The sequence below is a fragment of the Rhizobium sp. 05L429 genome, from assembly GCF_056397645.1.
The window spans coordinates 1-230686 of sequence record NZ_JBFTNV010000006.1; the positions used below are offsets into that span (position 1 = coordinate 1).

The 230686-nt window shown below is 60.2% G+C and carries 235 protein-coding genes, 1 tRNA gene, 2 other RNA genes, 2 pseudogenes and 1 riboswitch; of the genes and pseudogenes, 149 read left to right on the forward strand and 91 right to left on the reverse strand.

The annotated features are described in order from the left end of the window. Positions 1–394: 394 nt before the first annotated feature. Positions 395–568: a hypothetical protein gene (locus AC1DNW_RS07560; protein WP_477852285.1), complete on the reverse strand. Its 174-nt coding sequence runs from the start codon at positions 566–568 to the stop codon at positions 395–397. Between the two features lie 122 nt (positions 569–690). On the opposite strand from AC1DNW_RS07560, the gene AC1DNW_RS07565 reads away from it, so the two are divergent. The 43 genes from AC1DNW_RS07565 to AC1DNW_RS07775 all read left to right on the forward strand — a co-directional run bounded on the left by AC1DNW_RS07565 (position 691) and on the right by AC1DNW_RS07775 (position 33319). Further along, entirely contained in the window at positions 691–1329 is a 639-nt protein-coding gene (locus AC1DNW_RS07565) for a regulatory protein GemA (RefSeq protein ID WP_477852286.1), read from the forward strand. 42 nt (positions 1330–1371) lie between these two features. Further along, positions 1372–1566: a hypothetical protein gene (locus AC1DNW_RS07570; RefSeq protein WP_477852288.1), complete on the forward strand. Its 195-nt coding sequence runs from the start codon at positions 1372–1374 to the stop codon at positions 1564–1566. Then, positions 1563–1922 (forward strand): hypothetical protein, encoded by a 360-nt coding sequence (locus AC1DNW_RS07575; protein WP_477852289.1) that lies wholly within the window; start codon positions 1563–1565, stop codon positions 1920–1922. The genes AC1DNW_RS07570 and AC1DNW_RS07575 overlap by 4 nt, the downstream gene beginning before the upstream one ends. A 79-nt stretch (positions 1923–2001) precedes the next feature. Further along, the gene (locus AC1DNW_RS07580) at positions 2002–2838 is read left to right on the forward strand and encodes a peptidoglycan-binding protein (protein WP_477852290.1); all 837 of its coding nucleotides are present in this window, start codon (positions 2002–2004) and stop codon (positions 2836–2838) included. A 2-nt stretch (positions 2839–2840) separates the two neighbouring features. After that, positions 2841–3077 (forward strand): NAD(P)+ transhydrogenase beta chain, encoded by a 237-nt coding sequence (locus AC1DNW_RS07585; RefSeq protein WP_477852291.1) that lies wholly within the window; start codon positions 2841–2843, stop codon positions 3075–3077. After that, complete coding sequence (locus AC1DNW_RS07590) at positions 3077–3448, forward strand: hypothetical protein (RefSeq protein WP_477852292.1); 372 nt, start codon at positions 3077–3079, stop codon at positions 3446–3448. Before AC1DNW_RS07585 ends, AC1DNW_RS07590 begins: the two co-directional genes overlap by 1 nt. A gap of 22 nt (positions 3449–3470) precedes the next feature. Then, positions 3471–3677 carry a hypothetical protein gene (locus AC1DNW_RS07595; protein ID WP_477852293.1) on the forward strand — a complete coding sequence of 69 codons (207 nt, stop codon included), beginning with the start codon at positions 3471–3473 and terminating at the stop codon, positions 3675–3677. After that, on the forward strand, positions 3677–4024 hold the full coding sequence (locus tag AC1DNW_RS07600; RefSeq protein WP_477852295.1) for a DUF2730 family protein: 348 nt from the start codon (positions 3677–3679) through the stop codon (positions 4022–4024). Before AC1DNW_RS07595 ends, AC1DNW_RS07600 begins: the two co-directional genes overlap by 1 nt. After that, a complete protein-coding gene (locus AC1DNW_RS07605) occupies positions 4021–4338 on the forward strand; it encodes a VpaChn25_0724 family phage protein (protein WP_477852296.1) in 318 nt (105 codons plus the stop codon). The genes AC1DNW_RS07600 and AC1DNW_RS07605 overlap by 4 nt, the downstream gene beginning before the upstream one ends. A gap of 1 nt (position 4339) precedes the next feature. Next, positions 4340–4948, forward strand: coding sequence for a DUF3486 family protein (locus tag AC1DNW_RS07610; protein ID WP_477852297.1), 609 nt, complete (start codon positions 4340–4342; stop codon positions 4946–4948). Beyond that, complete coding sequence (locus AC1DNW_RS07615) at positions 4945–5118, forward strand: hypothetical protein (RefSeq protein ID WP_477852298.1); 174 nt, start codon at positions 4945–4947, stop codon at positions 5116–5118. Before AC1DNW_RS07610 ends, AC1DNW_RS07615 begins: the two co-directional genes overlap by 4 nt. Further along, positions 5109–5321 carry a hypothetical protein gene (locus tag AC1DNW_RS07620; protein ID WP_477852299.1) on the forward strand — a complete coding sequence of 71 codons (213 nt, stop codon included), beginning with the start codon at positions 5109–5111 and terminating at the stop codon, positions 5319–5321. Before AC1DNW_RS07615 ends, AC1DNW_RS07620 begins: the two co-directional genes overlap by 10 nt. Then, complete coding sequence (locus tag AC1DNW_RS07625; protein WP_477852300.1) at positions 5321–6967, forward strand: hypothetical protein; 1647 nt, start codon at positions 5321–5323, stop codon at positions 6965–6967. Before AC1DNW_RS07620 ends, AC1DNW_RS07625 begins: the two co-directional genes overlap by 1 nt. After that, positions 6967–8568: a DUF935 domain-containing protein gene (locus tag AC1DNW_RS07630; RefSeq protein WP_477852302.1), complete on the forward strand. Its 1602-nt coding sequence runs from the start codon at positions 6967–6969 to the stop codon at positions 8566–8568. The genes AC1DNW_RS07625 and AC1DNW_RS07630 overlap by 1 nt, the downstream gene beginning before the upstream one ends. Next, a complete protein-coding gene (locus tag AC1DNW_RS07635) occupies positions 8561–9778 on the forward strand; it encodes a phage head morphogenesis protein (RefSeq protein ID WP_477852303.1) in 1218 nt (405 codons plus the stop codon). The genes AC1DNW_RS07630 and AC1DNW_RS07635 overlap by 8 nt, the downstream gene beginning before the upstream one ends. A 106-nt stretch (positions 9779–9884) precedes the next feature. After that, positions 9885–10397, forward strand: a complete 513-nt coding sequence (locus AC1DNW_RS07640) for a phage virion morphogenesis protein (protein ID WP_477852305.1) — start codon at positions 9885–9887, stop codon at positions 10395–10397. A gap of 84 nt (positions 10398–10481) precedes the next feature. Further along, on the forward strand, positions 10482–11519 hold the full coding sequence (locus AC1DNW_RS07645; RefSeq protein ID WP_477852306.1) for a phage protease: 1038 nt from the start codon (positions 10482–10484) through the stop codon (positions 11517–11519). Continuing rightward, positions 11520–11915, forward strand: coding sequence for a hypothetical protein (locus tag AC1DNW_RS07650; protein ID WP_477852307.1), 396 nt, complete (start codon positions 11520–11522; stop codon positions 11913–11915). It abuts the gene before it with no gap. A 10-nt stretch (positions 11916–11925) separates the two neighbouring features. Further along, positions 11926–12819 (forward strand): Mu-like prophage major head subunit gpT family protein, encoded by an 894-nt coding sequence (locus AC1DNW_RS07655; protein WP_477852309.1) that lies wholly within the window; start codon positions 11926–11928, stop codon positions 12817–12819. 121 nt (positions 12820–12940) lie between these two features. Further along, positions 12941–13363 (forward strand): hypothetical protein, encoded by a 423-nt coding sequence (locus AC1DNW_RS07660; RefSeq protein ID WP_477852310.1) that lies wholly within the window; start codon positions 12941–12943, stop codon positions 13361–13363. Positions 13364–13536: 173 nt separating this feature from the next. Continuing rightward, positions 13537–13866: a hypothetical protein gene (locus AC1DNW_RS07665; protein ID WP_477852311.1), complete on the forward strand. Its 330-nt coding sequence runs from the start codon at positions 13537–13539 to the stop codon at positions 13864–13866. Between the two features lie 77 nt (positions 13867–13943). Further along, the gene (locus tag AC1DNW_RS07670) at positions 13944–14378 is read left to right on the forward strand and encodes a gp436 family protein (protein ID WP_477852312.1); all 435 of its coding nucleotides are present in this window, start codon (positions 13944–13946) and stop codon (positions 14376–14378) included. Beyond that, positions 14378–14959 carry a hypothetical protein gene (locus tag AC1DNW_RS07675; protein WP_477852314.1) on the forward strand — a complete coding sequence of 194 codons (582 nt, stop codon included), beginning with the start codon at positions 14378–14380 and terminating at the stop codon, positions 14957–14959. Before AC1DNW_RS07670 ends, AC1DNW_RS07675 begins: the two co-directional genes overlap by 1 nt. Before the next feature lie 3 nt (positions 14960–14962). Then, positions 14963–15223 carry a DUF2635 domain-containing protein gene (locus tag AC1DNW_RS07680; protein WP_477852315.1) on the forward strand — a complete coding sequence of 87 codons (261 nt, stop codon included), beginning with the start codon at positions 14963–14965 and terminating at the stop codon, positions 15221–15223. A gap of 3 nt (positions 15224–15226) precedes the next feature. Beyond that, positions 15227–16714, forward strand: a complete 1488-nt coding sequence (locus tag AC1DNW_RS07685) for a phage tail protein (RefSeq protein ID WP_477852316.1) — start codon at positions 15227–15229, stop codon at positions 16712–16714. Between the two features lie 15 nt (positions 16715–16729). After that, positions 16730–17092 (forward strand): phage tail tube protein, encoded by a 363-nt coding sequence (locus AC1DNW_RS07690; RefSeq protein ID WP_477852318.1) that lies wholly within the window; start codon positions 16730–16732, stop codon positions 17090–17092. Next, positions 17089–17571, forward strand: coding sequence for a hypothetical protein (locus AC1DNW_RS07695; RefSeq protein ID WP_477852320.1), 483 nt, complete (start codon positions 17089–17091; stop codon positions 17569–17571). Before AC1DNW_RS07690 ends, AC1DNW_RS07695 begins: the two co-directional genes overlap by 4 nt. 131 nt (positions 17572–17702) lie before the next feature. Beyond that, positions 17703–20138 (forward strand): phage tail tape measure protein, encoded by a 2436-nt coding sequence (locus AC1DNW_RS07700; RefSeq protein WP_477852322.1) that lies wholly within the window; start codon positions 17703–17705, stop codon positions 20136–20138. Beyond that, a complete protein-coding gene (locus tag AC1DNW_RS07705; RefSeq protein ID WP_477852324.1) occupies positions 20138–21382 on the forward strand; it encodes a DNA circularization N-terminal domain-containing protein in 1245 nt (414 codons plus the stop codon). The genes AC1DNW_RS07700 and AC1DNW_RS07705 overlap by 1 nt, the downstream gene beginning before the upstream one ends. Then, a complete protein-coding gene (locus AC1DNW_RS07710) occupies positions 21382–22581 on the forward strand; it encodes a phage baseplate assembly protein (RefSeq protein WP_477852326.1) in 1200 nt (399 codons plus the stop codon). The genes AC1DNW_RS07705 and AC1DNW_RS07710 overlap by 1 nt, the downstream gene beginning before the upstream one ends. Next, positions 22581–23096: a phage baseplate assembly protein V gene (locus AC1DNW_RS07715; RefSeq protein WP_477852328.1), complete on the forward strand. Its 516-nt coding sequence runs from the start codon at positions 22581–22583 to the stop codon at positions 23094–23096. Before AC1DNW_RS07710 ends, AC1DNW_RS07715 begins: the two co-directional genes overlap by 1 nt. 57 nt (positions 23097–23153) lie before the next feature. Beyond that, positions 23154–23615, forward strand: a complete 462-nt coding sequence (locus AC1DNW_RS07720) for a phage GP46 family protein (RefSeq protein WP_477852330.1) — start codon at positions 23154–23156, stop codon at positions 23613–23615. A gap of 1 nt (position 23616) precedes the next feature. Beyond that, a complete protein-coding gene (locus AC1DNW_RS07725; RefSeq protein ID WP_477852332.1) occupies positions 23617–24756 on the forward strand; it encodes a baseplate J/gp47 family protein in 1140 nt (379 codons plus the stop codon). After that, complete coding sequence (locus tag AC1DNW_RS07730; protein ID WP_477852334.1) at positions 24756–25352, forward strand: YmfQ family protein; 597 nt, start codon at positions 24756–24758, stop codon at positions 25350–25352. Before AC1DNW_RS07725 ends, AC1DNW_RS07730 begins: the two co-directional genes overlap by 1 nt. Then, positions 25352–26374 carry a hypothetical protein gene (locus tag AC1DNW_RS07735; RefSeq protein WP_477852336.1) on the forward strand — a complete coding sequence of 341 codons (1023 nt, stop codon included), beginning with the start codon at positions 25352–25354 and terminating at the stop codon, positions 26372–26374. Before AC1DNW_RS07730 ends, AC1DNW_RS07735 begins: the two co-directional genes overlap by 1 nt. A 10-nt stretch (positions 26375–26384) precedes the next feature. Then, the gene (locus tag AC1DNW_RS07740; protein ID WP_477852338.1) at positions 26385–27044 is read left to right on the forward strand and encodes a DUF4376 domain-containing protein; all 660 of its coding nucleotides are present in this window, start codon (positions 26385–26387) and stop codon (positions 27042–27044) included. After that, the gene (locus AC1DNW_RS07745) at positions 27041–28777 is read left to right on the forward strand and encodes a GDSL-type esterase/lipase family protein (protein ID WP_477852339.1); all 1737 of its coding nucleotides are present in this window, start codon (positions 27041–27043) and stop codon (positions 28775–28777) included. The genes AC1DNW_RS07740 and AC1DNW_RS07745 overlap by 4 nt, the downstream gene beginning before the upstream one ends. Positions 28778–28782: 5 nt before the next feature. Then, positions 28783–29034 carry a hypothetical protein gene (locus tag AC1DNW_RS07750; RefSeq protein ID WP_477852341.1) on the forward strand — a complete coding sequence of 84 codons (252 nt, stop codon included), beginning with the start codon at positions 28783–28785 and terminating at the stop codon, positions 29032–29034. A 141-nt stretch (positions 29035–29175) separates the two neighbouring features. Continuing rightward, a complete protein-coding gene (locus AC1DNW_RS07755; RefSeq protein WP_477852342.1) occupies positions 29176–29979 on the forward strand; it encodes a DNA adenine methylase in 804 nt (267 codons plus the stop codon). 3 nt (positions 29980–29982) lie between these two features. Next, positions 29983–30288, forward strand: a complete 306-nt coding sequence (locus AC1DNW_RS07760; RefSeq protein WP_477852344.1) for a hypothetical protein — start codon at positions 29983–29985, stop codon at positions 30286–30288. A 366-nt stretch (positions 30289–30654) separates the two neighbouring features. Beyond that, positions 30655–31092 carry a very short patch repair endonuclease gene (locus tag AC1DNW_RS07765; protein ID WP_477852345.1) on the forward strand — a complete coding sequence of 146 codons (438 nt, stop codon included), beginning with the start codon at positions 30655–30657 and terminating at the stop codon, positions 31090–31092. Between the two features lie 100 nt (positions 31093–31192). Further along, positions 31193–32416, forward strand: a complete 1224-nt coding sequence (locus tag AC1DNW_RS07770; RefSeq protein WP_477852347.1) for a DNA cytosine methyltransferase — start codon at positions 31193–31195, stop codon at positions 32414–32416. Positions 32417–32425: 9 nt separating this feature from the next. Beyond that, positions 32426–33319, forward strand: a complete 894-nt coding sequence (locus tag AC1DNW_RS07775) for an Eco29kI family restriction endonuclease (protein ID WP_477852348.1) — start codon at positions 32426–32428, stop codon at positions 33317–33319. 6 nt (positions 33320–33325) lie between these two features. On the opposite strand, the gene AC1DNW_RS07780 is transcribed toward AC1DNW_RS07775, so the two are convergent. From AC1DNW_RS07780 to AC1DNW_RS07795, 4 genes are all read right to left on the reverse strand, one after another. Beyond that, positions 33326–34273, reverse strand: a complete 948-nt coding sequence (locus AC1DNW_RS07780; RefSeq protein WP_477852349.1) for a hypothetical protein — start codon at positions 34271–34273, stop codon at positions 33326–33328. Positions 34274–34277: 4 nt separating this feature from the next. Beyond that, positions 34278–35312 (reverse strand): hypothetical protein, encoded by a 1035-nt coding sequence (locus tag AC1DNW_RS07785; RefSeq protein ID WP_477852351.1) that lies wholly within the window; start codon positions 35310–35312, stop codon positions 34278–34280. A gap of 65 nt (positions 35313–35377) precedes the next feature. Next, the gene (locus AC1DNW_RS07790) at positions 35378–35902 is read right to left on the reverse strand and encodes a hypothetical protein (protein ID WP_477852353.1); all 525 of its coding nucleotides are present in this window, start codon (positions 35900–35902) and stop codon (positions 35378–35380) included. Further along, positions 35899–36816 carry a hypothetical protein gene (locus tag AC1DNW_RS07795; RefSeq protein ID WP_477852355.1) on the reverse strand — a complete coding sequence of 306 codons (918 nt, stop codon included), beginning with the start codon at positions 36814–36816 and terminating at the stop codon, positions 35899–35901. Before AC1DNW_RS07795 ends, AC1DNW_RS07790 begins: the two co-directional genes overlap by 4 nt. 359 nt (positions 36817–37175) lie before the next feature. Between AC1DNW_RS07795 and AC1DNW_RS07800 the strand changes: the two genes are divergently transcribed. The 3 genes from AC1DNW_RS07800 (at position 37176) to AC1DNW_RS07810 (ending at position 38921) form a co-directional block, all read left to right on the forward strand. Then, positions 37176–37934: a hypothetical protein gene (locus AC1DNW_RS07800; RefSeq protein ID WP_477852357.1), complete on the forward strand. Its 759-nt coding sequence runs from the start codon at positions 37176–37178 to the stop codon at positions 37932–37934. A gap of 188 nt (positions 37935–38122) precedes the next feature. Beyond that, entirely contained in the window at positions 38123–38413 is a 291-nt protein-coding gene (locus AC1DNW_RS07805; protein WP_477852359.1) for a hypothetical protein, read from the forward strand. 7 nt (positions 38414–38420) lie between these two features. Beyond that, positions 38421–38921 (forward strand): hypothetical protein, encoded by a 501-nt coding sequence (locus AC1DNW_RS07810; RefSeq protein WP_477852361.1) that lies wholly within the window; start codon positions 38421–38423, stop codon positions 38919–38921. Positions 38922–38990: 69 nt separating this feature from the next. Here the strand turns inward: AC1DNW_RS07810 and AC1DNW_RS07815 are convergent, their stop codons facing one another. From AC1DNW_RS07815 to AC1DNW_RS07850, 8 genes are all read right to left on the reverse strand, one after another. Then, a complete protein-coding gene (locus AC1DNW_RS07815; protein WP_477852363.1) occupies positions 38991–39377 on the reverse strand; it encodes a putative Ig domain-containing protein in 387 nt (128 codons plus the stop codon). Beyond that, entirely contained in the window at positions 39370–40623 is a 1254-nt protein-coding gene (locus AC1DNW_RS07820) for a plasmid recombination protein (protein WP_477852365.1), read from the reverse strand. The genes AC1DNW_RS07815 and AC1DNW_RS07820 overlap by 8 nt, the downstream gene beginning before the upstream one ends. Before the next feature lie 70 nt (positions 40624–40693). Next, positions 40694–41167 carry a hypothetical protein gene (locus AC1DNW_RS07825; protein ID WP_477852366.1) on the reverse strand — a complete coding sequence of 158 codons (474 nt, stop codon included), beginning with the start codon at positions 41165–41167 and terminating at the stop codon, positions 40694–40696. After that, a complete protein-coding gene (locus AC1DNW_RS07830; RefSeq protein ID WP_477852368.1) occupies positions 41164–42219 on the reverse strand; it encodes an AAA family ATPase in 1056 nt (351 codons plus the stop codon). Before AC1DNW_RS07830 ends, AC1DNW_RS07825 begins: the two co-directional genes overlap by 4 nt. Before the next feature lie 287 nt (positions 42220–42506). Further along, positions 42507–44339 (reverse strand): hypothetical protein, encoded by a 1833-nt coding sequence (locus AC1DNW_RS07835; protein ID WP_477852369.1) that lies wholly within the window; start codon positions 44337–44339, stop codon positions 42507–42509. Positions 44340–44472: 133 nt separating this feature from the next. Beyond that, positions 44473–44916, reverse strand: a complete 444-nt coding sequence (locus tag AC1DNW_RS07840; protein WP_477852370.1) for a hypothetical protein — start codon at positions 44914–44916, stop codon at positions 44473–44475. After that, the gene (locus AC1DNW_RS07845; RefSeq protein WP_477852371.1) at positions 44913–45203 is read right to left on the reverse strand and encodes a hypothetical protein; all 291 of its coding nucleotides are present in this window, start codon (positions 45201–45203) and stop codon (positions 44913–44915) included. The genes AC1DNW_RS07840 and AC1DNW_RS07845 overlap by 4 nt, the downstream gene beginning before the upstream one ends. Positions 45204–45407: 204 nt before the next feature. Next, a complete protein-coding gene (locus AC1DNW_RS07850) occupies positions 45408–45743 on the reverse strand; it encodes a hypothetical protein (RefSeq protein ID WP_477852373.1) in 336 nt (111 codons plus the stop codon). 697 nt (positions 45744–46440) lie between these two features. On the opposite strand from AC1DNW_RS07850, the gene AC1DNW_RS07855 reads away from it, so the two are divergent. Next, positions 46441–46989 (forward strand): recombinase family protein, encoded by a 549-nt coding sequence (locus tag AC1DNW_RS07855; protein WP_477852375.1) that lies wholly within the window; start codon positions 46441–46443, stop codon positions 46987–46989. 427 nt (positions 46990–47416) lie between these two features. After that, positions 47417–47653 carry a hypothetical protein gene (locus AC1DNW_RS07860; RefSeq protein WP_477852376.1) on the forward strand — a complete coding sequence of 79 codons (237 nt, stop codon included), beginning with the start codon at positions 47417–47419 and terminating at the stop codon, positions 47651–47653. Between the two features lie 54 nt (positions 47654–47707). On the opposite strand, the gene AC1DNW_RS07865 is transcribed toward AC1DNW_RS07860, so the two are convergent. Then, complete coding sequence (locus AC1DNW_RS07865; RefSeq protein WP_477852377.1) at positions 47708–49444, reverse strand: site-specific integrase; 1737 nt, start codon at positions 49442–49444, stop codon at positions 47708–47710. Positions 49445–49553: 109 nt separating this feature from the next. After that, positions 49554–49629 (reverse strand) — tRNA-Ile (locus tag AC1DNW_RS07870). Positions 49630–49820: 191 nt separating this feature from the next. Between AC1DNW_RS07870 and AC1DNW_RS07875 the strand changes: the two genes are divergently transcribed. Continuing rightward, on the forward strand, positions 49821–50189 hold the full coding sequence (locus AC1DNW_RS07875) for a response regulator (protein ID WP_113300033.1): 369 nt from the start codon (positions 49821–49823) through the stop codon (positions 50187–50189). On the opposite strand, the gene AC1DNW_RS07880 is transcribed toward AC1DNW_RS07875, so the two are convergent. The 4 genes from AC1DNW_RS07880 to AC1DNW_RS07895 form a co-directional block, all read right to left on the reverse strand. Further along, positions 50161–50400 (reverse strand): DUF2934 domain-containing protein, encoded by a 240-nt coding sequence (locus AC1DNW_RS07880; RefSeq protein WP_477852379.1) that lies wholly within the window; start codon positions 50398–50400, stop codon positions 50161–50163. The two genes, AC1DNW_RS07875 and AC1DNW_RS07880, sit on opposite strands and share 29 nt — an antisense overlap. Before the next feature lie 142 nt (positions 50401–50542). Beyond that, complete coding sequence (locus tag AC1DNW_RS07885; protein WP_007824152.1) at positions 50543–50734, reverse strand: hypothetical protein; 192 nt, start codon at positions 50732–50734, stop codon at positions 50543–50545. Then, positions 50731–51396: an acyl-homoserine-lactone synthase gene (locus tag AC1DNW_RS07890; protein WP_113308028.1), complete on the reverse strand. Its 666-nt coding sequence runs from the start codon at positions 51394–51396 to the stop codon at positions 50731–50733. The genes AC1DNW_RS07885 and AC1DNW_RS07890 overlap by 4 nt, the downstream gene beginning before the upstream one ends. Positions 51397–51580: 184 nt before the next feature. Beyond that, positions 51581–52306, reverse strand: a complete 726-nt coding sequence (locus AC1DNW_RS07895) for a LuxR family transcriptional regulator (protein ID WP_477852380.1) — start codon at positions 52304–52306, stop codon at positions 51581–51583. 126 nt (positions 52307–52432) lie between these two features. Here AC1DNW_RS07895 and AC1DNW_RS07900 point away from each other — a divergent pair, with 126 nt between their 5' ends. Continuing rightward, entirely contained in the window at positions 52433–52618 is a 186-nt protein-coding gene (locus tag AC1DNW_RS07900) for a hypothetical protein (protein WP_113300036.1), read from the forward strand. An 89-nt stretch (positions 52619–52707) separates the two neighbouring features. Here the strand turns inward: AC1DNW_RS07900 and AC1DNW_RS07905 are convergent, their stop codons facing one another. Next, on the reverse strand, positions 52708–52890 hold the full coding sequence (locus AC1DNW_RS07905; protein ID WP_115034361.1) for a hypothetical protein: 183 nt from the start codon (positions 52888–52890) through the stop codon (positions 52708–52710). Between the two features lie 385 nt (positions 52891–53275). Between AC1DNW_RS07905 and AC1DNW_RS07910 the strand changes: the two genes are divergently transcribed. Then, positions 53276–55207 carry a DUF5054 domain-containing protein gene (locus AC1DNW_RS07910; protein ID WP_113308029.1) on the forward strand — a complete coding sequence of 644 codons (1932 nt, stop codon included), beginning with the start codon at positions 53276–53278 and terminating at the stop codon, positions 55205–55207. 8 nt (positions 55208–55215) lie between these two features. On the opposite strand, the gene AC1DNW_RS07915 is transcribed toward AC1DNW_RS07910, so the two are convergent. The 3 genes from AC1DNW_RS07915 to AC1DNW_RS07925 all read right to left on the reverse strand — a co-directional run bounded on the left by AC1DNW_RS07915 (position 55216) and on the right by AC1DNW_RS07925 (position 56119). Beyond that, a complete protein-coding gene (locus tag AC1DNW_RS07915) occupies positions 55216–55464 on the reverse strand; it encodes a DUF2934 domain-containing protein (RefSeq protein ID WP_113300039.1) in 249 nt (82 codons plus the stop codon). Positions 55465–55687: 223 nt separating this feature from the next. After that, positions 55688–55903, reverse strand: a complete 216-nt coding sequence (locus AC1DNW_RS07920; protein WP_477831987.1) for a hypothetical protein — start codon at positions 55901–55903, stop codon at positions 55688–55690. Positions 55904–55912: 9 nt separating this feature from the next. Continuing rightward, entirely contained in the window at positions 55913–56119 is a 207-nt protein-coding gene (locus AC1DNW_RS07925) for a hypothetical protein (RefSeq protein WP_477852382.1), read from the reverse strand. A 320-nt stretch (positions 56120–56439) separates the two neighbouring features. On the opposite strand from AC1DNW_RS07925, the gene AC1DNW_RS07930 reads away from it, so the two are divergent. Both AC1DNW_RS07930 and AC1DNW_RS07935 read left to right on the forward strand, forming a co-directional pair. Further along, a complete protein-coding gene (locus tag AC1DNW_RS07930; RefSeq protein WP_477852383.1) occupies positions 56440–56823 on the forward strand; it encodes a BRA0787 family protein in 384 nt (127 codons plus the stop codon). A 96-nt stretch (positions 56824–56919) separates the two neighbouring features. Next, positions 56920–57327, forward strand: coding sequence for a DUF4174 domain-containing protein (locus AC1DNW_RS07935; protein ID WP_113308093.1), 408 nt, complete (start codon positions 56920–56922; stop codon positions 57325–57327). Positions 57328–57331: 4 nt separating this feature from the next. Here AC1DNW_RS07935 and AC1DNW_RS07940 read toward each other — a convergent pair whose 3' ends face one another. Then, the gene (locus tag AC1DNW_RS07940) at positions 57332–58042 is read right to left on the reverse strand and encodes a GntR family transcriptional regulator (protein WP_477852386.1); all 711 of its coding nucleotides are present in this window, start codon (positions 58040–58042) and stop codon (positions 57332–57334) included. A gap of 266 nt (positions 58043–58308) precedes the next feature. Between AC1DNW_RS07940 and AC1DNW_RS07945 the strand changes: the two genes are divergently transcribed. The 8 genes from AC1DNW_RS07945 to AC1DNW_RS07980 all read left to right on the forward strand — a co-directional run bounded on the left by AC1DNW_RS07945 (position 58309) and on the right by AC1DNW_RS07980 (position 65298). Continuing rightward, positions 58309–59397, forward strand: coding sequence for an ABC transporter ATP-binding protein (locus tag AC1DNW_RS07945; protein ID WP_113308031.1), 1089 nt, complete (start codon positions 58309–58311; stop codon positions 59395–59397). 29 nt (positions 59398–59426) lie between these two features. Next, positions 59427–60725 (forward strand): ABC transporter substrate-binding protein, encoded by a 1299-nt coding sequence (locus AC1DNW_RS07950; protein WP_113300044.1) that lies wholly within the window; start codon positions 59427–59429, stop codon positions 60723–60725. Positions 60726–60881: 156 nt separating this feature from the next. Continuing rightward, positions 60882–61793 carry an ABC transporter permease gene (locus AC1DNW_RS07955; protein WP_113300045.1) on the forward strand — a complete coding sequence of 304 codons (912 nt, stop codon included), beginning with the start codon at positions 60882–60884 and terminating at the stop codon, positions 61791–61793. Between the two features lies 1 nt (position 61794). Then, positions 61795–62616 (forward strand): ABC transporter permease, encoded by an 822-nt coding sequence (locus tag AC1DNW_RS07960; RefSeq protein ID WP_113308033.1) that lies wholly within the window; start codon positions 61795–61797, stop codon positions 62614–62616. Position 62617: 1 nt separating this feature from the next. Next, complete coding sequence (locus tag AC1DNW_RS07965) at positions 62618–63361, forward strand: aspartate/glutamate racemase family protein (RefSeq protein WP_113308034.1); 744 nt, start codon at positions 62618–62620, stop codon at positions 63359–63361. A 2-nt stretch (positions 63362–63363) separates the two neighbouring features. After that, complete coding sequence (locus AC1DNW_RS07970; RefSeq protein ID WP_113300048.1) at positions 63364–63975, forward strand: flavin reductase family protein; 612 nt, start codon at positions 63364–63366, stop codon at positions 63973–63975. Between the two features lie 90 nt (positions 63976–64065). Continuing rightward, positions 64066–64554 carry a heme-degrading domain-containing protein gene (locus AC1DNW_RS07975; RefSeq protein ID WP_113308035.1) on the forward strand — a complete coding sequence of 163 codons (489 nt, stop codon included), beginning with the start codon at positions 64066–64068 and terminating at the stop codon, positions 64552–64554. A 120-nt stretch (positions 64555–64674) separates the two neighbouring features. Beyond that, positions 64675–65298 (forward strand): DUF2799 domain-containing protein, encoded by a 624-nt coding sequence (locus tag AC1DNW_RS07980; protein WP_113308036.1) that lies wholly within the window; start codon positions 64675–64677, stop codon positions 65296–65298. Positions 65299–65307: 9 nt separating this feature from the next. Here the strand turns inward: AC1DNW_RS07980 and AC1DNW_RS07985 are convergent, their stop codons facing one another. Next, positions 65308–66552, reverse strand: coding sequence for an AGE family epimerase/isomerase (locus AC1DNW_RS07985; RefSeq protein WP_113308037.1), 1245 nt, complete (start codon positions 66550–66552; stop codon positions 65308–65310). 173 nt (positions 66553–66725) lie between these two features. On the opposite strand from AC1DNW_RS07985, the gene metH reads away from it, so the two are divergent. Beyond that, positions 66726–70499 carry a methionine synthase gene (gene metH, locus AC1DNW_RS07990; protein WP_477852388.1) on the forward strand — a complete coding sequence of 1258 codons (3774 nt, stop codon included), beginning with the start codon at positions 66726–66728 and terminating at the stop codon, positions 70497–70499. 127 nt (positions 70500–70626) lie between these two features. Here the strand turns inward: metH and AC1DNW_RS07995 are convergent, their stop codons facing one another. Next, on the reverse strand, positions 70627–71391 hold the full coding sequence (locus AC1DNW_RS07995; protein ID WP_477852390.1) for a GntR family transcriptional regulator: 765 nt from the start codon (positions 71389–71391) through the stop codon (positions 70627–70629). Continuing rightward, complete coding sequence (locus AC1DNW_RS08000) at positions 71388–72272, reverse strand: N-acetylglucosamine kinase (protein ID WP_113300054.1); 885 nt, start codon at positions 72270–72272, stop codon at positions 71388–71390. The genes AC1DNW_RS07995 and AC1DNW_RS08000 overlap by 4 nt, the downstream gene beginning before the upstream one ends. Positions 72273–72801: 529 nt before the next feature. On the opposite strand from AC1DNW_RS08000, the gene AC1DNW_RS08005 reads away from it, so the two are divergent. From AC1DNW_RS08005 to AC1DNW_RS08025, 5 genes are all read left to right on the forward strand, one after another. Further along, on the forward strand, positions 72802–74061 hold the full coding sequence (locus AC1DNW_RS08005) for an ABC transporter substrate-binding protein (RefSeq protein WP_113300055.1): 1260 nt from the start codon (positions 72802–72804) through the stop codon (positions 74059–74061). Between the two features lie 189 nt (positions 74062–74250). Next, positions 74251–75195 (forward strand): carbohydrate ABC transporter permease, encoded by a 945-nt coding sequence (locus AC1DNW_RS08010; protein ID WP_113300056.1) that lies wholly within the window; start codon positions 74251–74253, stop codon positions 75193–75195. Between the two features lie 13 nt (positions 75196–75208). Continuing rightward, positions 75209–76051 (forward strand): carbohydrate ABC transporter permease, encoded by an 843-nt coding sequence (locus AC1DNW_RS08015; protein ID WP_113300057.1) that lies wholly within the window; start codon positions 75209–75211, stop codon positions 76049–76051. After that, complete coding sequence (locus AC1DNW_RS08020) at positions 76048–77115, forward strand: Gfo/Idh/MocA family protein (RefSeq protein WP_113308040.1); 1068 nt, start codon at positions 76048–76050, stop codon at positions 77113–77115. Before AC1DNW_RS08015 ends, AC1DNW_RS08020 begins: the two co-directional genes overlap by 4 nt. Positions 77116–77125: 10 nt before the next feature. Beyond that, on the forward strand, positions 77126–78127 hold the full coding sequence (locus AC1DNW_RS08025; RefSeq protein ID WP_113300059.1) for an ABC transporter ATP-binding protein: 1002 nt from the start codon (positions 77126–77128) through the stop codon (positions 78125–78127). Between the two features lie 52 nt (positions 78128–78179). Here the strand turns inward: AC1DNW_RS08025 and AC1DNW_RS08030 are convergent, their stop codons facing one another. The 7 genes from AC1DNW_RS08030 to AC1DNW_RS08060 all read right to left on the reverse strand — a co-directional run bounded on the left by AC1DNW_RS08030 (position 78180) and on the right by AC1DNW_RS08060 (position 84765). Further along, positions 78180–79058 (reverse strand): DMT family transporter, encoded by an 879-nt coding sequence (locus AC1DNW_RS08030; protein ID WP_477852393.1) that lies wholly within the window; start codon positions 79056–79058, stop codon positions 78180–78182. Positions 79059–79244: 186 nt separating this feature from the next. Beyond that, a complete protein-coding gene (locus tag AC1DNW_RS08035; protein ID WP_113308041.1) occupies positions 79245–79550 on the reverse strand; it encodes an NIPSNAP family protein in 306 nt (101 codons plus the stop codon). 224 nt (positions 79551–79774) lie between these two features. Further along, the gene (locus AC1DNW_RS08040; RefSeq protein WP_113300061.1) at positions 79775–80836 is read right to left on the reverse strand and encodes an ABC transporter ATP-binding protein; all 1062 of its coding nucleotides are present in this window, start codon (positions 80834–80836) and stop codon (positions 79775–79777) included. Between the two features lie 12 nt (positions 80837–80848). Then, on the reverse strand, positions 80849–81637 hold the full coding sequence (locus AC1DNW_RS08045; RefSeq protein ID WP_477852395.1) for an ABC transporter permease: 789 nt from the start codon (positions 81635–81637) through the stop codon (positions 80849–80851). After that, a complete protein-coding gene (locus AC1DNW_RS08050) occupies positions 81634–82527 on the reverse strand; it encodes an ABC transporter permease (RefSeq protein ID WP_113300063.1) in 894 nt (297 codons plus the stop codon). Before AC1DNW_RS08050 ends, AC1DNW_RS08045 begins: the two co-directional genes overlap by 4 nt. Positions 82528–82601: 74 nt before the next feature. Beyond that, a complete protein-coding gene (locus tag AC1DNW_RS08055; RefSeq protein WP_113300064.1) occupies positions 82602–83705 on the reverse strand; it encodes an ABC transporter substrate-binding protein in 1104 nt (367 codons plus the stop codon). A gap of 187 nt (positions 83706–83892) precedes the next feature. Further along, the gene (locus AC1DNW_RS08060) at positions 83893–84765 is read right to left on the reverse strand and encodes a MurR/RpiR family transcriptional regulator (RefSeq protein WP_477852397.1); all 873 of its coding nucleotides are present in this window, start codon (positions 84763–84765) and stop codon (positions 83893–83895) included. Between the two features lie 176 nt (positions 84766–84941). On the opposite strand from AC1DNW_RS08060, the gene AC1DNW_RS08065 reads away from it, so the two are divergent. From AC1DNW_RS08065 to AC1DNW_RS08095, 7 genes are all read left to right on the forward strand, one after another. After that, positions 84942–85712, forward strand: coding sequence for an N-formylglutamate amidohydrolase (locus AC1DNW_RS08065; protein ID WP_113308043.1), 771 nt, complete (start codon positions 84942–84944; stop codon positions 85710–85712). 117 nt (positions 85713–85829) lie between these two features. Then, on the forward strand, positions 85830–87377 hold the full coding sequence (locus AC1DNW_RS08070) for an amino acid permease (RefSeq protein ID WP_477852399.1): 1548 nt from the start codon (positions 85830–85832) through the stop codon (positions 87375–87377). 146 nt (positions 87378–87523) lie between these two features. Beyond that, entirely contained in the window at positions 87524–88888 is a 1365-nt protein-coding gene (locus tag AC1DNW_RS08075; protein ID WP_113300068.1) for a glutamine synthetase family protein, read from the forward strand. Between the two features lie 98 nt (positions 88889–88986). Then, positions 88987–90372, forward strand: coding sequence for an aldehyde dehydrogenase family protein (locus AC1DNW_RS08080; RefSeq protein WP_113308095.1), 1386 nt, complete (start codon positions 88987–88989; stop codon positions 90370–90372). Next, positions 90369–91523, forward strand: coding sequence for an iron-containing alcohol dehydrogenase (locus AC1DNW_RS08085; RefSeq protein WP_477852401.1), 1155 nt, complete (start codon positions 90369–90371; stop codon positions 91521–91523). The genes AC1DNW_RS08080 and AC1DNW_RS08085 overlap by 4 nt, the downstream gene beginning before the upstream one ends. Before the next feature lie 247 nt (positions 91524–91770). After that, positions 91771–92481, forward strand: a complete 711-nt coding sequence (locus AC1DNW_RS08090) for an AAA family ATPase (RefSeq protein ID WP_477852402.1) — start codon at positions 91771–91773, stop codon at positions 92479–92481. A 127-nt stretch (positions 92482–92608) separates the two neighbouring features. Further along, positions 92609–93724, forward strand: a complete 1116-nt coding sequence (locus tag AC1DNW_RS08095) for a helix-turn-helix domain-containing protein (RefSeq protein ID WP_113308046.1) — start codon at positions 92609–92611, stop codon at positions 93722–93724. Between the two features lie 6 nt (positions 93725–93730). Here the strand turns inward: AC1DNW_RS08095 and AC1DNW_RS08100 are convergent, their stop codons facing one another. Next, positions 93731–95113, reverse strand: coding sequence for a L,D-transpeptidase (locus tag AC1DNW_RS08100; RefSeq protein ID WP_113308047.1), 1383 nt, complete (start codon positions 95111–95113; stop codon positions 93731–93733). 255 nt (positions 95114–95368) lie between these two features. On the opposite strand from AC1DNW_RS08100, the gene AC1DNW_RS08105 reads away from it, so the two are divergent. From AC1DNW_RS08105 to AC1DNW_RS08115, 3 genes are all read left to right on the forward strand, one after another. Continuing rightward, positions 95369–96205 carry a DUF4432 family protein gene (locus tag AC1DNW_RS08105; RefSeq protein WP_477852404.1) on the forward strand — a complete coding sequence of 279 codons (837 nt, stop codon included), beginning with the start codon at positions 95369–95371 and terminating at the stop codon, positions 96203–96205. 86 nt (positions 96206–96291) lie between these two features. After that, complete coding sequence (locus AC1DNW_RS08110; RefSeq protein WP_113300074.1) at positions 96292–96630, forward strand: protein tyrosine phosphatase family protein; 339 nt, start codon at positions 96292–96294, stop codon at positions 96628–96630. A 70-nt stretch (positions 96631–96700) separates the two neighbouring features. Continuing rightward, a complete protein-coding gene (locus tag AC1DNW_RS08115; protein WP_113300075.1) occupies positions 96701–97045 on the forward strand; it encodes a RidA family protein in 345 nt (114 codons plus the stop codon). A 39-nt stretch (positions 97046–97084) separates the two neighbouring features. Here AC1DNW_RS08115 and AC1DNW_RS08120 read toward each other — a convergent pair whose 3' ends face one another. The 4 genes from AC1DNW_RS08120 to AC1DNW_RS08135 are packed head-to-tail and all read right to left on the reverse strand — an operon-like array spanning position 97085 to position 101904. Further along, entirely contained in the window at positions 97085–98743 is a 1659-nt protein-coding gene (locus tag AC1DNW_RS08120) for a thiamine pyrophosphate-binding protein (protein ID WP_477852405.1), read from the reverse strand. A gap of 13 nt (positions 98744–98756) precedes the next feature. Next, positions 98757–99956, reverse strand: a complete 1200-nt coding sequence (caiB, locus tag AC1DNW_RS08125) for a succinate--glutarate CoA-transferase (protein WP_113308050.1) — start codon at positions 99954–99956, stop codon at positions 98757–98759. A gap of 45 nt (positions 99957–100001) precedes the next feature. Continuing rightward, on the reverse strand, positions 100002–100958 hold the full coding sequence (locus tag AC1DNW_RS08130) for a DMT family transporter (protein ID WP_113308051.1): 957 nt from the start codon (positions 100956–100958) through the stop codon (positions 100002–100004). Between the two features lies 1 nt (position 100959). Further along, positions 100960–101904 carry an alpha/beta fold hydrolase gene (locus AC1DNW_RS08135; RefSeq protein ID WP_477852407.1) on the reverse strand — a complete coding sequence of 315 codons (945 nt, stop codon included), beginning with the start codon at positions 101902–101904 and terminating at the stop codon, positions 100960–100962. Between the two features lie 158 nt (positions 101905–102062). Here AC1DNW_RS08135 and AC1DNW_RS08140 point away from each other — a divergent pair, with 158 nt between their 5' ends. From AC1DNW_RS08140 to metF, 4 genes are all read left to right on the forward strand, one after another. Next, entirely contained in the window at positions 102063–102800 is a 738-nt protein-coding gene (locus tag AC1DNW_RS08140) for a ribonuclease T2 family protein (protein WP_113308053.1), read from the forward strand. Positions 102801–102908: 108 nt separating this feature from the next. Next, entirely contained in the window at positions 102909–104558 is a 1650-nt protein-coding gene (gene ettA, locus AC1DNW_RS08145; RefSeq protein WP_113300081.1) for an energy-dependent translational throttle protein EttA, read from the forward strand. A gap of 160 nt (positions 104559–104718) precedes the next feature. After that, positions 104719–105744 carry a metalloregulator ArsR/SmtB family transcription factor gene (locus AC1DNW_RS08150; protein WP_113308054.1) on the forward strand — a complete coding sequence of 342 codons (1026 nt, stop codon included), beginning with the start codon at positions 104719–104721 and terminating at the stop codon, positions 105742–105744. Further along, a complete protein-coding gene (gene metF / locus AC1DNW_RS08155; protein ID WP_113300083.1) occupies positions 105745–106647 on the forward strand; it encodes a methylenetetrahydrofolate reductase [NAD(P)H] in 903 nt (300 codons plus the stop codon). Positions 106648–107072: 425 nt separating this feature from the next. Here metF and AC1DNW_RS08160 read toward each other — a convergent pair whose 3' ends face one another. From AC1DNW_RS08160 to AC1DNW_RS08180, 5 genes are all read right to left on the reverse strand, one after another. Then, positions 107073–107978: a DMT family transporter gene (locus tag AC1DNW_RS08160; RefSeq protein WP_113308055.1), complete on the reverse strand. Its 906-nt coding sequence runs from the start codon at positions 107976–107978 to the stop codon at positions 107073–107075. Positions 107979–108074: 96 nt separating this feature from the next. After that, positions 108075–109301, reverse strand: a complete 1227-nt coding sequence (locus tag AC1DNW_RS08165) for a lytic murein transglycosylase (protein ID WP_477852483.1) — start codon at positions 109299–109301, stop codon at positions 108075–108077. An 83-nt stretch (positions 109302–109384) separates the two neighbouring features. Next, entirely contained in the window at positions 109385–110182 is a 798-nt protein-coding gene (locus tag AC1DNW_RS08170; protein ID WP_113308056.1) for a glycoside hydrolase family 25 protein, read from the reverse strand. A 120-nt stretch (positions 110183–110302) separates the two neighbouring features. Then, positions 110303–110956 carry a class I SAM-dependent methyltransferase gene (locus tag AC1DNW_RS08175; RefSeq protein ID WP_477852485.1) on the reverse strand — a complete coding sequence of 218 codons (654 nt, stop codon included), beginning with the start codon at positions 110954–110956 and terminating at the stop codon, positions 110303–110305. Positions 110957–110970: 14 nt separating this feature from the next. After that, complete coding sequence (locus AC1DNW_RS08180) at positions 110971–112215, reverse strand: BtaA family protein (RefSeq protein WP_477852409.1); 1245 nt, start codon at positions 112213–112215, stop codon at positions 110971–110973. Positions 112216–112411: 196 nt separating this feature from the next. Here AC1DNW_RS08180 and AC1DNW_RS08185 point away from each other — a divergent pair, with 196 nt between their 5' ends. Continuing rightward, the gene (locus AC1DNW_RS08185; RefSeq protein ID WP_113308059.1) at positions 112412–113806 is read left to right on the forward strand and encodes a serine hydrolase domain-containing protein; all 1395 of its coding nucleotides are present in this window, start codon (positions 112412–112414) and stop codon (positions 113804–113806) included. 37 nt (positions 113807–113843) lie between these two features. Here the strand turns inward: AC1DNW_RS08185 and AC1DNW_RS08190 are convergent, their stop codons facing one another. The 3 genes from AC1DNW_RS08190 to AC1DNW_RS08200 form a co-directional block, all read right to left on the reverse strand. Next, positions 113844–114812: a transglycosylase SLT domain-containing protein gene (locus AC1DNW_RS08190; RefSeq protein WP_477852410.1), complete on the reverse strand. Its 969-nt coding sequence runs from the start codon at positions 114810–114812 to the stop codon at positions 113844–113846. A 114-nt stretch (positions 114813–114926) separates the two neighbouring features. After that, positions 114927–115562: a LysE family translocator gene (locus tag AC1DNW_RS08195; protein ID WP_113300090.1), complete on the reverse strand. Its 636-nt coding sequence runs from the start codon at positions 115560–115562 to the stop codon at positions 114927–114929. 58 nt (positions 115563–115620) lie between these two features. Beyond that, positions 115621–116832, reverse strand: coding sequence for a pyrophosphate--fructose-6-phosphate 1-phosphotransferase (locus AC1DNW_RS08200; RefSeq protein WP_113308060.1), 1212 nt, complete (start codon positions 116830–116832; stop codon positions 115621–115623). Between the two features lie 470 nt (positions 116833–117302). Between AC1DNW_RS08200 and AC1DNW_RS08205 the strand changes: the two genes are divergently transcribed. The 17 genes from AC1DNW_RS08205 (at position 117303) to murB (ending at position 135640) form a co-directional block, all read left to right on the forward strand. After that, positions 117303–118010: a TerB family tellurite resistance protein gene (locus AC1DNW_RS08205; RefSeq protein WP_477852412.1), complete on the forward strand. Its 708-nt coding sequence runs from the start codon at positions 117303–117305 to the stop codon at positions 118008–118010. Then, positions 118007–118768: an N-acetylmuramoyl-L-alanine amidase gene (locus AC1DNW_RS08210; RefSeq protein ID WP_113308061.1), complete on the forward strand. Its 762-nt coding sequence runs from the start codon at positions 118007–118009 to the stop codon at positions 118766–118768. The genes AC1DNW_RS08205 and AC1DNW_RS08210 overlap by 4 nt, the downstream gene beginning before the upstream one ends. Positions 118769–119030: 262 nt before the next feature. Beyond that, the gene (locus tag AC1DNW_RS08215; RefSeq protein ID WP_113300094.1) at positions 119031–119648 is read left to right on the forward strand and encodes a lytic transglycosylase domain-containing protein; all 618 of its coding nucleotides are present in this window, start codon (positions 119031–119033) and stop codon (positions 119646–119648) included. A gap of 81 nt (positions 119649–119729) precedes the next feature. Then, a complete protein-coding gene (locus AC1DNW_RS08220) occupies positions 119730–120905 on the forward strand; it encodes an FAD-dependent oxidoreductase (protein WP_113308062.1) in 1176 nt (391 codons plus the stop codon). A 57-nt stretch (positions 120906–120962) separates the two neighbouring features. Then, positions 120963–121356, forward strand: an RNA gene (gene rnpB / locus AC1DNW_RS08225) — RNase P RNA component class A. 431 nt (positions 121357–121787) lie between these two features. Then, positions 121788–122225: a division/cell wall cluster transcriptional repressor MraZ gene (gene mraZ, locus AC1DNW_RS08230; protein WP_477852413.1), complete on the forward strand. Its 438-nt coding sequence runs from the start codon at positions 121788–121790 to the stop codon at positions 122223–122225. A 17-nt stretch (positions 122226–122242) separates the two neighbouring features. Beyond that, on the forward strand, positions 122243–123268 hold the full coding sequence (gene rsmH, locus AC1DNW_RS08235) for a 16S rRNA (cytosine(1402)-N(4))-methyltransferase RsmH (protein WP_113308063.1): 1026 nt from the start codon (positions 122243–122245) through the stop codon (positions 123266–123268). Position 123269: 1 nt separating this feature from the next. Then, positions 123270–123725, forward strand: a complete 456-nt coding sequence (gene ftsL, locus AC1DNW_RS08240) for a cell division protein FtsL (RefSeq protein ID WP_477852415.1) — start codon at positions 123270–123272, stop codon at positions 123723–123725. Further along, a complete protein-coding gene (locus AC1DNW_RS08245) occupies positions 123725–125473 on the forward strand; it encodes a peptidoglycan D,D-transpeptidase FtsI family protein (RefSeq protein WP_113300098.1) in 1749 nt (582 codons plus the stop codon). Before ftsL ends, AC1DNW_RS08245 begins: the two co-directional genes overlap by 1 nt. 64 nt (positions 125474–125537) lie before the next feature. Then, positions 125538–126998 (forward strand): UDP-N-acetylmuramoyl-L-alanyl-D-glutamate--2,6-diaminopimelate ligase, encoded by a 1461-nt coding sequence (locus tag AC1DNW_RS08250; protein WP_477852416.1) that lies wholly within the window; start codon positions 125538–125540, stop codon positions 126996–126998. Continuing rightward, a complete protein-coding gene (locus AC1DNW_RS08255; RefSeq protein WP_113300100.1) occupies positions 126995–128428 on the forward strand; it encodes a UDP-N-acetylmuramoylalanyl-D-glutamyl-2,6-diaminopimelate--D-alanyl-D-alanine ligase in 1434 nt (477 codons plus the stop codon). The genes AC1DNW_RS08250 and AC1DNW_RS08255 overlap by 4 nt, the downstream gene beginning before the upstream one ends. Before the next feature lie 20 nt (positions 128429–128448). Then, positions 128449–129549 (forward strand): phospho-N-acetylmuramoyl-pentapeptide-transferase, encoded by a 1101-nt coding sequence (mraY, locus tag AC1DNW_RS08260; RefSeq protein ID WP_113300101.1) that lies wholly within the window; start codon positions 128449–128451, stop codon positions 129547–129549. A gap of 7 nt (positions 129550–129556) precedes the next feature. After that, complete coding sequence (gene murD, locus AC1DNW_RS08265) at positions 129557–130969, forward strand: UDP-N-acetylmuramoyl-L-alanine--D-glutamate ligase (protein WP_113308066.1); 1413 nt, start codon at positions 129557–129559, stop codon at positions 130967–130969. A gap of 1 nt (position 130970) precedes the next feature. Further along, positions 130971–132125, forward strand: a complete 1155-nt coding sequence (ftsW, locus tag AC1DNW_RS08270; RefSeq protein ID WP_113300103.1) for a putative lipid II flippase FtsW — start codon at positions 130971–130973, stop codon at positions 132123–132125. 7 nt (positions 132126–132132) lie between these two features. Further along, positions 132133–133257, forward strand: coding sequence for an undecaprenyldiphospho-muramoylpentapeptide beta-N-acetylglucosaminyltransferase (gene murG, locus AC1DNW_RS08275; RefSeq protein ID WP_113300104.1), 1125 nt, complete (start codon positions 132133–132135; stop codon positions 133255–133257). Continuing rightward, on the forward strand, positions 133254–134669 hold the full coding sequence (murC, locus tag AC1DNW_RS08280) for a UDP-N-acetylmuramate--L-alanine ligase (RefSeq protein WP_477852418.1): 1416 nt from the start codon (positions 133254–133256) through the stop codon (positions 134667–134669). The genes murG and murC overlap by 4 nt, the downstream gene beginning before the upstream one ends. Then, on the forward strand, positions 134666–135640 hold the full coding sequence (gene murB, locus AC1DNW_RS08285; RefSeq protein WP_477852420.1) for a UDP-N-acetylmuramate dehydrogenase: 975 nt from the start codon (positions 134666–134668) through the stop codon (positions 135638–135640). The genes murC and murB overlap by 4 nt, the downstream gene beginning before the upstream one ends. Before the next feature lie 79 nt (positions 135641–135719). On the opposite strand, the gene AC1DNW_RS08290 is transcribed toward murB, so the two are convergent. Both AC1DNW_RS08290 and AC1DNW_RS08295 read right to left on the reverse strand, forming a co-directional pair. Continuing rightward, positions 135720–136670 (reverse strand): UDP-glucose 4-epimerase family protein, encoded by a 951-nt coding sequence (locus AC1DNW_RS08290; RefSeq protein WP_477852421.1) that lies wholly within the window; start codon positions 136668–136670, stop codon positions 135720–135722. A 114-nt stretch (positions 136671–136784) separates the two neighbouring features. Next, a complete protein-coding gene (locus tag AC1DNW_RS08295; RefSeq protein ID WP_113300108.1) occupies positions 136785–138080 on the reverse strand; it encodes an MFS transporter in 1296 nt (431 codons plus the stop codon). A 276-nt stretch (positions 138081–138356) separates the two neighbouring features. On the opposite strand from AC1DNW_RS08295, the gene aqpZ reads away from it, so the two are divergent. From aqpZ to ligA, 10 genes are all read left to right on the forward strand, one after another. Then, positions 138357–139043, forward strand: coding sequence for an aquaporin Z (gene aqpZ / locus AC1DNW_RS08300; protein ID WP_113308068.1), 687 nt, complete (start codon positions 138357–138359; stop codon positions 139041–139043). Between the two features lie 275 nt (positions 139044–139318). Beyond that, positions 139319–140245 (forward strand): D-alanine--D-alanine ligase, encoded by a 927-nt coding sequence (locus AC1DNW_RS08305; RefSeq protein ID WP_477852487.1) that lies wholly within the window; start codon positions 139319–139321, stop codon positions 140243–140245. Beyond that, a complete protein-coding gene (locus tag AC1DNW_RS08310) occupies positions 140233–141165 on the forward strand; it encodes a cell division protein FtsQ/DivIB (protein ID WP_113308069.1) in 933 nt (310 codons plus the stop codon). The genes AC1DNW_RS08305 and AC1DNW_RS08310 overlap by 13 nt, the downstream gene beginning before the upstream one ends. Continuing rightward, positions 141162–142493, forward strand: coding sequence for a cell division protein FtsA (gene ftsA, locus AC1DNW_RS08315; protein ID WP_113300112.1), 1332 nt, complete (start codon positions 141162–141164; stop codon positions 142491–142493). Before AC1DNW_RS08310 ends, ftsA begins: the two co-directional genes overlap by 4 nt. A gap of 56 nt (positions 142494–142549) precedes the next feature. Further along, positions 142550–144253, forward strand: a complete 1704-nt coding sequence (gene ftsZ / locus AC1DNW_RS08320; RefSeq protein ID WP_477852423.1) for a cell division protein FtsZ — start codon at positions 142550–142552, stop codon at positions 144251–144253. 261 nt (positions 144254–144514) lie between these two features. Continuing rightward, positions 144515–145471 carry a UDP-3-O-acyl-N-acetylglucosamine deacetylase gene (gene lpxC / locus AC1DNW_RS08325; protein WP_113300114.1) on the forward strand — a complete coding sequence of 319 codons (957 nt, stop codon included), beginning with the start codon at positions 144515–144517 and terminating at the stop codon, positions 145469–145471. A 272-nt stretch (positions 145472–145743) separates the two neighbouring features. Then, positions 145744–146613, forward strand: a complete 870-nt coding sequence (locus tag AC1DNW_RS08330; protein WP_477852425.1) for an outer membrane protein assembly factor BamD — start codon at positions 145744–145746, stop codon at positions 146611–146613. A gap of 5 nt (positions 146614–146618) precedes the next feature. Next, complete coding sequence (gene recN, locus AC1DNW_RS08335; RefSeq protein ID WP_477852427.1) at positions 146619–148292, forward strand: DNA repair protein RecN; 1674 nt, start codon at positions 146619–146621, stop codon at positions 148290–148292. A gap of 72 nt (positions 148293–148364) precedes the next feature. Then, positions 148365–148883: a DUF6886 family protein gene (locus AC1DNW_RS08340; protein ID WP_113308071.1), complete on the forward strand. Its 519-nt coding sequence runs from the start codon at positions 148365–148367 to the stop codon at positions 148881–148883. 75 nt (positions 148884–148958) lie between these two features. Next, on the forward strand, positions 148959–151115 hold the full coding sequence (gene ligA, locus AC1DNW_RS08345; RefSeq protein ID WP_477852430.1) for an NAD-dependent DNA ligase LigA: 2157 nt from the start codon (positions 148959–148961) through the stop codon (positions 151113–151115). A 182-nt stretch (positions 151116–151297) separates the two neighbouring features. On the opposite strand, the gene AC1DNW_RS08350 is transcribed toward ligA, so the two are convergent. Beyond that, on the reverse strand, positions 151298–151828 hold the full coding sequence (locus tag AC1DNW_RS08350) for a GNAT family N-acetyltransferase (protein WP_113308073.1): 531 nt from the start codon (positions 151826–151828) through the stop codon (positions 151298–151300). Between the two features lie 271 nt (positions 151829–152099). On the opposite strand from AC1DNW_RS08350, the gene AC1DNW_RS08355 reads away from it, so the two are divergent. Beyond that, a complete protein-coding gene (locus tag AC1DNW_RS08355; protein WP_113300119.1) occupies positions 152100–152690 on the forward strand; it encodes a 3'-5' exonuclease in 591 nt (196 codons plus the stop codon). A 64-nt stretch (positions 152691–152754) separates the two neighbouring features. Continuing rightward, positions 152755–153246: a CreA family protein gene (locus tag AC1DNW_RS08360; RefSeq protein WP_113308074.1), complete on the forward strand. Its 492-nt coding sequence runs from the start codon at positions 152755–152757 to the stop codon at positions 153244–153246. A gap of 48 nt (positions 153247–153294) precedes the next feature. On the opposite strand, the gene AC1DNW_RS08365 is transcribed toward AC1DNW_RS08360, so the two are convergent. Continuing rightward, positions 153295–153768, reverse strand: coding sequence for a chemotaxis protein CheW (locus tag AC1DNW_RS08365; RefSeq protein WP_007814360.1), 474 nt, complete (start codon positions 153766–153768; stop codon positions 153295–153297). Between the two features lie 2 nt (positions 153769–153770). After that, positions 153771–155738: a methyl-accepting chemotaxis protein gene (locus AC1DNW_RS08370; RefSeq protein ID WP_113308075.1), complete on the reverse strand. Its 1968-nt coding sequence runs from the start codon at positions 155736–155738 to the stop codon at positions 153771–153773. A gap of 371 nt (positions 155739–156109) precedes the next feature. On the opposite strand from AC1DNW_RS08370, the gene AC1DNW_RS08375 reads away from it, so the two are divergent. Continuing rightward, on the forward strand, positions 156110–156712 hold the full coding sequence (locus tag AC1DNW_RS08375) for an SCO family protein (protein WP_113308076.1): 603 nt from the start codon (positions 156110–156112) through the stop codon (positions 156710–156712). A 59-nt stretch (positions 156713–156771) separates the two neighbouring features. Continuing rightward, the gene (locus AC1DNW_RS08380; RefSeq protein ID WP_477852432.1) at positions 156772–157650 is read left to right on the forward strand and encodes a 50S ribosomal protein L11 methyltransferase; all 879 of its coding nucleotides are present in this window, start codon (positions 156772–156774) and stop codon (positions 157648–157650) included. Positions 157651–157820: 170 nt separating this feature from the next. Here the strand turns inward: AC1DNW_RS08380 and AC1DNW_RS08385 are convergent, their stop codons facing one another. Then, the gene (locus AC1DNW_RS08385) at positions 157821–157994 is read right to left on the reverse strand and encodes a hypothetical protein (RefSeq protein ID WP_477852433.1); all 174 of its coding nucleotides are present in this window, start codon (positions 157992–157994) and stop codon (positions 157821–157823) included. 278 nt (positions 157995–158272) lie between these two features. Between AC1DNW_RS08385 and AC1DNW_RS08390 the strand changes: the two genes are divergently transcribed. After that, entirely contained in the window at positions 158273–160108 is a 1836-nt protein-coding gene (locus AC1DNW_RS08390; RefSeq protein WP_113308097.1) for an aminopeptidase P family protein, read from the forward strand. Positions 160109–160117: 9 nt separating this feature from the next. Here AC1DNW_RS08390 and AC1DNW_RS08395 read toward each other — a convergent pair whose 3' ends face one another. Continuing rightward, positions 160118–160426 (reverse strand): AzlD family protein, encoded by a 309-nt coding sequence (locus AC1DNW_RS08395; protein WP_113300125.1) that lies wholly within the window; start codon positions 160424–160426, stop codon positions 160118–160120. A 1-nt stretch (position 160427) separates the two neighbouring features. Further along, positions 160428–161159 (reverse strand): AzlC family ABC transporter permease, encoded by a 732-nt coding sequence (locus AC1DNW_RS08400; RefSeq protein ID WP_113308078.1) that lies wholly within the window; start codon positions 161157–161159, stop codon positions 160428–160430. 134 nt (positions 161160–161293) lie between these two features. Between AC1DNW_RS08400 and AC1DNW_RS08405 the strand changes: the two genes are divergently transcribed. Beyond that, positions 161294–161539: a DUF2164 domain-containing protein gene (locus AC1DNW_RS08405; protein ID WP_113308098.1), complete on the forward strand. Its 246-nt coding sequence runs from the start codon at positions 161294–161296 to the stop codon at positions 161537–161539. A 99-nt stretch (positions 161540–161638) separates the two neighbouring features. Next, positions 161639–163230 (forward strand): annotated as a pseudogene (locus AC1DNW_RS08410) (hypothetical protein). Between the two features lie 13 nt (positions 163231–163243). On the opposite strand, the gene pncA reads toward AC1DNW_RS08410, so the two are convergent. The 12 genes from pncA to AC1DNW_RS08470 form a co-directional block, all read right to left on the reverse strand. Beyond that, positions 163244–163870 (reverse strand): bifunctional nicotinamidase/pyrazinamidase, encoded by a 627-nt coding sequence (gene pncA, locus AC1DNW_RS08415; protein WP_113308099.1) that lies wholly within the window; start codon positions 163868–163870, stop codon positions 163244–163246. A 205-nt stretch (positions 163871–164075) separates the two neighbouring features. Beyond that, positions 164076–164585, reverse strand: a complete 510-nt coding sequence (locus AC1DNW_RS08420) for a GNAT family N-acetyltransferase (RefSeq protein ID WP_113308080.1) — start codon at positions 164583–164585, stop codon at positions 164076–164078. Beyond that, positions 164582–164908 (reverse strand): hypothetical protein, encoded by a 327-nt coding sequence (locus AC1DNW_RS08425; protein ID WP_113308081.1) that lies wholly within the window; start codon positions 164906–164908, stop codon positions 164582–164584. Before AC1DNW_RS08425 ends, AC1DNW_RS08420 begins: the two co-directional genes overlap by 4 nt. Before the next feature lie 119 nt (positions 164909–165027). After that, the gene (locus tag AC1DNW_RS08430) at positions 165028–165540 is read right to left on the reverse strand and encodes a hypothetical protein (protein ID WP_113308082.1); all 513 of its coding nucleotides are present in this window, start codon (positions 165538–165540) and stop codon (positions 165028–165030) included. Between the two features lie 160 nt (positions 165541–165700). After that, on the reverse strand, positions 165701–168196 hold the full coding sequence (locus tag AC1DNW_RS08435) for an ATP-dependent helicase (protein WP_477852435.1): 2496 nt from the start codon (positions 168194–168196) through the stop codon (positions 165701–165703). Positions 168197–168334: 138 nt separating this feature from the next. Beyond that, positions 168335–169012 carry a YoaK family protein gene (locus tag AC1DNW_RS08440; RefSeq protein WP_113300131.1) on the reverse strand — a complete coding sequence of 226 codons (678 nt, stop codon included), beginning with the start codon at positions 169010–169012 and terminating at the stop codon, positions 168335–168337. A gap of 29 nt (positions 169013–169041) precedes the next feature. Next, positions 169042–169923: a glyoxalase gene (locus tag AC1DNW_RS08445; RefSeq protein WP_113300132.1), complete on the reverse strand. Its 882-nt coding sequence runs from the start codon at positions 169921–169923 to the stop codon at positions 169042–169044. Positions 169924–169972: 49 nt separating this feature from the next. Beyond that, positions 169973–170794 (reverse strand): alpha/beta fold hydrolase, encoded by an 822-nt coding sequence (locus AC1DNW_RS08450; RefSeq protein WP_113300133.1) that lies wholly within the window; start codon positions 170792–170794, stop codon positions 169973–169975. A 128-nt stretch (positions 170795–170922) separates the two neighbouring features. Then, entirely contained in the window at positions 170923–171351 is a 429-nt protein-coding gene (locus tag AC1DNW_RS08455; protein ID WP_113308084.1) for a DoxX family protein, read from the reverse strand. 11 nt (positions 171352–171362) lie between these two features. Beyond that, positions 171363–173249, reverse strand: a complete 1887-nt coding sequence (locus AC1DNW_RS08460; RefSeq protein WP_477852436.1) for an amidohydrolase — start codon at positions 173247–173249, stop codon at positions 171363–171365. Between the two features lie 27 nt (positions 173250–173276). Beyond that, complete coding sequence (locus AC1DNW_RS08465) at positions 173277–173561, reverse strand: XapX domain-containing protein (protein WP_113308086.1); 285 nt, start codon at positions 173559–173561, stop codon at positions 173277–173279. Positions 173562–173648: 87 nt separating this feature from the next. After that, positions 173649–174338: a hydrolase gene (locus AC1DNW_RS08470; RefSeq protein WP_113300137.1), complete on the reverse strand. Its 690-nt coding sequence runs from the start codon at positions 174336–174338 to the stop codon at positions 173649–173651. A 330-nt stretch (positions 174339–174668) separates the two neighbouring features. Between AC1DNW_RS08470 and AC1DNW_RS08475 the strand changes: the two genes are divergently transcribed. From AC1DNW_RS08475 to AC1DNW_RS08495, 5 genes are all read left to right on the forward strand, one after another. After that, on the forward strand, positions 174669–175151 hold the full coding sequence (locus AC1DNW_RS08475; protein ID WP_113308087.1) for a VOC family protein: 483 nt from the start codon (positions 174669–174671) through the stop codon (positions 175149–175151). 190 nt (positions 175152–175341) lie between these two features. Next, positions 175342–176130, forward strand: a complete 789-nt coding sequence (locus AC1DNW_RS08480) for a helix-turn-helix domain-containing protein (RefSeq protein WP_477852437.1) — start codon at positions 175342–175344, stop codon at positions 176128–176130. A 245-nt stretch (positions 176131–176375) separates the two neighbouring features. Beyond that, positions 176376–177593 carry an efflux RND transporter periplasmic adaptor subunit gene (locus tag AC1DNW_RS08485; protein ID WP_113308088.1) on the forward strand — a complete coding sequence of 406 codons (1218 nt, stop codon included), beginning with the start codon at positions 176376–176378 and terminating at the stop codon, positions 177591–177593. Continuing rightward, entirely contained in the window at positions 177590–180745 is a 3156-nt protein-coding gene (locus AC1DNW_RS08490) for an efflux RND transporter permease subunit (protein ID WP_113308089.1), read from the forward strand. Before AC1DNW_RS08485 ends, AC1DNW_RS08490 begins: the two co-directional genes overlap by 4 nt. Positions 180746–181013: 268 nt before the next feature. Then, on the forward strand, positions 181014–182012 hold the full coding sequence (locus AC1DNW_RS08495) for a flagellin N-terminal helical domain-containing protein (RefSeq protein WP_477852438.1): 999 nt from the start codon (positions 181014–181016) through the stop codon (positions 182010–182012). A 66-nt stretch (positions 182013–182078) separates the two neighbouring features. Here the strand turns inward: AC1DNW_RS08495 and AC1DNW_RS08500 are convergent, their stop codons facing one another. Then, a complete protein-coding gene (locus AC1DNW_RS08500; RefSeq protein ID WP_113300143.1) occupies positions 182079–182672 on the reverse strand; it encodes an NAD(P)H-dependent oxidoreductase in 594 nt (197 codons plus the stop codon). Positions 182673–182749: 77 nt separating this feature from the next. Between AC1DNW_RS08500 and AC1DNW_RS08505 the strand changes: the two genes are divergently transcribed. From AC1DNW_RS08505 to AC1DNW_RS08515, 3 genes and pseudogenes are all read left to right on the forward strand, one after another. Further along, positions 182750–183160 carry a winged helix-turn-helix transcriptional regulator gene (locus AC1DNW_RS08505; protein WP_113300144.1) on the forward strand — a complete coding sequence of 137 codons (411 nt, stop codon included), beginning with the start codon at positions 182750–182752 and terminating at the stop codon, positions 183158–183160. A 155-nt stretch (positions 183161–183315) separates the two neighbouring features. Next, positions 183316–183981 carry a YiaD family glycine zipper/OmpA-like lipoprotein gene (locus AC1DNW_RS08510; protein WP_113300175.1) on the forward strand — a complete coding sequence of 222 codons (666 nt, stop codon included), beginning with the start codon at positions 183316–183318 and terminating at the stop codon, positions 183979–183981. 156 nt (positions 183982–184137) lie between these two features. Continuing rightward, positions 184138–184340 (forward strand): annotated as a pseudogene (locus tag AC1DNW_RS08515) (Asd/ArgC dimerization domain-containing protein); the annotation flags it as partial. Positions 184341–184393: 53 nt separating this feature from the next. Here the strand turns inward: AC1DNW_RS08515 and AC1DNW_RS08520 are convergent. Then, on the reverse strand, positions 184394–184801 hold the full coding sequence (locus AC1DNW_RS08520; RefSeq protein WP_113300145.1) for a DUF2000 family protein: 408 nt from the start codon (positions 184799–184801) through the stop codon (positions 184394–184396). A gap of 49 nt (positions 184802–184850) precedes the next feature. Between AC1DNW_RS08520 and AC1DNW_RS08525 the strand changes: the two genes are divergently transcribed. The 3 genes from AC1DNW_RS08525 (at position 184851) to AC1DNW_RS08535 (ending at position 187000) form a co-directional block, all read left to right on the forward strand. Further along, positions 184851–185777, forward strand: a complete 927-nt coding sequence (locus tag AC1DNW_RS08525) for an AraC family transcriptional regulator (RefSeq protein ID WP_477852439.1) — start codon at positions 184851–184853, stop codon at positions 185775–185777. A gap of 106 nt (positions 185778–185883) precedes the next feature. Continuing rightward, positions 185884–186516 (forward strand): DapH/DapD/GlmU-related protein, encoded by a 633-nt coding sequence (locus AC1DNW_RS08530; RefSeq protein ID WP_113311945.1) that lies wholly within the window; start codon positions 185884–185886, stop codon positions 186514–186516. Positions 186517–186574: 58 nt separating this feature from the next. Beyond that, on the forward strand, positions 186575–187000 hold the full coding sequence (locus tag AC1DNW_RS08535; RefSeq protein WP_113311946.1) for a GFA family protein: 426 nt from the start codon (positions 186575–186577) through the stop codon (positions 186998–187000). Positions 187001–187042: 42 nt separating this feature from the next. Here the strand turns inward: AC1DNW_RS08535 and AC1DNW_RS08540 are convergent, their stop codons facing one another. Both AC1DNW_RS08540 and AC1DNW_RS08545 read right to left on the reverse strand, forming a co-directional pair. Then, positions 187043–188137, reverse strand: coding sequence for an AbrB family transcriptional regulator (locus tag AC1DNW_RS08540; RefSeq protein WP_477832140.1), 1095 nt, complete (start codon positions 188135–188137; stop codon positions 187043–187045). A gap of 151 nt (positions 188138–188288) precedes the next feature. Continuing rightward, complete coding sequence (locus AC1DNW_RS08545; RefSeq protein WP_477852441.1) at positions 188289–189191, reverse strand: LysR family transcriptional regulator; 903 nt, start codon at positions 189189–189191, stop codon at positions 188289–188291. A gap of 97 nt (positions 189192–189288) precedes the next feature. On the opposite strand from AC1DNW_RS08545, the gene AC1DNW_RS08550 reads away from it, so the two are divergent. The 3 genes from AC1DNW_RS08550 (at position 189289) to AC1DNW_RS08560 (ending at position 195661) form a co-directional block, all read left to right on the forward strand. Then, the gene (locus tag AC1DNW_RS08550; protein ID WP_477852443.1) at positions 189289–190341 is read left to right on the forward strand and encodes an aldo/keto reductase; all 1053 of its coding nucleotides are present in this window, start codon (positions 189289–189291) and stop codon (positions 190339–190341) included. A gap of 101 nt (positions 190342–190442) precedes the next feature. Continuing rightward, a complete protein-coding gene (locus AC1DNW_RS08555) occupies positions 190443–191855 on the forward strand; it encodes an FAD-binding oxidoreductase (protein WP_477852444.1) in 1413 nt (470 codons plus the stop codon). An 89-nt stretch (positions 191856–191944) separates the two neighbouring features. After that, positions 191945–195661 (forward strand): AsmA family protein, encoded by a 3717-nt coding sequence (locus AC1DNW_RS08560; protein ID WP_477852445.1) that lies wholly within the window; start codon positions 191945–191947, stop codon positions 195659–195661. A gap of 26 nt (positions 195662–195687) precedes the next feature. Here AC1DNW_RS08560 and AC1DNW_RS08565 read toward each other — a convergent pair whose 3' ends face one another. The 4 genes from AC1DNW_RS08565 to ssrA form a co-directional block, all read right to left on the reverse strand. Further along, positions 195688–195909, reverse strand: coding sequence for a ribbon-helix-helix domain-containing protein (locus AC1DNW_RS08565; protein WP_113300154.1), 222 nt, complete (start codon positions 195907–195909; stop codon positions 195688–195690). 83 nt (positions 195910–195992) lie between these two features. Continuing rightward, a complete protein-coding gene (locus AC1DNW_RS08570; protein ID WP_113300155.1) occupies positions 195993–196181 on the reverse strand; it encodes a DUF4169 family protein in 189 nt (62 codons plus the stop codon). A 48-nt stretch (positions 196182–196229) separates the two neighbouring features. Then, complete coding sequence (locus AC1DNW_RS08575) at positions 196230–196742, reverse strand: SspB family protein (protein ID WP_113300156.1); 513 nt, start codon at positions 196740–196742, stop codon at positions 196230–196232. A 131-nt stretch (positions 196743–196873) separates the two neighbouring features. After that, positions 196874–197251: a transfer-messenger RNA gene (gene ssrA / locus AC1DNW_RS08580) on the reverse strand. 114 nt (positions 197252–197365) lie between these two features. On the opposite strand from ssrA, the gene AC1DNW_RS08585 reads away from it, so the two are divergent. The 6 genes from AC1DNW_RS08585 (at position 197366) to AC1DNW_RS08610 (ending at position 203054) form a co-directional block, all read left to right on the forward strand. After that, positions 197366–198160, forward strand: a complete 795-nt coding sequence (locus AC1DNW_RS08585) for a thymidylate synthase (RefSeq protein WP_113300157.1) — start codon at positions 197366–197368, stop codon at positions 198158–198160. Between the two features lie 113 nt (positions 198161–198273). Beyond that, a complete protein-coding gene (locus AC1DNW_RS08590; protein ID WP_113311951.1) occupies positions 198274–198795 on the forward strand; it encodes a dihydrofolate reductase in 522 nt (173 codons plus the stop codon). Positions 198796–198941: 146 nt separating this feature from the next. Continuing rightward, positions 198942–200033: an FtsH protease activity modulator HflK gene (gene hflK / locus AC1DNW_RS08595; protein WP_113311952.1), complete on the forward strand. Its 1092-nt coding sequence runs from the start codon at positions 198942–198944 to the stop codon at positions 200031–200033. Between the two features lie 3 nt (positions 200034–200036). Beyond that, positions 200037–201002 (forward strand): protease modulator HflC, encoded by a 966-nt coding sequence (hflC, locus tag AC1DNW_RS08600; RefSeq protein ID WP_113311953.1) that lies wholly within the window; start codon positions 200037–200039, stop codon positions 201000–201002. An 11-nt stretch (positions 201003–201013) separates the two neighbouring features. Beyond that, a complete protein-coding gene (locus tag AC1DNW_RS08605; protein WP_113311954.1) occupies positions 201014–201199 on the forward strand; it encodes a DUF2065 domain-containing protein in 186 nt (61 codons plus the stop codon). Between the two features lie 103 nt (positions 201200–201302). Beyond that, positions 201303–203054, forward strand: coding sequence for a Do family serine endopeptidase (locus AC1DNW_RS08610; protein WP_477852447.1), 1752 nt, complete (start codon positions 201303–201305; stop codon positions 203052–203054). 80 nt (positions 203055–203134) lie between these two features. Here AC1DNW_RS08610 and serB read toward each other — a convergent pair whose 3' ends face one another. Beyond that, positions 203135–204025, reverse strand: a complete 891-nt coding sequence (gene serB, locus AC1DNW_RS08615) for a phosphoserine phosphatase SerB (RefSeq protein ID WP_113311956.1) — start codon at positions 204023–204025, stop codon at positions 203135–203137. On the opposite strand from serB, the gene miaA reads away from it, so the two are divergent. Beyond that, on the forward strand, positions 204024–204920 hold the full coding sequence (miaA, locus tag AC1DNW_RS08620) for a tRNA (adenosine(37)-N6)-dimethylallyltransferase MiaA (protein WP_113311957.1): 897 nt from the start codon (positions 204024–204026) through the stop codon (positions 204918–204920). The two genes, serB and miaA, sit on opposite strands and share 2 nt — an antisense overlap. 88 nt (positions 204921–205008) lie before the next feature. Beyond that, positions 205009–205266, forward strand: coding sequence for a hypothetical protein (locus tag AC1DNW_RS08625; protein ID WP_477852449.1), 258 nt, complete (start codon positions 205009–205011; stop codon positions 205264–205266). A 7-nt stretch (positions 205267–205273) separates the two neighbouring features. On the opposite strand, the gene AC1DNW_RS08630 is transcribed toward AC1DNW_RS08625, so the two are convergent. Beyond that, a complete protein-coding gene (locus AC1DNW_RS08630) occupies positions 205274–207304 on the reverse strand; it encodes an ATP-binding protein (protein WP_477852451.1) in 2031 nt (676 codons plus the stop codon). A gap of 330 nt (positions 207305–207634) precedes the next feature. Here AC1DNW_RS08630 and AC1DNW_RS08635 point away from each other — a divergent pair, with 330 nt between their 5' ends. Beyond that, on the forward strand, positions 207635–209428 hold the full coding sequence (locus AC1DNW_RS08635; protein WP_113311959.1) for an acetolactate synthase 3 large subunit: 1794 nt from the start codon (positions 207635–207637) through the stop codon (positions 209426–209428). A gap of 26 nt (positions 209429–209454) precedes the next feature. Next, positions 209455–210027 carry an acetolactate synthase small subunit gene (gene ilvN / locus AC1DNW_RS08640; RefSeq protein WP_113311960.1) on the forward strand — a complete coding sequence of 191 codons (573 nt, stop codon included), beginning with the start codon at positions 209455–209457 and terminating at the stop codon, positions 210025–210027. 80 nt (positions 210028–210107) lie between these two features. Here the strand turns inward: ilvN and AC1DNW_RS08645 are convergent, their stop codons facing one another. Further along, complete coding sequence (locus AC1DNW_RS08645) at positions 210108–210953, reverse strand: aldo/keto reductase (protein ID WP_113311961.1); 846 nt, start codon at positions 210951–210953, stop codon at positions 210108–210110. Between the two features lie 150 nt (positions 210954–211103). Here AC1DNW_RS08645 and AC1DNW_RS08650 point away from each other — a divergent pair, with 150 nt between their 5' ends. Continuing rightward, positions 211104–211697, forward strand: a complete 594-nt coding sequence (locus AC1DNW_RS08650) for a LysE family translocator (protein ID WP_113296673.1) — start codon at positions 211104–211106, stop codon at positions 211695–211697. Here the strand turns inward: AC1DNW_RS08650 and AC1DNW_RS08655 are convergent. Both AC1DNW_RS08655 and AC1DNW_RS08660 read right to left on the reverse strand, forming a co-directional pair. Continuing rightward, positions 211689–212159: a DUF2269 domain-containing protein gene (locus AC1DNW_RS08655; RefSeq protein WP_113311962.1), complete on the reverse strand. Its 471-nt coding sequence runs from the start codon at positions 212157–212159 to the stop codon at positions 211689–211691. The two genes, AC1DNW_RS08650 and AC1DNW_RS08655, sit on opposite strands and share 9 nt — an antisense overlap. After that, positions 212159–213439, reverse strand: coding sequence for an SDR family oxidoreductase (locus tag AC1DNW_RS08660; protein ID WP_113311963.1), 1281 nt, complete (start codon positions 213437–213439; stop codon positions 212159–212161). Before AC1DNW_RS08660 ends, AC1DNW_RS08655 begins: the two co-directional genes overlap by 1 nt. A gap of 97 nt (positions 213440–213536) precedes the next feature. On the opposite strand from AC1DNW_RS08660, the gene nthA reads away from it, so the two are divergent. The 4 genes from nthA to AC1DNW_RS08680 all read left to right on the forward strand — a co-directional run bounded on the left by nthA (position 213537) and on the right by AC1DNW_RS08680 (position 215959). Further along, entirely contained in the window at positions 213537–214199 is a 663-nt protein-coding gene (nthA, locus tag AC1DNW_RS08665) for a nitrile hydratase subunit alpha (protein WP_113311964.1), read from the forward strand. Then, entirely contained in the window at positions 214196–214855 is a 660-nt protein-coding gene (nthB, locus tag AC1DNW_RS08670; RefSeq protein WP_113311965.1) for a nitrile hydratase subunit beta, read from the forward strand. The genes nthA and nthB overlap by 4 nt, the downstream gene beginning before the upstream one ends. Further along, the gene (locus AC1DNW_RS08675) at positions 214842–215213 is read left to right on the forward strand and encodes a nitrile hydratase accessory protein (RefSeq protein WP_113296678.1); all 372 of its coding nucleotides are present in this window, start codon (positions 214842–214844) and stop codon (positions 215211–215213) included. Before nthB ends, AC1DNW_RS08675 begins: the two co-directional genes overlap by 14 nt. Positions 215214–215434: 221 nt before the next feature. Next, complete coding sequence (locus tag AC1DNW_RS08680; RefSeq protein WP_162748643.1) at positions 215435–215959, forward strand: hypothetical protein; 525 nt, start codon at positions 215435–215437, stop codon at positions 215957–215959. 28 nt (positions 215960–215987) lie between these two features. Here the strand turns inward: AC1DNW_RS08680 and AC1DNW_RS08685 are convergent, their stop codons facing one another. The 4 genes from AC1DNW_RS08685 to AC1DNW_RS08700 all read right to left on the reverse strand — a co-directional run bounded on the left by AC1DNW_RS08685 (position 215988) and on the right by AC1DNW_RS08700 (position 218795). Next, positions 215988–216770, reverse strand: a complete 783-nt coding sequence (locus AC1DNW_RS08685; protein ID WP_477852454.1) for an anti-sigma factor family protein — start codon at positions 216768–216770, stop codon at positions 215988–215990. Continuing rightward, positions 216767–217282: an RNA polymerase sigma factor gene (locus tag AC1DNW_RS08690; protein WP_477852455.1), complete on the reverse strand. Its 516-nt coding sequence runs from the start codon at positions 217280–217282 to the stop codon at positions 216767–216769. Before AC1DNW_RS08690 ends, AC1DNW_RS08685 begins: the two co-directional genes overlap by 4 nt. A 10-nt stretch (positions 217283–217292) precedes the next feature. Continuing rightward, a complete protein-coding gene (locus tag AC1DNW_RS08695; protein WP_113311968.1) occupies positions 217293–217673 on the reverse strand; it encodes a COG4315 family predicted lipoprotein in 381 nt (126 codons plus the stop codon). 90 nt (positions 217674–217763) lie between these two features. Then, positions 217764–218795, reverse strand: a complete 1032-nt coding sequence (locus AC1DNW_RS08700) for a sensor domain-containing diguanylate cyclase (protein ID WP_113311969.1) — start codon at positions 218793–218795, stop codon at positions 217764–217766. Between the two features lie 173 nt (positions 218796–218968). Then, positions 218969–219049: riboswitch (ZMP/ZTP riboswitch) on the forward strand. A gap of 27 nt (positions 219050–219076) precedes the next feature. Between AC1DNW_RS08700 and AC1DNW_RS08705 the strand changes: the two genes are divergently transcribed. After that, entirely contained in the window at positions 219077–220372 is a 1296-nt protein-coding gene (locus AC1DNW_RS08705) for a glutamate ligase domain-containing protein (protein WP_113311973.1), read from the forward strand. Positions 220373–220382: 10 nt separating this feature from the next. Here AC1DNW_RS08705 and AC1DNW_RS08710 read toward each other — a convergent pair whose 3' ends face one another. Continuing rightward, positions 220383–222059 (reverse strand): DHA2 family efflux MFS transporter permease subunit, encoded by a 1677-nt coding sequence (locus AC1DNW_RS08710; protein ID WP_477852457.1) that lies wholly within the window; start codon positions 222057–222059, stop codon positions 220383–220385. Positions 222060–222216: 157 nt separating this feature from the next. On the opposite strand from AC1DNW_RS08710, the gene AC1DNW_RS08715 reads away from it, so the two are divergent. Beyond that, the gene (locus tag AC1DNW_RS08715) at positions 222217–223344 is read left to right on the forward strand and encodes an ATP-dependent DNA helicase (protein ID WP_113296740.1); all 1128 of its coding nucleotides are present in this window, start codon (positions 222217–222219) and stop codon (positions 223342–223344) included. A 68-nt stretch (positions 223345–223412) separates the two neighbouring features. Here the strand turns inward: AC1DNW_RS08715 and AC1DNW_RS08720 are convergent, their stop codons facing one another. Continuing rightward, complete coding sequence (locus AC1DNW_RS08720) at positions 223413–224105, reverse strand: MerR family transcriptional regulator (protein ID WP_113296684.1); 693 nt, start codon at positions 224103–224105, stop codon at positions 223413–223415. Positions 224106–224519: 414 nt separating this feature from the next. Here AC1DNW_RS08720 and AC1DNW_RS08725 point away from each other — a divergent pair, with 414 nt between their 5' ends. Then, complete coding sequence (locus AC1DNW_RS08725; RefSeq protein ID WP_113296685.1) at positions 224520–225272, forward strand: pyridoxine 5'-phosphate synthase; 753 nt, start codon at positions 224520–224522, stop codon at positions 225270–225272. Between the two features lie 60 nt (positions 225273–225332). Here AC1DNW_RS08725 and AC1DNW_RS08730 read toward each other — a convergent pair whose 3' ends face one another. Then, complete coding sequence (locus tag AC1DNW_RS08730) at positions 225333–226220, reverse strand: SDR family oxidoreductase (RefSeq protein ID WP_113311970.1); 888 nt, start codon at positions 226218–226220, stop codon at positions 225333–225335. Between the two features lie 117 nt (positions 226221–226337). On the opposite strand from AC1DNW_RS08730, the gene AC1DNW_RS08735 reads away from it, so the two are divergent. Further along, on the forward strand, positions 226338–226769 hold the full coding sequence (locus tag AC1DNW_RS08735) for a winged helix-turn-helix transcriptional regulator (RefSeq protein WP_477852460.1): 432 nt from the start codon (positions 226338–226340) through the stop codon (positions 226767–226769). A gap of 88 nt (positions 226770–226857) precedes the next feature. Here the strand turns inward: AC1DNW_RS08735 and AC1DNW_RS08740 are convergent, their stop codons facing one another. The 4 genes from AC1DNW_RS08740 to AC1DNW_RS08755 all read right to left on the reverse strand — a co-directional run bounded on the left by AC1DNW_RS08740 (position 226858) and on the right by AC1DNW_RS08755 (position 230565). Next, positions 226858–228066, reverse strand: coding sequence for an MFS transporter (locus AC1DNW_RS08740; RefSeq protein WP_477852461.1), 1209 nt, complete (start codon positions 228064–228066; stop codon positions 226858–226860). Positions 228067–228158: 92 nt separating this feature from the next. After that, entirely contained in the window at positions 228159–228797 is a 639-nt protein-coding gene (locus tag AC1DNW_RS08745; protein WP_477852463.1) for a TetR/AcrR family transcriptional regulator, read from the reverse strand. Positions 228798–228856: 59 nt separating this feature from the next. Beyond that, positions 228857–229780 carry a bifunctional helix-turn-helix transcriptional regulator/GNAT family N-acetyltransferase gene (locus tag AC1DNW_RS08750; RefSeq protein WP_477852465.1) on the reverse strand — a complete coding sequence of 308 codons (924 nt, stop codon included), beginning with the start codon at positions 229778–229780 and terminating at the stop codon, positions 228857–228859. Between the two features lie 62 nt (positions 229781–229842). Then, positions 229843–230565 carry an aspartate/glutamate racemase family protein gene (locus AC1DNW_RS08755; RefSeq protein WP_113312305.1) on the reverse strand — a complete coding sequence of 241 codons (723 nt, stop codon included), beginning with the start codon at positions 230563–230565 and terminating at the stop codon, positions 229843–229845. Positions 230566–230686: the final 121 nt, after the last annotated feature.

Below are 230686 nucleotides of genomic sequence, written 5' to 3' on the forward strand. Positions count from 1 at the left end.
GATCGACCTCCCCGGCGCTGTGACTAACAACCTCTGTCAGGGTTTCGGTCGCCAAGCGGAGCCAAGCTCTTCCAGCGCGAGTCGATACATGACGCGCAGGACGGCATTCCCCGGTCGGTGGCGATCGAAAATATCAGGATCATCGCAGAGAACGGCGATCGTCCTCTCTGCCAGACGCTGCTTAATCGCCTCATCTGACGAAAATCTACCGGCCAATTGCAACAGGAAGGAACGAAATTCGGCATTTTCTAGGGCCACTATCGCGGTCTCACTCGTCGCGCAGACGGGAGCACATATCCACCCTCAGTCGTCACTGTCTACACATTCGGTTAGTGACGATATGGCAAGCATACGCCTGTTCCTACCAGAGTCGATCCCGTCGCCCATAGAGGGCTCATCCTTTCCAGCCGCGCTTCCGACAAAAGTCCTCAGCAGCCTCATACGCGGTGGATTTATCAACGAAAGGACCAAGAAAACCGACCGTCTCACGAAAGGTGACGACAACCATCTTTGTGAAGGCATCGTAGAAAATAAGCATGTTCGATTCATAGGGGACAGTGGTGGACATGATGTGCTCCGCACCGCGAGAGCTCACTTATCTCCCAGCCGCCAGGATCCCGGCGATCAGTATAAACTAGGCCTTACCCCCGAAAGATCGACCCCACCACCCTCACAGGGGGAGGTGCGCTCATGACGTCTTCGATCGCCGCCATGCACGTCGCCAAGAAGCAGATGGGTCTCGACGACGACACCTACCGCGCCAAGCTCGTCCGGATCACCGGCAAGCAATCTGCCAAGGATATGACCGAAGGCGAGCGCCAGAAGGTGCTCACCGTTTTCCGCAATGAAGGTTTCGCATCTGCTCCAGCAGTTCGGCGAGCTGACGGCCGGCAGAAGCTGACCGGCAAGTTTGCCAAGAAGCTGCAGGCACTGTGGATTGCCGCCTGGAACCTTGGGATCGTCCGCGATCGMGACGATGCAGCGCTGATCGCCTTCGTCAAGCGTCAAACCGGCATCGATCACACTCGCTTCCTTGTCCATGCCGATGATGCCAGCCGGGCGATCGAAGCCCTGAAAAGCTGGATCCGCCGCGAGGCCGGCGTCTCCTACGGCAACACGAACGGCCACGACTGGCTTTCCGCCGATGGCGCGAAGGTGGCATGGGCGCAGTGGAAGATCCTGACGCCCGGCGCCGGTCTGATGGTGCGCAAAGGCTTCGATGCCGAGGTCTCGCGGTTGACTGGCGCGATCCTGCTTCAGGACGTGAAGGGTTCGGGCTGGCAGACGGTCATGAACCATTTCGGCGAGAAGATCCGGGCGGGGAAGTGATCCCCGCCGTCCTCGATTGTCCCCTCTGAAAGGAATATGATCATGCACAATGCCATGCCCTTGTTTGAGAGTTCCGAGTTGGCGTCCGTTAGAGCGCAGTGTGAGGAGCTTTTAAAAAAGCTTCAAAGGGGCGGCGTGGATGCCCGTATCCGGATCGGAAGGGAAAACCGACTGAAAGCGCTACGCGTGAAGCAGATGCAGCTGGAAGTTCGCCTCGACCACGGGGATGCGAAGTGAGCGATCTTACCTCCGAGTTGCATGATGCCCTTGGCGACGCCGGCTTCCTGAAGCTGACCGATGCCCATGGCGGGATCCGGATCTATATCCCGAAGGATCCGCACGGCTCAGCACTGGCGGGCGACATCGGCATTGACAATGCCGCCCGCCTATCCAAGATGTTCCCCGGTGGCTATATCCGCGTACCGGTTGCCCGTGAGTTTCGAGCCCGTCACTATCGCCGCCAGGGCGAAAGCAATTCGATGATTGCCCGCCGCCTCGGCCTGTCGGAGACCGGCGTTGAAAAGCTCTTCAGCCGTGCGCCGAAAGAGCCGGTCAAGAGCAAGAAAGACACCCGACAGATCGAGATGTTCTGACCCGCCCGACACGGCGGGCCTGATTACCCATTTCGCGCGCGCGTATGTTGCCCCGACGTTTCGACCTCGGGGCTTTTTCATGTCTTCTCTACAGCAGCGCCTGACCGCGCGTATCGACGCCAGCACGATTAAGGCGATCGTTCCTCCAGTCACGAATAAGATTGCGCAGCAGCGTTCCATCATTGAGCAGTTCGCCGAGCTGCTGCCTGCGATGCTTGATCGCTTCGAAGTCGATACGCCTTTGCGCATCGAACACCTTTTGGCGCAGACCGCGCATGAGAGTGACCTTTTCCTTGTCACCGAAGAATACGCCAGCGGCGCAGCCTACGAAGGTCGGGACGATCTCGGTAATACGAAGCCCGGAGACGGAAAGCGCTTCAAGGGTCGTGGGCTAATCCAACTGACCGGCCGTGCAAACTACAAGCGTTTCACCGCCTGGATGCGCGGCACAGTCCCCGACTGCCCGGACTTTGAAGCCGAGCCGGAACTGGTTGCGACGTTCCCCTGGGCGGCGTGGTCCGTCTTCTTTTTCTGGTCTTCGCACAAGCTCAACGCCTATGCCGATCGTGATGACCTGGTCGCCGAAACGAAGGTCATCAACGGCGGCAAGAACGGGCTCGCTCATCGCGCCGAGCTGCTCGTCAAGGCGAAGACGGTCATTGCCGGCTTGCAGGGCATCGAGATGTCTGGCCGTCAGATCTTCCCCGTCATCAATCGCGGTATGTCAGGGCAGGCCGTCGAGGATCTCCAGCGCGCCCTTGGAGCTGCCGGCTTCTATCTGCAGTCGATCGACGGGCAGTTCGGCGCCGCGACTGAAGGCGCTTTGAAGCTCTTCCAGCGGGCGCGCGGCCTCACTGTCGACGGCGTTGCCGGCCGGGAAACCCTCGCGGCTCTTGAGCCGTTCATGAAGGGCTGACCATGCGCGCTCCGAAACCCGCCTATACCACGACGAAGCGCGCCATCTGGCTCAACTCCTTCATGGCTTGGCTCGTCATCCTGATCCTTGCCATCGGTTCTGTCATTCAAGGGCAGGCGCTGGGTTTCGCATCGGTCGCGGTTCCCTCGCTTGTGCTTTTGATCGCCGGCACGCTCGGCATCCATCGTCACTACGGCTCCCGCGACATGGAGCTGATGCAGCGCGGAGATCAGAACTGATGGAGATCTTCGGTTTCAAGGTCGGTCAGGCCGCCATCATCGCAATCGCAACGGCGGCTTTAATGCTTGCGGCGGCGGTCGTCTTCTATCTGGCGATCGACAAGTTCGACGGCATTATCGTTCGGGCGGTCCAACTGGAGCGCCAAGAGCGCGACGCCTATTGGCAGTTGGAAATCCAGAAGTCCAACACCAAGGTCGCCGAGGCCCTCGCCGATCAGGCGCAGAAAGTCATCCAGATCCAGGCGGATGCCACAGACCGCGTCAACGCGGCATCTCAACAGCTCGAAGAAGTGAGGAAACGGAATGCGCAATTGCCTCCGGCTACTGGCGTTGGCCTTGATGGCGCTCGCAGCAGCCTCTTGCCAAAGTGACGACAAGCCGGCGCCGGCCGTCGTGATCAGCAGAACCCTGCCAGTCGCGTTGCCGCCCGAGGCTCGCAAGGTCACGCCGGCGCTGACGCCGCCTGTCGACCGTGACCGGTCACCGGATGAAGTCCTTATCGACTGGTCTTCGGATCGGATCGCACGGAACGTTGGCGAGTATCGCCGCGCCGCCTGCGTTGCCGCCGTCGATGCCAGCAACACGGCCGGAGTTCGGTAATGGAAGCGAAAGACTTGCAGTCCTGGGGCGCGATCATTCTCGCCTTGATCGCCATCTTCGGCCACCTGAAGGGATATTTTTCGTCCGGCGAGAAGTCCATCTCCGACAAGGTCGGCAAGCTGGAGACCAAGGTCGATGGGCTCGAAGCGCGCATCGAGTCTCATGCGTCGCGCATCCAGAGCATTGAAGGCGAGCTGCGCCACCTTCCCGATCGGGAGGCTTTTCATCGCCTGGAGCTGAAGATGGCCGATCTCACCGGACAGTTGAGCACAATGACAGAGCGGCTGAAGCCGATGGAAGCGATCGGCGAGCGCCTGCAGGAACTACTTCTTGAGAGGGCTAGATGAGCGGAGATATCGGCGTCGATTACGACAAGATCATGCGCGAGGAAGCGCGCCTCGTCATATTGAGGGCGCTGGCCGAGCAGGTCAACGAAACGCTATCCAGCTCAATGATGGAGCCGGTACTGCAGCGTTTCGCGATCTACCAGGAGCGCCCGTGGATCCACGGCGAGATTGAATATCTCCGCAACATGGGCGCYGTGACCGTCGTCCAGGCAGGCACGGTCAAGATCGCGACGCTGACGGCACTCGGCCAGCGTCATCTCGATCGCCACGTTGTTATCGAAGGCGTGAAGCGTCCGTCCAGGCCGGGAGCGTAACATGGCGAGGAAAGGTCGCGGCCGGCTGACGTCAATCCAAACGCTGCCGCCTGAGTGCAACCATGTGGTCATGTGGGCTGCGGCCGAGCTGCAGGACAGCAGCAGGACACAGCTCGACATCTACAAAGAGTTTGTCACCAAGCTGGAGGAGCTGCAGCGGCAGAGCCGGGGTGAGCTGGAATTCAAGATCCCTAGCTCGTCCTCGTTCAATCGCTATTCCATCAATCTCGACGCTATGACCCGCGACCTGAACGAGACGCGGGAGATGGCGGCCGCGATTTCTGACACGTTCGATCCCGAGGAGAGCGACGATCTCACGCTGGTCGCGGCCGAGGCGATCAAGGCGCTGATCTTCACGATGCTGCGGACCCAACGCGGCAAGATCAATTCCAAGGATGCCAAGCAGCTCGCCGACGCGCTGCGATCGGCAACGCATGCGCAATCCGTCTCGACAGCTCGCCGCGACAAGATCGAGGCCAAATTCAAGGCCCAGGCGGAAAAGACGATCGAGAAGATCTCGAAGGAAAAGGGCATGTCGGCCGATACGATCGCGCAGCTGCGGCGTGATTTCCTCGGCGTGAAGCCGAAGAAGAAAAAGGATGCCGCATGAGCGAGGCCACGATCTGCCCGCACTGCAAAGGCATCGGCCAGAAGGTCAAGCGGGTGACCTATCGGCCGAACGGGACGATCTCCAGCATCGTCTATGACCTGAAGGCCAATTGTGATCCGTGCCGTGGCACTGGGGTGACAATCGCGAAGAGAGAAACACCATGCTCCTGAAGATCGGTAAGGCCATCGGCCTGACGCTCCTGCTTGCCGTCATTTCTCATGCCATAGCCTTCCTGCTGTTGATCATCATACCCGGCGTAGCGGCGGCTTTGTTCGTTTCGCCGCTCGTCATCTTGAGCTGCGTCCTAATCCTCGGTTCGGCCGTCTGGTCGATCCTTGCCATCTTCATCCCTGTCGAAAAGGCCAACCGGTAATGGAGGCTGTTGTCGCCGAAGATATCGTCATGACGCGCGATCCGGCGAAGCTGCCGGCCGAGCTGTTGCGCGGCGCCGACATTCCTGACGATCTCGATCCGCTCGCCGAGGGGGTTTTGATGCGCCACCAGGCCGACTGGCTTGAGGACGATCGCGACCTGAAGGTTTGCGCCAAGGGGCGGCGCACCGGGATCACATTTGCCGAGGCGCTGGACGATACCTTGATCGCCTCGGCCGCCCGATCGGCAGGCGGGCAGAACGTTTTCTACATTGGCGACACGAAGGATAAAGGCCGCGAGTTCATCGGCTACGTGAAGCATTTCGCTTACACCGTCGCCAAGGAAATCGCCGCGATCGAAGACAGCATCTTCATCGATGAGCGGGAAGACGGCACCACGGCCTTCATTTCCGGATACCGCATTTCCTTTGCCTCGGGCTTCCGGGTCGAAGCGCTATCGTCCAGGCCCGAGAACATCCGTGGTCTGCAGGGCACTGTCGTCATCGACGAAGCCGCATTCCACAAGAGCGTCCATGAGGTGCTCGACGCGGTCAACGCGCTCCTGATCTGGGGCGGCAAGATCCGCGTCATCTCTTCTCACAACGGCTTCCTCAATCCGTTCAATCAGCTTTGCCTGGACGCCCAGGCCGAGAAGATCCCGTTTTCCTATCATCACATTCCATTCCAGGCGGCGATCGACAACGGATTGTTCCGGAAGGTCTGCGAGCAGAAGGGTGACCCCTGGACGCAGGAAAAGCAGGACGCCTGGGAAAACCAGATCCGCGGAGCCTATGGCTCGCGAACCGCGAAGATGAAACAGGAGCTGGACGCCATCCCGGCCGAGGCCGAGGGCGCAGCACTCACCCGCGTTTTGATCGAGAGCTGCATGTCTCCTGACATTCCGGTCATCCGCTGGGATCGTAACGACGACTTCAAAAACCTGTCGGATGAGGAGCGGTACCGGCAGGCCATGGAATGGTGTGAAGACGTTTTGAAGCCTGTTCTAGACCGCCTCGATCCGGATCTGGAACATGCCTTCGGCGAGGACTTTGCCCGCAGCGGCGATAAAACCRCGATCATTCCGGTGGCGATAGGCGGCGACCTGGTGCGCCGGGCTTGCTTTGTCCTGGAGCTGAAGAACATCCCGTTCGATCAGCAGCGCGACATTCTTTTCTATGTGGTCGACCGCTTGCCGCGTCTGATGGGCGGCGCCCTCGATGCGCGCGGCAACGGCCAGTATCTCGCCGAGAAGGCTCGCCAGCGCTATGGCGAAATCGTTCACGAAGTCATGCTGTCGGGCGCCTGGTATCTGACCAACATGACCGCCTATGTCGAAGCCTTTTCCGACAAGACGATCCTCCTGCCGCGTGACGCTGACGTGCTGGCCGACCACCAGGCGCTCGCCTACGTCAATGGTTTCATCAAGGTTCCGGACGGCCATTCGATGAAGGGCGCCGATGGGTACGACCGTCACGGCGATACCGCACCGGCTGGAGCGCTGGCGTTCTTTGCCAGCAAGCAGGAAGCGGTTGCCTACGATTACCAGACATCGCGCCCTGGTGCTGCAGCCGAACAGGCGCGGCGCGAGCGCCGCCACGACGACGATCGGCGCCGCTCGATCGACGTTCACATGAGAGGATCTCTTTGATGGCTTCATTTCGCGATTGGATGGGCCGCGTCATTCTCGGCCGTGACCTGATGGAGAAGATTGCGGAAGGTCGCGTCGGCAGTCTCCGCAATCCCTATTCCGGTCATCCTGCCGATGGCATGACGCCGCAGAAGCTTTCGAACATTTTGCGGGCCGCAGCCAACGGCGATCCAKAGGCTTATTTCGAACTGGCGGAAGACATCGAGGAGCGCGACCTGCACTATGCCGGCGTGCTCGCCACCCGCAAGCGATCTGTTTCCCAGCTGCCGATCACCGTGAAGGCGGCATCCGACGCGGCAGAGCATCAGAAGCACGCAGCCTTTCTTCAGTCGTGGATTGATGACGGGATCCTGCAGGCGGCTCTCTTCGACATGCTCGATGGGGTCGGCAAAGGCTTCTCGGTCCTGGAAAACGACTGGCAGTATCGCAACGGCTATTTGCTGCCTCGTGAAATGGCCTGGAGAACGCAGCGCTGGTTCAAGCCGGACTTCACTGACGGCGAAACGATCCTCTTGAATGACGGCGCTGCCGGCACTCCGCTGCCGGCGCACAAGTTCGTCATTCATCGCCACAAGCAGAAATCCGGCCTCACGATCCGATCGGGCATCGCCCGCGTTGCCTGCTGGGCGTGGATGTTCAAAGCCTTCACCGTGAAGGATTGGGCCATCTTCTGCCAGAATTTCGGCCAGCCGATCCGCATCGGCAAGTATGGACGTGGCGCCACGGAAGGGGAGAAGGATGTTCTCTGGCGGGCCGTCAGCGGCATCGCCGGCGACTGCGCGGCCATCATTCCACGCGAGATGATGATCGAGCTGGTCGAGGTCGGCTCGAAAGGCACATCGACCGACATGTACGAGAAACGTGCCGATTGGCTCGATCGGCAAATCTCCAAGGTCGTTCTCGGGCAGACCGCGACGACGGACGCGATCGCTGGCGGCCATGCTGTCGGCAAGGAGCATCGGCTTGTCCAGGAAGACATCGAGCGGGCGGATGCGGCATGCGTCACCACCACCGTAATCAAGCAGATCGTGCCGAACATCATCGCTTTCAATTTCGGGCCACAGGATCTCTATCCGAAACTTCGGGTCGGCCGGCCGGATGAGGTGCCGCTCGATATCTTCGCCAGCGCATTCGACAAGCTCGCTCAGCATGGCCTGACGGCCGAGGAAAGTTATCTGCGCGATCGCATGGGCATCCCGGCCCCAAAGAAGGGCGCCATCCTGATCGGTGGACGCGCAGACGCGACGCCCGGCGAACAGGAGATCATTCCGCCCGATCCGAAGAACCGGCCGCAGCGGACGGTTCACAGCGCCTTCGACCATCTCTTCAAGTCGCGCCATGCGAAAGCCAATCCGGAGGACATTGCCGACGCCCTGGTCGCAAAGCTCGAAGACGAAGCTGCCGGCGCCTTGGACGGAATGATCGACGAGGTCCGGCAGGCGGCGCTGCAGGCCGCCGATCTGCACGACCTTGCCGGCCGTCTCGCAAAGCTGCAGCTCTCGCCGGATGCGCTCGCTGAGGCGATGGCGCGGGGCATGGCGCTTGCGCATCTCGCCGGTCAGGCCGCGTTGATCGACGACATTAGGAATGGTCATGAATAGCGGGCCGCTGGCACGCGCGGGCTACTCCGAACGGGCGAGCGCCGCACTAGCCCTTAAAAACGCGTCCACGGGCTTTGAAGCAGCTTTGAAAACGGTCGTGAAGGCCATGGGAGCGAGAGGGGAGACGGTTTCGGCGATCAATCAGCCGTTCGACGAAGCTATAGCATTCTTTCGGCAAAAGGTCAGCACGCCGACCGAAAGCTGGACGGACGTATGGGATGGCGCCCATTCGAAGATGTTCATGGTCKCCGGCGCCAACACGAAGGCTATCGTCGACGACTTCCGAGGTGCGATTGCCAAGGCGCTTGAGCAGGGCACGACGCTTGAAGATTTCCGCAAGGACTTCGACAAGATCGTGAAGACCCACGGCTGGACCTACAAGGGCGAACGCGGCTGGCGCACCAGGACGATCTTTGAAACCAATCTGCGCACGGCCTATGCTGCCGGCCGCTATGCGCAGATGACGGAGCCCGACACGCTCGCCACCTTTCCCTATTGGCAATACCACCATTCCGGCGCCGTCCATCCGCGCCTTCAGCACAAGCAATGGGACGGCACCTGCCTTGCGGCCGACGATCCATTTTGGAAGGTCGCCTATCCGCCGAACGGCTTTGGCTGCGGCTGCTTCGTCACGCCGGTTTCGCGTCCTGGTCTTCGCCGCCTCGGCAAGAGCGCTCCCGATCACGCTCCGGATCTCGACCAGCTCGGAACCGATCAGCCGCTCGGCGTCGATCCGTCCTTTGCCTACAATCCCGGTCAGGCGTGGCTCCAGCAGACGGCGCCCGGCCCGAAAGCCGTCTCCGCAGACGAGGCCAATGTCGCCGTCTTCGTCAGCTCGTCCTTGCGGGGCAAATGGCCCGATGGCGCCTGGACGCCCGTTGCAACGGCTTCGAAGGAGGTCGCGGCCACGCTCGATGTCAAAGCCGGAACGGAAGTGCGTCTGTCGGCGGACACGATCCGCAGCCATGTCAAACATACGATCGCCACGCCTGCAGCTTACGGCGTCCTGCCGAAGTGGCTCGCCGAGAAAGGCAAGCTCCTGAAGGACGCGAGCGGCCGGTGGGCTTTTGTCGGGGAATTCGAAGGCAGGCTCTATCAGGCCGGCGTCAAGGTCGTGAAGAAAGGCGAGCGCGATCAGATCTATCTCGTATCGCTGCGGCGAACCGAGCGACGAAACATTCAACGAACTTTCGGGATTGAGTGGAAATGACTGCCGGGGGGCCGGAAAGCGCCTTGTCCCAATCACCCTCTGGGGGCGTGCGTCCTGCTCGGCAGTCACACCAAGAATATAAGCCCGATCGGGCGGAAAGGCAAACATGGCAGGCGCATCGCTCTCGATCACAACGCAGGTGATGGACAGGCAGGTGGTGCGCGGCTTCGAGCAGCTCCAGCACCTGATGGGCAACACGCGGCCGGTCATGGCTGCGATCGGCGTCGAGCTGGTCAGCTCCACCCATATGCGCTTCGTCACGCAAACAGATCCGGACGGCCAAGCCTGGAGATCGCTGAATACGGAATATGCCCAGGGCAAGCGCAATAGCCGGATCCTGACGGAAAGCGGCCGGCTGCGCGACAGCATCAATTCCCAGGCGAGCGCCGATGAAGTCCGCGTCGGCACCAACGTCATCTACGCTGCCGCGCACCAGTTCGGCGCGGAGATCAAGCCGAAGAATGCCTCGCATCTGTTTTTCCGGATCGGCGGCCGTCTCGTGATGACCGACAGCGTGACCTTGCCCGATCGACCGTTCCTCGGTATATCCAGCCAGGACGAAACGTCGATCGCCGAGATCGTCTTTGACTTCGTCGACCGGTACTCGACCCGGCCCTGATCCTTCCCTTCTTCTTGCGCTTGTTTCGACATGCCCGCCTTGGCGGGCATGATATCGGCGTTTCAGACATGGCATTCCGGTGCCATGGAAAAAGCGATCAATTCAATCATCCGGGCTTTGAACCAGGTCGACGCGACAGCGCCGGAATGGCTGCACCTTCTGCCGGCATCCGAGTTTACCGGCGCTGATGGCCGTGGCCCTTATGCGGCTCCGGACATGGACGCTCTGATCGCCGCCTTCAAAAAGGATGGCCTGAAGCTCGCCGTCGATGAAAATCACTCGACCGATCTCGCCGGCAAGCAGGGCCACCCGTCGCCGGCGCGCGGCTGGATCGTCGAGCTGCAGAAGCGCGACGACGGCCTTTACGGCAAGGTCGAGTGGACGCCGGAAGGCGAGCGCCTCGTGTCGACCAAGGAATATGGCTTCCTGTCGCCGGTGTTCCTGCACAGCGCGGCCAAGCCGTTCAAGATCGCGAAGATGCTCCGCGTCTCGCTGACCAACGATCCCAATCTCACCGTCCTGAAATCCCTTCACGCTCAACAGGAGACTGAAATGCTCGAACAGTTGCGGAAGATGCTCAATCTTCCGGAGACTGCCGACGAGGCGACCGTCATGGCCGCCCTCACGGCAGCGCACACGGCACAGACGGCGACCGCCGCTCTGATGTCGCGCATCACCGAAGCTGCTGGCCTCGCCGCCAACGCTGCCCCCGACGCCGTGGTTGCTGCCGTTCAGTCGAAGGGCAAAGTCACGCCGACCGAAGCCGAAAATGCCGACCTGAAGGCGCAGCTCGTCTCGCTCCAGTCGCAGTTCACGACGCTCGCCAGCTCGACGGCCAACGATAAAGCCGTGGCGGCGATCGACGGTGCAATCAGCGCCGGCAAGATCGTGCCAGCTCTGCGCGACCACATGGTTTCCCGCCACATGAAGAACCCAACCGAAGTAGAGCAGGAAATCGCCCTGATGCCGTCGCTCAACGCAGGCGGTCTCGGCAATCGCGTCCAGCCGGGCAGCAGCGACACCGGCCTCACTGCCGAGGACGACAAGGTCGCGGCCATGATGGGCATCGACAGCAAGACCTTCGGCGACAATGCCAAGGCCCTTCACGGAAAGGCTCAGTAAATGACGGCGACTACCGACATCCGCGCGAGGAAAAAGCCGGGCCATACCCGCGCTTACGCTGCTCCCGTTCTGACGGGCATCATCATCTACGGCGGCGCCGCCGTAGGTCTTACCGCTGCCGGCGCTGCGGTGCCGGCCGGCCATGTCAACGCGGTCAAGCTCTTGGGCTTTGCTGACGAGCGCATCGACAATTCGACCGGCGCTACAGGTGACCAGAACGTCAAGATCGAGAAGGACGTTCGCCTCATCCCGCTCGCTGGCGCCACCGTCGCGAACATCGGCGCGACGGTTTACGCCAGCGCCGACGACACTTTCACCCTGACCGCCGGCGCACTTCTCGCGATCGGCACCATCGACGCCATCGACGCTGACGGCGTCTGGCTCAAAACCCTTTAAGGAGCGAGCCTTGGATATCAATGCCAACACCCTGCGCGCCGTCTACACCGGTCTTTCGACCGCGTTCAACGGCCGCTTTTCCTCAGTCCAGACGTACTACTCGACCGTCGCCATGACCGTGCCGTCCTCGACCGCAATGAACGAATATCCGCGCATGGACGATCTTCCCGGTTTCCGGGAGTGGCTCGGCGATCGCATCGTTCATGACCTGGGCGGTCAGAGCTACATCATCCGGAACAAGGAATACGAGAAGACGATCTCGATCCGCCGTTCGCAGATCGAAGATGATCAGCTCGGTCTCTTCGCAACGGTCGCCGGCCAGATGGGGCAGGACTCCGCGGAATTCCCTGACCAGCTCATCTTCCCGCTGATGAAGAATGGCGAGACGATCCTTTGCTACGACAAGCAGTATTTCTTCGACACCGACCATCCCGGCTACGATGCCAACGGCCAGCTGACGGCCGTCGCCAATTACACCGCCGGCGCTGGCCCCGCTTGGTATCTGATCGACGACAGCCAGGTGATGAAGCCGTTCGTCTACCAGCCGCGCAAGCCGTTCATGCTGACGCCGATGCAGAGCCCTGACGATCCGAACGTCTTCTACCAGGGCAAGTTCGTCTGGGGTGTCGACGGACGCTGCGGCGCGGGCCTGGGGCTATGGCAGCTTGCCTACAAGTCTAAGGCGGATTTGACCGAAGCGAACTTCATGGCCGCTTATACCGCCATGACGACGATCCGCCGCCGCGATGGTTCTGTCCTCAACATCAAGCCGACGAAGATCCTTGTCCCGCCGGCACTGCGCCTTGCCGCCAAGAAGCTGCTCGAAGCCGAGCTGATCAACAACGGCGAGACGAACACGCTGGCGAAGACGGTCCAGGTCATCGACATCCCGTATCTCGCTTGAACCCGGGTGGCGGGCACTCTTGCCCGCCGAACCGTCGCCGGCGCTCCTCCTCCCAGCCGGCGACGGGTTTCTGACAAGCGGCCGAGCCGGGCCGTTTGCCTGAAACCCGAAGGAGACATCCGTGAAAGTCCAGATCATCTGCAGCTCGCCCGGCATGTGGCGCAATGGCATCCCGCATCCGGCGAGCGAGTTCTATCCGGTCGACCGCTGGAGCGAGGAAGAGCTCGAACGCTTCAAAGCCGACCATGCCTTCACCGTCCGCGAGGTCGATGAGAGCGCTGAAAACACCATGTCCGATGCTGATTTCCAGCTGCGCGTCGATGCCGAGGTCAAGCGCCTCGCAGACGCGAAGATGCTGGAGCTGCAGGGCAAGTTCGATGCTGCGGTCAAGCAGGCGACGGACGAAAAGACCGCCTCGCTGAAGGCCGATCATGACAACGCGATCCATCAACTCGGCAAGGATCTGCAGGTGTCCAACGACAAGGTCGCGGACCTCGAAAAGCAGCTCGAAGCTGCCAAGAAGAAGCCGGCGTCCACGAAATAACCCCCAAGGCGGACCGACCAAGGCGGCGGGGCGATCCGGCTCCGCCGCCAGGGCCGCCCAGGCATCGATCCAAGAGCGGGGAGCGCCGCGAGAGGGGACAACCCTCCTTAACCCCTCCCAACCGCAACGCGGCGGAAGAACTGCGGCACACCTGAAACCCAGAAAGGACTTTTATGCGTTCGTTCTACAGCATTCGAAGTATCGGCATCGGCCTCGCCGTCATCGGCGCAAGCCTCATGAGCTTGTTCCTGGTGAGCGCGCCGGCTTCTGCCGAGGTGACCAATCCGCTCGATGCGGGCTACCACCTGAAGATCCAGCAGAGGATCACAATCGATCTCGCCTATGTCGTCTTCGACGTCCTGCCGGTCGCGGAGGTCGACCGGTTCGCCGATCGCGCCGACGCGTTGCTCGCCGTTTCCGAGCTTTACCCTCTGAAGCCGGAATATGCCGAGAGCTACCAAACCAACGGCCTCAACTTCATCGACGTGCGACGGCGATGCTAGCCGCGACTTGAACCTCTCCTGACTTCGGAGGCCGGCATCGGCCGGTCTCCTTCTCCTCCAAAAACTGGAATGCACCCATGTACGCAACCGTTACCGACATGATCGCCCGCTTCGGTGAGACGCAGATCATCCGGCTTTCCCGGCCGGAAGACCGCACGGCCGAAACGGTTGACGAAGAGAAGGTCAATACCGCGATCCGCGACGCGAGCGCGTTGATCGACGGTTATATCCGTGGTCGATATTTCGCGCCGATCGCGACGCCGCCCGCCGAGATCGTCCGCGCCACCTGCATCCTTGCCCGCTACGATCTTGCCCAGGGCGAGCAGACCGATCCCTCCGAAGAAATGTCGAAGGCACGCAAGGACATCATCTCCTGGCTTGAGAACATCGCCAAGGAGCTGGTCAATCTCGACGTGCCCGCCGCAGCTCCTGCAGGCCCGGCCGTCAATTCCGGCCCCCGCATGTCCGATCGCCCGCGCATCTTCTCCGACCGCAGCTTGCGGGGCTTCTGATGGACCTCGCTTATGCACCGATCCGTCGCATGGAGCCGTCAATCGTCGAGCGCTTGCGGCTGGCCTTTCCGGCAAAGGACTTCTCGATCGAGCGCGTTCCTCAAACGCTGACGATCAAGGAATTCGAGCGCCTGGTTAAACAGGCGCCGTTCATCGGCCTCGCCTGGACCGGCATGAAACCCGATCCCGCGAGCGGCCGCATCCTGAAAGGCCAGATGCTCTGGCGTCTTGTCATCGTCTTCAAGGCTTCAAACACTCTTGAAACCCGCTTCAAAGGCGACAAGCGCGGCATCGGCCTGGACGCCATGGTCGACGTGGCGATCGCGCTCCTGCAGGCGCACGAAATCCCCGGCGTCGGCGTTGCGGCCGTCACCGGCGCCAACAGCGTCATCGCCGATGGCTGGACGGAAGACAGCGTCGTGATTGCCCAGGTCGATTTCAACGTCGCCTTCCAGATCAGTCCAGCGGCATTCCAGCTGGTGACACTCGACGACTTCGAGCGGATCGGCGTGTCCTGGTCGTTTGCCGAGGATCCCGACGCCGTTGCTGCTTCAGACGAAACCGAGCTTCCTCAGGAGTGAAACATGCTTGGATTTTTTAAGCCCGCCGAGGGCTGCACCGTTGACCAGGAAGACGGAACGCCGTGGCCCGCCGAGGGCATGGATGCGCCGAACACCTTGTTCAACCGCCGGCGCATTGCCTGCGGCGATCTGATCGAAGCCGAGCGGCCGCCAGAGCCCGAGCCGGAAGCGCCCGCCGAGATCGCCCCACACGCTGGCGACGAACTGCCCAAGACCGAGACTGAAACGCCGAAGCGCACGCGCCGGCCCACAGGAGACAAGTAAGCCATGGACTTCAATGAAATCCCCTACGACTGGCTGGAACCGGCAACCCTCCTGGAGGTCAAGCCGAACTATGCCAACATGGGCGTGCTGCCCTATCCCACAAAGGCGCTGATCATCGCCCACAGGCTGGCGACCGGCTCCCTGCAGGACGGCCAGATCGTCGAAGTCACCCGTGCCGAGGAAGGCGTTGCCCTTTGCGGTCGCGGTTCGATCGGCGCCGAGCAGATCGCCGCCTTCCGCAAGGCCAACCCGAACTCGCCGCTCTTTGTCATTTCGCTCGGCGATGCCGGCGGCGCCCTCAAGGCAACCGGCACCTTCACCTTCGCCGGCGCCGTTCCCCAGGCAACGGTCCTGCGCTTCAAGGTCGGCGGACGTCAGGTCCGCTTCACCGCTAACCCGGCGGACTCCGTATCGACGATGGCGACCGCCCTCGCCAACGCGATCAACGCCGACCTGGACAACGTGGTGACGGCCGGCGCCGCAGCCGGCGTCGTGACTTGTACCGCCCGCAATGGCGGGGAGGTCGGCAACGGCATCGATCTGCGCATCGATGCCGCAGCGTCCCCGGTACCGGCTGGTCTGACGATTACCGTCGTCGACATGGCGAACGGCGCTGGAAACCCGCTCGTCCAGCCCGCCCTCGATGTCCTGGCGAACACTTGGTTCACCGATGTCCAGATGCCGTGGGCCGATGCCACCAACATGGCCGCTCTCGCCGAATGGCTGCGCGTTCGCTACACCGCGACGTCGAAGCTCGACGTTCACGGCTTCGTCGCCCGGCGCGGCACCTACGGAACGCTCGGCACCTTCGGCCTGCTCACCAACTCGCCTAACCTGACGGCGATGGGCCTCAATCGCTCGCCGACCAGCCCGTGGATCCTCAGCGCGACGGTAATGGCACTTTGCTGCTTCCACCTCACGAACGATCCAGCTCGCCAGCTTCGCTCGCTGGTCGTTCCAGGCGTCGAGGCGCCGGCGCCGGCCGACCAGTTCACCGACAGCGAGCAGAACCTGCTTTTGAACAAGGGTGTCTGCACCTTCGACCATTTGTCGGACGGCTCGACCGTGATCTCGCGCATCATCACGACCTACAAGACGTCGAGCCTCGGCATCGCCGACCGCGCCTGGCTCGACATCATGACGCCGAAGACGCTCTCGCGGATCCGTTACGATTGGGCCGCCTACGTCTCCCTGCAATATCCGCGCTCGAAGCTGGTCGATGACGAAAGCGATGCTGCCAACGCCAGCCGCTTCGATGATGACGAGGACGCCGGCAGCGCCGTCGTCACGCCACGCCGCATGCACGCCTCCTGGGGCGCCCGCTGCAAGCTCTATGGCGACAAGGTCTGGATCGAGAGCGTCCGCGACACGGTCAAGGCGAGCGTCTTCCAGCGCTCTGCCGACGACAAGAACCGGCTCGAAAGCCGTCAACAGATCAGGATCGTCGGCAACCTCATGGTGCTCGCCGGCTCTCTTGAATTCCAGGTGTAAGGAGAAAACAACACCATGGCTCAGGTACTGGGTATCGTGGATATCGTCTGGCGCGGACGAAATATCCCTGTCGAGAAGGGCGCCAAGATCAAGGTCGGCGGCATCAAGAACAATGCCGTCCCCTATGGCCGCAAGGCCGGCCGGGCGCAGGAGTTCGAAGCTTCCGAGGTCACGGCGACCACCAATCTGGAAGCCGGCCAGCGCTGGGGCAATCTCTGGGATCCGAGCGAAGGCGAGCTGCAGGTTGTCTGCGACACCGGCCAGACCTTTGTCTTCGGCGATGCTTTCCTCACAGACATTCCGGAAATCACCGGCGGCGAAGGCGGCAAGGTCGAGCTGAAATGGGCAGGCAGTGCACCCGAGGAGATCCTGGCATGACGACGGCACTCACCAAGGCAAGCACCATCAGGATCGACCTGGACGAAGACGCGGACGGCAAGCCGGTCGACACGGTCGATCTGGATAGCCCGGTTTCGCTCGACGGCAAGCGCGAGAGCGACGTCATCGACGAAGATGTCAACCCGCTGGATCGACTGCCAGACGACGCCGTCCGTAACAGGGACGGCTCGGTCACCCTGCCGCTGAATTTTGAGGTGACCCTTCGCACAAAGAAGGATGGCGCTATCAAGGAGCGGGTCTTCAAGGATCTGGTCTTCTATCGCCTCAACKGGGCGAACCAGCGCGCGATCGCAGCGGCCAGCGACGAACATCAGATCGTTGTGTCCTTCGCCTGTTCGACCCGTCTCAATCAGGCGATCATGAATGCGCTCTACGACAAGATGGACCTTTCCGACATCGCTCGGGCGGGGCGTGTGATCAATTTTTTCGTCACCAATGGCCCCAAAACTGGCGGCTAATGCTCGGCGCTATCGCTGACGGGACATCGTTTTCGGCGTCGGACATAGACGGTTTCGACGCCGAGACCCTGACTTTCTGGTGGAACTGCATAATGGAATGGCGGGAGCACGCCAAAACCTTGGGGGCTTAAATGGCAAGGTCGATGGCGCTGGACGTCCTGGTCCGTCTTAGGGATCTTCTTTCATCGCCGTTGCGCAGTCTTCGCCGCAGCATCCAGGGCGTCGTCGACACGGCCAAGAAGATCGGCCTTGTCGGCACGGCGATTGCCGCCATCTCCTTCATGCAGCCAATCAAGGAGGCGGCTGCGTTTCAGCAGTCGCTTCTTGATATTGCCTCGACCTCCAATAAGACCGGCGCGCAAGCCTATCTGATGGTCGATGAGCTGAAAGGCAGATTTGAAGATCTCGCCTTCACGGTTGGTCAGACTTCCGAGACCATCGCCAAGGGCTCCGGCAAGATGATCGCCGCCGGCCTCGATGAGCAGCTCGTCAACAATTCCCTGAAGAGCATCGGCCGCGCCACAAAGGCAGCGAATGCCGAGTTTGACGACATGGCGGGCGTTGCGATCTCGCTCCTGCAGACCTTGAAGCTTCCGGCTGACCAGCTCGACGACACATTCGCCGGCCTGATCGTTGCCGGGAAGGAAGGTTCCTTCGAGCTGAAGGACATGGCGAAGTATTTCCCGACGCTGACCGGCCAGATGGCCAAGCTCGGCATTACCGGCCGCAGCGCTGCAACCCAGCTTGCCGCCATGCTCGAAATCGCCCGCAAGGGAACCGCGGATCCGGCCGAGGCGGCAAACAACCTCAACAATTTCCTATCGAAGATCACGGCGCCCGAGACAGTGCGCAACTTTGAGAAGATGAAGGTCGATATCGTCGGCGTCATGCAGGATGCCGMCACCAAGGGCATCAACCCGATCGAGGCAGTCATCCAGAAGATTTCCAGCCTGACCGGCGTTTCCGGCAAGGAAATCGAAGGCCTGATGAAAAAGGCGAAGGCTAGCGGGCTCGAAGGCGCCGACGCACTGGAAGAAGTGCGCAAGCAGCTCGAAGCCATCCACGGCGCCAGCGCGCTTGGCGGGCTCTTCTCCGATATGCAGGTGATGGGCTTCCTGATCCCGATGCTCGGCAACATCGACGAATATAAGCGCATTCGCGATCGGGTGGCCGAGGCGACCGGCGCGATGACCGACAAAGACTTCGAGACACAGATGCGGAGCCTCAATACGCAGCTCCTCATCTTCKGGGAAGTTGGCACACAGGCATGGCGCGAAGTCGGGTTTGCTTTCGGAACGTGGTTGCCGCCGATCAATGACGGCCTGCAGGCGGTGTTGAAGTGGCTGCGGGATCTCGACGCCTCGACGGGTGGCATGGTCAAGCAGAGCCTTGCATGGGCCGGCGCCGGCGTCCTGGTCGCGGCAGCGCTCGGCGCGCTCGGCTTAATCCTGCCGATTATCGGCGCTGGCCTGTCGGCCGTCGCTGCCTTGGTCTCGCCTGTCGGCCTCGGACTGGCGGCGATCGCCGCCGGCGCGATGTACGTCTATCGCAACTGGTCGAGCTATGGCCCGCGTGTCACGCGCCTTTGGGAGCGGGCAAAGACCGGCTTCTTCCAACTCGCCGACGGTGTGCGCGATCGCGGCCGCAGGATTATCGACGCCGGCCGCGAGATCTACACCCGTTATGCGCCGATGGTCCGGCAAGGTTTCGAGAGCGCCTGGTCTGACGTCCAGGCCGGTTTGAAGAACCTTCAGCCGCTATTCGAAGGCTTTCAGAAGGGCCTTAATTTAAAGTTCGACCTTTCTGGCCTGACGATCGACGATGCCAAGCTTGCTGCCTTTAAGGCGCTCGACACCGCCCTCAAAGGCATCGCCGTTGGTTGGCAGGTGCTGAAGGATTTCGGCTCTGGCTTTGCGCCGCACCTTGGCGCGATCGGCGAGAACCTCGGGGGCACCGTCAGCGCGATCGGCGACGCTGCCAGCGGCTTCGCGAGGCTCGGTCGCGCGCTAGCGCAGTTGGTAGGTCTCGACAGCGGCAAGCTCAATGCCTTCGTGACATGGCTTGGAAATTTTGCGGGCGGCGCGGTCCAAGAGCTGACAGCTTTTATTCGCGATCTGGCGCGGGGTTTCGCTTGGCTTGCAAACGCCATGGCATCGTTGGTCGAGAAGATCAACAAGGGTATCGATTGGAACAATATCATGCCGACGGGCGTCGCCGAGGCGTGGGACAAGGTCGCGGGAGCGATCAACGCTGTGAAATCCGCCATGTCCTACTTCCAGGGTAACACCTACTCGCCTGGCGAAACACTTCCCAATGGAAAGCCTGCAGGATCGGTCAACGATCAGAGCGCCGGCCGTGATGCGGCTACGGATGACTATCTCGCGCCGCTTCCGAGGGCGGCAAATGGCAATAGCCCCGCCGCCGCCGTCGCGCCGGCGCAGCAACAGGTCACCGGCCAGATCGAAGTTTTGGTCAAGGGACCAGGAGAAGTGGTTGGGGTAAAGAGCGGCAATCCGTCCGTTCCCATCAAGGCCACGAATACCGGCCGCGCAGTCGGGAGACCCTAATGCAGCTCGACAGTATCGATTGGGTTCTTCCCGGCCTGTTGCCCGGCAGTTTTCGCGGAATCACCTTTCACGTTCCGGATGCTTCGAGCGAAGTCGGCCGGCGCGTGGCCGAGTATCTGTTTCCCGGCGTCGATGCTGCCGCCTATGACGACTTTGGCCGCGCGCCGGGTGTCATCTCCATCAGCGGCCTGATCGTCGGAGACGATTACCGGGTCCAGGCACAGAGGTTGGAGGCCGCATTCGAGACGGCCGGTCCCGCCACGCTGATCCATCCTTGGCGCGGCCCGATGACTGTCATCGTCGACCAGCCGGCGCAGATCTACTTCTCCGATCGGGAGCTGCGCGTTCTCCGTTTCGCCGCAACCTTCAAGCGGATGGGGAGCGCGGGATCCGGACTGATCGCCGGCATCAGCGGCCTGTCGGATGCGATCGCCTCGGTTGCCTCGGCAGCTTCAGCGCTGGCCGCCGGCGTATCGTCGATCCTGTCAGCCACGCGCGGCCGGTCGGTAGCGCGAAGCTATCGCGTCCTCTCCTCGACGGTCTCGGCGATCGCCGCGCCGGCAGGATCGGCCCGCGCCCTGCCGCGCATGAAAGCTCTGGTTTCCGAAACAAAGCCTGCAGATCCCGCCGCCCTGGACGGCCTCGTCATCGCAGCCGGCAGCATCATCAGCGAATATGAGCAGAGGCCAGCCGTCTCGCCAGCCGCCAGCGCCGTGACGGCCGATCAGCCGAATTCGCTTGCCCTCATGGATCTCGGCATCAGCCTTGCCGAGCGGCTCTCGGCCGAGGTGGCTTCAGCGCCTGCGGACGCCGATCGCGCGCTCCTCATCGCCTCGGCCGCGCAGTTCCTGTCCGCGACCTCTGCCCAGTCCGTCTTCGCCGCCTATGCCTCGCGGCAGGAAGCGCAAGCTTTCCGAGGGCGGGCGACGATGGCGATCGACACCGTGACGGATATGCTCGAGACATTTTCCGGATCCACCTTCGACGTCCAGAGCACGCTTCTTCGCCGCTCGGCTCGCGACCTGCAGGCAGCACTTATTGCCGACATCAACGAGACGATCGGTCGGTTGCCTGCCGTCGTCATCTTCAAGAACGAACGGCCGCTCGATGCATGGCTGCTTGCCCAGCACGTCTTCGGCGATACGCCGCAGCTGATCGAGGCCGGTTATCGCGAGATCGTTGCCCGCAACCGTCCCCGCCATCCGGCAGCCTTGCCCGCCGGCGGCGTCGAGGTGCTGCGCTAATGGCGAGGACTTCCGGAATTTCCTTGCGGATCGGCGGGACCACCTACGATCAATGGACCACGGCCGAAGTCACACGCGACCTGAAGGACTTTTGCGGCTCCTTCAACTTCACGCTACGCGACGTGAAGCGCTCGCTGCAGACCTTCGACTTTGCCACAGGCGGCGTCATCACCGATATCAAGCCCGGCCCGGAATGCGAGGTTCTGATTGCTGGCGAAGTCGTGCTGAAGGGTAATATCGAAAATGTCGATCGAGAGATCAGCGAGGGCTCCGCATCGGTTTCCATATCCGGCCGCGACAAGACAGGCGACCTTGTCGACAGCGCGGCGCTGACCGATGGCCCTTCCGAGTTTCGAAACGTCAAGCTGGAGGATGGGGTCAAGAGGATCGCGGAGCCCTTTGGCCTCGGTGTGCGCAACGAGATCAATACCGGCGAGCCCTTCACCCGCTACGGCCTCGATCTTGCCGAGACAGCATTCTCCGCTATCGAGAAAGGCGCCCGAGCGCGCCATGCCCTGATCCTTTCGGACGGCGTGGGCAATATCGTCATCACCCAAACCGGCAAGACCCGCGCGCCGGCCAAGCTCCAGCTTCCCGGCAATGTCATTGCGTCCCGAGGCAGCTACAGCCACGCCGGCCGGCACTCGAAGACCTATGTGCGCGGCCAGGGCGAAAAGGCCGGCAAGGCGCGCTCCGGATCTGCCGCCCTGGACAAGACAGCCGAGCCGTTGTCGCCGGACGATCGGCAGGCATCGAGCGGCGCAACCGAGGTTGAGCGCAAAGGGACTGCCGCGACGGGCATCGCCACGGATGACGAGATCACCCGCCACCGCCCGATCGTCCATCTGGCCCGCAGCAAGGCCGACGCGGCCTCTGCCCAGGATGAAGCAGACTGGCGCATGCGAACCGCCCGCGGCGCAAGCGAGGAGGTGACGGTGACCGTCAAGGGCTTCGGCGCCAACGGCCAGCTCTGGCGCGTGAATGAGATTGCCGAGGTCTCCGACGCCTTCCAGGACATCGAGCGCGATATGCTGATAACGCGTGTCACCAACCGATCGGACGACGCCGGCGACGTGAGCGAGCTAACGGTCACGAGCCCTGAAGCCTTCGACGCCCAGCCGGTCGGCAAGCGCCGCAAGAATCGCACCCGCCGAAAGACGACGGCCGGCAATCTCGACAGCAGCGCAAAGGGCCTTTGATGGACGACGAAACCGCAGGCAAGATGCGCGGCATGATCCGCCGGGCGACCCTGAAAAACATTAAGGATGACGGCCAGACGCAGACGGCTTCGGTTGAAGTTGCCGAGGGCGTCTGGCGCGATGATGTCGAAATCCTCCAGCCCTACGGCTTCGCCTCGCATGTTCCCGAGGACGGCGCCCTCGGGGTCGTACTGGCTGTTGGGGCGGATGAAGCTGATATCGTCGTGCTGCCGGTCGCCAATCCTTCAAAGAGGCTTGGAAATCTCTCCGAAGGCGATGTCGGCACTTATAACCGACACGGCGACAAGTTCGTTATCGGCGACGACGGCACGATTGAGCTGCAGGCCGGGGTATCCCATCGCGTCAAGATCGGCGGCGTGTCGATGAAGATCACAGATGCGGGTGTGGACTTCGAAGGTGGCTATGTCAGGCATAATGGCAAGAACATCGGCGCTACCCATGTACATGGCGGCGTCATCGAAGGTGACGACGACACGGACGTCCCCTCAAACTGAGACATGCCCGCCTCGGCGGGCATGATCTGACTTGCGCGCGCGCGATAGCTTCGCGCCATGTTCTTCGATCTCGCCCTTAGATATGACAGTGACGCGCGCCGCTGCGACCTTGTGCTCGGCGACGATTTCGATCTTGTCATCGACGAAACCCCGATTACCCCCATCCTGCTTTCTGTCGGCCTGGACCGGCGCGCGGCTCCGGACGATCCGCTTCCGGAAGGACGCTCGCAGTTTCTGGCGCCGGCCTCCTTTTCCGAGCGGCGCGGCTGCGCCGGCGATGYGCTCGATCCCTTTGGCGACCTGACGGGCTCGCATCTCTGGCTTCTCGATCGTGCCAAAGAGACAGAGACCACTCGACAGCTCGCCGAATTCTGGCTGCAGGAGTGCCTCGCCTGGGTGGAAGCCGAAACCGGCGAGCCGGCCGAGATCGAGGTTGCCTGGATCCGCCCTGGCGTCCTCGGTTACCGCGTCCAGGTCCAGGACGAAAGCGTCATGCTCACCCGCCGCGTGGAGCCCTAAAATGCCCTGGCCGATCCCGACCGCAAAAGAGATTGCTGCCAAGATTGCCGGCTCGGTCGAGGCCGGCATTCTCCGTATGCGTCCGGACGCTGACGCTGCCGCCGTCTCGCGCGGCGTCCGCAAGACAAAGGGTATGTGGGCGCAGCTCGGCCGCGCTTTCTCGTTGGAGCTGCGGGAGGCGCATGACCACCTCGCATGGTGGGGACGTCAGTATTTTCCGGATACGGCCGAAGAGGAGTACGTCCTTCGCCATGCCAGCATCTGGGGCATCGAGCAGCGCGGCAAAACCAAGGCCGTGGGCTCGATCTTGATCGAGGGCGTCGCCGGCACGCCCTTGCCATCCGGACTGCAGTTCTCAGCCTCCAATGCCGTCATCTACGAAACGACAGTAATCGCCACGATAGGCGTCGCCGGCACCGTCACCGTTGCTAGTGCTGCCATCTCGGCCGGATCTGATGGCAACCTCGAAAGCGGCGTCCAGGTGACCGTCGTGACACCTTTTCCAGAGATCTCCAAGGCGACGATCGCGACGGCTTTTCAAGGCGGCGCTGACGAGCAGACGCCTGCGGAGATCCAGACGGCAACACTGGAACGCATTCGCCGTCCTCCCCATGGTGGCGCTGATTTCGACTATCCGACTTGGGTGGCCGAGGTTGCCTCGGTCAAGGCTATAGCCGTTATCGAAGGATGGATCGGGCGTGGCTCTGTTGGCGTCGTCGTCATGATGAAGGATGATGACGGCAACGCGCGCGTTCCCACCTCGATCGAGTTGGACGCCATCCAGGACCATCTTGGTGGCGTTGGAAGCCAGACCGGAACTCGGCCGGTGACCGCCCGCGTGATCGTCATTCCAGGAGCGATCAGGACGCTACCCCTGACCGTGCGGCTTCGTCCCGATACGCTGCTGACCCGCGCTGCTGTGACAGATGCCTATGCGCGCTACGTGGCAACGATCGGCGATGAGGAAGATGAGCAGAACGCCAGCCCGATCGGCGCATTGATCGAACCGTCTCGCATCTCCGAAGCGATCTCGGCTGCTTCAGGCGAATACGCCCATGACCTGATCCTGCCCGCCGCGCCTTTCGAACTGGAGCGCACCGAATACCCGGTCGCCGGTCCTATCAGCTTTGAGGATCCGTGATGGCTCGGCTTGTTTCAGCCATTCTCAGAAGTGCGGCCGCGAGGCTTCCAACCGGTTTTGCGCTTGGCGTGAAGGACGGCGTCGTAGACATCGCGCTTGAAGGCGCAGTCACGCCGATCGGCGACATCGAGGCCGGCGCTGAAGCTATGATGGTTGAGACCGACCCTCGCAGCGCCGACAACTTCCTTGCCGACTTYGAACGGGTGCTTGGTCCGGATCCGTGCGGCCGTGACGCCGGTGGGCTCTCGGTCGGTGATCGTCGGCGTCTTGCCCATCAGCGCTGGACCGCGACCGGCGGCCAGTCGATCCCCTACCTTGTGCAGCTCGCCGCGAAACTCGGTGTCTCGATCACGATCGAAGAATTCTGGCCGTCCCGTGCCGGCTCCATGCGCCCTGGACGCCCTGTTCGCGCGGAAGGCTGCCAGTTCGTCTTTCGCGTGCACATTCCCGGCCTCGTCACCGTCGTCAATTTGAAGGCCGGCGTCGGCCGCGCCGGACAGAAGCTTGGCAGCTTCCAGATTTCGTCGATCGAGTGCGATCTGCGCCGCGTGAAGCCTGCTCATACCCAACTCACTTTCGCCTATGGAGAGGCCTGATGGATCGCATTAACGGCGCGGGAACAACTGATATCGGTGGCGGCCGGCGCGGCTACCGTGACGAAAATTTAGGCGCCGGCGTCGAGGGAACGGAGCTAACTGCGCTCTGGCTCAATATGGTCCAGGAGGAAATCCTCAAGGTCATCACTGAGGCTGGCCTTACGCCGGATCCGGCCAACTGGACACAGCTCGATCAGGCAATCGGCATTCTTCTTCAAAGCCAGTTTGAAGACATTATGGCGGCACTTCCCTTCGCCACAACGGCGGAGGCAATTGCGGGCCTGTTGACCGCCGAAATCATCAGCCCGAAAACGCTGGCGGACGTGCTGGGCAACAAGTTTCCAGGGCTGGCAAAGCTATCCCTGCTCAACGCTCCAAACTTTCCGCACATCCAGACATCCAGCGGCAAGCTGGCAGTTTCCGTGGCCGGCCTCTCGGTCTCAGTTGACGCCGCGCAGACATGGATGCATCGCGGCGTCTTCCGCTATTCCAGCGACGACTATGCCGGCGCYGCTCGAACCTTCGCCACCGTCAACGGAAAAACCTACCACCTCCGTTGGACCCCAGGCGCGGGCTTCGCGCTGAAGGATCTGGCAGATGCGGCCTACAATCCCGGCGCCTTGGCCGAGACGGATCCGACATTCGACAGCACCTTTGACGACATGTTGGTTGCCAAGGTGACGGCAACGGGCGGCGTCGCCACTGTCACGACGCTCATCAACGCGCTTCAGCTCAAAGCGAGGGCTAACGTTTCGGGCGGCGGTTCGATCATCTCAACGGGCAGCGGCAACGACGGCATTCTCTATTCCAGCACCTTCTCTCTTAACTGGGCGCGGACGCCGACGCCGGTCCTGGCAGGCTCGACGATCAACAACGGCGGTTCGTGGCTGCACGGGTTCGCAAACCAGATCAGCATCACCAGCACCACGCGCTACGCGGTCGCCGGGTCAGTCTCAAGCGACTACCAGCAGGCGGTCGACGGCATCCCGAACGGTGCCCTTTATTTCAACGCCTACGCTTAAGGGGACAGCCGTGTTTGCAATTACGGAAAATGATCTCGTTGTCGGCACGATCGACGGAACCGTGGATGGCATCGCTATCCCGGCCGAGCTGGCCGGCGTTGCGCTTGACCGGCTTCGGCTGCTGGATGGCGCGATCGTCGATGCCGGCGACATGGACCAGTTTTATGTCGACGAGGCGGGCACCAAGCATGTCGTCGCCGGCGACGGCCGCCAGCCGCTCGCTTGCGCCTTCGAGGACGTCCTGGTCCTGCAGGCTGGCCTCTGGCGCGTCATCAACGAAAGCGACCAGCTCGCCCAGGTGAAGACGGCGGCAGTTACCCGCCTGACGGCCGATTGCGCCGCCGCCATCGTCGGCGGCTACTCCTCCGATGCCCTCGGCGGCACCCATCGCTATCCGTCCGGCATGACCGATCAGATCAACATGATGGGATCGGTCACGGACTCGCTGCTTCCCGGCCTGCCGGCAGACTGGTCGACGCCCTTCTGGTGCGCAGACGAGGCAGGGGATTGGGCTTTCCGCCCGCACTCGGCCGACCAGATCCAGGCGGCCGGCGCCAGCGGCAAACAGCACATTCTGAATTGCCAGACCCGCCTCGGTGGGCTGTCGGCCGACGTGGCTGCCGCAGCCACGGTTGAGGACGTTCAAGCTATCGTTTGGGAGGTCGCATGACGCTGAAGCCCCGCCGTCCTTCTCTCGTCAGCTACGCCGATCGGCCTATTCCGAGGGGCGTGGCAACGCCCGATGGGTCAGGTTTCCAGTTTCGGATCATTCTGAACAAGGATCGCATCGACGAAAATGCCGCAGCCGGCACGCCGATCGGCGCACTGTCGGTGAGGCACGGCGGCGATCTTGCCTGGAACTTCACCCTTCAAGACAGCGCCGGTGGCCGCGCCCAGCTCGTCGGCGCCGAGCTGCGAAAGGGCGCCACGGCGCTCGACCGTGATACCCAGCCAACCTTTGACGTCGCGGTGACCGCCCAGAGTGGTTTCCGCGTCGTGCATGGCACCGTCACCGTGACGGTGCGGCACCCGCTGGCGGCTCTTCCGCTCCCGGCTGGTTCCAAGATGCCCGCCATTGGTGATAGCCAGTTCGGCTATAACAATTACTTCGGCAGCCCCGTTGGGACCGGCAATCAGAGCGGCCTGCTCGCCGCCGTCTCCACCGCCTACGGCTTCATCCAGTGGGCAAAGGCCGTCGATCCGCGCTTCGACTTCGTGAACTGGTACGACACTGCCGACCCGCTCGGCCGCAATTTTATCCCGGCCAATCAGGGCCTGTTTTCGGACCATCTCGGCCCGCGCGGATCGTTCCCAGGCATTATTACCCGCATCCCGGCCTTGCTGGCAAAGCGCCCTTCGCTTGCGGCTTTCCAAGGCAGCTTCAACACGATCCATTCGAACGATGACGAGAGCCTGGGCACGRCAGAATATTGCATCTCGAAAATGGAAGCGGGCCTCAAGCTCTTCCGAGATGCCGGCTGCCATGTGATCCTTGTCGTTCCCTATCCGACCAAGGCTTGGCCGGTCGGCGACAAACGGTACAACACGCTTGCAACGGTCCAGCAGTGGCATCGAGATCAGGCGGCACGCGATGGCGTTGGCGTCCTGGACGCGACAGATATCCTTGCTCCTGGTGGCGTGGTCGACACGACCATGTTCAAGTCGGACTTCATTCACCTGTCGCCGAAAGGCGCCCTCCGCGTGGGGACGGAAAAGTTCCTGCCGATCATCCAGGCAATGATCGCGGCCGGCTCTTACTTCGATCAGGATCCGGCCAACACAAACCTGCTGACAGCCGCCCAGGCAGACATGATCGGCGACGCCGGCACCATGACACTCGGCAACCAGTATATGGCGAACAACGGCGTTGCTCCGACAGGATACACGGTCACCCGAAACCGCAACTGCGCGATCCTCAATTCGATGGATGAATACGCTCCCGGAAAGCGTCGCCTCAATATGAGGATCACGCCCTATAATCCGGACGAGAACGCCGACGCCCAGAATTACTTCGAGATGCAGGTCACCCCTCCGACCGTGGTCGTCCCCACCGGCGAAGTCGGTAAATGGTACAAGTCGTGGTTCTTCATCGAGATCGACGAATGCAAGGACATCACGTTCATTGAGACCCTTTACGGCCTCTATGCCGGCACCACTACTGCGGTTCACCGGTCTATCGGTCTTGCCCGCGAAAGCTCCGGCGACTTCATTCTGGGGCTGCGGCCGGGACCGCTGTCCTTCTGGCTTGATGGCCCTCCGGTCACCAACGGAAGCGCGAACGCCACCATCAACGGCGAGCGCGGCCTATTGCGCCTGACCGGCAACCGCAAGGGCTCGCCGTTCAACGTAAAGATCAGCCGGGCGATCGTGCGGCAGATCGCCGATCCCCGCCCTAACTGGTGAGTTTGATGACCACGAAATCAGATCAATTCCTTGAACAGGCGGCTTACAATCCCGTCTCCGGCTACCGCAATGACGGCTCGCCCGTCCTGGTCGACGAAGTCTGGAGAGCCCTGGGTCAATCCAGCACGTTTGAAGAGATGATGGAAATTCTCTTCCCCGTTTCAGCGGAGCGGCAAGACCGGACCGACGTTGACTTTGAAGGCGACGGATCGAGCTGGTTTAACGACCGCAAGACACGGTTCTTTTCGGCCGCCTGACCGGGCGGCTCAGGTGCACGACAGCACCAAAGCGACGGGCCTTAGTTTGGCAACAGACCCGTCCGACAGCAGCTTTCGATAACTGTCGCACCCGTACCCTGCAGGGCCGGACCTCTGTGACTGAGTCGATAGGTTTTTGAAATGGTGAATGATGAAACGTGGCGGGACGTCCCTAACACACAGCCGCCAGCGGCATGGATCGGCGGCAAGAGGTCTCTCGCTCCCCGCCTCGTGAAGATGATTGCCGAGATCCCGCACCAACTCTATGCGGAGCCCTTCGTGGGCATGGGCGGCGTCTTCTTCAGGCGGCGAAGCGCTCCCAGGGCAGAAGTGATCAATGACCGCAACGGCGAGGTCGTGAACCTTTTCCGCATTCTGCAGCGGCACTATCCGCAGTTCATGGATACCCTGAAATTCCAGATCACCAGCCGGCGCGAATTCGAACGGCTGAAGGCTTGCGATCCCGCCACGCTGACCGACCTGGAACGCGCAGCGCGTTTCATCTACCTGCAGAAGCTCGCTTTCGGTGGGAAGGTGGCAGGGCAGAATTTTGGGGTATCTACCGAGCGCGGCGCGCGCTTCAATCTGACGAAATTGGCCCCGCAGTTGGAAGACGTTCACGAGCGTCTTGCCGGCGTCGTGATCGAGAACCTGGACTGGCTGGAGTTCATCAATCGGTATGACCGGCCGGGCACGCTCTTCTATCTCGATCCGCCGTATTTCGGCAGCGAGGGAGACTATGGGAAAGCGCTATTCGGCCGAGATCAGTTCGCGGCAATGGCCGAACGCTTAGCAGCGATCAAAGGGCGGTTCATTCTCTCGATTAACGATGTTCCCGAAATCCGGGAGCTATTCAGCGGATGCCAAATTCGGCCTGTTGAATTGACCTATTCGATAGCTGGGGGATCGGGTACGAACGCGAAAGAACTGATCATTGAGGGGTAATGTATGCGCTACGCAGGATTTGGGATTTTGACACTCGCTATGACGGCCTTTTGCGGCGACGCATCCGCCAATATGAGCAGAGATAAGCAGCAACTCGCCGGTGGGCTGGCTCAGATAATCGCCTATGCCGAGCCATGTGGATATGAGTTAGACCAAGCCACCCTCGAACAGTATGTCGTTGACCAAGGTCTTTCCGACCCCGAGGCTCTGCAGTTCATTCGGACTGATGTCACCTTGATGGAGAAATCCAATCAGTCACTATGCACGATTACGAAGGCTACAGCTAAGTCGCTTGGCCTTTTGAAGTGAGGAAGCTTTGAGGGCGGTTTAAGCCGCCTTTGAAGGCCTTTTAAGAAATCAGAAAATTCCGGAACCTCGTGTCAAAATTCCGAAATTTCGCGTCCGGCTACAACCAACTGACAAAATTCTGCTTTTTCGCGTCCGCCTACACCGGATCGCTTGGTTGATATGGGAAATCTCGCTAGATCATTGAGATTAAATGGTGGGCCCGGAGGGAGGGACCGTACACTTGCAGTAAAGTCGCGACAAAAACGAAAACAATGCCTTACAAGGATATTGGGTATGCCTTCGAGCTTCTCGCTGTGTACGCTCGTTAAATGAAATGTCAACATTCTGCTCTCTTTAGATGGTTCCCAATTGTTGAGAGTTAACCGCATGACAGGTGCCTCCATGCCAGTTGAAAGTAAGGGTCATCGCAGTTGGACGATGTCGCGAGTGAAGGGAAAAGACACAACCCCTGAGGTCGCGGTAAGGCGGCTACTTCGCGAACTTGGGTATGGTTATCGCCTGCACGCGAAGGATTTGCCAGGCAAGCCAGACATCGTCTTCCGTGGGCGAAGGAAGGCTGTTTTTGTTCATGGGTGCTTTTGGCATCGCCACCCCGATCCAGCTTGCAAGCTCGCCCGGTTACCGAAATCCAATGTCGACTTTTGGGAAACCAAACTGACGGACAACTTCGAACGCGATAAGCGTACCGAGGCGGCACTGAGGAATGAAGGATGGAAGACTTTGAACGTCTGGGAATGCCAGATCACAGACACCAAAGCCTTATCTCAAACGCTCGCAGAATTCCTTAGCCACGATAAAGCGTAGCGCTGCGGTTGAGATATCTAACACCGTTACCGATCATCAACACATTTGCCCATAACGTCATCCGGCGACTGATTCGCTCTTTCGTGCGACGCCGGAATCGTTGTATCGTCCGTCGAAACAAAAAGAGAACAAACCTGGCCGGGGATATATTATGCAGGCAGTTGAGTTGTTCGCCGGAGCTGGCGGCTTAGGTATCGGTATTTCACGAGCCGGTTTTCGTCCTCAACGCATCGTTGAATGGAACCGCCACTGCCAGGCTACGCTCAAAGCAAATGCCCTGGATAAGGGATCGGAGGCTGGTCATTGGCCTACCCATGTGGACAGCGACGTGAGAGAAGTCGATTTCCGCGACCTGGAAGGAAAGCTTCACCTTGTTTCAGGCGGACCACCTTGCCAGCCATTTTCCTTGGGCGGGAGACACCAGGCTCATGCTGATAGCCGCGATATGTTCCCCGAGGCCGTTCGAGCTATTCGCGAAGCCAAGCCCCGGGCCTTTATTTTCGAGAACGTTCGCGGGCTCACGCGGCAGAGCTTCCGGAACTATTTTGAGTACATCCGACTACAGATGCAGTACCCGGAATTAGCTGCTCGAACGGACGAGGACTGGGCCGACCACCTAGTTCGCCTGGAACGTCATCATAACAGCAAGCGCGGCAATCGCGGCCTTGAATACACGCTTCTCACGGAAGTCTTGAATGCGGCGAATTTTGGCGTCCCACAGAAACGCGAGCGCGTATTTTTCGTAGGGTTCCGGAACGACGTCAAGACAGGATGGACCTTTCCAGCTCAGACCCATTCTCACGACGCTCTGCTGTTTGATCAAATTAATGGAACTTACTTTGATCGGCATAAGGTCGGGAAGCGTGACCGGCTGGTGTCGGAAAGGGCGAAGATGCGCGTTCTTCGCTCCGACGGAACAACGCACGAAGGTATGTTGCCTTGGAAAACAGTCAGAGACGCGATCTACGATCTACCTGATCCTGAGCGCAATCCGACATTGGCTTCGCGGCATGCTGCTCATCGATTGCAACCCGGCGCACGCGCATATCCAGGGCATACGGGGAGCCCCCTCGATGAGCCCGCTAAGACGCTCAAAGCGGGCGTTCACGGCGTGCCGGGCGGGGAGAATATGCTTGCTAGACCAGATGGTTCAGTCAGGTATTTCACCGTCCGTGAGAGCGCTCGCCTGCAAACTTTTCCGGATAACTATAAGATTGAAGGCGTTTGGTCCGAGGCTATGAGGCAACTCGGGAATGCGGTTCCTGTCACACTTGCTGAAACCGTGGCGAGAAGCGTTGCCGCATCGCTGGCTAAGAAGGGTTAGAGAGCCGAGATGGCAAAAAAACCCTCAAACCAAATGCTACAACGAGCCCAAGATGTTCAGGCGGAAATTGAACGTCTTGTGGCAGAAGCAAAGGACACGCATCACGGTCAGGGCTTCTCTGCGCCTGCTCGCAATAAACTTACCGGTCGATTGCTGGAAATGCAGAGAATGCTAGAACAGGTTGTCAGGGAAATCGATCCTGTCCAACTGCCCTCATCATTTTTCGATCCTACCGAGCCAAGCCTCATCGGCCGTTTTATTTCAATCGCCCTAGTCGCACAGCCACGTCACCGATTGGAAGACTTAAAAAGCTTCTATGGTGCTGGCGTTTATGCAATCTACTATGTAGGCGATTTCGCACCTTATACGCCAATCTCGGGAACAGAGACACCCATCTACGTTGGCAAGGCCGATCCGGAAGGAAATCCGAAATCGCCGGTAGATCAGGGTACCAAACTCTTTGATCGGCTAAGAGAACATCGCAAAAGCATTAGAAAAGTCGAGGGGATAGAAAGCGCCGACTTCGAATGCCGTTACCTCGCCGTCCAAAGCGGCTACCAGGCAGCAGCCGAACGACACTTGATTAGTCTATTCAGACCCCTTTGGAATAATGAAACGAGGATATTGTTCGGTATTGGCAAACACGGCGATTCATCGGAAACGCGCACCAATAACAAGTCACCCTGGGATACGCTTCATCCAGGGCGAGAATGGGCAGAGGGGAATCCAGAGGCCGTGAGCCGAGACACAATTGTCGCGCGTGTGGAACGCCATTTTAGTACGGCAACTGTATTTGCTACTGTCGACAGCGTACTTGAAGCGTTCCTAAATGAATTGAGAAGAACTGACGATCTCGCTCCACCCTCGGACCTGGAAAAGCCGGAGACGCTTGAGTTTGAGTGAATCTAGTTAATCAATGGCTGTTGCTGCGGCCTTCACCAATGCGGCATGGTGCCCCACGCTCCTTGCGACAACCTTCAGGAGCACGAGCGCGAACCATCTGAGACAAGGTTCAACCACTGTTTCAAACATTAGTTCGACATCTCGAACGTTGTCGACGTCCACGTTCTTTTTTCCGCTGCTATCGTAGTGAAAGTATCGATTTCTTAAATTGATGATAAATCCTGGTATCTCTTTGAAGTTCAGCGCGAAAGCGTTCTGATTTTCGTTTACAGCGATATTTATATTTGCGCTGTCCATAACCGCCTTCAGCTGCGATGTCAGAGACTTGCAAACATCTTCGTCGGTCGACGACACTGTGAAGTCGAAATTATACTCTAGAATAATATCGCCATCAAAAAGCAGGGCCAGCGTTTTCTTGAAGAACTGAAGCTCACCACCGTTTGCGTTATCTTGGAGCATTTTTTTCAATTGCTCGTAGACACCAACGAAATCCTCGGAAGAGGAGAAATATATATTAGGGAAAGCGACAGATATCCATTCAAGGAGCCGGTATATGCTAACAAAGGCGGACGTATAGTTGTTAGTTTCGATGGCATTAATGCAAAAGCATACTTCTGCGGCAGTTTTCAAGTAAAAGGTGCGGTTTACCGTCTTGGAATGCTTTAGATACCTTATAACATCGTCTTGAGTGATCTCTTCGGCCATCCAGCTCGCCACCAAACTCGGATAGGAAGGACTGCGCGTCTTCAAGTTGGGATCGTCGCTGAAATAAAGGGTTCGGCATTTTCGTCTTTTGCCTGAAGCCTTATGCAGTAGGTCGACGTTGCCAGATAAGACTCGAAGGATCACAGTGAGAGGTGCTATTGGAGGAGTACCGTCGACCAATAACGCCTCAGGCCATTTCGAGGCAAACCGAGACCCTTCCGGCTCCGAAATGTCGAAAGATTTCAGCACGGGATTACTCCGTCAGAGTCTTCTGAATCATGTATTCAGTAAGCTCTTCTTCATCCGCACTGATGAGATTTTCCAGTTCGGCAATGAAGTCACGGGAAAGCTCGCGTCGATATCGGCCCAGGTTGACCTTTGATGGATTAACGGATTCGAACGCATCATCGAAACGCCTGATTGCCTCGGCAAAGGCCTCCGGCGGGAGAGCTGCGATATACTGATACGATTTCTTTATTCCGACGCAAAAACCGATCAGGTTGTTGTTCACTTTGAACCATCGCTTGCAGTCTTGATTCTCGCAAAGTCGATCAATCTGCGCGACAGTGTCCTGAAAATCGACGCCTGTCTTATTTACCCCGGAGTCCATCACTCTGGACACCAGGATTTCGTTCATTTTCTCTTCGATGATCTTATTGTTTTCGTTGTTAACGTTGTCTGTGAGGTGAGCAAGATACGCTATGGATAGCTCGCCGAGATTGAACGCTCCTCGCACGACCTTTTCATCCCTCTCCTTCTCAGTTTGCACCGCGATGTTGGCCAGCGTTGTAAAATCGAAAAGTTCTCTGGTGAGGATTTCAATTTGGTGCCGCGCAGTCATCGGCCTTGCGCCATTGTTAAGCGTTATCATTCGGTACAAGAGTGGATCGTACGCTTTCGAGATGATTATGTTAACAAGTATCGGTCGACTGGCGTCAAAGCCTTCCAACGATGCAGCCCGACTCAACGCGCTGATCCGCTGAATTCCGTCCAAAATATACGCTTGGTCGACGTTTGCATTCGCGAAAGCTTCCGCTTCCGCTCGGTTTTGTAGGGGGACATGGTCTGTGTTGATGAACGCCAAAGTAATGGGCGGCATAATACACCCAAGCACCAAATCCCTTTCGAGCCGCTTGTAGAAACGCTGATCCTGAAGCTTTCTTTGAGCCTCGAAGCGGCTAATAAGGGGATGAAATCGCTGCAACGCGAATTCATAGGTGGTCTCTCCGGTCAAAAAGACGCTGTCAATCACTGCGTCCTGATGGATTGAGTTGATCACGATTGGCATCTAAACCTCATGTATAAGTAGCGGCGAGGAACGGTGTTGCGGCCGATTTGCGACTGGCAGCCCGCTCACTCAACCTGATATTCCTTTTGAAACAATGCATGTGCACGCTTTATGACCATTAAGAGCGTCAAGAGGAAATGGGCATATAGATACACTGCGATAGGTGTTTCTATTTGATCGAGAGCGGTTGAAACAAAACATATTAGGAAAATCGTTACAGAAAATACTGAGAGGACGATCAGATAAGAGATATTTGTGTTGAGTTCCCCCAATAGCTCTCTCCGGAGCTTCGCCTTATCTCTTTGCACTTCGGCCACGATAGAATCGCTCTTTGATCTCCATTCCCGCTGATAAATACTGAACAGAGCGATTTGCACGTTCAAAAGCAAAGCAGAAAATATCGCAAAGACCGAAATCGACACATTGAACGCGTCCCTGTCAAGCTTTCCACCGAATGCCCAAACAAAAACACAGGCAAGCAGCGGCAGCAAGAAAAACAAGACTATGTCAGGTCGATGGTACCTGCCATCTCCCTCGACCTTCATCGTAGCAAGGTGCGCTTGTAAGATGTGAAAAACGTTCGCCTTCATTTTCCCTTCGCCAACGTCGAATAAAAGTCTTTGAAAATAGCGTCAGTCTCCAGGCGGATAGATTCATAGGTCGGATGCCCATCCGGCCCCAGCTGAATGCTTTCAGCAAGTTCAATGACGCCAGCGTCGCTGCTGTATCCCAAGACCCCAACTGTTCGCCTCTTGTTGCCGACTGTGATTTCCGCTTTCGCCTCGTCAAACTGAATTCCATCATACCGGAGCAATGCTGATCCAGGACCGGCCTTTTCCTTGAATGATAACAAGGTKCCGAGACTTTTGCGCCGCTTCGCCTTAATTGAGACCTCGAATTCAACCTCGTCTGGGTCAACGTCAAAGAGATAACGGTCTTCTTTAGCCTKAGGCAGGGTTTTCTTTACGAACGTGAACTGCTTTACGGGCGCACTGTAAAGCGCACTCGATCTGACATCTTCGGGCATCAATTTACGAAAATAAAGACGGAAACCTTTATGTTTCGCACTGAACATTTCGGATGCGGAGTTGATCACAAGCTGCACGCAAGAACGCGCTTGAAACGACTGAAAAGCCGCGAGACCGAAGCTTTGTCCCACCGGTGTCCAAAACTTGAAATATAGAGGAATTTCTTCAAGGTCCCCCGGCTGCCGCCTGTAGTTGCTCCGTTTAGTTTTGCGATCAACTAAGTTGCTCTCAAAACCGTAGGTGCCATAGTTGACGTATCCTTCGTGAGAGGTAACTGAGCCAACACCCCGGGTTTCCATGAACCAGCTTCTTTGAAGGTCTTCTCGATCAGTCGGCTGGCCGCGACTATTTATGAACTCTGAAAAGAATCTGAAGACGTCAGTTGCGCTACCGTCCGTTGTCAAGTCCAGGGGAGTCTTGTCTCTCTCCCTGTAGACCATCACCTGATAAACTCTAAGTCCAATCGAAAAAGCCATTCGCGAATCTCACGTTTCTTCGAAAACGTTATCATCTTATACACGCGATACTAGAGGGCAGATCGAAGCTGCATCTCAGTAGACGTCAACCAAATCGGCGACGCGCCACACCGGCATCCCCCAGTCGTTCGAGCTTCCTTGGTTGCAAACTGAACTTCTTGGGTGATGGCTCGCTATGGCATACCCTCGCGGATGCTCGCCATAGATGGAGAGGTGGCGTCCATTGGGGTGACCGGTCAAGCATCTGCTGAAACTGCTCTTTAGGGACTTTCGGCACTCGGCACCCATCATGGGAGCTGTCTTTTCTTAGTTTGCCCTATGCAACGCCGGAGGCGACCTTTCTCTCAAAGGAGATCGCCATGCAACAACACCAGATCACCCCTGCCCAAAAGGCCAAAAGAAAAGCGCAAGAAGAACGTCGCCGCCGCGCGCGACGGCAGCGCGAAGACGATTATCGACGGCGGATCGAGCGCCTACGCCGCCAGATTGAAGAGGCGCGAAGACGCCGCCAGCGCCTCATGCTGCTGCTTCTGCTGGCGATCCTGACTATGCAGGAATCGATTCTGCCCACATTTCGGCGCTCCCACACGTACCAGCCCGATCCCGATCCAGAGCCGTCAAATTGGACGCCGGACCCTACAAACGACTATGCGCCAAAAGACGGCCACGACGACTATTGCGACGGCTATTCCCATGAACAATGGACGCGGATGCTAGACGAGCGCGGCATTCGGCTCAGCCGTAAGGTAGAGCTTCAGGAGGCATGGAAAGCTGATCCAGAGCGCGAGCTTTTTCCAAACCGATATAAGGGTTGGGGTTACAAGCCATTCTTGGCTGAGATCATGAACGATCTTTCTGAGCCACGCTACCAGCCGGACGCGCTGAAAGGCCTCAAGCTTCTGTCTCCACCCGAGACTCACCAATATCTGGACGAAGTCTACGCGATAAACCCGCTCGATCTGCTGCACTGCCGTTCGACGTTGAGCGCCGATATCGTGAGAAATTTCCAAAGTCGCGCCGTCGTTTGGGACGAACACAAAAGGCACGCTGCCGAGGAAGCGCGGAAGGCAAAAGATGATAAAAAACCGGATGAGAACGAAAAAAGTTTTGATCCGTGAGAATTCCTTTCCGAAGAAATTTTAAATCGTCAGAAATTACATGCACGATTTAAAATTACCGATCCGAAGGAATTATTTTTAAGGTAAGTAATGTTGACATTTTACCCATAAAAATCAGACACATGCATGGTATTTACACGCACGATTTTGTGTGGTTGCTTCCAGGGACCCGAAGATGGAGGCAATAGATGACGAAGAGAATAAAATACTTGGGTGACTGGCAGCGTCGGATTTACAGCGAAGGGGAAGACCGGGAAGTCAATGTTCCTGGCACACTGTTCGGGGCAAACCTCGCGGTCGAGAAAATTAATTGGGGTGGCTATCTCCATGTTGTGGAATTGCTTGAATTTGATGAGACAGGCAAATTCAAAGAAAGACCGCCTGTCGCCGGGATAGAGACGACGGTGCGGAAGGCAAGATTAGCTGCCGAGCGCGCCTTGCGGCGAATAATCACGGCAAAAGTCGAGCTTGTAAGGTGATCGCAATATGAAGCTTTTCCATTTTACATCCCTCGCKCACTTGAATGGCATCCATCGTCATGGCCTGACAGTCGGTGACGTCCCGACTTGTCTCGAACGCCAGACAGGGAAAATCGGCGTGTGGCTGACCACGAACCCAGCGCCTGACGGACACGGCCTGGAAGGAAGCGCCGTCGATAAAAAGGCGGTTCGCTTGACCGTTGAAGTCCCCGATGGTCCACCCCTTTGGCAATGGGACGACTGGGCTGAAGGCCGGGTAACCACTTTCACACGACATCGGCTCGAACAGGCGGGAGGCGACGCGGCAAGAACATGGTACATATTCTTTGGGTGGATAAAGCCCGAGACGATTAACGAAGCAGTTTTGATGCGCTCCGGCGAACCAATAGCAGCTTGGGGAACGTATCATCCTGCCGAAGACAGCTTGCCTGGCGTGCCATACTGGCGACGAGTAGCGTGGCAAAAGCAAATGCTAAAGAAAGTACGCCAGGCTTTAAATGGCCATTAGGTCTTTTGAAGATGCCGGGGCCGATCCAATCGCCCCCTGGCATCGCTGCGCTCCGAGAAATTGAGCGCTTCAGGAAATGGCAATCGACAAAATCAAGTCGGAAGAAGAACTGTCCTTTGCCGCCGTTATAGTGATCGTATAGACACCTGCGACCGCTGCGAAACCGACATTTTTACCGGTTGCGGTATCGAGTGCCAGACCGGGCGGCAGTGGATTTCGCGCCGCGAAAGTGTATCCGCCGGTATCGCCGATGGGTGTGAGGCTGATAGATGTACCAGCAGCAACGCTAATTGGCTCGTAACGGGTTCTGAAAGGTGGCCGTCCCGGTTCGGTTGGCGGCGTCACAGGATCAGCGACGGCGGTCAGAGTGCCACTCGTTGGGGATCGCCAGACTATTTCKCCAGCCCAAGCKCTGGGCGCGATCAGAATCGTGGCGGCGAATATCACTTTAAGCATCACGATTTTCCTTTTTCCATTTAGGTTTCAATTCGAGCTTTGGCGCTGGTGACAGTTCCGGTGCGGAGTGATCGGCGGCAGGTGTCAGTATTGAACGGAGGCGGTCGCGCTCGATTCGTGCCTTGAAAGCCTCATCTTTCGCCGCGCGGGCTCGCTGATCAGCCTCCCAAAGCTTGCGTTCGGCTTCCAACCGCATGCGCTCAGCTTCCTTTGCAGTGTCGCGCCAGCGGTCAATTTCGTCCTTCAGCTCACTGCGGATTCTTTCGGCAAGTTTTGATCTCCGGAATCCATCCCATACCGCCCRGAGGCGACCGGCCCAGCCGCTATATTTTTTGGCCTTTGCCATTGCGGCACGCGCTTGCTCTTGCTCCTGCCGTGCGCGATCCTGCGCAACCAGAGCGGCGGCAGCGGCTTTGCGAGCAGCCTCCTGTGCGCAGGCGGCATCGGCAGCGATCTTCGCGGCATCAGTTTTCGTGCGGTCTATGTAAGCTTCGCCATCCGCTTTAACCGTCTTCGCACGCTGAACAACCGTTTGCAGAGCTTTCGCCTGCACTTTCTCTCGCTGCCACTCGTCGCGTGACAGGCGGCGACGTTTTGGGCCGAGCCGGGCAAGCCCGCACGGAACGCCGACAGCCTCATGATATCTGTCCTGCCATTCGCGCATGGCGGCTTTGTACGCAGCATCGGCACGCTTGGACAAAGCCTTCTTGTCTTCACCTTCTTTGCAGCCGTCCATGATGGCGCGCTTCACCATGGTGCCAGGATGATATCGGAGTGCGGACATCCCCGGTTCATCCACCGGCACGACATATGCGTGGATGTGATAATATTCCTCGTCCTCATGACGGATGACCGTCTTTAAGTCGTCACCATACTGCGAATGTAACCAAATGACGGTTCGCCGCTCCCAATTTTCGGCGTCTGCCCGTTTGGCCGGATCGAAGCGAATTTCCTCCATAGTCGCTGGATACGATGCGACGACCGTGTGCAACGTCTTTTTGTCCTTTKCCAGCTTCCGAACGTGACCGCCTTTGACGGTAATGGTTGCTGCGGCTGCGGCGGTGTCATGGATTTCCTGCACCGCGTCGATATCGATTCCGAACACGACGACCGGCGGGATGGGGTTMGCTACATGAATGCAAGCTTCCGGTTTCCGGCTCGCCTCGCTGAAAACAAAATCTGTGCCTCGCCCCTTAGCGTCAGGTTTACGCGCGAACGATTCGAGATGTATGAATTGGTAGCCCACCGCGTGACCTCATTGCCTTACAACGAGATCACTAGCGGGCCTTGCATAGGACAAGATGCGATTAGGATCATTAGTCTTCGGTAGTGGGACCCTTTTCCAGTTTAGGGTTTTCGCCGTCAGGCACCTCTACAGGTGGCGGTTCCCGAAATGCACTTCCTTTTTGTGCTCTACTAGCAGCTACCTCTGCGACACGATCTATGATGCGATTAGGATCGCGCCACTTTAGAACAATCTTTCCTGTGTCCATACCGTACTCCGCAACAACGTCGCGCAGCTGCTCGATGTCCAGTTTCGATAATTCCGCGCGCAGGACGTCGTCACCCTGTTTAGCCAGATGAACGGGGTCTAGTAAGGCAGGAGCGCGACGATTGCTCGGTCGTTTCGAAGCCGTATTTAGATCGCTGCCCCTAGTTGCATCCTTTGATTTCCCATTTTTCTCCTCTGGCTGAATTATTGCCTCAAGGCGCTTTCGAAAGAGCGGATTGTTTTCTGCCTCGTGCGCAACCTCTCTGAAGAGAGCGGTCAGGATTTTTTTCATATTCATACTACGCCCTCCAGCTCAGCCCAAATTTCATGAGCCAGGTCATTGTACTGGTTCGCAAGTTCGGACCCATATTTTTGCTTCAAGGTCCTGGGAAAAGTTTGGAACTCCGCAGCGGCGGCGACTGAGTTCGCCTGACGGATGATCGTATCCATAACAACTGGCAGTTTTTCGTCGTCTCGTAGTTGCTTCAGAACGTTGTTGTGAACTGTAGAGTTTGCCTGGTATTTTGTGGCAACAATTCCAATTGGCTCAATTTTTTCAGATATCGCTTCTGAGAAATCACCAATCCGCGTCACGATTTGAGGAATGCCGTACGTGGACAAATGATCGGGAATTGTCGGGATGATGTAACCATCCGAAATTCGCAGACCGTTCAGAGTGATAATTCCGAGATTGGGCGGGCAATCGACCATCACGATATCGTACTCTTCAATATTGGACTTCACGGCGCGCCAGAGAAGTTCGATTGGATTTGCGGCATAGAATTTCCCAGCGGGCGCTGACGCCAAGGTATCCTGGACATCAATCAAATCTAGGCTGGAAGGCAAAAGATCGATTGTTGTGGCAGCGCCGACGTCTGAGACGCCTTTTTGCAACGTCTTATCCAAGCTGAATTTGCGATTGTCTGGGTCCATTGCATCTTTGAACAGACGAGCAAGCGTCTGTTCTTTGCTGTTAAGAGCGAACCATTTTTCTTCCCCGATGAGCATCAATGTCGCGTTGGTCTGCGGATCGAGGTCTATGACCAGGACCTTCTTGCCCATGTTTGCCGAGAACGTCTCAGCAAGTGCCACAGTCGTTGTTGTTTTGGCCACTCCACCCTTTAGGTTGATGGTAGAAATCACATGTGTCATTGGTTTTCCTTTGCGCTTGTTACGCCTCAGCCATGACCTGATCTGTGAACGCCGGAATATTGGTCCGGAAGCGAGTTCACTTACTGGTTCTGGGAAGTCCAAGGCCCGCACTCGCCAGTTGGCAACCGCCTGCTTAGAGGTGTTTGCCATGAGTGCTATTTCGTTAATTCCAACTAGTTCATCAAGGTTCGTGGCCACGAGCACCTCTGTTTACAACGTTCACAATTTTTGTTTACATCGTACACAGATCATGGTCAAGGGCCGTCCGTTACCGGACAGCATTTCCGCCGAGAGCCAAACGAAGAGGATTTCTCTGAGCAAGGAAGGAAGCCCATGTTGGTAGTGACCGACTACCGACACCAAGGTGCCCGTCGGCTCTTCGAGGAGGCGTTCAGCCGGACCCTGCCGGGAGCCGCCGCCGAGAGGCGATCATCGAGGGTCTTCCGGCAGACCCCTCTTTGTCCAGGGAGTCATCACCGGGATCGCTATGCAGCCATCCGAGGCCGTAGCCCGGCAATCTCCTCATCGGATAGCCAGCGCCCGGGTATGATGACCTCGATCTGACGTATCCATTCCGATGCCGAGTTTGCGGACGCCAACAGTTCTGCATCTGTTATTGCCTCGATCTCTGGGTACGAAGCCGAATAGTGTGCAGCGAGAGCCCGCACGTGGCGTGTGGCACCGTGGCAAACGGATTTGCGAAAGGCCTCTGCGGCCAATAATATGACGGCAGCGCGATCTTTTTTTGGAATTTCCGGCACTGTTTCAGATATCGGAACTGGCGCATCCAATTCTTTTCTCCGTTTCCGACTTTCGAAAATGTTTGCGCCACTTTCTTGATGCGGTATCTGATCCTTATCGAGGACAATTGAACTACATCTGTGTACTTTATAGGCGTCTGCACTACCGCCAGCGACCAGAGTTGCTAAGGCCTTGTCCGCTGCCTCCAACGCATCAACCACGTTCGGAGCCTGTGCAATTTCCCAATCGCGCCGAGCCTGGGCTTTCAGCGCGTCAATCTGTCGAAAACGCTGTTGATCCTCCGTACACGTTGCGTCGGGATTATAGCGCTGCACCAAGATCATCGGCTCTGCGTAAGGCATGTGCCGCCACTGCGGCAGGGTTACGCCCAGGACGATATTTTGTGCTTTCGGGCCGTCCTCACGTCGTCTCTCAGGGGTGCCATAAGCGGGGGTGGTCTCGTGCCACCCCGCGTTTTGGGCATTGACAGGCTGCTTTGATCTGCGCGGCTTCATTACACGGCAATATTTGACACGACCCCGTACGTTTACGCCCACAATTTTCTCACGATTTCGAGATAGTTCATGCAGGAACTCCGCGAAGCGCCCCATGGGCTGGCACATTTTTAGGTCTTTGGTTTCATGAAACAGCCAAAGAATTGCTTCATCGGGGGTCGCTTTCAGCTCGTTCGGTTTAAAGCAATATTTTACGAGTTCCTCTGTCTTTTGGATGACACCGGTGTCCTTCCACAGGCCCTTGGCTCTCGAATGCGTCCCCTTAAGAAAGGACGCCCAAGCATCGTCAGCAACCTTTCGATGCGGCCAAAAAAGAACATTGGCGTGAGTGTGGTACAGGATCGTATCCTTGCCGTAGCGGTCGGAGAGGGGCGTGCCGAGATCGCCCACGAAATCGGGATGCTCCTCTCGGTAGCGCTCAGCGGCCTCATTATCACGCGCTTCTGCCGATGCCCTGGTAAATTCGATACCCCTAAACAACACCTCGATATCGTATTTCCCCCGCGCCCAACTTGCCCACCTGGAAATCCGCCGTGACAGGCCTTGGATCGCTTCACGAAGTGCGCCCCCTTCGACGATCAAATCTCCAGAAGTGAAAACCGCATATCGATAATATTGCGAGTCCCGATTTTCAGCGATCAAGTATTTAAGTGAATTCAAATATTTTCGTCGGTCTCGCCTGGCAATAGCCGGAAGGATGCGAATGGCGCGATAAATCGGCAGCTCTTCCACCCGCTCAGACACAGCACCTACGATGCTCAGATCGGAGTTGCGGCGTGCTCTTTCGCCCATGCGTTCAAGCGCGTCCGCCATTTCCTTCGTCTGCTCGTTAAGACTGTCTGCTGCAACTCGCGTTTTTGCCCATTTGTCTATGTCGATTTTCCACCCGGTGTTCACCTGTAGAATGTCGAAATGACTAAATCGGTCGGTACCTATGACCTTGTCACGCAAAGATTGTATTGCAGATTCAGGTAGCCTATTGCGCGAAGAATGTTGACATTTTTTTTGGAAAAGAGGAGCTTCGTGTTCTTCGGGGGCTCTATGATCGAGCCCGCCGGTCACTTTGCCGTCAATAGCGGCTTTACAATATCGCTATGATCGTTCACCATTATTGAACATTCCCATAAGAAACCGACTGAGGGCCGCAAACCCTGTGAGGTCGGTTTTTTTATGGTCGGGGCATAACGAGGCGGCGTCAACCGTTGATTTGAATTCGACCGAAGGCACCAAAAGGATCGAAAAGGTCTGAAAGTAGCCTGCGGTCTGCCGCAGCAAATATGGTGGCCCATTTCCACTCACCGCTTGTGTCAACCGGAATCAAATAACGGCGGACAACTTTCCTGAATCCATAACCAGTGAACGACAACCGATAAAGGGTACTTTCAGCCACAAATGGGTGGCAATCAATTTCCTGGAATGGTCCTTGATACGATGAGCTGCCTGTATCAATATCAATTAATACAATGGCTATCGAGGGATAGTCGGGTGAGCACCAAATCTCGTAGGAGAGCGGTGAATGCCCCGAATCAAGCCTATCGTCGTGTAGGGCGAACCGTGAATCAAATTCGTGCCAAAGCTGATTAATCAGCTTCGCCTCTGATTCTCTGTCGAGGGAGTGGACGCTTGGGATTTCAATCATTGTTCTGCACCCTCCGAACCGCAACTAGCAATTCGTGCCTCGACGAGCTTGCGTAGCGCGCTAACGAGTTCTTCACCCTTTACGGTCAAGCGGTTGACTTTCACGGATTGGGGGATCGACATCGTCCTCGCGCCGGAGGTTTTGAAATCTATCCAGAACACACCGAGTTGCTCTCTGATAGGAATTAAGTCATATACGCACCTTTCGATGCGTTCCTGCAACTCACGATCCTCGCTGGTCCTGCAGGGAATGCGTCGGGTCATTTCTAAAGTGTCATTCAGTTCCATAGCGTATTCCTTCTTGTTGTAGGCAAAGCTCCGCCGACGTCCGCAAGCGGAAGCTTCGCCAGGTGCAGTTTTTCGGTGGCTGGTAAGGCCGGATGCGGCCTAATCACAGGGACTATTTGCGCCGACCGGCGAACCTTAGCTGCCGTTCGCGGGAGCTGGGCGACAGCCGACTATAAGGCACGAGCCACAAGCTCGTCGTAAATCTCATGCATTTGCGGCTTGTTCTACGTCTTCGTGGAGCCACGTGGCAAAGCGTGGCTGGTGTTTCACCAGAATTTGCTTCTCCACATTTGACAGCAGAGGCCAAAGGTCTTCCATCCTAGCCTTGAAATTCAACAGTTCGGAACCGTTGATCAGTGCGTCCACAATGATCGCGGACATGTCGCACCGAAACCTCATGTGGTCCTCGCCCAGGTGATGCGCGGTCCACTCCTTGGAGGCAAACAACAACGAACAACTGGTTCCACGCTTCGGCAGCGGGCGTGTCCGCGTCAATGTCGCTGCCCGACGATAAACTTCAACTTCGGATGTTTTTTTCATACTGTCTCCTGTCACGTTATGGGTATGGGTGGTCGCATGGATGCGCAATAAAACGCCCTCCACAGCTTGCAAAATGCAAGGGAAGCACCAGCAACTGGCGCGTGATGATTTGGTGAGGCACCCATCAACCGATCTCAGTGGTTGCTTCGGTGGGCAACCGAACACTTCCACATCTCGCCAACCAATCATTGGTTGAGCCTGGCGTCGCCAAAGCCTTCTGCTTGCAGCGTGTCCGGCGTCGATAAGCAAGATTTGGTGGATACTTCACGGAGACGCAAGAAATATATTTTGCTTAAAAAGGCGTCCTAAGGCCTTGATGCAGTAGTCAAAATCTTCTACCGCAGCAATTTATTCTAAATCACGGCTCTGTATATCGAATTGACGCAAAAATCGCCTAAGTGGTAATTGACATAGAATGAAAAAACGATTTTGCAAGAAATGATGGCGTTTTTGTAAAATAAATAAGAATAGCCCAGCGCGCTTAAACTTTGCGGTGAACAGCCGACGCGAGCCCGGGAGGCACGTAACGACGATAGGTTGAGGCGGTCACGTTTACGCAATCCGCTGTCGGGGCGTATCTCTAGGGTATACCTAAGCAACGCAACACCGCGAGACGCTAATGCCGTCTCAATAGGGTTTACATCTGAATTTTAAGACGCCACACTCTATGCATCTAGAGCCTATTGAGACATTTGTGATGACAGGACAGCTTTACGGATACGCCCGTGTTTCGACCACTGACCAAGACCTCGCCATCCAGGAAGCAGCACTTAGAGCTGCCGGATGCGCCATTATCCGTACGGAGAAAAAGTCCGGTACGACGACGGACGGCCGCGATGAGCTGCGAACGCTGCTCGACTTCACACGAAAAGGCGACACGGTCCTCGTGACGCGCATCGACCGACTGGCGCGCTCGATTGCCGACCTTGCCACGATAGTCAAAGAACTGGAGTTCCGTGGTGTCGCCCTAAAAGCTACCGAGCAACCGATTGACACATCCTCTGCGGCAGGAAGAGCATTTTTGCAGATGTTGGGTGTTTTTGCCGAGTTCGAATCCGCCATCCGCAAGGAGCGCCAGCTTGAAGGAATTGCCAAGGCCAAAACGGATGGTGTCTATAAAGGCCGAAAGCCATCTATAGACGCACAGCGTATTCGCGCGTTGATGGATGAAGGCAAGGGCCCGACGGAAATTGCTCGACTAATGGGAATCGGTCGTGCCAGCGTGTACCGGGTGATGCAGACTTGAAGAACAAGGCACCGGCAACATCGGAAACCCGGCAGGGGTAGCCTCGCTCATTTTTCACAACGATTCTCCACCCCTTCACATCGAGCCGCTTGTCTCGATCTGATCGCCTACGGCGACCGGGCCTCCCGAATAGTCGCGAAACTTTTTTGCTCAGTGACGTCCAGCGCGGCGACCGGTTCGGCCTGCGGCCACGGTCAGGCCCATTTTGACCTGACCTGAACAAGTCTATGCCGTCGCGCTGGCCGTCAACCCCTGCCTGCTGCCGCAATCACAGACAACAATCCCACCCAAAAATCGTTAGAGTTCGAGCGACCTAGTTAACGGACGCTACCCGATAAACGACACGTTTCCCGGCCCATGGATTCTCAGAAATCCTGCTTTATGCTATATATTATACAACAAAACCAACGGGAAAGCGGTGTTTGCAATGCTCCATACGATCACGAAAATCCGAGGGCTGACGGTTAATTTCATTATTGAAGAATTCCATCATCAGCACGAAAAGGGCGGCCTGATCTGCTATCTCGCATCGATCTACATCCAGCCGCATGGGAGCACGGAAAAGCGTCTCGTACGCCGTAGCAGGGTGCCCGGCGCGGCACAGGTATTGCGGAAGGAAATTCAGCGGTACGGGATTAGGCTGTTCGACCGACTCGGCGCTTAGGCGCAGGCTCCACCGCCCTCAGTTGGCGGCTGATACTCAAGATGATTGAGATCGCTACCTAGAATGATGCCAATTGATCAGTGGACTGAAATCAATGTCCCTTGGCGCAGGAATCGACATGATCTTCTCAACTTCCTCCGGTTCAAGGGATTCAAAACCATAATCGTCCGCCACTGATCTCATCGCATGACCACACTGTTTGTCACAGAGGAAATTGCCAGCATGGATGCGAATCCAGGATTTGGAGTTGTGTCGTAGCGAGTGGAAAACCTGTCTTTGCGGAACATGGATGCCCAGCGCGATCATCCAGTTGCCCATTTGTTTCTGGGCAGCGTCGGCGGGGTCTTTGGCTGCATGGTAGTGCGGAAAGATGAAGCCACCACGCCCACGCTGTCTCTTCGCAAAATCGATGAAGCCGCATTCCCGAAGCAATGGATGTATTGCCACGATCCTTCTTGACGTCTTCGTCTTCAATGGTCTGGCGATTGACTTTCCACTGATGGTCAATGGCAATCGAAGGTCAAAAACCTCATTCCCGGCAATTGTTACGATATCGGACGATTGCAAGTAGACAAGTTCCGAAAGTCGCATTCCTGTTAGATATGCGACCAGAGGAAGCCACGCCTTGTGAGGCTTCTTCATGACCTCCGGCCTAATACAATCGCTGAACCAAGTATTTAGTGAGGAAGTCGGCAGTCCTTCGCGATCAATAGCGGCAGTAGCCGCCGCTGGCATGGTCACATTGAAGGAGCGCATGTCGCGGGCCCCGTCCACGCCAGCGGTCGCTTTTTCCCAAATCAACTTTATTTGGCCTACGTGTTCTTTGACCGTCGTCTCGGATAGGTGCTTTACGCGTCTCTCCTCCGGAAGCTTGTTATTCTCCTCAACTACTTGCTTGAGGCCCAGACCCTTAAATGCAGGATGCTTGCTCCTGTTGGTCGGAACTTTACCCATGAAGGTCGCAAAATCCTGCAAATGGAGAGGTAGATAATACCGGAGCGGATGGTCGCCAATCACTTCCAGAAACGCTCCAAAGGTCGCCTCAAGACGCTCCTCGTATCTTGTCCTGTCGGGGTTTCCAACATCCCGGGCCGCGCGCCGCATATCAAGGACAACGCGACCAGCCACGCCGAACCTCGTTTCAAGAGTGAATGCTCGGGGGTCGGAGACCGGTCCGCAATCGTCGGAAACGCTGTCCAATGGCCTCGGAGTCGATGCTGGAAGAGGAGGCCTTCTCCTGACGGTTACCGTAGCCGTCTGCGTCGGCTCAACCGTAACGGCGTTCTGCTGCCTGTCGAGCGATCCAAGAGTACGCACGACAGACTGGAAGGTCTCCCGTTCCGATTCCCAAGCGATTGAATCCTTGGAAAGCGCCTCTGCGATGGATTCGAGCCTCTTCCGAAAATCGGCGATGCCCGCCTTTTCGATAGACAACCGATGAGCTTTTTCTCGGAGGGTTCGAGCGTAGCTTTCCGCCCCTTCAGATTCGAGTTCGTCCGCTTCCTGATGCGCTTTTACGACGAGAGCACCCAAAGGGAAACTCTTGCGCTTGAGGTTTTGCAACTCGGCGTTCAGAGCACGCAGACTGTGAACAAGGGTTTCTCTGGTCATGGTCGGATCGTCCATCATTCTCATGGCCGCACCCGACAAAATAATCGCCCGTTTCCGTGCCGCAGCGGCGGTAAGTGGCCCCAAATTCAGGCGGATGGGTGATTTCCCAAATTGAGATTCGACGCTAGCGGGAATTCTTTGCTGATACGTAAATCCGCTCTCGCGTTTCCATAGATACATTTCGCGCCTCTCGAACTGGCTCGAAATGTGTACTCAGCGGTGTATTTCGCCGTGTACGGTGGAAAATCCCCTGGAAAATTATCGTTCAAAATCAACGCCTTAAAGCGATTGGTGGGCCCGGAGGGACTCGAACCCCCAACCAAGCGGTTATGAGCCGCCGGCTCTAACCATTGAGCTACAGGCCCGGCACCCATGGTGCGGTCAGCCGGGGCAATGGTACCCGCAGCTTTTGTCCGCTTAACGCAAATCCGGGATAGTCACAAGCCATGAGCGCAAGCATCTGTGGACGACGTATATTTCCGGTTTGCCTCTGGAACCTTGGCGCGCGGGCTACATTTACTGCAATCAGGCTAGATCTGAAGAGGGCAATCGCAGAATGGTGGCTTCCCAGGGTGCCGTGGTGCTCATCGTCGAAGATGAGCCGCTGATCAGGTTCAATATTCTGGATGTGCTTGAAGAAGTGGGGCATGTGGCGCTCGAGGCGGGGAACGCGGATGAGGCAATGGTGCTTCTGAAAACCCGCAACGATGTCGATGTCCTCTTCACCGACGTCAACATGGCCGGTTCGATGGATGGCATTCAGCTTGCCAAGCGGGTGAGGGCAATGCGGCCGAATATCGGCATCATCATCACCTCGGGAATGGTGCGCCTCGACCCCATGTCGCTGCCGGCCAACACGGCTTTCCTGCCGAAACCCTATCAGCACGAGGCCTTGATCACGACGATTGCTTCCATGATCCGATAGCACCCTGAAGGCTCAGGGCTCGCCGGTGACGGCGGCGGGGTGGGAACGCCCGTTGTCTGTTGCGGCTTCGGTTCTTCGATCTGTTTGCGAGCTTGTTCGCTGGCCTCGGTGTCTCGTCGCCGCGCAGTTCGGCTTCGGCATCGGTCCAATGGCGCAAATCTTCGCCTTCCTTCCTGCTTTCTTCCCAGATTGCATAGGCGCGCACGCGCACGCGGTCCTCGTTCCGGTCCGTGATGTGCCTCGCGTGGCTTTTCGAATACCGATAAAACCGGCTGGGGATCGGATATTTGAACGGCGCAGCCGAACCTGAAGGGGAGGTCTGCTTCAGGCCCGGCCGCTGCCTCTGGAAACCGTCAATTATAGCTGCTCTTCAGCAGATCGTTTTCCTGATGCGCCTTCTTCTCATAGATCGTGAAGAGAGCCATCGAGAGCAGATAGGAGAGGAAGGGATCTCCCATCTGCGTGGCGATATCGCGGGATGCGAGGATATGTCGTTCCAACGCGCCGATATCTTTTTGCACGGTGGTTTCGCTCAAGCGGTTCATGCTGCCATCTCCAGGAATTGGGTCACGACGGAACGCGTCGGGACATAGCGGGTATAGAGGGGGGTATCGATGCCGAGGGATGCACGCATCCTGTCCTGCACACGCTCGGAAACTTCGAAGGCGCCGCAGCAGACCGGATATTTGCCGTAGCCATCGGCGCGGCCGAGTTCGTCAACCTCGGCGCCGGCACGTTTGTAGACGCGCTTCAGATGCGGTTCGTAGTTGGAGATCATGGTGTGAATGCCGTGATCGAGGGCGCATTCGCAGAGCGCAAGCAGGAGCATGGAGAAGGCGCGGCCGGCATCGACATCGGGAAAATCGGCGGATATCGCCTCTTCGTCGATGCACATGCGGGTGCCTTCCCAGATGCCKGGCGCGACAAGATTGGCTGCCTGCGGGAAGGTTGCGCGGAAGACGTCGTAAAGGAGGGTCGGTCCGGTCGTCGGCATCAGGCGCATGCCGCCGTAAAGGCGGGTGCGGGTTTCGTTGCACCAGACGAGATAGGCCGGGCAGAGCGAGTCGTAGCTGTCGCGCTCGAAGGGGCCGATTACCGGAACGTTCCAGCCAAGGGTGTCTGCGAAGACTTTCTTGCGCAGGCGGAACATCTGGTCGAGTATGAAAGCGTATTTCTGATACTCATGTGCCTGAATGATAACGAACATTTTTCCCTCCAGCGTGTTGGGTTCGTGAGGGCAGAATGGTTCAGGAAGACGGGCTCGGAAATTCCCACATATGGGTGCCCACAGATGGACCCCCGCATATGTGGGGGTMGCATGKACGATGGACATCAACAGGTTGTACCCGGTCTTGCCGGGCGCAACTCTTAAGGCCGAATTTTGGGGCAGGTCAGGGATTGATGATGCGCAACTGCACGGCCCGCGACGCAGCTGCGGAAATGGTGGCGCAGCCGAGCTTGAAGCGGGCGGTTTTCAGATAATCGCGGGTCGTGTGCTCGGAAATGCCCAGGATGACGGCGATGTCCTTGTAGTCCTTGCCGAGCGCGGTCCAATGCAGGCATTCGATTTCGCGCGGAGAAAGTGCCGGCACCGGGTCGTTCTCGCCGTGAAGCTCGTAGATGGCCTTCCGATGAACCATATGAGCGATCTCGATCCACTCATTGCGATAGAGCTTGACCATAGCGGTCCAATCATCGAGCGGAATGCGGGCATTGATCGACAGCAGCGCCCGGCGCTGCGCCTTGTCGGCAACGGGGATCGAGTAGCCGTTGCCGCCGATCCCGTGCTTCTGGGCGTCGACCAGCATGGCATAGGCTTCCGGTGTCGGCTCCACCTCGCTCCAGTCGAAGGGCAGTTGGCGCTCGAAGCCCTGTTTGACGATCGGATCGACCTTTACATAGCTGTTGAGCAGATAGCGCGACACCCAGGCATCCGGATAGGTAGTGCGCACGAAAGGGGCGTCGATCTTTGCCGCAATGGTCTGAGCCAGGTGATAGGTGACGTAGTCTACGGCGTACTCCGCCTGGAAAATGCGGATGGAAGTATCGACATTGGCTGCAGCCTTGATCTGTTCKAAAACGGATTCGAACTTTTGCGAATAGCTATTTTCCGTCATCGTGCCGCCTGCCTCAAACCGTTCAATCCTACCGCGAGGAATGTCAAAAATACAAGGTATCCCCACATATGCGGGGAATGACTTTTCCAGACCCGTCTGTTAGCGCCTTTTTCGGGGAGGCTCCAGATGGACAGCAAGAGAACTTTCGACATCGCCGAATGCCATCAGGCAGCCAAAGGGCTGAAATCCAGCTGGCAGGACATGGCTGGCTCCGAGGCGTTGATCCGCGCGCTCGTCGCCGAACGCAATGGCGATACGTTGCTTGCCTTGTTCTGGACAGAGGTTCACCGGACGCTCTGCGAAGAGAAATAATCGCTCCTTTACAGTTAAATCAGTCACGAAATCATCTTCGATGAACCGTCACTGGTCGCCCGATGGGCGCGACCATTTTGGGGTCGGTTTCACCATGGGATAATCGGCTGCCCTGACATCGAGGATGCCGAGATCGATGATGCAGTCCTCGCCTTGTCATAGCTCATCGTCGCGTCAACGCGTGTGGTGCCCGAAGGAATACCGGAGGGCACGTAGAAACAGGGATCGTTCGCCTGATCGGAATGCGTGGCATGGACGGTGAATTCGGTCATGGAGCGGCCATCGGCGAAGGTTCGGATACGTCGTGTAAAGCAGCAAGATGACAGGCATATCGCGAACGTATCTCACCGGCCATCAGAGCAGATGGCATATGAACACGTCTTCACATTTGTCGCCAGTTAATTGGGGTCACGCACCACAGGCAAGGTATGTGAAGCCTGACCCAGCAAAATATCCAGCATATTCCAGCATATCGCCCAAATATGCTTGACGGATCGTTAGCGCGGAGCGCAAAGGTGCTTGTGGAAACGGTTACACAAGTGCCGCTGTATAATATTGGGAGGGATGGCCGGTATTGCGTGTTGAACACACAGCGCCTTGCGCTGAGACCGCGTAAAAGCCGCTCGATAGCGGCAAGACCGGCCCAATGGAATGCAAATGACCGAAAAGCGCGTGCATCTGGTCTTCAAGACCCATCTCGACATCGGCTTTACGGACCATGCCGAAAAAGTCCGTCGTCAATATCATGAACGCTTCATCCCGCAGGCGATCGAGACCGGTGCGCATTTTTATGCCGAAAACCCTGAAGAGCCGAAGTTCATCTGGACAACAGGCGCGTGGCTGATCTGGGATCATCTGAATTCACGATCGCCTGCCGAGGTCGCGGCCCTGGAGCAGGCGATCGAACGCGGGCTCATCCGGTGGCACGGGCTGCCTTTCACCACCCATACGGAGCTGATGTCGCCTGATCTGTTCCGTGCCGGTCTTTCCTATTCGCAGGAGCTCGACCGCCGTTTCGGCAAAAAGACGATTGCGGCGAAGATGACCGACGTTCCCGGCCATACGCTCGGCATGGTGCCCTTGCTGGCCGAGGCCGGCTTCCGCTTCCTGCATCTCGGGGTCAACACGGCTTCGCCGACGCCTGAGGTGCCTGACGTTTTCCGCTGGCGCGCGCCTGACGGCGCTGAAGTCGTCGTCATGTATCAGCGCTCCTATGGCGAGACCTATTTCCCCGAAGGTTTCGATGACGGGCTGAGCTTTGCCCACACGCAGGACAATATCGGTCCGCAGAGCGTGCCGCAGACGGCGGAAGCCTATCGCGACTTGCGTCGTCTCGAGCCTGGGGCGATCCTCCGCGCGGCGACGCTGGAGGATTATGGCGCGATCCTCTGGGAGGAGCGGGAGCGTTTTCCGGTGCTGGAGCTGGAGCTTGGCGACAGCTGGATCCATGGCAGCGCCACCGATCCCTTGAAGACGGCGAAGTTCCTGGCCCTGCAACGGCTCTATGACCGCTTTGCCGGCGAGGGGCTCAATGCGCGCAGGCTCGCCTTCGGCCGCGGGCTCGCCATGGTGGCGGAGCACACGTGCGGAGTGGATATCAAATCCTATCTACGCGACGACAAGGCCTGGGCAAAAGCCGATTTCAACGCCGCGCGCAAAACCGATTACCGTTTCGCCTATACCGAGGCGTCATGGGACGAGCAGCGCGGCTATATCGATCAGGCCGTCGCCGAACTCGATGCCAAAGATCAGCATGAGGCGCAGGCMGTGCTTTCAGAGCTTTTCGCGCCCGCGCTCGTCGGCAGCGCGAGCCGCGACACCCGCCTGAGCGCCGGCGGCTGGTCGATCGAGCTTGATGAGCTAACCGGTGATGTCACAGCGCTCACGTCACCGCGGGGGCGGCGGATGGCTGGCCGTGCTGGCTCGCTGATCGCCTATCGCTATGAGAGCTATGACGCTGCCGACGTTGCCAGGCATATGGACAGCTATCTCACTCACCGGCAGGAATGGGCGGTGCTGGATCACGACAAGCCGGGGCTTGGCCGTTCGGGCGCTGCGCTCTCGAAGGTTTTTGTGCCTCATCTCGAGAGTGCAGGCGAGGGAAGCCTGTTGCTGTCCATGGCGGCCGAAGCCGTCGAACGGTTTGGCGCTCCGCGGCAGCTAGCGATTGAATTCTCGGCCGATGGTGAGGCCTTGCAACTGCGCCTTTCGCTGCGAGACAAGGCGGCGAACCGCATGCCGGAGGCAAGTTTCCTGTCTTTTACGCCCGAGGTCGCAAAGGACTGGGCTTTCAGGAAAATGGGTCTCTGGCACCAGTCCGGAAATTTCGCCAGATCCGGTGGAGGCCAGCTTCAGGCGGTGACTGCAGTCCGTGGCGAATTCGGCGTGTCCAACGGCGCGCTCGTCGTCGCGCCCTTGGATACGCCGCTGATCGCGCCGCAGAACTGGGATTTCATGAGTTTCTGCAGGGGCCTGCCGGATTTCGAAGAGGGAATCCGCTTCAACCTGCACAATAATAAATGGGGAACCAACTTCCCGATGTGGTGGGAAGGTGATTTCTCCGCCCGTTTCCGGATCAGTTTGGAATAGCCGCGCTTTTACCCGGCCCGTGACAGCTTTTGGCGCTGGTTGCTGAAAGCGGCCGGCTTAGGTGGTTTCGGCGCTTTCGGGCGAAATTTGACGAGAACTTCGTTGCCATCCGTCGAGGCACGCGTGCGCTCCAGTCTCTCGCGTTCGGCCGTCGCCTGAAGCCAATGCTCGGAATCGCGGCCATTCGGCCTGCCCTCCGCTTCCCAGATCGCATAGGCTCGCTTGCATATCCACTCATGCCGGGAGGTGTTGCTCATCGTTTCGTCCTTCTTGCGCCGATCTTTTCCCTCGATTCCACACGATTGGCCTCCCGCCAAAGGCGGATATCTCAAGCTGATCTTGTGAATGAGCCGGCATTGCCGGCATTCCGATGGGGCGGCATGGCGTTACGCCATGCTTACCGGAAGAACGATTTCACCTGACATGTGTTCCCGACATATTCTGTGAAATTTCCTCCAGGGAGCCGCGGAGGGAGACGCATTATTCAGAGCGTGAGCGCTCGCTGTTGGCTTCGTCGTGTTTGACATTCCAGTCCTTGCGAGACTTCTGGCCGGGCGGGGTGCGATGGATGGTGGCATCATCAGAATGGGTGATGTCGCGCGGCTTGGCGCTGGAGACGCCGCTGTTGCGGCGACCCTCTTGCGAACGCGCGAACTGTCCTTCGGCGTCTTTGTGGATTTTGTCTTTGCCGCTCACGATCGTCTCCTACTCGCGCATGCTATCAGGCTGAACAGGCGGACGCCGCTTGGCGGCCATCAGCAAGTCCAGTTCGACGGAAGACGGACCGAAGCGGGTAAAGAGGCTTTCGGCCTGTTCGTTCTTGAKGCCGTATTTGGCGGCGAATTCGTGAAGACTATACGGGCGGCCACGCAGGGTGCGGCTGCGTCGTTCGGGTTGGTGAATTTGCGTCATTCTGATCTCCCCAGACTACTTGCTGAGGCACAACCAGTCAGCACGTTAAAGGTTCCAAATCCGGTCTTTCCGATGCCGTCCTACAGGCGAAATACCGGTTTAGCGTGTCTCGACAGCAAAAAAACGCCGGCAAGTCTCAATGAATTTCAATCGGTTAGAAGATGCGGTACGCAAGGCGGTCAGAAATGGCTTTATCACGCCCGTGTTACTCTATAAAATGAATCGTGTATCCGGTCCGAAGGAGGAACCGAGCTGTTGTTTCCGCGTCGATCCGGACCGGGTCTTGAGGAAGCTGGCTTAATCCATCAGAGGAGACAGACATGATGAATGCACTGCCGCCACTTCACAACGGACATGCACCGTTTACCCTGCAACAKCTCTTCCGCGAGGCGCTTTATGCCTACGAGGAATGGGACAGCGAACTGACGGAGCCGATTGTCACCCATGAAGGCAGGGTCATTCCAATCAGCTTCGTTTTCGAAGCCATGCGTGAATGCACCGATATCGTCCCTGCCAATATTGTCGGCGCCGTCACCGAACGGCTGACCAAACCCTGGGAAGGCGAGGGACCGCTGGATCAGATGACTTTCTCCACGGCGGCGCGCGTCATGCGCGTTCTGGTGCGCAAGCGCCTTCTTGCCAATGGCACGCCTGATATCGTCGCGCTTTCGACGCGCGCATCCGAAGCGGAATCCCGAGAATAGGCCTTTCAGGATCGCGGCACTGGCCGCGATCCTATTCCTTGCGGGGAACCCTGCTCATTTCCAGCCGTTGAAACAGGCAGAGAAGGAATGAGCACCATGTTGAGATCCATTTTACACGAAATCATGGGAACGGGCGTTCGCGAGGCTCATCTGCCGCGATCGCTGGAGCAGTTCCTTGGCGAAAAGAATGTCCTCATCGTCTTCGCCGATGCCGAGGACAACAGGCCGATCGTTCAGGACGAATTGCTGCGCAAGTCGCAGATGCGGCTTATCGAAGATGATATCGAGGTCTTCACGGTCGCTGGCGGCGGCGCATTCTCGCTTTTCGAGGATGGGCGGGACCTTGATGCCGACGAACTGCGCGATGAGCTTCAGGGGCCGCTCAGCGGCGAATTCGGGCTGGTGCTGATCGGTCGGGATGGCCAGGTGAAACTGCGTTCCAGCGAGCCGATGAGTGTGGAGGAGATCAGCCGCGCTGCAGCCATCGTTCCGCCGGGCCACTAACCCCTCAGAGTTCGAATGCTTCCTTGAGGCCGAGGCTCTTGCGTTCGCGCAGATCGAKATCGGCCTCGATATGGGCGATGTGGTGGAGCATCAGGTGGCAGGCGCGGTCGAGTTCCTTGTGCTCGATCGCTTCGATGATATCGCCATGTTCGGAATGGCCGCAGCTGGAGACCGTCGATTGGCCGTAGAGGGCAATCACCAGCGAGGAGCGGGCGACCAGTTCTTCCATGAAGCGCTGCATGATGGCATTGCCGGAGATGGCAGCAAGCGTCAGGTGGAAATCGCCCGAGGCCTTGATTTCGGCCCGCCTTGCGGTCTGGCCACGCTMGCTCATCAGCCGGCCCTCCTCCAAAAGCAATTGCTTGAGATGCTGGATATCAGATGGGGTGATGCGGGCTGCCGCGTCCCGCAGGATGCCGGGCTCAACCAGACGGCGGGCGGCAAAAATCTGCCGCGCTTCTTCCGGCGAGGGGTAGGCGACGAAGGCGCCGCGGTTCTTCTCGACGCTGACCAGACCTTCATAGGAAAGCGCCTGCAGGGCGGCGCGGGCGAGCGTGCGGCTGACATTGAAGAGATTGCCGACATCGCTTTCAGAYAATTTCGTGCCGGGCGACAAACGCCGCTCCACGATCGCATCCCGGATGGCATCGCGGATCTGCGAGGCGCCGATTTCTTGGGCATCACCCGGTTGCAGAGCGCTGGCGGCGGATTTCATGAAATCGGTTTCCCTAGTGTCTRCAAACCATATCCGCCTTCGTCGTAAAAGTTAAACGGAATTTGTGCGCATAATGCAGGCGAAATTGTATACGATTTTTTGCTCGAATTGAGCACGAAAGCCCATTTTGTGTGCAGTGCGAAAATGCCTGCGATTTCGCCAGGCAACATTATGTCATGAAAAATTCATGGATTGTAAGGGTTTGAAGCGCGGCCTGCGAATTGGCACGGCAGATGCATCGTCCTTCTCGAACAGGGGAAGACACGATGTCGAAAGCGGCAGAGATCGATATAGCATCCGTTTCCAAGGTCTATGGCGCGACCACGGCGGTCCATGCCATCAGCCTTAAGATCCCGGCTGGTTCCTATTGCTGCTTCCTGGGTCCATCCGGCTGCGGGAAGACCTCGACGCTGCGCATGATCGCCGGTCATGAGAGCATTTCATCAGGCGATATCCGTCTTGGCAATGTCGTCGTCACCGATTTTCCGCCGGCAAAGCGCGGGACGGCGATGATGTTCCAGTCCTATGCGCTGTTTCCGCATCTCGACCTTGTCGACAACGTTGCCTTCAGCCTGAAGATGAAGGGTGTCGACAAGGACGAGCGCCGGGCCAAAGCGCTTGATATGCTGAGGCTGATGCAGATGGAGGCCTATGCCAGCAGGCGGCCGGCACAGCTTTCCGGCGGCCAGCAGCAGCGTGTGGCTCTAGCGCGTGCCCTGATTACCGATCCGGAAGCACTGCTGCTCGACGAGCCGCTCTCTGCACTCGATCCATTCCTGAAGATCCGCATGCGGGCGGAACTGAAGAAGCTGCAGAAGACGCTCGGCATCACCTTCGTGCATGTGACCCACAGCCAGGAAGAGGCGATGGCGCTCGCCGACATCATCGTCATCATGAATGACGGGAAGATCGAGCAGGCCGCATCACCGCGACAGGTCTTCGAGAAGCCGGCGACTGCCTTCGTGGCCCGCTTCATGGGCGATCACAACGTGCTCTCCGGCCGGGTGACATCGAGCGAGAATGGCGTTGTCGTCATGCAGGTACCGGAGGGGCAGAGCTTTTCAGTCCGCGGAACGGGCAGGGAAGTTGGCGAAGCCGTCGATATCGGCATCCGCACCGACCGCGTGCGCCTTCAGGTCGCGAGCGAGTGGACGCTCGGCTTCGACGGTCTCGTCTCCAACATCGAATATCGCGGCTCCTCGGTAAAAATCACCGTTCTGGGAGCCGGCAGCGATGACTTCACCGTCATCGCAAGTGATAGCGATTACTTCGCAAAGCCGGTTTCGGTCGGCGATGCGGTGTCTTTGAGTTGGGCTCTGGAGGATGCCGTCCTCCTTGGCCGCGTGTCTGCATAACCTTCAATATCAAGAAAAGGGGAACTGCCATGACGACTGAAACGAAAAACACCAAGGCGGAAAAGGGAATTTCCCGCCGCTCGCTTCTGAAGACGGGTGCCGCTGCCGTCGGCGCAATTGCGGGTTCGGGCGCCATCACCGGCTTTCCGACCATCTGGGCGCAGTCCAACATCACGCTCCGCCAGTTCGGCACCGGCGTTTCGAACATCAATGCAATCGCCGAAAAGTGCAAAGCGGATCTCGGCATCACGCTGGAGATGACGGCGACCGATTCCGACGCCGCCGCCCAGCGCGCCGTGACGCAGCCGGACAGCTACGACATTGCCGATATCGAATACTGGATCTGCAAGAAGGTGTTCCCGACCGGCGTGTTGCAGCCGATGGACGTCAAGAAGCTCAAGTATTTCGACAAGGTCGTGCCGATCTTCACGAGCGGCAAGCTGAAGGCGGACAGCACGATCGCGCAAGGGACGGCGCCGCACACKGTCGGCTTCGTCGAGGCGCAGGATTCCAAGAAGTTCGCCAAGGAGCAGACGCAGTGGTTCACGATGATGCCGACGATCTACAATGCCGATACGCTCGGCATTCGTCCTGACCTGACCGGGCGCGAAATCACCTCCTGGGCCGACATTCTCGATCCGGCCTACAAGGGCAAGACGGCCATCATCAACGTGCCGTCGATCGGCATCATGGATGCGGCGATGATCGCCGAAGCCTCCGGCAAGATCAAATATGCCGACAAGGGCAACATGACCAAGGAAGAGATCGACAAGACGATCGACTTCCTGATCAAGACCAAGGGCGACGGCCAGTTCCGCGCTTTCTGGAAGAGCTTCGACGAGTCGGTCAACCTGATGGCATCGGGCGAAGTGGTCATCCAGTCCATGTGGTCGCCGGCCGTTGCCGCCGTCCGCGGCAAGGGCATTGCCTGCCGCTTCCAGCCGCTCAAGGAAGGCTACCGCGCCTGGGGTGGCGGTCTCGGTCTTGCCGCGCATCTCAAGGGCGCACAGCTCGATGCCGCCTACGAGTACATCAACTGGTACACGTCCGGCTGGGTCGGCGCCTACCTCAACCGCCAGGGTTACTACTCGGCCTGCCTTGAAACCGCCAAGGGATTCATGACCGCCGACGAGTGGGGCTACTGGATGGAAGGCAAGGCTGCGCAGGGCGATATCCTCTCGCCCGAAGGCAAGGTCATGGAGAAGGCCGGCTCGGTTCGCGATGGCGGCTCCTTCGAAGAGCGTATCGGCCACATCGCCTGCTGGAACTCCGTCATGGACGAGGACCGCTACATGGTTCGCCGATGGAACGAGTTCATCGCGGCTTAAGTGCTTGTGGCTTTCCCCTCCCTAACCCTCCCCACAAGGGGGAGGGAACTCGGCGAGGGTGCAGCCTGAAAACTCCCTCCCCCTTGTGGGGAGGGTTGGGGAGGGGTCTTTTTATCCCTCCCTGTTCGGACAGGACAGATTTCCGAAGGGGGAAGAATGGCCACGATCGCTTCAGAGCAGACGATACCGGCACTAGAAGCGCCCAAACGCGCCTTCAGGCTTGCGCCATCTGCGATCTCCTATCTGCAGGCCACGCCGCTGATCGCCATCCTCGGCTTCTTCTTCGTCCTGCCGATCCTGATGATCACTGTCGTCAGTTTCTGGGACTATGATTTCGCCGGCATCTATCCCGACTTCCTGACCATGAACTACACCGACACGCTGGGTTCATGGGTGACGTGGAAGACCTATCTCAACACGTTGAAATTCACCGTCATCGTCTGGGCGCTGACGCTCTTCATCGGCTTCTGGGTCGCCTATTTCCTGGCCTTCCATATCCGCAAGACCTCGACGCAGATGATCCTCTTCCTCGTCTGCACCGTGCCTTTCATGACCTCGAACATCATCCGCATGATCTCGTGGATCCCGGTGCTCGGCCGCAACGGGCTTGTCAATTCGGCGCTGGTGGAAATGGGTATCGTGCCGCAGCCGGTGGAATGGCTGCTCTATTCGGATTTCGCCGTAGTGCTTGCCATGGTGCATCTCTACACGCTCTTCATGGTGACGCCGATCTTCAACACGCTGATGCGAATCGACCGCTCGCTTTTCGAAGCGGCGCGTGATGCCGGCGCCTCCGGTTGGCAGGTGCTGTGGAACGTGGTGATCCCGCTTGCCAAGCCGGGTATAGCGATCGGCACAATCTTCGTTGTCACGCTCGTCATGGCCGATTTCTCCACCGTGCAGGTAATGTCCGGCGGGCAGAGCGCCTCCGTAGCGCTGATGATGAAGAACCAGATGTCGCTGTTGCAATATCCGGCGGCCGCCGCCAACGCCGTCGTGCTGCTGGCCGTCGTGCTGTTGATGGTCGCTGCGATCCTGCGCGTTGTCGATATTCGCAAGGAGCTCTAGGATGTATCGCGAAAAACGCTCCTTCGAATTCTACTTGCTCGCACTCTTCTTCGCCGTCTTCGTGCTCTTCCTCTACGGGCCGCTGTCTGCGATCGTCATCCTCTCGTTTCAGGGGCCGGATGGTGGCCTGACCTTCCCGCTGAATGGCGTTTCGACGCACTGGTTCTTCAATCTTTTCGAGAAGCAGGCGGTCGGTGATTTCGGCGCATCCTTCCGGCGCTCGTTCATCCTCGGCCTGATGGTGATGATCGTGACCGTCGTTGTCTCGCTCATGGCGGGCCTTGCCTTCCGCCGGCGTTTCCGCGGTTCTTCCGTGCTGTTTTATGCGACGGTCGCGAGCCTCGTCGTGCCGTCGATCATCATCTCGCTCGGCATTGGCGTCGTCTACCAGCAGGGCGGCCTGCGACCGGCCTGGTATTCCTCGGCCTTCGGAGCGCATCTGACCTGGACATTGCCTTTCGGCGTGCTGATCATGTTTGCCGTCTTCAACCGTTTCTCGCCGGCATATGAGGAGGCCGCGCGGGATCTTGGCGCGACCTCCTGGCAGACCTTCCGACATGTCGTGTTGCCGATGATCGCGCCAAGTCTGATCGGCGTCGGCCTGTTCGGCTTCACGCTTTCCTATGACGAATTCGCGCGCACGCTGATGACGTCCGGCACCTACAATACGCTGCCGCTCGAAATCTACGGCATGACCACGAACGTCACGACGCCGGTGCTCTATGCGCTCGGTACGGTCACGACGCTCTTCTCCTTCACCATCATTCTCGTCGCGCTCGGCATCATGACGATGCTCGGCCGGCGGCAGGCAAAGACAAGCTGACATGCGCATATTGATCGTCAATCCCAATACCACTGCTTCCATGACGGAGAAGGCAGCGACCGCTGCACGCGCGGTTGCCGCCGCCGGCACCGAGATCATGGTCGCGACCTCGCGCATGGGCCCTGTTTCCATCGAGGGGCATTATGACGGGGCTCTTGCCATCCCCGGCCTCTTGACGGAGCTGAAAGAGCGTCAGCAGACCGGCTATGACGCGGCAATCGTCGCGTGTTTCGATGACACCGGCCTTGATGCGGCACGCACCTTTGCCAATGTGCCGGTTCTCGGTCTCTGCGAATCCGCCGTTGCGACCGCTGGCTTTCTTGCGCAGCGCTTCACGGTCGTGACGACGCTGGAGCGCTCGCGGGTGCTGATCGACAATCTCGTGCGCCGCTATGGCATGGGCGGGCGGGCGAAGGTCAGGGCCTCTGATATTCCGGTACTGGAACTGGAAGACGCGGCATCGGGAGCGATCGGCAAGCTGAAGGCGGAAATCGAGAGGGCGCTGTCGGAAGATGGCGCAGAGGCGATCGTGCTCGGCTGCGCCGGCATGACGGATCTGGCGCGCGAACTGCAGGAGTTCTACGGCGTGCCCGTCATCGACGGCGTGGCTGCTGCCGTCAAGCAGGCGGAGGCGCTGGTATCGCTGGGGCTCTCCACCAGCAAGCGCGGCTCCTATGCCTCGCCGCTGCCGAAGTCTTTTACCGGTGCGATGAGCGGTTTTGCGCCAATTCGGGCGGTCGGCTGAACATGTCCGTTTCCTTTGATTTCACCGCGCTGACCGAGCGCGAGCGCTACAAGCTGATGATCGGCACGATCATCCCCCGACCGATCGCGCTGGTGACGACGGTGGATGAAAACGGGCGCATCAATGCCGCACCTTTCTCCTTCTTCAACTGCCTGTCGGCCGATCCGCCGATCCTCGCCATCGGAGTTGAAAACCATCCGGACATGGCCTTCAAGGATACGGGTCACAATATCCGCGTGACCGAGGTCTTTACGGTCAACATCGTCTCCTTCGCCATTGCCGAGGCCATGCATATCTGCGGCGCCAAATATCCGCGTGGTGTCGATGAGCTGAAAGAGGCGGGTCTGACGGCGATGCCTGGCGTGAAGGTTGCTTCGCCCTGGGTCGAGGAGGCGCCGGCCGCCTTCGAATGCCGCCGGCATATAACGCTCGAACTCGGCAAATCACGGCAGATCATCATGGGCGAGATCGTCTATGCGCATTACCGCGACGGGGTGGTCGACCCCGAGCGATTGCACGTGGATCCCGCCATGGTCGATGCCATTGCGCGGCTCGGTGGCGATACGTGCTCGACGGTCCGCGACCGTTTCGAGATGCTGACGCCGAAACTTTGAGCGGTGCATAGTGCCAAGTTTCTGCTTTACTTTTTCCCTTTGGGTGAGAATGGTCACTGCCGACCATCACGCTGAGAGGAGAGCCGTGCCATGTCGATCGAAGAAGATCTGATCCTTATCGCGGAACAGGAAAAGGCGCTGAGCTTCGATGCCTTCGATCTGACGACTGCATGGCAGCTCGGCAAGCTCCTGCAGGAACTTGCCACAGAGCGTGGCCTCGGCATTGCCATCGATATCACGCTGCATTCCATGCCGGTCTTCTATGCGGCGCTTCCGGGTGTGACGCCCGACAACGTTCATTGGGTCCGTCGCAAGCGCAACATGGTGTTCCGCTATTTCCGCAGCAGCTACGCTTCCGGGCTGAAGCTGCAGAAGGAGGGCAAGACGGTGGAAGATAACGGGCTTTCCGGCGCCGACTATGCGCCGCATGGCGGCAGCTTCCCGATCAACGTCAGGGGCACGGGCTGCATCGGCGCCGTCACCGTATCCGGCCTGCCGCAGCGGGACGACCACAATCTCGCGGTCGAGGCCCTGGCGCTGATGCTGGCGAAGGATCTGGATACGCTGAGGCTCGCCTGAGTGCCTCATTTTTGACAAATAAAAGCCACGAAAACTGCAAGGTCGCGATCCGTTCCCGGTGACGATTATATTTCGTGACGATAAGGTGCGCCCGGTTTTGTAACTTGCCGCCGGGACACCATGTTACGTTTGCTCTTTGCCTTTGCTGCCATTGGTTTCAGCCTCTTCCTCGCCTCCTGCAATACGCTCTCGAAAGAGGAATGCGTCGCCGCCGATTGGCGGGTGATCGGCGAATCCGACGGGGCCGCCGGCTATGAGCCGCAGGAGCGTTTTGCCGCGCACGCCAAATCCTGCGAGCGGGTGAAGATCGTGCCCGACCAGACCATCTGGTATCAGGGCTTTCAGGCAGGCCTGGTGCGCTACTGCACGCCGATGAGCGGCCTGATGCACGGGCAGGCGGGCCACGGCTACTCCAATGTCTGCCCGCCGCAGACGGCTGCAGGCTTCCTGCGAGGCTATACGCTCGGGAACCGTCAGCATTCGGTGCAATCACGGCTAAGCTCGCTGCAGAGCGATTATGGATCGAAGGAAGCCGAGATCGACGAGCTGTCGCGCAGGCTCAAGGATGCACCCGATGCAGACCGGCATGATATCCGCCGGCGGATGGACGATCTCGAAGACGATATGCGCCGCATTCGCAGAGAGCAGCGCGACGTCGAGGACGAACTCGATGACGCGAGCGCCGAGGTGCAGTGGTTCCAGCAGAACCCCAACGCAGCGCCGCCGGTCGTGCCGGGCTACTAAGTCTTCGCCTCAGAGCTTGCCGCCGGCTTCGCTAATGCCCTTGGTCAGGCTGCCCGTCGCCGGGAAAAGCGGGATGAGGCAGGCCTGCAGGGCGTGGTAGATGTCGCCCTTGCCGGGGAAGAGCGAGTGCGAGGGCACGAGGTCTTCCGTCAGTTCCTCATGCCAGCCGCCGTTCTCGTGATCGATGAAGCTGCGCTCGATCACATTCCAGATCTTGCGGTAGCTTTCCTCGTGATAATCGCTCGGCAGGTGCTCGTTCAGGAAGTGCGCGGCAGCCGCACCCTCACAGGCCGGCCACCAGAGCTTGTTGCGCTTGGCAGGCCTGTCTGCCCAGTCGAGCGTGTAAAAGAAACCGCCCTTGTCATTGTCCCAGCCGAGAGCCATGGATTGCTCGAAAAGGGCCTTGGCAGCATCCGGCATCCATTCGAGGCGTTTGCCGCCGAGTACCCAGAGCTGCAGGATGAGGCGTGTCCATTCCAGCCAGTGGCCGGGTGTCGTGCCGGCCGGCCGGAACATTTCGTTCGGATGGTAGTAATCCTTGTCGAGGTTCCATTCGGCGTCGAAATGCTCGGCGACGCGCCAGTCGACGGAGCCTGCCGAGCGGCGGATAACGAGATCGGTGATGCTTTCGGCCTTGGTCAGGTAGTCCCGGTCGCCGGTCGCTTCGAAGGCGGCCATCAGCGCTTCGGTGAGATGCATGTTGGAGTTCTGGCCGCGATAGGTGCCGCCATCGAGCGGCTGCCAGTCGGCGGTGAATTCTTCGGCGATAGCGCCGTGCTTGGCTTCCCAGAACTTCGTGTTCAGGACCTCGGTAATATCGGCGAGCATGCCATCGGCCAGCGGATGGCCGATCGTCTTGGCGGAGGAGGCGGCGAGAAGGACGAAGGCATGGCCGTAACCCTGCTTGTTGGAATCGACGGGACCATTGTTGTCCAGCGACCAGAAATAACCACCGTTCCTGCGGTCGCGATGACTGTTCCAGATGTAGTTCATGCCGTGATCGACGACATCGGCCGCACCCGGACGCCCGAGCAGCGCGCCGATCGAGAAGCAATGGACGGCGCGCGAGGCGATATGGATCGGCCGCACCTGGCCTTCGGCATCGAGCGGCTTGCCGGCATCGTCGAGATCGTAGAAGCCGCCCTTCGGGTTGACGGAATTATGCTGGAAGAAATCGAAGAGGCCGTTGGCCTGCGAAAGCAGCCAGCCGCGATGATAGGTGCGGGTGGACCAGTTGCCGAGTGCAGGTGCCATGATACTCCTCCGAATTCGTGCACAATGCCTTATGAAAAACGCCTATATAGGGGTCGGGCGAGTCTGTCATCCGCCAAGGCTTGTAATGGCTAAAAGCAACAGGCATATGTTGACATAAAGATATCTTTATGTGATTTGTCTTTTCCGATCTTATGACGTCAAGGAGCCTTCCCGTGTTCGACAATCTCTTTGGTCCCGATGGGGGCAAGCGTGATGGCAGTGAAGTGTTTGCGGCGCTGAGGCAAGCAGCCAGCGAACGCATCCTCGTTCTTGACGGCGCCATGGGCACGCAGATCCAGGGTCTGGGCTACGATGAAGACCATTTCCGCGGCGACCGTTTCATCGGCTGCGCCTGCCATCAGAAGGGCAATAACGACCTGCTGATCCTGTCGCAGCCGGATGCGATCGAGGAAATCCACTATAAATACGCCAAGGCCGGCGCCGATATCTTGGAAACCAATACTTTCTCCTCAACCCGCATCGCGCAGGCGGACTACGCGATGGAAGGTGAGGTTTATGCGCTGAACAAGGAAGGCGCCGAGATCGTGCGCCGGGCTGCGCAGCGCGCCGAGCGCGAGGACGGCAAGCGCCGCTTTGTTGCCGGTGCCATCGGCCCGACGAACCGCACCGCTTCGATTTCGCCCGACGTCAACAATCCGGGCTTCCGCGCCGTGACCTTCGACGATCTGCGCGATGCCTATGCCGAACAGATCGACGGCCTGATCGATGGCGGCGCCGATATCATCCTCATCGAGACGATCTTCGATACGCTGAATGCCAAGGCTGCGATCTTTGCCTGCGAGGAGCGTTTCGAGGCCAAGGGCATCCGCCTGCCTGTGATGATATCAGGTACGATCACCGACCTCTCGGGCCGCACACTGTCAGGCCAGACACCGACGGCCTTCTGGAACTCGGTGCAGCACGCCAACCCGTTCACGATCGGCCTCAACTGCGCGCTCGGCGCCAATGCGATGCGCCCGCATCTGCAGGAGCTTTCGGGCGTTGCGGATACCTTTATCTGCGCCTATCCGAATGCCGGCMTGCCGAACGAATTCGGCCAGTATGACGAGACGCCGGAACTGATGGCGGCACAGATCGATAGCTTTGCCCGCGAAGGCCTGGTCAATATCGTCGGCGGCTGCTGCGGCTCGACGCCCGAGCATATCAAGATGATTGCCGAGACGGTGGCCAAGTACAAGCCGCGGCCGATTCCCGAGCACCGGCCCTTCATGTCGCTGTCTGGCCTCGAGCCCTTCGAGCTGACCAAGGACATTCCCTTCGTCAATGTCGGCGAGCGCACCAACGTCACGGGTTCGGCCCGCTTCCGCAAGCTGATCACCAATGCCGATTTTACGGCAGCACTCGACGTCGCCCGCGACCAGGTCGAGAACGGCGCGCAGGTGATCGACATCAACATGGACGAAGGCCTGATCGATTCCGAAAAGGCGATGGTCGAGTTCCTGAACCTCATCGCTGCCGAACCGGACATTGCCCGTGTGCCCGTGATGATCGACTCGTCGAAATTCTCGATCATCGAATCCGGCCTGAAGCGGGTGCAGGGCAAGGCGATCGTCAACTCGATCTCGCTCAAGGAAGGGGAGGAGAATTTCCTCGCCCAGGCGCGCCTGGTGCACAATTATGGTGCGGCCGTGGTCGTCATGGCCTTCGATGAAACAGGGCAGGCGGACAGCTATCAGCGCAAGGTGGGCATCTGCACCCGCGCCTACAAGCTGTTGACCGAGAAGGTCGGCTTCCCGCCGGAAGATATCATCTTCGACCCGAACATCTTCGCGGTCGCGACCGGTATCGAGGAGCACAATAATTACGGCGTCGACTTCATCGAGGCGACGCGCACGATCCGCAAGACCATGCCGCTCGTCCATATCTCGGGCGGTGTGTCGAACCTCTCTTTCTCCTTCCGCGGCAATGAGCCGGTGCGCGAGGCGATGCATGCCGTATTCCTGTACCACGCCATCCAGGCGGGCATGGACATGGGTATCGTCAATGCCGGTCAGCTTGCCGTCTACGACAATATCGATCCGGAGCTGCGCGAGGCCTGCGAGGACGTGGTGCTGAACCGCCGTCCCGATGGCACCGAGCGGCTGCTCGAAGTTGCGGAGAAATTCCGTGGCGGCGCGGCACGCGAAGGCCGCGTTCAGGATCTCTCCTGGCGCGAGTGGAGCGTCGAGAAGCGCCTCGAGCACGCACTGGTCAACGGCATTACCGAATATATCGAGGCCGATACCGAGGAAGCCCGTCAGCAGGCGGCGCGCCCGCTGCACGTCATCGAAGGCCCGCTGATGGCCGGCATGAACGTGGTCGGCGATCTCTTCGGCTCGGGCAAAATGTTCCTGCCGCAGGTGGTGAAGTCCGCTCGCGTCATGAAACAGGCCGTTGCCGTTCTCCTCCCCTACATGGAAGAGGAGAAGCGCCAGAATGGTGGTGAAGAGCGCAAGTCTGCCGGCAAGATCCTGATGGCGACCGTCAAGGGCGACGTGCACGATATCGGCAAGAACATCGTCGGCGTCGTGCTCGCCTGCAACAATTACGAGATCATCGACCTCGGCGTCATGGTGCCGGCAACGAAGATCTTGGAGACGGCCGTTGCCGAGAAGGTCGATGTCATCGGTCTTTCCGGCCTCATCACGCCGTCGCTCGACGAGATGGTGCATGTGGCGGCCGAAATGGAGCGGGAGGGCTTCAATATCCCGCTGCTGATCGGCGGCGCGACGACCAGCCGTGTGCACACCGCCGTCAAGATCCATCCAGGCTACAACAAGGGTCAGACGATCTATGTGACGGATGCCAGCCGCGCTGTCGGTGTCGTCTCCGCGCTGCTTTCGCCGGAAAACCGCCAGGGTTATATCGACGACATCAGGGCCGAATATGCCAAGGTTGCTGCCGCCCATGCGCGTAGCGAGGCCGAAAAGGTGCGCCTGCCTTTGTCGCGGGCTCGCGAGAATGCGCAGAAGGTCGATTGGGCCGCCTACAAGCCGACCAGGCCTGGTTTCCTCGGCACCAAGGTGTTCGAAGATTACGATCTGGCCGAGCTTGCAAAGTACATCGACTGGACGCCGTTCTTCCAGACCTGGGAGTTGCGCGGCCGCTATCCGGCGATCCTCGAAGACGAGAAGCAGGGTGAAGCTGCGCGGGCTCTCTGGGCCGACGCCCAGGCGATGCTGAAGAAGATCATCGACGAGAAGTGGTTCCGGCCTCGTGCCGTCATCGGCTTCTGGCCGGCTGGCACCGTCGGCGATGATATCCGCCTCTTCAAGGATGAGGCCCGCAAGGAGGATCTCGCAACCTTCTACACGTTGCGCCAGCAGCTTTCCAAGCGCGATGGTCGCCCGAACGTAGCGCTTGCGGATTTCGTGGCGCCTGTCGATAGCGGTGTGCAGGATTATGTCGGCGGCTTCGTAGTGACGGCAGGCTTTGAGGAGATCGCCATTGCCGAACGCTTCGAGCGTTCGAACGACGACTATTCCTCGATCCTCGTCAAGGCGCTTGCTGACCGCTTCGCGGAAGCCTTCGCCGAACGCATGCATGAGCGCGTGCGGCGCGAATATTGGGGTTATGCCAAGGACGAGACGCTCTCTAACGAAGATCTCATCACCGAAACCTATGCCGGTATCCGCCCGGCCCCCGGCTATCCGGCACAGCCCGATCACACCGAGAAGAAAACGCTGTTTGCCCTTCTCGATGCAGAGAATGCCGCCGGCGTGAAGCTGACGGAAAGCTATGCGATGTGGCCTGGCTCGTCCGTATCCGGCATCTATATCGGCCACCCGGACTCCTATTACTTCGGCGTCGCCAAGGTGGAGCGCGATCAGGTGGAAGATTATGCCAAGCGAAAGGGCATGGGAATATCAGAGATCGAACGTTGGCTTGGGCCGGTGCTCAACTATGTGCCGCGCAAGGCGGACGAGGAGATCGAAGACGCGGCCTGAAAACCGAGTCTTCGCCGCCGGTTAGGCGCGGCAGTTTGAACGTCGATTGAGTTGACTGCAAAAGCCGGAAAGTGATTCACTTTCCGGCTTTATCTTTTTGAAAACGAAGCAATTTCCAGGCCGGAAATCAGGTCGCGCCGATCGTCAGCTCGGCCACGAAATCATAGGCGTCGCCGCGATAGAGCGAGCGGGTGAATTCCACCGCGCGGCCGGAGCCGAGATAAGAAATACGTTCGATGGAAAGCCCTGCCTGGCCGACGGGGACGCCGAGCAGATGGGCGTCGGCTTCCTTCATGTTGGTCGCCGAAATCCGCTGCACGGCGCGCACGGGGCGCACGCCGAGGCGCTCCAGCTCGGCATAGAGCGAGTTGGTGACGGAGGAGGGATCGGGCAGGAATTCGCCGGAGACGCTTGCATGTTCGATCGCCAGCGGTTCGTCGTCGGCAATACGCAGGCGCGACAGGCGCGACACCTTGATGTCGGTGCCGAGGCCGAGGATCATCATCTCGTCGGGCGATGGCGTGTGGATGCCCTTGTGCAGCCATTCGGAGCGGGCGGTCATGCCGCGCCGGGCCATATCCTCCGTGAAGGAGGTCAACTGCGACAGGCGCTGTTCGACTTTCGAAACCGGTTTTGCTAYGAAGGTGCCGGAGCCGTGGCGGCGCACCAGCAGGCCGTCGGCAACAAGTTCATCGATCGCCTTGCGCACGGTAACGCGGCTGACGGCTGCAAATTCCGCGATGTCGCGTTCCGGGGGCAGGGCATCGCCATGGGCGAGCGTGCCGGTACGGACGGCGTCTTCCAGCGTGCGGCGCAGCTTCACATAGAGCGGGCCGGTGCCGCCGGCCTGCAAGCGTTCCGGCGAAAGGATGGAGGCGAGATCGTCGGTCATGCCGCACCTCTCTGCCGTTCGTTCAGAAGTTTTAAGGCAAGGTCGACGGCGCCCTGCTGCGCATCGGCCTTCGGCTCTGCAAGTAGCGCCTTGTGCCGATCGGCAAGCCAGGGATGATAGGCTTTGGCCAGTCCGCCAAGCAGGCAGACGGAGGGGCATTCCGCCCATGTCAGTGCATCAAGGCTTCCGTCGATGGCGCGGGCCGCCTCCTTGACGATCTCGATTGCAGTGGCATCGCCGGCCTGAGCGCCTTCGAAGACCATGGGGGCGTAACGGGCGAAGTCCGCCGGCCGGGCCGTATGGGCAAATTCGACGACGCGTTCCGGATCGTTGCCGTATTCTGCCATGAGCTTGTCCGTCAGCGATGAGGCGGGGCGAACCTTGTCATAGGCGAGCAAGGATTTTTCCAGGAGATCGCGGCCGAGGCGGGCGCCGCTTGCCTGATCGCCGACGATCGAGCCCCAGCCGCCGATACCATGCAGTTTGCCGTTACGGCGCGCATTATAGACTGTGCCGGTTCCTAAAGCACCGACAATGCCGTCGGCGTCACCGAGCGCTCCCTGCAGCGAAATCAGCGCATCGGTGACGACCTTGCCGTTCTTGAAGGGCAGGGCCTTTTCGATGCGCTTGCCGTAATCGCCGACATTGGCGCCAGCGACGCCGACCACTGCGGAGACGGTGGAAACGGTTTCACTTTTTAATCCTGCGTCGCTGAGAGCCGCTCGGGCGGATTCGACGATATTGACGAGAGAGTTTTCCAGATCGGAAAGGATATTGGCAGGCCCGGCTTTGCCGTGGCCGATGACCTTGCCCATTCTGTCCGCGACTGCGGCTCTGCAGCTTGTTCCGCCGCCATCTATGCCGATTGCAAGTTCCGTCATCGGACCTCCGGATACGCTGTTCCCTTGTGTTTTTCATACAATACCAAAAAAATACCATTTACCAAGCGGAAATGGTCAGGGAAATTCCTTGTTTTTATCCAGTTGATTTTAAACAATAAAAATTTTTTATGAATTTTCTCGCGTCCAGAAGTTAATTTCGGCTGGACAATTGGTATTTTTTTGGCCTTAATTMCGGAAAAGGGAACAGCGTATCGAGGCATGTGAAAACCGGCAAAGAAAAATAGCGCCGGCCAGGTTTCGAGAAAGGTGCAGACAGTGATCCGCAGGGCCGGCAAGGCTTGCGGATATGCGAGGCATCTTTAGCTTTTCTCTTATTTTTCAGGCGCCCGGTTCAGCGTATCGGGAGGGCGCACCATCAGGCCGGAAGGGATCATCTTCCGTGTCGATAGAGCTTCGGGCCGGCAATCTTGGCGGCTCAAAAAGGGGCGTTGGGTGCTTCCTCAGACACCCCAATTGCTTGTTTCAGATCGAAAACAGCGCCTAGCGGCGCTTAAAACAGGAGAGGGAAATGAAAAATACTGCTCTGAAAAGCTTGCTGCTGGCCTCCAGCCTGCTGTCGTCAGCCGGTCTCGTTCATGCCGCCGATGTCACGCTGACGATCGAAAGCTGGCGTAACGATGACCTGCAGATCTGGCAGGAGAAGATCATCCCGGCTTTCGAAGCCAAGAACCCGGGCATCAAGCTCGTCTTCTCGCCGACCGCGCCGACAGAATACGATGCTGCAACCTCTGCCAAGATCGATGCGGGCAGCGCCGGTGACATCATCACCTGCCGCCCCTTCGACAAGTCGTTGGCGCTGTTTAAGAACGGTAATTTGACGAGCTTGAACGATCTGCCGGGGATGGAGAACTTTTCGCCGGTGGCGAAGGCCGCCTGGACGACCGACGACGGCAAGTCGACCTTCTGCGTGCCGATGGCTTCGGTCATCCACGGCTTCATCTACAACAAGGATGCCTTCGACAAGCTCGGAATCGCCATTCCGAAGACGGAAGACGAATTCTTCGCAGCCCTCGACAAGATCAAGGCTGACGGCACCTACATTCCGCTCGCCATGGGCACGAAGGATCTCTGGGAAGCTGCAACCATGGGCTACCAGAACATCGGCCCGAACTACTGGAAGGGCGAGGACGGCCGTGAAGCTCTCATCGCCGGCAAGCAGAAGCTGACCGATGCCGACTGGGTCAAGCCTTACGAAGAGCTAGCCAAGTGGAAGCCCTATCTCGGCGATGGTTTCGAAGCGCAGACCTATTCGGACAGCCAGAACCTCTTCACTCTCGGCCGCGCTGCCATCTATCCTGCCGGTTCGTGGGAAATCGCGTTGTTCAACACGCAGGCGCAGTTCAAGATGGGCGCCTTCCCGCCGCCGGTTCCGAAGGCTGGCGACCAGGGCTACATCTCCGACCATCCGGATATCGGCGTTGCCCTGAACGCGAAGAGCACGCACCAGGAAGAAGCCAAGAAGTTCCTTGCCTGGGTCGCTTCGCCCGAGTTCGCGGATATCTACGCCAATGCGCTGCCGGGCTTCTTCAGCCTGAACTCCAACCCGGTCAAGATGACGGACCCGCTCGCTCAGGAATTCGTTTCCTGGCGCGGCCCGTACAAGTCGACCGTCCGCTCGACCTACCAGATCCTGTCGCGCGGCACGCCGAACCTCGAAAACGAGACCTGGGTTGAATCGGCTAACGTCATCAACGGCACGGACACCCCGGCCGTTGCTGCCGAAAAGCTCCAGAAGGGCCTCGACAGCTGGTACAAGCCGGCCAAGTAAGCCAAAGCATGAAGGAGGGCGGCAATCCGGTTGCCGCCCTCGTTCCTGTATCCTCGTGGGATGCCGCAGGAACCTAGCCACGCAAAGTCTTTCGCGTGAAAGAGTCTCCCGCACCGCTGAAGCGGTGCTGCTCGATCCCTGTCACAAGCAGGGATGAGGGAGAGAACGAAGCCAAAAGCGAGCMAAGTAATGACCGATCAGACATCGGCAATTCCTGAACCGATCAAACGTCCCGTACGCTGGCATATCGGAATCTTCCTTCTTCCGGCATTCATCGTCTATTCGGCGATTATGGTCCTGCCGCTGATCGAAACGCTCCGGCTCTCCTTCTACAATACCGTCGATGGCGCCCCTGCCTTCGTTGGCTTTGCCAATTACAAGGTTCTCTTCGGCGATGCGCGCTGGGCACATGATTTCTGGAACGCACTCCGCAATAACCTGATCTTCTTCGCCATTCATATGTGCGTGCAGAATCCGATCGGGATTGCGCTTGCGGCACTCCTTTCGACACCGAAGCTGCGCTTCGTTGCCTTTTACCGAACGGCGATCTTCCTGCCGACGCTGCTGTCCTTCGTCATCGTCGGCTTCATCTGGAAGCTGATCCTCTCTCCGATATGGGGTGTTGCGCCCTGGCTGATGAGCCTCGTCGGTATGAAATGGGCCTTTGCGCCCTGGCTCGGCCAGTCCGGTCCGGCGCTCGTCGCGGTGTCGCTGATCTCCAATTGGCAATATATCGGCATTCCGATGATGCTGATCTATGCGGCTCTTCTCAGCATTCCCGAGGAAGTTATCGAGGCTGCCGAATGCGACGGCATTACCGGCTGGGCGCAGTTCTGGAAGATCAAGCTGCCGCTGATCCTGCCGGCAATCGGTATCATCTCGATCCTGACCTTCGTCGGCAATTTCAATGCTTTCGACTTGATCTATACGGTGCAGGGTGCGCTTGCCGGCCCTGATATGTCGACGGATATTCTGGGGACGCTGCTTTATCGCACTTTCTTCGGGTTCCAGTTGCAGCTCGGCGACCGCTCCATGGGTGCGACGATCGCGACGGTGATGTTCCTCATCATCTTAGCCGGCGTGTCCTTCTACCTTTTCGCTATCCAGCGGCGCATGCGCCGCTACCAGTTCTGAGGAGTGTGAGCCCATGTCGAACAGAGCGCGCACATCCCCCATCCGCACCGGCCTCGTGCATCTGGCGCTGATCGGCTACACGCTGATCGCCATCTTCCCGGTGTTCCTGACGATCATCAATTCGCTCAAGGACCGCAACGCGATCTTCCGGTCGCCGCTGCAGGTGCCGACGCCTTCCACTTTCAGCCTCGTCGGCTATCAGACGGTGCTGGGGCAGGGCGATTTTGCCGCCTATTTCCAGAACAGCTTCATCGTGACGATCGTCGCGATCTTCCTCGTGCTGCTGTTCGGGGCGATGGCTGCCTTTGCGCTGTCGGAATACCGTTTCCGCGGTAATATGGTGATGGGCCTCTACATGGCGATCGGCATCATGATCCCGATCCGCCTTGGCACGGTCGCCATCCTGCAGGGCATGGTCGCGAGCGGCCTCGTCAACACGCTGACGGCGCTGATCCTCGTCTATACGGCGCAGGGGATACCGCTTGCTATCTTCATCCTGTCAGAATTCATGCGCACCGTGTCCGATGACCTGAAAAATGCCGGACGCATCGACGGCCTCTCGGAATATGCGATCTTCTTCCGCCTCGTGCTGCCACTGGTACGGCCAGCGATGGCGACGGTTGCCGTCTTCACGATGATCCCGATCTGGAACGACCTGTGGTTCCCGCTGATCCTGGCGCCGTCGGAAGCCACCAAGACCGTGACACTCGGCTCCCAGATTTTCATCGGCCAGTTCGTCACCAACTGGAATGCGGTTCTGGCGGCGCTGTCGCTGGCGATCCTGCCGATCCTCGTCCTTTATGTCATCTTCTCGCGGCAGCTGATCCGCGGCATCACCTCGGGAGCCGTCAAGTGAGCCAATCCGAAAAGCCGATCCGCGTTCTCGTCGCCGGCCTCGGCAATATGGGCCGCAGCCATGCACTCGCCTATCACAACAATCCGGGCTTCGAGATCGTCGGTCTCGTCAACCGCTCCAAGCCGTCGCAGCTTGCGCCGGAACTCGAACAGTACACGATCCATCCTGACTTCATGCGCGCACTTGTCGAATTGAAGCCGGATCTCTGCTCGATCAATACCTATTCCGACAGCCACGCCGATTACGCCGTTGCCGCCTTCGAGGCAGGCTGTGACGTGTTCGTTGAAAAGCCGCTGGCAACAACCGTTGCCGATGCGGAACGCGTCGTGGCTGCGGCGAAGAAGGCCGGCAAGAAGCTGGTCATCGGCTATATCCTCCGCCATCATCCATCCTGGAAGAAGCTGATCGAGGAAGCAAGGAAGCTCGGCGGCCCCTATGTCTTCCGCATGAACCTCAATCAGCAGTCCAGCGGGCCGACCTGGGCGACGCACAAGTCGCTGATGCAGACGACCTCGCCGATCGTCGATTGTGGCGTTCACTATGTCGACGTCATGTGCCAGATCACCGATGCCAAGGCCGTCGAAGTGCGTGGCATGGGCCTGCGGCTGTCGAATGAGATCGCGCCCGACATGTATAATTACGGTCACCTGCAGGTGCTGTATGAAGACGGTTCGGTCGGCTGGTACGAGGCCGGCTGGGGACCGATGATCTCCGAGACCGCCTTCTTCGTGAAGGATGTGATGTCGCCAAATGGCGCCGTTTCCATCGTCATGGATCCGAAGGCGAAGTCGGACGATATCGACACGCATACCAAGACCTCCGTCATCCGGCTGCACACGGCAGAGACCGGGCCTGACGGCAAGTTCATCCGTCCCGATCAGGACATGACGATGGAAGGCGAGCCCGGCCATCAGCAGCTTTGTGACCTGGAGCAGGCTTTCGTGCTGCGCGCTGTCAACGAGGATCTGGACCTTACCCGCCATATGGATGATGCGGTGGCTTCGCTGCGCATCTGCCTTGCCGCTGACGAAAGCGTGCGCACCGGCCGACCGGTTAGACTATAAGGAAAGACTAGTGGGATCGCTTCAACTCAAATCCATCCGCAAGGCCTATGGCAAGCACGAGGTGCTGAAGGGCATCGACCTCGAGGTCCAAGACGGCGAATTCGTCATCTTCGTCGGCCCTTCCGGCTGCGGGAAATCGACCCTGCTGCGCAGCATCGCCGGCCTGGAGGATGTAACCTCAGGCGCCGTTATCATCAACGGCCGCGACGAGACGCTGACGCCGCCGGCCAAACGCGGCATCGCCATGGTGTTCCAGTCCTACGCGCTCTATCCGCACCTGACGGTCAAGGACAACATGGGCCTCGGCCTCAAGCAGGCCGGCATGGCCAGGGACGAGATCGAGAAGCGCGTCGGCAAGGCGTCGTCGATGCTGTCGCTCGAACAATATCTGGCGCGTCGTCCGGCCGAACTCTCCGGCGGCCAGCGCCAGCGCGTGGCGATCGGCCGTGCGATCGTGCGCGAGCCGGAACTCTTCCTGTTCGACGAGCCGCTCTCCAATCTTGATGCGGCGCTGCGCGTGCAGACCCGCCTTGAGATCGCCCGCCTGCACCGCAGTCTCAAGGCGACGATGATCTACGTCACCCATGACCAGGTCGAAGCCATGACGCTTGCTGACAAGATCGTGGTGCTGAATGCCGGCGCAATCGAGCAGATCGGTTCGCCTATGGAGCTTTACAATCGACCGGCCAATACCTTCGTTGCGGGCTTCATCGGCTCGCCGCAGATGAATTTCATCCCTGGCGACAAGGTCAGCGATGCAGAGGCAAAGACGGTCGGCATTCGTCCCGAGCATCTGACGCTGTCGCGCGACAGCGGCACTTGGAAGGCAAAGACCGTGCATGTCGAGCATCTTGGCGCTGACACCATCGTCTATCTGGAATCCGAGCAGTGCGGCCTGCTGACCGCGCGCCTCTTCGGCGAGCACAAGTATGAGCCGGATGAGATCGTCTATGCTACGCCTGACGGAAGTCACGTCCATCGCTTCGATGCGAACGATCAGGCAATCCGCTGATTGCACMCGGAATGAAAAAGCCCTGCCGGAGAGCGGGGCTTTTTCGTTCGGGTCAACGCCGCAAAAGCCTGCCATCGATGATGATCAGGCTCGCCATGATCAGGATCATTCCGCCAAACTCGAACGTCTCCAGTTTTTCGCCGAGAAAGACCGTGCCCAGTAAAATCGCGCTAACCGGCACCAGCAGCGTCACCAGCGAAGCATTGGTCGCTCCGGYCGAGGCGATGAGATTGAAATACAGAATGAAGGCGAAGGCGGTGGTGAGGATCGCGAGAACCAGCACCGCCATCCATATGGGAATATCCGACGTGACGATCTCGGCTGGGCTGTAGAGAAAGAAAACAATTGGCAGCATGAGGACGGTAGCGCATGTCAGCTGGCCGGTCGCGACGACTGTCGGACTTATGCCTTTGAACCGCTTGGCGTAAACGACAGCGAAGGCGTAGGAGACGGCGGCTCCGATGACCGCGAATTTTGCCCATGTCGGGCCGCCAAGATTGGATAGAAGCCCTGGACCGATCATGACGGCGGCGCCTGCTATGCCGATCGCGACGCCTGCGATCTTCATGGTTGAGATCTTTTCATCTGATGTCAGCAGGTTTGCCACAAGGATCGTCCAGAGGGGCGTGGTTGCATAGAACACAGACGCGAGGCCGGCGCCGATTTCTGTCTGCCCAGTGAAGATCAGTGAAAACGGAATGACATTATTGAGAAGGGCGAGAAACAGGAAAGAGCCGGGCCGGGCGAGAACGGGCGCGCAGGAAGTGCCGCGCAGCCTTAGCCATAGATGCAAGACCAGGGCGGCGATTGCCACGCGATAAAGCACGAGGGCCAGCGGCGGAATTTCGGCCACGGCGATGCGGGCGAAGAAAAAGGAGCCGCCCCAAAGCGCGCCGAGCAGCACAAGCTGGCCCCAATCCTTCGCCGACATCGGTTGTGGCATCGCTTCGGTGCGCAAAGCCGTTGTCCCATGAAAATGGAATTCTGCCTTGCACTCTATCCCTGGCGCTCGCGGCCTACAGCAACGGAACGATCCATATATATGAATTCGATGGAATTTGGTGCTGTCTTATCCCTATCAGCCGGATCGATATGTCTCGACCGAGTTCCAGCCTAATCAGCCGAGAACGGGCCTCATGAAGCTGCGTTCATAGCTGATGATGCTGCGGTTGCGCTTGTCGAGTTCGTAGGCGGCCCGGCACTCCGGGTCGCTTGCCATGCGGATGCGGTAATCCTCGTAGGCAGCAAGGCTCGGGAAGGAAAACAGCGCAACGGCAATATTGTTTGCGCCTTCGGACGGCAGGAAATAGCCGTGATGGGCGCCGCCCATCCTGTTGACGATGGGGATCCAGAGCCGAGCGTATTGTTCGAATTCGGCAAGTTTGTAGGGGTCGATGACGTATCGCAGATGGCAGGTAATCATTGAAGACCCCGTTGTTGAACGACCGAGCGGATGACCGTCCGGTCTGTATTGCTTGCCAGGATTCGAGGCAAGCCGTTTGGTCAGTTCCCTTACGCTGCCTTCCGTTTCGATGCTATCTCCCTGGCCTGAGTATTCAGAGGGGCAGGGGCTCATGAAAATTAGGTATCAGGCATGCAAAAGGCGCCGCGTTGACGGCGCCTTTATTTGATTTCGGTTTCTTTCGATCAGTCGCGGATGACGAGCAGGTCGGCGGCCATGAAGCGGAGCGTCACTGTTTCGCCAGCGGCCGGCGGAGTAACACCGGGGCTGTTGAACATGTCGAAGGAGATGACGTTGCCGCCGACATTCATGCGGGTGCGGATGACCGAACCGAGGAAGTGGGCGGAGACGACCTCACCGGTCAGGGCGGTGTCGCTCTGGGTGCCTTCGGCGAGCGAACCGGCTTCCGGACGGAGCGCAAGCTGCACGGTGTCGCCGGCCTTGTAGGTCTGGACGGATTGTTTCAGCGTCACACCCTGATCGCCGATCTGGATCCGGTTGCTATCCGGATCGATCACCTTGGCTTCGATGAGGTTCAGCGTGCCGACGAAGGAGGCGACGAAGCGCGTTGCCGGCGTGTTGTAGATCTCGAAAGGCGTGCCGATCTGGTCCGCCTTGCCGCCGTTCATGACGACGATACGGTCGGAGATCGAAAGCGCTTCTTCCTGGTCGTGCGTGACGAAAACCGTGGTGATGCCGAGCGACTGCTGGATCTGGCGGATTTCTTCGCGCAGTGACACGCGGATCTTGGCGTCAAGTGCCGAGAGCGGCTCGTCGAGCAGCAGGACCTGCGGCTTGACGGCAAGGGCGCGGGCAAGAGCAACGCGCTGCTGCTGGCCGCCGGACATCTGGTAGGGAAAGCGGTCTGCCAGATGATCGAGCTTGATGAGGCCGAGCATTTCCTTGACGCGTTTGTCGATCTCGGGCTTCGGAGCACCCGCGACCTTCATGCCGAAGGCGACGTTGTCATGCACAGTCATGTTCGGAAACAGCGCGTAGGCCTGGAAGACCATGCCGATGTTGCGCTGGTTCGGCTTCAGCGCGCGCTGGTCCTTGCCGTTGATCGTCAGCGTGCCACCGGTCGGCGTTTCGAAGCCGGCGATCATGCGCAGAACGGTCGTCTTGCCGCAGCCTGACGGGCCGAGGAAGGAGACGAATTCTCCTTTCTCGATGTTCATGTTGAAGTTCTTGACGACCTGGGTCTGGCCGAAGGATTTCTGAATGTTGGTCAGCGTAAGAAAGGACATGAGCCAAATACCTTATACCCTAGCCGGGCGGGCTTTGCCAAAGCGGGAAACGAGATTGAGCAGGCCCATGCTGAGCCAGGTGATCGAGAAGGCGATGACGGCGAGCGCGGAAGGTTCATAGGCCTGGTTGGCGCCGACACGCTGCAGGTAGGGGCCGAAAGCAGGGCGGCCGAGCAAAGCTGCCATGGTGAATTCGCCCATGACGATCGCGAGCGTGATGAAGGCGCCCGAAAGCACGCCGCTCATGACGTTTGGAAAAATGCACTTGAACATGATCGTCGTCCAGCTTGCACCCAGGCTTTCGGCTGCTTCCGTCAGCGTGCGGACGTCGATGGCGCGCATGGCGGTATCGACGGCGCGGTACATGTAGGGCAGCGAGAGCGTGATGTAGGAGAACATCAGCAGGATGTTGGTGCCCGTCGTGGAGCCGGTCAGCGGCAGGTACGAAGACGACTTGTACATCTGGATATAGCCGAAGACGATGACGATCGCCGGGATGACGAGCGGCAGCAGCGTGATGAATTCGACGACTTGACGCATCTGTGGCAGGCGCAGGCGCACCCAGTAGGCGGTCGGTACGACGAGCAGCATGCCGAAGACGATGGTCAGCGCGGCCATCATCATGGAGTAGCTGAACGTCTCGCGGAAACTGATGTCTGAAAAGACAGACTGATAGGCATCGAACGAATAGGCATCACGACGCTTGCGCAGGGAGAATTCCAGCGTGCCGAGAAGTGGTACGATGAAATAGGTTGCTCMGATGATGATGGCGATCCAGGCGCCGATACGTTGTCCCTTCATTTTTGCCACCGTTCAGCGCGCATGCGCAGCATGAGATAGAGAACATTCGAAACGCCGGTGATGACGATCATGCCGAGCGCAATCGCATAGCCGAGATTGGCGTTGTGAAGCACGTCGCCCTGGATCTGCGCGTAGAGCAGGATCGGGACGATGTTGAGCGACGAGCCGGTCAGCGCATAGGCAGTTGCAATAGCGCCGAAAGCATTCGCAAACAGAAGCAGCGTCGTGCCGAGCAGGCTCGGCCAGAGGATCGGCAGGGCAACCATGGTCCAGTATTGGCGGTTGGTGGCGCCAAGGATCTGCGAAGCTTCGCGCCATTCCTTCTTCATGCCGTCGAGCGCCGGCGTCAGGATCAGCACCATCAGCGGGATCTGGAAATACATGTAGGTGATGGTGAGGCCGAAGAAGGAGAGAAGGTTGAAGCCGGTGCCATAAAGGTTGAAGCCGAACCAGTCGCGCAGGAAGAGGGTGACGAGGCCGGTGCGGCCGAGTGTCGCCAGGAAGGCGAAGGCAAGCGGCACGCCGGCAAAGTTCGATGCGACGCCCGAGAATGTCAGCAGTGTTGCGCGGACCCCGCTCGGCAGGCCGCCGAGCACGACGGCCCAGGCGAGAAAGAAGCCGATGAGCGCGCCGCCAAGAGCGGACGCGACCGAGACGCGGATACTGATCCAGTAGGCGCTCATAATGGATGGCGTGAAAAGATCTCTGATATTTTGCAGCGTGAAATCGCCATCGGGTGTCAGAAACGCGCCCGCTACAAGATACAGAGTGGGGATGATCAGAAATAGCAGAGAAAAAATAATGAAGGGGGCAATGCCCAGCCAGTCGATCACACGATCTTTGTTGATCAAGGGGGCGCTGCTAACCATAGGCGTTGAAACAATGCTCATGGAAAAACTCATCCTGGGGCGTCGGAGTGAGAAAAGCCTCCCCGCCTTGGTAGGCGGGGAGGCCGGAGCAAATATTACTGAACGTTGGCGCCGACGACGCTATCCCACTTGGTGGTGATTGCGGTCTTGCCCTTGTCCTGCTCGTCGAGCGTCGGGAAGACGGCCTTTGCATAGCCTTCAGCCGGCGGCAGCTTGTCGAGCAGTTCCTTCGGAACCTTGCCCTTCTGAGCGAGGTCGTTGAAGCGGATCGGGTGGCAGTAGCCCTTCAGCCATGCGAGCTGGCCTTCGTCCGAATAGAGGTATTCCATCCAGAGCTTGGCAGCGTTCGGATGCGGAGCGAAAGCGGAGATCGCCTGAACGTAAACGCCTGCGACAACGCCGGTCGACGGAACGACGACTTCAACCGGCGGGTTGCCGGCAAGGCTGTCGCGCCATGCAAGACCGTTGTAGTCCCATGCGACGACGATCGGGGTCGAGCCCTGAGCGAGCGAAGCGGACTTGCCGATAACCGGAACGAGCGCGCCGGCCTTGTTCAGCTCTGCGAAGTAAGCGAGACCAGCTTCACCAGCCTTCGTCGCGTCCTTTTCACCGGTTGCGAGGCCGGCAGCGTAAACGGCCTGAACAGCCTGGTTCGAAGCACGCGGATCGCCAGCGAGCGAAACGGTGTTGGCGTATTCCGGCTTCTTGAGGTCAGCCCAGTCCTTCGGGACGTTCTTGACGATATCGGTATTCACGACGAAGGAGAGAACGCCGTAGTAATCGCCGTACCAGTAGCCTTCGGCATCCTTGGCGCTATCCGGAATGGAATCCCAGGTGGAGACCTTGTAAGGCTGGATCAGGCCGTCCTTCTTGGCGGACGGGCCGAAGGAGAGGCCGACGTCGATGACGTCAGGTGCCTGCGGGCCGGTATTGCCCTTGTTGGCCTTGATTGCTTCGATTTCGTCGCCCGAACCTGCATCCGGGTTCAATTCGTTGATTTCGAGGCCGTACTTGGCCTTGAAGCCTGCGATGACGTCGCCGTAGCCGCACCAGCTATGCGGGAGAGCGATCGTGGTCAGCGTGCCTTCCTTCTTGGCGGCAGCGATAAGATCAGCGCTCGGCTCAGCTGCTGCGATCGCAGTCGAAGCAACGATCATCGCAGTAGAAAGCGAGAGCAGTCGAGAAATGTTAGAGATCACTGTTGTTCTCCTTCGGGTTTTCAGTGTCCGATGTGCTGTTACTGGCGTTAGATGAAGCTTGTATGACAGTTGAATGACGTTAATTTTGTCATGAATAGCAGGCGCTTGCGGCAATGTTTCATTTGCGACAGGCTGTCCTGTTTCCGCGAAATCCCGTCATTGTTTTTGCTTTTTTTAGTTGTCCCTCCTAACCGGGTTTGCGGAACAGCCTGGTCTGTTCGAACAGGCCTTCCAGCGTTTTCATGCGCTCCTTCGTCTCGTCCCAGGTCGAGTTCTGCACCGCCTCGATGAGCGCCTCGACGATAAAGAGTGTGACGACGGAGGAATCCCAGGCCGACGGTGCCTCGATCTGCACGCGAAAGGCGTGACGGGCGAGCTTGGTTGCAGGCGACGCCCACTGGTCGGTGAAGATGATGATTTCGGCACCGCGCTTGCGGGCGGCGGTGGCGAGGCTCACCATTTCCTGCTCGTAGCGACGGATATCGAAGATGATGAGCAGGTCGCCCGGATTCATATTGAGGACGTATTGCGGCCAGCTCGATGAATTGGAAGAGAGCAGCGCCGTGTTCGGGCGAATGACCTGCATATGGGTGAAGAAGTATTCGGCGAGTGCGCCGGTGATGCGTCCGCCGACGAAATAGAGCGTGCGCTTGCGGTCCGAGAGCAGGGCAGCGGCGCTGTCGAAGGTTGCCGTATCGAGATCGGAGAGCGTCTGGCGCAGATTGCCTATGATGGCATCGGCAAAGCGGTTCAATATATGCGTGCCCGGCGCGTTCTGGGCCCAGCGGTCGTGCTTGGCGATCGGGTTGGAAATCGTCGCCTCGACCTCCTGATGCAGATGCTGCTGGAAGTCCGGATAACCCTTGTAGCCGAGTTTCTGGACCATGCGCACGACTGTCGGCGTGGAGACGCCGGCATTTTCGGCAATCGTGGTGRTGCTGCCGAGGCCGGAGACGGGGTAGTTGTCGAGGAGGCTTTCGGCCAACTGCTTTTCGGCGCGTGTGAGCACGCCGAGATGTGAATGAATGACGTCCGAAACGGTCTTAGCCGCGACACTCACGTGATTTTGCTCCCCGGGATGGTCTGATGCCACTTTCCCACTGAAAGTTAACAACGCTGTCACAATCCATGTCAATAACTGTCATGAAAAGAAATTTTCAGAGTACGCTTGACACTGCCGTGAACCTGAAGAATTCTTTTCTTGTGAAGATTTCATTAAGCGATGGAGAGGTGCGGTTGGTGCTGGCTCAGCCCCGAATTCTCAGCGAAGCGGACGGCGATTGCGTCGCAATCGAACGCGTTCACGGCAAGAGTCCCGTGCTCATCATCTGCGAGCACGCATCCCGCACGCTTCCTGAAAATTTTGGCGATCTCGGTCTTTCGCAAGAGGCGCTTTCCAGCCACATCGCCTGGGATCCCGGCGCGCTTGCCGTTGCCCGCGGCATTTCGGCGGGTCTCGATGCGACGCTGATCTACCAGCGCTTTTCCCGGCTGATCTATGACTGCAACCGGCCGCCGAGTTCGCCCGGCGCCATGCCCGAGGTCAGCGAGATCTACACGATCCCCGGGAACAAGGATTTGACCGGCGAAGAGCGCCGCGCGCGCACCGAAGCACTTTACCAGCCGTTCCATGATGCCGTTCGCGCGCTGATCCGCGACCGGCAGGCGAGGGGGCAGGATTGCGTCATTGTGACGATCCATAGCTTCACTCCGGTCTACAATGGCAAGCAGCGCGCCGTCGAGCTCGGCATCCTCCATGATGAGGACAGCCGGTTTGCCGATCGCATGCTGGCATCAGCGGCCGAGGCGCCGCTCTACCGCACCGAACGCAACGAACCCTATGGGCCTGAAGACGGCGTGACGCATACGCTGATCCTGCACGGCACGTCCAACGGGCTTCGCAATGTCATGATCGAGGTCAGAAACGACCTCATTTCAGAAGATACCGGTCAAGGGGTCGTGGCCGACTATCTAACAGGGCTTATCCAGCAAAGTCTGGATGCCTGAATAAAAACAAGACCCCGGGGAGCAGTTTAACTGCGACAGCCCGCAAGGCGAAAGCCACGGGCACTATTGGCACAGATCGGCCGCAATTCCGCGGGCGATTGTCAACAGGGGGAAGTCATGTCGGACTATTCCGAAAATGATAAGAAGCAGGATATGAGCATCCTGCATTCCATGGGCTATGCCCAGGAACTCGAACGGCGGATGAGCTCGTTCTCGAACTTTGCCGTCTCCTTCTCGATCATCTGCATCCTGTCGGGCGGCATCAACTCGCTGGCGCAGGCAACCGCAGGTGCGGGCGGTGCGGCGATCGGCATCGGCTGGCCGCTTGGCTGCTTCGTTTCACTCGTCTTTGCCGTGGCCATGGCCCAGATCAGCTCCGCCTATMCGACGGCAGGCGGCCTCTATCACTGGGGCTCGATCCTCGGCAACCGCTTCACCGGCTGGGTGACCGCCTGGTTCAACCTGCTCGGTCTCGTCACCGTTCTCGGCGCCATCAATGTCGGCACCTATTATTTCTTCATGGGCACGTTCGGCACGAGCTATTTCGGCCTGGCGGACACGACGACGGTACGCATCGTCTTCCTCGTGATCATCACCGGTGCGCAGGCGCTCGTGAACCATATGGGTATCGGTCTCACGGCCAAACTCACCGACTTCTCGGGCTACCTCATCTTCGCGACCGCGATCGCGCTTGCCGCCGTGTGCCTGATTTCGGCTCCATCCTACGAATTCGGCCGGCTCTTCACCTTCGCCAACTATTCCGGCGAAGCGGGTGGCAATGTCTGGCCCTCGACGTCGGGCCTCTGGGTCTTCCTGCTCGGCCTGCTGCTGCCGATCTACACGATCACCGGCTATGACGCTTCGGCCCACACGTCGGAAGAAACGGTCAAGGCGGCGCATTCCGTTCCGCGCGGCATGGTCTCTTCCGTGCTCTGGTCGGCGCTCTTCGGCTACATCATGCTGTGCTCCTTCGTGCTCATGCTGCCAAACATGGACGATGCGGCAAAGCAGGGCTGGAACGTGTTCTTCTGGGCGATGGACACGCAGGTCAATTCGACGGTGAAGGACATTCTCTACTTCGCGATCCTCATCAGCCAGTGGCTGTGCGGTCTTGCCACCGTGACGTCGGTCTCGCGCATGATCTTCGCCTTTTCGCGTGACGGCGGCCTGCCGGCTTCGAAGGGACTGTCGAAGGTCAGCCCGAACTACCGCACGCCGGTTGCCGCCATCTGGACGGGCTCGATCCTCTCGGTGCTCTTCGTCTGGGGCTCGTCGCTGGTTTCGATCGGCGAGACGCCGGTTTATACGATCGTCGTATCCTGCACGGTCATCTTCCTGTTCTTCTCCTTCGCGATCCCGATCGCGCTTGGCCTCTTTGCCTGGGGCACTTCGAAGTGGGACAAGATGGGGCCATGGAACCTGGGCGAGGGCGTGTTCAAGCTCTTCGCGGTTCTTTCCATCCTCGCGATGATCCTGATTTTCGTTCTCGGCATTCAGCCGCCGAACGGACCGGCGCTTTATGTGACCGTGGGCTTCCTCGTCCTGACCGGCATCGTCTGGTTCGGCTTCGAAAGCCGCCGCTTCAAGGGGCCGCCGATCGGCGACGAAGTGGCAAAACGCCAGGCCGAAATCGCAGCGGCCGAAAAGGCTGTCGGCGAACACTAAGAAACGAGGCTTCCCTCTCAACTGGCGGGGCCGCATTACGCGGCCCCCTCACGGTTCAACGAAAAGGCATCGGGCGGGTTAATCCCGGTGGTCGCATGCCGTTTCGTTGTCCCGATTTCCCGGTTTCAATTTCAGGCGGATAAATCATGAGCAGCTATACTCTCGACGATCTCAGACAGGACGTCGCCGACGGGCGCATCGATACGGTGCTGGCCTGTCAGGTGGACATGCAGGGGCGCCTGATGGGCAAGCGTTTCCAGGCAGAATTCTTCCTCGAAAGCGCCTGGAAGGAAACGCATAGTTGCAACTACCTGCAGGCGACCGACATGGAGATGGAGACCGTCTCCGGCTACAAGGCGACGAGCTGGGAAAAGGGCTACGGCGACTATACGATGAAGCCGGACCTTTCGACGCTGCGCGTCATTCCCTGGCTCGAAGGCACCGCGCTCGTTCTCTGCGACGTGCTGGACCACCATACGCATGAGGAAGTGGCACATTCGCCGCGCGCGATCCTGAAGAAGCAGGTGAAGCGCCTGGAGGACATGGGCATGAAGGCCTACATGGCCTCCGAACTTGAATTCTTCCTCTTCGACCAAAGCTATGAGGCAGCGCAGGCTTCCGGCTACCGCAACCTGAAGCTCGCCAGCGCCTATAACGAGGATTACCACATCTTCCAGACGACCAAGGAAGAAGAGGTCATGCGGGCGATCCGCAAGGGTCTGCAGGGCGCCGGCATCCCGGTCGAAAATTCCAAGGGCGAGGCGTCCGCCGGCCAGGAAGAAATCAATGTGCGTTATGCCGACGCACTGACCATGGCCGACCGGCATGCGATCATCAAGAACGGCTGCAAGGAGATCGCCTGGTCGAAGGGCAAGGCGATCACGTTCCTCGCCAAGTGGCACTACAATGCCGCGGGCAGCTCTTCGCATATCCACCAGTCTCTCTGGAGCCTGGAAGAAAAGCCGCTCTTCTTCGATCATGCCGGCCATTATGGCATGACGCCGCTGATGCAGAACTATATTGCCGGGCTGCTCAGCCACGCGAGCGAGATCACCTATTTCCTGGCACCCTATATCAACTCCTACAAGCGCTTCATGGCCGGCACTTTCGCGCCGACCAAGGCTATCTGGAGCAAGGATAACCGCACGGCCGGCTATCGCCTTTGCGGCGAGGAGACCAAGGCGATCCGCATCGAATGCCGCGTCGGCGGATCCGATCTCAATCCCTATCTCGCCTTCGCAGCGCTGATTGCCGCCGGCATCGACGGCATCGAGAAGAAGTTGGAACTGGAAGCGCCCTATGAGGGTGACGCCTATTTCGGCAAGGATATCCGCGAAATCCCGCGCACGCTGCGCGCTGCGACGAAGGCCATGACCGAATCGGAGATGCTGCGCGCAGCCTTCGGCGACGAGGTCATCGACCACTACACCCGCGCTGCCGAATGGGAGCAGGAAGAATACGACCGCCGCATAACGGATTGGGAAGTGGCGCGCGGCTTCGAGAGAGCTTAAGAACGTAACCGAAGCGGAAAGCCGCTCGACTTGTGTCTCCTGCGGAGGATCAGTCGTTGCGTCTTTCCCTGCGGCTCAGAGAAAACAGGATTCAGATCATGACAATGATCCAATGCATTTCGCCGGTCGACGGCTCTGTTTATGCGGAGCGTCCGGCGCTTTCGCTGGAGGCGGCAAAGGAAGCCGTGGCGCGTGCGCGCAAGGCGCAGAAGGCCTGGGCCAGGCGCCCGCTCGAAGATCGCGTTCAACTGGTGCTGAAGGGTGTCGCCCGTCTCAACGAGATGTCGGATGTCGTCGTGCCCGAGCTTGCCTGGCAGATGGGCCGGCCCATCAAGTATGGCGGCGAATATCGCGGCTTCAACGAGCGTTCTAATTACGTCGCGTCGATTGCGGCGGATGCGCTTGCACCGCTCGTCGTCGAAGAGAGCGACAAGTTCGAACGCCGCATCGAGCGTGAAGCGCATGGCGTCGTCTTCGTCGTGGCGCCCTGGAACTACCCTTACATGACGGCGATCAACACGATTGCCCCGGCGCTGATGGCGGGCAATAGCGTCGTGCTCAAGCATGCCTCACAGACGCTGCTCGTCGGTGAACGTCTGGTACAGGCCTTCGTTGAGGCAGGCGTTCCCGAGGACGTGTTCCAGAACGTCTTCCTTGATCACGAGACGACCTCGGCGCTGATTGCCGCCGGCAGCTTCAACTTCGTCAATTTCACCGGCTCKGTCGAAGGCGGTCGCTCCATGGAACGCGCTGCGGCCGGCACTTTTACCGGTCTCGGCCTCGAGCTCGGCGGCAAGGACCCGGGCTATGTGATGGAGGATGCCGACCTCGACGCGGCCGTCGACACGTTGATGGATGGCGCGACCTATAATTCCGGCCAGTGCTGCTGCGGTATCGAGCGCATCTATGTGCATGAATCGCTCTATGACGCCTTCGTCGAGAAGTCGGTCGCCTGGGTTTCGAACTACAAGCTCGGCAACCCGCTCGATCCGGAGACCTCGCTTGGCCCGATGGCGCACAAGCGCTTTGCCAAGGTGGTGCGCGACCAGATCGCCGATGCCGTTGCCAAGGGCGCCAAGGCGCTGGTCGATCCCAAGCTCTTCCCGGCTGATGATGGCGGCGCCTATCTGGCACCGCAGGTCCTCGTCAATGTCGACCATTCCATGGCTTTCATGCGCGAAGAGACTTTCGGCCCGGCCGTCGGCATCATGAAGGTCAGGAATGACGACGAAGCGCTGGCGCTGATGAATGACAGCCAGTACGGGCTGACGGCTTCGCTCTGGACCAAGGATGCCGAGCGGGCAGGGCGGCTCGGCCGCGAAATCGAAACCGGCACCGTCTTCATGAACCGCGCCGACTATCTCGATCCGGCTCTGTGCTGGACCGGTGTCAAGGAAACCGGCCGCGGCGGCTCGCTGTCGATCATCGGCTTCCACAATCTGACGCGCCCGAAATCCTACCATCTCAAGAAGGTCACAGCATGAGCAGCGCCAACATTACCGCCAACTGGAGCTACCCGACATCAGTCAAGCTCGGCCGCGGCCGCATCAAGGAACTGGCCGACGCCTGCAAGAGCCTCGGCATGAAGAAGCCGCTGCTCGTCACCGACCGCGGCCTCGCGTCGATGGCGATCACCAAGAACGCGCTCGACATTCTCGAAGATGCAGGCCTCGGCCGGGCGATCTTTGCCGATGTCGATCCGAACCCGAACGAAAAGAACCTTGAAGCCGGCATCAAGGCCTTCCGCGACGGCGGCCACGATGGCGTCGTCGCCTTCGGCGGCGGTTCCGGCCTCGATCTCGGCAAGTGCGTAGCCTTCATGGTCGGCCAGACGCGTCCCGTCTGGGACTTCGAGGATATCGGCGATTGGTGGACACGGGCGAGCGTCGACGGCATAGCGCCGATTGTTGCCGTGCCGACGACCGCCGGCACCGGCTCCGAAGTCGGCCGCGCCAGCGTCATCACCAATTCGGCGACCCATGTGAAGAAGATCATCTTCCATCCGAAGTTCCTGCCGGGTGTCGTCATCGCCGATCCGGAACTGACGGTCGGCATGCCGAAGATCATCACGGCCGGCACCGGCATGGATGCCTTCGCGCATTGCCTCGAAGCCTATTCCTCGCCCTTCTACCATCCGATGTCGGCCGGCATCGCGCTGGAAGGCATGCGGCTCGTCAAGGAATTCCTGCCGCGCGCCTATAAGGAAGGCACGGATCTGGAAKCCCGCGCCAACATGATGTCGGCAGCCGCGATGGGCGCGGTCGCCTTCCAGAAGGGGCTTGGCGCCATCCACGCGCTCTCGCATCCGATCGGCGCCGTCTACAACACCCATCACGGCATGACCAATGCCGTCGTCATGCCGGCTGTCCTGCGCTTTAACCGCTCGGCCATCGAAGAGAAGATTGCGCGTGCCGCGGCCTATCTTGGGATATCAGGCGGTTTCGATGGTTTCTACGATTACGTCCTGAAGCTGCGTTCCGAACTCAACGTTCCTGACAATCTGACGGCGATGGGAATCACCTCCGACCGGATCGATGAATTGGCGGCGATGGCGATCGAAGACCCGAGCGCCGGCGGTAATCCGGTTGCATTGACGCTTGAAAATACCAAGACCCTGTTCAGGGATTGCTTCTGATCAGATAAAGGCGGACCTCTAAACTGGCCTGGAAAGCCTTGGCTTTCCAGGCTTTTTTCTTGCTTTACGCGCTTTTAGAAATCCTTATTTTTTAGGATGCGAAAAATGCAGGCCGCAATTTCAGCGGGCCCGTTTAACAGTTTGTTAACCACGATTGGCAAGGATGGGTTAACCGCACGATGCTCCGACAGTGCGATTAACAACGAGCGATGCCGGCTCGCGCCATTTCCCTTCGAGGACTAAGAATATGCCAGTCATCACATTCGCAAATACCAAGGGCGGCGCCGGCAAGACCACAGCGGTATTGCTGCTCGCCACCGAACTTGCCCGTCAGGGCTACCGCGTCACCATTCTCGATGCCGATCCGCAGCACTGGATTTCGCGCTGGCACGAAATCTCCGGCCATGTGGCAAATATCAGCGTCATCGATTTCGTAACGACTGCCTCGCTGCCGCTACACATCAGCGAAAACAAGCAGAATACCGATTACTTCATCATCGACCTGCCGGGCGCGCGCAATCCGCTGCTGGCAACAGCCGTCGGCCTCTCCGACCATGTGCTGATTCCGATTCAGSGTTGCGCCATGGACGCCCGCGGCGGCGCCCAGGTTCTCGAACTCTTGCAATATCTGGAGGAGAAGGCAGGTATCAAGATCGGCCATTCGGTCGTGCTCACCCGCGTCAATTCCATGGTCACCACCCGCGCGCTGCAGCTCGTCAAGGCGCTGCTGAATGAGCGTCACGTCCCGGTTCTCGATACGGCGATCATCGAACGGTCGGCATTCCGCGACATCTTCGATTGCGGCGGCACGCTGCATACGATGGATCCGATGCGCGTCAGCAACCTCGACAAGGCTCGTGAAAACGCCCACTGTTTCGCTGAAGAAATCACCCGCAAGGTGCCGGGCCGGCTCCCGGTCGCGGTGCGGCTGGCAAACGCGATGCGCAGCGCTGCCTGATCATAACATTCGATGAAAAAATTGATGCCCCGGCCTGTGTCGGGGCATTTTCTATTTGCGATTACAGTTGCTCGCTGAGATGCTGGCCTCTCAAGCTGAGAAAATCCCGTTATCCGCGAAGTAACGCATGAGCATTACAGGGCAAGTTGACGACAGGCTTATCGATTCCATCTATGGAGTCGTTTTCGGCGAAGCGCGGTGGGATACATTCCTGACGGAGCTGAACGGGCTGTTGCCGGGGGCGGGCACCAGCCTTTTTCATCATGACGCTGCGCGTTCGGAAGGTTCGTCGCAATACCATGTCAACATGGACCAGTCCTGGATCAATACCTACACGCAGTATTACTGCCGGCTGAATCCCTGGATATCGGGCCTCGACAAGATACCCGCAGGGCAAGGCGCAATCGGCGAGGATTTCATATCCTATGCCGATCTCTCCAGGACCGAGTTCTTCAATGACTTCTGGCATCGGCAGGAGGGCCAGGGCGCCGTTGGCATGGCGATCCTGCGGGAGAGCGGACGATCGTTCAATCTGTCGATCACCACGACGCGCTGGACCGATCCKGACGAGAGCCGGGACTGCGCTGCGCTCTTGACACGGCTCGGGCCGCATCTGAGGCGCGCCTTTATCGCGGTCGAATCCGGCGGGCGGCAAAAGAACCATTCGGAGATCAACGGGCGGCTGTTCGATGCCATTGGCGTCGGTGTGCTTCTCCTGAATTCAGAGCGGCGACTGGCGTCCGCTTCCGTCTTCGGAGAGGCGGTGCTTGAACAGGGAACAGGTGTTTGGCTTTCACCGCTCGGAACGCTGCATCTTGCCGACAAGGATGCCGATGACCGTCTCACACTGATGCTGCGCCATGGCGAGGAGGTGGAGCGTCAGCAGACGGTTCTGACCGATGGCCGGAAGATCACCTTGCTCAAGCTTGAAAAGGGCCATCAGCCACGCTTCTTCGAACGGCCTGTCGTTGCCATCATGATCGAGCCGAAACAAAGCTCGGCGGGGCTGAGCGATGAGAAACTGCGTAACGATTTCGGTCTGACCCAAGCTGAGATCAGGGTCGTCAGGGCGCTGGTTTTGGGAGGCTCGATTCCTGGCCTGGCTGCCGAAACCAGCCGTTCGCGTGAGACGATCCGCTCGCAGGTGCGGTCCGTCTACATGAAGACGGGCGCCAGGAAGCAGGTCGAACTCTTACGTCTCATCCAGTTCGGCGAGCGCCCGGCGGAGACGCCGAGCGAATAGACTTCCTCAATCGACGAATTCGACCGTCACGCCGGGCTTGACCATCTTGGCAAGCTCTGTCGCATCCCAGTTCGTCAGACGAATGCAGCCGTGGCTCTGGGTGCGGCCGATTCTGGAGGGATCGGGCGTGCCGTGAATGCCGTAAGTCGGCTTGGAAAGTGCCATCCAGACCGTGCCGACGGGACCGTTCGGGCCGGGCGGAATGTCGAGGATCTTGTCGTTGGTACCCTGCTGGAAATTGACCTTCGGATTATAGGTATAGCCGGGATTGAAGGCGACGCGCTCGACCGTCACCGTGCCTGATGGTGAGGGCGTATCGGTGGAGCCGATCGAGGCGGGGTAGGCGGCAACGAGGTTGCCGGCATCATCATAGGCGAAGACCTGCTTGCGGCCCTTGTCCGCAAGGATCTTTGCAACAGTGCCGGCCTTGTTCCCGCCGGGATTGACGACCTTGATGACGGTGCCCGGCATCGTGAAATCCGCGCTGGGATTCATTTCCTTCAGGAAGTTTTCATCCATGTGGAAACGTTCGGCGAGCGCTTCGGTGACAGAGGTGTAGGCGAGGGACGGCAGAAGCGCCTTCTGCGAATAATCTTCCGGGATCTGCGCCACGTAAGGACCGGCGGCATCCGCATCGGTGATCGTGTAGTTGACGACCGGCAGGCCGCCATTCATGCGCAGCTCTTCAAGGATCGCATCGGTATTGTTCGGATCGAGCTTGGTGCCGGTCATTTGCTCATAGGCGTAAATTGCCTTGGTGACATTGGAGCCCATGTGGCCGTCAATGACGCCGGGCGAAACGCCGGATCGATCCAGAAACACCTGAAGCGCCACGATCTCGGGCTTGGACTTGTCCTTGAGCGTGATCACGGGCTCCTGCGGCGCCTGGCGTGGCTCGTCGGCTGGGGGGATCTGCTGACCGGGCTCGACCGCTGCGTAGTCGTCCTGACCCTGCTGATCGCCGGGGTAGGGTTGATCGTCAAGCGGCTGGCGCTCAATAGCGGCGTCCTGCGGGATGGAGCCGGTTACCGGGCCTCGCTCGGAATAACGTGTATCGCCGTAGCGGTTGTCTTCGGCGTAAGGATCGTTGTTATAAGGATCGTTGGCGGCCTCACGCGATGTGCGCGGCGAATAGTAGCCGCGGGCGCGCATCTCGGTGGCGATGATGTTGCCGTAGCGGTCGACCAGCACGCGATTGCCGCGGTAGTCATGGGCATAGACGAAGCCGCGGCCGGGCGGGACGTAGTCGAGAATTTCGCCGCCTGGCGTCACCAGCACGATATCGCTCTGGTTTCGGCCGAATTGTTGGGCACCGGCCTGCGGCACGACAGCAGCGAGCGCCAATAGCGCGGCCGAAAGGGAAAGGGCCGATTTCATAAAGCGATTCACGTCTCACACCTCGATCAGTGGCTCGGCAACACACACCTGCCAATTTTGACGCTAGTGTGGAATTTCTTAAGCCGTGCTGAACAAAACATAAAAGTACCCGTGTTTCGCGTTTACCCATGAACGCTTGCGTGAAGATGACGTTCCCGTGAAGTCGCCGGTTGCGGGGCTGCTGGGGCCATTTCAGCGGTCCCGATTGACGAGGGTGATCGCACGACCTAACCCTACCGCAGCCAAGATTCCCGGGAGGACAAGCCGATGATCGAATTTGCCGCAGCAAGCGGGCCGCGCCTGATGCTGGACGAAACATCGGTGCTGGATATCGGCGGCTGCATCGTCGAAGGCATCGATATCGCGCCGAAGCGGGCGATCCCTGATGATGGCGACCCGCGAATCGATCACTCGCTGGAAGGCTTCCTCTTTACCTGCGGCCCTGATCATATCCGTCATCGCCAGCCAATTCCCGGCACTGATGGTAAGATCTATCCGCTGCACGGCTCGGCTTCCGGCCATCCGGCGAAGGTGCTGTGGACGACGTTTGAGAATGGCAATGCCGAATGCCGCGCCGATATCGACATCACCACGGTCGAGGGCCTGCCGCAGCGCATCGAGCGTCTGTGGCAGATCGACGGAGCGACCGGCGAAGTTTCGCTGGAAGATCGCGTCGTCAACACAAGCGATGAGACCGTGCCGACCTTTCTCATGTACCACATGAACACCGGCGGCAAATGGCTTGATGGCGGAACGCGGCTCGAAGGCCGGATGCTTGATGGTGGCGGCTTTCCCTGGACCTTCGGCGAGGAGCCGGGCGGCATCTTTTGTGTCGAGGCCCCCGCTACCGAGGACGGTTTTGCCGAAATCCAGCTCGGGCCAATCGCAGCCGTTGGTGKCAAGACGCTGAGGGTGCGGTTCCKCGCCGATACGCTGCCGTATCTGCAGATCTGGCGTAACCAGAAAGCGCCGGCCGATATCGTCGGTATCGAACCGGTGTCGCACCGCTGGGTGCTGCGCCACGAGCTGGAGGCGGCGGGCGAGTTCAACTTGTTGAAGCCAGGTGAAAGCCGCAGCTACGGGCTACGTTTCGCCTTTGTCTAATGAAGGGCTGTTCGGCGAAGACGTGTTGACGCCTACGGGAGTGCGTCGTAGACCTTCAGCCCACCATTTTCGAGGAGATTGAGACGATGGATATCCGCCAGATCGACGATGAATACTCCGTTTCCGGCCAGATCACGGTCGAGGATCTCGACCAGATCAAGGCGCTCGGCTTCAAGTCTATCGTCTGCCATCGTCCGGACGACGAAAGCCCTGATCAAACGCCCTTTGCCGTCATCGAGGCCCGCGCCAAGGAGATCGGCCTTGAGATCACCCATGTGCCTGTCGGCCCGATGGGCGTGACCGAGGAAGCCGTGCAGGGCATGGTCGATGCGCTCGACGAATTCGAACGCCCGATGCTCGGTTACTGCCGCTCCGGCGCACGCTCCACGGCGATCTATCAGAAGACGCATCACATCCGCGCCTGATCCGGCCAAACCGGACCAATCCGACGCCGCCTGAGCGCGGCGTCTTTCATTTGATGAACAGGAGAACACGATGAGCATCAAGCGTATCGACATCGGCACCCGCATGAGCGGCGCCGTCATTCACGGCAACACCGTCTATCTCGCAGGCCAGGTCGGCGAAGGCGAAAGCGTTGCCGATCAGTGCAAGTCCGCGCTCGGCGAAGTCGACCGCCTGCTGGCTGCTGCCGGCAGCAGCAAGTCGAAGATCCTGCAGACGATCATCTATCTCTCGGACATCGCCTATTTCGCAGAGATGAACGCCGTCTGGGAAGGCTGGATCGACCCGGCAAACCCGCCGGCCCGCGCCACCAGCGAAGCCAAGCTCGCTGCGCCGAAGTACAAGGTCGAGTTCATCGTTACGGCTGCTCTCGACTAAGAGCGTCGCACAGAACGAGCTTGAGGCCGGTGAAGAAATTCACCGGCTTTTTGTTTGAGAGATTTCCGAAAGTGTTCTGGTTGGCGTAATCGCCTCGGGATCGAGCTTGATCTCGATGATCGACGGCTTACCGCTGTCGCGCGCCCGCTCGAAGGCCGGCGCAAAGTCCTCGGTCTTTTCCACCGTCTCGCCATGGCCGCCATAGKCGCGGGCAAGGGCTGCAAAATCCGGATTGGTAAGGTCGGTGGCGCTGACCCGGCCCGGATAGTCGCGCTCCTGATGCATGCGGATCGTGCCGTAGATGCCGTTATTGACGACGACCGATATGATCGGCAGGCTATAGCGTACAGCGGTCGCAAATTCCTGCCCGTGCATCAGGAAGCAGCCATCGCCGGCAAAGCAGATGACTTGCCTGTCGGGGAAGAGCTGCTTGGCGGCAACCGCGGCCGGCAGGCCATAGCCCATGGAGCCTGACGTTGGTGCCGCCTGTGTGTTGAAGCGGCGGAAGCGGTGGAAACGGTGCACCCAGGTGGCGTAGTTGCCGGCGCCATTGGTGAAGATGGTGTCCGGTTTCGTATTGGCCTCAAGCCACTCCATGATCGGCCCCATGTGGACGGCGCCGGGACCTGTCGCCGGCGGTTTCGACCAGGAGAGATAGGCCTGATGCATGCGCTCGGTGCGTTCGGCCCAGCGCGGCTCAGGCGGGGCTTCGAGATCGGCGAGCGCTTCGACGAAATCGGCTGGGCCGGCGCAGATGGCAAGATCGGGGCGGTAGACGCGGCCAAGTTCCGACGGGTCCGGATGGATGTGGACGAGCGACTGGGCCGGGTAGGGGATATCGATMAGCGTATAGCCCGAGGATGGCATCTCCGACATGCGGCTGCCGAGCAGGATGAGCAAGTCGCTCTCCTTGATTTCCTTCGCCAGCGCCGGATTGATGCCGATACCGACATCGCCGGCATAGGAGGGATGCAGGTGGTCGAAGAGCATCTGCCGGCGGAAGGAGCAGCCGACCGGCAGGCTGAAGCGCTGGGCGAAAGCCTGGAAATCGGCGACCGCATCGGCATCCCAGCGGGTGCCGCCGAGGACGACCATCGGCCTCTCGGCTTTCAAGAGACGCAGATAGAGATCATCGATCTGGCTGCGGCCGGGATGAGCTTCGATGCGGGCGTAACGCTTGGCGCGAGGCGCTTCTACCTCGTCGCGCAGCATATCCTCGGGCAGCGTCAGCACGACCGGACCTGGACGGCCGGATGTGGCGATCGCAAAGGCACGGGTGACAAATTCAGGGATGCGGGCGGCATCGTCGATCTCGCCGACCCATTTGGCAAATTCCGTGAAGGCGCGGCGGAACTCGACCTCCTGGAAGGCCTCCCGCTCGCGCGCCTCCCGCTGCACCTGACCGATGAAGAGGATCATCGGGATGGAATCCTGCTTCGCGATATGCAGGCCGGCAGAGGCATTGGTGGCGCCCGGGCCGCGGGTGACCATGCAGATGCCGGGCTCCCCGGTCAGCCGGCCCCAGCAATCCGCCATCATCGCCGCGCCGCCTTCCTGACGGCAGACGATCACATCGATATCGCTGTCGTGCAGGGCGTCGAGCACGGCAAGGAAGCTTTCGCCCGGGACGCAGGAGAGGCGTTTTACACCATTCGCCTTCAGTGCTTCGACGATCAGTTGTCCGCCTGTCCTTTTCATGGCCCCTTCCTTCTCATGGCGATGTCTTCCTCTCCCATTCCACAAGTTCGGCCAGTACTTCGGCATTGTGTTCGCCGAGACGCGGGCTCGGCCGTTCATATCGCAGCGGCGTTTCAGACAGCACGACCGGCGTGCGTACGCCCGGGATCATCGTGCCCGCAGCATCCGGTAGATCGACACGTAGGCCGCGTGCCGCAATCTGCGGATCGGCAAACATTTCCTCGATCGTGTTGATGGCACCGGCCGGCACGGCATTGTCTTCGCAGGCCTTGAGCAGATCCGCTTTTTGCCATCTAAGCGTTTCGGTTGAGACCATCCGGCGGACTGCATCTCTGTTGGCGACGCGGGCCTTGTTGGTCGCGAAGTTTTCGTCATCGGCGATGACGAGGCCAAGAATGGTGCAGAGGCGGCGGAACTGGCCGTCATTGCCGATGGCAAGAATGAGATAGCCGTCAGCCGTCGGCACGACCTCATAGGGGGAGATATTAGGATGGGCATTGCCGAGGCGCACGGGGGCGCGGCCGGAGACCAGATAATTCATGTTCTGGTTTGCGAGGACTGCCGATTGCACATCGAGCAGCGCCATGTCGATCAACTGGCCTTCGCCTGATTTCAGGGCATGGATGAGGGCGGCCTCGATCGCCGAGACGGCATAGATGCCGGTAAAGATATCGGCGATGGCCACACCCGCCTTCATCGGCTGTCCCTCAGGCTCTCCGGTGATCGACATGAAGCCGGACATGCCCTGGACGATGTAATCGTAGCCGGCGAGATTGGCGTAGGGGCCGGTCTGGCCGAAGCCGGTGATGGAGCAATAGACGAGGCGCGGGTTGATCGCCTTCAGGCTTTCGAAATCGAGCCCATATTTGACAAGGCCGCCGAGCTTGAAATTCTCGATCAGCACATCGGCGGTGGCGACGAGGCGGCGCACCAGCGACTGGCCTTCCGCGCTTTTGAGATCGGCGGTGACGGACCGTTTGCCGCGATTGGCGGAGTGGTAATAGGCGGCAGAGAGGTTTTCTCCATCCGCGCCCTCGACGAAGGGCGGCCCCCAGTGCCTCGTGTCGTCGCCGCCATCAGGATTTTCCACCTTTATGACATCGGCGCCGAGGTCGGCCAGCATCTGACCCGCCCAGGGACCGGCCAGCACGCGTGCAAGCTCGATGACCCTGATCCCGGCAAGCGGCGGCTTCTTCTTCACGTCTTCCGTCATGTTCCTCCCGGATTCCTCCCAAACTCCTTCCGTGGGCGGCGGATTTCAGGGCGCCCGCGTTGCCTCAGATGTATCGGATACGGGTTTGGAAGCAAAGCGCCGCTCGCGCCAGATGATGTAGAGACCCGAGGCGATGACGATGAGGATACCGACCCATTTCAAGGCATCCGGAAAATCGGCGAAAACCAGCCAGGCAAAGACCGTGGCCGACACGATTTCCAGATATTGCAGCGGTGCCAGCGTGGAAGCCGGGGCGGCGCGATAGGCATAGGCGGCAAGGATGCCGGTGATCGCCGCGGCGATGCCTGTGCCKAGCAGGTAGCCGAAGGCGGGAAGATCGGGCATGGTCGTGTCGATGATGTCGGAGCCGCTGCCATAACCGAAGAACAGGATGACGGCGCAGAAGAAAATGCCCCAGAGGCCGGTCTGGAACTGCATGGCCCAGGGATCTTCCCGATGCGACAGCACGCGTGTCATCAGTGCGAAGACGGCGATGCAGAAGGCACTGACGACGGGCAGCAGGGCGATGTAGCCGACCTGCTCGAAGCTTGGCTGGATGATCAGCATGGCGCCGAGGAAGCCCACGGCGCAGGCGCTGTAGCGCCGCCAGCCGATGGTCTCTTTCAGAAAGATGCTGCTGAGGATCGTCAGGATGATCGGCTCGACGAAGAAGATGGCGATCGCATCGGCAACCGCCATGACCTTCAGCGTTGTGACGAAGCTGATCATCGAGATGGTGACCATCGCGCCGCGGATCGCATGATACCAGCTCTGCTTCAGCGAGACCTGGATCTTGGCACCGCGCAGAAATATGAAAGGCAGCATGGTGAGCGACTGGATGACGAAACGGAAGGCGGCAACCTCCGTCGAGGAGATCGTTGTCGTCGCCAGCTTCGAGAAGATATCGATCAGCGGCGAGATCAGCACCGAGAGCAGCATGAAAAGCAAACCGAGCGTCACCTCGGATGAGGCGGGATGGCGGGTGGAACTCAGGCTCGTCATCTCAGGTCCTTTCGCTCGGGACCGTGCGGATTGCCTCGTCGCACCAACCGGCGAAATCCGCAATTGCCGTTTCCGCGCCGATCTCGTTCAGCGTTTCATGCCGCATGTCCTGATATATCTCAGTGCTGATACGGGAAAAGCCTTGGCTTTTCAAATGCTTTGACAACCAGAGTACGGCTTTTCCATTGTTGGTCGCCGGGTCATTACCGCCGCCGACAAGATGGATCGGCAGGTCCTTCGGCAGCTTCCCGAGCTGCCGGTCTTCTATGCCGCGGAAAGTGAGGGCGAAGACGTCCAGCCAAAGCGATACGGAGGCATCGAAGCCGCAAAGCGGATCGGCAATATAGGCGTCGACCTCGGCAGGATCGCGCGACAGCCAGTCGAATTCCGTGCGGTGATCGGGAATGGATTTGCCCCAGGCGGCAAATGTCAGCCTCGGCAGCATGTCGCTCGGCACGTCGGAGCCTTTCAATGCGCGCTCGGCAAGCAGGATCGCTTGCGCGGTGCGGCCGGAAAGACCGACGGCGAAATTCGAATTCCAGATAGCAAGGGCGGCGAAACGGCCGGGAAGAGCGGCGGCAGCGTTCAGCGCGATCAGGCCACCCATCGAATGACCGAACAGGATGACCGGCAGGCCGGGATGGCGGTTCGTGGCAAAGCCGTGGATGGCGGCGATGTCGTCGACGACGTGTTCGATGCCGCCCCGTCTTGCGAAACGGCCGAGCGGTCCATCGGGTGCGGTGGTCTCGCCATGGCCGCGATGGTCATGCGCGTAGACGTGATAGCCTCTTGCGGCCATGGCCTCGGCAAAGCGCCGGTAGCGGCGCGAGTGTTCGGCAAGCCCGTGAGAAATCATCAGGATAGCCCGCGCTTGTCCCTCCGCTGGCTGATGATGATAGGCAAGCGAAGCCCMGGCATTCTGAAGCCGCAATGTCTCGGAAAACATGCATTCCTCCCGCGCTCAAAAGACCAGATATCAAGGCAAATGCAATATTGCGGTTTGGCTCATACATGAGAAAGCATGGTTTTCGTTGCGATTCAGGGTTGCGCAAACTCCGTCTTCATGCTTTTTTGTTCCTGTATTGTTCTTTGTCGGGGCTATCAATGGGCAAGTTTTTCCTTTCAATTTCCATCCTGTTTCTTTCGTTATCGTCAGTCGGTTCCGCATCCGCGCAGGAAAGCGGGCGCACGCGCTTCATCCTGGCGGCAAGCTGGCAGCCGGCTTTCTGCCAGACCAACCAGAAGAAGGCGGAATGCGCCAACCAAAGCGGCGACCGCTACGACGCGACCAACTTTTCTCTCCACGGTCTGTGGCCAATGCGGCAGGACTATTGTGGCGTACCCACCGATCAGAAGGCTGCAGATAAGGACAGTAATTGGACGAGCCTGCCGGCCGTGAGCCTTTCGGCCGAGACGAAGGCGGCACTCGACAAGGCGATGCCCGGCACGCAGTCGGGTCTTGATCGGCATGAATGGATCAAGCACGGCACCTGCACGAAAATGAGTGCCGACGATTATTTCACCACCGCCATTCATCTGATGGGCGATCTCAATGCTTCTGCCGTGCGTGATCTCTTTGCCGCCAATGTCGGCAAGACGCTGAAGGCCGATGCAATCAAGGCGGCCTTCGACAAGAGCTTCGGCGCAGGCGCCAGCGACCGGGTGAAGATGAGCTGCCGGCGCGTCGGCAACAAACGCGTGATCAGCGAGTTGACGATCGGGCTTTCGCAGGATGCCGTTTCTGCTCAGGCAAAGGAGAAGGGTCTTGGCGGCCTCATCCAGGGGGCAGGGCAGACGTCCTTCGGCTGTGACGAAGGCCTTGTGGATGCTGCAGGCTTCTGATGGAAACATGCCGAAATCCTGACGAAACAGGGTTTCGGCGTTGCCCGCGGGCGTGGTTTCGCCTACATAGCGGCCACGATTTCAAGTTTCCGCCCGGAGCATCCCAGCATGGCACGCCAGTTCATCTATCACATGTCCGGCCTCAACAAGGCCTATGGCAACAAGAAGATCCTCGAGAATATCCATCTTTCTTTCTACCCCGACGCCAAGATCGGTATCCTCGGCCCGAACGGCGCCGGTAAGTCCACCGTGCTGCGCATCATCGCCGGTCAGGACAAGGAATATACCGGTGAAGCCTGGCTCGCCGAAGGCGCGACGGTCGGATACCTGGAACAGGAACCGAAACTCGATCCGAACAAGACAGTGTTTGAGAATGTCATGGAAGGCGTCGCCTCCAAGACGGCTGTGCTCGAGCGCTACAACGAATTGATGATGAACTATTCCGACGAGACGGCGGATGAGGGTGCAAAGCTCCAGGACATCATCGACAGCCAGAACCTCTGGGATCTGGAAAGCCAGGTCGAGATGGCAATGGAAGCCCTGCGCTGCCCGCCGCGCGACGCCGAAGTCACCAGCCTTTCGGGTGGTGAGCGCCGCCGTATCGCGCTTTGCCGCCTGCTGCTGTCGCAGCCGGATCTGCTGCTGCTCGACGAACCGACCAACCACCTGGACGCCGAGACGATCGCCTGGCTTGAAAAGCATCTGCGCGACTATCCGGGCGCCGTGATGATGATCACCCACGATCGCTACTTCCTGGACAACGTCACCGGCTGGATCCTCGAACTTGATCGCGGCCGTGGCATCCCCTACGAAGGCAACTACTCGGCTTACCTGCTCGCCAAGGCCAAGCGCATGCTGCAGGAAAACCGCGAAGAGGCAGGCCGCCAGAAGGCGATCAGCCGCGAACAGGAATGGATCGCTTCCAGCCCGAAGGCCCGTCAGGCGAAGTCCAAGGCGCGTATCAAGTCTTACGAACAGCTGGTGGAAGCCGCCGAGAAGCAGCGTCCCGGTGACGCGCAGATCATCATCCCGGTCAGCGAGCGTCTCGGCCAGGTGGTCATAGAGATGGAAGGCATCACCAAGGGCTTCGAGGGCCGCACGCTGATCAGCGATCTGTCGATCAAGCTGCCGCCGGGCGGCATCGTCGGCATTATTGGCCCGAACGGCGCCGGCAAGACGACGCTGTTCAAGATGATCACCGGCCAGGAAAAGCCGGATGCCGGATCGGTCCGCGTCGGCGAGACTGTGCATCTCGGTTATGTCGACCAGAGCCGCGACGCGCTCGACGGCAACAAGACGGTCTGGGAAGAAATCTCGGGCGGCGCCGAAATCATCAAGCTCGGCAAGTTCGACATGAACTCGCGTGCCTATTGCGGCGCCTTCAACTTCAAGGGCGGCGACCAGCAACAGAAGGTCGGCAATCTCTCGGGCGGCCAGCGCAACCGCGTTCACCTTGCCAAGATGCTGAAGGCCGGCGGCAATGTTCTGCTGCTCGACGAACCGACCAACGACCTCGATACGGAAACGCTCGGCGCTCTGGAAAGCGCGCTGGAAGCATTTGCAGGCTGCGCGATCATCATCAGCCACGATCGCATGTTCCTCGACCGTCTGGCGACGCATATCCTCGCCTTCGAAGGTGACGGCCATGTTGAATGGTTCGAAGGCAACTTCGAGGATTACGAGCAGGACAAGGTCCGTCGTCTCGGCCCCGATGCCCTCAACCCCGGMAGCCAGGCTCACAAGCGCCTGACCCGCTGATCAGCGATCATTTACGCTTTCGGAAAGCCCCGATTTGGCCGGGGCTTTCTTGTTTTTATTGTCGTTATCACCAAAGGCAATTTCGCAAATCGGTGAAATGCCGCTTGCCTCAGCTATCCAAATCACATAAAGATATCTTTATATCTTGATTGGGTAGAATATGAACGAACCCCTAAGGCTTGGACTGGATGCGCTGGTGGACGTCTTGAAGGCGGCCGGCGAACCGACGCGCCTGCGACTGCTGGCGCTGCTGGCGGCGGGTGACCTGACCGTGACCGATCTTACGGAAATTCTCGGCCAATCCCAGCCTCGTATCTCACGGCATCTGAAGCTGCTCGGTGAGGCGGAACTGATCGACCGCTACCAGGAGGGTGCCTGGGCCTATTTCCGGCTGGCGCATGAGGGCAAGGCTGCCGCGCTGGTGCGGGCTTTGCTAAAGCATGTCTCCGAAAACGACCCCGTCGTCCAGCGCGACGGCGAGCGCCTCGCCACCGTCAAGCGGCAGCGCGCCGAACGGGCACAGGCCTATTTCAGCCGTAATGCTGCCGAATGGGACGAGCTTCGCCGTCTGCACGCCGCTGACGAAGAGGTGGATGCGGCAGTCATCAAGCTGCTTGGCGGCAATCCGATCGATTCCCTGCTCGATCTCGGCACCGGCACCGGCCGTATGCTGGAGCTTCTGTCCGGTCGTTATCGCCACGCAATCGGCGTCGATGCCAGCCGCGACATGCTGAGCGTGGCGCGCGCCAATCTCGACAAGTCACGTATCACGACGGCTTCGGTGCGCCATGCCGATATCCTGAACCTGCCTTTCGAGGGACAGGATTTCGATCTGGTGACCATCCATCAAGTGCTGCATTTCTTCGATCAGCCTGATATCGCGATCACCGAAGCCGCGCGCATGCTGCGGCCGGGCGGACGTCTCGTCATCATCGATCTGGCGCCGCACAATCTCGAATACCTTCGCGATGAACATGCCCATGTCCGTCTCGGCTTTTCGCATCAGGCCATGTCGGAATGGGTGCGTAAAGCCGGGCTCGATGTCGAGCAGGTCGTCGATCTTCATCCGGGTCAGCAGGGTGGGCAGGGCCTTACGGTCACGATCTGGCTCGCGCGCGACCCGAGGCGCCTCATGGCCTCGCTGGAGAGCGAAGGCGCCGTACCTACATTTGCCGGGAGAGAATAAATGACCCAGAAAAACGACGCCCGCCGCCGCGATATTGCGATCTCCTTCGAGTTTTTCCCGCCGAAGTCCGAGGAGATGGAAGGTCAGCTGTGGAACACCGTCCGCGATTTGCAGGACTGGAACCCGGAATTCGTCTCCGTGACCTATGGTGCCGGTGGCACCACCAAGGCGCCGACGCTCTCGACCGTCACGCGGTTTCTGGCTGACACTCCGCTCGCAACCGCCTCGCACCTCACCTGCGTCAGCGCCACGAAGGAAGAGACGCATCAGGTCGTCGACAGCTTCCGCAAGGCGGGTGTGACGCATTTCGTGGCGTTGCGCGGCGATGCGCCCGGCGGCGTCGGTGCGCCCTATCAGCCGCATCCGGGCGGTTATGCCAATGCGGCGGAACTGGTGGCCGGCCTCAAGCAGATCGGCGATTTCGAGATTTCTGTTTCTGCCTACCCGGAAAAGCATCCGGAAAGCCGCGACCAGGTGGCCGACATCGACATGCTGAGGCAGAAGGCCGAGAATGGCGCCGACCGCGCGCTGACGCAGTTCTTCTTCGACAACGACAATTTCGAGCGCTATCTCGAGAAGGTGCGCGCCGCCGGCGTCAAGATCCCCGTTGTGCCTGGTATCATGCCGATCCAGAATCTGACGCAGCTGAAGCGTTTTGCCGGTGCCTGCGGCACGGTCATCCCTGATTTCCTCGATGCGCGTTTTGCCGGATATGATGACAAGCCGGAAGAGCGCGCCAAGGTCGCAGCCGAGGTTGCCGCGGAACAGATCGAAGATCTTATCCGCCGCGGGCTGCACGAGTTCCATCTCTACACGATGAACCGTGCGCCGCTGGTTTCGGCCGTTCTCGACAATCTCGGCCTCTCGCGCCAGACGGCAAGAAGTGCGGGCGCGGCAGCTTAAACCGACACACGCTATTGCAGACAAAGGAAAAGCGCATGGCCGGGCGGGGCATGCGCTTTTCGGTGTTGTTTGTTCTTCAGGAGTGTAGGTATTTCAGTTTTTGACGCTTCGCATCGGCTCAAATGAAGAGCATGGATACGACGAATGCGAACGCTGCACTGACCAACAKGACATTCAAGGATTGCGTAAGTCCCATGTCTGCCTCCTCKCGTTAACCGGCTAATAATATGTCGKAAAAGTGTCGATTGGAAAGCGCTTCTTGTGCTGCACTGCCGAAGAAGGCAGTGGATAAGTCTAACCACCATTCTGCAAGTTRCTGATATTCAATCGGAAAATTCCGCTCTCAAAATTTAACGATCCGTTACAATTCGGTAGTCCCGATTCATACTTTTGGCGGAAGAATGGCGCGCTGCAGCATAATACTTTCAGGCTACCGCGCCTGAGCGCCGGTAGACGCGGCCGTCGAGTATGACGAGCCCAGCGCCGATCAGCGCCATGCCGGCAATGTCAGTCATTTCCAGCCGCTCGCCGAGGAAGAGGAGGCCGAGCAGTATCGCGCTCGGCGGTACGAGCAGCGTCACCAGCGAGGTATTGGTGGCGCCTGCCGCCGCCATGATGCGAAAATAGAGGATATAGCCGAAGGCGGTGGACACCAGGGCAATCGCCAGAATGGCGGCGATGGAATTGATTGAAGGCATGGCAAGCGCCCAGGGGTGGTCCAGGGCGAGCGATAGCGGCATGGCCACGAGCGAGGATGCCGTCATCTGGCCGGCCGCAATGACCGGCGGCGCGACGCCCTTGAAGCGCTTGCTGTAGGTGGCGGCAAATCCGTAGGAGACCGCGGCGATCACAGGCAGAAGGAGCGCCCAGAGGGGCAGGTCACTGCCATCAGCGACGCTCGGGCCGATGAGGACGACCGTGCCCAGCAGGCCGGTGAGGCAGCCGATGATCTTGGCCGAGGAGAGCTTCTCGTCCGATGTCAGATAATTGGCGATCAGCACCGTCCAGATCGGCGTCGTGGCGTTGAGGATGGAGGCCAGGCCGGCGCCGATGCGCGTCTGGCCGAAGAAGATCAGCGCATGGGGCAAGGCGTTGTTGAGGATGCCGAGAACGAGGAATTCGCGCCAGCGTCTCTTCAGGAGCGGATAGATGCCGAAGCGGCCGCCGATATAGACATGAAGCGCAAGGGCCGCGATGGATAGGCGCAGGAAGACGAGGGTAAGCGGCGGCACTTCGGAAACAGCGATGCGCGCGAAGAAGAAGGAGCCGCCCCAGATCAGACCAAGCAGGGCAAGGAGCCCCCAGGTCAATGCGCTCATTCTCTGTTCCATGCCGATTCCTMCCGCTCCAGGCGAAAGTTCTATCCTATCGACAAGGAGCCGCCACCCGATTCATGCAGCCGGGTGGCGAGAGGCAATGGTGACGGATCAGAGCGCGTTGAGCAGGGTCGGCGTCGCCCAGCCGTCAGCCGGCATACCGAGGCGGAGCTGTTCCTTCTGGATCGCGACACGGGTGCCGGAACCAAGGATGCCGTCGATTTCGCCGACATCGTGGCCGAGTGAATCCAGCTTCGTCTGCAGCTGCTTCATCTGGTCGTTGGAAAGGCCCTGTTCAGGCGTACCCTTGAGATAGGTCTGGGCGCCCGAAAGGCGGGTCGCGAAATAGGCGGCAGAAGTTGTGTAGATGAACGACTTGTTCCATTCCAGATAGATCTTGAAGTTCGGGTAGGCGATGAAGGCCGGTCCGAGGCGGCCCTGCGGCAGCACGAGATCGCCTTCGAGGTTGGCAAAACCGGTATTGCCGTCGCGCGGCTTGACGCCGAGGTTGAACCATTCGCCTGCCGTCATCGTGCCGCCGAGGCCGGATTTGTCCCAGGGGAGGGTGTCGGGCAGGGTGACTTCCTGCAGCCAGGGCTGGCCGCGCTCGAAACCGAGATGCTGGATAAACTTGGCGGCCGTCAGGATCGCGTCCGGGCTGCTCTGCTTGAGGCGCACATGGCCGTCACCATCGCCATCCATGCCATAGGCTATGATATCGCGCGGCAGCATCTGAACCTGGCCGATTTCTCCGGCCCAGGCGCCGGTATTGGTCTGCGGATCGAKATCGCCATGCTGGACCATTTCGATGAGGGCGATCAGCTGCGGGCGGAAGAGTTCCGGGCGGCGGCAGTCATGCGAGAGCGTCACCAGCGCATTGCGCGTGTTGAAATCACCCTGCACAGCGCCGAAATCCGTTTCCATCGCCCAGAAGGCAGTGATGATGCCGGCGGGAACGCCGTAGTCCTGTTCGGCGCGGGCGAAGACATCGGCATACTGCTTCATCTTCTGGCGGCCGATATCGAGACGAGCCTGGCTAACGGTGCGCTGCGAGAACTCGAGGAAGGTCTGGCGGAAGACGCCCTGGGCGCGGTCGCGGCTCAGTACCTTGGGGTCGATCTCAGCGCCGGCCAGCGCCTGGTCTGCTGCTTCGGCGCTCGCGCCCGCAGCAATCGCCTCTTTCTTGACGCCCTGAAGGAAGGTGGAGAGATCGCCGCCGCAGGGTGCTGCCGGGGTCGAAGCCGCCGCATCAGGCGCTTGCTGGGCGGCGGCCCCTGTTGCTAGGACGCAGGCAAACAGAAGGGCAAGTGCAGAGCAGCTTTTGAGCGAGCGGTGCATGAAACGATCCTCGTAAAATGACATAGAATTCCGCCGACTTCACAGATGAATGTGACGGAAGCAAGAAAGATTAGGGCACGTTACTAAGAATTTCTATCCTTGGAAACGTCGGCAACCCAGTTGTTCCAGTTTTTTGCGGAGCCCGCGAAGACATTGATATCAGTCGGCCCCCGAATGCCGGGAATGACGCCCGTCGACGTATATTGCCAGAAGGCCCAGCGGCGGTCGGCATAGGTCACATCGGGATGTTTGGCGGTCGAGCGGACCCAGAAATGGTAGTCCTGGAAATAGCCGTCGAGATTGTCGCGGTGGAAGTCGACTGAGGTGTAGATGATCGGCCTCTTGCCGTAATAGGCTTCCAGGCGATCCATGAAACGCTTCATTTCGGAGCGCACCGTGGCCGCGTCGGGGCGCAAGCGACAGGTCTTCGATTCTGCATTCCATTCCACATCCAGCACCGGCGGCAGGCGCATGGATTCCCTGGGAACGTTGCGGATGAACCAGTCGGCCTGATCATCGGCGGAAGAGCAGAAGTAATAGAAGTGGTAAGGCGCATGCGGAATGCCGGCAGCGGCTGCTTCGCGCCAGTATTTGTCAAAGCGCGAGTCAACCCTGTCCTTGCCTTCGGTTGCCTTGATGAAGGCGAAGGCGACACCGGATTTGCGCACCGTCTGCCAATCGATATCACCCTGCCATTTGGAGATATCGATGCCGTGGACCGCATTTTGCTGCGGGTGCTTGGTGCCGAAATCCTGCGGATCGGTATCCTGAAAGCGGATCTTCGGCTTTATGGAAGCGGTTTCGAGATAATCGTAACCCGTGGAGCTGCAACCGGCGAGCAGCAGGGCAAGCGGCAGGACGCAAAACAGAAGCCGACGCATGAATGTTCCGTCGTGATGATGGATCTGCCCCACAGCTTGACCTTCGAAAACACGCGCCTAGCAGAGGGTATAACCCTCTTTTCTAATATCAACGTAAAAAAATGGTTATTTACAAGCGAATTATGAGCGCTTGCTGATAATCGCGGCCCGCCAGGCGTAACCGCCGCCGATCGCCTCGAACGACAATCTCGCGTTATTTTCAGCAGCTTGCGCTTCCAGAACCTCGCGCAGATTGGCGCGTGGGGTGACATGGAATTTGGCGAGCCAGGCCTGCAGCAGGCTGCGGAACCAGGCGGGCAGGCCTTCCTGTTGGCCGAAATCGACGATGTGGAGCTCGCCGCCGGGATTGAGCGCGGCAATCGATGCATCCACCGCGCGTTCCCAATCCGGGATCATCGAAAGCGCATAGGAAATGAGGATGCGGTCGAACCCGACAGTGCCGAATTCGCGCGGCGTGTAGGCGGTGGCGTCCGCCACGCGAAAGTCAGGGATCGTCGCCTTGGTGGCAAAGGTCTTGCGCGCCGAGATCAGCATTTCCTGGGAGATGTCGAGACCGTAGAGTTTCGCCGTCGGGAAGTGCTTGTGGGCAAAGGCCATGTTGCGGCCGGTGCCGCAGCCGACTTCCAAGAGCGTGCCGCCCTCGGGAACGTCGAGATTGCGGATCGTGCGGTCGCGGCCGAGAAGATAGTATTTGCGGGTCAGGTCGTAGAAATGGCGCTGGTAGCGATACATGCCGTCCATCAGGTCGGCATGTTCCTCGCTCTTGACGGTCATCTCGTCGACTTTGCTCACGCCTTTTTCCCGTAGATGTGGAAACCGCCGTAAATCGCCGAACGGTCCTGGGTGGTCATCTCACGCGACTGCTCTTCGAAATAGTGCCACTGGTCGCGAATTTCAGGGGCGAGGCGGCCTTCGATAATGCTCTTTTCGGCTGCCGTGCGGAAAATCACCCGGGCGCCTTCGCGCGCCGTGCGGGTGATCTCGCGCCAGACATCGTTGAGCTGCTGATCGGTCATCCAGTCCTGTGCATCGAGCAGGATGTAGCGGTCGCGCGAGGCGGCGGGCTMGCCGGCCAGAAGCTCCGTGAAGCTTGCGTGATGGACGTTGACACGATCGACATTGGCGCGGATCACTTCGTAATGCTCCGGCTTCAGATAGGTCGGCAGCGGGCCTTCCTCGCCATCGGCATAGCGGCGTGCGAAAGCCTGCCAGGCGAAATAGTTGTCGCGCATCGGGAAATGACAGGCGAGCTTTTCGAGGCGGTGCTTRAGAACCGGTGCGATGGAATTGTCGGCGGCAAGGCTTGCCAGCTCGTCATATTGCTGTGGCGGGATGCCGAGACCGAAGAGCGAGCTCTTGCGGTTGGTGATCCAGCGTACGACGGGCTTTTCGAAGAGGGGAGCGATCTGGTCTTCGAAGAACTGGCGCTGCTCGCGGATCGACCGGGTCTTGGTCATTTCCTGCAGTTTCACGCCGTGCAGGCGGGCGAGCAGATGAGCGGCGCCGATGAAGCGGCCGAGCAGGCCGGTTTCATAGATATTGCGATTAAAGACGGTGACGCGACGACGGCCGAACTTGCGGGTGTTCCAGTAAGCGCGGGTTGTCTCATCAAGATTCGACGACAGGACACTGTCGAAAACCCGGCTGTTCGATTTCTCGTTCGGCATCGCCAGGAAACGGACGAGATCGGTATGGTTCGGCAGGTTCTTGAAAGCGGCAAGCTTCAGCCTGTTCAGCGCGATATGGTGCGGATTGAGATCCACCACGTCGATCGAAGCCGGCGCCTTGGAAAGGTAGGCGAGCATGTTGCAGCCACCGGAACCGATCGTGACGATACGGTGATTAGGCTTCAGCTCCATCGCCTGCATATCGAGATCAGGGTCTTCCCAGATCTGCGGATAAACGAGGCCGGAAAAGAGAAGGCCGAAGAGTCGCTCGGAGAAGCCGTCCTTGGAAAAAGCCTTGTGGCGGAGAAGCGCTGCCTTGAGTTTCCGGTTCTTGCGGAAGCCGGTATCCGGTGCAAATTCCGACATGAGTCTGTCACCTTTTTAGCGTTCAGGGCGTGTAACGCGCCTCTGCTACAGTTTKATGACGAGCCCTGTGGGCCAAGGCTTCCGCGAAGCTCTGTGAAGACCTCCTCGAAATTTGAAGTCGATTGAAGAGCTTCTTTTCGCTTCTCTCTTTCCGTGAGCCAAGTTTCCTGCTTCTCTCCGTTCCGTGGAGGATTGCATGCGAGTTGTTCCGCGTATCGTCAAGGGCTTGGGCCTGCTTGTCATTCTCGCTGTCACAGGCGCAGCCGCGTGGCTCTCCTTAAGCCCGCCGGAGCTTCTGAAAGTGGGCAATGGCTACGCCGCCAAGATCGTCTGTTCCAATGTCTTCATCGCCGGCCGCGATCCCGACGCCGTGCTTTATGACGACGTGCAGGCGCCTGGAAACCCGCTGCTGCGGCTGATGCGCGTCGAGGTCGATCGTGACGCCGGGCGGGTGACCTCGCGCTTCATGGGCCTGTTTGCGCCGAACTACGCGCTTTATCGTGGCGCCTTCGGCTGCACCAGCGTGCCCGACGGTGATTTCGATGCCGCCTCCAAGGCTACGCCGCTCGTACCGGCGCCGCGGGCGGGCGAAAACGACGCAGTCTGGCCGGATGGCGAGGGCGTCGATACCGCGGCCGGAAATGCGAAAATCGCGGCGCTTCTGGCCGATGCCAAGCTTGCCGGGCCGGCGATGCGGGCGATGGTCGTCGTGCAGGATGGCCGCATCATTGCTGAAAGCTACGGGCCGGGCTTCAGCGTCAGCACGCCGCTCGTCGGCTGGTCGATGACGAAGACGGTCAACGCGGCGCTGATCGGCCGGTTGATGCTGTCAGGCAAGATCTCCTATGACGACACACATCTTTTGCCGCAATGGGCGAATGATACGCGCGGCGACATCAAGCTTTCCGACCTGATGGGCATGGAAAGCGGGCTCGCCTTCAATGAGGATTACGGTGCCGTCGCCGATGTGACGCGCATGCTCTATCTCGATCCTGATATGGTTTCCCTGCCGGCGAATGCGTCTCTCATGGCTGCTCCGGGCACGGATTTCCATTATTCGAGTGGCACGGCCTTGCTCCTGTCTCGCATCTGGATGAACAAGGTCGGCGATCCGCGCGCGGCCTTCGACTATCCGCGCGATGCGCTATTCGGTCCGCTCGGAATGACGAGCGCCGTTTTCGAGGCCGATGAGCGCGGCACATTTGCCGGCAGCTCCTATCTCTATGCGACGGGACATGACTGGGCGCGCTTCGGCCAATTCCTGCTGCAGGATGGCGTATGGAACGGGCAGAGGCTTCTGCCGGAGGGATTCGTAGCGATGATGCGGACGCCGACATCAAGTTCCGGCGGCAAATATACGCAAGGCCAAGCGTGGCTTGCGGGACCGGGCGGCGGCGGCACGAGCGCCGAGTTCGGGCTGCCGCAGGACACGTTCTGGCTGCAGGGTCATGACGGCCAGGCGGTCGCGATCGTGCCGTCAGCCAATCTCGTCTTCGTCCGCATGGGATTGACGCCGAGCTGGCTGCGCTACAGGCCGCAGGTCGTGCTGAAGGAAATTCTCAATACGCTTCAGTCGGCAAAAGCCGGCTGAACGTCGTCACCGAGATGTCTGGTATCGGTCGTTGATATCAGTAATTGCCTTGGGCGATGTCAGTCATGCCCTTGCGCTTGGCGTCGTAATAATAGCCGCGGGCATAGAGACGAACGGCATCGTCTTCTTTCCTGTCGGCAACCTGCCAGGCGCCMTGCAGGTATTTGCCCGCATATTTGATATTGGTTTCAGCATCGAAAAGGCCGGCAGCGTTGCCGTCGTAACCCATCGACTTTGCGGTATTGTACTTGATCTGCATGAGACCGAAGTAGCCGCGCTTGTTGTAGGCCTTGGAATTGTAGCGGCTCTCGCGATGAACGACGCGGTGGAGCAGTGATTCCGGTATTTCATAGAGCTTGGAATATTTGCTGATGAGCTTGCTGACGAGGCTCTTTTCGACGGTCGGCGCATCATCGCTGTCGTCGTCGCTGAACATCGGCGGGGCTGCCGGCGGGTCGATCGGGCCGGACTCGTCGAAGCCGTAATCCATGGTGAAGCGCGGTGTAGTACCGACAGCGGCAAGAGCCGCGAGCGCGCCGTTCTGCGGCGTTGTGGCTGCGAAGGCGAGCTGCGTCGAGGGACTCGCAGGCGAGCCCGGCCGCGGCGTCGGAACGACGGACTGGATCGCCGTCATCTCGGGCGTCAGCGGAATGGGAGCATAGCCGTTGACGGCTACCGGCTGGACACCGCCCTGCATGGCGAAATCGCCGGCCTGCTGCTGGACGGGCGAAACCACATTCGGCATCGCCGTTGCGGTGAGGGCGGGTGCTGTGGTCGATGCCTGTGGATTGAGTGTGGCGACGGTCTGGCCGGTTGCGCCTTCAGCGGTCGGCACGGCAGCCAGCGTTGCATCTTCGCCGGGCTTCGGCATGGGAATCACGGTCTGTGCGGCGGTCAGTTCTGCCTGAGAGGTATATTCGACGCTCGCGCATCCTGACATGACGCCGCAGAGCATGGTCGAGACCACGAGACTGCGTTTCAGGCCGGAAAATCCGATCGCTACCATTCTGTCACTTTCGTGAATCACGCCGCGCCGGCAGCGTCTAAAAGTTATCAAATACCTTAAGCGTGGGGGAAGGCATTAACCTATTMGTGTCTTTCCAGCAACCACGGAATATTACTAGGCTGCAATACGGCGATACCCGGCCGTTACGGCGCCTGCTGCGATCAGCAGGGTGCCGCCGGAGCGGTTGACCGCGCGCTGCACGCTGGCCTTGCGAATCAAGCCGCGGGCGGCGTGTGCGGCCAAGGCGTAGCAGGAGGCGTTGATGGTGGCGAGCACGAGGAATGTCGCTTCCATGATCAGCATCTGATCGAGGAAGGGACGGGCTGGGTTGAGGAACTGCGGCACGAAGGCGACGAAGAAGACGATGCTCTTCGGGTTCAGCGCCGTCACGACATAGGCATGCAGGAAGATCTGCAGAGACCTTTCTTCCGGCAGATTATCATTGTCAGCAATGTGTTCGCCGACGATCGGAGCCCGCCAGAGCTTGATTCCCAGCCATATCAGATAGGCGCCGCCGACCCACTTCAGCACGGTGAACAACGTCGCCGATGCGGCAAGCAGGGCGCCGAGGCCAAACAGTGAGGCTGTCATGGCGGTGAAATCGCCGAGGGCCACACCCGAAACGGTCGCAAGCGCCGTTTTCCGGCCATGACCCAGCGCATAGGAGACAACCAGAAGAATGGTCGGCCCCGGTATGGCGAGCATGATGGCGGACGCGGCAGCAAAAGCGAGCCAGGCTTCGAGCGACATGGAATCTCCTCCTATTCCTTAGAGAACCAGCAAAGACACCATATTAGCCATCCGTCAATCATGCGGACCTGTATTTTTGCCCGATCTGGTTCATTACTTCGCCAAACCATACGGTTGAAAGATCAAACGGCTTACCACCCTTGATGCGGGGGAATTCTATTGTGCGCAACTTGCCATTCTGCGCTTCGTCGTGGCCGGTTACGCCCGAAACCTTGTTGAGGGCGCTTTCGACCGCGAGGTCGACCATGCTGTGGATCAGGCGCAGATCTTCGCCGTTTGCCGGTGCGGACCGGGCGAAATACCCGGATTTCTGGACGAGCGAGCGCTCGGCGTCGAGCAGGCTTGCGAACTGCTTCTGGAACCATGCGCCGACATTGATCGTGTCGATCTTCACATGGCCGAAAGCATCGCGCTTGACCGTCTCGCCCGCGGCTTCGCGCTCGGCGACGATGGCGTCGAGGCAGGCGCCTTCCGATACGAAGACCGTGGCATGGCCGGTGCGGTCCATGATCTCCTTGAGGCGGGCGGCTTCGGCATCGAGGTCGAAGGCCATTTCCGGCAGGTAGACTGCGTCGGTGCTCTTCATATGCTCGTTCATCATCAGGCCATCGACATATTCATTGCCTTTGGTGCGCTGGAGATAGGCGCGGGCGGTGGCAGCCGTCAGCCAGCCGCAATGGCGGCCCATGACCTCGTGGATGACGAGGGTGCGCGGGGCGGCGGTCTGTTCGTTGCTGACATTGTCGAAGAAGTGCGCGCCGACCTCGGCAGCCGTCCAGGCGCCCAGCGACTGGCGGATCGGCACAACGTCGTTATCTACAGTCTTCGGCAGGCCGACGACCGTGAGGTCATAACCGTTTGCCGCAAGATAGGCGGCGAGGTCGGCAGCCGTCGTATTCGTGTCATCGCCGCCGATCGTGTGCAGGATGGTGACGCCGTCATTGGCGAGACGTTCGGCGGCGACCCGCAGCGGATTTTCGCCTTCCTTGACGAGGCCGCGCTTCACGCAGTCGGCGGCATTGGTGAGCTTGACGCGGCTATTGCCGATCGGCGAACCGCCATAGCGGTGCAGGAGCGGCGCCTTCTCGCGCATCTGGGTATTGATCTGAACGCTGTCGCCGAGCAGCACGCCCTGATAGCCGGACTTGTAGGCGATCAGCTCGATATCGGGAGCGACATCGCTATAGCGCTCGATAAGGCCGCCGACGGCGGACGAAAGGCAGGGCGCCAGGCCTCCGGCGGTCAGCATTGCGACTTTCTGTTTGGCCATAATCCCTCCTTGGGCGCATTGGTGCGCGACGGCGTGCAGCCTAAAGCGTATTGCGTTCTTTTCAGATCCGCTTGCTACGTTTTAAGCCTTCGTTTTCCGCATGTCGTTATCGCAAAACCGCGGCACACTTTTGCTCGACACGCTCTAGGTAACGCATGGATGCGACAGGGAAAGTGGCCTGTAAAGTAAAGAATTTACGAAAAACGCGGCTTTATGCAAGCTGGGTGCGGGAAGCGCCGATATAATCGGTTCAATGCCGATCGACCTATCCATAAGTGTTGTGGAAATCGCCGGCCGTTGTGCCGATAATGCGGGAAATGGCTGACACGGTCGGTGATGGCGGCTGCCGCGACAATTACCAAATCGTGAAAACTGTTTTCAAATCTACGACCAATAGCCGCCTTGCAATGGCAACGATTATTTGGTCAAGGTGTTTCTTCTAGAACTTGCTGCATTGCGAGAAGATTACGATGTCTTTCTGGGAAAAACTGGTGAATGCCATTGGCAATACCGCGGGCAATGCGCTCTCCGCGGTGGTCGAGGCTATTCGCACGGTTTTCGAAGGCGATCCGGAKACGCGCCGCAAGGTTGCCTTTTCGGTGGCCGTCATTGCGCTGTCTGCCAAGATGGCCAAGGCCGACGGTATTGTGAGCGAGAAGGAAGTGCAAGCCTTCCGCGACATCTTCGAGTTTCCTCCCAGCGAGGCGAAGAATGTCGCGCGCCTCTATAATCTCGCCCGCCAGGACGTTGCGGGTTACGAGGCCTACGCAGCAAAGCTGTCCACGCTTTGCTCGACCTGCGCCGCCAATTGCCCGGTTCTGGAAGATGTGCTCGACGGTCTGTTCCATATCGCCAAGGCGGATGGGCTGATCCACGAGAAGGAAATGAATTTCCTACGCCATGTCGCCGAAATCTTCCAGATGAGCGAGGCCCGCTTCGATCAGATTGCTGCGCGTCACGTCTCTGCTGGCCGCGATCCCTACAAGATTCTCGGGGTTTCGCCGGCGGATGATTTCCCGACGATCCGCCGCCATTACCATGTGCTCGTCAGCGAGCATCATCCGGACCGGCTGATCTCGCGCGGCGTGCCGGAAGAGTTCCATGCGATCGCCAATGAACGTATGGCGGCGCTGAACGACGCCTATGCGGCGATCGAAAAGGAACGTCGCGCCGCATGACCTCATTCGAGGCAGACTACGGCAAGGCGCGCGTCCAGCCCTCGCCGAACCATGGCGAACGGGCTGATGGCCGCAAGCCCGATATGATCCTGCTGCATTATACGGGCATGCCGAGTGCCGAGGGCGCGCTTGACTGGCTCTGTCGGGACGAAAGCCAGGTTTCCAGCCATTATTTCGTGCAGCCGAACGGCGAGGTCGTGCAGCTCGTGCAGGAGATCCACCGCGCATGGCATGCTGGCAAGAGCTTCTGGCATGGCGAAACGGATATCAATTCGCTGTCGATCGGCATCGAGATCGCCAATGCCGGCCATCCGGGCGGGCTTCCCGACTATCCGAGGGAGCAGGTCGCTGCGGTGATCGAATTATGTCGCGATTGCGGCGTTCGTTGGTCGATCGCGCCTGAAAGAGTGCTCGGCCACTCCGATGTCGCCCCCGTGCGCAAGGTCGATCCAGGCGAGAAATTCCCTTGGCACGAACTGCATCAGGCCGGCGTTGGCCACTGGGTGGAACCGGCCGCCATCACCGGCGGGCGCTTCTTCCAGCGCGGCGACCGCGGACAGCCTATCGAAGCGCTGCAATCCATGCTGTCGCTCTATGGTTACGGCACTGAGATCACAGGCGAATTCAGCGACAAGACGGCAGGCGATGTGGAAGCCTTCCAGCGGCATTTTCGCCCCGAGCGAGTGGACGGAATCGCCGATTTTTCGACGATCGATACGCTGCACCGGCTGCTGTCCTCGCTGCCGCGTTATTCCTGACCGTTCATAATTTTCGACATTACCGATTTTCCATGTTCGCATGCGAAATTCGGACTGCCACATCATTTCCCTATTATCTCCTCATTACGATGGTCTAAGAACTTCCGCTAAGCGGCGCCTAAGGGTATTCCCAAGTTAAATCTGAGGCGTCATGTGAAACGATAAGAATTACTGCGAAAACTGATCAGTATTTGGTCAGAATTCTCCATGACGGCGAGGCGCGCAGTCCGGTAATTCTTTGGGTCGGAGTGATCAAGACTACATGAGAAAACTGATTGTTGTTGCTGCAGCATGCGTTGGCATGGTGCTGGCGGGAAATAACTTTGCCTTTGCGAATGACTGGGGCGTGCGAGCCGATGCGCCCGTGAAGAAAGTGGAGCGTCCGCAGAAGACAGCGGAGCGCGTGAATAAGAAGGAACGCCCGCAGAGGACGGCGCAGCGTGCGCAGAAGAAAACGGAGCGTCCGCTGAAGACGGTCGAGCGCCAGAGTGGCTATCCCGTCGCCGATGTTTCCGGCAATTCCTATTCCGCATTGATTAGCAAATATGCCAATCAATATGATGTGCCGGTGGCTCTTGCGACTGCTGTCATCCGTGTTGAAAGCAATTTCAATCCGATGGCGCGCGGCAGCCATGGCGAAATCGGCCTGATGCAGATCAAGCCGGCGACGGCCCGCATGATGGGTTATTCCGGCGGTGCCAAGGGCCTGTTCGATCCGGAAACCAACATCAAGTATGGCATGAAGTACCTGGCGGCCGCCCACGATCTCGGCGGCGGGCAGACCTGCAATACGATCCTCAAATACAATGCCGGCCATGGCGCCACGCGCATGAACCCGGTCTCGAAGTCTTATTGCGGCAAGGTTCTTGCGATGCTCTGAGCCGGAAGCGCTTTTCTCTGGCAAACGTCGGATGATTCAGCGCGATTGCCATGTTATCGCTAGCCTTTAGCGAGGTGTGATATGGCAGTCGATTTCAGGTTCATCGTCATCGGTCGCGGCATGATGGGTGCCGCGGCCGCTAAATATCTGGCACGCCAGACGGATGGCGTTGCCGTCATCGGTCCGGACGAGCCGGCTGATCGCAAGGCGCATGAGGGCGTTTTCGCCAGCCATTACGATGAAGGCCGCATCACGCGTACCATCGATCCCGATTGCGACTGGGCATTGCTCGCCAATCGCTCGATCGCACGCTATGGCGAGATCGCAAAAGAGAGCGGCGTCGATTTCTACACGGAAGTGGGCTGCCTCGCAGTCGCGCCGCCCGAGAGCGCTTACCTCGCCGGTACAAGGCAGGCCGCGGTTTCGCTCGGCGTCGAAACGACATCTTTCGATCAGGCTGAACTGAAACGACGGTTTCCCTATTTCGCTTTTCCTGCCGGCGGTGCCGGCATTTTCGAAGCGAAGGGAGCAGGGCATATCAGCCCGCGGAAGCTCGTGAAGGCGCAGTCGCTGCTCGCCGGAAAGGCGGGTGCGAGCGTGATCCGCGACCATGCCACTTCCATCCGCGAGGAGGGCGGGGCGGCCGTCGTCACCACGGCGGGCGGCAGGGTTTATCGCTCCGAGAAGGTGCTGCTGGCGGCCGGCGGTTTTTCCATTTCGCAGAATCTCTTGCGGCAATCCGTTGACATGACGGTTTACGGCCGCACCGTGACCCTGTTCGAGGTGGCGGACGAGGATGCTCCGCGCCTTGCCGATATGCCGTCGCTCATCCTCGACGCGCCCGGCATCGACATCTACCTACTGCCGCCGATCCGTTATCCCGACGGCAAGCTCTATCTGAAGATCGGTGGCGATCCCGACAATCTGGTGCTGAGCAACGATGCGGACATGCGCGCCTGGTTTCGTACGGATGGACGCGAGGTTGCGCGCGAGCATCTAAGGGGCATCGTTGATCGTATTGTGCCGGATCTGGAGGCGCAGTCCATTTCCTCCGCATCCTGCGCCGTCTCCTATACGAAGAGCCGCTATCCGATGATCGGCTATACGTCCTCGCCGCATATCGCTGTTCTGACCGGCTGCATGGGAACGTCCGCCAAGAGCTCCGATGAAATCGGCAGGCTGGGGGCCGAACTGCTTCTTGCAGGCAGAATCAAGGATCAGGGCTACGCCACGGATTTCGCACCTTATTTCCGTTAAGCCTGTCCCCCATATTTCGTTGGCTTTTGCGGGCTTCCTCGTTTAAGGGAGCCCCTGCCAGTTGGCCGGGCAGCCGCGCTTTACCAATGCCGAAAGGCGGTAGGGTGAGGAAAGTCCGGGCTCCACGGAAACACGGTGCCGGATAACGTCCGGCGAGGGCGACCTCAGGGAAAGTGCCACAGAAAGCAAACCGCCTGTCTTGACAGGTAAGGGTGAAAGGGTGGGGTAAGAGCCCACCGCATCTCCGGCAACGGATATGGCACGGTAAACCCCACCGGGAGCAAAACCGAATAGGGATGACGCGGTTGGCGAAAGCCTTCCGGCCTGTTTCTGGGTCAGTCATCCGGGTGGGTTGCGTGAGGCAGCGTGCAAGCGCTGTCCCAGATGAATGGCTGCCACGTTCCGGTTCGCCGGAGCCATACAGAACCCGGCTTACAGGCCAACTGGCGATTAACCTCCTGCAGCATACGCTTTGCTGCAAAGGCCGATTTTCTTCCTGTCAAGTCATTGAAATAACTGAAATCGAGGCAAGGTCCCACGGATCTTGCCCGGCCGGATTTCCTGTTCCCCGCGGGTGCTTCAGGTGGCGTTTGAGAATCGCTTTCCTAACCCTTTGTTAAACTTAACAGCTTATAAATGTTTGATACTGCGCCCGCCTCAAAATGGGCTCATCCCATTGACGCCCATATGGTCCCATGCTATCCCAAGTGCGCACTGCATCAGGGCAATCATCTGCCCATCAATCGCAAAGCAAAGACGCCTTCCGGATCGGAAGCGTCGGGAGGGCCTTGGTTCTTTCGGCTTGCGAAGCTGTGCCTGACTTTGAGGGTTTCGGGCGGCAAAATGCTTTCCGGGCTCTTTCGGAAACGGATGTTTCGTGTCATGAGCCGCTTCCTTTCGAATGCGACCAACAGGATCGACACCAAGGGCCGGGTTTCCGTGCCTGCGGCGTTTCGTTCCGTGCTGGCGCAGCGCAACGTCCAGGAGCTTTACTGCTTTCAGGACTTTGTGTTTCCGGCGATCAGCATCGGCGGCCMGGATCTTCTGGAAAGGTTCGAGCGGCAGATTGCGGCGGAAGATCCGTTTTCGCCGGAGGCAAACGAGATGTCGCTTCTCATTCATGGGGGCGGGGTCTTCATGAAGCTCGACGCCGAGGGGCGGTTGATGGTCACGGATTTCATTCGCGACTTCACCGGTATTTCGGACGAAGTGACCTTCGTGGGTCGGGCGGATCACTTTCAGCTCTGGCAGCCGCAAGCATTCGCGGCCGCACAGGCGCAGGCACGAGGGGAGCGCAAGCTGGCGGGCAAGCGTTCCTGAACGAACGAGGGAACGGAATGGCGGCGAATCCTGGCGGAGGTTCAACTGAAGCCGGTGGCGGACCGGTTCGCCACATTCCGGTTCTTCTCGACGAGGTGCTTGCGGCGCTGGAGCCTTTTTCCGGCAAGGTCATCCTCGACGGTACCTTTGGTGCGGGTGGCTATACCTCCGCCATTCTCGGTGCTGGTGCCGATGTGATCGCGCTTGATCGCGATCCGACGGCGATCGCGGCCGGCCAGGCGCTCGTTGCGGCGCATGGCGGTCATCTCAAGCTCATCCATTCGCAGTTTTCGCAGCTTGCCGATCATGTACCTGATGGCGGGCTTGATGGCGTGGTGCTGGATATCGGCGTTTCCTCCATGCAGATCGATGAGGCCGAGCGCGGCTTCTCCTTCCAGAAGAGCGGCCCGCTCGACATGCGTATGTCGGCCGCGGGCGTTTCTGCCGCCGATGTCGTCAATCGCGCCAAAGTGGCCGATCTCATCCGCATCTTCCATTATCTCGGCGAAGAGAGCCAGGCGCCGCGCATTGCCCATGCCATCGAAAAGCGCCGCGTCGAAAAGCCCTTCGAGACGACGCGCGATCTCGCCGGCCTGATCGAGCTGGTGACGCCGCGCAAGATGAAAGACAAGATCCATCCTGCGACGCGCGTCTTCCAGGCGCTGCGTATCTTCGTCAATGACGAACTCGGCGAGCTCGCGCAGGCGCTGTTTGCCGCTGAGCGGGCGCTGAAGCCAGGCGGTCGCCTCGTCGTCGTCACCTTCCATTCGCTGGAAGACCGCATCGTCAAGAAATTCTTCTCCGATCGTGCCGGCAAGGCAGCGGGTTCCCGCCATCTGCCTGTTGCGCATGAGCGAGCCGCGACCTTCGAGCCTGTCGGCAAGTCGATGGTTTCTGCCAGCGAAGAAGAAGCTCAGGCCAATCCGCGCGCTCGTTCCGCCAAGCTGCGCGCCGGCCAGCGTACTACCGCTCCCGCTGAATCCGAAGACATGTCGCTCTTCGGATTCCCCAATCTTGCCAGCCTCGGAAAGCTTGGAGCTTGATATGCTGAGAACGTTCGATCTTGTACTCATCGGCATCATGACGGCGGCAGCCGCCGTCACCTATACGATCAAGCACCGCGCCGAGCTGAAGCTCGAGGAGGTTCACCGCCTTGAAGCGGAGATCAAACTGGAAAAGGACACGATCGATCTGCTGAAGGCCGACTGGGCGCTGCAATCGCAGCCGAACCGGCTTGAGCGTCTGGTCACGACCTATAATGGCGAGCTGCAGCTGCAGCCGACGGATTCGACCGCGCTTGCCCATGCGCGCGAGCTTCCGATGCTGAAATCGCAGGTTCCTCAACCTGATGTTACTGAAGCCAAGGCCGGGGACGCCAAGGTTGKGGCCGTCAAGGCTGGCGCCAAGTCGATTGCTGCAGCCAAGGTCCAACCGATCCCGATGCGGGCGCCGCGCGAAGCTGAAGAGCCGGATGACATCGAAACGGGAGCGGTGGAGTAATGTCCTTTCTTTCCCGCATCATGGTTCTGAAAAGCCAGGCGCACTTTTCCGCCGGCGTCTATAACCGTTTCGGTGCCCCCTCTGGCATGGCGATCGAAGGTTCGCGCAAGCGCAAGGCGGGGCAGGCCAAGAGCCGCGTCGGCCTGCTCATCATCGGCTTCACCGCCGTCTACGCCATCATCGGCGGCCGTATGGTCGAATATGCGATGAAAGAGCCGGAATCGGTCTCGTCCATCCTGCCGCCCGATCGGCTGATGGCGTCGCGCCCCGATATTATCGACCGCAACGGCGAAGTGCTGGCGACAGATATCCGCACCGTTTCGCTGTTTGCCGAGCCGAACAAGATCGTCGATACCGACGAAGCCGTCGAGAAGCTGCAGACGGTGCTTTCGGATCTCGATGTCAAGGACACTTATAAGAAGCTCTCCAGCCGCACCTCGCATTTCGCCTGGCTGCGCCGTCAGCTGACGCCGAAGCAGCAGAGCCAGATCCTGGCGCTCGGCATTCCCGGTGTTGGCTTTCGCCCTGAAAAGCGCCGCTTCTATCCGGGCGGCGCGACGGCCGCGCATATTCTCGGCTACGTCAATATCGACAACCGCGGCGTTGCCGGCATGGAGAAATACATAGACGATCAGGGGCTTGCCGATCTTGCCTCGGTCGGCATGACGAGCAACCAGTCGCTGGAGCCGGTGCGCCTTTCGATCGATGTGCGGGTGCAGGCGATCGTGCGCGATGTCGTTGCCAATGCCGTCGTCAACTACAAGGCCAAGGGCGCCGGGGCCGTCGTGCTCGATGCCCATACCGGCGAAGTGCTTGCCATGGCGTCTGCGCCGGATTTCGATCCGAACAACCCGCAGGAGGGCTCCAAGGACGGCTGGTTGAACCGCATGTCGAACGGCACGTTCGAGATGGGTTCGACCTTCAAGACCTTTACGACCGCTATGGCGATCGACAGCGGCAAGGTTTCTCTGAAGGACAGTTTCGACGCCACTAACCCGATCCGCATCGGTGGTTTTACCATTCACGACTTCCACGGCCAGCGCCGCTGGCTGACGGTTCCGGAAATCTTCGAATATTCCTCGAATATCGGTACGGCGAAAATGATCGATATCGTCGGTATGGACCTGCAGAAGGACTATCTGACGCGCCTCGGCTTGCTCACCCGAATGCAGACCGAACTGCCCGAGGTGAAGATGCCGAGCCAGCCGCGCGTCTGGAAGAAGATCAACTCTATCACGATCTCCTTCGGCCATGGTGTCGCCACGACGCCGCTGCAGACGGCGGTTGCCGGTGCCGCTCTCATCAATGGCGGCAAGTTGATCGAGCCGACTTTTCTGCCGCGCAGCCGCGAGCAGGCCGATGAAGCGGCCGAGGTCGTCGTCAAGAAGAGCACGAGTGACGATATTCGCTATCTCTTCAAGCTCAACGGCAAAAAAGGCTCCGGCCGCAACGCCGACGTGCCGGGCTTCAATGTCGGCGGCAAGACCGGTACGGCCGACAAGGTCGTCAACGGCCGCTATGCCAGCAACTTGAATTTCAATGCTTTCCTTGCCGCTTTTCCGATCGACAATCCGCGCTATGTGGTGCTGACCTTCTGCGACGAGCCGCTTGATGGCGAGCAGCATCAGCGCATCGCTGCCTATACGGCAGCACCCATGGTCAAGAACATCGTGCGCCGTGCGGCACCCATCCTCGGTGTCGAACCGGAATTCGGCGAAGACGGCTCGGCCTTGTTGGTGTCTTATTGAGTGTGAATCAATGTCGGTGTCGATTCGTAAGGGGCGGTCGACCTGAATCAGAAAAGTGCAGTCGATGAAATTGCGGGATCTTGCCGGAAATGCGTTTCCGGAACTCAAAGCTGAACTCGAAGGGCCGGCCGGCGCGCTGGAGATTTCCGGCCTGTCTTCCGACAGCCGCAAGATCGTGCCCGGCATGGCTTTCGTGGCGGTTGCCGGCACCAAGGCCGACGGCGCGGGTTTCATCGCCGATGCTGTTGCCAAGGGCACTGCCGTCGTCATCGCATCGCATGCAGTTGAGACTTCCGTCCCGGTTCTGGTCGTTTCCGAACCGCGTCGTTTCCTCTCAGTTGCCGCTTCGCATTTCTATGGCCGCCAGCCGACGACGATGGTTGCGGTGACGGGTACGGCCGGCAAGACCTCGGTTGCTTCCTTCGTCAGGCAGATCTGGGCGCATGCCGGCCATGCGGCCGCGATGATCGGCACGACCGGTGTCGTTTCGCCGACGCGCAATGAATATGGTTCGCTAACAACCCCTGATACCATATCGCTGCACAAGCTGCTGGCCGAACTCGCCGATGAAGGCGTCACGCATGCGTCGATGGAGGCCTCCAGCCACGGCCTCGATCAGTATCGCCTCGACGGCGTGCAGCTCGCGGCCGCCGCCTTCACCAATCTCGGCCGCGACCACATGGATTATCATCCGACGGTCGAAGATTATATGGCCGCCAAGATGCATCTATTCGACCGGGTGCTGCCGAAGGGTTCTCCCGCCATCATCTTCGCCGACGATCCATGGTCGGAGCAGGCGATCGAGGCGGCGACGGCTGCGGGCCATGATGTGCGCACGGTCGGGCGCAAGGGCACATATCTGACGCTGAAGCGCGTCGAACATTTCCGTCACAAGCAGGTCGCGGAAATCCATGCGGAAGGTGAGATCTTCGAGGTCGATATTCCGCTTGCCGGCGATTTCCAGATTGCCAATGCGCTGGTTGCCGCAGCGCTCGCCACGTCGACAGGCGTTCCGGTGAAGGTTGCGATGGCCGCGCTCGAAAAGCTGCAGGGCGCATCCGGCCGCCTGGAGCTGGTCGGCCATACAAAGGATGGCGCGCTTGCCTATGTCGATTATGCCCATAAGCCGGATGCGCTGGAAAATGTGTTAAACTCGGTGCGTCCGTTCACGACTGGCCGTGTCATCGTCGTGTTCGGCTGCGGCGGCGATMGTGACCGCGGTAAACGGCCGATCATGGGCGAGATCGCCTGCCGGCTGGCCGATGTCGTTATCGTCACCGATGACAATCCGCGCTCGGAGGAGCCTTCCGCGATCCGTGCCGAGATCATGGCGGCTGCCAAGTGCGCCTCGGAGATCGGCGACCGCGCCCAGGCGATCCGCGAGGCGGTTCTGCAGCTGAAATCCGGCGATACGCTGATCGTTGCCGGCAAGGGACATGAAGAAGGGCAGACGGTCGGTAGCGTCACGCTGCCGTTTTCCGATCATGCCGAAGTGCGCAAGGCTTTGGAGGAGCGGGTACCATGAACTGGCTCTGGACCACCGAAGACATGATCGCTGCGATGGCGGGCCGTCCGTTCGGCTCGCTGCCACAGGGCATTACCGGCATTTCCATCGACAGCCGCTCGATCGCCGCCGGTGAAGCCTTCTTCGCGATCAAGGGCGACCGCGTGGATGGTCACGATTATGCTTCGATGGCGATGGCAAACGGCGCGTCGCTGCTGGTCGTCAGCGAGGCGCGCCTGCCGGCCATGGGACGGCTGACAGTGCCGATGATCGTGGTCGAGGATGTGCTTGCCGCGCTCGCCCGTCTGGGACTTGCTTCGCGTGAGCGTTCGCGGGCGAAGATCATCGCCGTTACCGGTTCGGTCGGCAAGACGACGACCAAGGAGATGTTGCGCCATGTGCTGTCGCCCTCGGGCAAGGTGCATGCGTCAGTTGCATCCTTCAACAATCACTGGGGCGTGCCGCTGACTTTGGCGCGCATGCCAATCGATACCTATTTCGGCGTCTTCGAAGTCGGCATGAACCATCCCGACGAAATCCGGCCGCTGGTGAAGATGATCCGCCCGCATGTTGCCGTCATCACGACGATCGCACCGGCCCATCTCGGCAATTTCCAGAACCTCCAGGAAATCGCTGCCGCCAAAGCGGAGATCTTCGAAGGTCTGGAGCCGGGTGGGGATGTCGTTCTCAACCGCGACAATGAGCAGTTCAATTTCCTGGAGCAGGCCGCCCAGGCGCTCGGTATTACGCGGATCCATTCCTTCGGCCAACATGCCAAGGCGGAATTCCGTCTTGCCGAATTCAACGGCTCGGATGAAAGCTCCACGCTCTGGATGACTGTTGGAGGCGACACCAAGGAAGTGGCTATCGGTGCGCCGGGCCGCCACATTGCCGAAAATGCACTGGCCGCACTCGGCGTGGTGACGATCGTCGGGGCCAATCTCGACAAGGCGATTGAGGCACTTGCGACCCTGAAGCCGGAAAAGGGCAGGGGCAAGCGTCACAAGCTGCCGATCGGCAATGGCAGCTTCACGCTGATCGATGAAAGCTATAACGCCAATCCGGCCTCCATGCGCGCGGCGATCGCGCTGCTGGCGGCGGCCGAGCCGACCGGACGCGGACGCCGCATCGCCGTGCTCGGCGACATGCTGGAGATGGGCGAATTTGCCGAGCAGGTCCATGCGGACCTTGCCGGTTCGCTGCTGGCGGCCGGTCTCGAACATGTCTGGCTCGCGGGGCCCGAGATGGTGGCGCTGAAGGAATCGCTTCCCGACAGCGTCACAGTCGAGCATCGCGAGACGACGGAAGAATTGTTGGAATTCGTATTGAACTCGGTCGCACCTGGCGACGTGTTGATGGTGAAGTCTTCTCTGGGGATCGGTTTTGGCAAGATTGTCGCCGCGCTCCTTGACAAGTACCCGCCAGTTTCAGACACGCAACGCGAACTATGATCGGGTAAAAGGGGCCCTGAATGCTGATTTGGCTAGTCGAACTGTCGGAATATTTCAAATTTCTGAATCTGTTCAGATACATTACCTTCCGGGCGGGTGCTGCTCTTTTCACCTCCGCTCTTATCGTCTTCCTCTTCGGGCCTGCCATCATCAATTCGCTGCGCATCCGGCAGGGCAAGGGCCAGCCGATCCGTGCCGATGGACCGCAGACGCATTTCAAGAAGGCCGGTACACCGACCATGGGCGGCCTGATGATCCTCGCGGGCATCGTCGGCGCATCGTTGCTTTGGGCCGATCTTTCCAACGTCTATGTCGTGGCGACGCTACTGGTGACGCTGGGCTTCGGCGCCATCGGCTTCTATGACGATTATCTCAAGGTCACCAAGCAGAGCCACAAGGGCTTCTCGGGCAAGGCGCGCCTTGGCATCGAGTTCATCATCGCCGGCATCGCCGTCTATTTCATGATGCGCACGGCGCTTGCCTCGGGTCCTGCCGGCTCGACCTTCGGTTCCTCGATCGCATTCCCCTTCTTCAAGGACTTCCTGATCAATATCGGCATCCTGTTCGTCGTCTTCGGCGGTTTCGTCATCGTCGGCGCCGGCAATGCGGTAAACCTCACCGACGGTCTCGACGGCCTTGCCATCGTGCCGGTCATGATTGCCGCTGCCGCCTTCGGCATCATCGCCTATCTTGCCGGTAATGCCGTGTTTGCAAACTATCTGCAGATCAATTTCGTGCTGGGTACCGGCGAGCTTGCCGTGGTGCTCGGCGCCGTCATCGGGGCGGGCCTCGGTTTCCTCTGGTTCAACGCGCCGCCGGCTGCAATCTTCATGGGCGATACCGGGTCGCTGGCACTCGGCGGCACGATCGGCACCGTTGCCGTTGCCACCAAGCATGAAATCGTCATGGCGATCGTCGGTGGTCTCTTCGTCATCGAGACGCTGTCGGTCATCATTCAGGTTGGCTTCTTCAAGATGACAGGCCGGCGCGTCTTCCTCATGGCGCCGATCCACCATCACTTCGAAAAGAAGGGCTGGACAGAAAGCCAGGTCGTGATCCGCTTCTGGATCGTTGCCGTCGGCCTTGCCATGCTCGGCCTTTCCACCCTGAAGCTGCGGTGAGGCGGTCATGATCCCGGTCACGACGCTCGCAGGAAAGAAGGTTGCCCTCTTCGGTCTCGGCGGCTCTGGTGTGGCCACCGCCAAAGCGCTTGTCGCCGGCGGTGCGGAGATCACGGCCTGGGACGACAATCCTGACAGCGTCGCCAAGGCTGCGTCCGAAGGCATCACTACCGCCGACCTGCATACAATCGACTGGAGCGCGCAGGCGCTCTTCGTGCTTTCGCCCGGTGTGCCGCTGACGCATCCGAAGCCTCACTGGACGGTGGATCTGGCGCGTGCGGCCGGCGTCGATATCGTCGGTGATGTCGAACTCTTTGTTCGCGAGCGCCGGGCCCATGCTCCCGATTGCCCCTTCATCGCGATCACCGGAACCAACGGCAAATCCACCACGACGGCGCTGATTGCCCATATCCTGAAATCGAGCGGCCGCGACACGCAGCTMGGCGGCAATATCGGCACCGCGGTGCTGACGCTCGATCCGCCGAAGAGCGAGCGCTATTTCGTCGTCGAATGCTCGTCCTACCAGATCGATCTTGCGCCGACGCTCAATCCGTCGGCCGGGATACTGCTCAACCTGACACCCGATCACCTCGATCGCCATGGCACGATGCAGCATTATGCCGACGTCAAGGAACGGCTGGTCGCCGGCAGCGATGTCGCTGTTGTCGGCGTCGATGACAGCTTTTCCGTGCTGATCGCCGACCGCATCGAGCGGGCAGGGGTGAAGGTGACCAGGATTTCCCGCCGCAACGTGCTGGCCGACGGCATCTATGCCGAAGGCACGAAGCTCATCCAGGCGACAAGCGGGGCGATGCTGCCCTTTGTCGATCTCGATGGTATCCAGACACTGCGCGGCAGTCACAATGCGCAGAATGCCGCTGCGGCGGTCGCAGCCTGCCTTGCTGTCGGCGTCTCCGCCGAGGAAATTCGTGCGGGTCTTGCATCCTTCCCCGGCTTGAAACACCGCATGCAGCCGGTCGGCCGGCGCGGCAATGTCGTCTTCGTCAACGATTCCAAGGCGACGAACGCGGATGCCGCAGCACCGGCGCTTTCGAGCTACGATCGCATATACTGGATTGCCGGCGGACTGCCGAAGGCGGGTGGCATCACGACGCTTGCACCCTATTTCCCGCGCATCGCCAGGGCCTATCTGATCGGCGAGGCGGCGGCGGAATTTGCCGCGACGCTCGGCGAGGCGGTGCCTTACGAAATTTCCGGTACGCTGGATCGGGCCGTGGCGCATGCTGCTGTCGATGCCGAAAAGGACGAGACCGGCCCTCTGGCCGTGATGTTGTCCCCGGCTTGCGCAAGCTTCGACCAATACAAGAATTTTGAAGTCAGGGGCGATGCCTTTGTCGGCCATGTGGCTGCCCTTGACGGCGTGACGATGCTGATCAATTCGGCAACAGGAGGCAAATGACATGGTGAGCCGCGCGGAACGTGGAGCATTGGCCGATTGGTTCTGGACCATCGACCGCTTTTTCCTGGCCTTGTTCCTGTTCCTGATGGGCATCGGCTTCATGCTCTCGTTTGCTGCCTCGCCGGCGGTCGCCGAGCGTATCGGCCTGGAGCCCTTCCACTTCGTAAAGCGCCACGCGGCCTTCATGATCCCGTCGATCGGCGTTATGCTCGGCCTTTCCTTCCTGACGCCGCGCCAGGTACGGCGCACCGCAATCATCCTGCTGATCGTGGCACTTGCCATGATGCTGCTGGCGTTGTTCTTCGGCATCGAGGTCAAGGGTTCCCGCCGCTGGGTCACGCTTGCGGGTGTTTCGATCCAGCCGTCGGAATTCATGAAGCCGGCCTTCGTCGTGGTCTGCGCCTGGCTCTTTGCCGAACATGCGCGCCAGCCGGAAATTCCAGGCAACCTCTTTGCCATCATCCTGTTCGGCATTGTCGCTGCCCTTCTCGTCGCACAGCCGGACCTTGGCCAGACCATCCTGACGACGGCCGTCTGGGGCGGCATGTTCTTCATGGCCGGCATGCCGTGGCTCTGGATTATCGTGCTCGGTGCCGGTGGTGCGGGTGGTCTGGTGAGCGCCTATTACGTCTTCCCGCACGTGGCGGGCCGAATAGACAAGTTCCTGACCGGCGAGGGCGACACGTTTCAGATCGATACCGCCCGCGAGGCGATCATCCGCGGTGACTGGTTCGGGCAAGGGCCGGGCGAAGGCATCGTCAAACGCATCATTCCAGACGCCCATACCGACTTCATCTTCTCGGTTGCAGCCGAGGAATTCGGCATCGTCTTCTGTATCGCGCTCGTCGCCATCTTCACCGTTCTGGTGCTGCGCGGGTTGTCGCATGCCTATCGCGAACGCAACGACTTCAACCGTTTTGCCGTCGCCGGCCTCGTGCTGCAGATGGGCATCCAGTCGATCATCAATATCGGCGTCAATCTCGAACTGCTGCCGGCCAAGGGCATGACGCTGCCGCTTATTTCCTACGGCGGTTCGTCGATGGTGGCGATCTGCGTGACGGCCGGCTTCATTCTGGCGCTGACGCGCCATCGCCCGGAAAAACGTGCGCAGGACCGGAGCCTCTTCCGCGTGCCGCACGGCATGCCGGCGGAGTAGGGGAACTATGAGCAAGGGCATCGTCCTTCTTGCCGCCGGCGGAACCGGCGGCCACGTCTTTCCGGCGGAGGCGCTCGCCTTCAAGCTGAGGGAACGYGGCTATTCCGTGCACCTGGTTACAGATAGCCGCGCCGAGCGTTATGCCGGCAAGTTTCCGGCCGACGAAATCCATGTCGTGCCGTCGGCGACGATCGCGTCCAAAAATCCGGTCGCGGTCGGCCGTTCGCTCTGGAAGCTCTGGACCGGAATGCGCGCCGCAAAGCGGCTGATCCAGCGACTGAAGCCAGTCATCGTCGTCGGCTTCGGCGGTTATCCGACCGTGCCGCCGCTGCTTGCCGCCACGCGCCTCGGCGTACCCTCGATGCTGCACGAACAGAATGCGGTGATGGGCCGCGCCAACAAGGCGCTGGCGCCGCGCGTCCGGGCGATTGCCGGTGGCTTCCTGCCCGAGAGCGGCGGACCTTTTTCCGACAAGACCATTGCGACCGGCAATCCCGTGCGACCGGCGATCCTTGCGGCGGCCGAGCAGCCTTACGTGCCCTCGCATCCCGGCGAGGACTTCAATCTCGTGGTCTTCGGCGGTAGCCAGGGCGCGCAATATTTTTCCAAGGCGATGCCGACGGCGATCAGCCTGCTGGACGATGGGCTGCGCGCACGGCTCAGGGTGACGCAGCAGGTTCGCTCCGAGGATATGGAGATGGTGCGCGACTGCGTGGTGCAGCTGCAGATGGGCGCCGATATCGCGCCGTTTTTCAATGACATGGCAGAGCGTCTTGCCAAGGCACATCTGGTGATCTGCCGCTCCGGCGCCTCGACGGTGTCGGAAATATCCGTCATCGGCCGCCCGGCGGTGCTGGTGCCTTATCCGCATGCGCTCGACCATGATCAGGCGGCCAATGCCGCGGCACTTGAGGCGACTGGCGGAGCCAAGGTGATTGCCCAGTCGGAGCTTTCGCCTGAGCGTATTGCCTCCATCCTGACGCATGTGATGAACGACCCCGAAAAGCTTGCCGGCATGGCAGCCGCAGCCAAGCTTGCGGGAAAACCTGATGCTGCGAACTTGCTTGCCGACATGGTTGAGGCTATTGCCGCCGGTCAGACAGTTGCAGAATTCAAGGGGGCACGCGCATGAAGCTGCCGAAGGCGATCGGCCTCGTCCATTTCATCGGCATTGGCGGTATCGGCATGAGCGGTATCGCAGAGGTGCTGCATAATCTCGGCCACAGGGTGCAGGGATCGGACCAGTCCGACAGCGCCAATGTCCAGCGCCTGCGCGACAAGGGCATCGAGGTCTTCGTCGGCCACAAGGCGGAAAACCTCGGCGATGCCGAGGTCGTCGTCGTTTCGACCGCGATCAAGAAGAGCAATCCGGAGCTCATCGCCGCGCGGGAAAAGCTGCTGCCGGTGGTGCGCCGCGCCGAAATGCTGGCCGAGCTGATGCGCTTMCGCAATGCGATCGCCATCGGCGGCACGCACGGCAAGACAACGACCACCTCGCTCGTCGCCACGCTGCTCGAAGCCGGCGGGCTGGACCCGACCGTCATCAATGGCGGCATCATCAATGCCTACGGCACGAATGCCCGCATGGGCGAGGGCGAGTGGATGGTGGTCGAGGCGGACGAATCCGACGGCACCTTCCTGAAGCTGCCGGCCGATGTGGCAGTCGTCACCAATATCGATCCTGAGCATCTGGATCACTACGGCAATTTCGATGCGGTTCGCGCCGCCTTCCGGCAGTTCGTCGAGAACGTGCCCTTCTACGGCTTTGGCGTCATGTGCCTCGACCATCCCGAGGTTCAATCGCTGGTCGCCCGCATCGAGGACCGCAAGGTCATTACATACGGCGAAAACCCGCAGGCCGATGTGCGCTTCATGAATGTGCGCATTGACGGCACGCGTTCGATCTTCGACGTCGAAATTCGCCGCCGCCGCACGGGTGAGGTTATCAGGCTCGACGATCTCGTCCTGCCGATGCCCGGCCGTCACAATATTTCGAACGCCACGGCGGCCGTTGCCGTCGCTAACCGGCTCGGTATGTCCCGCGAGGATATCGCCAAGGGGCTCGCCTCCTTCGGCGGCGTCAAGCGCCGCTTCACGCTGACCGGCGAATGGAACGGCGTGCAGATCTTCGACGATTACGGTCACCACCCGGTCGAGATCAAGGCGGTGTTGCGTGCTGCCCGCGAGTCCTGCAAGGGCCGTATCATCGCGGTGCATCAGCCGCACCGCTACACGCGTCTGTCGAGCCTGTTCGAGGAATTCGCAGCCTGCTTCAACGATGCCGACAGCATCTTCATCGCACCTGTTTATGCCGCGGGCGAGGATGCCATCGAGGGAGCGGATTCGGAATCGCTCATTTCGCGCATCAAATCCGGCGGTCATCGCGATGCGCGTTTCCTGCCATCAGCGGAAGTTCTACCGCAGATGGTAGCAGAGATTGCAAAACCCGGGGACTTTGTGGTTCTGTTGGGTGCTGGTAGCATTACATATTGGGCAGCAGCGCTGCCGAAGCAGTTGCAAGACCTTTCAGGAAAGTCGGCATGAAACAGGTTAATGGGGAAAAGCTTCTTGCCTCTCTCGGAGAAGGCGTAAAGGACATTCGCGGCCGACTGACGCCGGATGCCCCCATGGATCGCGTCACCTGGTTTCGCGCCGGCGGTCTTGCCGAGTTGATGTTCCAGCCGCATGACGAAGACGACCTCATCGCCTTCCTGAAGATCCTGCCGGACGAGGTGCCGCTGACCGTCGTTGGCGTCGGCTCGAACATCCTGGTGCGCGACGGTGGCATTCCAGGCGTCGTGCTGCGTCTGTCGGCCAAGGGGTTCGGCTTTGTCGAACTCGCCGGTGAAAACCGCATCCTCGCCGGGGCCATCTGCCCGGACAAGCATGTGGCCGCCATGGCGATGGATAACGGTATCGGCGGTTTCGCCTTCTACTACGGCATTCCGGGCGGTGTCGGCGGCGCGGCCCGCATGAATGCCGGCGCCAATGGCGCCGAGACCAAGGACCGTGTCGTTGAGGTGCGAGCGATCGACCKCAAGGGCAACAAGCATGTGCTGTCGAATGCCGAGATGGGCTATTCCTATCGCCACTCCGATGCCGCCGACGATCTGATCTTCACCTCGGTGCTTTTCGAGGGCTATGCCGACGACCGCGCCAAGATCCGCGCGGAGATGGATGCCGTGCGCAATCACCGCGAGACGGTACAGCCGATTCGCGAAAAGACCGGCGGCTCGACTTTCAAGAATCCCGAGGGTCATTCGGCCTGGAAGCTGATCGATGAAGCGGATTGCCGCGGTCTCGTCATCGGCAGCGCGCAGATGTCGTCGCTTCACTGTAATTTCATGATCAACATGGGGCAGGCGACGGGCTACGATCTCGAATATCTCGGCGAGGAAGTGCGCCGAAAGGTTTTCGAAATGGCAGGCATCAAGCTCGAATGGGAAATCAAGCGTCTCGGCCTTTTCATGCCCGACCGTGAGGTTCGCCCCTTTCAGGGTGTGACCACCGAGTAAATGCTAAGGCATTTCCGTTTTCTCCGAATTCCGGAAATGCCTTATCTCTGCTTTACGCAGTTCCGGACGCAGAACCGCTTCACAGTTTTGCTGGAATTGCTCTATTTACCGCAAGCCTCAGGCCTTCGCGCGGCGTGACAACGGGCGACCAGCCCAGTACGTCGCGGGCGTGGGATATATCGACCCGCAGCGAGCCGCAAAGGCGCTGATAGACGGCTTCCTTTCTGGTGATCCTCGCTGCCATATGCATGAGGGACGGCGGGAAGGGCAGAAGCATCGGTTTGACGCCGACGCCTGCGGCGATGCCCTCGATCAGCGCGGGCGTTGAAAGATCCTCACCATCTCCTGCAAGGAAGGTTTCGCCTGCGGCGGCGGGATGCTGCATGCAGGTAATGATCAGGTCGATGAGGTTTTGCACCGCGACCAGCGTGCGGCGGTTTTTCAGCGAGGCGAAAGGCAGCGGCAGGTTCCTGCGCACGAGCCCGACAAGCAGCGCGAAGTTGCCGCGCGCACCGGGACCGTAGACCAGGGGCGGGCGGATGATGACAACATCCATGCCGGTGCGGGCTGCGATCTCCCGAAGGCCGATTTCACTTTCCATCTTGGAGATGCCGTAGGGATCGATCGGCTTCGGCGCGTCGTCGTGCCGAAATGGCCGGTCGTTCTCTTCGCCGTTGACCTTGATGGTGCTGACGAAGACGAACCTCTTGACGCCCACGCGGGCTGCCTGTTCGGCAAGATTGAGCGTCGAGGCGGTGTTGGCCCRACGGAAATCCGCCAGCGGATCGGTCGAGCGATCGTTCATGATGTGAACGCGGGCGGCGAGATGAACGATGACATCGACGCCTTCGAGTGCTGACCTCCAGTCGGTCGTCTCGGTGATATCAACAGGGAAATGCCTGATATCCGGCGGGAAGGCTGATGTCGCGGATCGTGTCGTAACCGTTACTTCGCAAATCCGCTCCCTGTGCAGCCGCTCGACGAGAGGAGCGCCGACGAAGCCGGCTGCGCCGGTGACGAGGCATCGCATGATCTTCTCCCTTTTGCGCCGGTGACGGTCTTCGCTAACCGGAACTGCCGATCGCAGCAATAAAAAAAGCCGCGACGGCAAGCATCGCGGCTCCTTGTTTGGGAAGTGTGTGCTTCAGACTTCTTCGCGGCCGGACAGCCGGATGCAGATCAGAGAGATCACAGCCGAGGCGGTGAGGTAGTAGCCGACATAGTTGAGGCTGTAGTTGGTCGCGAGCCAGGTGGCGATATAGGGGGCGAGCGAAGCCCCGAAGATGCCGCCGAGGTTGAAGGTCATCGAGGCACCGGTGTAGCGCACCATGGTMGGGAAGGGGGCTGCCAGGGCAGCACCGATCGGACCATAGGTGAAGCCCATCAGGCCAAGGCCGATGATGGAGCACAGGAAGGCGCCGGTCAGGCCTGACGTCAGCAGGCTTGCATAAAAGAAGCCGAAGATGGCGATGGCGATCGTCGTCAGGGTCAGGATGAGGCGACGCGAGTAACGGTCGGAGAGCCAGCCGGAGAGCGGGATCGTCAAGCCGAAGAAGACCACGCCGACAAGCTGGACCACCAAGAACTGCTCGCGTGAGTATCCGAGTTTCGTGGTGCCCCATGACAGCGTGAAAACCGTCATCAGGTAGAAGAGCACGAAGGTGGCGACCGCGATGAAGGTGCCGAGGATCAGGCTGCGCAGATGGCCGCGGAAGACGGTCGCGACCGGAACGGCGACACGCTCGTGCTTTTCGACGGCCTTCTGGAATTCCGGMGTTTCGGCGATCTTCAGGCGGACGTAGAGGCCGACGGCGACCAGCGCGAGGCTGGCGATGAAGGGAATGCGCCAGCCATAGGCGAGGAAATCCTCGTTGCTCATGGTTTCAGCCAGGATCAGGAAGAAACCGGAGGAAAGGATGAAGCCGATCGGCGCGCCGAGCTGCGGGAACATGGCGTACCAGCTGCGCTTGCCGGGAGGAGCATTTTCCGTCGCGAGCAGCACGGCACCGCCCCATTCGCCACCGAGGCCGAGGCCCTGGCCGAAGCGGCACAGCGCCAGCAGCAGCGGAGCGGCGATGCCGATCGCATCGTAGCCAGGCAGGATGCCGATGACGACGGTCGACAGGCCCATGGTCATGAGGGCGGCCACCAGCGTCGCCTTGCGGCCGACCTTGTCGCCGAAATGGCCGAAGACCACGGCACCGAAGGGGCGGGCGAAGAAGGCGATCGAGAAGGTCACGAGCGACTGCAGGAGCGCGGAGGTCGGATCGCTCGAGGGGAAGAAGAGGTGCGGGAAAACGATGACGGCTGCCGTCGCGTAGACGTAGAAGTCGAAGAATTCAATGGTCGTGCCGATGAGGCTGGCGATCAGGACGCGTGCGGGGGAATTGACTTGCGTGCTGCTCGAAGGGCTCGGCGATACGGAGATCGCTTCTGTCATGTTCATTCCAATCAGTATTTTTATCGATTTGCTTGGGAGGCTGCCGCTCTTAACGCAATTTTAAGGTCGAGAAAATGCCGGACACGCAAGAATATGACGCAAGCGACAGCCGCTGAAGTGACAGGGCATCTCTCGATGCGGGTATCCGTCTTCCCAGGCTCGCCGCTTTTCTCAACCTTGCATCAGGCTTGCCGCGGGCTAACCCCGATTCTTGACCGGAATCGAATTGTATTTGATTTATAAAAACTCCCTGGTTGAGGGAATAAAGGGGCATATATGCAAAAAAGTCTTGCCGCCGAGTTTTTCGGCACGTTCTGGTTGGTCTTCGGCGGATGCGGCAGCGCCGTGTTCGCGGCCGCCTATCCCGAACTTGGAATCGGGTTTGCCGGCGTGGCGCTGGCGTTTGGTTTGACTGTCGTCACCATGGCCTATGCTGTGGGCGGTATCTCCGGCGGCCATTTCAATCCCGCCGTCTCTCTCGGCCTTGTTGCTGCCGGACGTTTTCCCGCGGCGCGGCTCATTCCCTATATCGTCGCACAGGTGATCGGTGCCATTGTCGCCGCTGCAGCGCTCTATCTCATCGCCAGCGGCAAGACGGGTTTCGAACTCGGCGGGTTTGCCGCCAATGGATATGGCGAACATTCTCCGGGCGGTTATTCGCTGCTTTCAGCGCTGCTGATCGAAGTTCTGCTGACCATGTTCTTCCTGATCATCATCCTGGGATCGACCAGCAGCAGGGTGCCCGCCGGCTTTGCGCCGCTTGCGATAGGCCTGGGGCTGACGCTGATTCATCTCGTCGCGATTCCTGTGACGAACACCTCCGTCAACCCGGCGCGTTCCACCGGGCAGGCGCTTTTCGTCGGCGGCTGGGCGCTGCAGCAGCTCTGGCTGTTCTGGATCGCGCCACTTGTCGGAGGCGCGATCGGCGGCCTCGTCTGGAAAATCTTCGGCGATAAGGACTGACTGCAAAATATCTGGACATACCATTGAACCCGCGTGGTTTTTCCGCGCGGGTTTTTCGTTTCCCATCGTCCTCGCGGCCTGTTCGCTGCGATATTTGCGCGGTCGCGAGGGGCAGAAAATGAAGTGCGCTGAAAGGCGGAGTTAACGAAAGTAAACGATTCGTTAACCATAATGATGCTCTAATGCACCCAAGTCAGACAAAGGCCACGAACCGCGCAGACCAGCTCCGCGCAAGCCTCGGTTCTACAGAGTGAAAGTTATTTTTGGGGGTGTTGATGAGTCGCGAGCACGTAGCTGTCCTGATGGGCGGATTTTMCTCGGAGAGGCCTGTCAGCCTTTCCTCGGGAAAGGCGTGTGCCGACGCCCTCGAAGGTGAAGGCTTCAAAGTGACGCGCATCGATGTCGAGCGCGATATTTCCGAAAAGCTCGCTGCTCTGAAGCCCGATGTTGCCTTCAATGCCTTGCACGGGCCTTTCGGCGAAGACGGGACCATCCAGGGCATCCTCGAGTATCTGCAGATCCCCTATACGCATTCGGGCGTGCTCGCCTCGGCGCTTGCCATGGACAAGGGCCGGGCGAAGCGTGTGGCCGGCACCGCCGGCGTTCCGGTTGCCGAATCGCAGGTACTGAATCGCTTCTCATTCCCGTCGGAACATCCGATGAAGGCGCCTTATGTGGTGAAGCCGGTGCGCGAGGGTTCCAGCTTCGGCGTCGTCATCGTGGGCGAGGATCAGGCGCATCCGCCACAGGTCATCGGCTCGGCAGAGTGGCGCTATGGCGAAGAAGTCATCGTCGAGCGCTACATCCACGGCCGCGAGCTGACTTGCGGTGTGATGGGCGATCAACCCATGGATGTCATCGAGGTGGTACCACAGGGCCACAATTTCTATGATTACGACTCCAAGTATGCGTCGGGTGGATCAAAACATGTCTTGCCGGCTAAAATTTCACCGAAAATTTACCAAAAAATACAAACATTGGCGTTAAGGGCGCATCAAGCAATCGGTTGCCGCGGCGTCAGTCGGTCCGACTTTCGTTACGACGATCGTTTCTCCGAAGACGGCGAGCTTATCTGGCTGGAGGTCAATACCCAGCCGGGCATGACTCCAACCTCCCTTGTGCCCGAAATGGCCGGCCATGCCGGATATTCCTTTGGTGCATTTCTCCGGTGGATGGTGGAGGACGCGTCTTGTTTGCGTTGACGGTCAAAAGGATAGGGCGCCCCAGCCGTTATGCCGAGCTTCCCGTTATGGAAGCCGACGAGCGCCGCGTGCTGCCGCGTCCGCTGCGCCGCGTCGTGCGCTTCCTCGTCAGCCTCGGTAGCGGCCGCATCCATATCCCTGTTCATACGGGGACGGTTTCGGCGCTCGGCTTCCTGGCGGCAACCGGTCTCTACGGCATGTCGCTCGGCGGTCATACGGAGGCCGTCGCGCAGGCAACGACCAGCGCTGTCGGCTTTGCCATCGAGGACGTGAAGGTTTCCGGCAACAATCAGACCTCCGAAATCGAGATCCTGCAGCTTCTCGGCCTTGATGGCGCGACGTCGCTGGTGGCCCTCGACGTCGATGCTGCGCGCCAGAAGATCGCGCGCCTCCCCTGGGTCGAAGATGTCGAAGTCCGCAAGGTCTATCCGAAGACGATCGAGGTGAAGCTCTCGGAGCGTAGCGCTTACGCCATCTGGCAGCATGGCCAGGAACTTTCGCTGATCGAGAAGAACGGCAGCGTGATTGCACCGCTTCGCGACAACAAGTTTTCGACCCTGCCGCTCGTCGTTGGCCGCGATGCCGAAACGGCTGCAGCGTCCATCCAGGATGCGTTCGCCAAGTGGCCTGACGTCAAGGGCCGTGTGAAGGCCTTTGTCTGGGTTTCCGGCCGTCGCTGGGACCTGCACATGGATAATGGCGTCGTCGTCAAGCTGCCGGAAGATGATATCGACCAGGCACTCGCGACGCTTTCGAAATTTGATACGGAACAGCAGCTTCTGGAGCGCGATATCGCTGCAGTCGATCTCAGGCTGCCGGATCGCACGACGATCCAGCTGACGCCTGAGGCGGCAGCCCGCCGACAGGCAGCAGTTACGACGCGCACCAAGGACTTGAAGAAGGCGGGGCAGAATATATGAGCTTGTTCGGTTCGTCCCATTTTGGATTGCCGCGCCTGAAGCCGCTTTCGTCGAAGCGGTCGCATATCGTTTCGGTGCTCGACATCGGCTCGACCAAGGTCGTCTGCATGATCGGCCGGCTGACGCCGCGCGAGGAAAGCCAGATCCTGCCTGGCCGTACGCACAATATCGAGATCATCGGCATCGGCCATCAGCGCTCGCGCGGCATCAAGACCGGCGTGATCGCCGATCTCGATGCGTTGGAAAGCGTCATCCGTCTCGCTGTCGATGCGGCCGAACGCATGGCGGGGCTCACAGTCGAAAGCCTGATCGTCAACCTGACGGCCGGCCGTCTCGGCAGCGACATCTACACGGCGACCATCGATCTCGGCGGCCAGGAAGTCGAGTTAAACGACCTGAAGAAAGTGCTGTCCGCCGCCTGCCAGCAGTCGCTGCGCCAGGACCGGGCCGTCCTGCATTCGCTGGCGACCGGCTTTTCGCTCGACGGCGAACGCGGGATCCGCGATCCGCTGGCAATGTATGGCGATGCGCTCGGCGTCGACATGCATGTGGTGACGGCGGAACGCTCGGCACTCAAAAATCTCGAACTTAGCGTCAATCGCGCGCATCTTTCGGTGGAAGGAATCGTTGCAACACCTTATGCATCTGGTCTTGCCGCACTCGTCGACGATGAAGTCGAACTTGGCTGTGCGGCCATCGACATGGGCGGCGGCACGACGACGATTTCGGTCTTTGCCGAAGGCAAGCTTGTCCATACCGATGCTGTCGGCCTCGGCGGTCATCATGTGACGACCGACCTTGCGCGCGGCCTTTCCACTCGGATCGAGGATGCAGAACGTTTGAAGGTGGTCCACGCTTCGGCGCTGAGCAATTCTTCCGACGAGCGCGAACTGATCTCCATTCCGCCGATCGGCGAGGATGACCGTGATCAGCCTAGCCAGGTGCCGCGGGCTCTGGTTTCGCGCATCGTTTCGGCGCGCATCGAGGAGACGATGGAACTCATCCGCGACCGGATCCAGCGTTCGGGCTTCAGCCCGATCGTCGGAAAGCGTGTCGTTCTGACGGGGGGCGCCAGCCAGCTGACGGGTCTTGCCGAAGTGGCACGGCGCATTCTGGCCCGCAACGTCCGGATCGGTCGTCCGATGGGCGTCTCGGGTCTTCCGACGGCGGCCAAGGGCCCGGCCTTTTCGACGGCTGTCGGGTTGATGATCTATCCGCAAGTCGCGGACATGGAGACACATGCGTCACAGAGCAGCCTGCTCATGTCGCTTGGGGGTAATAACAGCCGCATCGCCCGCATGGGCCAGTGGCTGAAGGAAAGCTTTTGAAATTGAGTGAATTGGCCGGCGTGGCGATGCGGCCAGAGAGAGAAGGAACTGGTACCATGACTATCAAGCTGCAAAAGCCTGACATCACCGAGCTGAAGCCGCGCATCACCGTGTTCGGCGTCGGCGGCGGCGGCGGCAATGCCGTCAATAACATGATTTCCGCAGGCCTCCAGGGCGTCGACTTCGTCGTTGCCAACACGGATGCCCAGGCACTGACCATGACGAAGGCCGAACGGATCATCCAGCTCGGCGCCAGCGTTACCGAAGGCCTTGGCGCCGGTTCGCAGCCGGAAGTCGGCCGTGCGGCCGCCGAAGAATGCATCGACGAGATCGTCGATCACCTGAACGGTACGCATATGTGCTTCGTCACCGCCGGCATGGGCGGCGGCACGGGTACGGGCGCTGCTCCCGTCGTCGCACAGGCCGCCCGCAACAAGGGCATCCTGACGGTCGGCGTGGTCACCAAGCCGTTCCACTTCGAAGGCGGACGCCGCATGCGTCTGGCCGAATCCGGCATCCAGGAACTGCAKAAGTCCGTCGATACGCTGATCGTCATTCCGAACCAGAACCTCTTCCGGATCGCCAACGACAAGACGACCTTCGCCGACGCCTTCGCCATGGCCGACCAGGTTCTCTACTCGGGCGTTGCCTGCATCACCGACCTGATGGTGAAGGAAGGCCTCATCAACCTCGACTTCGCCGACGTCCGCTCGGTCATGCGCGAAATGGGCCGTGCAATGATGGGCACGGGCGAGGCTTCCGGTTCGGGCCGCGCCATGCAGGCCGCCGAAGCGGCGATCGCCAACCCGCTGCTCGACGAAACCTCGATGAAGGGCGCACAGGGCCTGCTGATCTCCATCACCGGCGGTCGCGACCTCACCCTCTTCGAAGTCGACGAAGCTGCGACCCGCATCCGCGAGGAAGTCGATCCGGACGCCAACATCATCCTCGGCGCAACCTTCGACGAATCGCTTGAAGGCATCATCCGCGTCTCGGTCGTCGCTACTGGCATCGACCGTGCGATGCGCGAAGGAACCGACCGCACGTTCCAGCCGGCAACAAAGCCGATTATCCGTCCCTCCGCGGCCGTTGCTCCGGCACCGGCCGCAGTTCAGCCTGCTCCGATCATGCAGGCACCGAAGGCCGACCAGATTGCACAGACCATTCGCGAAGCTGAAATCGCAATGGAACGCGAACTGGAAATGCCGGCCCCGCGTGCCGCTGCTCCGATCCAGCAGCAGCCGGTGATGCAGGAAACCTTCCGTCCGCAGAGCAAGATCTTCGCTTCTGCACCGGAAGCAGCCCCGGTCATGCGCCAGGCTCCGGTACAGCAGGCTCCGGTCATGCATCAGCCGGCTCCGACGCCGGTCATGCAGCAACGTCACGAGCCGGTGATCCGTCAGGCTCCTGAACAGGTTCGCATGCCGAAGGTCGAAGACTTCCCGCCGGTCGTCCAGGCCGAGATCGACCATCGCTCGCAGCCTGCTGCTTCGCACGTCCAGGAAGAGCGTGGCCCGATGGGTCTGCTTAAGCGAATCACCAATTCGCTTGGCCGCCGCGAAGAGGAAGTCGCGCCGGAAATGACGTCTGCGCCGGCTGCCTCATCGCAGCAGCGCCGCCCGTTGTCGCCGGAAGCAAGCCTCTACGCACCGCGTCGCGGCAACCTCGACGACCAGGGGCGTGCGGTTCCGCAGGCCCGCATGATGCAGGAAGACGACCAGCTGGAAATCCCGGCCTTCCTGCGCCGTCAGTCGAACTGAGAAAAGCACTTCTCCACAGAAAACGCCCGGGACCGAAATCCCGGGCGTTTGCATTTCTATATGCCTGAATTCTAAATGTTTTTAGTCTGTGTGATTTCGTAACAAAGCGAAAGAAACAGTGATTTGGATTGCAGCGCGCGTCCACGTAAGTATGAAGCAAGCGAACTGCCCCAAGACTCCGCCTCGAGTGGTGCCGGGCAGCATAGAAGATAAGCGGACCGGTTGGCATCAACGGGTACGGAATAATAAAGGCAGAATTTTATGGGCATTGGCTTGCTGGGCTTTCAGACGACGGTATCGCGTCCGGTGACACTTTCGGGCATCGGCGTTCATTCGGGTGCTGACGTTTCGATCACCTTCAATCCGGCCGAAGCCGGCACCGGCGTTATTTTCCAGCGCATCCATGACAATGGCGACGTTACCGAACTGAAGGCTGTTTCCTCGCAGGTTGGCAATACCGATCTCTGCACCGTGCTCGGCTTCTCGGCTGCACATTCCGTCGCGACGGTCGAACATGTGATGGCCGCCGTTTATGCTCTCGGCCTCGACAATGTCGTGATCGAAGTCAGCGGCACCGAAATGCCGATCATGGATGGCAGCTCGGTTCCCTTCGTCGAAGCCATCGAGCAGGTCGGCCTCGTTTCCCTCGGCGTCAAGCGCCGTTACATCCGCATCACCAAGCCAGTTCGTATCGAGCATGGCGGTTCCTGGAGCGAGTTCCGCCCCTATGACGGCACGCGCTTCGAAGTCGAGATCGATTTCGAATGCCCGCTGATCGGCCGTCAGAAGTGGGAAGGCGATCTCACCGCAACCGTCTTCAAGACTGAGCTGTCGCGCGCGCGCACCTTCGGCTTCATGCGCGATGTCGAGCGTCTCTGGGCTTCGGGCCATGCTCTCGGCTCCTCGCTCGAAAACTCCGTTGTCATCTCCGATGACAACACCGTCATCAATGTCGAAGGCCTGCGCTACGCCAAGGACGAGTTCGTGCGTCACAAGACGCTCGATGCCGTTGGCGATCTGGCGCTTGCCGGCGCACAGTTCATCGGCTGCTACCGTTCCTATCGCGGCGGGCACAAGATGAACGCCAACGCCCTCAAGGCACTGCTCAGCGATCCCTCGGCCTATGAAGTGGTCGAGACCTCGACGCCGCGCCAGCGCGTTGCCGTTCGTGAATTCATTGCAGTCAGCGCTCCGGAATTCGCCCCCTGGTCGGCATGACCTCCAGATACCAATTAAGGCCAGGGCCGCCTCCTAACGGGGGCGGTTTTTTTATGGGGAAGGGGCAGATGGCGCGCGGATAGATGTTTTGCGGCATATATTTAGCCACTGCCAGCTCGAATGCCGGTGAAAAGCCCGACATTCTCGGCGGCGCTGCCACAAAAATGCGTTAATGCGTGATCATTGCGTTGCTCTCGATGTACATTTGTGGCTAGAAACGCCAGCTAGGCGTGGCTGCTGTGGAGTGGACGGCGGCGGTGGGATTCTTTCGAATGGCTTATGCAAGGTCTGACATGATGATGAAGACAGTGCGCGCTTTGCTCGCATCCGTGATGGTGCTGAGCGCAGGCGCCTTGATTTCCGGCTGCCAGTCGGACCCTGACATCGACATCACCAAGCTCGGCCTCGAAACCGATCCGCCGGATGTGCTATACACGCAAGGCCTTGCCAACATGAAGGCCGGCAACATGGCCGAGGCGGCACGCAAGTTCGATGCGATCGACCAGCAGAATCCCTTCTCGGAATGGGCGCGCAAGGCGCTCGTCATGAGCACCTTCGTCAAGTACCGCCAGGGTCGCTTCGACGACGCGCTCGCATCGGGCAACCGCTATATGGCGCAGTATCCGAAGTCCAAGGATGCGCCCTATGTGCAGTATCTCGTGGGTCTCACCTATTCCAAGCAGATCGTCGACGTGACGCAGGACCAGCGCGCCGCGCAGAAGACCATCGAGGCGATGCAGGCCGTCGTCGACAATTATCCCGACTCCGAATATGTCGATGACGCGCAGGCCAAGATGCGCTTTGCGCGCGACCAGCTCGCCGGCAAGGAAATGYAGGTCGGCCGCTATTATATGGAGCGCAAGGAATATCTCGCGGCGATCTCGCGTTTTCGCATCGTCGTCGAGAAATATCCGAATACGAATCAGGTCGAGGAGGCGCTCGCCCGTCTCGTCGAAGCCTATTATGCGATGGGTGTCGTCGAGGAGGCGCAGACTGCCGCTGCCGTTCTCGGTCACAATTATCCCGACAGCCAGTGGTATGCTGATTCTTACAAGCTGCTGCAGTCGGGTGGCGCGGAACCGCGTGAAAACAAGGGTTCGTGGATCGCTGCAGCGGGCAAGAAACTCCTTCTCGGTTCCTGAGGCCAATGCTGATCCAGCTTTCGATCCGCGATATCGTTTTGATCGAGCGGCTGGATCTTGCCTTCGAGACCGGCCTCTCCGTGCTGACGGGTGAGACGGGTGCCGGCAAATCCATATTGCTCGACAGTCTTTCGCTGGCCCTTGGCGGGCGCGGCGATGGCGGTCTCGTTCGCCATGGCGAGGACAAGGGCCAGGTAACGGCCGTCTTCGATGTCGGCATGGATCATGGTGCCCGCAAGCTTTTGCGCGAAAACGGAATCGATGACGAAGGCGACCTGATCTTTCGCCGCCAGCAATCCTCCGATGGCCGCACCAAGGCCTATGTGAACGACCAGCCGGTCGGCGTGCAGCTGATGCGGCAGGCCGGCCAGATGCTGGTCGAGATCCACGGCCAGCATGATGACCGCGCGCTGGTCGATACAAATGCCCACAGAACGCTGCTCGACGCCTTTGCGGGTATCAGCGAGGATGCGCAGGGTGTCGGCGGCCTTTACCGCCAGTGGCTCGACAGCGAGCGCACGCTGAAGAAACATCGCGAGAAGGTCGAGGCTGCGGCCCGCGAGGCGGATTATCTGCGCTCCTCCGTCGAGGAGCTCGAAAAGCTCTCGCCGCGTGACGGCGAAGAGGATGAGCTCGCCGATCGCCGCCAGAAGATGATGAAGGCGGAGCGCATTGCCGGTGACATTGCCGAGGCTTCCGAGTTCCTCAACGGCAATGCCTCTCCCGTGCCGCATATAGCCTCGCTGGTGCGCCGTCTGGAGCGCAAGAGCCATGAGGCGCCCGGACTGCTCGAAGACACTGTGGCGCTGCTGGATGCGGCGCTGGACCAGCTGTCGAATGCGCAGATGGAAGTCGAGGCGGCATTGCGCAAGACCGAATATGACCCGAAGGAGCTGGAGCGCGTCGAGGAGCGGCTGTTTGCGCTGCGCGCCGCCTCCCGCAAATATTCCGTTCCCGTCACCGAGCTTCCGGCACTTGCCGTGCGCATGATCAGCGATCTTGCCGATCTCGATGCCGGCKAGGAGCGGCTTGCCAAACTCCAGGCCGAGGTGGGCGTCGCCAAGACGAATTTCGATGCGGCCGCCCGATCGCTTTCCGAGAAGCGTCACCATGCCGGCGATGCGCTGGCGCAGGCCGTCATGGCCGAACTGCCGGCGCTGAAGCTCGAGCGCGCCCGCTTCATGGTGGAGATCACCACCGATGCGGAGGAGGCGACGGCCGAAGGCATCGATATCGTCGAATTCCACGTCCAGACCAATCCGGGCACGCGGCCGGGCTCGATCATGAAGGTTGCCTCGGGCGGCGAACTTTCGCGCTTCCTGCTGGCGCTCAAGGTGGCGCTCGCCGATCGGGGCTCCGCGCCGACGCTCGTCTTCGATGAAATCGACACCGGTGTCGGCGGGGCGGTGGCTGACGCGATCGGCCAGCGGCTGAAACGGCTTTCCGAGCGCGTGCAGGTTCTGTCCGTCACCCATGCACCGCAAGTGGCGGCTCGTGCTGCCACGCATCTGCTCATCTCCAAAGGACCGTCCGGCGAGGGCTCCGACAAGATCGCCACGCGCGTTGCCACCATGGCCCAGAAGGACCGCACCGAAGAAATCGCCCGCATGCTCGCCGGCGCTTCAGTGACGGAAGAGGCGAGGGCGGCGGCTGTGCGGTTGCTGGCCGGAAACGGCTAGGCATGGACCGCCGGTGACAAATCTCGGCGGCGAGGGTATGGGACGTCATCCACTGGCGAGGTCCAGCCATTCATGCGGCTTTTCCATTTCAGCGATGATCCCACTATTGCGGTCTTTGAGCCGCGCCCCGTGCGCGTTCCCTCGGAGCGTCTGGCGGGAATGGAATGGCTGAATGGCCCGCTCGTCTGGGCGATCGATGATATCAACGACTTCATGTATCTCTTTCCCCGCGATTGCCCGCGTATCCTGATCTGGTCGAAGCCGGAGACAACTGCGGACGACCTGACATTGCTCGGTAGCTGGCGGGGTGCCGCCTATATCGAGCGCGGCTGGCTGGAGAGGCTGCAGAGTGAAACCATCCAGCGCTACGAGATGCCGACAGATGATTTCGAGGACCTGCAGGATGCGGGAATGTGGGTGTCTCGCAGGACCGTCACGCCACTTGCACTCACTGCCGTGTCCCATCTCGACCGGGAGTTTACTCTGCGCGGCATCGAACTTCGCGTCGTCGACAGCCTGACGCCGCTGAAGGCCCTGAGAGACAGCACGCTGCATCTCAGTGCCATAAGGCTGCGCAATGCGCGGCCATGATTTCAAAACGTTGGTGCTATTTCAATCGCGGAATTTTGCTCTAAAACCATTGCAGATTCTCTGGAGTGAAGCTGCATGTCGACCGAATCCGTCGCTGTTGAGGACCTGACCCTTGAAGACGCTGCCATCGAACTGGAACGGCTGGCCAAGGAGGTCGCGCGTAACGACGCGCTCTATCATGGCAAGGACCAGCCGGAGATTTCCGATGCGGATTATGACGCGCTGAAGCGCCGCAACGATGCGATCGAGGCGCGCTTCCCCGAACTCATCCGCGAAGACAGCCCGTCGCGCCGGGTCGGTGCAGCCCCTTCCGCCACCTTCGCGCCGGTCGTCCATTCCCGGCCGATGCTGTCGCTCGACAACACTTTCTCGCAGGAAGATGTGCGCGACTTCGTTGCGAGCGTCTATCGCTTCCTTGGCCGCCTGCCTGACAATTCCATCGCCTTCACCGCCGAGCCGAAGATTGACGGGCTTTCCATGTCGATCCGCTATGAGAACGGCAAGCTGGTGACGGGCGCGACCCGCGGCGACGGCACGACGGGCGAGAACGTTACCGCCAATATCCGCACCATCAAGGAAATCCCGAACGAGCTGCCGAAGGGGGCTCCATCCGTCGTGGAAGTGCGCGGCGAGGTCTACATGGCCAAGAGCGACTTCATGGCGCTGAACGCCCAGATGGAGGCCGAGGGCAAGCAGACTTACGTCAATCCGCGCAATACGGCCGCGGGGTCGCTGCGCCAGCTCGATGCGAAGGTAACGGCGAGCCGCAAACTGAGATTCTTCGCCTATGCCTGGGGCGAGATGTCGGACATGCCTGCCGATACGCAGATGGGCATGGTCGAGGCCTTCAAAAGCTGGGGTTTCCCGGTCAATCCGCTGATGAAGCGACTGAACTCGGTTGACGATATCCTTGCCCATTACAGCGAGATTGGCCTCGAACGGCCGGATCTCGATTACGATATCGACGGTGTCGTCTATAAGGTCGACAGCCTCGAACTGCAGCAGCGCCTCGGCTTCCGCTCGCGTAGCCCGCGCTGGGCGACCGCGCACAAATTCCCTGCCGAACAGGCCTTCACTGTTGTCGATGCGATTGACATCCAGGTTGGCCGTACGGGCGCGCTGACGCCGGTCGCGCGGTTGACGCCGATCACCGTCGGCGGTGTGGTCGTGACCAATGCGACGCTGCATAACGAGGATTACATCAAGGGTATCGGCAATAGCGGCGAGCGCATCCGCGAGGAGGAGCACGATATCCGCATCGGCGACACCATCATCGTGCAGCGCGCCGGCGACGTGATCCCGCAGGTGCTCGACGTCGTCATGGAAAAGCGGCCGGCCGATGCGCAGCCGTATCAGTTTCCGAAGGTGTGCCCGGTCTGCGGTTCGCATGCGGTGCGTGAACGGCACGAGAAGACCGGCAAGCTCGATTCCGTTACCCGCTGCACTGGTGGCTTCATCTGCCGGGCGCAGGCGACGGAGGAGTTGAAGCATTTCGTCTCGCGCAATGCCTTCGATATTGAAGGGCTCGGCTCCAAGCAGGTGGATTTCTTCTTCGAGAATGAGGATCCGGCGCTGCAGATCCGCACCGCACCCGATATCTTCACGCTGGAGAAGCGCCAGCAGCAGTCGATCACCAAGCTGGAGAACATCGACGGTTTCGGCAAGGTCAGCGTCGGCAAGCTCTATGCGGCGATCAACGAGCGGCGCAGCATTGCCCTTCACCGTTTCATCTACGCGCTCGGCATCCGCCATGTAGGCGAGACGACCGCAAAGCTGCTGGCGCGCTCCTACAACAGCTACGAGGCCTTTGCCGCGGCGATGAAGGAAGCAGCTGTTCTTTCCGGCGATGCCTGGAACGAGCTCAACGCCATCGAGGGCATCGGCGAGGTCGTGGCGCGCGCCATCGTCGAATTCTACAAGGAGCCGCGCAATATCGAGGTGATCGGCCGGCTGCTCGACGAGGTGACGCCGCAGGAGGCCGAACAGCCGGTCACGTCGGGCAGCCCCGTTGCCGGCAAGACCGTCGTCTTCACCGGTTCGCTGGAGAAGTTMACGCGTGAAGAGGCAAAGGCGAGGGCGGAAGGCCTCGGCGCCAAGGTGGCGGGCTCCGTCTCCAAAAAGACCGACATCGTCGTTGCAGGCCCCGGTGCCGGGTCCAAGCTCGACAAGGCCCGCGAACTCGGCGTCCAGACGATGGACGAGGACGAGTGGCTGGCGTTGATCGGCGGATAGCGGACGGCGGCAGCCGACGAGCTTTTCTGTTTTTCGTATGCCAGTCATTATTTGGCGTGATCCTCGGGCTTGTCCCGAGGATCTACTGCCTGTCGATATGTAGCAGATCCTCGGGACAAGCCCGAGGATGACGGAAGAGAAGTTAGCGGCCTCTGTCCGTCGTTGGTACCTGCCGATCCCTTTCAGCCCCTCAGCCGCGCCATCGTATAGGCATCGACATATTGCCCGTCGCGATAGCCGAAGGACCTGAGCAGGCCTTCCTTCTCGAAGCCGAATTTTTCGTAGAGACGGACGGCCGCGTCATTGTCCGTATAGACGGTCAGCTCCAGCCGCTTGATGTCATGCCAATTGTCGGCAGCATCGACCATGGCGGCCATCAGGAAGGTCCCGACGCCGCGGCCGGTGAAATCGTCGTGCACACCCATGCCGAGGCTGGCGGCGTGCTGGCGCCGTCCTTCGAAGCGGTTCATGCCGGCATTGGCGACGAGCTTGCCGTCGAGTTCGACGACGAGATTGAGCGCGCCGAGCGAGGGGGATTCCATGCGCTTGCGCACCGCGTCGATGCTTTGAAAGGGCGGGCGCAGCGTGCCGGCGCGGTAGCCCGGCAGGTTGATCAGATCAGTGAGAGCTTCGGCATCGCTTACACGCAACGCGCGAACGGTGAGGCCCTTCACAGAAGGCTTCTTGGGCGGGATATCCTGATTGGCTAACATCATGCTCTCCTTGGTTTGAAAAGAGGAGAGCGGATTTTTCAGAAAACCCTGCTCGCCTCGGCAGGGTTTTCGGGAATGATCGGCTGCTAGTGACGCACCATCGCTCCCGCGTACCCTGCAAGGGTCGTGGTGATGAGATGCATGGCGTGGGTCATAGAGTTGATCATGGGCGGAAGTTTCGCCATTTGCGTGCAGATGTCAACAGGTCAAAATTTGCCTTCGGTTGCGGCTATCTTTATTCCGGTAGGAACAGACGATTCGGATATCTGCCTTGACAACCATCGCCATCGATTTCGAGACAGCCAACGAACAGCGCGGCAGCGCCTGCTCGGTCGGCCTTGCCTGGATTAAGGACGGGCAGGTAACGCGGGTCGAGGAGCGGTTGATCCGCCCGCGGGACATGCGCTTCTCCGGGATGAATATTGCCATCCACGGCATCCGTCCGGAGCATGTGGAGGATGCGCCGGAGTTTCCTGAGGTCATGGACGAGTTCCATGACGACTTCAGGGGTGCGACGATGATCGCCCACAACGCCGCTTTCGATTTCAGCGTCTGGCGGGCGAGTCTCGATCTCTACCGGCAATCCTATCCGGAACTCACCTATCTCTGCAGCCTGAAGATGGCGCAGCGCATCTGGCCGCATTTTCTGTCGCACCGGCTGAACCTGATCGCCGAGCATCTCGGCCTGCGTTTCGTCCATCACAATGCGGCTGAAGATGCTGCCGTCTGCGCGGCAGCGGCCATCGAGATGGCGAGAGCGGTCAAGGCGGCGACGGTTGCTGCGATTCCCGGACTGATCGGCATGAAGCCCGGCAGGCTCATGTCTGCCGGCTACGAGCCTTGCACCTGCCGCAAGGGCTGAGCCCTCGCTTTCTTGCAAAGGGTTTGGCCCTTCTTATCTTAGCGGGATCAACACGGGAGTTGCCATGTTCGCTTTCCGCAATCTTTTTTTCGCTGCAACATTCCTGACCGTTTCCGCAGGTGCGACTTCTGCAGAAGTCGTCGGCAAGGTCGGGGTCGACTGGATCGGCAACGATATCATCATCGAGGCGGTCTCCGACCCCGAAGTGAAGGGCGTGACCTGCCACGTGACCTATTTCGACCGCAGCCTCATCGATCGCTTCAAGAACGGCAACTGGTTCGAAGATCCTTCCAACAACTCCATCGCCTGCCGTCAGACGGGGCCGATCGAGATCGGCAATATCGATCTCTCCAAGGATGGCAACGAGGTGTTTCGCCAGGGCATGTCGCTGATCTGGAAGACGCTGGCGGTCAACCGCATCTACGACAAGGCCAACAATACGCTGATCTATCTCGCTCATTCGCGGGAGCTCACGGACGGCTCGGCGAAGATGTCGATTTCGACGATCCCGCTCTACGGGCAGGATGTCGTCTGGAAGAATGGCAAGCCGCAATGAAAAAGGCCCGGACGAGCCGGGCCTTCTGATACCAGACAGGAAGAGCGTTCAGGCGGCTTCGCGGGACAGTTCGTCGGCGATGACGGTGTCGAGGTTGAGGAAGCAAACCATGGTCTTTTCGAGGGCGACGATGCCGCGGCAGAAGGCGCGCTGGGCTTCCGGGATGATTTCCGGCGGCGGCTGAAGGTCCTCACTCTTGATGGTCATCATGTCGGAGACCTGTTCGACCAGCAGGCCGACCAGCTTGCCGGCGATGTCGGTAACGATAATGGCGGAACGCTCCGACGGCTCCGTCATCTTCATGCCGAGGCGGCAGGCCATGTCGATGACCGGGATCACCGCACCGCGAAGGTTGATGAGGCCGAGGACGTAGGGCGGGGTATGCGGCATCGGCGTCACCGGTGCCCAGCCGCGGATTTCGCGGATGGCCATGATGTCGATGCAGAATTCCTGATCGCCCAGATGAAACGAAACGATTTCGAGATAGGCACCCGACTGCTTGATGGCGTTGTTGTTGTTCATGATCAGAATTCTTCCCAGTTGTCCCCGGCGGGAGAGGAGGCGAGTGTCCTGGCGGCTGCGCCGCCGGTGAATGCGCCCGCAACCTTGCCCATAAGGCGCCGTGCGGGTGAAGACTTCGGATGCGAGGCTGCGGAGGCTTCTCGCGGCGTTTGACGGGCGCTCATGCCCTCGCCGATATTGAACTGCCGTACCAGCTGCGTCAGGTTTTCCGCATCGGTTGCAAGAGTGTGGCTGGCGGCGTTCGTTTCTTCCACCATGGCCGCATTCTTCTGCGTCACCTGATCCATCTGGCTGATGGCTGTATTGATCTCGTTCAGTCCAACCGATTGTTCGCGCGCAGAGGTTACGATTGATTTAACATGACCGTCGATGCGCAAAACATCTTCGCCGATCTGGCGCAAAGCCTCGCCGGCGGCCGTCACCAGTTCGCCGCCGATTTTGACTTCGGCGCCGGATTTTCCGATCAAGGTCTTGATATCCTTGGCTGCTCCCGCCGCGCGGCCGGCCAATTCGCGGACTTCCTGGGCGACGACCGCAAAGCCCTTGCCGGCTTCGCCCGCACGCGCCGCTTCGACGCCCGCGTTGAGTGCCAACAGGTTCGTCTGGAAAGCAATCTCGTCGATGACGTTGATGATGGTGCCGATCTCGCGGGAGGCGCCTTCGATTCGCTCCATCGCCGCCATTGCATCACCGACGATTGCGTCGGATTTCTCGGTATTCTGCCGAGTATGAGCGACCATGTTGCCGACTTCCTCGGCGCGGCTGGTGGCGTTGCGGACGGTGGCTGTGATCTCGTCCAGAGCTGCTGACGTCTCTTCCAATGAGGCTGCCTGCTGCTCGGTGCGCTTGGCAAGATCGTCTGCGGCGGCGCTCATCTGGCGGCTGTTGGCCTGGATGGACGTGCTGTTCAAGGCAATATCGCCCATCGCCTGACGCAGGCGCAAGGCGGTCTGGTTGAAGTCCTGACGCAGCCTTTCCAGCTCGTCGCGGAAGGGCTGGTCGATGCTCGCGGTCAGATCGCCCTTGGCAAGGCGGGTGAGGCCTTGAGCGAGTGCCATGACGGCGGCGCTCAGCGCCTCTGCATCGGCGAGCTTGGCAGATTCGCGCTCTCGGCGCTCGGCGTCGCTGCGCTGGCGGTCGGTCTCGGTACGAGCCTCCATATCAATCTTTTCGATGGCGGCAAGTCGGAAGCTTTCGGCGGCGCGGGCCATTTCGCCGATCTCGTCGCCGCGTTCCTTGCCGGCAACATTGCTGCTCAAATCGCCGTTCATGATGCGCAGCATGCTTTCGCGCACGGCGGCGATGCCGCGGCGGATGGAGCCGCCGTGAATATATTGCAGCGCGGCCATGGTAAGGATGGCGATGACGCCAAGCATGATCTGGATGACCAGCGAGTTGTGGGAGGTCTCGTTGGCGCTTTCGATGTGTCTGCGGGCAAAGACGGTGCCGTCATCGGCGAATTTATCGAGGGTGGCGGTCAGTTTGTCGCCGGCAGCGTCGATGCGGTCGTCGATCTTATCGAATTCGGCATCCGAGGCACCCTGTTCGACGAGCGCCGTGAGGTCCACCTGGATAGCCTGACGAAGCCCGGCTACATCGGAATCGTAGCTTTTCAGCAAGTCGCCGGCTTTCAGCTCCTCGGCGAGGGCGCCCATTTCCTTCGCACCGCTGGAGAGCGCTGCAAGCGAGTCGGCAACGAGCTTCAGACGGTCCGGCTGGATGGTCTTGTCGTCCTTGTCGACGATCGTATCCATAGCGGCGAGTATCAGGGTCAAATTGGCGACGCGCATGTCGTTGATATGATCGACGCTCTGCTGGATCTCATCGGCGCGGCCCAGGGCGATATCGACCTGTGTGTTTTCGTACCAGCCGATGCCGAGCATTGAGCCGAAGCCGATAAAGGCAGCGCCGCCGAGCATCCATAGCCGCTGCCCGACCGAAAGGTTTCTGCGAACCGTCGAATTTGTCATAAAGCCACCCTCCGCCCCAGGCGGTTCCATTCCCTCGATTTTTATGCTGATCCGGTTCATGCCCGGCCGACGTCATGTCAGAACAGCGCTGAAGCACTGTATGCATTACTAAATATAGATATCCGCGATTAAGCTTTTCCTAACGATGTTTTTCCAGCGTTGCTTCGGGGTGGTGGCCGCAAGCCGTTAGAAAGGCGCGATAATTTGTTTTGTACAAGTTTTTCTCAGGATATTTGCCCGCATTTGGCATTCATCAAGCTGGGGCAATTAATCACGGGTGAGAAAACGCATTCTTGAATTGCGCGTCCGCGATCGCGACTATAATCACACGGGCGAGACGGGTGGGGCACCCGCGCATCAAGGAACGTATCATGAAGAATTTCCGTATCGCCGTCTGGATCGCAGTGCTCGCGCTTGCCGGTGTGCTCGGCTGGTTTACTCTGGACCAGAGCCGGACGCGGGAGGTGGTGGCCGAGGGGCCGTTCGGCGTGCCGTTCACGCTGGTATCGCAGAGCGGCCAGCCGATTACGGAGCAGGCCTTGCGTGGCAAGCCCACCGCCTTGTTCTTCGGCTTTACGCATTGCCCCGAGGTCTGCCCGACGACGCTCTTCGAGCTCAACGGCTGGATGGAAAAGGTCGATCCCTCGGGCAACAAGCTGCAGGCGTATTTCGTGACCGTCGATCCCGAGCGCGATACGCCTGACATCATGAACCAGTACGTCTCCAACGTTTCCAAGCGCATTACGGGTATTTCCGGCGCGCCGGACAAGATCGCCGAGGTCATCAAGGGCTTCCGCGTCTATGCCAAGAAGGTGCCGGTCGACGAGAACAATCCTAACGGCGATTACACGATGGACCATACGGCCTCGGTTTTCCTTCTCGATTCGTCCGGGCGCTTTGCGGGAACGATCTCCTATGGCGAAAACCCGGATACGGCGATAAAGAAGCTTGAGAATCTCGTCGCCAAGGGATGACCGGTCGCTGAATATGTTGGAACCGGGAGCGGGCGGCGCAACCGGAAAGACCGCCTATCGTGAGTGAAATTCGCCTTTACGTATCGACGACCGAGAAGCAGGCCGAGGAAATTCTCGACCTTCTGGGCGAGGTCTTCGGCGAAGAAGATTTTGCCATCGRCACCACCGAGATCGACGAAAAGAAAGATATATGGGAAGCCTCTGTCTACATGATGGCGGAGGACGAGGCGGACGTGCGCTCTCGCGTCGAGGCGGCGCTGAGCCAAGCATTTCCCGATGCGGCGCTGTCGCGTGAGGTTATCCCTGATGTGGATTGGGTTTCAAAATCCCTGGAAGGGCTGAAGCCCGTCAGGGCAGGGCGCTTTCTCGTGCATGGCTCGCATGATCGCGACAAGCTCCGCACAGGCGATATTGCCATCGAGATCGATGCCGGCCAGGCTTTCGGCACCGGCCATCACGGCACGACGGCCGGCTGCCTGGAGGTGATCGACCGGGTGCTTCGGGCGCGCACGGTGCGCAATGCGCTGGATCTCGGTACCGGCAGTGGCGTGCTGGCGATTGCCGTGCGCAAGCTTCGCAACATTCCCGTTCTCGCGACCGATATCGACCCCATTGCCATTCGCGTCGCGGCCGAGAATGTCCGCCGCAACGGCATTGCCAGCGGCATCAGCACGGTGACCGCACCCGGCTTCCACTCGACCGCCTTTTCCGAGCATGGACCTTTCGACCTCATCATCGCCAATATTCTGGCGCGGCCGCTGATCAGGATGGCGCCGCAGCTCGTCACCAATCTGGCGCCGGGCGGATCGGTGATTCTATCCGGCATCCTTGCCAGCCAGCGCTGGAAGGTGATTGCCGCCTATAATGGCGCGAAGCTTCGCCACGTGCGCACGATCTGGCGCAATGGCTGGGTGACGATCCATCTCGATCACCCGTAATCTCAGCGAATTACGAACAAGAAAAAAGGCGGTGCCAGAGGCACCGCCTTGGACCGGCATTTAAATCCGGTCTTGCCCGCGAGCTCGAAGGAGGAGGATGCTCGAGCGGGCACTACTGCATTCCGATAGGCCTGTCCGGTGGAGGGAGGAGGATCGGAAAGGCTTTAAGCTCAGAATGCGTAGCTCGGTGCGCCCTTGTGGCGCGTGGAACGCTGGCCTGCTGCGAGCATCTTGAGGCTATCCTCATTCTGCGGGCGGCGGGCGCCGATGACGTGACGCACAGTCTGGCGTTCGCCAGCCTGTACCGGGCTGCTGTAAGCGAAGCGCGAGAGAGAGGCGGTCATTTCAAGAAATCCTTTGTTGGTGGTTCGTCGTGAACCGTTCGATGGGCTCTATATAGCTATTCCTTCATGCAGCGGCAGAGGGTTTGTTTCATGGGAGCCATGCGCGCAATGCATGAAGCGTGCCAGTTTCTCAGATCGAGACACATTTCTGCCAAATTATTGGGCGGCAGGCGGCTTCTCGGTGCTTCGTGTCGCTTTTTCTCCCTAATGACTGAAATTTCGCTAACATGGCCGCTATCCCATTAACCGGATTCGTCTCACTCATTCGGGTTTCCAGCATGTTCCAGTCTTTCGAAGTCACCTCCACGCCGCAATTCGGCAGGGAACGGGTATCCGCACTCCGCGCCAGTTTCGATGCACTCGGCATCGACGCTTTTCTCGTGCCGCGCGCCGATGAATATAATGGCGAGTATGTGCCTGCCTGCGCGGAGCGGCTGTCGTGGCTGACAGGTTTCACCGGCTCGGCGGGCATTGCGCTGATCACCCGGACGGATGCGATCGTCTATGTCGACGGGCGCTATGTGACGCAGCTTGCCGAGCAGGTGGACGGCTCGGTTTTCACCGGCGGCGATCTTGTCAACGAGCCGCCGCACGTCTGGTTGCCGGCGCATGGCAAGAAGGGGCTGAAGCTCGGCATCGATCCGTGGCTGCATTCGGGTGCGGAAGTGCGCAAGCTCGAAAAGGCGCTCTCCGAAATCGGCGGTGCGCTGGTCTTCCTGCCGCACAATCCGCTCGACAGGCTCTGGGCCGACCGGCCGGCAGAGCCGCTTGGCGCTGTCGTCATCCAGAACGTGGCGCAATCAGGTATTCTCGCCAAGGACAAGATCGCCACCATCGCCTCCGATCTCGGAGACAAGAACCTGAAGGCGGTGCTTATCGCCGATCCGTCCTCCATCGCCTGGATTTTCAACATCCGCGGCGCAGACGTGCCGCATACGCCGCATCCTCTGGCGCGCGCCATCATCCATGCAGACGGCAAGGCGGAGCTCTTCCTCGATAAGCGCAAGACCAGCATCGAGCCGGAAGCCTATCTGGCACAGATCTCCACCCAGCTTGCGCCCTCGCTGCTGGATGAGAAGCTTGCAGCCGTCGCCAAGGATGGCGGCCGTATCCTCATCGATCCTGATATCACCTCCTATGCACTCGCCGAGATCATTCGCAAGGCGGGCGGCGAGGTCGTGGAGGGTGTCGATCCGGCAAAGCTGCCGCGAGCCGTGAAGAACAGCGTCGAGATCAATGGCTCGGCCGCCGCCCATCTGCAGGATGGGGCTGCCATGGTGGAATTCCTCTACTGGCTGTCGCAGAGCAAGCCCGGCACGATCACCGAGATCGGTGCAGCCGAGCGGCTGGAGGCGGCCCGCGCCAAGGTCGGTAAGAGCATGCAGAACCCGCTGAAGGATATTTCCTTCGACACGATCTCGGGTACCGGCGAACATGCGGCGATCATGCATTACCGGGTGACGACGGCGACCGACCGGCACATCCAGGCGGGAGAACTGTTCCTGATCGATTCCGGTGCGCAGTATATCAATGGCACGACGGATATTACCCGCACGGTTGGCATCGGCACCGTCAGCGAGGAGCACAAGCGCTTCTTCACGCTGGTGCTGAAGGGCATGATTCAGATCAGCACGGCGCGTTTCCCGAAGGGTGCGCGTGGTTGCGACCTCGATCCGCTGGCTCGCGTTGCGCTATGGCGGGCAGGGGCCGATTTCGCGCATGGCACGGGGCATGGCGTCGGATCCTATCTTTCGGTTCACGAGGGGCCGCAGCGCATTTCGCGGCTGTCGACGCAGGAGCTGCTGCCGGGCATGATCCTGTCCAACGAGCCGGGCTACTACCGGCCGGGCCATTTCGGCATCCGCATCGAGAACCTGATCTATGTGCGGGAGGCCGAAGCCATCGATGGGGGCGATATGCCGATGCTCGGCTTCGACACGCTGACCTTCTGCCCGATCGACCGCAGCCTCGTCATTCCGGAATTGCTGACGCATGATGAGTTGCACTGGTTCAACGACTATCACCACCAAACGCGCGAAGCGTTGATGCCTCTGATCCATGACCGTGACGTCAAGGCATGGCTGGAGAACGCGACGCTGCCGCTGGAATACTGATCGGCGGTCTTAAATACCGATCGTGTGCCGCCAGATCATCACGATGATCCAGGCGGCCACGAGCATCCATGTGTGTGAGAAGCGCAAGCCGATGACGAGGGCGACGGCGAGCGCCAGTTTCGAATCCCAGCCGCCCATGAAAAAGGCGGGGGCTACGAGCGTCGTCAGCACTGCCGCCGGTACGGCATTCAGCGCCGCTTCCATGCGCGGCGGAATGCGCTTCATGCGGGTGATCATGATGTAGCCGCCGATGCGGGTCGCGAAGGTCGCGGCTGCGGCGGCGAGGATCACGAGAGCCATGTGGAGATCGAATTCCATCTCAGACCTCGTGGTTTTCGGTGTTGAGGGCGTCGGCTTCGAGATCCGGCTCCTGGGTGGGCAGGGGCATCAGCGCAGCAAGCAGAATGCCGGCCGCAGCACCCAGGCTCACATGCCATGGGGAACCGACGAAATGATAGGCGATGACGGAGGCGACAGCGCTCGTCAGCGCCACAGCCAGAAAATTGTCACGCTTGCGGAAGCCGAGGACGATGGCGAGGAAATAGGCCGGCAGGAGGATATCGAGGCCGATCGTCTTGGGATCGCCGATGAAGGAGCCGAGCATGCCGCCGAGGAGGCTGATGAGAACCCACGGGATGTAGATGACGATGCCGAAGCCGAGATACCAGGTGAAGGTAACCGGCTGACCTGCTTCGCCACGCTTGACGGTCTCGGCAAATTGGGGATCGACCAGCAGGAAGAAGGTAAAGAACTTCTGGATGGCCGTGAAATGCCCGATGTAGCGGGCGATCGCTGCCGAATAGAGCACGTGACGGAAGTTGACGGCGAGGATCGACAGCACGATCACCCAAGCCTGAACATCATGGCCGAAGAGCTCTATGCCGACCATCTGGCTTGCGCCCGCGTAGACGGTGGCGCTCATGAAGGTGAGTTCGGAGAGCGACATGCCCTGCTCGGCTGCAAGGGCGCCGAACAGCGCTCCGAAGGGGGCAGAGGCGAGTGCCACGGCAAATCCACCCCGCACACCTTCGACAAAGTCGGCGCGATTCATGGGAATTCATCCTATTGGAATTGAAATTTCCCTCTATGGTGTCTCACCTGCTGCGGCAATTGAATTTCCTTGATTCATCAATCGATTTTGCTGAAGCGTTACCGGTTTACGTCACCGGCGAGGTGAGGGAGACAATGAAGAAGATCGAATTTACGAAGGAAGAAAAAGCGGAAATCGTTTCGCGCATCCGGGCTTATTTCGACCGTGAGCTCGATCCGATCGGCGCCCTGCCGGCGGAATTCCTGCTCGACTTTTTCGCTGAGGAAATCTGCCCGTACTTCTACAACCGAGGAGTCAGAGATGCGCAGGCCGCGTTCCTGAAGAGGATGGAAGACGTAGTCGATGACATTCAGCTTATCGAGAGGTACGAGAAGTTCTAGACCTCAGCAAAGGTTGCTCGAGCTTGCTCATTGCTTAACGCTAAATTATGGCCGCACGGATATCGTGGCAGCACTTTCATCCACCAGGTTTCGCGTTGTTTGGCTGCGATTGTCTCCGATATTGATGGTTCCCGTTCGGCCACAGTCGGCAAGACGCTGATCTTTGTCGTCTGGTTGGCGCTGGCATCGGCGCTTTGTTGGTCCGAAGTCGTCTGGCGTGATGAGGTTCGCGCATTGTCGTTCGCTCTTCAGGGCGACAACTTGTTCGATATGCTTCGCCATGTGCGCGGCGACGGACATCCTGCCCTTTGGCACATTCTGCTGCGCACCGGCTATAGCGTGGTCGGCTCGCCTGTCGTCCTGAAGATCGTCGCGCTGGCGGTTGCGGCGGTTTCAGCCTATCTGGTTGTTTTCAGGCTGGAACTTCCGCGTCCCGTTATGCTTTTGGCATTGTTCGGCAACTTTTCGATTTTCGAATATGCCGCGATGTCGCGAAATTACGGCATCAGCATGCTTTTTGTCTTCCTGATCGTGGTGATCTGGAGAAGAGGAAGAGCAACGGATTGTTGCTCGGCCTGTTGTTTGCCTTGCTAGCGAACACTAACGTACATTCGGTCATCCTGATCGGTGGTTTTTTCAMCTACTGGTTTTTCGATCTCATTCAGGAGCGGCCAAGGCCCACATTCGAGAGCTGCCGGGCCTTTGCGACAAGCGTTGTCATTGCCGCGATTGGCGTCATCCTATGTATCTTGACGGTCTATCCGACCTTCAATGATGCTGCTACGCTCGATCTCGGCGGGCAGAATCCCGTCTCGCTCGCCCTTCGTGCTATCCTCGCTCCCGGCTCGAATTTTGTGGCGTTTTATCCCGCCTATGTTTTGAATCTGATGCGTGTGCACCCGGCGCTCTACGGCATTTTCGTGTCGCTGATGTCCGTTCTCCTCTATGGCAGCCTATTGGGATTGGTGAACCGGCCGCCAGCGATGATCGCGGCGGGGGGTGTGCTGCTCGGACTTTGCCTGCTTTTTACCTTTGTCTATCCCGGTGGATACAGGCATCAGGCGCTCTGGCTGGTTTTCATGCTCGCGATGACCGCCTTGACCTCACGTTCTCCGCACAGGGCGCCGGTCATTGCCGGCAACGACGCTGCGAGCCGCGTCGTAAGGATCGGGCAGCTGTGCTTCCTGATTGTGTTGTCGCTGCAGGTCGTATCCGGCCTCGAAAAGGTTTACCAGACTTTCATTGCCGATATACCGATGAGCCGAAGCAAGGATTTCGGCGCGCTTATGCAATCGCGCCCCGATCTCAAGGATGCGATTATCATCGCGGATCCCGATTATCTCGTGGAACCCTTGCCCTATTACATCTCCAATCGCGCCTATCTCATGCGCGAAGAGCGTTTCGGCAATACCGTGCGATTTACCCGCAACGCTCGCCTGTCGCTCAGCCTTGCCGATATACTGCAGACGGCCAACCACTTGCGGCAAAGCGAGGGAGTGCCTGTCGTCATCCTTCTTTCGCAACGGCTTGACCAGATTACTGCGCCCCTCTCAGTACGGGAAAGCTACGTTTGGGAATTGTCTCTCACACCGGAGAATATTTCCGCGTTCCGGAGTGCGACAAGCCTCCTGAAGCGATTCGGGCCGACTGCCGGAAGCGATGAGACATTCGACGCCTACCTGCTGAAATAAGGCGACGAGCCGCCTATTCGCTTAAAACGTCCGCACTGTTGACCAAGGCGATGCCGTGTCCACGCATTTCGTCGATCGCCGCGGCTACACCTTCAGGCGTGATGCCGCGGCTCGCATCCTCGATGAAGCGTACCTTGACGCCAGGGATCAGTTCCAGCGCATCGAGCGCGGAGAATTTCACGCAATAATCGGTCGCCAGCCCGCAGACGTCGAGTTCGGTGACACCCTGATCAACCAGGAAATCGGCAAGACCTGTCAGGGCATGCTGATCGTTGTCGCGGAAGGCGGARTAGCTGTCGACGTTTCTGTTTTCGCCCTTCTGCTGGATGAGGTCGATCTGCGCCGAGTGGAGCTGTGGGTGTAGTTCGGCGTCACGCGTATATTGCACGCAGTGATCCGGCCACAGCATCTGCGGCTTGCCGGAGAGTTCGCCCATTTCGAAAGGGTTCTTGTCGGTGTGGGAGGAGGCGAAACTGCCGTGATCGGCCGGATGCCAATCCTGCGAGGCGACGATCAGATCGTACTTGCCGCTATCGATGAGGCTGTTGGCGACGGGAACGACTTCATGGCCATCGAGAACCGGCAGATTGCCTCCGGGACAGAAACCATTCTGAATATCGACGAGCAGCAACGCCTTCATCAAGCCATCCTTACGCATATCGCACTGCAAAATGCCAACCGGTGTCAGCGCAATCAACTAGTGGATTTCTGGGAGGCAACGCGCAAGTGCTATTTCTAGTATGAAGGGTGGCAAATGGCAGCATAAAGTAATTTTTCTGGTGATGCTCGTCCTATACGCGAATTCGACAAGTATCTCGCCTTTTGTATTAGAGTTTATGCATGCACTATGGGACCGGATGCCTGAACACCAGATCGTCCTCATCGCCGGCCTGACGCTCCGCCATCGCATCCGGTATGGCGCCCAGTCGTTCGGCAAGCCGGATCGACCGCGCATTCTGGGGGGCGATGTAGCTCACCAGCGTCTTCAGACCGCGCACCGCAAAGGCCCAGTCGCGCAAGGCGACAGCGGCCTCGTAGGCATAGCCCTTGCCCTCGGCTTGCCGATAGACGAGCCAGCCCAGCTCACGCTCCGGGAAAAGCGGGCCGTAGTTGATCCCGACCTGGCCGAGGCATTCTCCTGTGGCGCGATCCTCCATCATCAGGGCGCCGTGGCCCTCAAGCGTCCATAGGGCAACGTCATGGCAAAACATGCCCCAGGCCGCCTTGGTCGAGTGCGGGCCGCCCATGTAGAGGGCGCGATCGGTGATCATCAGGGCGTGGTAGGCCGGCCAGTCTTCCATCACTGGAGGCCGCAGGATCAGTCGTTCGGTTTGTAGCGTGGGTATTGCCGTCATTGGACATCTCGTGCGTCGTGAGATTCGCTTCGAAGACAGGCGGCCATCGCTTCGACGGTTCGAACCGACGCGCCATGAATTGCAGCACTAACAGGCCCAAGCCCCATATTGATGACGACGATCTCGTCTAGGTAAGCCGCAACTGTTTCCAGCGAAGAGTTTTGGAGAATCATGCCGGCGGCGCGGAGAAGGTAGGAATCGTATTCGTCGGCTGCAGCTTCGCGCCACACCGGATCTTTCCATTTCCTGATGCCGATCGGATCCCAATGATCCCAGCCGATCTGCCGCAAGACTTTCATGTCGATGGAAGAAGGGTCAATCATGTTGGCAACCTCTCCGATAAATCACGCCAGCACAAGCGGAGGGCGCGGGGAGGCTGTCTCTGCGCCTATCAAAGCGTTTTGCCTGTTCAGCGAGGCTCCCCCGGCGGAGCCTCATTGCGTCAGGCCGTCTGGTCGCTGTCGCCGGCAGCGGCGGGCGAGTTGCCATAGGTCGTCTGGTATGCGCGAAGCGCAGTCTGCATGTCGGTCAGGACTTTGGCCATCAGGCCGCTGTCATCATCGTCACCGACGGCAGCGGCAATCTTCTGCGGGTCGGCCGAAAGAATTTCCGAGGTGGTGAGCTTGCCGTCGCCATTCGAATCCAGGGCAGCGAGTGCTCCCTTGGAACCGTCCCCATCGGCATCGGTGCCGGACTGGCTGTCGCTGTCGTCCGTCTTCTGGAGCTGTAGCATGAGCTTCAGAATGTCGGCTGTGATCTTCTGGACGACATCGGAGCCGGAAGAATCGTCGTCGCCGGCGGAGGATTTACCAGCCGTCGAGGCGTTGGTTGTTGAGGACCGGGAAGCGGCGGCAAGTTCGTCTGCCGAGACGACACCGTCGCCGTTCGTGTCGAGTGGATTGAGGGGGACTTTATACTGGGTCAGCGCGCTGCCCAAGGCTGAAACACTGGTCACTTGAACCTCCTTTGAAGGTCTTGTGAAGCCTGCCTTTCATGGGCGGGCAGTGATCGGGCTATGCCTGTTTGCGAGTCGGGTCAAAGCGGCGTTTTGTCATCTGGAGAAGAGCGAAAAGCTGGGCCTGTGATTCCCTGGAAAGGCCAAGGCGATGGAACGGTCAAACCCGCTCCACAAAGCCGTCGAGCACGCGCTTCTGGCCGGCGCGGTCGAAATCGATCGTCAGCTTGTTGCCTTCGATGCCTGATATGGAGCCGTTGCCGAATTTGATGTGGAAGACGCGGTCGCCGATGACGAAGCGCGAGGGCTCGGTGGCAGTGGATTTCGCTACCAGTTCGCCCTCGATGGTGCGACCGCGAGGGCCGCTTTCGCCGTAGCCAATGCGCTCCACCGCATGGCCGGAGCGGCTGCCCCAGTTGTCACGGGTGGCGTCGGTCTTGTTGGCCTGGGCGCGTTTCCAGCCGGGCGTCGAATAGGAGTTGGCGAAGGGATCGGCCTTGTCGAAGCGCGACTGGCCGTAACCGCCACCGCGGCCGTAGCCGCCGTAATTCTGCTCCATCTCGGCGACTTCGACATGGGTTTCCGGCAGTTCGTCGAGGAAGCGCGAGGGAATGGTCGACTGCCAGAGGCCGTGGATGCGGCGGTTGGAGACGAACCAGATGTGGCAGCGGTGTTTGGCGCGGGTGATGCCGACATAGGCCAGACGGCGTTCTTCCTCCAGGCCGGCGCGGCCGGTTTCATCGAGGGAGCGCTGATGCGGGAAAAGGCCTTCTTCCCAGCCGGGCAGGAAGACCGTGTCGAATTCCAGGCCCTTGGCAGAGTGCAGCGTCATGATGGAGACAGCGTCGAGGTTCTCGTTGGTCTCGGCATCCATGACCAGCGAGACGTGCTCCAGGAAGCCACGCATGGATTCGAAGCTCTCCATCGAGCGGATGAGTTCCTTGAGGTTTTCCAGCCGACCTGGCGCTTCGGCGCTCTTGTCGTTCTTCCACATGTCGGTATAGCCGGATTCTTCGAGAATCTGCTCGGCGAGCTCGGTATGTGGTGTGTTTTCAAGCAGTTCCTGCCATCGCCGGAAAGATTGAATCACGTCGAAGAGGGCTTTGCGGGCCTTGGGCTTCAGTTCGTCCGTCTCGATGATGTCGGCGGCGGCCGCGAGCATCGGAATGTTGCGGGCGCGGGCATAGTCGTGCAGGGCGCGCACTGTCGTGTCGCCCAGGCCGCGCTTCGGGGTGTTGACGATGCGCTCGAAGGCGAGGTCATCGGCGCCCTGCGAGACCAGCCGGAAATAGGCCATGGCGTCGCGGATTTCGAGGCGCTCGTAAAATCGCGGGCCGCCGATGACGCGGTAGTTCAGGCCGAGGGTGACGAAGCGGTCTTCGAATTCACGCATCTGGAAGGAAGCGCGCACGAGGATCGCCATGTCGTTGAGCAGATGCTTCCTGCCGTCGGCATCGCCGCGTTGCAGGCGCTCGATTTCCTCGCCGATGGCGCGGGCTTCTTCCTCGGAATCCCAGGAGGCATGCACCTGCACCTTGGCATCATCCGGATCGGAGCGATCGGTGAAGAGCGTCTTGCCGAGGCGACCTTCATTGTGGGTGATCAGATGGGCGGCTGTGCCGAGGATATGGGCGGTCGAACGATAGTTGCGCTCGAGCTTGATGACCTTGGCGCCGGGGAAGTCCTTCTCGAAGCGCAGGATATTGTCCACTTCCGCGCCGCGCCAACCGTAGATCGACTGGTCGTCGTCGCCGACGCAGCAGACATTCTGCAGTTCGCCCTTGGGGCGCTGGGCGAGAAGCCGCAGCCACATGTACTGGGCCGTGTTGGTGTCCTGATACTCGTCGACGAGGATGTAGCGGAATTTCTGGTGATATTCCTTGAGCAGATCCGGCTGCTTGCGGAAGATCGCGATCGGATGCATCAGGAGATCGCCAAAATCGCAGGCGTTCAGCGTCGACAGGCGGTTCTGATAGGCGAAATAGAGATCGCGCCCGCGGCCATTGGCGAAAGCGCGCGCATCGCCTTCCGGAATATCGGCGGGGCCGAGGCCCTTGTTCTTCCAGGTATCGATCATGCCGGCGAACTGCTTGGCCGGCCAGCGCTTGTCGTCGAGGCCTTCGGCCTGGATCAGCTGCTTGATGAGGCGGATGACATCGTCGGTGTCGAGAATGGTGAAATCGGAGCGCAGGCCGACAAGTTCGGCGTGGCGGCGCAGAAGTTTCACGCCGATCGAGTGGAAGGTGCCGAGCCAGGGCATGCCTTCGACGGCGCCGCCGACGAGAACCGCGATGCGCTCCTTCATCTCGCGCGCTGCCTTGTTGGTGAAGGTCACTGCCAGGATCTGCGAAGGGAAGGCGCGGCCGGTCGACAGGATATGGGCGATGCKAGTGGTGAGCACACGCGTTTTGCCGGTGCCGGCGCCGGCGAGCACGAGAACTGGGCCTTCCAGCGTCTCGACTGCTTCACGCTGTTCCGGGTTGAGGCCGGCGAGATAATCGGCGCGACCGCCATCGCGGGCTGCCATGGCGCGGGCGGCGATACCGCCGGCGGCGGCAGGTGCTCTTCCGGCGGGTGCGGCGGGCTGTTGCGGCTTGCGCGGCGTTTCGCCCGGTTCCTCGTCGAAGAAGGGCATATCGTCGAAACTATTGCTCATGCCGCGTAATGTAGTGATTCGGGAAGGAAAGACCAGAAAGTTGTTCTGCTTTCATTCCCAGGCGCTCAGCTATCCTCAAGTCCTTGTTTGACGCAAGTCGCAATCGCAAAACCGCTGCCCAATTTTGCGCGACCTGCTTCAGGCGGTTTGAGGGCCAGCGAAGGCAAGGCAGACCGAGACGAGCGCAAAGAGCGGCGGCAGAGCAAAGCACCAGGTGCCGACGGTGGCGTAAAGCAGAGCGGCAAGACCGCAGCCGAGCGCGAAGGCGAAAACAGCGACCACCATGCGCGACAGGCGGGTCTTTAGGGGTTTTGCCTGATCGCCGGCACTGCCATGGGCGAGGTCGGCGAGGTCGATCATGATCTGTGTCGTGGTGCCGGTCATCAGCGTGCTCGGGGGTGCTGCGCCGAGATGGATGCGGTGAGCGGCGTTCTGGATCGCCATGGCGACGACGAGCAGCATGCCGGTCGCGACCAGCGGCAGGCCGTCCGGGTTGGTAAAGGGCGACAGCCAGATGGCGCAGGCGCCGCCGGCAATGAGGAACATAAGCTTGATGACGAGCAGGATGCGCAGGCCCTTCTCGTCGCCGGCCGGGACATTGTGCGTGATGTAACGCAGCAGGAGGATCGTCAGGCAGAAGACGGGCAGAGCCAGAAGCTTGGCGATGATGCCTGATGTCCCGTGGGTGAGCGCCGCGCCCAGCGTCACGAAGTTGCCGGTGACGTGGGCGGGAAAGAGGCCGCCAAGCGCCAGGAAGCCGGCGGTATCGACATAACCGCCGGTAAGGCTCAGAAGCACGGGCAGGGCTGGGCGCATCGTTTTTTCCCTCTTATCGTTTAGTGTCGTTACTTTGCCGCGACGGCGTGGATTTCGGCAATATAGCCGCCGGGGAATTCCACCATGGCAGCACGGCGGTCGCCCGACTGATAGGGCGCGACGAGGATCTCGGCGCCGCTGTCCTTGGCCTTCTGCAGCGTTCCATCGAGATCGGCGGTCTCATAGCCGCTCATCTCGCGGCCATAGGGGAAGGGCAGCTGGCCATCGGTGACGAGCACGGTCATGCGGCCGAAGATGGAGTCGATGCGCAGGCGATGGAAAGTCTTGTCCGGCAGGCCGATCTCGATACCCGGCGTCTTCTCCTCGTCGGTGATAACCTTGCCCTGCGAGAAGGCGAGGAAGGCGTGGGTGAAGGCGGCGACACGGTCGGCGGAGACGTAGACGCGGTTTTCCGGAACGGACGCAAAGGCCGGATAGTTCGGCACCGTGGTATGCCAGTAAAGCTGCATGTTGACGCCACCCGGCCATTGGATGACGGCATCGCGGCCGATCGGATCCGGGAAGGGGGCGACGATGAGATCGGCGCCGGCGGCCTTTGCGGCTGCGATCGCCTTGTCGAGATCGGTGACGAGGTAACCTGATCGTTCGGCACCGAAGGGATAGGGGATCGGCGTCTTGAAGCCGAAGAGCGAGACGGTGCCTGATGGCGTCTGCAGAAGTTGCGATGTGGTGCTGCTCGGCGTCGGCGTGACGGTTGCCGTCACCTGCTTTGTGCTCGTGCCGCCGAAGGTGGCTAGGAAGCTTTTGGCGAAGGCGTCCACGTCGCCTGGCGCGACATAGACATGGGTCGTATCATATTGCGCGCCGACGCCGAATTGCGGCGAGGCGGCATAGGCCGGGACGCCGGCCAGGCCGAGAAGAACGGTAAAAGCTAGGGATAAACGAAGCATAGGTGATCTCCTTCGGCCCGGCCGGCCGCTAAATCAGTGCAAAGGCGGTTCAGGCCTTGATGAAGGCGAGAACGTCGGCGTTGAACTTGTCGGCTTCCGTCTGGGCGAGGCCGTGCGGGGCACCCGGATAGACCTTCAGTGTGCCGTTCTTCAGAAGCTTGATGCCCTTTTCGGCGGCAGCCTTGATCGGCACGATCTGGTCGGCATCACCGTGGATGAGCAGGGCCGGAACGTCGATCTTCTTCAGGTCTTCGCTGTAATCGACTTCTGAAAATTCGCGGATGCAATCGTAGTGGCCCTTGATGCCGCCGGCCATGCCCATCAGCCAGAAGGTTTCGCGCAGGCCTTCGTTGACCTTGGCGCCATCGCGGTTGAAGCCGTAGAAGGGCATGGTGAGGTCACGGTAGAACTGCGAGCGGTCGCCGGCCGTGCCCTTGCGGATGCCGTCGAAGACTTCGATCGGCGTGCCCTCGGGATTGTTGGGCGTCTTCAGCATCAGCGGCGGAACGGCGCCGACGAGCACCACCTTGGCGACGCGGCTCGTGCCGTGGCGGCCGATATAGTGGGCGACTTCGCCGCCGCCGGTGGAATGACCGATCATGATAAGGTTGTTCAGGTCGAGCTTCTCGATGAGCTCGGCGAGGTCATCGGCATATTGATCCATATTGTTGCCGTTCCACGGCTGCGAGGACTTGCCATGGCCGCGGCGATCGTGGGCGATGACGCGGTAGCCCTGCTGGGCGAAATAGAGCATCTGCACTTCCCAGGCATCGCCCGAGAGCGGCCAGCCGTGGGAGAAGAGGATCGGCTGACCGTTGCCCCAATCCTGATAGTAAATCGTCGTTCCATCTTTGGTGGTGATCGTCGGCATTGAACTTGTCCTATGCTGGGGTTGGTAGGATCTACGCCCAGGGGGCGAATGGTTTGCACCGCGGTGCTGACACGGTCAGGAAACATTTTGCAATGGTCAGCGGAAGTGATGCTTAGGTGCAGGTTGCCCTATGCTTTTTCACTCAGATCGAGCCAGGCGACGAGCAGGAAGCCGCCGACAAGACCCAGATGTTCGAAGAAGGAATTGGCGGCCATGAAGCGCTCCATTCCAGCGGGTAACTCCCAGAAACGCAGGGCGAGGAAGGTGGCCATGAGTGTGAAGCCACCGAGGGCGAGCGCACCCAGCCATCGCAGGAGACCCAAGAGAATCATGGCCGAGGCGGCAAGCTCCAGGACGATGACGAGCACCGCAAAGAGCGGCGCAGGCGACAGGCCGAAATGGGTCATCTCGCCGATCGCGCCCGGAAAGTCCGTGAGCTTGTCGAGGCCGCCCTGCAGATAGGCGGCGCAGAGGCCGAGATAGGCAATGAAGCGCATGAGGGCCGCGCCGAAAAGGGGACGGGCAAGCGACGTAAGTCGGATTTCAAGGGCATGCATGGCATCGATCCTCAGACTGCCCAGCAGGCGCAGCCGAGTGCGCCCCAGAAGCTCTTGAGATCGGAAACCGGCGCCTTCGAGCCCCAGGCACTGGCATGCGCATGGCCGTGGACATTGCAATCATTGGCGCAGCCGCAAGCAGAGATCAGGCGGCGATGCAGCGAGTTCTTGCCGGMACCTTCGGGTTCGCCCCAGGCGGCATAACCCTTGAAGCTGCGCACTGGTGACCAGTCGGGCATGGCGGGCGGAACTTCGTTCTCGTCCAGTGCGGCAAATGTGCCGGCGCCATAGACGATCTTGCCGCCGACCATGGTCAGATCCGAGGTGAGGAAGGAGATTTCCTCTTCGGCGCAGGCGAAGAAATCCTTGTCCGGCACGACGAGATCGGCGAACTGGCCCTTTTCGATGCGGCCCTTCTTGCCTTCCTCGTTGGAGAACCAGGTGACGTTTTCGGTCCACATGCGCAGCGCCGTTTCGCGATCCAGGCAGTTGCGGCGCGGATAGATCGCCATGCCGCCGACGGTGCGGCCTGTGATCATCCAGGAGAGTGACACCCAGGGATTATAGGAGGCGACGCGGGTGGCATCGGTGCCGGCGGAGACCTTGACGCCCTTTTCCAGCATGCGGGCGACGGGCGGGGTGGCCTCGGCAGCACCAACTCCGTAGCGCTCGACGAAATATTCGCCCTGATAGGCCATGCGGTGCTGCACGGCGATGCCGCCGCCGAGAGCAGCGATCCGGTCAATCGACTGTTCGGAAATCGTCTCTGCGTGGTCGAAGAACCAGTTGAGGCCTTCGAGCGGAATATCCTGATTGACCTTTTCGAAGACATCGAGCGCACGGCTGATCGTCTCGTCATAGGTGGCGTGCAGGCGCCAGGGCCAGCGGTTTTCCGCAAGTACGCGTACGACCTCTTCCAGCTCGCCTTCCATTTCCGGCGGCATGTCGGGGCGCGGCTGGCGGAAATCCTCGAAATCGGCAGCGGAGAAGACGAGCATTTCGCCGGCACCGTTGTGGCGGAAGTAATCGGAGCCTTGCTTGTATTTCACCGAGGCGGTCCAGTTCAGGAAGTCTTCCTTCTCCTGCTTCGGCTTCTGGGTGAAGAGATTGTAGGCGAGGCGGACGGTCATCTGGCCGTCATCGGCAAGCTTCTGGATGACGGCATAGTCATCGGGATAGTTCTGGAAGCCGCCGCCGGCATCGATGACGCCTGTTACCCCGAGGCGATTGAGCTCGCGCATGAAATGACGGGTGGAATTGACCTGATAGTCGAAGGGCAGCTTCGGCCCTTTGGCGAGCGTCGAATAGAGGATCCCGGCATTMGGCTTTGCGAGCAGCAGACCAGTCGGGTTGCCTTTGATATCGCGGGTGATTTCGCCGCCCGGCGGGTTCGGCGTGTCCCTGGTGTAGCCGACGGCGCGCAGAGCCGCGCCATTCAGCAGCGCGCGGTCATAAAGATGCAGGATGAAGACAGGGGTATCGGGGGCGATTGCGTTGATCTCGTCGATGGTCGGCAGGCGCTTTTCGGCAAACTGATGCTCGGTGAAGCCACCGACGATGCGGACCCATTGCGGCGGCGGGGTGATCGCCACCTGGCGCTTCAGCATGTCCATGGCATCTGCGAGCGATCGCACGCCATCCCAGCGCAGCTCCATGTTGAAGTTCAGACCGCCGCGGACGACGTGCGTGTGGTTGTCGATGAGGCCCGGAAGAACACGTTTGCCCTTGAGATCGACTACCTTGGTGTCCGGCCCCTTGAGCGCCATGATCTCGGCGTCATGGCCGACAGCGAGGAACCTGCCATCCTTGACGGCGACGGCGCTGGCGGTCGGATTGGAGCGGTCGAGCGTGGTGATCAGACCGTGATGCAGGATGAGGTCGGCGGTCGTGTTTTCCATAGTCTTCGTCCTCGAGCGCGAGCGTTATCAGACCTTGTCGGAGGGCTTGATGTCGGCGGCCTTGATGTCTGAGAGCTGGCCGCCCTTCGGCAGGTGGCCGAACATGTGCGGCTTGATCTGGTTCAGCCATGAGACTGCGGCCGGCTCCTTGTTGATCAGCGTTTTGGCGAACGGAATGACCTGCTCGCCGACGAGGATGCCGAGCAGCCCGACGAGCGCGATCACGGGGGGAGCTGGCGAACGAACATTCAGCAGGCTGTAGACGATGCCGACGAGAAGGCCGGCACCGAGGGAGAGGAGATAGATTTTCATTGGATCCTCGATTCATTTCCGCCTTCAAGGAAGGGCGGCATGCAAGGCAGGCGGAGGCTGACCACAGACCGCCTCCGCCGATGGAGCTTACTTMGCCGGGTTCGGGCCGATGCGATCGCCGTGCTTGACGCGTTCGGGCGCCTTGTGGACATGGGTGTAGGCGTAATCGACGCCCATGCCGTAGGCGCCGGAATGCTCCTTCACGATGCCAGTCACAGCGTCATAGGTTTCGCGGCGAGCCCAGTCGCGCTGCCATTCCAGCAGCACCTGCTGCCAGGTGACGGGAACGCAGCCAGCCTGGATCATGCGGTCCATGGCGTATTTATGCGCATCGGCAGACGTGCCGCCGGAGGCATCGGCGACCATGTAGATTTCGTAATCGGTGTCGTGCATGCAGGATAGCGCGAATGTCGTGTTGCAGACTTCGGTCCAGAGGCCTGAAACGACGACTTTCTTGCGGCCGTTGGCAGCGTTCTTCGCCAGCGCGTCGCGGACGTTCTGATCGTCCCAGGAGTTCATCGAGGAACGTTCGAGAATCGTATTCTCGGGGAAGACGGCCAGCAGTTCCGGATAGGTGTGACCCGAGAAGGCTTCGGTCTCGACCGTGGTGATGGTGGTCGGTACCTTGAAGGTCTTGGCGGCTTTAGCGAGGCCGACGACGTTGTTCTTCAGGGTCTGGCGGTCGATGGACTGGACGCCGAAGGCCATCTGCGGCTGCTGATCGATGAAGATAAGCTGGCTGTTCTGGGGTGTGAGGACTTCAAGATATCCGGACATTGGTCGTTCTCCCTGGTCATGAGGCCTTAAAGGCTGGAAATGTGTTGCCGGCATGCGTGCCCGAGAGGGGCAGGGCGTCGGTCGGCATCGCTTCCCCGCAAGAGCGAGGCCGCGTATTGCCGGCGAACCTACTTGGCAAAAACCAATTCCGATTGTTTGTTTTCACCCTCTTTTGTCGAAAATTGTCCTGACCTGCAGGGCCTCGTTGAGGCTTCGGAAGACCGAGAAACGGGAGGCCGGTAAAATTCTCGTACTTCTCTGTCGGGACGGGCGAGGCTCACGCGTCCTAGAGCCATGAACAGAGACCAACAGACCCAAGGAGGACGTTTCATGGTCAAGGTCATTTCACATCTCTGGTTTGCCGAAGGCGCTCGCGAGGCGGTCGAATTCTATGTCTTGCTCGTGCCCAATTCCGCGATCGGCGAGATCACCACCGTGCCGGCGGAAACGCCGAGCGGCCCTCCGGGCAGCGTCGAGATCGTGCAGTTCACGCTCGGCGGCCAGAATTTTGTCGCCATGCAGGCAGGGCCGTTCGAACCTTTCAACCATGCCTATTCCGTGCAGGTCATGTGCGAAGATCAGGCGGAGGTCGACCGCATCTGGGATGGCTTCCTTGCCAACGGGGGCACGGCGGAACAATGCGGCTGGCTCAGGGATCGCTGGGGTCTTTCCTGGCAGATCGTACCCAAGGCGCTGATCGAGATGATGACCGGCACGCGCAAGGGTAATGCCAAGAACATGACCGAGGCGATGCTGCAGATGGTCAAGATCGACATTGCCACGCTGGAAAAGGCGTTTCAGGAGGCCGCCTGATCTTTCAGGAAGCGGTATGACGGACGGCAGCCTCGGGAACGGTGGCTGCCGTTTCGGTTCCCGTGAGTGGTTTTTGAGGGAAAATCGTGCGATTGTGATAACGGGAGGCAATTCGAAAACGGGGGTGATTGAATTGGCAACTCGGCCACAGATTTCATTGCTTAGAGCCGGCGCGGTTTCGATCGTGCGCATGCGCAGCAACAGCGCGGATCATAACGAGAGCGGGCCGATTCCCCAGGCGGATGCCTTCAGTGTCATCGCGCAATTGAAGTCCTTCGACAGCCATCGCCTCTGGCGCAGCGGCAAGCTCGTCTTCGAGGGCGGGCATTCCGAGGGAACGCTGGCCATCACCGATCTGKGCGAGGAATGGCGCTGCCATCACCGCTCCTCCTTCGACAATGTGCGTTTCAACATCTCGCGCCAGGGCCTCTCCGATTTCAGCTACGAGGCGGGGCGGCCGGGCTTCAAGGGCCTCGATTGCAAGCAGGGGCAGCTTGATCCTGTCGTGCAGGGGCTTGCCATGGCGCTCTTGCCGGCGTTGAGCCAACCGGCGCATGCAAGTGCGCTTTTCATCGATCACGTCCTGCTGGCGCTGCAGGCGCATCTGGTGACCCGCTACGGCGGTGTCAGCTTGCCCGCGGAGCGATCGGGTGGGCTCTCGGCCCGCCAGCTCAACATGGCGACGGCGTTTCTTGCCTCGCTGACGGCGCGGGAGGCGACGGTTTCCGATGTCGCGGCGCAATGTGGGCTTTCGACCAGCTACTTCATCCGCGCTTTCAAGAAATCGACCGGCCGCACGCCGCATCGCTGGCTGATGGAATATCGGGCGGAGAAGGCGCGGCAGATGCTGCTCGGCACGGCCTCCATCGCCGAGATCGCGGTTGCCTGCGGTTTTGCCGACCAGAGTCACCTGACGCGGGTCTTCACCGCACTCAACGGAATTTCGCCCGGAACATGGCGGCGGGAGCGACGTATTTAAGGCGTGGTGCAGTTACGGACGGAAACCGCTGCACGCTTTTGCCGGCATACTTTGTAGCCACTCAAGTAAAAGTGAGCGGACGGGTTATTTTCAAAGTCTGCTGATATTACAAATCCGTAATGACGGGTGGTTACGCTTGCTGCCGGCCGGGGAAAGGTGCGATATTGTCGCACCAGCGAGACTTTTTGTCTCGCACGCCTCTTTCGACAGACCCTGGACAACCTCGAGTCCCTCCGGAGACGTGAATGCCGTTTTGGAAGCAGTTTGTACTTTGTCTCGTCGTCATCATGGCCGGCTTTGCCGCGTGGGTCTATTTTGTGCCCGGTGCCGGCGAGACGATGCGGAATGCAGGAATTCCCGACAATATCGTTTCCATGATTGCGCCCAAGGCCGACGAAACGGTTGATGCGCAGCAGGCACAAGGTCAGGGCGGTCAAGATCAGGGGCAAGGTCAGAGCCGTCGCAATGGCGGAGGTAACGGCGGTGGCGGTGGACGCAACGCAGCTACTCTCGTCGTCACGCAGGCCGTCGTTCAGGGCATCGTCAACGACCGGCTGAACGCAATCGGCACGGGCGACGCGATCCGCTCCGTTGCGGTGACGCCGCAGGCGACGGGCACGATCCGCGAAATCCTCATCAAGTCAGGCGATATGGTCAAACAGGGCCAGGTTCTCGCCAAGCTCGACAGCGAAGAGCAGGTGATTGCCCAGGGGCAGGCACAGGTGGCGCTGAACAGCGCGCTCGAGAAATCAAACCTCTACCACAGTATCAAGTCCAGCGTTTCGCGCATGGACGTCTTCGATTCCGAGATCGCCGAGCAGAATGCGCGACTGCAGCTGCAGGCCGCCGAGCTCAATCTCACCCGCCGCAACATCGTGGCGCCGATCGACGGTATCGTCGGCATCGTGCCGGTCAATATCGGCGACAATGTCACCACCTCGACGCCGATCGTCACGCTGGACGACCGCACTGAAATCCTCGTCGACTACTGGGTGCCGGAACGCTTCGCCAATACGGTTTCGGTCGGCCAGGGGGTCGAGGCGACGTCGGTGGCGCGGCCGGGCAAGGTGTTCTCCGGCGTGCTGGAAGCGGTCGATAACCGCATCGATCCGGCAAGCCGCACGCTGCGCCTGCGCGGACGCATCGACAACCGCTCGGACGAGCTGCGCGCCGGCATGTCCTTTTCGGTCAGCATGAAGTTTGCCGGCGATAGATATCCCGCCGTCAACCCGCTCTCCGTGCAGTGGGATGCACAGGGCTCCTTCGTCTGGCGGGTGACCGACAACAAGTCGCATAAGGTGCGGGTCACGGTCGTGCAACGCAATCCGGACTATGTGCTGGTCAACGCGGATCTTGATGATGGCGATCAGATCGTCACGCAGGGCCTGCAGCGCGTGCGCGAAAACGGCGCTGTGCGCGTGGCGACCGATGTCGCCTCGAACGACAAGGTCGCCGCCCAATGAGCGTGACCGAGATCCACCACGACAAACCGGAATCCAGCAAGGCGAGCTTCACTGCGCTCTTTGTGCGCCGGCCGATCCTGGCGCTGGTCTTCAACACGCTGATGGTGGTGGCCGGCCTTGCGGCCTATGTGGGCGTCGAAGTGCGCGAGCTGCCTGATGTCGACCGGCCGGTCGTGACGGTTCGCACGGCCTTCGACGGCGCTTCGCCGCAGACGGTCGACCAGGAATTGACCAAGGTCATCGAAGGTGCGGTCGCGCGCGTCAGCGGTCTCAAATCCATCTCTTCCAGTTCCCAGTTCGGCCAGAGCCGCGTGACGCTGGAGTTTTCCGATTCCATCGATCTGGCCGTTGCCGCCAATGACGTGCGCGACGCCATCGGCCGCATCGCCCAGAACCTGCCTGACGAGGCGGATGCGCCGCAGATCGTCAAGGCGGATTCGGATTCTTCGGCGATCATGCGCCTTGCGGTGACGTCGGATACGCTCAACATGGACGATCTGACGCTGCTCGTCGAAAACGAGGTGGTCGATCGTCTGGCCTCCGTGGACGGCGTTGCCGACGTCGAAGAATACGGCGATCAGGAAAAGGTCTTCCGCGTCGACGTCGATCAGAGCGCGCTTGCAAGCCGCGGGCTAACCATCGGCGATCTCACCAAGGCGCTCGACAATGCCGCGCTCGACGTGCCGGCCGGTTCGCTGAAGAGCCCGATGCAGGATATCGTGGTGCGCGCCACCGCCAGCCTGCAGACGCCTGAAGACTTCCAGAACGTCATCCTGCAGCACAATGTGCGCCTCGGTGACGTTGCGACCGTGACACTCGGGCCGCGCGACGGTGAGACGGCGCTGCGCTCCAACGGCAAGCCGGGCATCGGTCTCGGCATCATCCGCCAGGCGCAATCCAACACGCTGAATATTTCCACCGGCATTCACGCTGCTGTCGACCAGCTTTCCAAGACGTTGCCGAAGGGCACGACGATCGCGATCACCAGTGACGACGCTGTGTTCATCGAGGGCGCGATCCACGAAGTGGTGCTGGCACTGCTGCTGTCGGCCGTCATCGTCACCATCGTCATCTACCTCTTCCTGCGCGACTGGCGCGCGACGCTGATCCCGTCCGTCTCGATGCCGGTGGCGCTGATCGGCACGCTCGCAGCGCTCTACATGGTCGGCTTCTCGATCAACATTCTGACGCTGCTCGCGATCGTTCTGGCAACCGGTCTCGTGGTCGACGACGCCATCGTCGTGCTCGAAAACATCGTGCGCCGGCGCTCCGAGGGCATGGGGCCGCGTGCGGCTGCCGTGCTCGGCACACGCGAGGTGTTCTTCGCGGTCATTGCGACGACGGCCACGCTTGCCGCCGTCTTCATTCCGCTGTCCTTCCTGCCGGGGCAGGTGGGTGGCCTGTTCCGCGAATTCGGTTTCGTGCTCGCCTTCTCGGTCGGCCTGTCGTCGATMGTGGCGCTGACGCTGTGTCCGATGCTCGCCTCGCGCATGCTGACCAAGCCGATGATCGAGGATCACGGGTTGCTCGGCCGCTTCGGCGAGGCTTTCGCCCGCGTCTATAAATGGGGGCTGCATGCCTGCCTGAATGCACCCTTCATCGTCATCGTCTTTTCGCTCATCTTCGGTGCCGCCGCTGTGGTCGCCTTCGGTACGGTCAACAGCGAGCTGACGCCGGAGGAAGACCGCGCCATGGTGATGATGCGGCTAACGACGCCGCAAGGCTCCAGCCTCGACTATACGCGCGACAAGATGCAGTTGGTGGAGGAATACCTCCAACCGCTCGTCGACAGCGGCGACATCAGGAACATTTTCTCGATCTCCGGCCAGGGCGGCTCTTCCAATAGCGGCTTCATGGTCCTGACCTTGGCGCCCTGGGGCGAGCGTGACCGCACGCAGGCCGAGATCGTCCGCGACATCAACCAGGCGGCGTCAAAGGTGCCGGCGCTGCGTGGCAATGCGATTTCGTCGAACAGCCTGCGCATCCGCGGCGCCGGCAGCGGATTGCAGATGGCGCTGATCGGCAACGATCACGAGGCGCTGACGGCTGCTGCCGCCAAGCTGGTGCAGCAACTCGACGCGAGCGGTCAGTACGACACGCCGCGCCTGACCAACGAACCGTCGCAGGCGCAGGTCTCGGTCGCCATCGATCGCGAGCGGGCCTCCGACCTCGGCATCGACATAACAGGGCTTTCGACCGCCATCCAGTCGCTGCTCGAGGGCCGTTCGGTGGTGGACGTCTTCGTCGGTGGCGAATCCTATCCGGTGCTTTTGACCTCGACGATGCGGCCGATCGACGATCCAACCGATCTCGAAAACGTCTTCCTGAAGACCGGCGACGGCAAGATCGTGCCGATGTCGGTCATCGCTTCGCTGAAGGAAGGCTCGGTCGCCCCGCAGCTCAACCGCGAACAGCAGCTCGCTTCTGTTGCGATCACCGCCGGCCTGAAGGACGGCATGTCGCTCGGCGATGCCGTGAAGAACGTCACGCAGATGGCCGAGCCGCTGCTGCCGCCCGGCGCGCGCTTGCTGCCGCTCGCCGAAGCCGCAACGCTCGAAGAGAATTCCAGCGGTATGGCGCTGACCTTCGGCTTTGCAATCGTCATCATCTTCCTGGTGCTGGCCGCACAGTTCGAAAGCGTGCTGTCGTCGCTGATCATCATGTCGACGGTGCCGCTCGGTCTCGCCTGCGCCGTCTTCGCGCTTGTCATCACCGGCTCCAGCCTCAATATCTACAGCCAGATCGGCCTCGTGCTGCTTGTCGGCGTCATGGCGAAGAACGGCATCCTGATCGTGGAATTCGCCAATCAGCTGCGTGACCGTGGCGAAGATGTGCGCACTTCTATCGAGAAGGCCTGCGCGCTTCGTCTGCGTCCGGTCATGATGACGATGATCGCGACCATTCTTGGGGGTGTGCCACTGGTCTTTGCGCATGGCGCGGGTGCCGAAGCACGCGTAGCGCTCGGCTGGGTGATCGTCGGCGGTCTCGGCTTTGCGACGCTGGTGACGCTGTTCATCACGCCCGTCGCCTATCTGCTGATTGCCCGCTTCGCCAAACCGCATGCCCATGAGGAGGCGCGCCTGCATGAGGAAATGACGCAGGCGACGCGTCCGCGGCCGGGTCCGCAAAAACACCTCCAGGCTGCTGAGTAAGTCTTTATCAATACTTTCGGAAGCGCCCGCCGGACCTCATCGGCGGGCTTTTCTATGGTATATGAAGTCTTGTGAAATAAGATAAATTACTTCTGAAGATTAGTCGTTTTTTAAGCATAACCCGCAATGATTGCGATCAGTAACCGGCCGGTCTTCTCAGTTTTTCGAAGGCCATTGCGCTGCCTCCAGCGACGGCGGACATGAACGTCCGTGTGATTTCGGTACATCCTGTTTCGTTGCGTTTTGTAGTGTTTTTGGAGTTCGTACCGTGAGTATTTATCAGCGCACCTCCGTGGATGCGGCGCTTTATGTGCTGCGTGACATCAATCGAAATATGAAGGTTACGCAGAACCATATCACGACGGGTCTGCGCGTCGAAAAAGCCCAGGACAATKCCGCCTACTGGTCGGTCGCGACGACGGCGCGCCACGACAACAAGGCCCTGTCGGCCGTTCAGGATGCCCTCGGCATGGCTGCCGCCACCATGGGCACTGCATCTGCCGGCGTTAATAGCGTCATCGACGTCGTCACCGAGATCAAGGCAAAGCTTGTCGCCGCAACAGAGCAGGGCGTCGACAAGACCAAGATCAATGAAGAGCTCGACCAGTTGAAGGCGCAGCTTCGCAGCGTTTCGGAAGGTGCGGGCTTCAACAACGACAACTGGATCATCCTCGACAATACCTCCACGCCGACTCAGCCGCGACAGATCCCGGCCTCCTTCATCCGTAATTCGGATGGTACGGTATCGGTCGGCATGCTGAGCTACCATATCGACATCCCGCCGAGCGGCGCGACCTCCTCCAAGGATGCGCGCTATGTGATCGATGACCGGGCAGGGGGCACCGGCGAATATGGTGTGCTGACTTCCGCCTTCTTTGCAACCGAACTCGGCACGGCGAAAAACTGGGTGCTGACGAAGAGCAAGAACGGCAATACGGCCGGCCAGGTGGAAATCGGCCTGACGGCGGCGACAAGCAAACAGGACCTCAACGAGATGATCAGCGTCGTCGATGCCGCGCTCCAGCAGCTGACGACTGTCGGCTCGGCCTTCGGCGCGCTGGAAAAACGCATCAGCATGCAGGACGACTTCGCAAAGAGCCTGTCCGACAACATCACCGAAGGCATCGGCCGTCTCGTTGATGCCGATATGGAAGAGGAGTCGAGCAAGCTGAAAGCCCAGCAGACCCAGCAGCAGCTCGGCCTGCAATCGCTGAACATCGCCAACGCCTCCTACGACAAGGTGCGCCAGCTCTTCCAGAACTTCTAAGTTCTGATGCAGCATCATGACCGCGCGGCAAGCCCTGCTCGCCGCGCGGTTTTCTTTTCGGAGAGGTCAGGCTGCGGCTGCCTTTGCGGCCATCGTTGCCTTGGCCCACCAGACCAGTTCGTCGAAGGCTGCCTTTGCTGTCGGCAGCAGGTTCGCCTCGATCTCTTCGATCGGCTTGTTGCCGAAGGCSGGGTGGATCGACATGAAGTCGCCGCCGCCGATGTGCACGGCACTGCGGGTGGAGACCATATGAAGCTCAACGCCGATTCCGCGCAGATGTTCGACCGCGCGCGTGGCACCCGTGCCGCCATAGCCGATCGCGGTGAACGGCTTCCGCATCCATTCCTTGTAGGCCTGGTCGAGTGCGTTCTTGAGAACGGCAGTGATAGAATGGTTGTATTCGGCGACGACGAAGATATAGCCGTCGAAGCGCCCGATCATTTCCTGCCAGCGGACCGCTTCCGGATTCTGGCTCGGCATCCAAAAATTCGACGCCATCTCCTCGAAGAAGGGGAGCGGGTGATCGCGCAGGTCGATCAGTTCCACGTCGAAGTCATCACGCGCCTGAGCCTGTTTCAATATCCATTGTGCCGGGGCGTCGGCGAATCGGGTGGGGCGGGTTGAGCCGATAATAACGGCGATGCGGGGCTTAGAATTCAAAGTAACCTCCTGTATGCTGGTTTCCTACAGTAACCAGATTACGAATGGTTTGCGCGACTGCACAAGGAGGCACTTTGTTGAAACCAGATAACCACGAGGATACCGCCGCCTGCGAGACCACGGACAGTTGCCAGCAGGTCCGCGCCTGCGATCATATCAGCCGCATGCTGGCACGCATCAGCGACAAGTGGTCTTTGCTGGTCGTGCGGGTGCTCGGACATGGCCCCCTTCGCTTCAATGCGCTGCGCCGTGAAGTCGGGGAGATCAGCCAGAAAGTGCTGGCATCGACCCTGCGGGAGCTTGAGGAGAACGGCTTCGTTTCGCGCACCGTCACGCCGGTCACGCCGCCGCAGGTGGAATATGCGTTGACGGACCTCGGCCGAGAGTTCCTTTCTCCGGTTCGGGGACTGGCCGAGTGGGTGGTTGCAAATTCCGCGCGGATGGACGAGGCGCGCGCGGCCTATGCCAAACGCCGCGGCCTCGAGTAGCGGTTTTACCAATAAAGCTGGTGATATCGGGGCGCGGCTGCAACAGGTMGATGTTTCTCCAACGGAATTTGACCTATGAGGTGAGCATCTTCATCTTGTTGCCGCATTCCTTAACATTTTGCTCGGATCAGCTTCGAACGGAGAACCTCCTGTCCATGATCAAGAAATTCATCCTTCTGGCCGTTGCGGCGAGCTACCTCTCGGCTTGCACGACGACCGATCCCTACACTGGTGAGCAGAAGGTATCCAATACCGCCGGAGGTGCCGCTCTCGGCGCGCTCGGCGGTGCTCTCGTCGGTGTCGCCGTCGGCGGCGGCGGCCATGGCAAGCGCAACGCGGCGCTGATCGGCGCCGGCATCGGCGCGCTCACGGGCGGCGCCATCGGCAACTACATGGACCAGCAGGAATCCGAGCTGCGCGCCCAGCTCGAAGGCACCGGCATTTCAGTCACCCGTCAGGGCGACAACATCATCCTCAACATGCCGTCGAACATCACCTTCGACATCGACCAGGATGCGGTGAAGCCGGGCTTCTACCAGACGCTGAATTCTGTCGCGATCGTGCTGCGCAAGTTCAACCGCACGCTGATCGACATCAACGGTCATACGGACTCCACCGGCAGCCTGCAGCATAACCAGGACCTGTCGCAGCGCCGCGCACTGTCCGTTGCCGATTATCTCGGCGGCCAGGGCATCGACCAGCGCCGCGTTTCGGCCGTCGGCTACGGTCCTTCGCAGCCGGTTGCTTCCAACGCAACCGAAGCCGGCCGCGCCCAGAACCGCCGCGTCGAAATCCAGATCGCGCCGATCACCCAGAGCTGATCGGGCGGCGCCTGACGGCTGCCCTGTCCTTGGTCGATTTTAACCGTCCTCCGCAGCGATGCGGGGGACGTTTGCGTTTCAGGCGTCGAATCGAAGAGAGGGCAGGTGTATCCTTGGCGCGGATGAGCTTGCGATCGGCATCACCTGTATCCGGGCGCCGATGCTCCGGGCCTGCGGCTGGTGGGCGACCGCGCGGACAATCATTTCCTGATGCCGTCGGAAGCATCAGGCCAGGACGATGTGCTGGTCGGCCGCGTCAGGAAAGATCTCGGCGATCCCTCCGGGCGCAGCATTGCGCTCTTCGTCGTCGGCGACCAGTTGCTGAAGGGGCGGCGCTGAACGCCGTGCAGATTGCCGACAGCTGCTGCCAGGCTGAAACGAGAACGGCCGGGGGTTACCCGGCCGTCTTGCCTCAATGCTGCATCGTCGCGCCCTTGGTGATCTTGTCGACGATCTTCTTATCGGCGCGGAGCGCAATGCCGACGACCTTGGCGTCGTCCGGGGCGTATTCGGCAAAGACGGCCCGGTTAGCGGCGTCGTGGCCGGTTGAAAACATTTCTTCGATGAAGACCGAGGAGGTCACCTCGCGTTCCAGCGCGCGGCGGTGGATCGTCGATATCGTCGCTTCGTCGGCCGACAGGACGATGATCGGCTGGATGGATAGCGGGTTGTAGAGATTGCCGGCGCGGTCCTTGTAGGGTTCGCCGATAATGTCAGGATATTGCCCGGCGATGCCTGTCGAAAGGAAGGCTGTGACATTCAGCTTCTGCCAGCCGGCAAGATTGTTTCGCAGGACGATCGCAATTTTGGTATCAAACATTCCAGTCTCTTTCATCAGGGTATCGACTTCATAAGGGTAGTTACGGGCATTGAGCCAGGATCTAACGCCGCAGGTCTTCGAAGGTCTTGAACGTTTGTGCGAGCCGCAGGCCGGCAGCGGCATACTGGCCGCGCCCGCCGGCAGCGGCATCCTGACTGCGCCGGCTTTTCCCGGCATCGAGCGCATCGAGGCGCAGTTCTCGGGCAACATGTTCGAGCCGCACCGGCATGATACCTATGCGCTCGGCGTCACCCTGCACGGCGTGCAGACCTTCACCTATCGCGGCGAGCGGCGCTTCAGCATGCCGGGGCAGGTCATCGTGCTGCATCCCGACGAGGAGCACGATGGAGGAGCTGCGACCGAAGCCGGGCTGCATTACCGCATGCTCTATATGGAGCCGGCGCTGCTGATGGAATGCCTTGAGGCGGAAAAGATAGGTCTTCCCTTCGTCGACCAGCCCGTGATCGCCGACGGAKCGCTGGCCCAGGTACTGCTCGCCGCACTCGGCGAACTGGACCGGGAGCTGGACGAACTCTTCGTCGATGATTTCGTCAGCCGCGTGGCAGGTGGCCTGTCGCGGCATTCGCAGGTGCGCCGACGGGTTCTGGGCACTGTCGCCTGGAAACAGGTGCGGGCGGCGCGGGATTATCTGGAGGCGCATGCTCTGCGGCCGGTGCGCTCGGGCGAGCTGGAGAGCATTACCGGGCTCGACCGTTTCACCCTGTCACGGCATTTCCGCACAGCCTTTGCCACCAGCCCGCACCGTTACATGGTGATGCGGCGGCTGCAGCAGGCAAAGGCCCTGATGGGCGAGGGCGAAGGTTTTGCCGACGTGGCCGCCGCGACCGGCTTTGCCGACCAGGCGCATTTCATCCGGCATTTCAAGAAGGCCTATGGCATGACGCCGGGGCGTTGGGCAGGGCTTCAGCGTTTTTATGCGGCGAAGGCCAGCGATGGCAGCCTGCCGCGCTCCTGATCTGATGGCCTTCTATAACTGATTTCGCTGCCCGGTTCTTTGGCAGTCTAGCGTCACATATCCTTCATTGTCCCCGGGTAGGCAGGCCAACACCTGGAGACTGTCAATGCACTCGACCACACAACCAAATCGCCCCAAAATCGCCGAGACCGTTATCCACTCGACGGCGAGTATCAGAGATTCCGATATAGGCAGATGCTGCGAGATCTTGGCGGACACATCTCTGCACACGGTCGAACTCGGGGATTATTCCTATCTGGGGCCTCGCTGTATCGTCGGTGACGCGACGATTGGAAAATTCTGCGCTATTGCAGCAGAGGTCAGGATCGGCGCGCCCAATCATCCGATGGACCGCCCGTCCATGCATCGTTTCAGCTATTGCCCTGAATATTACTCAGCTGATGCCGTGCGCGATCAGTCCTTCTTCGATGAGCGCAAGGGAGATCGCGCCGTCATCGGTCATGACGTCTGGATTGGCCATGGGGTCATCGTGTTGCCGGGTGTAAAGGTCGGAGACGGTGCCGTGCTTGCTGCAGGAGCGGTCGTCACCAAAGACGTCCAGCCATATACGATCGTCGGCGGCGTTCCGGCCAAATTCATTCGCGAGCGGTTCACGCGGGATATCGCAGAGAAGCTTGCTTCCATCGCTTGGTGGGATTGGCCATTCGAGACCATCATGGAGCGGCTCGCGGACTTCCAGTCCAACGACATCGAGGCCTTCTGCGAGCGCTGGTCGTAGAACAATCTCAGCAAAAAATGTGTAGCGCTTCTACTGAGAACAACGAGGGTGGCTGGCAATGAGCGACGAGAGACAACAACATGATGCAGCGTGCCACTGCGGTTCCGTCAGGTTCCGCGTCCGGCTCGCCGACGCATTCAACACGATTCGCCGCTGTTCATGCTCCTACTGCCGGATGCGGGGCGCAATTGTCGTCTCGGCACAGCTTTCGGATATCGAATTTGTCCAGGGCGAAGACAATCTGACGCTTTATCAATTCAATACCGGCATCGCCAGGCACTATTTCTGCAAGACCTGCGGCATCTATACCCATCATCAGCGCCGCTCGAATCCAAACCAGTTCGGCATCAACGTCGCATGCATTGCGGGCGTCAGCCCCTTTGATTTCCCGGAGGTTCAGGTCATGGATGGTGTCTCCCATCCTGCGGATTCCGGGTCCGGGCCGCAGGTGGCCGGGATACTCCGGTTCGAGCCGACGACCTGAGATCATGCCCGCTAAGGGCAAAATTCGGTTTTCGCCGCGAACTTAGACGGACTGCTCCGCAAGCCCCGACCGGCGGGCGATGAAGCGGGCGAGCGCCGGGCCGATCAACAGGATCATCATGAAGCGGCCGGTCTGCATGGCCATGACGAAGGGCACGTCGACATCGCTTGAGGCGGCGATGATGGCGACGGAATCGGCGCCGCCGGGGCTGGTCGCCAGATAGGCGGTCAGCGGGTCGATGCCGGCGAATTTGTGGAGCGCCACCGCCATGCAGCCGCAGAGCGTCATCAGTATGAGGATGGAAGCGGAGACGCGCGGCAAGGCGCGGGCGGCATGCTTGATGATCGAGCGGGTAAAGCGCAGGCCGATGCTCCAGCCGATCAGTGCGTAGCTCAGCGCCAGGATCCACATCGGCAGCTCGATCTTCAACAGTCCGAAGCCCTGCAGAACGGCGCCGCCAATCAGCGGGATGACGATATTGCCGCCCTGGATGCGGAGGCGGAAGACGCCGTAGCAGCAGATAGCAGCGAAGACCATGGTCATGGCGAAGGCCGGCCAGTCGACGGGTGGGAAGAAGATCACCGGCGGCGGCTCCTCGCCATCTGCGGCAATCCAGAGACGGGAGATGACGGAGGCGCCGACGGCGACGAAGACGACGCGCAGGTATTGCATGAAGGCGACGAGGCGAGCATCGGCGCCATAGGCCTCCGACATGATGACCATGGCCGAGGCACCGCCGGGTGAAGAGCCCCAGACGGCGGTCGTGCCGGGCAGCACCTGCCAGCGCGTGAGCAGCCAGCCGAGGCCGGCGGCAATGGCGATGACCGAGACGATGAAGAGAAAGAAGAGCGGCGCATCCTTGGCCATGGTGCCGAGGATGTCGGGTGTAATGTTGCGCGCCATCAAGAGGCCGACCAGCACCTGGCCGAACTGCAGTGGCCAGTAGGGCACGCGCAGCTGACCCCTGCCGACGGTCAGGGCCAGTACGATGGCGGCAACCATCGGGCCGATCAGCAGCGAGGCGGGCAGCGCGAAGAGTTCGAGGAAAAGGACTGATATGGCCGACAAGGCGAGCAGCAATGCCCATTTGGGCAGGCTCGCTTTCTGAAGGAAGCTGCTTGCGTCCAAAACTATAATCCCGAACTTTTCGACCGGAGCGAGCCCGAAGGCGTAGGTGGGAGGAGGCCCCGGCATTATGAAGAGGCCGGCTGCGAGGGCCGGCAGGCGCAGACCCGGTATAGGCGCGGGGCGGCCAGAGGGTCAATTGCGGAATCTGGCCTTTCTCTCCCTAAAGCCTGACGTGTTTGGCAAGGAAATCAAGCAGGGCGCGCACGCGCGCCGGCAGTGGTCCGCCCTGGCCGATATAGACGGCATAGAACTCCTCGACATCACCGGGGCTGAGCTCTTCCAGAACGGTAACGAGCCGGCCTGCGGCGATATCGGCGCGGACGGTGAATTCGGTCATGCGGGCAAGGCCGGCGCCAGAGAGCGCCAGGTAACGCATGGCCTCACCATCGCCGACCTGCAGGCCCGGTGTCAGGGGAATGGTGATCGTCCCGCCATTGTCTATGAGCGGCCAGCCTTCCAGCGCCCGGGCATAGGAAAAGCCGATGCGGCGATGATTGTACAGTTCGGCGGCTGAGCGCGGTTCACCGTGTCGCTGCAGATAATCGGGCGAGGCAACGATGATCTTTCCGGCGGCCCCGAGCTTGCGGGCGATCAGGCTCGATGTCTTCAGCGGGCCGGCGCGGATTGCGACATCGGCGCGCTCTTCCAGCAGGTCGACGATCTTGTCGGTGTGGGTGATATCGAGTGTGACGTCCGGATGCTCGGCCATGAAGTCCGGTATCAGCGGCGCCAGCACATGATTGCCGAAGGAGCCGCTGGTGTTGACACTGATGCGGCCCGCCGCCTGCTCCCCGGCAGAGGCGAAACGCTCGGCCTCCGATATGTTGGCGAGAATTGCGATGCTGCGTTCATAGAAGGCGCAGCCTTCCGGCGTGAGCTGCAGCTTGCGCGTCGAGCKGTTGACGAGGCGGGTGCCGAGCCGGGTCTCCAGCCGTGCGACCAGCTTGCTCACGGCTGACGGCGTCATGCGCCGCATCTGCGCGGCAGCGGAGAAGCCGCCGCGCTCGACGACGCTGACGAAGACTTCCATTTCGCCGGATCGATTGATGTCCTGACGGCTCATGATGATGAATTCAAATCACAGATGATATGCTCACAGGCAATCTATATCATCGTAATAGTGGGGTCTATCTCTACCTGAGAGAATAGGAGATCGGATCATGGAATACAGAAATCTCGGCGCATCGGGCCTGAAGGTGCCGGTGCTGAGCTTCGGGGCCGGAACCTTCGGCGGCAGCGGCCCGCTCTTCGGCGCCTGGGGCACGACGGATGCGCAGGAGGCGCGGCGGATGGTGGATATCTGCCTGGAGGCCGGCGTGACGCTTTTCGATACGGCAGATGTCTATTCCGCCGGTGCTTCGGAGGAGGTGCTGGGACAGGCAATCTCTGGCCGGCGCGATGCTGTGTTGATCTCCACCAAGACGGCGCTGCCAATGGGCGAGGGGCCAAATGACTGGKGCAGCTCGCGGGCGCGGTTGATCCGCGCGACCGAGGATGCGCTGCGCCGGCTGGGCACCGACTACATCGACCTCTTGCAGCTTCACGCCTTCGATGCGTCGACACCGGTGGAGGAGGTGCTTTCGACGCTCGACGGGCTCGTAGCTGCCGGCAAGGTGCGTTATATCGGCGTTTCCAATTTCTCCGGCTGGCAGCTGATGAAATCGCTCGGCATTTCCGAGAAATATGGCTACCCGCCTTATGTTGCCCATCAGGTCTATTATTCGCTGGCCGGGCGGGATTACGAATGGGAGCTGATGCCGCTTGCCGCAGACCAGCAGGTAGGCGCGCTGGTCTGGAGCCCGCTCGCCTGGGGCCGGCTGACCGGCAAGATCCGTCGTGGTGCGCCGCTGCCCGAGGGAAGCCGCCTGCATCAGACCGCCGACTACGGTCCACCTGTCGATGACGAAAAGCTCTTCGATATCGTCGATGTGCTGGACGAGATCTCGGCCGAGACCGGCAAGACGGTGCCGCAGATCGCCATCAACTGGCTGATCGGCCGGCCAACGGTTTCAAGCGTCATCATCGGCGCGCGAAACGAGGAGCAGCTGCGGCAAAATCTCGGTGCCGTCGGCTGGAGCCTGACGCGGGAGCAGATCGAGCGGCTGGACACAGCCAGTGCCGTGACGCCGCCTTATCCCTACTTCCCCTATTATCGGCAGGAGGGCTTTGCGCGGCTCAATCCACCCGCTGTCCCTGCAACAAAGATGGGATGAAATCTTCCCGGAATCCCGGCTGGACAGCCGCTTTGACTTGCCTCATACCCAGCCTGCTACAGATACTGTAGCAGGCTGTGGAATGCAGGGAGATCAAGGGCATGGCACTGCGCGACGCGAAGGCTGGGGTGCGAAACGAAGCGGGGATCGAAGCCGTCACGGGCATTCTGAAACAGCGCTTCGGGGAGCGCTTCCAGACCGGCCAGGCTTTTCGCGCCCAGCATGCACACACGACCACCTATATCCCTGCCCAACTGCCCGATGGCGTGCTCTTTGCCGAGACGGCTGACGACGTCAAGACCGCTGTGCGAGCCTGCGCCGACCATAAGGTGCCTGTTATCGGCTTCGGTACCGGCTCTTCGCTCGAGGGCCAGGTCAATGCCCCGGATGGCGGCATTTCCATCGATTTCAGCCGCATGAATCGGGTGATCGAGGTCAATCCTGAGGATCTCGACTGCACGGTCGAGCCCGGCATTACCCGCGAGGCGCTCAACATCCATCTGCGCGATACCGGCCTGTTCTTCCCGATCGATCCCGGCGCCAACGCCTCGATCGGCGGCATGACCTCGACGCGGGCCTCCGGCACCAATGCTGTGCGCTACGGAACGATGAAGGACAATGTGCTTTCAGTGACGGCAATCACTGCGACGGGGGAGGAAATCCGCACCGCGCGCCGCGCTCGCAAGTCGTYGGCCGGTTACGACATGACGCGGCTTTTCGTCGGCGCGGAAGGCACGCTCGGCATCCTCACTTCGGTGACGCTGCGGCTGCAYGGCATTCCGCAGAAGATCGCTGGCGGCGTCTGCGCCTTTCCGAGCGTGAAGGCGGCCTGCGACGCCGTCATCATGACGATCCAGATGGGCATTCCGGTGGCCCGCATCGAACTCGTCGATGCGCTGCAGATGCGTGCCAGCATCGCCTATGCCGGCCTTCCCTATGAGGAGAGCCCGGCGCTCTTCCTCGAATTCCACGGCACGGATGAGACGGTGGCGCTGCAATCGGCGGCCTTTGCCGAGATCGCGGCCGAATGCGGCGGCGGCGAATTCAAGTGGACGGCGAGCCCCGAGGAGCGGACGAAACTCTGGAAGGCGCGCCATGACGCCTACTGGTCGGTGCGCGCGCTCGCACCCGGACTTGCCGTACTTTCGACCGATGTCTGTGTTCCGATATCGCGGCTTGCGGATTGCGTTGCCGAGACGCAGGCCGATATCGAGGCAAATGGTTTGCTGGCGCCGATCGTCGGCCATGCGGGCGACGGGAACTTCCATGTGCAGCTATTGTTCGACGACAAGAGTGCCGCGGGGATCGCGACAGCCGAGGAATTCGTGGCCCGGCTGAATGCGCGGGCGCTCGCAATGGATGGCACATGCACCGGTGAACACGGGATCGGGCAGGGGAAAATGGCGTTTCTGGAGCAGGAGCTCGGCGGTACGGTGGATTTGATGCGCCAGATCAAACGGGCGCTCGATCCTGACAATATCCTCAATCCCGGCAAGATTTTTCATCTGGGCTGAAAATGGAATAATCTCATGATCTTGGCCCTTGCTCCCGGCATGAATAGCGCTAGTGTCGGCAACAGAATCCCGAATGGAGAATCCCTGACTTGGTAGGCCGCTTCCTCGTCTTTCTAGGAGGAGTGATCGTCGTAGTGCTCTTCGTGGCACTGCTGGCGCCGTTGTTCATCGACTGGACAGACTTTCGCAAGAATTTCGAGGATCAGGCAAGCCGCATCATCGGCAAGAAGGTGACGGTGCATGGCACGGTCGACGCACGGCTTCTGCCGTTTCCGTCCGTGACGCTGCACGATGTACGCGTCGGCCAGGAGGACGACGGCACGCCTGTGGTGCAGGTCGAGCAGTTCTCCATGGATGCCGAGCTTGCGCCGTTCCTCTCGGGCGAAGCGCTGATCTTCGACATGCGCGTCGTCAACCCCAAGGTGCGGCTGCGGCTTCTGAAGGATGGTGCGCTGGACTGGACACGCGGCAGCCGGCCGGAAATTCCGGCCAAGACCGTGGTTCTGGAAAATGTGCATGTGAGCGGTGGCGAGATCGAGTTCGTCGACGACCAGTCCGGCCGTTCGCGGAACGTGACCGGGCTCAATGCCGAGATGTCGGCCAAGTCGCTCGCAGGTCCGTGGCACATCGAGGGCGACGGCGCGCTCGACGGCGAGCATGGCAGCTTTTCGATCTCCAGCAATCAGCCGGACGAGAGTGGCGTGTTGCGCATGCGCACCCGGCTTGCACCCGACAAACATCCGGTCACCGTCGATCTCGATGGCGAGCTGAAGCTCGTCGACAGCCGTCCGAACTATCAGGGCACGCTCTCTGCGGCGATCGAAAACCGCGAAGGCAAGGCCGAAAAGGGGGAGCCGCCGCCGCCGCGCCTCAAGGGCCGTTTCGAGCTCACCAACGACCGCATCCGCATTCCCGAATACCGCATGGAAGTCGGCTCGACCGACGATCCCTATGTGATCTCCGGCGAGGCGACGCTCGATACCGGCACCGCGCCGGAATTCCTGCTGACCGCCGATGGTCAGCAGATCGACGTGAACCGGATCGGCAATCAGGGCGCTGCCGGCAAGACCAACCGCGACCCGGCGGTTTCGGCACGTCAGAGGCTGAATTCGCTGATCGAGATCATMGCCCAAGTGCCGATCCCGCAGGTGCCGGGCAAGGCGACCGTGCGCCTGCCTGCAATCGTTGCCGGCGATACGACGATCCGCGATGTGGCGCTGGAACTGGAGCCCGCCGGCAATGGCTGGATGATCGGCAATGCCGTCGGCACGCTACCCGGCCGCACGCAGGTGGAAGGCAAGGGCAAGCTGACGCTCACGGGCGATCCGTCCTTCAACGGCCAGATGGTGGTTGCCTCCAACCAGCCGACCGGGCTTGCCTCCTGGCTGGCGGGGTCGGTCGATCCGGCCATCCGCCAGCTGCGGCGGGCGGGCTTTTCAGCCAACGTCAGCCTGACACATGATCTGCAGCGCTTCGAAAACCTGGAAATCGCGATCGGTGCTGCGACGCTGAAGGGGCGGCTGGAGCGGCAGGCGACCAACGGCCAGACGCCGTCTTTATCCGTCGCACTGAACGGCGATACGCTCGATCTCGATGCGCTGCGGGCGCTAACCGGCCTCTTTACCGGCCAGGACGCCGGCGACAACGTGCTCGACCACAAGATTGCCGCACAGCTCAAGGCCGACAAGTTCACGGCTTTCGGTGTGCAGGCCGACAATGTCGAGACCACCTTTACGCTCGCCGACGGAGCTCTTTCCGTCGACCGGATGTCGATCAAGAACCTTGCGGGTGCCGAGCTGACGGCGACCGGCAAAGCGGAAGGGTCGCTGCTCGACTACAAGGGCACCGGCGAGATCACCTTCAAGTCCGCAGATCCCGGCTCCTTCTTTGCCATGCTGCGTGAGCATCTGCCGCATCACCCGGTCATGGACCGGCTGGTGCGTAATGCCGCCTGGTACGGCAATACTGCTCTTCGCGGCGCGCTGACGCTCGGGGGCGATGACGGCAATGCGCTGTCAGTGACGCTGGCAGGTGTTTCGAACGGCAGCCGCGTCAATCTCGACTACCGCATGTCAGACCTTCTGGCGCTGACCGGCAACGGCACGACGAMGCTGGAGGCGACGCTCGACAACGCCGTTCCGTCGATCCTCTTCGGCCAGGCGGGTCTCGATCCTCTGCCGATCGATGCAGGCGCCAACGGCCGCATGACGCTGAAGGTAACGGCGGCGGGCAACGATCCTGCCGATGCCGCGCTGACCTTCGCGACAGACCGGACGTCGTTTACGGCAAACGGCAAGGTCGATGTGCGGCCCGACACCTTCATGAACGGCAATCTCGCCGTGTCGCTCGAAAGCGCCGATCTCGATCCGTATCTGGTCATGAACGGCATCGCGCTGCCTGAGCTTGGCACCGGGCTGCCCTTTGGTCTGCAGACCAACGCGGCCATCGATCCCGATAAGGTGGTTTTCTCCGACCTCAAGGGCCATGCGGCCGACAATGAATTCTCCGGCGCGCTGACCTTCGACCGCAAGGCGGCGAAGACGACGGCAAGCGGCGCCCTTGCGCTTTCCAAGGCCGATCTCGGCTGGCTCGGCGAGGCGGTATTCGGGCAGATCAACGACCCGGCCAACGGCCAGTTGACGACGGCAGCCCTCGGCCAGCCGCTCTTCCGCGATCTCGACGTCAATCTGAAGCTCACCGCCAAGCAGTTCTGGCCAGGGCTCTTCGATACGGCTGTCAATGATTTCACCTCCGATGTCGCCTACAAGGGCGACGAGGTGCAACTCAATAACATGGCGGGCATCTGGGATGGCGGCACGCTTTCGGGCAATATGCTCTTTACCAATGCCAACGGCACGGGCTTCCTGCAGTCGCGGCTGGTGCTTGCCGATTCCGATCTTGGCGGCGTGGTCTGGCCGCGCGACGGCGCCCCTGTCGCCAACGGCAAGTTCGGCCTGTCGCTGGCGCTCGAAGCTTCGGGCAAGACGGTTTCGGACATTGCGAGTTCGCTGAACGGCTCGGGCGAAATCCGGCTCGGCGAGACCAGCGTTCGCGGGCTGAACCTCGCGATCCTGGCGCCGCTGCTGGCCGCTACCGATCCGATGCAGGACCAGATCAATGCCGGCAAGATACATCCGATCGTCGAAACGCTGCTGAACAACGGCGAGGCGAAGCTGCCGCCGCTCGGCATTCCCTTCAACGTGACTGACGGTACGCTGCGGGTCCAGAATGTCAGCGTCGCCAACGACCTGGCGCATTTGACTGCCGATGCGCAGGTCGAGCTGCCGCAGGGGCGCATCAGCGCGACGCTGGGCATCGGTCTCAATCCCGGCGCGGAGGCGCTTTCGGGTGCGGAGCCCGGCATCCGGTTGAACTTCTCCGGCCTGCTGGCTTCTCCAGGCAAGACGATGGATGTGACCGACATCACGAGCTACCTTTCGCTGCGCGCTTTTGAGCGCGAGCGGCGGCGCGTCGAGCGGCTGCAGACCAATGTGCTGGAAAAGCAGCGGCTGCGGCGTGAGGTGGCGCTCCACCGGTTCAATGACGCCCAGCGGGCTGCGGCTGCCGAGGTCGAGCGCCAGCGGAAGGCGGAAGAAGAGCGACTGAGGGCCCTTGCGCAGGAAGCCGCACAGCGCAAGGCGGTAGCCGAGGCGAAGGCGGCTGCCGAAGCGGAGGCACGCGCCAAGGCTGAGGCAGAAGCGAAGGCTAAAGCTGCTTCGGAGGCCGAGGCCGCGCGGCGGGCCGAACAGCCCTTGTCGCCCGGGCAGCTTAATTTCGATCAGTTGCCGGGCGTTCAGGCGCAGTAAGAKGGCTGGTCAGGCAGGCCGGCCTATCAGGCGTTCGCCGCGGCATTTTTCAGCCAGCACAGAACGTGCAGACGCAGCGCCGAGGAGAGGTTGCTGTCAGGCGGGCGGCCATCATCGATTTCGGATATCAGCGCCGCGAGCGGCAGGGAGCGACTTGCGGCAATCGCCTTCAACTCGGTCCAGAATTCATCTTCCAGCGAGAAACTGGTGCGGTGCCCATGCAATGTCGCCGAGTGTTTGCGGATCATCGGGCTGCTTCGTCTTCGTTGAGAAAGCGATTCAGGCAGGAATCGCATCTGTTTKATCGCTCGGGCTTTTCACCCACTGGCGATCAGGTCTCGTCGTCTTCGATACGGCCCTGATCGAGAGCCTTTTCGGCCTTCTCGTTGAGGGCGCGGGTCAATTGTTTTTCGGCCTTGGTACGGCCGTGGGAGATACGATTCTGCTCCGCCTGCTTTTCCTTCTCGGAGCGAGCCTGCTGCTTGCGGAACTGGCGTAGGTTGACGATTTCGGCGCTCATGCAGTTGCCTCCATCACGAAAAAAGGGAGGCATTCGCCTCCCTCTGCATTACTGCTTCTTGCGGAAGGAATCGAGCGAGATAACGGAGCCCGGCTTCTTCTCTTCGCCGTCGGCGGTAGGCTTTTCGTCCGCACCCTCCGTCTTGATGGCATCGACGGGATAGGCGGTGATCTCGGCCGCCGGCAGTTCCTCGCCGTCGCTCAGCGGGACGTCGAACTCCAGTTCGAAATTGACCGAGGGGTCGTAGAAGCCTCTGATGGCATTGAAGGGGATGACGAGCTTTTCCGGCACGTCGGAGAAGGACAGGCCGATCTCGAAATGGGATTCGGTGATCTTCAGTTCCCAGAACTGGTGCTGGATGACGATGGTCATCTGCTCAGGATATTTGGACTTCAGGTGCTGCGAAATGCGCACGCCGGGAGCGCCCGTGAGAAACGTGATGAAGAAGTGATGGTCGCCGGGCAGACGGCCCGTCGTTCCGACTTCGGTCAAGACCTTGCGGATGACACCGCGCAACGCGTCCTGTGCCAGAATGTCGTAGCGGATATGATCCTGCCCCATGCTTTTCCTGTCTTTCGTCGGTTTAGAAGTCTTTTCACGAACTTATATGGCACGTCCGGGCGCTTTGGGAAAGGCGCAAGCCGATTCATGCGTTCATCAAGCATACATGATTTCGTCGAAAAAGGGGAGAAGGTGAAGGCTTCTGTTGCCAGGTGCCTTCGGACCCCGCCTTACGGGGCTAACCGTAAGGGCTTAGTTCGGAATTCTCACACCGCCATTAGGCAGCGAGAGCGTATTCCTTAGCGTTGTTGTCGTTTGCAACTACACTTGTGACCCGATAACGGCGGTATCATGCCGAGCGAAAAGTCGATCTTTACACCCTTGTCGATCCTATTTCGCCCCCATCAAAAGCAGGCCTTTTCCACTCACGGAAATCCGCCTGTTTTTGGTGGAGGCGCCGGGTACCGCCCCCGGGTCCAATAGGTTTATTCCACCGCCCGTTTATCGCCATAGCCGGCCCGAAAGCCGGCAGGAGGGATATAGTGTTTTTGTGATCGCAAGGGAAGGGGATACGTCATAAAAGCGTCGCGGTTTCCCGCAGTTTTGCTTGGATATTCAGGAGAGCTCATTGGTTTTCAGCCGCTTTGCCCTTAAATTGCTGGCAAAAGGAATCGGCTGACACCATGAAGCAATATCTCGACCTCCTGAGCCATGTGATGGAAAACGGCACCGACCGCGGCGATCGTACCGGCACAGGCACGCGCTCGGTCTTCGGCCATCAGATGCGTTTCGATCTCGATGCCGGCTTTCCGGTGCTGACGACGAAGAAGCTGCATCTGCGCTCGATCATCTATGAGCTCTTGTGGTTCCTGAAGGGCGAGACCAATATTCGCTATCTGAAGGACAACGGCGTCAGCATCTGGGACGAATGGGCCGACGAAAACGGTGATCTCGGACCGGTCTATGGGGCGCAGTGGCGCTCCTGGCCGGCGCCCGATGGCGGGCATATCGATCAGATCGACAATCTCGTGAAGGGCCTCGTCAAGAATCCGAATTCGCGCCGCCATATCGTTTCGGCCTGGAATCCGGCCGAAGTGGACAATATGGCGTTGCCGCCCTGCCACTGCCTGTTCCAGTTCTATGTGGCCGACGGCAAGCTTTCCTGCCAACTTTACCAGCGTTCTGCCGATATCTTCCTCGGCGTGCCGTTCAATATCGCCTCTTATGCGCTGCTGACGATGATGGTGGCGCAGGTGACGGGGCTGAAATACGGCGAGTTCGTTCATACGCTCGGCGATACGCATCTCTACCACAACCATTTCGACCAGGCGAAGCTGCAGCTGACGCGTCAGCCGAAGCCGCTGCCCCGCATGGTGTTCAAGCGTGACGTGAAGGATATATTCGGCTTCGTCTACGAGGATTTCGAGCTCGTCGGTTATGATGCCGATGCCAGTATCAAGGCGCCGATCGCCGTCTGAAGCGTGTCGCGATCTCTCTGATCGCTTCCCACGCTTTAGACTTTTGTTTCGCATGTCGTTATCGCAAGACGGCTGCACAGTTTTGAGCGACATGCTCCAAGCCGGGAAGGCCGATGTCCGATATCCGCAAGACCATCTTCGTTGCCGTTGCGCGCAATGGCATCATCGGCCGCGACGGCGACATGCCCTGGCGGCTTTCGACCGATCTCAAGCGCTTCAAGGCGATGACAACAGGCAAGCCTGTCGTGGTCGGCCGCAAGACATTCGAGAGCTTCGGCGGCAAGCCGCTGCCGGGGCGCCAGCATGTGGTGATCTCGCGCGGCGCCGATATCGATCATGCCGACGTGCATATGGCCCGCTCGCTCGACGAAGCGATCACGATGGCCGAAGAGCTCGCTCGCAATCAGGGCGAAAACGAGATCTCCATTCTCGGCGGCGGGCAGATCTACGCGCAGGCGATGGCGCTGGCCGACCGGATGTGCGTGACGCATGTCGAGGCCGACGTGGATGGCGATACATCTTTTCCTGACATCGATCCCGCTGTCTGGGTGGCGACGGAGAGCCTTGATGTTCCGGCCGGGGAGAAGGATACCTTTCCCACCCGTTTCGTCGTTTATGAACGTCGAGACGCCTGAAAAGGAACTATTTTCCAATTATATTGACCAAGTTTCTGACACCGCGTTGAAAGCCGGTGCTGTGATACTTATAACGGTCGGATCGCATCCGCCGGCAGCCCCCACGGCGGTTGGATGTGTATGACGTAACGAACAACGAGGTTTTGATGCCCTGGAGCAATCAGAATGGCGGCGGCGGCCCTTGGGGCGGCGGCGGCGGTAATAATCAGGGACCATGGGGGCAGGGGCCGAACCGTCCACGCGGCGGTGGCGGCGGCAAGGGCGGTCCGCCCGATCTTGAAGACATTATCCGGCGCGGGCAGGATCAGCTGCGCGGCTTTATTCCGGGCGGTTTCAACGGCGGTGTCGTTGCGATCGTCGTGGCTGTCATCGCGATCTTCTGGCTTTTCCAATGTATTTACGTCGTCCAGCCGGACGAGCGCGGCGTCGAGCTGCGCTTCGGCAAGCCCAAGGAAGAAATTTCCATGCCGGGCCTGCATTTCCATTTCTGGCCGCTTGAGACCGTCGAGACGGTCAAGGTGACGGTGCAGCAGCTCAATATCGGCGCGACCACGGCTGGCTCTTCCAGCGGTCTGATGCTGTCGAGCGACAAGAGCGTCATCAACGTGCAGTTTGCTGTCTTTTATACGATCAGCGACCCGAGGGCCTATCTTTTCGGCGTCGAGAACGCGGCCGAGACGCTGCAGCAGGTTTCCGACAGCGCCATGCGCGAAGTCGTCGGCCGCCGTCCTGCACTGGACGCATTCCGCAGCAACCGCCAGCCGATCGAGACGCAGGTTCTCAACATCGTTCAGGATACGATGAACCGCTACGGCGCGGGCATCACCGTGACGGGCGTAACGATCCAGAACGTGGCGCCGCCGCGCGAAGTTGCCGACTCCTTCGAAGAAGTTCAGCGTGCCGGCCGCGACCGCGACAGCACGATCGAGGACGCCAACCGCTATACGAACCAGAAGCTCGGCCAGGCGCGAGGCGATGCCGCCCGTATCCGTGAAGACGCAGCCGCCTATAAGGACCGCGTCGTCAAGGAAGCGGAAGGTGAGGCACAGCGCTTTACGGCCATCAATGACGAATATTCGAAGGCTCCCGACGTGACGCGCAAGCGCCTGTTCCTCGAAACGATGGAGCAGGTTCTGAAGAACTCCAAGAAGGTCCTGATCGACGACAAGCAGGGCGTCGTGCCCTACCTGCCGCTCAACGAGATCAACAGACCGGCTCCGGCACGGCAGGGAGGTTGAACCATGGTATCGAACAGACTTCCCGTAATCCTCATCGCGCTCGCGATCCTTCTCGCCATTCTCTATTCGTCGATCTTCGTCGTGAATGCGCGTGAACAGGCAATCGTCGTACGCTTCGGTCAGATCCAGTCGGTGAAGACCGAGCCTGGTCTCTATTTCAAGCTGCCGTTCGGCTTCATGGATGCCGACCGCGTACAGTTTGTGGAGAAGCGCGCCCTGCGGCTCGACCTCGATAATATCCGCGTTCAGGTTCAGGACGGCCAGACCTTCGATGTCGATGCCTTCGTGATCTACAACATCGCGGATGTGCGCCGTTTCCGTGAAACGGTGTCAGGCGACCGCGACGCTGCCGAGGCACGGCTGCGCGCGCAGCTCGATTCCTCGCTTCGCCGTGTCTACGGTCTGCGTGACTACAACGCAGCGCTTTCGGAAGAGCGCGTGGCGATGATGCTCGAAATCCGCGACGATCTTCGCACGGATGCCGAAAATCTCGGCCTGCATATCGATGACGTCCGTATCCGTCGGACGGATCTTTCGCCGGAAGTGGCTCCGAACACCTACAACGCCATGCGCTCCGAGCGTCTGGCCGAAGCAGAGCGCATCCGCGCCGAAGGTAATGAAGAGGGCCAGCGCCGCCGGGCTATCGCCGACCGCCAGGTCGTCGAGCTCACCGCCGACGCGCAACGCGATTCGGAAATCCTACGCGGTCAGGGTGACGCGGACCGTAACCGGATCTTCGCTGAATCCTTCGGCAAGGACCCGGCCTTCTTCGAGTTCTATCGCTCGATGGCCGCCTATTCCACGGCACTTTCCTCGCAGGATACGACGCTGGTGCTTTCGCCGAGCTCGCAGTTCTTCCGCTACTTCGAGAATGCTGACGGCAGCCAGCCCGCTGGACCGGGCCAGACCGGTGGCCTCTTGCCGCCCGCAGCCGCGCAGCCGGCCGCTCCGGCACAGCCGGCGAACTGACGACAGACGGAATGCAGGACCTCCTCACCGGGCTTGCATTCTTCCTCATCATCGAGGGGCTGGTCTACGCACTGGCCCCTCGTTTTCTTGTCGAGATGGCGAAGCTTCTTCCTACCGTGCCCGAACGACAACTCAGGGTCTTCGGGCTTGCTGCGATGGCGCTCGGCGTCGGCTGTGTCTGGCTTTTACGAGGCTAAGTCATATTCGCACGGGGATTTCTCGAAAAGGTGATTTCGCCCTCCATCATTCCGCCTTATGCTGATGGTGTATGTGCGCTTTATCCCCAGACGAGGAAGCTTGATGGCCCCCACGACTCGCTCGCCCTTCAGACGAACGCTCGCGCTTTTGGCCGGCACTGCCCTCCTGGCAAATGTCGGTGCAGGCGGTGTTGCGCATGCGCAAACCGCCCCGGCGCCCGCTGTACCTGAACAGGCAGCGCCCGCGGCACCTCAGCCCGCGCCCATCTCACCGGCTGCAGTTGCGCCCGCGGCTCCGCCGATGCAGATGACGGCTCCGGGCAGCGGAACGGCTTCCGTCGCGGATCTTGCCGAAGGGCTGCTCGATGCCGTGGTCAATATCTCGACCTCGCAGAACGTGAAGGATGACGAGGGCGCAGGCCCCGCACCGCGCGCCCCCGACGGCTCGCCCTTCCAGGAATTCTTCAACGACTTCTTCAACAAGAAGCAGGGCAATCGCGGCCCCAACCACAATGTCAGCTCGCTCGGCTCCGGCTTCGTGATCGATCCCTCGGGCTATATCGTCACGAACAACCACGTGATCGAGGGCGCCGACGATATCGAGATCAATTTTGCCAACGGCTCCAAGCTCAAGGCCAAGCTGATCGGCACCGATACCAAGACCGACCTTTCCGTGCTGAAGGTGGAGCCGAAGCAACCGTTGAAATCCGTCAAGTTCGGCGATTCCAGCACGATGCGCATCGGTGACTGGGTGATGGCGATCGGCAACCCGTTCGGCTTCGGCGGATCGGTGACGGTCGGCATCATTTCGGGCCGCGGCCGCAACATCAATGCCGGTCCCTACGACAACTTCATCCAGACGGATGCGGCGATCAACAAGGGCAATTCCGGCGGTCCGCTCTTCAACATGAAGGGCGAGGTGATCGGCATCAATACCGCAATCATCTCTCCGTCGGGCGGCTCGATCGGCATCGGCTTCTCCGTGCCGTCGGAGCTTGCTTCCGGCGTCGTCGATCAGCTTCGCGAATATGGCGAGACGCGGCGCGGCTGGCTTGGCGTGCGCATCCAGCCTGTCACCGACGAAGTGGCCGACAGTCTCGGCCTCGACAGCGCCAGGGGCGCGCTGGTCGCGGGTGTCATCAAAGGCGGGCCGGTCGATGACGGCTCGATCAAGGCAGGTGACGTCATCCTGAAATTCGACGGCAAGACCGTAAGCGAGATGCGCGATCTGCCGCGCGTGGTGGCCGAAAGTTCTGTCGGCAAGCAGGTCGACGTAGTGGTGCTGCGCGACGGCAAGGAGCAGACCGTCAAAGTGACGCTCGGCCGTCTCGAGGACAGCGACCAGGCGGCGGCTGCCGACAATTCGACTGATGACGGCGTCATCAATCCTGATCCCGGCGAAAACAACGATATGGACGAACCGAATCAGGATGGCGATCAGGGGCAGGCCGCACCTGACGGGCAGGATCCGCAGCAACAGGATCAGAGCCAAGGACAAGGAACGGGCCAGKGACAAGGAATGGGCCAGGATCAGGCAACGCCCGGTCAGGCCGCTCCCAAGCACGTGCTCGGCCTGTCGCTCTCGCTGCTCAGCCCCGAGACCCGCAAGACCTTCGGCATTGCCGAGAGCGTCGACGGCGTTGTCGTGACAGAGGTGGCACCGGGGTCGGCAGCCGCGGAAAAGGGCCTGAAGCCCGGCGACGTGATCGTCGAGGTCGCCCAGGAATTCATGAAGTCGCCGGATGCTGTCGCCAGCAAGGTGCAGACTTTGAAGCAGGAAGGCCGGCGCAATGCGCAAATGATGGTCGCTGCCGCGAATGGCGAYCTGCGGTTCGTTGCGGTGCCGATGGAGTAGGGTCGTCGAATACAGATCCGAAAATCAAAAAAAGGAGCGGTTAGCCGCTCCTTTTCAATGTTAGCGATGCATCGTGAGGCTCAGGCCGTCACGAAATCCGTCTTCCGGTATCCCTGGATATAGAGCAGCGCCGTCAGGTCGCCGTGGTTGATACGCATGTCGGCTTCGGCGGCGACGGCGGGCTTGGCGTGCAGAGCGACGCCGGAACCGGCCAGATGCAGCATGCCGAGGTCGTTGGCGCCGTCGCCAACGGCGATGGCGTCTTCAGGGGAGATGCCGAGGCGGGCGGCGATGTCGTTGAGGGCGTCGACCTTCGCCTGCTTGCCGAGGATCGGCTCGGCGACGTGACCGGACAGGAAGCCGCCTTCCTCCAGCAGGATATTGGCACGGTTTTCGTCGAAGCCGAGCGTGGCGGCGATGCGGCTCGTGAAGACGGTGAAGCCGCCGGAGACGAGGGCGGTATAATAGCCTTTCGCCTTCATCGTGGCGATCAGTTCGGGGCCGCCTGGTGTCAGCGTGATGCGCTTTTCAATGACTTCGTCGACGACAGAGATCGGCAGACGCTTTAGCAGGGCGACGCGTTCGCGTAATGCGGGCTCGAAGGCGATTTCGCCGTTCATGGCGCGGGCGGTAATCGTCGCGACCTTATCCTTGAGGCCGACTTCGGCGGCGAGTTCGTCTATGCATTCCTGGCCGATCATCGTCGAATCCATATCGGCGATCAGCAGCTTCTTGCGGCGGGTTTCCTGTTGCTGGATGACCAGGTCGATCGGGCTGCCGGCGATGGCGGCGAGCAGGTTGGCCTCGGCTGCCTGCCTGTCGCTGCCGTCTGCGAGTACGATATCGCAGGCAATGCCATCCGCCAGCCAATAGAGCCCGGACGCCTTGACAGCACCGGCGGCGCGCTCGGCGATCTCAGGCGAAAGAACGGGGTTTGACGGATTGGCAACAAGCGTGGCAACGAGGGCCATGATGGAAAACCTTCTGAGCACTGTGAACGCGATCCTGATAACCGGGCCGACCGCCAGCGGCAAGTCCGCGCTTGCCGTTGACCTCGCCAAACGCCATGGCGGCGTGGTGATCAATGCCGACAGCATGCAGGTCTATGACACATTGCGGGTGCTGACGGCGCGCCCTTCGCAGGAGGATATGGAGGGCGTTCCCCACCATCTCTACGGCCATGTGCCGGCAGGTCAGGCCTATTCGACGGGCGCCTGGCTGCGGGACGTGACGGCGCTCTTGCCGCGCATTCGCGCCGAAGAAAAGCTGCCGGTCTTCGTCGGTGGCACGGGGCTCTATTTCAAGGCGCTGACGGGCGGCCTTTCGGAAATGCCTGTCATCCCGGACGAAATACGTCAACGGCTGCGGGCGCGGCTGATCGAGGAGGGGGCGGAGGGTCTGCATGCGGAACTTGTGAAAGCTGATCCTGCAGTTGCTAAAAGCCTGAACGTGCAGGACGGGCAGAGGATCGTGCGGGCGATGGAGGTTTTCGAGGCAACGGGTCAGTCGATCGCCGAATTTCAGGGTCAGGCGGGGCTTCAGATCATCGATCCCGATACGGCACGCAAGATCGTCGTGCTGCCGGATCGTGCCCTGCTGCATCAGCGCATCAACGGGCGCTTCGAGCGGATGCTGGAGCAGGGGGCGGAGGATGAGGTGAAGGCCCTGCTGGCGTTGGATATTCCCGCCGAGATGCCGGTCATGAAGGCAATTGGCGTGTCGCAGATCGCAGCGATGCTGCGCGGCGAGATGAACCGTGGCGAAGTGATCGAGCGTGGTGCGGCCGCCACCCGGCAATATGCCAAGCGGCAGATGACCTGGTTCCGCAATCAGATGGACGAAAGCTGGGAGCGGGTTTCGCCTTAGGACGTCCGTTGGATCTACGCATCCTTCACGCCCGCAAAACGGCTAGAATGATCCTCGAATCATAACTGGCGGAGCTATGGGGGCCTGCATGAACAATTTTCTCGCCAAGACGCTTTCTTCTATCAACGCCTTGATCGCCATCATCATTCTCGCGTTTTCCACGCTTTCGGGCGCGACCGCTGCTGCGGCGCAGGRCGGATCGGGCATGTTCATCGTCGGAGCAATTCTCGGCGCCATCGGCGGCATCGTGGTCGCGGCGCTGATCTGCGGCACCATCGCCTTCCTGGCGCTGATCGAGCGCCATCTCTCCGAAATCGCAGCGGCAACGCGCCAGCCGCGCCCGTAAGCAGCACTCAATCCTTGTTGTAAAGGCTGCTCAGCGGCTTCTTCAGGATGCTTTCGCGCAGCGACATTCCCGGATCGCGACGCGGCGACGAGGCCTGTTCGCCGAAGGCCGGCTTCGGCTGCTCGTCGCGTCGCATTTCCCGGCGCAGCGCTTCCAGGCGCGCGTCGATTGAGCTCTGCGGCGAAAGAGGCGGGGTCTCAGGGTGTGGCGCGCGGTTCTGTGGCAGCAATGCCGGGCGATAGGGTTCGAGCGGCGGCTCTGCTGCTGATTGAGCGGCATAGGGCTGATCGGCGGCCTTGTCAGCGAAATCCTCTTCCGGCTCGTAATCCGCCAGCGCGGAGCTGTAGTTCTGCTGGAAGGTGGAGATATCAGGGCCTGATGTGATCGCCCGCATGCGGGTTACGATGCGACGCAGGTCGACGGTATCGGGATCTTCCTCGGCATGTACGCTGGTGGCGCTATGGGCCTTCGGCAACAGGCTTTCGTCGACGCGCAGGAAGCGCATGCGCATCGGCACGCGGATTGCCTCGCCGAAGGCGATCGCCTCGCCGTTGCCGATCGAGGAGATAAAGCTCGTCGTCGATATGGAGGAATTGGGGATTGCCGAGCGGATGATTTCCTGGTCGCGGTCGTTGGCAAGGCGCATGGCAAAGAGCGTCGAGCACTGCGACAGGATCGTCTGGTCGAGTTCGCCGGGGCGCTGGGTGATGATGCCGAGCGAGACACCGTATTTGCGGCCTTCCTTGGCGATGCGCGCGATGGCCTGCCGCGTCGGGACGAAGCCGAGGTTCGGGTCTGAGGGTATGTAACGGTGCGCCTCTTCGCAGACGACCAGCATGTGAATGGCGCCTTCGCTCCAGAGCGCGATTTCGAAGGCCATGCKGCAAAGCACCGAGGCGACGGAATTGACGACTTCGGAGGGAATGCCGGCGAGCTGGAAGGTGCAGATCGGCCTGTTGTCGCCGGGGATGCGGAAGATCTGCGCAATGGTCTCCGTGATCGTGTCGCTGATCGTATTGTTGGAGAACATGAAGTGATAGCGAGGATCGTTGATCGCGGCGATGATGCGCATCTTCAGCGAGCGCAGGAAGGGCTTTTCGGCGCGGCCTTCCAGCCTGCCGATGCGCTCATCGATCAGAGCCAGGAGATCGGCGATGCGGTAGGGCACCGGCGTATCGGCAGTGATCGAGCTTTTTTCCGTCTGCCGGCGCACCAGCGAGCTGTCACTGCCGCGGAAGGCGCGCTTGGCCTCTGGCAGGATATCGCGAAGCATATCGAGTTCTTCGGGCACCGGCGGGCGGCCGCGGAAGACCACCTCGGCGAATTCTTCGAGCCGCATCAGCCAGAAGGGCAGGTCGAGCGTGTCGGTATCGATGGTGACGGCGTGCTTCGGAAAGGCGGCGGCAAATTCGTTGTGCGGATCGAGGATCAGTACGCGCAGCTTCGGATYGGCCTCGATTGCCTTGTGCAGCAGCAGCGAGACAGCGGTCGATTTGCCGACGCCGGTCGAGCCGACGACGGCAAAGTGCTTCGACAGCATCGAGGGAACGTGGATCGCCGCGTCGATGCTTTCATCCTGCGTCAGGTTGCCGATGACGGCGGTAGCGCCCTTGCCGGCATCATAGATCCGCATCAGGTCGGCGGCGCGGATGCGGTGAGCGATGGCGCCGAGATAGGGATATTGGGAAATGCCGGTCGAGAATTCCTCGCGGCCATCTTCCTCGACGCGCACTTCGCCGAGCAGTTCCGTCTCGATGCGGAAGACATTGTCCTGCCCTTCGCCCCAGCCCTGGCTGCCAGTATTCATGGAGAAGACGAGGGCGACGACACGATTGCGGCCGACGGTGATGGAGATCAGCCGGCCGACCGACCATAATTCGGTAAGATCGGTGCCGCCGGCTTCCGCCACAGCGGCGATGGTGGCGCGCGACCCGCTGCATGCAACGACACGCCCGAGAAATCGATTCCCCGGCGCAAGGCTATCGCGGCGATCCTGTTCGCCTGCTTTGCCTGTCGTCATCATGTCGTTGTTGAGCAAAGGGTTACTCCCTGCATTAACGCACAGGATATAATCCATCCTTTAATAAATCCTTCRGCCCGGGATCTGGACGGGCGAGACGGTCGACTGGCCCCTGTTTTTTTATTGCGGAATGCGTTGACGCTGCGAAATTTTCTGTCTATCAATTCCGCCCATGGCAATTTCGAACGTTCTTATCGTGGTGGGCAAGCGCATGGGCAGGATGGTGTAACCATCCGGCGGTAGCCACCCATGCGCAAGACGAAGGCTCCTCAGGGGCCTTTTTTTATGCCCGGAATTCGGGCCTCCGGCCACGAAACTCAAATCTCCAGCATCAAACGGAACAGACACATGGCGAGCACGGATAATCAGGCGACAGACAACAGGATGACGGGAGCGGAGATCGTTCTCCGCGCACTGAAGGACAATGGCGTCGAGCATCTCTTCGGTTATCCCGGCGGCGCGGTTCTGCCGATCTATGACGAGATCTTCCAGCAGGAGGACATCAAGCATATCCTCGTGCGCCACGAGCAGGGTGCCGGCCATGCGGCCGAAGGTTATGCCCGCTCCACCGGCAAGGTCGGCGTCATGCTGGTCACGTCAGGTCCAGGCGCCACCAATGCCGTCACGCCGCTGCAGGATGCGCTGATGGATTCCATTCCGCTCGTCTGCCTGACGGGGCAGGTTCCGACACCGCTCATCGGCTCGGACGCGTTCCAGGAATGCGACACGGTCGGCATCACGCGCCCCTGCACCAAGCACAACTGGCTGGTCAAGGATGTCAACCAACTCGCCGCCGTCATCCACGAAGCTTTCCGCATTGCCCAGTCCGGCCGTCCGGGTCCCGTCGTCGTCGACATTCCGAAGGACGTGCAGTTTGCCACCGGCACCTATACACCGCCGGCCGATCATGCGATCCAGAAGAGCTACCAGCCGAAGATCCAGGGCGATATCAACCAGATCCAGGCGGCAATCGAGCTGATGGCGAATGCACGCAAGCCGGTCTTCTATACGGGCGGCGGCGTCATCAATTCCGGCCCGGAAGCTTCCCGCATGCTGCGCGAGCTGGTCGAGCTCACCGATTTCCCGATCACCTCGACGCTGATGGGGCTCGGCGCCTATCCGGCCTCCGGCAAGAACTGGCTGAAGATGCTCGGCATGCACGGCTCCTACGAAGCCAACATGGCAATGCATGATTGCGACGTCATGGTCTGCATCGGCGCGCGTTTTGACGACCGCATCACCGGCCGCCTGAACGCCTTCTCACCGAATTCGAAGAAGATCCATATCGATATCGATCCGTCCTCGATCAACAAGAATGTCCGTGTCGATGTCGGCATCCGCGGCGATGTCGGCCATATCCTGGAAGACATGATCCGCCTGTGGCGGGCACTGCCGAAGAAGCCGGAGAAGAGCCGTCTCGACGCATGGTGGGGCGATATCGCCCGCTGGCGCGCCCGCAATTCCTTTGCCTATACGATGAGCAAGGACGTGATCATGCCGCAATATGCGCTGGAACGTCTCTTCGCCCTGACCAAGGATCGCGACACCTACATCACGACCGAAGTCGGCCAGCACCAGATGTGGGCAGCCCAGTTCTTCGGCTTCGAGCAGCCGAACCGCTGGATGACCTCGGGTGGCCTGGGCACGATGGGTTACGGCCTGCCKGCAGCGCTCGGTGTGCAGATCGCCCATCCGGAAAGCCTGGTCATCGATATTGCCGGCGATGCCTCGATCCAGATGTGCATCCAGGAAATGTCGGCGGCGATCCAGCACGATGCGCCGATCAAGATCTTCATCATGAACAACCAGTACATGGGTATGGTGCGCCAGTGGCAACAACTGCTGCACGGCAATCGTCTCTCCAATTCCTATACGGAAGCGATGCCCGACTTTGTGAAGCTCGCAGAAGCCTATGGCGCCGTCGGCTTGCGTTGCGAGAAGCCTGATGACCTCGATGCGACCATCCAGGAGATGATCGACGTCAAGAAGCCTGTTATCTTCGATTGCCGCGTTGCCAATCTCGCCAATTGCTTCCCGATGATCCCCTCGGGCAAGGCACATAATGAAATGCTGCTGCCGGACGAAGCCACGGACGAAGCGGTCGCCAACGCGATCGACGCCAAGGGCCGTCAGCTCGTCTAAGAAGAAGTCAGAGGAACCTCAGGAYCATGAACGCACACCTTCAACCCACCGGCTCTGCCTACTTCATCTCTCCGGAAACGGCAGCCATCGAGAGCCACACGCTCTCGGTGCTGGTCGATAACGAGCCAGGCGTGCTTGCGCGCGTCATCGGCCTGTTCTCCGGCCGCGGCTACAATATCGAAAGCCTCACGGTTTCGGAAACGGAACATCAGGCGCATCTGTCGCGCATCACCGTCGTCACCCGCGGCACGCCGCAGGTGCTGGAACAGATCAAGGCGCAGCTCGAGCGCATCGTGCCCGTCCACCGCGTGGTGGACCTGACGGTTCGCGCCCGCGAACTCGGCCAGGAGCGGCCGATCGAGCGTGAAGTGGCGCTGCTCAAGGTGGTCGGCAGCGGCGAGACCCGCGCCGAGACGCTGCGCCTTGCCGATGCCTTCCATGCCAAGGTGGTGGATGCGACGGTGGATCACTTCATCCTGGAGATCACCGGCAAATCCTCGAAGATCGACCAGTTCGTAGCGATCATGAAGCCGCTCGGCCTCATCGAGGTCTGCCGCACCGGCATTGCTGCGATGAACCGCGGCGGGCAGGGCATGTAAAGAGACAGCCCGGGCATGTAAGGGTTACAGCCCGAGCAGATAATCGTCTGCTTTAGAAAAGCCATTCACGCCGCTGGAGGTCAGAGCATCTCCAGCGGCGTTTTCTTTGCCGGGGGCGGGAAGGCGGCGTCGAGGGCTTCCCAGTCCTCGTCGGTGATGTCGAGGGAGACGCAATCACGGTTTTCGCGGCCGCGCTCGATAGTGGAGGTCTTCGGAATGACGAAGACGCCGTCGCGTTCGAGCAGAAAGGCCAGCGCCAGCTGCGCCGGGGTCGCCTGATTGGCCTTGGCGATGCGGATCAGCTCCGGATGATGCAGGATGCGGCCCTGTTCGATGGGCGAATAGGCCATGATCGGAATGTTGCGGCTCTGGCACCAGGGCAGGAGATCATATTCGATACCGCGCCGGGCGAGATTGTAGAGCACCTGATTGGCGGCGACATTCCGCCCGCCGGGAACGGAGAGCAGCTCCTCCATGTCGTCGGTATCGAAGTTGGAAACACCCCAGGCGCGGATTTTCCCGGCCGCTTTCAGCGTCTCGAAGGCTTCGACGGTTTCGGTGAGCGGATAGTTGCCGCGCCAATGCAGCAGGTAAAGGTCGATGCGGTCGGTGCCGAGGCGTTCGAGGCTGCTTTCGCAGGCATCGATCGTGCCCGTGCGGCTGGCATTCCAGGGATACACCTTGCTGACGATGAAGGTTTCGTCGCGGCGCCCCTTGATCGCCTGTCCGACGATTTCTTCTGCGCCGCCGTCTCCGTACATTTCAGCGGTATCGATCATCGCCATGCCGAGGTCGAGGCCGGCCTTGAGGCTGTCGATCTCTTCCTTCGCATGGCCGGCATCCTCGCCCATGCCCCATGTGCCCTGGCCGAGCGAGGGGACTTCGGTGCCATCGGCAAAAGTGATGGTGGGGATCGGGTCGTTCATGGCAGCCTGTCCTTTGAGTGCTCAGTAGACTATCAGGTAATCCTGTCACCATGACAATCATGTTATGGTGTCAAGGGTTTAGGGCAGTTATGCTGACCTAATTGCAATAAGCCGCATGGGCTTGAACATGTGCGGCACTGGGAGGGTTTCATGCCGCTGGATACGTTTCTGGCACTCCTGCTCTTTGCTTTCACGACCTCGATCACGCCGGGGCCGAACAATATGATGCTGTTTGCCTCGGGTGTGAATTTCGGTTTCCGCCGGACCATCCCGCATATGTTCGGCATCGGGGCTGGTTTCCTGTCGCTGCTGCTTGGCGTTGGCCTGGGGCTCGGGGCGCTGCTGCATACGGTGCCGGCGATCTATACCGCGCTGAAATTTGCCGGCGGCGCCTATCTCGTCTGGATCGCCTGGAAGATCGCGACCTCGCGGTCGCTGAGCGAAGGCAAGAGCGGCGTGAAGCCGATGTCCTTCCTCGGCGCTGCGGCCTTTCAGTGGGTCAACCCGAAAGCCTGGGTGATGGCGGTGACGGCCATGGCGACATACACCAATCCAGAGCTTTATATGATCAGCGTGCTGCTTGTCGGCCTCGCCTTTGCGGCGGTCAACGTGCCCTCCGTCTCCACCTGGGCAGGCTTCGGCTCGGCGCTCAGGGAATGGCTTTCCGATCCAGTGCGGCTGAAATGGTTCAATATCACGATGGCGGTGCTGCTCGTGCTCAGCCTCTGGCCGATGCTAAAATAGCGTCGGTTTCGCCAACATCAGCCAGAGAATGCCGAGCACCGCGAAGAAGGCCGGAAAGCCGAAGGCGAACCAGATGCGGTAAAGGCTGAAATAGGCTGGCGGCAGTGCAGCGGCTGATGCTGCTGCGGCGCGCGCGAGATTGCGCAGCCGGATCTGGATCCAGACGACCGGCAGCCAGAAGATGCCGGTCACGACATAGAGAACCAGCGACAGCGCGATCCAGCTTTCCGTCAGCTCCCAGCCGATGATGCGGGCGAGAAGATAGCCTGTCACCGGCTGGAGAATGGCAGCTGTGGCGGTAAAGATCGTATCGGCGATGACGACGGTGCCGGCGACATGGGCGATCAGCACGGGATTGCGGGTGCGGTGCGCCATGACCATGAAGAAGGCGATGCCGGCGCCGGTGCCGAAGAGCACGGTCGCGCCGACCACATGGGCAAGCAGCAGCAGTTCGGCAAGCATCAACGTTCATCCAGGATGGCGAGTGCCGCAAACGTCAGGAGCAGCGAAGGCAGTACCTTGACGAGCGGGCCGAGCGGATCGCGCCAGAGAGCCGGTTCCAGGGCCGTAGCGCCCAAGAGGTAGGCAAGCGAGACGGCGAGCATGCCGAGAAGGGCGCGGCGGGCGAAGGGACGGACGAGCACGGTAGCACCGAGCGCCATATCGATCAGGCAGGTGAGGACCGTCAGCGCGATGGCTGCACCTGCCGGCATGAAGGGCAGGAAATGGGCGCTTGCCTGCTGCGGCGCCAGAAGCGGGATGAGGCCCGACAGCAGCCAGAAGAGCGACAGGCCTGATATGACGGGTGCTTTCAGGAGATAGAGGCGGGCAAACCAGAGGTCCTGAACGCCGGAGGGATTGGCAGCAAGTGTCTCGGCGGCCGAGAGTGCCGGAAGGCCTGACGGCGTCGGGCGATCCATGCTGACACCTTCGGACATGACGGTCATGGCGGTGGAGCGCAAAGGCGAGCGCCAGCCGAGATGGCCGGCGATATCGGCAAGCCACGTCACCGGTCGCGCGAGAACAGGCGGGATGGAAAGGACCGGTGCGTCCGGGAGGCCGAGCCAGGCGCGGTGCAGTTTTACGAGGCTCGCGAGCGTGTGCCGCTCCTCTGCCGCCAGGTCGATATCGCTGCGGGAGGGAAGCGTGCCTGAGATTGCGGCCGAAACGGCGGCGGCGACATCTTCGCTCGCGACGGTTTCGACCGGGCGGTCGGCGTGGATGAGCGGCAGGACGAGGGGGAACGCCGCGAGGGAGCGCAGGAGCGCCGTGCCGCCATGGGCATTGCGGCCGAGGACGAGGGAAGGGCGCAGGATCACGTAAGGCAAGCCGGATGACGCCAGGGCCGTATCGGCTGCGCGCTTGGTCGCGAGGAAGGGCAGGTTGCTGCCGGCGCCATCAGTGCGCGCAGAAATCTGGACGACGAGTGTCGAGGTCGGCTTTGCCGCAGCATAGAGGGCGAGCATGGCCTGCGTCTGTGTCGCCGAGAGATCGTCGCTAAGGCCATCCTGCAATGCGCCGGCGCAATTGACGACGGCATGCTGTCCTTCGAGGATATCGCGCCAATCGTCAGGACGCGTCATGTCGGAAAGGTCGGCGCGGCGCCACCGGATCAGCGGCTGCTTGAGTGCGGCGCGGGCGGCATTGCGTCCGAGACCGGTGACGACATGACCCTCCGCGGAGAGACGTGCCGCGACGACCGAGCCGATAAAACCTGTAGCGCCGAGAATCAGGATGTTCATGCTGCGAACCTAGCGCAAAAAGTTTAAGGTCTCGGAAGGGCTTGGCTCAGCCTCAGCAAGTGCTAAAACGGACGGCACAATCCGGGAGGGCTTCGATTTGCACGATCACGACGACGATCATCAGCACGATCACGATCATGGGCACGATCATGGCCACCACCACGATCATGACAACCATTATTCGGATATGCAGGCGCGCGTGAAAGCGCTGGAAACGCTGCTGACAGAGAAAGGGCTGATCGACCCTGCGGCGATCGATGCGATTGTCGAGACCTATGAGACGAAGGTCGGCCCGCGCAATGGCGCGCGTGTCGTTGCGAAAGCCTGGAGCGATCCGGATTTTGCTGAATGGCTTAAGCGGGATGCAACGGCGGCGATTGCGAGTCTCGGCTATACGGGCCGGCAGGGCGAGCATATGCGCGCCGTGTTCAATACATCAGACACCCATAATCTCGTAGTCTGCACGCTTTGCTCCTGCTATCCGTGGTCGGTGCTCGGCCTGCCGCCAGTCTGGTACAAGGCGCCGGCCTATCGTTCACGCGCTGTCATCGATCCGCGTGGTGTGCTTGCCGAATTCGGGCTGACGCTGCCCGAAGGCAAGAAGGTCCGCGTCTGGGATTCGACGGCGGAACTGCGCTATCTCGTCATTCCCGAGCGGCCGGAGAGCACCGAAGGCATGGACGAAGAGGCACTTGCCGATCTCGTCAGCCGTGATGCGATGATCGGCACGGCGGCTGCCGGCACAAGGGTGCTGACGTGAACGGCCCGCACGATCTCGGCGGGCAGATGGGCTTCGGGCCTGTCGCGCCAGAAAAGAACGAACCCTATTTCCACGCTGAATGGGAAAAGCGGGCGCTCGGGATCACGCTCTCCTGCGGCGCGTTTGGCGCCTGGACGATCGATGAGAGCCGGCACGCGCGGGAAAACATTCCGCCGGCTGATTATCTCGCGGCGAGCTATTACGAGGTCTGGATCCGTGGCATCGACACGCTCCTGGAGCGGCATGGTTTTGCGACGCGTGAGGAGCTGTTGTCAGGCCATAAGCTGCAGGACGGCACTGTGCCGAAGCGCGTGCTGAAAGCCGATATGGTATCGGGTGCGCTCGCCAAGGGCGGCCCTTGCGACCGGCCGGTCGACAGCGCGCCGCTCTTCGTCGTCGGCGAAAAGGTGAAGACGAAGAATTTCAATCCAGCGACCCATACGCGGCTGCCGCGTTACGCACGCGCCAAGACCGGCATCATCGAGGCGGTGCAGGGTTCCTTCGTGTTTCCCGATGACAATGCGCATGGCAAAGGCGAGAATCCGCAATGGCTCTATACTGTCGTCTTCGACGGGGCTGAAATCTGGGGCGAGGGTGCGGACCCGTCGCTGACCGTCTCCATCGATGCTTGGGAGAGCTATCTTGAGCGTGTGTGAGGCGCCCTCTCAACTGGCGCAATCGCCCGGCCTGCCCAAGTCGCCGGAGGGTGATCCCGTCTTCCCGGAGCCCTGGGCGGCGGAAGCTTTCGCCATGACTGTGCATCTGCATGCGAAGGGGCTGTTTGCCTGGAGCGAGTGGGCGCAAACGCTGTCGAGGGAATTGCACAAGCCTGGCCGCGCCGAAGATGGCAGCGATTATTTCGACTGCTGGGTGGCAGCCCTTTGCGAGCTGTTGGTCAGCCGAGGCGTGGCCGAGGCTTCCGTCATTCTCGACCTGCAGAAGAGCTGGCAGCGGGCGGCGGAAGCGACACCGCACGGCAAGCCGATCGAGCTCGCCAACGATCCGCTGCGCTGAGATCACGCACTGTCCTGAGGCTGTCGATGACACCTGTCGACGGGCACACGCTGAAGTTTTATATTTATGCAACGATTCATTGCGATGATGCGATCGAAAACCCATCTGATTCACACTCAGGCATGACGCCCGGTCAAACATGCGCATGGTTCCCATGACGGTCGAACAAATGCGGTCGAGGACCATGCATGACTTCGATTTCATCGACCAATGAAGCGGCTTTGCTGATCCTTCAGCAGACAGTTTCCCCTGTTAATTCCAGCGAAGCCAAAAAATCGGACGGCGACAATCTCGTTGCGATTGCMCATGGTCAGCCAACCAGACAGACATCGGGGATGACCCCGCAGCCGACCGCGGCACAATCCAAGATTTCGGAATCCTTGTTCAGCGTGAACGACCGAAGCGTTACCCAGATGAAGCTCGATCTGATCGACCGCGCGGGCGAGGCGCTGGGCGTGAAAAAGAGCGATTATGCGTCGATGGACGAGTTTGTCGCCGCGACGAAAAAGGCTTTTTCAGATCTCAAGAGCAAGCCGGACGGGCAGCAGGCCATTGCGAAGATCGAGCGTGATCTCGGTCTGGACAAGCTCGGTATCTCACTGGACGACCTGATCAAAAGTGCTGGTGATCCCGATAAAAACGACAAGGTCACGCAGGCATTGAAGAAGCAACTCGGCGAGGACGCTGAGGGTGGATCCGTCCTTCGCCAGGACGAAATCGGCCGCTACCAGATCGTCGCCGCCTGATCGAATGGCTTGCGCTGCAGTTCCCGCTTCACGACGGGAACTGCCGATAACATTCCTCGGCCACCTTGCGCAGCATGTCGCGGGAGATTTCGCCTGTTACCGCATAGCCGAGTTCGCCATCGATCCAGTAAAAGGTCTCGACATCCTTGGTGGAGGCGAAGCGGAAGCTCGTCGTCCTGTTTTCCTTGTTGCGGCCGACGATAACGGTCAGGCGTTCGCCGCCTTGATCCTCGTACATGAACATGGCGCCCGGCCTGTTATCGACCGGCAGCAGGCGGCCGCCGACGAGGTGGAAGCCGAGAGATTTGAGGTCCGGCACCTTGAGATCGGGGATTGCCAGGCGCTTGCCGAGCCAGGTGGCCAGATGCGCTTCCTCATTGGCGAAGACCTMGACCGGGTGGCGTACTTCGTTTGCATAGACGAGGAAGGCGGTTTCGGCCTGCTTCGGCAGGGTTTCGGATTCGGCAAGCTGCAGCGGCGGGCGTTCGAAGAGCGGGGGGATGAAGCGATCGCTGACCGCGCCGAGTGCGAAGAGCATGATAGCGGCAGCGGCGAGCGCGCTGCGGGCCTTCCAGGGGGATGCCGGCTCTGCTGGCGTCAGCAGCTGGAGATCGTTGTCGCGGCTCTTCTCGTAGCCTGCGAAAAGCGATTTGATGCCGGCATTCTGCGTCTGCCAGGCGGCCACCTTCGCGGCCTCTTCGGGATTGTCGGCGAGATAGGCTTCCACGCGGGCGCGGGCGGTCTCCGGCAATTGCCCGTCGGCAAAGGCATGCAGGTCCGCTTCGGTGACGGTGGGGTTGGTCTCGTTCATTTCGGTCTCCGAAGCGTAATCACATTATCGGCTTTCATATGTTCGCTCATGCGCTGGCGGGCGCGCGACAGGCGCGACATGACGGTTCCGATCGGGATATCCAGCATGGCGGCCACTTCGCTGTAGCTGTAGCCCTCGATGACGACGAGCATCAGCACGGCACGGTATTCTTCCGACAGGCTGTCGAGGGCCTGTTCCAGCCGCAGGCGCTCCAGCGGGTCTGCCTGGGCGTTGGGACTTGCCATCTCTTCAGCGGCATCGAGTTCGACCAGCCGGTCGCGGGGGCTTGCGCGGCGGGTGTTGCGGTAGAGGTTGGTCATGGTCGTCAGCACCCAGCCGCGCAGGTTGATGCCGCGCCACTGGCCGCGCCGGGCCAGAACCTTTTCCACGCAATCCTGGAGCAGATCCTMGCCCTCGGCATCCGAGCGGGTGAGGCTGCGGGAATAGCGGCGGAGCGAGGGAAGGAGGGCCAGGATCTGGCCCTCGAACGTATCGGGTGGGGGCGTCTTCACGCTGGCCTCATCAGGGCTTTGCGAGATCCCAGGAACCGCCGACGCCGTCGCCGGTGATGTCGCCGGACTTGGTGTCCTTCACCCAGTAATAGAGCGGCATGCCGTCCTTGGCCCACTGCTTCTTTCCATCCTTGCGTTCGACGAGCGAGTATGCACCACTGGCCTTGGCGTCGCTAGCGGCGAGGAAGGGCGGCCAGTTGGTGGCGCACTTGTCGTAGCAATTCGTGACGCCTTTTTCGTCCTTCTTGTAGGTGTAGAGCGTCATGCCTTTTTCGCCGGCAAGAACCTTGCCCTTGGCCGTATCGACTTCGGTGACGGCAGGGGCGGCGAAGGCTGCAGTCGCGGTGGCAGCGACGAGCACCAGCGCGGACAGGAATTTCACGGACTTCATGGTCTCTCTCCTCGGTTAGGCACGCATTTTTGCGATACCGGACATGAGACACGGCAGGCGTCCGTTTTATTCCCGTTTCTTTTTCAAACGTCAGTTCGGATTGAAAGCCACATGGCAGTCCCGTCCGGCAGCCTTGGCGCTATAGAGGGCACCATCGACGTTGCGTAGCAGTTCGCGGCGGCAGGCCCCACCTTGCGGGGCGAGTGCGGTGCCGATGCTCAGGCGGGCGCGGACAATATTTCCCTCGATGGTGAAGGGGCTGCGGAAAGCCGAGAGCAGGCGTTCGGAGACGGAGACCAGCGCTTCTGTGTTTGGCGGGTTCGGCACGAAGATCGCAAATTCGTCGCCGCCCATGCGCACGACGATGTCGCCTGATCGAATAACCGACCGGATGCGATTTGCCGCCTCGCGCAGCACCTCGTCGCCGATATGGTGGCCGAGCGTATCGTTGATCGACTTGAAGCCGTCCATGTCGAGATAGAGAGCGCCGAAGGTCTGGCCGGAGGCAAGGGCTGATTCCAGCGCACGGTCGACGACTGCGTCGAGCGCCGAACGGTTGAGGAAGCCGGTCAGCGGATCGGTCATGGCCGCAGTGCGCAAGCTGCTTTCGGCAAGGCCCATGATGAAATTGGCCTTCTGCAGCCGCAGGAGAGCGCTCGCGACACTGGCGAAACGGCGAAGATTGGCCGTCTCTTTTTCGGTGAAGAGGCGCGGCTTCTGATCGAGGATGCAGAAGGCGCCGATGACCAGTTCGTTTTCCAGTTCCAACGGTGCGCCGGCATAAAAACGGAAATGGGGCGGGCCTGTCACATAGGGCGCGGCATTGAGCTCCGCATCCTGTTCCAGATCGGGAACGATGACCATGTCGTTGGCGAAGACGACGCGAGTGCAGAAGGAAAGGTCGCGCGGGCATTCCGAAAGCTGCATGCCCGCTTCGCCGGCGATGCGCAGCCAATCCTCGTCGACGATGTTGACGGCAGCATAGGGCATTGCGAATGCATTCCTGGCGAGCTCGGCAAGTGCTGCAAGCTCCGGCGTCGGGCTGCTGCCGATGGCGCTCAGCGAGCGCACGGCAAGCAGTCTCTGCGGTTCGTTGACTGGAATTCGGACAGTTTGTCCCATTCGAATCTCCGGCTCTTTGTCACAGACAGGAGCTAAAGTGGCGTTCTTGGAAATCTCCGCAAGGGCTAAAATTCACCAGCGTTAACCGGCAGTTGCTGCAGGTGGCGTCGCGGCGGAGCCGTGCTGATGACGCTTGCGAGGCTAGGCAGGGCAAGGGAAAGGTTCTAATGTCGGCCCGCCTGCGTGACTGGCGAGACAGATGGATAACCATCGGGAAGCGCAGGTTGCCGATGCCGCTCGCCTGGGCACAAACATAACCCCGATACCCGTGTGCCATGCCCATGCAGATACAGAACCCCCGCCTTATCGAAGCCCTTTCGCAACTTGATCAGCTCACCAACTGGGAACAGCGCCCGCGCGGCGAAATGCGGGTCGGGCTGGAGCCGATCCTCGATCTCTCGGCCCGTCTCGGCAATCCGCACCGCGCCTTCCGCTCGATCCATGTGGCAGGCACCAAGGGCAAGAGCTCGACCTCGGCGCTGCTCGAAGCGGGTCTGCGCCATGCCGGCATTTCCGTCGGGCGTTATGCCTCGCCACATGTGGAGCATATCTCCGAGCGCGTCAGCGTCAACGGCCAGGCAGTCGATGAGGGCGTGCTGGCCGAGGCGCTCTTCCTGGGGCTCGATGCACTCAAGGCTGCAAGGTCGGAGGGCACGGCGGCGGAGGCGGCGACCTGGTTCGACATTTTGACGGCGGCGGGTTTCCTGATCTTCCGGGATGCGGGCGTGAAATGGGCCGTGGTCGAAACGGGTCTCGGCGGACGGCTGGATTCGACCAATATCGTCGAAAGCGACGTTTCCATCGTCACCAATATCGGCCTCGAACATACGGAGATCCTTGGCAAGACGCGAGCGGCCATCGCCTTTGAAAAGGCCGGCATCATCAAGCCGAGGTCGACCGTCGTGACACCGCTCGAAGCTGATGACGAGGCGGGTGTCGTTATTGCGAAGCGTGCTGCAGAGATCGAAGCGCGGCTCATCCGGCCGGATTTTTCCGCGTTGAAGACGATTGCCGAGCGCAATGTCGCGGTCGCGGCTGCGGCGCTCGATGTGCTTGGCGAACTCGGCGTCGCGGCTGGGGATGGCCGGAAGGCCGGCGGATGGTTGATCGACAAGGCGGCAGAGCAGGAATCGCAATTGCCCGGGCGGCTGGAGCGATTCGTTGTTCCCGTGGCGGGAAGGCCCGTTTCCATCGCGCTCGACGGGGCGCATGTGCCCTTCAATCTCGAAGCTGTTCTCGACGATCTATCCGGCATGGAGGGATTTGCCGGGCAGGGCATCGCGGTCGTCGCAATCGCGGCAGACAAGGATGCGCCGGGGCTTCTCGACGTGATGCGCCGTTACGGCGTCTCGCCGATTTTCACCTCGGTTTCGGACCGCTTCCGTCCGCCTGCCGAAATGCAGCAGCTTGCCGCGAAGATCGGCCTTGCCAGCGAGGTGATCGAGGATCCGCAGGCTGCTTACGAAAAGGCGCTCGAACGGGCAGCCGCCTCCGGCGCCTGGGTGATCCTGACGGGGTCGCTCTATCTCGTCGGGCTGTTGCGCGAGCGGGTGCTGGGGGAAGCGAAAAAGGCCTGACGGGCGTATCTCATCGGGTATGCGCCAGACCACCTGCCGACGCGGTTCTGCGAGCGATGAGCTTGCCGATGATCACTTTCGAAAGGATCAGGAAGGGTGCTGCGCCGAGGAAGAACAGGGTGAKAGAGAAAAAGGCGGAGTTGAAGGCGATGACGCTCGCCTGCATCATGACCTGTTTTCCGAGCAAGGCGCCGGAGGCCTTTGCGGCGGCTCCAAGCTCTATTCCATGGGTTGCGAAATAGCGGCTCATCATCGCCAGCCGCTGAATCACTTCAGGACGACCGGGTATGATATGGGCGGCAAGGACAGCCCGGTTCTGGGCTGTTTCATTCTCGATGAAGGTTTGAAGAAAGGCTATTCCGATGAGACCGCCGATCTGGCGCCCGGCATTGAACAGGCCCACGCCATAAACAAGATGCGCCTTGCTGAGGCCGAGCATTGTGACGAGGGTTATCGACAGGAAGAGAAAACCGAGGGCCGCGCCGCGAAGCAGGATTGCCGGGAGCATATCGGGAATCCCGCTGCCGCCTGACGATCCCGATAACATCCACATGGCGCACATCAAGCCCATCACGCCGAACGGAACCGTTGCGACCGGTGTCATGCCGAGGCGCTGGATAAGGGCTGCGGTGAGGAACAGCGTCGTCACGAACATGGCAGTGCTCGGCAAGAGCAAGGCACCGGCTGCGGTGGGGGTCATCTTCAGGATCGATATGGAAAAAGACGGGATGAGGTAACTGCTGCCGAGCAGCGCGAAACCCGCCACGAAACTCGCAAGGAAGCCGAAGGAGAAACCGCCATTGCCGAAGACGCCGAGATCGAGAAGTTTGTCTTCACGTTTACCGCGCAGGCAATGAATGATGAGCAGAAGAAAGGCGGCCGCGGCGGCGAGCGTCAGCATGATGATGTCGTCGTTTCGCAACCAGTCCCAACGGTTTCCACGGTTGAGCAGGTAGGTGATCGAGAAGGCCGCTATCGCAAACATCGCGGTTCCGAACCAGTCGAAGCGGGAGCGGCGTGCTTCGGCCGTTTGCCCGGCATCGGTCCATGCAAGAAGCAGCACGGCCGCGAGGCCGACGGGAACGACGGCGGTGAAGATCCACCTCCATGACAGGGTGTCGAGAAGCCAGCCGTGCATGAATGGCGCAAGCGTTGCGGGAGCGACCACAGCGCCGATTGCAAACAGCGTCTGGATAAGCGGCTGCTCCCTGCGGGCGAAAACCTGGAAGAGAAGCGTCTGGGCGCTCACAAGAATGACCCCGCCTGAGAAACCCTGAATGAGCCTCAATGCCAGGAGGATGTTCAATTCGCTGGAGACGGCGGCAAGTGCGCATGCAACGGTCATGCTGGCGGTTGCCACTGTCAGCGCATTCTGCAACGTGAACCGGCCGGCGATCCAGGGAGTCAGCGCGAAGGCCACAAGCTTTGCTGCGACGTAACCGACTTCAAGCCTGACAAACTCGTCGGAAGACGCATAGGTGTCTCCCATGATGTCCAGTCTTGCCATCGACAGGACAGTTCCGGCGACCGCTTCGGTCAGCGCTGCGAACATTGCTCCGACCAGAAGACATGCGCCAGACAATGACGAGCGCCTGTCGGTCTCAACTGGAAAATGGGCCATCACGGTTCTCCTGGTATTGCAGGCATAGTCGGTCTGCCATTCGACGATCATCGCGCGAGGCGTCATTCGTGATAATCGGGGATTTTGCGGAAGGACTATAAAGCGTGGCTTGTAAATCGGTGGAGTGAAGGCACAGAGTTGCCGATGCTCAAAGGTGCGCAAGCTGCGCCGCCGGGGAATTTCCGCCTTGCCTATCGGAGGCGAATCCTGCCAAGTCGCCTCCATGCAATTCGCTCCTCAACAGGATGAAGCCCTGAAGGCCGTTTCCAACTGGCTGAAGGAGGGCAGGTCTCCACTCTTCCGTCTGTTTGGCTATGCCGGAACAGGCAAGACGACGCTTGCCAAGCATTTCGCCGAGCATGTCGATGGCGATGTGTTGTTTGCGGCTTTCACCGGCAAGGCGGCGCAGGTGCTGCGCTCGCGCGGGGCATCGAATGCCAAGACCATCCATTCGCTGATCTACCGGCCGCGCGGCGAGGAAGAGGTTGCCGACGAGGAAACCGGCAAGACCTCGATCGCGCCGATGTTTTCTATCAACCGTCAGAGCCCGGTCGCCAAGGCAGCACTTATCATCGTCGATGAATGCTCGATGGTGGACGAAGCGCTCGGCAGGGATCTGATGAGTTTCGGCACGCCGATCCTCGTGCTCGGCGATCCCGGCCAGCTGCCGCCGGTCACCGGCGGCGGCTACTTCACCAATCAGGAACCGGACTATCTGCTCACCGATATCCATCGGCAGGCGCGCGACAACCCGATCATCAAGCTCGCCATGCAGGTGCGTGAAGGCAATGAGATCATGTATGGCGACTATGGCAAGGCGCGGGTGATCTCGAAGAACGAGGTGACACAGCCCCTGGTTATGGATGCCGATCAGGTGCTTGTCGGCACCAACAAGACGCGGCGGCGCTATAACCAGCGCCTGCGGGAACTCAAGGGTTTTACGACCGAACATCCGCAGACCGGCGACAAGCTGGTCTGCCTGCGCAACGACCCGGCCAAGGGGCTGCTTAACGGCTCGCTCTGGCAGGTCATGACCTCATCCAAGGAAACGACCAAGCCCGGCATCAACCTGCTGGTGCGTCCGGAAGATGACGACATGGATCGGGGGGCTGCGAAGATCAAGCTCCTGAAGGAGGCCTTCGAGAATGTGGAAGGCGAGATCCCCTGGAACACGCGCAAGCGCTATGACGAGTTCGATTACGGCTATGCGCTGACGGTGCACAAGGCACAGGGTTCGCAGTGGAATAATGTCGTGCTGTTCGACGAAAGCTGGGCCTTCCGCGATACGCGCGAGCGCTGGCTCTATACGGCGATTACGCGCGCGGCGGAGACGCTGACGATTGTCCGCTAAGATTGGCGTCCGCTGAAAACTGGCGTATCTGCTCGTACAGGGTTGCGGTGGCGGCCGCTGCCCAGTGATCAGGCCTGCACGACGCCAAGGAGAACCGCCTTGGCGATCGCCTGAAAGCGATTGTTGGCGTGAAATTTCATGATGATGTCGGCTTCCAATGCGCGCGTTTCCTCATGCCTGAGGTCAAGGGCGCGGGCAATGCGCTGCGTCGAATATCCCTCAGCCATCAGCTCCAGGCACTGGCGCTCCTGATCGGTCAGGCTTGCCGGATCCCTGTTGTCGTTGATCGGCGGCAGGTCGAGGCTGCTGTCGTAATCGAGAAGATCGCTCACCTGCTGTAGCTGCCGGTGCAAAGTCGACATCTCGGCCGTCAGCTCGCGCTTGCGCTGGGAGAGGGCCTCGCGGAAAATCGATTCGGCCTCTTCCTGTGAGGCTGCGCTGCGCAGTACGTCCATCAATTCCTGGATGACGGCGATCGGCATGCCGGTTTCGCGGCAGACGGTGATGACCGCCATGCGCATGACGTCATCCTGATCGTAAACGCGCATCAGGCCGATGCGGTTTGCGGAAATCAGACCTTTTTCTTCGTAGAAATGCAGTGTCCTGTGCGTGACGCCGAAAGCGTTCGCCATATCGGCGATGGCAACAGGGCCTTGTGGAATATCCGGCGGCAATGCGGCCGAAGGCAGAAACCGGTATTTGGACCGGGCCTCCGAAGCAATACCGGCGGCGGCAAACAAACGTCTGGAACCGTCAGGCATGAACCCTCCTGGGGCAGATAGTTGCACCTCATGCGGCTTTGCCAGTTGCTTCCGGAGCGCGGCGAGCGGGGTTTCCTCTAGCGTTCTTATCGTTGGAAGAAGCAGTACTCGGCGTACTTACTCGTTACGCAGCGCCCACATTATGCGCGGACGGTTTCTTTTGTAAGTGCTAAAACTAACCGCTTTTAAATGGGATAGCAATGTCGAGAGCGTCATTTCGTCACTACTACCATATGGCATGTTGCGGCTGACAAATGATCTTCGAAAAGAACGGAAATTATTGTTTGCGGTACGCGCATGACCGCAGGCGCGGCCATCAGGACCGGACATGGAATGCATATGCGAATCTCATTGGCCTTCGCGGACGGCTTGGCTTAAAAGCAGGGCCAGTCTCCACCCCTGACGGATATTGCCATGCCCGCCAAACTTTCCGTGAACCTCAATGCCATCGCCATGCTGCGCAACCGGCGCGATCTGCCGTGGCCTGATGTGGAAGGGCTCGGGCGCATTGCGCTTGCGGCCGGCGCTTCGGGACTGACCGTGCATCCGCGGCCGGACCAGCGGCATATCCGTTTTTCCGACCTTCCCGTCATCCGCAACCTGATCGACGACGAGTTTCCGCAGGCGGAGTTCAATATCGAGGGTTATCCGACCGAGGAATTCCTGGAGCTTTGTGCCGGCGCTCAGCCGGAGCAGGTGACGCTGGTGCCTGACGATCCCTCGCAGGCGACCTCGGATCACGGCTGGGATTTCCGCAAGCATCAGGCGTTGCTGTCGGATGTCGTGACCCGGCTGAAGAAAATGGGATGCCGTGTTTCGCTGTTTGCCGACGGCGATGGCGACGAAGAAGCGGTGAAGGCCGCGAAGGCGACGGGTGCTGATCGGATCGAGCTTTATACCGGCCCCTATGGCGGCTGCTACGATGCGCCGGAGCGGGTAGGGCCGATCCTCGAAGGGCTGGGAAAGACGGCGGATGCGGCGATTGCGCTGGGTCTTGCCGTCAACGGCGGCCATGACCTGACGGTGGCAAATCTGCCCGCGCTCGTGAAGCGCATTCCAGCCCTTGCCGAGGTTTCGATCGGCCACGGGCTGACGGCAGATGCGTTGGAATATGGGATGGCGGAGACGGTGCGACGCTTCTGCAGGGCCTGCGGCCAGAAGATCTGAAAGCGGCCCGCCCTCGGTGGATGCGAGGGCGGGCCCAAAGTCGCCTCAGATGAGGCCGGCTCAGGCGGTGAGAGCGGCCTTGTTGGCGACGAAGTAATCCTTCAGCGGCTGCGGCTCTCTGCCGGTCAGCTTTGTGAAGTCGTCGGTGACGATGTCGAACTTGCCGGCGCGGGTATTGGCATCGGCCGAAACCAGCATGTCGGCGACGAAGCCCGGCAGGCCGGCGCCGCGAATACCCTGGCCAAGCTGTTCATCGGTCACGGTAACGACATCCAGTGGCTTGCCGGTCGCTTCGGTGACGAGGGCGGCGATCTCCTTCGATGTCAGCGACTGCTTGCCGGTCAGCGTATAGGTGGCGCCGGCCGAGATGCCGGCTGCGAGAACCGAAGCGATGGCGAGTGCGCAATCGTCACGCGAGATGGTCGAAATCTTGCCGTCGCCGGCCGATGTGAACCACTTTCCAGACTGCAGATTGTGCGGCATGCCGTGCAGGTAATTGTCGTGATACCAGGCGTCGCGGACGATGGTGTAGGGGATGCCGCTCGCCTTGATGGCGTTTTCGGTGCCGAGATGGTCGGGTGCGAAGGTGACGAGCGAACCATCCGGGGCCGGCATGGAGGTGTAGGTGATGTGCTTCACCCCGGCCTTTACTGCAGCGGCGACAGCAGCCTTGTGCTGGGTCAGGCGCTTGCCGGGTGTGTCGAGGGCGTCAGTGCTGATGATCAGCAGGCGGTCGACACCGGCAAAAGCGGCTTCGAGGCCGGCGGCGTCATCGAAATCCGCCTTGCGGGTGAGAACACCCTTGGCGGCGAGGCTCGCGAGCTTTTCCGGGCTGCGGGTCGCGGCAATGATGTTTGCCGGGGTGACCTTGTAGCTTTCGATCAGGTGATGGACGACAAGCTGGCCGAGCTGGCCTGCGGCGCCGGTGACGAGAATGGTTTCGCTCATGATATCCTCTAGTGGTTGACAGGTGGTCTCAAAAAGAGAGTAACACTAGAATAGGAATTGACCGGAAACTGTAAAGAAGGCAGTTTTTCGGGACTTCGTTACCAAAAGGGAACCAGCATGGMCGGAACAATCGTCAATCTGAAAGCGAGAACAGGCCAATCCGAAGGGTTGGGCGCGCGGCGCGACATCGACCTTGCCAGTCTGGATTTCACCAATTGCCCGGTTCGCGACGTGATGCAGCAGATCGGCGGCAAGTGGTCGACGCTGCTGCTGGAGGCGCTCGCCAAGCAGCCCTATCGCTTCGGCGAATTGCGCCGGATGATCCCCGATATTTCCCAGCGCATGCTGACCCAGTCGCTGCGCGACCTGCAGCGGGACGGCTATATCGAGCGGGAGGTTTTTCCAACGAAGCCGCCGAGCGTCGAATATCGGCTGACCGATCTTGGGCGGTCGCTCTACACGGTGTTGTCGCAGCTTCTGAACTGGGCGGAGGCGAACCATGATGAGGTTCGCGCTGCGCGGCTGCGGTTCGACGCAGATGCTTTATAGAGCGCAATTCCGGACGCAAAACCGCAGTACACTTTTGCTGGAATTGCTTTAGGGGATCAGGCGGACGACCCGCCTGATCCCGAGACAATCACTTCTCGCGGCCTTCCGTCAGGAAGAACAGGAAGGCGAGCGCCGGGAAGCAGAAGCCGATCCAGGCCGCCATCGACCAGCCGCCCGTTGCATAAGCCCAGCCGCCGAGCGCTGAGCCGATAGCGCCACCGGTGAAGAAGGTCGCCATGAAGAGGCCGTTCAGGCGGCCGCGGTGTTCCGGGCTCAGCCCGTAGATGGCGCGCTGGCCGCAGACGAGGTTGGTCGTCACGCCGAAATCCAGCAGGATCGCCGCAGCCGTCAGCAGGATAAGCGCCATCAGCGAGCCGTCAGTGGCGAAATGGCTCATGAGGAACGAGCCCATGCCGAGCAGCATGGCGAGCGTGGAAGCGACCTTCGTCATGCCACGGTCGGCAAGGCGGCCGGCGATCGGCGAGGCGATGGCGCCGGCGGCACCGGCCAGCGCAAAGAGGGCGATGCCGTTCTGGGACATGCCGAAGGCGGGGCTTGCAAGCAGCAGCGGCGCCGTCGTCCAGAACAGGCTGAAGGCACCGAACATGCCTGCCTGATAGAGGGCGCGGCGCTGCAGCACGCGCGAGTTAACTGCCAGATGGCCCATCGAGGCCAGCAGCTCACTATAACGCAGMTTCGTATGAGGGACGCGGACCGGCAGGTTGGCGCGCAGCACGATGCCGAGCGCAATCATGACCGCGGCGGTGACGTAGTAAACCACATGCCAGGAGGAGGCTTCGGCAACGAGGCTCGCAAAGGGGCGGGCAAGCATGATGCCACAAAGCAGGCCGCTCATGACATTGCCGACGACCTGGCCGCGCGTCGCATCCGGCGCCATGCTGGCGGCGAAGGGAACGAGGACCTGCGCTGCGACCGAGGCAAGGCCAATGCAGAGCGAGGCTGTCAGGAACATGCCCGGCGTGGAGGAGAAGGCAGCGCCAATCAGCGCAAGCGCCGAGGCGGCGATCAGCGTCAGGATGAGGCGGCGGTTTTCGAAGAGGTCGGCTAGCGGCACGATCAACAAGAGGCCGAGGCCATAGCCGATCTGAGTCAGCGTGACGATGAGGCCGGTCGCGGCCGGCGAGAAGCCGAGATTGGCGCTGATCGGGCCGGCGAGCGGCTGGCCATAATAAAGGTTGGCGGCGACGAAGCCGCAGGAGGCTGCAAAAAGGAAGGTTAGCCAGGGGGATAGGACACGAGGTACGGCCGTATCCGGCGTGGTGGCTGAAACGCTCATCAGAAACTCCAATAGGCAATGATTGGGAGGATTGAATGCAATTTAATCGTCTGCCGCCACCCGATCCTTGATCGGATTCCGGCATTCGGTCGTCAAGTCACCAGCCGCATGGCGGCTTCTGCCGCAGCCATCATCTCTTCCTCGGCGCGTCCCGTCCTCCCGATGACACGAAAGCCCTTGGTCAGGCAGAGAAAGGTGAGGGCCGTAGCATCAGCGTCCAAGGTCGGCGGAATGGTGCCATCGGCCTGGCCGATGCGGATCAGATCGGCCATCAGCTTCTCATCGGCGGAAAAGGCGGCGGCGACATGCCCTGCAGCTTCAGCATCCAGCAGGGAGAGGTCGTTTGCGCCGCCGACGACGAGGCAACCCTTGAGGCCGGCTTCGCCGTGGGAAAGCTCGGCATAGTACATCACCATCTGGAAGACCTTCTCACGGCCGGTCTTCGCCGCCGCGATCCTTGCTTCCAGCCGGCCGCGGCCGAGCTGGCGGTAGCGCTTGAAGGCGGCAAGGAAGATGCCGCGCTTKTCTTTGAAAGCCTTGTAGACGCTACCGGAGGCAAGGCCCATGGCTTCGGTAAGTTCGCTGATGGAGGCGGCATGGTAGCCGCGCTCGGAGAAGACGCGAAGCGCCGCATCCAACGCGGCGTCCATATCGAACTCGCGCGGGCGGCCGCGGCTGCGGGTTTTTGTGTTGGGCGCAACGGCAGCGGATATGAGGGCGTCGATGGTCATGACGCCTAATTAGGGAATGATCATTTCCAAATCAAGTGAATTTTTGCGACACCACCTGTTCACAGGTTCAGATCGAGCACCCAGGTCTGGCCGTTGGCCTCCGGGCCGAACATGCGGTGTCTCTCCTCGGAGACAAGCCGGAATCCGGCCTTCTGGTAGATGGCGCGGGCGGTATGGAGGAAATCGTTGGTCCAGAGAGAGATCTGCCGGTATCCCTTACCCCGCGAAAAGGCGATGCATTCATCGACCAGCTGCCTGCCGAGGCCGAGGCCACGGGMAGCCTTGTCGACATAGAGCAGGCGGAGTTTGGCAATGCCGTCGCCGCCATTGGTGATCAGCACCGAGCCGAGATTGATGCCGCTGCGCTCGGCGATCCAGCAATATTCCATCCCGGGGTCGAAATTGGCGAGGAACTTGCCGGCGACATCGGCGACCAACCCTTCGAAGCGCAGATCCCAGCCATATTCCTCCACATAGAATCGTCCCTGGCTCTGGACGATCCAGCCGATATCGCCGGCTCGATGCGGGCGGATGATGGCGGCAGCCGCTTTCGCCTGCGGATCGAGGATGGCGCGGATCGTGCGCATGGCGGCAACGGCGGCCTGTGGCTCGCCATCGGTCAAAGTGTCGAACCGGGCGGCGATCTGGGCGTTGGAGCGACGACCGAATTCCTCGAACTGGGCTCGTCCCTTGTCGGTGACAGTGATGATCTGGCTGCGCTGGTCGGCCGGATCGGGCGTCGCCTCGATGAGGTCTTCGGCACGGAAGCGCTTGAGAATGCGGCTGAGATAGGCGGGATCGAGCTGCAGGTCGCGGGCAAGCGCGCCGGCACTCACGCCGTCATGCGCGCCGATCTCGAAGAGCACGCGCGCATCCGTCAGCGTGAAGGGCGTGTCGAGATAGGCCTTGTTCAAAAGGCCAAGGAAGTTCGTGTAGAAACGGTTGAATTCGCGGGCGGATTCGATGAGGGCAAGATCGGTCATGGCAGGGTCTCCTGATGGAAACCCTGCTGTTTTTATTTGACTGAGTCAACTAAATTGATGACTCAGGCTGCGTCTTCCTCTTCCTTGGTTATTTCACCCTCGAGCGCGAAATCGACGGCAGCGCGGGCATGGATCGCCGTCGTGTCGAATCCAACAAGGGGAAGATGATCGGGGTCGAGGATCAGGCAGATCTCGGTGCAGCCGAGAATGATGCTGTCACAGCCCTTGGCGCGGGCGCGCTCGATCACGGCCATCAGTTTCTCGCGCGAACTGTCGAGCACCTTGCCGGCGCATAGCTCGTTGAAGATGATGTCGTGGACAGTGGTGCGGTCGGCGGCTTCGGGCACCATGATATCGAGGCCGAGGCCCTTCATGCGGTCGGTATAGAAGCCGTGCTCCATCGTGTAGCGCGTGGCAAGCAGCAGCGGGCGCTTGCAGCCGGATTGATGGATGGTTTTCGCCGTCTCGTCGATGATGTGGATCAGCGGCACCGAGATGTGTGCGGCAACCTCGGGCGCGATCAGATGCATTGTGTTGGTGCAGATCAGCACGCAATGGGCGCCGCCAATCTGCAGGCGCAGAGCGACATCGCCGAGACGCGAGGCCGCCATATCCCAGGCGCCGGCCTTCTGCAGGGCAACGATCTCCTCGAAATTCACCGAATGCAAAGTGAGCTCGGCAGAGGCCAGGCCGCCCAGGCGCTCGCGCACCATTTCGTTGATGAGGCGGTAATAGACCGCGGAACTTTCGAAGCTCATGCCGCCGATCAGGCCGATGTTTTTCATGGATTCTCGCTCCCTATGGTGTTTTCGAATGCGGTAATGATGCAGCAGATCAGGCGCGACGTGTTTGCATTGTTTGTGCTTTTGCATCGATACGTGCTAAGGTTTTGCGGGATTTTTCGGT

What these genes read in the sequence shown, in the direction of transcription:
- AC1DNW_RS07570 (WP_477852288.1), top strand. Translation starts at nt 1,372, where the DNA reads ATGCACAATGCCATGCCCTTGTTTGAGAGTTCCGAGTTGGCGTCCGTT.
- AC1DNW_RS08255 (WP_113300100.1), top strand. Translation starts at nt 126,995, where the DNA reads ATGAACTGGCTCTGGACCACCGAAGACATGATCGCTGCGATGGCGGGC.
- AC1DNW_RS08445 (WP_113300132.1), bottom strand. Translation starts at nt 169,923, where the DNA reads ATGCTTCGTTTATCCCTAGCTTTTACCGTTCTTCTCGGCCTGGCCGGC.
- AC1DNW_RS07755 (WP_477852342.1), top strand. Translation starts at nt 29,176, where the DNA reads ATGGTGAATGATGAAACGTGGCGGGACGTCCCTAACACACAGCCGCCA.
- AC1DNW_RS07750 (WP_477852341.1), top strand. Translation starts at nt 28,783, where the DNA reads ATGACCACGAAATCAGATCAATTCCTTGAACAGGCGGCTTACAATCCC.
- AC1DNW_RS07680 (WP_477852315.1), top strand. Translation starts at nt 14,963, where the DNA reads ATGCTTGGATTTTTTAAGCCCGCCGAGGGCTGCACCGTTGACCAGGAA.
- AC1DNW_RS07960 (WP_113308033.1), top strand. Translation starts at nt 61,795, where the DNA reads ATGTATCGCGAAAAACGCTCCTTCGAATTCTACTTGCTCGCACTCTTC.
- AC1DNW_RS08015 (WP_113300057.1), top strand. Translation starts at nt 75,209, where the DNA reads ATGTCGAACAGAGCGCGCACATCCCCCATCCGCACCGGCCTCGTGCAT.
- AC1DNW_RS08390 (WP_113308097.1), top strand. Translation starts at nt 158,273, where the DNA reads ATGTTCCAGTCTTTCGAAGTCACCTCCACGCCGCAATTCGGCAGGGAA.
- AC1DNW_RS08570 (WP_113300155.1), bottom strand. Translation starts at nt 196,181, where the DNA reads ATGAGCGCCGAAATCGTCAACCTACGCCAGTTCCGCAAGCAGCAGGCT.
- AC1DNW_RS08005 (WP_113300055.1), top strand. Translation starts at nt 72,802, where the DNA reads ATGAAAAATACTGCTCTGAAAAGCTTGCTGCTGGCCTCCAGCCTGCTG.
- AC1DNW_RS08245 (WP_113300098.1), top strand. Translation starts at nt 123,725, where the DNA reads ATGTCCTTTCTTTCCCGCATCATGGTTCTGAAAAGCCAGGCGCACTTT.
- AC1DNW_RS07615 (WP_477852298.1), top strand. Translation starts at nt 4,945, where the DNA reads ATGAGCGAGGCCACGATCTGCCCGCACTGCAAAGGCATCGGCCAGAAG.
- AC1DNW_RS08720 (WP_113296684.1), bottom strand. Translation starts at nt 224,105, where the DNA reads ATGCCTGACGGTTCCAGACGTTTGTTTGCCGCCGCCGGTATTGCTTCG.
- AC1DNW_RS08185 (WP_113308059.1), top strand. Translation starts at nt 112,412, where the DNA reads ATGCGAGTTGTTCCGCGTATCGTCAAGGGCTTGGGCCTGCTTGTCATT.
- AC1DNW_RS08210 (WP_113308061.1), top strand. Translation starts at nt 118,007, where the DNA reads ATGACCTCATTCGAGGCAGACTACGGCAAGGCGCGCGTCCAGCCCTCG.
- AC1DNW_RS08075 (WP_113300068.1), top strand. Translation starts at nt 87,524, where the DNA reads ATGAGCAGCTATACTCTCGACGATCTCAGACAGGACGTCGCCGACGGG.
- AC1DNW_RS08340 (WP_113308071.1), top strand. Translation starts at nt 148,365, where the DNA reads ATGCGGCTTTTCCATTTCAGCGATGATCCCACTATTGCGGTCTTTGAG.
- AC1DNW_RS07875 (WP_113300033.1), top strand. Translation starts at nt 49,821, where the DNA reads ATGGTGGCTTCCCAGGGTGCCGTGGTGCTCATCGTCGAAGATGAGCCG.
- AC1DNW_RS07670 (WP_477852312.1), top strand. Translation starts at nt 13,944, where the DNA reads ATGTACGCAACCGTTACCGACATGATCGCCCGCTTCGGTGAGACGCAG.
- AC1DNW_RS08585 (WP_113300157.1), top strand. Translation starts at nt 197,366, where the DNA reads ATGAAGCAATATCTCGACCTCCTGAGCCATGTGATGGAAAACGGCACC.
- AC1DNW_RS07580 (WP_477852290.1), top strand. Translation starts at nt 2,002, where the DNA reads ATGTCTTCTCTACAGCAGCGCCTGACCGCGCGTATCGACGCCAGCACG.
- AC1DNW_RS07610 (WP_477852297.1), top strand. Translation starts at nt 4,340, where the DNA reads ATGGCGAGGAAAGGTCGCGGCCGGCTGACGTCAATCCAAACGCTGCCG.
- mraY (WP_113300101.1), top strand. Translation starts at nt 128,449, where the DNA reads ATGCTGATTTGGCTAGTCGAACTGTCGGAATATTTCAAATTTCTGAAT.
- AC1DNW_RS08370 (WP_113308075.1), bottom strand. Translation starts at nt 155,738, where the DNA reads ATGACAAATTCGACGGTTCGCAGAAACCTTTCGGTCGGGCAGCGGCTA.
- AC1DNW_RS08510 (WP_113300175.1), top strand. Translation starts at nt 183,316, where the DNA reads ATGATCAAGAAATTCATCCTTCTGGCCGTTGCGGCGAGCTACCTCTCG.
- AC1DNW_RS08655 (WP_113311962.1), bottom strand. Translation starts at nt 212,159, where the DNA reads ATGCTTGCCGAACTGCTGCTGCTTGCCCATGTGGTCGGCGCGACCGTG.
- AC1DNW_RS07675 (WP_477852314.1), top strand. Translation starts at nt 14,378, where the DNA reads ATGGACCTCGCTTATGCACCGATCCGTCGCATGGAGCCGTCAATCGTC.
- AC1DNW_RS08040 (WP_113300061.1), bottom strand. Translation starts at nt 80,836, where the DNA reads ATGTCCTTTCTTACGCTGACCAACATTCAGAAATCCTTCGGCCAGACC.
- AC1DNW_RS07850 (WP_477852373.1), bottom strand. Translation starts at nt 45,743, where the DNA reads ATGAAAAAAACATCCGAAGTTGAAGTTTATCGTCGGGCAGCGACATTG.
- AC1DNW_RS07600 (WP_477852295.1), top strand. Translation starts at nt 3,677, where the DNA reads ATGGAAGCGAAAGACTTGCAGTCCTGGGGCGCGATCATTCTCGCCTTG.
- AC1DNW_RS07970 (WP_113300048.1), top strand. Translation starts at nt 63,364, where the DNA reads ATGTCCGTTTCCTTTGATTTCACCGCGCTGACCGAGCGCGAGCGCTAC.
- AC1DNW_RS08455 (WP_113308084.1), bottom strand. Translation starts at nt 171,351, where the DNA reads ATGCATGCCCTTGAAATCCGACTTACGTCGCTTGCCCGTCCCCTTTTC.
- AC1DNW_RS07640 (WP_477852305.1), top strand. Translation starts at nt 9,885, where the DNA reads ATGGCAGGCGCATCGCTCTCGATCACAACGCAGGTGATGGACAGGCAG.
- AC1DNW_RS07900 (WP_113300036.1), top strand. Translation starts at nt 52,433, where the DNA reads ATGGACAGCAAGAGAACTTTCGACATCGCCGAATGCCATCAGGCAGCC.
- AC1DNW_RS07560 (WP_477852285.1), bottom strand. Translation starts at nt 568, where the DNA reads ATGTCCACCACTGTCCCCTATGAATCGAACATGCTTATTTTCTACGAT.
- AC1DNW_RS08700 (WP_113311969.1), bottom strand. Translation starts at nt 218,795, where the DNA reads ATGGGACAAACTGTCCGAATTCCAGTCAACGAACCGCAGAGACTGCTT.
- AC1DNW_RS07975 (WP_113308035.1), top strand. Translation starts at nt 64,066, where the DNA reads ATGTCGATCGAAGAAGATCTGATCCTTATCGCGGAACAGGAAAAGGCG.
- AC1DNW_RS07685 (WP_477852316.1), top strand. Translation starts at nt 15,227, where the DNA reads ATGGACTTCAATGAAATCCCCTACGACTGGCTGGAACCGGCAACCCTC.
- AC1DNW_RS07965 (WP_113308034.1), top strand. Translation starts at nt 62,618, where the DNA reads ATGCGCATATTGATCGTCAATCCCAATACCACTGCTTCCATGACGGAG.
- AC1DNW_RS07590 (WP_477852292.1), top strand. Translation starts at nt 3,077, where the DNA reads ATGGAGATCTTCGGTTTCAAGGTCGGTCAGGCCGCCATCATCGCAATC.
- lpxC (WP_113300114.1), top strand. Translation starts at nt 144,515, where the DNA reads ATGGGCATTGGCTTGCTGGGCTTTCAGACGACGGTATCGCGTCCGGTG.
- AC1DNW_RS08605 (WP_113311954.1), top strand. Translation starts at nt 201,014, where the DNA reads ATGCAGGACCTCCTCACCGGGCTTGCATTCTTCCTCATCATCGAGGGG.
- AC1DNW_RS08200 (WP_113308060.1), bottom strand. Translation starts at nt 116,832, where the DNA reads ATGGCCAAACAGAAAGTCGCAATGCTGACCGCCGGAGGCCTGGCGCCC.
- AC1DNW_RS08140 (WP_113308053.1), top strand. Translation starts at nt 102,063, where the DNA reads ATGGGCAAGTTTTTCCTTTCAATTTCCATCCTGTTTCTTTCGTTATCG.
- AC1DNW_RS07775 (WP_477852348.1), top strand. Translation starts at nt 32,426, where the DNA reads ATGGCAAAAAAACCCTCAAACCAAATGCTACAACGAGCCCAAGATGTT.
- AC1DNW_RS07715 (WP_477852328.1), top strand. Translation starts at nt 22,581, where the DNA reads ATGGACGACGAAACCGCAGGCAAGATGCGCGGCATGATCCGCCGGGCG.
- AC1DNW_RS07705 (WP_477852324.1), top strand. Translation starts at nt 20,138, where the DNA reads ATGCAGCTCGACAGTATCGATTGGGTTCTTCCCGGCCTGTTGCCCGGC.
- AC1DNW_RS08110 (WP_113300074.1), top strand. Translation starts at nt 96,292, where the DNA reads ATGGATATCCGCCAGATCGACGATGAATACTCCGTTTCCGGCCAGATC.
- hflK (WP_113311952.1), top strand. Translation starts at nt 198,942, where the DNA reads ATGCCCTGGAGCAATCAGAATGGCGGCGGCGGCCCTTGGGGCGGCGGC.
- AC1DNW_RS08000 (WP_113300054.1), bottom strand. Translation starts at nt 72,272, where the DNA reads ATGACGGAACTTGCAATCGGCATAGATGGCGGCGGAACAAGCTGCAGA.
- AC1DNW_RS08465 (WP_113308086.1), bottom strand. Translation starts at nt 173,561, where the DNA reads ATGAAAATCTATCTCCTCTCCCTCGGTGCCGGCCTTCTCGTCGGCATC.
- aqpZ (WP_113308068.1), top strand. Translation starts at nt 138,357, where the DNA reads ATGCAAAAAAGTCTTGCCGCCGAGTTTTTCGGCACGTTCTGGTTGGTC.
- AC1DNW_RS08170 (WP_113308056.1), bottom strand. Translation starts at nt 110,182, where the DNA reads ATGCGTCGGCTTCTGTTTTGCGTCCTGCCGCTTGCCCTGCTGCTCGCC.
- AC1DNW_RS07865 (WP_477852377.1), bottom strand. Translation starts at nt 49,444, where the DNA reads ATGTATCTATGGAAACGCGAGAGCGGATTTACGTATCAGCAAAGAATT.
- caiB (WP_113308050.1), bottom strand. Translation starts at nt 99,956, where the DNA reads ATGACGGAAGACGTGAAGAAGAAGCCGCCGCTTGCCGGGATCAGGGTC.
- AC1DNW_RS08400 (WP_113308078.1), bottom strand. Translation starts at nt 161,159, where the DNA reads ATGAATCGCGCCGACTTTGTCGAAGGTGTGCGGGGTGGATTTGCCGTG.
- AC1DNW_RS08535 (WP_113311946.1), top strand. Translation starts at nt 186,575, where the DNA reads ATGAGCGACGAGAGACAACAACATGATGCAGCGTGCCACTGCGGTTCC.
- AC1DNW_RS07915 (WP_113300039.1), bottom strand. Translation starts at nt 55,464, where the DNA reads ATGAGCAACACCTCCCGGCATGAGTGGATATGCAAGCGAGCCTATGCG.
- AC1DNW_RS08715 (WP_113296740.1), top strand. Translation starts at nt 222,217, where the DNA reads ATGCAATTCGCTCCTCAACAGGATGAAGCCCTGAAGGCCGTTTCCAAC.
- AC1DNW_RS08450 (WP_113300133.1), bottom strand. Translation starts at nt 170,794, where the DNA reads ATGCCGACGATCACCACCAAAGATGGAACGACGATTTACTATCAGGAT.
- AC1DNW_RS07645 (WP_477852306.1), top strand. Translation starts at nt 10,482, where the DNA reads ATGGAAAAAGCGATCAATTCAATCATCCGGGCTTTGAACCAGGTCGAC.
- AC1DNW_RS08425 (WP_113308081.1), bottom strand. Translation starts at nt 164,908, where the DNA reads ATGATTGACCCTTCTTCCATCGACATGAAAGTCTTGCGGCAGATCGGC.
- AC1DNW_RS08365 (WP_007814360.1), bottom strand. Translation starts at nt 153,768, where the DNA reads ATGAACAACAACAACGCCATCAAGCAGTCGGGTGCCTATCTCGAAATC.
- AC1DNW_RS07855 (WP_477852375.1), top strand. Translation starts at nt 46,441, where the DNA reads ATGACAGGACAGCTTTACGGATACGCCCGTGTTTCGACCACTGACCAA.
- AC1DNW_RS08420 (WP_113308080.1), bottom strand. Translation starts at nt 164,585, where the DNA reads ATGACGGCAATACCCACGCTACAAACCGAACGACTGATCCTGCGGCCT.
- AC1DNW_RS07690 (WP_477852318.1), top strand. Translation starts at nt 16,730, where the DNA reads ATGGCTCAGGTACTGGGTATCGTGGATATCGTCTGGCGCGGACGAAAT.
- AC1DNW_RS08215 (WP_113300094.1), top strand. Translation starts at nt 119,031, where the DNA reads ATGAGAAAACTGATTGTTGTTGCTGCAGCATGCGTTGGCATGGTGCTG.
- AC1DNW_RS08725 (WP_113296685.1), top strand. Translation starts at nt 224,520, where the DNA reads ATGCCCGCCAAACTTTCCGTGAACCTCAATGCCATCGCCATGCTGCGC.
- AC1DNW_RS08565 (WP_113300154.1), bottom strand. Translation starts at nt 195,909, where the DNA reads ATGATCCGCAAACACTCGGCGACATTGCATGGGCACCGCACCAGTTTC.
- AC1DNW_RS08645 (WP_113311961.1), bottom strand. Translation starts at nt 210,953, where the DNA reads ATGAACGACCCGATCCCCACCATCACTTTTGCCGATGGCACCGAAGTC.
- AC1DNW_RS07710 (WP_477852326.1), top strand. Translation starts at nt 21,382, where the DNA reads ATGGCGAGGACTTCCGGAATTTCCTTGCGGATCGGCGGGACCACCTAC.
- AC1DNW_RS08035 (WP_113308041.1), bottom strand. Translation starts at nt 79,550, where the DNA reads ATGATTACCTGCCATCTGCGATACGTCATCGACCCCTACAAACTTGCC.
- AC1DNW_RS08405 (WP_113308098.1), top strand. Translation starts at nt 161,294, where the DNA reads ATGAAGAAGATCGAATTTACGAAGGAAGAAAAAGCGGAAATCGTTTCG.
- AC1DNW_RS07620 (WP_477852299.1), top strand. Translation starts at nt 5,109, where the DNA reads ATGCTCCTGAAGATCGGTAAGGCCATCGGCCTGACGCTCCTGCTTGCC.
- AC1DNW_RS08150 (WP_113308054.1), top strand. Translation starts at nt 104,719, where the DNA reads ATGAACGAACCCCTAAGGCTTGGACTGGATGCGCTGGTGGACGTCTTG.
- AC1DNW_RS07985 (WP_113308037.1), bottom strand. Translation starts at nt 66,552, where the DNA reads ATGGCACCTGCACTCGGCAACTGGTCCACCCGCACCTATCATCGCGGC.
- AC1DNW_RS08010 (WP_113300056.1), top strand. Translation starts at nt 74,251, where the DNA reads ATGACCGATCAGACATCGGCAATTCCTGAACCGATCAAACGTCCCGTA.
- AC1DNW_RS08705 (WP_113311973.1), top strand. Translation starts at nt 219,077, where the DNA reads ATGCAGATACAGAACCCCCGCCTTATCGAAGCCCTTTCGCAACTTGAT.
- AC1DNW_RS07885 (WP_007824152.1), bottom strand. Translation starts at nt 50,734, where the DNA reads ATGAACCGCTTGAGCGAAACCACCGTGCAAAAAGATATCGGCGCGTTG.
- AC1DNW_RS08385 (WP_477852433.1), bottom strand. Translation starts at nt 157,994, where the DNA reads ATGACCGCCTCTCTCTCGCGCTTCGCTTACAGCAGCCCGGTACAGGCT.
- AC1DNW_RS07935 (WP_113308093.1), top strand. Translation starts at nt 56,920, where the DNA reads ATGTTGAGATCCATTTTACACGAAATCATGGGAACGGGCGTTCGCGAG.
- AC1DNW_RS07725 (WP_477852332.1), top strand. Translation starts at nt 23,617, where the DNA reads ATGCCCTGGCCGATCCCGACCGCAAAAGAGATTGCTGCCAAGATTGCC.
- AC1DNW_RS08695 (WP_113311968.1), bottom strand. Translation starts at nt 217,673, where the DNA reads ATGAAGTCCGTGAAATTCCTGTCCGCGCTGGTGCTCGTCGCTGCCACC.
- serB (WP_113311956.1), bottom strand. Translation starts at nt 204,025, where the DNA reads ATGGCCCTCGTTGCCACGCTTGTTGCCAATCCGTCAAACCCCGTTCTT.
- metF (WP_113300083.1), top strand. Translation starts at nt 105,745, where the DNA reads ATGACCCAGAAAAACGACGCCCGCCGCCGCGATATTGCGATCTCCTTC.
- AC1DNW_RS08350 (WP_113308073.1), bottom strand. Translation starts at nt 151,828, where the DNA reads ATGTTAGCCAATCAGGATATCCCGCCCAAGAAGCCTTCTGTGAAGGGC.
- miaA (WP_113311957.1), top strand. Translation starts at nt 204,024, where the DNA reads ATGATGGAAAACCTTCTGAGCACTGTGAACGCGATCCTGATAACCGGG.
- AC1DNW_RS07980 (WP_113308036.1), top strand. Translation starts at nt 64,675, where the DNA reads ATGTTACGTTTGCTCTTTGCCTTTGCTGCCATTGGTTTCAGCCTCTTC.
- AC1DNW_RS08485 (WP_113308088.1), top strand. Translation starts at nt 176,376, where the DNA reads ATGCCGTTTTGGAAGCAGTTTGTACTTTGTCTCGTCGTCATCATGGCC.
- AC1DNW_RS07800 (WP_477852357.1), top strand. Translation starts at nt 37,176, where the DNA reads ATGCAACAACACCAGATCACCCCTGCCCAAAAGGCCAAAAGAAAAGCG.
- AC1DNW_RS07805 (WP_477852359.1), top strand. Translation starts at nt 38,123, where the DNA reads ATGACGAAGAGAATAAAATACTTGGGTGACTGGCAGCGTCGGATTTAC.
- AC1DNW_RS08195 (WP_113300090.1), bottom strand. Translation starts at nt 115,562, where the DNA reads ATGTCGCTCGAAGCCTGGCTCGCTTTTGCTGCCGCGTCCGCCATCATG.
- rsmH (WP_113308063.1), top strand. Translation starts at nt 122,243, where the DNA reads ATGGCGGCGAATCCTGGCGGAGGTTCAACTGAAGCCGGTGGCGGACCG.
- AC1DNW_RS07650 (WP_477852307.1), top strand. Translation starts at nt 11,520, where the DNA reads ATGACGGCGACTACCGACATCCGCGCGAGGAAAAAGCCGGGCCATACC.
- AC1DNW_RS08575 (WP_113300156.1), bottom strand. Translation starts at nt 196,742, where the DNA reads ATGGGGCAGGATCATATCCGCTACGACATTCTGGCACAGGACGCGTTG.
- AC1DNW_RS07825 (WP_477852366.1), bottom strand. Translation starts at nt 41,167, where the DNA reads ATGAATATGAAAAAAATCCTGACCGCTCTCTTCAGAGAGGTTGCGCAC.
- AC1DNW_RS08395 (WP_113300125.1), bottom strand. Translation starts at nt 160,426, where the DNA reads ATGGAATTCGATCTCCACATGGCTCTCGTGATCCTCGCCGCCGCAGCC.
- AC1DNW_RS08520 (WP_113300145.1), bottom strand. Translation starts at nt 184,801, where the DNA reads ATGTTTGATACCAAAATTGCGATCGTCCTGCGAAACAATCTTGCCGGC.
- AC1DNW_RS08755 (WP_113312305.1), bottom strand. Translation starts at nt 230,565, where the DNA reads ATGAAAAACATCGGCCTGATCGGCGGCATGAGCTTCGAAAGTTCCGCG.
- AC1DNW_RS08650 (WP_113296673.1), top strand. Translation starts at nt 211,104, where the DNA reads ATGCCGCTGGATACGTTTCTGGCACTCCTGCTCTTTGCTTTCACGACC.
- ftsA (WP_113300112.1), top strand. Translation starts at nt 141,162, where the DNA reads ATGAGCTTGTTCGGTTCGTCCCATTTTGGATTGCCGCGCCTGAAGCCG.
- AC1DNW_RS07790 (WP_477852353.1), bottom strand. Translation starts at nt 35,902, where the DNA reads ATGAAGGCGAACGTTTTTCACATCTTACAAGCGCACCTTGCTACGATG.
- AC1DNW_RS08660 (WP_113311963.1), bottom strand. Translation starts at nt 213,439, where the DNA reads ATGAACATCCTGATTCTCGGCGCTACAGGTTTTATCGGCTCGGTCGTC.
- AC1DNW_RS07665 (WP_477852311.1), top strand. Translation starts at nt 13,537, where the DNA reads ATGCGTTCGTTCTACAGCATTCGAAGTATCGGCATCGGCCTCGCCGTC.
- AC1DNW_RS07765 (WP_477852345.1), top strand. Translation starts at nt 30,655, where the DNA reads ATGACAGGTGCCTCCATGCCAGTTGAAAGTAAGGGTCATCGCAGTTGG.
- AC1DNW_RS08440 (WP_113300131.1), bottom strand. Translation starts at nt 169,012, where the DNA reads ATGCGCCCAGCCCTGCCCGTGCTTCTGAGCCTTACCGGCGGTTATGTC.
- AC1DNW_RS07785 (WP_477852351.1), bottom strand. Translation starts at nt 35,312, where the DNA reads ATGCCAATCGTGATCAACTCAATCCATCAGGACGCAGTGATTGACAGC.
- AC1DNW_RS08175 (WP_477852485.1), bottom strand. Translation starts at nt 110,956, where the DNA reads ATGACCGTCAAGAGCGAGGAACATGCCGACCTGATGGACGGCATGTAT.
- AC1DNW_RS08730 (WP_113311970.1), bottom strand. Translation starts at nt 226,220, where the DNA reads ATGAGCGAAACCATTCTCGTCACCGGCGCCGCAGGCCAGCTCGGCCAG.
- AC1DNW_RS08160 (WP_113308055.1), bottom strand. Translation starts at nt 107,978, where the DNA reads ATGGAACAGAGAATGAGCGCATTGACCTGGGGGCTCCTTGCCCTGCTT.
- AC1DNW_RS08530 (WP_113311945.1), top strand. Translation starts at nt 185,884, where the DNA reads ATGCACTCGACCACACAACCAAATCGCCCCAAAATCGCCGAGACCGTT.
- AC1DNW_RS07760 (WP_477852344.1), top strand. Translation starts at nt 29,983, where the DNA reads ATGCGCTACGCAGGATTTGGGATTTTGACACTCGCTATGACGGCCTTT.
- AC1DNW_RS08475 (WP_113308087.1), top strand. Translation starts at nt 174,669, where the DNA reads ATGGTCAAGGTCATTTCACATCTCTGGTTTGCCGAAGGCGCTCGCGAG.
- AC1DNW_RS07945 (WP_113308031.1), top strand. Translation starts at nt 58,309, where the DNA reads ATGTCGAAAGCGGCAGAGATCGATATAGCATCCGTTTCCAAGGTCTAT.
- ftsW (WP_113300103.1), top strand. Translation starts at nt 130,971, where the DNA reads ATGGTGAGCCGCGCGGAACGTGGAGCATTGGCCGATTGGTTCTGGACC.
- AC1DNW_RS08590 (WP_113311951.1), top strand. Translation starts at nt 198,274, where the DNA reads ATGTCCGATATCCGCAAGACCATCTTCGTTGCCGTTGCGCGCAATGGC.
- AC1DNW_RS07840 (WP_477852370.1), bottom strand. Translation starts at nt 44,916, where the DNA reads ATGATTGAAATCCCAAGCGTCCACTCCCTCGACAGAGAATCAGAGGCG.
- AC1DNW_RS07955 (WP_113300045.1), top strand. Translation starts at nt 60,882, where the DNA reads ATGGCCACGATCGCTTCAGAGCAGACGATACCGGCACTAGAAGCGCCC.
- AC1DNW_RS08115 (WP_113300075.1), top strand. Translation starts at nt 96,701, where the DNA reads ATGAGCATCAAGCGTATCGACATCGGCACCCGCATGAGCGGCGCCGTC.
- AC1DNW_RS08375 (WP_113308076.1), top strand. Translation starts at nt 156,110, where the DNA reads ATGAAGAATTTCCGTATCGCCGTCTGGATCGCAGTGCTCGCGCTTGCC.
- AC1DNW_RS07860 (WP_477852376.1), top strand. Translation starts at nt 47,417, where the DNA reads ATGCTCCATACGATCACGAAAATCCGAGGGCTGACGGTTAATTTCATT.
- AC1DNW_RS07905 (WP_115034361.1), bottom strand. Translation starts at nt 52,890, where the DNA reads ATGACCGAATTCACCGTCCATGCCACGCATTCCGATCAGGCGAACGAT.
- AC1DNW_RS07845 (WP_477852371.1), bottom strand. Translation starts at nt 45,203, where the DNA reads ATGGAACTGAATGACACTTTAGAAATGACCCGACGCATTCCCTGCAGG.
- AC1DNW_RS07585 (WP_477852291.1), top strand. Translation starts at nt 2,841, where the DNA reads ATGCGCGCTCCGAAACCCGCCTATACCACGACGAAGCGCGCCATCTGG.
- AC1DNW_RS08050 (WP_113300063.1), bottom strand. Translation starts at nt 82,527, where the DNA reads ATGAGCATTGTTTCAACGCCTATGGTTAGCAGCGCCCCCTTGATCAAC.
- hflC (WP_113311953.1), top strand. Translation starts at nt 200,037, where the DNA reads ATGGTATCGAACAGACTTCCCGTAATCCTCATCGCGCTCGCGATCCTT.
- AC1DNW_RS08360 (WP_113308074.1), top strand. Translation starts at nt 152,755, where the DNA reads ATGTTCGCTTTCCGCAATCTTTTTTTCGCTGCAACATTCCTGACCGTT.
- ilvN (WP_113311960.1), top strand. Translation starts at nt 209,455, where the DNA reads ATGAACGCACACCTTCAACCCACCGGCTCTGCCTACTTCATCTCTCCG.
- AC1DNW_RS08220 (WP_113308062.1), top strand. Translation starts at nt 119,730, where the DNA reads ATGGCAGTCGATTTCAGGTTCATCGTCATCGGTCGCGGCATGATGGGT.